The organism is Chitinophaga sp. (genome assembly GCF_039596455.1).
Lineage (GTDB): Bacteria > Bacteroidota > Bacteroidia > Chitinophagales > Chitinophagaceae > Chitinophaga.
Map to the genome: position 1 here is coordinate 1 of NZ_JBCNJR010000010.1, position 179,674 is coordinate 179,674.

The following is a 179,674-nucleotide window of genomic DNA, read 5'->3' on the forward strand; positions in this document are numbered from 1 at the left end:
CGCCGTACCATAACGTGTACGGCGGACAGATACGCGTGCAGAACCGCGGCGCCTCCGGCACCGGCCACGGCTGGGCCGGGGTGCAAACCCTGTTCTGGAACGTGTATTCCTACCAGAGTGATATAAAGGTGGAAAGCCCCATCGGCGGCCGCAACTGGGGTATCGGGAATATTGGCAGAACACGCAATGGCAACGGTTACTGGGAAAGCTGGGGCGCTCATGTAATGCCCCGCAGCCTTTACCTGGCGCAGCTGGAAGAAAGGCTGGGCGCCGCTGCCGTTGATAACATTGCCACCGCGGCACAGCGCGCCGGCACCTTGTGGGACAGCCTCCGTGCCCAGGCCTTGCGCATTGCCGCAGAGCCCAGGGTGCCTTTCTTCGGGGAGGATACCCTGCAGTCTTTCGACATTACAGACAACGGCGGTATTATTTCCGCGCAGTATGCCAACACCAGCAAACCCGCGGAAAATTATCCCAGCCTGATAGATAACCTCATCACCACCAAGTACTACATCAGCGGCCGCAGGGCGCTGTGGGTGGAATACATATCGCCCCGCCCCGCCATCCTCAGCCGTTACACCATCACCTCCGGCAACGACGTGCCTGAACGTGACCCCAAGGACTGGAAGTTGCTCGGCTCGGCAGACGGCGTTACCTGGGCCGTGCTGGACAGCCAGCTGAACCAGTCCTTCGCCAGCCGCCGCCTCACCCGCAGCTTCCCGCTGGATACCAATACTACCGCCTACCAGTATTACCGCCTGCAGATCACCGCCAACAACGGCCACACCGGCACGCAGTTCTCCGAATGGGAGCTGTGGGAGCGGCGGCATCAAACCATTTCATTTAACGAAGTGCCGGAGATCACTTACGGAGACGAGCCCTTTGAACTGCTGGCAAGCAGCTCCGCCGGCCTGCCGGTGCAAATGGAAGTGGTCAGCGGTCCCGGCATGTTTGTAGATTCCACACTGGTATTCACCGGCGGCGGCACCATTACAGTACGCGCCACGCAGGCAGGCAATGAGCAGTACTTCCCCGCATCCGCTGAAATTGCCATCACTGTCCGCAAAGCCCCGCAAACCATCACCTTCCCGGTTATTGCGCCCCGCCTGAAACACCAGACCGTAACCCTGAATGCCACCGCATCTACCGGCCTGCCCGTCAGCTATTCAGTTGTTTCAGGCAGCGGCATCATTACCGGCAACAGCATCAGGCTCACCAGCGAAGGCCTGATAACGGTAAGGGCCACACAAACCGGTAATGAGAACTATGATACCGCCATGGCAGATCAAAACATACTGGTGCTGGGCCCCGGCGTTATTAAAGATCCGGTAGACATTACAGTATATCCGAACCCCACACGCGGCCCGGTAACAGTGCGGCTTGAAAGCAAGAAGCAGCTTACTTATACCTTCAGGGTATTTGACCGTGCCGGCAACCAGGTGGCGTACGCGGTAATACCGGAGGGGCAGTCAGGCACGGAAATTACGCTGAACCTCACCTCATTGCGGAACGATCTGTACTTTTTACATGTAACGGATGGAACGGATATAACGGTGAGAGGGATATTGAAGTTTTGATGAGAGTGCGTCCGGGGCCGTCATTTCACCGGCTCCGGGCGCTGCTATTGCCAGAGGTCTTCCTTCTCCCATTCAGGGACAAATCCCATCCTTCCGGTAGAAACAGATGGGTATTTTGTGATCAACTGCTTTAGCTGACTGCTGAAACGATTGTAAGGAGCGCATCGATCTAAAATGTACTTCACCACGCATAACTGAAAATAAAGGTGTTCTTTCAATATGCCGGTCGGGTAGTTTTTAATCCATGGAAATTTGCTTCGTATTAATTCCTTTGGAGGGAAATTAAACTTCCGGTAACATATCCTGCAATGATGCGCGCAGTAGTTTCGCAGTACAGAAATGACTACCATCCAGCTCTCAAGCCAGGTATATGTTGGAAGCCCCAGCTTTTGTGCAATTGTCTTTTTCTCCGGAAGATTATTGCGAATGTTGCTGAAAACTTTGGAAAGCGTTCCGAAGCTTAGCACTTGCATAGTTTTCCAGGCAGGTGGATGCTCGCTTTTCCCATACTTCCGGTTGTGATGTGCAACAAAGTCTTCTGAAGATCTTTCCAGCTCTGCATTGATTGACCGGATGTTCTCATCATACCGTTTTGCATGTTCTGCATGGTGGGGGTCGCTGTACCATGTGGGACCGTAAGCCCAACACATTGTATTCACTATCAGGGAACGGAGAGATACTTCTATTCTTTCGATGGCATCAGTTAATAAAAGCCTCAATTCACGATCAAAATTGTATAGCTCTACGACATTTTCAAAAGCGGTACCGGGAATGAATGTGTGCTTAACAGGGTCATTCTGCAGCACCTGCCAGTAGCCCGCCAGCCGGTAATATCCAACATGGGTTAAATGATATTCCAGGGAAGCATGATCATTGATAGTGAGGCCACGCTGTTGCAACAGCGCTATCTGTTCCGTTATGGAAGTGGCTGGTTTTTTGAATGGGTCAACCATAGAAACAATGTATAAAAAAAAGCCTCGCCGTGGGACGCTGATCTTACGGGTAGCGTGGCGAGTTCTGTTGCAACAAAATTAAGCATTTACAACGAGCCGTCAAAATAATTTCCTCTTTTTTTAAAAAAACTGTTCTTCTACGAACAAGACGGGCTGCATCCAATGCCGGATGCAGCCTCCGTTTATCTGCTGCACGCTAATACCCGATATTCCTCAACGCCTTTTCACCCAGCCTTTCTTCCAGTTGCGCCAGGTAAAGGCTGGCCGGTTGTACCGGTGTGCCATGCGCATCGTAAGTACCTTCCGGCAGGTAGGGAATGGTATCGAAAGGAATGGCCCGGCGGGTCCTTTCTCCTTCGCTGCCTATCACCCAGTTAACGGCGCCTGGAGGCTGCTGGTTCAGGAAAGATTTGGCCCTGCAGTTCCAGGCTACGGCCCATCCTACAGACCAGCCGTGCCCTGAGCCCATGATGCCGCGGTTCATAAAATCAATGCCGCCGTCCGGCACCTGGCAGTTGTCTGTGAGCACGCCGGTAGCCCAGCGCTGATGCGGCTGTATCCAGCCATTGCCGCGGAAGGTGCAGTTCAGCAAAACAATAGGCCCGGTTACTTTGGCCCCTGTTGCAAAGAAGAATACATTATCCCCCTGCACCGAGCAGCGGTTGAAGAGCAACTGGGAGCCGTTGCCGCTGAAGTCTGCCGGTTTGGCCGCGCCGATGGTGGGTACTTCGTGCATGATGCTCACCCGGTTTACCGTAATGCGGGATGCATCTGATATGCCGATGCTGTTAACGGTGTTGAACACTTCAATATCAGACGCCCAGCCGTCTGTTACGCCCCGCATATAAAAGGCGCGGTGATGGCCTTCATTGATGGTAACAGATTGTGCGGCGCAGGCGATGCGGAAGTTTTCAATACCTGTGTTCCTGATGGCGCCGGAGGTAGATACTTTGGTGACCGTTACGCCTTGCGGGCCAAGATAAGCGGCGTCATAACTGTCTGTCAGCGGCAGGTCTACCGTTACTTTGTTGCCGCTGATGTGGCGAACTACGCGGGTGGCAGTAATGTCTCCCGTCAGCCAGGTCTGTTTTTTGCCGTTGCGGGTAAGCCCGTCCATGCCCATAAACTTTACCCAGGCGGGTGTAACGGGTTTGGAGATGCTGATGGTATCTCCCGGTGAAAGTCCTTTTACGGATGCCAGGTGAAACGAGTAGGTGCCTGCCGGTACATAGGCATCTGTAACATGTGTGGGCGTTCCGATGGGAGTGGTAGTGGTCCTGCCGCCGATCATCACGGCCGCATGCGGCTTGCCGGTGAGGTGGAGCACAGTGCCGCCCGCACCTGAGCCGCTGCCGCGTATCGCCACGCCGCTGGCCTTGATGGCAAGCGTTCCTTCGCAGGAGTAAGTGCCGGGTTTGAGCAGCAGCGCGCCGCGGAAGCCGTTTACCAACGGCATGGCGGAGATCTCGTCAATTGCTTTTTGAATGGCGGCCGTATTGTCTCCCGCCACCGGGCCAAGCGTGATCTTCACGGCAGGAGAGGGAAGGGCAACGCCTCCGCCGCCATAGCCGGCATAGGAAAAGTCGAGTATCCTGTCTCCCGCGGCCAGTGTTTTGTAAACGAGCTTGCCCTTTGCGTCTGCATGCACCCATTGGCTCCGGTGCGGCGGAGCTTGCGCATGCGCCACGGCCGCCGCAAGCAGCGCGGCCGCCATAAAGATGTTCATTTTCATAACGTGGTAACTAAGTGAGTAATGAATTGAGGGGAAAATTAGGTTTTCGGGGAGAGATATTCAAACCGCTGGTCACAAATGGTGACAGGACGAAAAAAATCCCTACCTTTACACCACTTCACCCTCGCCCTTTTCGGGCGCCTTTCACAACATCCACATCATGCTCAAAACAAATTATTTCATCATTACCGGTGGGCCGGGAATGGGAAAAACATCTTTATTGGACGCCCTGCAGCAGCAAGGCTACACCTGCATACCGGAAACCGGCAGGGCCATTATTCAGCACCAGGCGGCCACCGGCGGCAATGCGCTGCCATGGGCGGACCAAAGCGCTTTTGCAAGGCTGATGTTCCGGCAATCTGTAGCGGATTATGAGGCACAGCGGCCATCGGGGCAACCGGTGTTTTTTGACCGGGGCATACCTGACGTACAGGGTTACCTGGCGTTGTGCGGATTGCCTGTGCCGCCTGATGTAGCAGCCGCTTGCCGGGAGTTGCGTTACAACCCGCTGGCATTCATGACGCCGCCCTGGAAGGAGATATATGAAAATGACCGCGAGCGGAAGCAGTCTTTTGAAGAAGCGGTACGCACCTTTGATATGATGCAGGAAACGTATTCCGGATTAGGCTACCGGCTGGAAATATTGCCGAAAAGCAGCGTGGCGGAACGGATGCGGTATGTATTGTCATATGCGCTCACCGGCTGCTGAGCGCTTCTTTCACCGCAGGCGCCACTTTGGCGCCCAGCAGCGCTATGGACTTCATCACTTTTTCCTGTGCAATACTGCCTTTCACGAGCTGGGCCAGGAAGCGCGTGTGCCCGAACAGGCCGTGCTGGTAAATGATCTTGTCTGTGATCTCTTTCACATTGCCTACAAACAGCGGCCCGTCTGGCAGGCGCATGAACTCGAACTGTTCACGGGTCATGGGAGACCAGCCTCTTTCCTTGCCTACGCGGTTCATCAGTTTTTCATAAGAAGGATAAAAATCGTCTGCCGCCTGATCTGAATCTTCGGCCAGGTGGAACTGGGAGTTGATGCCCAGCTGCAGCTTTGCAGGGTCGTGCCCCGCTTCCAGGGCAGATTTGCGGTATAGCTGGATGAAGGGTACATATTGAGAAGGCCTGCCGCCCAGGATGGCCAGCGTCATGGGCAGGTTCAGCTTGCCCGCCCTGACCGCGGAACTGGGCGTGCCGCCTACTGCCAGCCAGATAGGCAGGGAAGGCTGTAACGGGCGTGGGTATACGCCCAGGTTGCGGATGGCCGGGCGGAAGCGGCCTTGCCAGTTCACTATTTCATGCTGGTTGATATGCATCAGCAGGTCCAGCTTCTCCACGAACAGCTCGTTGTAGTCATTGAGGCTGTAACCGAAAAGCGGGAACGATTCTGTAAAGGAACCCCGGCCTGCCAGTATCTCCGCCCGCCCACCGGAAAGCAGGTCCAGTTCGGCAAATTGCTGGAACACCGTCACCGGGTCTGCAGAACTGAGCACGGTAACGGAGCTGGAAAGGCGGATACGTTGGGTAACGGCCGCAATGGCGCCCAGCACAACCTCCGGGGAGGAAATGATAAAATCAGGCCGGTGGTGCTCGCCCAGCGCAAATACGTCAAGGCCTGTGGCGTCGGCCAGCTTGGCCTCTTCCAGCAGTTCCTGCATGCGGGCATAAGATTCCCTGGCCCCGCCGGCTACCCGTTCGGGATGCACTTCTCCAAATGTGCTGATACCTATTTCCATACTGATGGCTTTATGGAGTGCAAATAAAGCCATATCCGGCGTATTGCCAAATGAGGCTAGCCTATGTGCAGTATTTTGCCGCAGCCCGCATTTTGAGCCCGCCAGATGCCATAGTCAGGATGTGGCGCGCCCATCTGAAAACCAACGGCAAGCACCATGGTATGATATTCTTCCAAAGGCCTTTTGGCGGCCAGCTGCAACTCAAACGTCTGCCCCGCAAATGCCTTTTCTGCATGCTGCCACTCCGTTTCCGCCCGGGCTACAACATGCATCTCATCCCTGTCATAATGATGAAAGCCCTGGTTGGTATGTGCAATGTCTGTTACCACGCCCAACGATAGTATGAGCTGGTAGAAAGGATACGTCCAGGGCAGGCTCAGGTTGAGATCAGGGATCAGCTCCGGGAGTGTCACCGTAGCAGCGGTATTATCACGGTGATGGGTAAACGAAATAGGGTTTTTCACAACGCTGTCAAACAATACGTGTTTATTGAAGTTGAAACCTGTGAGCAAATGCCCGTGATGGGAAAAATATACGCCGCGCTCGCCCAGGCCGTTTTCCGGATCTCTGTCCTGCAGTTTTTTACAGAAGGCGGTGAGCCTCCCGGCAAGGCTGCGGTCTGCCAGCCAGTCCATCGGATAACATGCATCCCGGATAGCCGATGATGCCTGGGAACAGGCGGAAAATTCGCTGTTGAGCAACCTGGTCCGCTCATACTGCGGCAGGTTTTTGATCATTTTTTTGGTGGGGCCGCCTTTGCGCTGAATGATTGTTTTCCCCGTGTCTTTTTGCTGATAGGCAACAAGATTGCCCAGTCTGCCCCTGAAGTTAAAGGGCCCGTCAAGAAATGCCATGGTGTATTCGGTTTGAAGTTAACAATATCCGTTCCTCACGGTATCTATTCTGTATGCTGAATTTAGCAAATATTTAGCAGATGCTGCATCGTTTTCCTGATTTTTTCCTCTCTGTTCCATACCTGTGCCGTATCTTAAATAGACGCGGAACAGGTACGGAACGGATACGTGACAGATACGGAACGGATACGGCACGGGTATATAGTTGTACCGAAGTATGCACAAGTATCAACAAAGGCAGCGGCAAAGGAAAGGCTGAGTATATCAGAGTATGCAGGTAAATGACCGCATTGACACTGAAGTGGTGTAAATAACACGGCTTCACAAGCAAGTTTGTGTATATTGTTCCGGCAGGTACCTAAAACAATCGATTGCCGGGAAAAGCGGGTGAAAAAACACCTACGAAACGGTAAAAAACTGCCAGCGCCCCCCGGCCAAAGCACGTAATATGCGTACGCAACGTAGCTACTCAACCAATACAACCAAACAATGCAGCGAAGAAATTTTCTGAAGAACTCAGGCCTGTTAGGGTTCGGCCTGCTGGCAGCGGAGCTGCCGGTATGGGGCGCCTTTACAAGACCGCCGGGTTACCCGGAACACAATATTCCCGCAAACAAGAGGATAGCCCCCGCCTGGCTGCGTTCCCTCCGCGAAAGAGGGGAAGCCACCGCTTATCTCAAAAGCCGCAATGAGCTGCGTTACATCGGCATGCCTGCCGGCGGCCTGCACAGCGGTACCGTGTATTTGGGGGGAGACGGGCGCTTGTGGCTCTGGCAGATCTACAATGAAAGCATGGAGCCTGTTCACGAAGGCATTGATCCTAAACTGGTGTTCTGGCATGATGGCACCCAGCAGCGCAAAATACGGCCCAGGGACGGCGCTGCGTATGTAGAGCCTGCCATTGCGGGCAATAAGCGTGTGCTGGAGCAGGGGTTTGCCGTGCAGGTGATAAAAGGGGGAACGAAATATATCAAAGAGCTGAATGAAGACCATTGGGACGAGATCAGGTTTGAGCCGGCCTATCCCTGCGCCACGGTTACCTACACTGCCGCCAACTTCCCGGTGAGCGTGCAGCTGCACGCTTACGCTCCGTTCATCCCGCTGGATGAAGACAGTTCAAGCCTGCCAGCCACCATTCTCCGCGTAGCGGTCATCAATCTCACGGGTGAGGCGGTAGACGTTTCCCTGCTGGGCTGGCTGGAGAACGGGGCCAACAAACTCACGGCCAAAAGTGGTAATGGTAAAAAGCGCTGCAGTGTGACCACTGGCAAGGCGGCCACCTCGCTGTACTTTGATTTTGCTGCTACAGATGCGGCACTGACTACGTCGCAAGACGCCGGCAGCATGTCTCTCTGCTGCCACCAGGCCGGCGCCCGCGCGCTGAACGCGCTGAAACCATGGCCGGTAACAGCGGCCAGCTTTGAGGCCGCTGCGGCGGCCGGTGTTGCGGAAACAGATGGGGGTGAAAAGCAGGTAGGCGGTCTCATTTGCCAGGGGCTTGTGGCCGCGGGTCAAACATTCAAGGCAGATTATTCCGTGGCATGGCACTTCAACAACCCGCATCCCAAACTGAAAAAGCTGGTGAAAGATGCAGAGGGCGGCTACTGGTACGGAAAGCGCTTTAAAAATGCGTTGGAGGTGAACCAGCATGTAGCCGGCAATCTGCAATACCTTGTTAACACCACGGAACTATGGCAGCAAACCTGGAACAGCTCCACGTTGCCGCACTGGTTCCTGGAACGCACTTTTGTCAATATCGGCACACTGGCCACGGCCAATACTTACCGCTTTGCCAGCGGCCGCTTCTGGGCCTGGGAGGGGGTGGGGGCCTGCGCGGGCACCTGTACGCACGTATGGCAATACGCCCAGAGCATGGCGCGTATTTTTCCCGCGCTGGAGCGGGACCTCCGCCAGCGGGTAGACCTGGGCGCGGGTTTCAGGCCAGACAGCGGGGCTATCATTTTCCGGGCGGAAAATGAAAACAGGCCTGCTATTGACGGGCAGGCGGGCACCATCCTGCGCTTTTACCGGGAGCACCAGATGAGCGCAGATAACCGTTTCCTCACCGTCAACTGGCCCAGCATCAAAAAGGCGGTGCAGTTTATGCTGGAGCAGGACAAGAACGGTGACGGGATGACGGACACCCCCATGGAAAATACGCTAGACGCGGTATGGGAAGGAGAGATAGCCTGGATTGTTGGCCTCTGCATTGCCGCGGCCAGCGCCGCCGCTGAAATGGCCACGGAAATGGGAGACAGGGCTTTTGCAAAAGCTTGCAGCGGCTACGTGGAGAAAGGCCGCAAAAACATGGAGACACAATTGTTCAACGGGGAATACTTTATTCATAAACCGGATGCCCTCACAGGCAGGAAAAAGCTGGGCTCGTACAACACCTGCCACATAGACCAGGTGTATGGCCAGAGCTGGGCTTTCCAGGTGGGGCTGCCGCGCATGCTGGATGAAGAAAAAACGAAGGCTGCGCTGAAAGCGCTCTGGCAGTACAATTTCACCATGGATGTGGGCCCGTATATCAAAACACACACCGGTGGCCGCCCTTATGCGCTGGCCGGAGAAGGCGGCATGATCATGAACACCAACCCGAAAAATGAAGCAAAGCCTTACGGCGAAGACGTCACCTGGCAGCTCGGCTACTTCCATGAATGCATGAGCGGCTTTGAGCACCAGGTGGCCGCACATATGATGGCGGAAGGCATGGTAGATGAAAGCCTGGTGATGACGCGTGTTATTCATGACCGTTACCACGCCGCCAAACGCAATCCCTTCAATGAAATAGAATGCAGTGACCACTACGCCCGCGCCATGGCTTCATACGGCACCTATATTAACGCTTGCGGCTACACGTATCACGGGCCTAAAGGAAAGCTCGGTTTCGCGCCCCGCATACAACCGGAAAATTTCCGGGCGGCCTTTACCACGGCGGAAGGCTGGGGCACTTACAGCCAGCAGCAGGTAGCCGGCGGCCAGCGTCATCAGATCAGCATGGCCTACGGCAAGCTGATGCTGCAGTCTCTTTCTTTTGAAGCCATAAACGGCCGCACTTTCAAAAGCGCGGCAGTAACGCTGAACGGGAAGAAGGTGAGCGCGGTGTTGAGGCAGAACGGCAGGCAGGTGCTGCTCACGCTGAAGCAGAAGGCTGTTATAACGGCCAATGATGTGATGGAAGTCAATCTGGCATAGCCGTTATATCTCCACCCGCTGCCCGGTTTCCATGGCCTTATAAATAGCCTGGAGGATCTTCACATCCTGCCGGCCCATTTCACCGGGTACCGGGGTGGGGCGGTCTGTGCTGACGGCAATGGCGAAATCGTCCATTTGCCGGGCCTGCTGGTTCACCTGCGGCAGGTCCATAGGGCCGTCTGAGGTACGGCCTTTGATGCCGGAGTAAGGGAAGGCGGGAGACAGCTCAAACCAGCCCTGCTCAGCTTCCGCGCGCAGCAGGTTCATTTCTTCTGAATAGGAGCTGCGGCACTCCGCGGTGAGCCCGCCGGGAAATTCCATTTGCCAGGTGAGAGACTGTTCTACACTGGCAAATTTGGCTGGGTCTGTTTTAGGCCCTTCTTTGGCGGTAACGGCTATGGGCTCCATACCACTGGTGTAACGCGCGCCCTGTACGCAATAGATGCCTACGTCCATCAAGGGGCCGCCGCCGGCCAGTTTCTTATCCAGCCGCCAGCCTTCTGCATCTCCCATGCCGTTATCTGCCTTTATTTTTTTTAGCGCGCCGTATACCTTGTTCTGTCCCAGCTGTTTCATTTGCAGGTTATGCGGCTCAAAGTGAAGGCGGTAGCCGATAGATAACATTTTGCCGGCTTCCTTGCACGCTGCGATCATGCGGTCGCAATCTTCCACGGTAACGGCCATGGGCTTTTCGCAGATCACATGCTTGCCCGCGCGGGCAGCGCGTATCACGTATTCCGCATGCATGGCGTTGGGCAATACCACGTACACAATATCAATGTCTGTATTATTGCGGATGTTGTCGAAAGTATCGTAGTTGTATATGTTAGCATCAGGTATGTTGTATTTCGCTTTCCAGTCACGCGCCTTTTCCGGTGTACCGGTAACAATGCCGGCCAGGTAGCAGGCCTGCGTTTCCTGAAGAGCGGGCGCCAGCTGGCCGGCGGCATATTTGCCGAGACCTACCAGCGCAATGCCCAGCTTGCGCGGAATAGACGTGCCGCTGGCACGCGGGGCCGTGGCGTTTTCTTCAACGGGAGAGAACATGGCGAGATTGTCAAGCGTCATAAAAGCCAGTCCCGCGTTGAGGGACAACTGTTGTATGAACGCTCTTCTTGAATAGTGACCGGCCTGCATAAGAAACAAGATTGGTGGAATGAAGAAGATCGAAAGAATCATGCCATGCAGAACAGCCGTGGGAGGGAGGTAAACAGCTATGGGCCTGTGGAATTTGTTGCCCATGGCATTAAAAAAACTCCCCGGTTGGGCCGGGGAGCTTTTAATTGTCAGGCATTCAGTGGTGTGGCCGCTTCCGCCAGCCGCGTCCGCCCAGGTGAGCACAATCACTACAGGCAGGTAAATGAGGTGCGCGAGGAAGTTGTAAGAGGGTTGCATATCATTGAAAGTTATCTTTTTCTCGTGTGCAATTTTTGTTGTTATGGAAGGAATTATCCTGTTTGCTACAGCGCCATTGGTGTTGCCAGCTAAATGTTATCTTTACCGGCATGCAGCCATCTTACATCATCAGCCGGGAAAACAGCAGGGAACCGTTGGCGGAGCTTCGTGTTATAGACCAGCATACGGCCTGGGAACGAAGGCCGATGTATGCGCTGGTAAAGGTGCCGGCGGGTACTTTTGAGTGCAAAACAGACCTGGCCGTGTACACTGTGCAGGGGCCTGCCTTGTTTTTCTTTACACCGTACCAGCAATATGCGCTGCGCTCGTCTGCCGCATTCCGGGGTGAGCTGCTTTACTTCCACGGCGATTTTTATTGTATAGAGCAGCACCGGCACGAAGTGGCCTGCAACGGCGTGTTGTTCAACAATGTATACGCCCCGCCTTTTGTACTGCTGGACGATGAGAACGATGCGGCCGTCAAAAATTACCTGCGCCTGCTGGGAGACGATATGCAGCGGAAGGAAGATATTGCCCGGCATGATATGGTGATAGCGCATCTTAAAATTCTGTTGATCATAGCGACCCGCCTCAAGCTCCGCCAGATGCAGGATGAAGGCAACCGGTTGCCGGCTGCCGCGGGGCCGCAATTGCAGCAGCTGCACCAGTTGATAGAAGGTCATTTCTCCGAATGGCATAAGCCCGCAGATTACGCGGCGGCACTGCATATTTCAGTTAAAACACTGTCCCGGCTTACGGGAAAATATCTTTCTAAGACCCCTTCTGCGCTCATTGCGGAGCGCATTGTGCAGGAAGCCAAACGGGCGCTTCACTTTTCCAACCTGAGTGTCAAGGAAATAGCCGCGAATATAGGCTTTTCCGATCCATTCTATTTCAGCCGGCTGTTCAGGAAATATACGGGCGTTTCTCCGAGGGAGTTCAGGGAGAACGTAGGAGTGGTTATCTTAACCTCATAGAAAGTATATATTTGAAAATAAAAAAAATATCAATGTTTTCAGGTTTAGAACATTCTCAGCAAGGACATTTCTTTTTTAGAAAAGCAGATAAATAAGCATTGTTAGCGAATCAGTTCCTGATTTACCAGGTATTTTTTACGTTGTACGATTGGCTAAGGGGAGGATGGATGTTGTGTATGTCGGAAAATCCGGTACTACTCTCCAGGCAGGAAATTATAAAGGACAGACTTTACGAGGCCGTATCAACAACAAGAATATTAGTTTTGCTGCAAGTTTTAAGGATATGACCTATTTGTCCGGGTATTGGCGAACATCCTCCATTCCCTGCCGCCACGCAGTGCAATAGTTTTGCAGCATGAGAATTCTGCAAGCCATCAGCCGGCTGGAGGGCGCCGGCATCCGTTTCCTGCGTATAGCTATTTCCGTTATCCTCATCTGGATAGGCGCCCTGAAGGTAGTGCCCTATGAAGCGGAAGGCATCACGCCTTTTGTGGCTAACAGCCCGTTCATGCGTTTCTTCTACCACAACCCGGAGCAATACCGGGAGCACCGTAACAAGGAAGGGGAGCTGGTGCCGGAAAACAAGGCCTGGCACCGGGAAAACAATACCTACGGCTACGCTTACGGCCTGGGCGCCCTGCTGGTTACCATGGGCCTGCTGCTGCTCCTGAACAGGGTGCATCCGCTTTTTGGTGTGGCCGGGGGTACCTTGACATTTATTATGGGCATAGGCACCTTGTCTTTCCTGGTTACCACTCCGGAAACGTGGGTGCCGGCCCTGGGAGACGCGCACCATGGCTTTCCTTATTTATCCGCCGCGGGCAGGCTGGTGATCAAAGACCTCATCATGCTGGCAGGAGCTGTGGTGGTCACGGCGGATTCGGCAAAAAAGCAGCTGGCCCGGTAAGGAATTTTTCCGGGAGGAATAACGGTTAGGCATTTCCAGTTGTTCTTATAAGATAGAAAACCGTTATCAACCAAAATCCCCGGAAAATGCCTAAAACTCTACGCCTTCTGCTGCTCTGCAGCCTTTTGCCCCTCTTTGCCAACGCGCAGAAAGCCCCCAAAAGGGAATTACGCGGCGCCTGGGTAGCCTCTTACTTTGGTATAGACTGGCCCAATAAAACGCAAACGCCGGCCCAGCAAAGGGCGGCATTCATCACCATTGCAGACCATCACAAAGCTACCGGCATCAACGTGTTGTACGTACAGATGCGCAGCCAGTGCGATGCCTTGTACCCCAGTGAAATAGAGCCCTGGAGTAACGACCTGACCGGCACGCAGGGCGTACCGCCTTCCACTCCCTGGGACCCCATGGCCTTTGCCATTGAAGAATGCCACAAGCGCGGCATGGAGTTCCATGCATGGCTCAACCCTTACCGGGCCGTGGGCAATACCGCCAACCTGCCCAATTTTGCGGCCAGCCACGTAGCCAAGCAGCACCCGGAGTGGCTGCTGACGCAAGGCACCCTGCAGGTACTTGACCCGGGGCTGCCTGCAGTGCGGGACCATATCATGAGCGTGATCAATGACATTGTGACCCGTTACGATGTAGACGGCATCCACTTCGACGATTATTTTTACCCGCCCGCCGCTCCGGCCGGCGTTACCCCGTATAACGACGATGCTACTTTTGCCGCCTATCCCCGTGGTTTCACTGTAAAGGAAGACTGGCGCAGGGATAATGTGAACCTGCTCATCAAACGGGCATATGACAGCATCCGGGCCAAAAAGCCCTGGGTGAAGTTCGGCGTATCTCCCTCCGGCATTTACCGCAACAGCATAGACCCTAACGTGGGCTCGCCCACCAGCGGCCTGCAGCACTATGTGACGCTGTTTGCCGATACCAAACGCTGGTTGCAGGAAGGCTGGGTAGATTACATCATGCCGCAGGTATACTGGTGGATAGGGCAACCCGGCGCCAATTACGCTGCCCTGATACCCTGGTGGAACAACCAGGCCGCCGGCCGGCATATCTATATCGGCATGGCAGGCTATAAGGTGCTGGACGATGCGAATGCCAACTGGAAAACAGACTCTACGCAGATACCACGGCAGGTAAGGATGAACCGTGACAGCTTGTATCCCAACATCTACGGCCAGTCTATCTACAACACTACCAGCCTGCGCAATAACAAGAACCGCTTCCGGGATTCACTGCGCCTGGTGTTCTATAACAAACCGGCCCTGCAGCCCGCCATGCCCTGGCGTGATGCGGTGGCGCCCACGGCGCCCGTTGCCCTGGACGCGCAGCAGCAGGCAGACTCCGTGCTCCTGAGCTGGACAAACACGGCGGGTACCGGGGAAATGGACAGGGCGCGGCAGTTCGTGATCTACCGCTCCACCCATCCCCAGATAGACACCACATCCGCAGATAATATACTGGCCATCACCAACGGCAGCGAAACGGTGTATACAGACAAGACCGCCGTTCCCAATACTACTTACTACTATGCGGTAACGGCGCTTGACCGTTACCATAATGAAAGCGGCCTCACCAATCTTTCCGCCAACCTGGCGCCGGAGATCGTTTGTCCGGGTATGCAGGAGCTGTACGGCAACGCCCTCTGTATGGCGGAGCTGCCGGACTTCCGTCAACTGGGCATAGTGGCTGATACCACAGGCGTTACCATTACCCAGCTGCCGGCGCCGGGCAGCCTGGTGGCCCATAACAGCCTGGTACGCCTGGTGGCCGTTAATGCAGGCGGCAAGGCGGATACCTGCAGCTTTGCCGTACACCTGAAAGACACCCTTGCACCGCAGATAGCGGGCCTGGGTACCAACCCGGCGCTCATCACCGTTCCCAACAACCAGATGGTGCCTGTAACGGTGAACTACAGTGTGACGGATTGCAGCCCTGTTACCAGCGTGATCACTGTAACCAGCAACGAGCCGGTATGGGGCGCCCCTGATTGGGAAGTGGTAGACGGCCATACTGTGAAGCTCCGGGCGCAACGCCTGCCGCTGGGTAACGGCCGCGTATACACGATCACCGTAACCAGCACAGACAGCGCCGGTAACGTAAGCACGGCCAGCACCAACGTACTGGTACCGGGCAATAAACCGTGGACGCATGGGGACGGCCTGGCGGTCATAGCCCTGCCCAACCCCACGTTCAGCCAGTTTGTGTTGCTGATGAAGAGCGCTGCTGCATTGCCCATCCAGCTGAACATCTACAACAGCAACGGGCAGCTGGTGGAAAGCCGCAGCGGCATAGCGCCCAACAGCACGTTGACCATCGGCGGCAACTACCCCGGCGGCATGTACTATGCAGAGATCATACAGGGTACCCAACGCCAGATACTGCGGCTCATTAAAATAGGCCATTGATCGTTACTCACACATACAACGGGGCTGCCTGCAACTGCGGGCGGCCCTGTTTTTATTACGGGATTTAGCATGTATCTTCAGTTCCTATGTCAGCAGTCCGTTTTACTAACCGCCAGATATGGGTGGCCCTGTTGGCGGCCATTACCGGTTTTTGCGCCTACACCGCCATTTTCGCTTACCGCAAGGCCTTTAACGTAGCGCCCTTTGAAGGGCACCAGCTGTTCGGAACGGACTACAAGGTGGTACTGGTGGTAACACAGATAGCGGGTTACATGGCCAGCAAATTTTACGGCATCCGCTTCATTGCGGCATTACCCCGCGTACGCCGTCACTGGCTGATATGGCTGCTGGTGGGCATTGCCTGGACGGCCTGGCTGCTCTTTGCCCTGCTGCCGCCGCCTTACAATTTCTGGTGCCTGGCGCTGAACGGTTTTCCGCTGGGCCTCATCTGGGGCATTGTGTTTTCTTACGTGGAAGGAAGGCGCACTACAGACCTCATCAGCGCGGCGCTGGCCGTCAGCTTCATATTCGCCTCAGGCCTGGCCAAAACCACGGCGCAATGGGTGATGAACGCCTGGCAGGTGAGCGAGTACTGGATGCCCTTCACCGTAGGCTGCATCTTTGCTCCCGCATTGATATTGTTCGTATGGCTGCTGGAGAAAATTCCGCCGCCTGATGCGGAAGACAAGCTGCAGCGCATGGACCGCCAGCCCATGGCGAAGGCAGACCGCAAAGCCTTGCTGAGCGGGTTTCTGCCGGGTATTACGGTGCTCACCGTGATCTATATTCTTGTTACTATTTTACGCGAAGTGCGTGACAGCTTTATGGCGGATATGTGGCGGGAATCAGGCGTTACATTTATGCCCGGGGTATTTGCGAGAACGGAAACGCTGATCTCCCTTGTGATATTGGTGCTGATAGCGGTCATGATCTGGCTGCGCAACAACTTCAAAGCTTTTATGCTGGCGCATGGCATCATGCTGGCAGGTTTCTGTACGGCCCTGCTGGCAACATTGTTTTTCAGGCAACAGGCGCTGCCTATGTACTACTGGATGCTGCTGGTAGGGCTGGGACTGTATATGGTGTACATCCCTTTCAACAGTATTTTGTTTGACCGTTTTATTGCCGCTTTCCGTTTCAACGGCAACGCGGGTTTCCTGATCTATATTGCAGACGCGTACGGTTACCTGGGCAGTGTGGCGGTGATGATAGGCGCGGGCGTAATGGCCGGCAAGGTGAACTGGCTGGAGTTTTATACGCAGCTGGTGATGGTGGCGGGCGTAACAGGCATAACAGGTACGCTCGCGGCCATGTGGTATTTCCGGAAGAAAAAGCTAGAACATCACCAGCAGGAACAGCCCGATTAAGGCAGGCAACGCCTGTACAAAAAAGATCTTGCGGCTGGCGCTTGCGGCGCCGTAAAAACCGGCAATGGCTACACAGGCCAGGAAAAAGGCCGCCACGTTCTCTGCCCATTCCGGCTGCCTGATAAACAGGCTCCATACCAGCCCCGCGGCCAGAAAGCCATTATAGAGGCCCTGGTTGGCCGCCAGTGTGCGGGTAGGGGCGAACAGCTCGCGGGGTATCTGTTTGAACACTTTGGGGGCGCGCGTTGTCCATGCAAACATTTCAAGCCAAAGGATATACACATGGATAAGGGCAATGCAGGCAATAACGATCATGGTAATGGTAGCCATAAGGGGTGCTTTTCCCGAATATAGGGATTTAAACCATGGATGCCATAAAAAAGCGGAGGCCATTGAGCCTCCGCTTTGCGATATACAATAACAGGTAAGGGATTTTACTTTTTAGATGCGTTGTCAGAATTTCGAGTTCAGATGTTCCAGCGTAAAGGCGCCGTCTGCCGCCAGGGTGAACATGGTGATGGAAGCATTGTCTTGCACCAGCATGCGGTAGTTGCGCAGGGGCATGCCCAGCTTGTAGGCCAGGTAGAGGCGGTTCACGCCGTTGTGGGCCGCCACCAGTATGTTGCCCTCTGCGTGATGTTGACGTACATCGTTGAAAAAGGCGTCTACGCGGGTGACTATTTCCATGCCGGTTTCACCTGTGCCGCCTGCGCGGTACACGGCGGGATCTTCCATCCAGTTTTGCCAGAGCAAAGGGTTTTCGGCAATAAATTCCTCCTTGGTCTTCTTTTCCCAATCCCCGAAATCCGCTTCTATCAGCCGGGCGTCTTTTTTTACATGCGCGCCGGTGGCAATATTGGCAGTCATGAACGCCCTCTCCAGGGGAGAGGAGTACACGCCGTCAAAGGTGATATGTTTCAGCTGCTCCTTTACCAGTTCGGCCTGTTGTATGCCTTTGGCCGTCAGCGAAATGTCTGACCTGCCGCAGTACCTGTTGTTGTCCGCATTCCAGGCCGTCTGGCCGTGGCGGAGTAAAAAAACTTTAAGCATAAGTATGTTGCGGAATGTATCCTTTTTCAATCAGTTTGTTCTTAAACCGCTGGTACCCGTCAATGTAGCGGGCGGCCTTGCCGGGCTCCGGCCTTACGGTCTTTTCCGTACGGGCCATGGCGGCGGCGGCTTCCATTACCGTGGCGTACCGTGTTTTGGAGGCGGCCAGTATAGCGGCCCCTGCAGCGCCGCTCACCTGTTCCATTTTATACAAAGGCAGATTGAGCACGTTGCAACGGATGTTGAGCCATACATGGCTGTTGCTGGCGCCGCCGGCGGTGTACACGGCTTTCACCTGTTCGCCAGACAGTTTTTCTATCATCTCATAAGCCAGCTTCTCAATGTAGGCCACGCCTTCCATGCCGGCCGTAAAGCGCTCTGCATCGGTAAGGCCCGGTGTTTCAAAGCCCTGTGCCTGCGGGGCAATGAAGGGAAAACGCTCTCCCTGCTGCATCAGCGGGTACACCAGGTGCCTCGTGGGGTAGAGCAGGGCGGCGGCCTCATTCAGCTCCTGCAGGCGGTTGGCAAAGAGTTTGGTCACCCAGTCTGCGCCGGTGTTGCTGGCCCCGCCGGGCATCCAGTAGCCTTCCGGGTGGCGGTGGCTGTACAGGCGGTCTTCCGGGTCTTTGATGGCGGCGGTGGTAACACCTTTTACTACCAGCGTGGTGCCAATGGTGGTATTCCAGTCGCCCGGGTTCACCGCGCCGGAGGCCACCTGCGAAGCGCAGCCGTCTGTCATACCGGCCACTACCACAATGTTTCCGTTGAGCCCTTTGATACGCGCGGTAACGGCGCCCAGGGGCGTGCCGGAGGGTACTACCTCTTGCAGCCACTCCCGGCGCAGCGGCAATTTTTCCCAAATATATTCCGGCCAGCGTTGCGCTTCAACATCGTAACCGGATTTTAACACATTGGTAAAATCACTGCGGTCAAAGCGCCCGCACAATTTACCGATGATATAGTCTGCCGCGTGAATGAACTTGTAGAGCTGTTCCGCCTTTTGCGGGTATTGTTTGACGAACCAGAGCATTTTGGGCAGGCCGCTGGAAGTGTTGAACCCCGTATAGCCGCCGGGGTGGTGCTCCAGGGCCAGCTGGCGGCACAGTTTGCCTTCTTCCGCCTGCCGCCCGTCGCTATACATGATGGCGTTGTGGAGCGGGCGCCCGTTGTGGCCCAGGGGAATAATGGTGCCGGAGGTGGAGGTGACTGATATGGCTTTGATGTTGTAGCCTTCCGGCAATTGCTCCAGGGAGCGGAGGCAGGCGGCCCACCAGTGTTCCGGGTCCTGCTCTTCGCGGTGAAGGGGAAACTGTTCTTCGTGCGCGGCCACGGGGCGGCCCTGTTCATCTGTCAGCAGCACGCGCGCGCCCTGTGTGCCTACATCTATGCCTATAAAATAATCCATGTTAATTCATATTCCTGAAATGGTTCCTTGTTTTCTCCCATTCCGCGTACAAATCCGCGTAATAGGCTTCATCCTGCGGGTAAACGGTTTCCGTGCTGCCGTCCATCTCCACGTTCACCTGCAGCGCTTCGTTGCAGATAAGCGCGCCGCCAATGGCGGAAGATTGCTGGAAAGAGCGGCGCATCTGCACCTTTTTACCCGTGAGGTTGGCAATGATCTGCCGCAACACCTTGCTCTGCAGCCCGCCGCCGCAACCCCAGATGTAGTCAGGCTGATGGCCGGCTACTTCCGCCAGAATGCGGTAATTTTTGACAATGGAGCAGGCAATGTCCAATATGGTAGCCCATACAAAAGAGCCGCGGGTGAGCAGGTGAGAAACGGGCGCAGGGAAAATGAAGCCGCCGCGGGTAAGCGCCACCTCTTCATCCGCCAGCAGGGAACCCAGTGATGCCATGCAGAAGGTATGCGTATTGGCGGCCAGCTCCTGCTCAATTACATCGTAGCCTTCGTTCGGATAGAAGATCTCTTTCAGGCGCTGGTAGTTCAGGCCGGTTACGCCGGCGTTGGCTTCGAATACAAAGCGGCCGTCTTCAATATCCCGGCTCGTCCAGGTGCGTTCGTCATCATCCAGTGTATACGTGCCTGTCAGTTTTACAATGGGTGTGGTGGTGCCTGATACGATCACCATATCATCTACCGCCGGGCGGGTGCTTTTGATGGCCAGCTGCGTATCGCCTCCACCTACCACTATCTGCACGTCATCCCGTAATTGCAGCTCTTTGGCCACACCCGGGCGGATGGGGCCCAGTATGGTGGCGGAGGCGGCAATGGGCGGCAGCAGCGCCGGGCTCAGGCCGAATACGGCGCAGAGCTCGGGGCTCCATTGTTTCTTTGCCACGTCGTACAGCAGCGTTTCGGAGGCCTGGGAGTGCTCATAGCGGCTAATGCCGCTGAGCTTGTATTCTATCCAGTTGCTGATGCTGAGGAAAGAAGCGGTTTTAGCCCATATTTCCGGGCGCCGCTCGCGGATGCCTACCAGCTTCATGGCGGAGAACAGGGAAGTGGGGTAGCGGCCGGTGAGCTGGTACACCCTGCTTTTGTCTGCCATGATGTGCTCCCATTCCCTGCCGCGGTGGTCTATGTTGGGCAGGCCGATGAGAGACTCGCCTTCGGCGGAAAGCAGTACAATGCCTTCCCGCTGGCTGGTGGCCGTAATGGCTTTCACGCGCCCGTCAGGTATCACCTGTTTGGCAAGGCGGAGTACCTGCTGCCAGAGTTGCTCCGGCTCAAAATAAATTGAATCGGGGTAGAGCGGGTCTTTGACATACACAATGTCTTCCCGCGCTACGCCCAGCACTTCACCCGCAGGGGTGGCGGCGGCTACGCGCACGTTGCCGGTGCCTATGTCTACAATAATATATGCGTGATCGTTAACCATTGACCTGTATTGAGCGTATTTCCTTGTTGGCAAGTTCAGCAATAGATTTGTTGCCGTTGGCAAACCATTGTATCAGTGCGCGGTTGAGAATGTCCACATGGTGGTCTTCCACTTCGTGGGTAGCGCCGGCAATGTGCGGGGTGGCTATCACGTGCGGCATGTCAATGATGCGGTAGTCTATGGCGTCCGGCGGCTCGTTGTCAAATACGTCCAGGATGGCGCCGCGGATGGCATTTTTCTCCAGCACGCCGAGCAGCGCTTCCCGCTGTACTACGGAGGCGCGGGCCGTGTTCACAAAAATGGCGTCTTTTTTCATTTTCGATAACAGGCTGCTGCCTATCATGCCCTTGGTTTCTGCCGTTACCGGCAGGTGAACAGACACAATATCGCTGGTGGCAAACACTTCTTCAATGCTCAATTTACGGTATGCCGGGTTATGTTCGGTTACATAAGGGTCAAAGAACTGGATCTGGCAAGGGTAGTCTTTTACCATGCGCGCAATCAGTTGCCCGATGGCGCCAAAGCCCACCATGCCGATGGTTTTGCCGGCCAGCTCGTTGCCTTTGAAGTGGAGGTAAGAATCATGCGCGCCTTCCTGCCATTGCCGGTCTTTCAGCCAGTTGATGCCGGGAATGGTGTTGCGCAGCAGCATGATCACATTGGAGATGAACATTTCCGCTACGGCCTGCGCATTGCGGGCCGGTGTAAAAAATACCGGGATGCCCAGTTCCGTGGCTTTGGGCACGGCTACGTTGGAGGGGGTGCCGCGGCACACGCCAATGAACTGCAGCTGCGGGTTGGCGGCAATCACGCGCGCGGTTACATGGTCATGTTCTGTGATGAGGGCTTCGGCGCTGCTTTCTTCCAGCAGGGCCAGCAGCTCTTCCTCATTCCAGGCGCGGCCATTGGGTTTCCATGATCTGTATACAACTTCCCCGAATTGTTGCTCGATTTCCTGTAATCCTTTTTCATTGTAGGGGGCTGTGATCAAAATTCTCATGCGTATTGTTCTGTTTTAATCGTATGGTGATGTAGTGTCTTAGCATTGTCTGGAAGGGTGATAAAACGGGTTAGTACGGCGCTTACGAGATAGAGCACGGCCAGTATCCAGATCACGCCCTCTTCGCCCGCCATACCTATAAAGAGGCCAACAATAGCGGGGCCAACAAATACCGGCAGGCCGGCGCCCAGGTTGAGGATGGCCATGGCCGCACCTTTGTCTTTCTGTACCAGTGAAGGCACCAGGGCCGTTAACGGCACGTAGCCGGCCAGGAAGGCGCCCCAGAGCACGCCGGCGGTCATCACCATCCAGAAGCTGCCCTGCCAGATCTGCGGGGCGTAATAGAACAGGAGGGTGGTCACCGCGCAGCCTACGCCGCCAAACCACATGATGGTATTGCGCCAGCCCAGGCGGTCTCCCACAAAACCGAAGATGAGGTTGAAAATGATATTGGCGGTGAAGATGGTACCCCAGATCTGCAGCCACTGCGTGGTGTCAAAACCGTGGCGGGCCATGTACATGGGCAGAAAAACAGGGAAGGCGAATTGCGCTGTTGTATTGATGACCCGTACAATGCCGCCCAGCAGCACTTTGGGCTCTTCTTTCACAATGGTGAGGCCTTTTACCAGCTCTTTGGCGCGGTTGCCCGGCGCGGCGGTTTTTTGTGCGCTGGTTTTATTCAGTACCAGCGCAAACAGCGCGCCCAGCAGGGCCCAGAAGAGAGAGGTCCACAAGGTATTGAGATGCCCGAAGCGGGTGATGGCCCAGCTGGAGTAATAGGCGCCCAGTACGTTGAGGCCGCCGGTGAATACGAACCAGAACCAGCCAACGGCGCGGCCCAGCTGCTTTTGCGGGCTGCTGTAAGCAATCCATACCAGGAAGGAGTAGGCAAACAAGGGATAACCGAAGCCACGCAGCGCATAAGTGAGCAGCATAACGGGGAAGTTCAGCTCCGGCATACCGAAACCTACAAAGCCTACCGTGCCCAGGCAATAGAGGAGCAGGCCGGCCGCCATGGTGCGTTTCACGCCAAAACCTTCCGCCAGCACGCCGGAAAACCAGGCAGAAATGGCAATGGTAATGCCGTAAACGGTAAACAGGGTGGCAGACTGCTGTACGGTCATACCATGATCTACCAGGTAGGGGCTGAGCCAGCCCTGTTCAATACCGTCGCCCATCATAAAGATCATGATGCCGATATAGCCCCATAATAACTGCCGGGGAATTCCTGTTTTTTCATAAAACGTTGACATGTGGTATCAGTTGTTGTGGTGAAATTGGGTTTCGTGGAAAATTTGTCTCCTGCAAAGTAGAAATTAAACTTAATTAAACAAAATTTAATTAAAATAAAGTTTGTGAAAGTATTCAAAACCAGCGATTGATCTGCATTGTAAGTGGATTTAACAAGCATGGTAATTGGCCGGCTGCCGGAACATTTGAAAGAAAATATTACTTTTGATGAAAGGAATTTAAACATAAAGAAGACCATTTCGCGATATGAACATAACAGACAGGCACCAGCACATCCTGCAAAAACTGCAGGAAAACGGCCGGGTAGATATACAGGAACTGAGTGAATCTTTACAGGTATCCGGGGTTACCATCCGGAAAGACCTGAAGCTGCTGGAAGAAAAAAAGCTGTTGTTCCGCACCAAGGGCGGTGGCTCCACGCAGAACCCCTATACTGTTGAGCGCCCCATTAACGAAAAGGAATTCATCAAATCAGAAGAAAAGAAAAAGATAGCCAAAGCTGCCCTGACCCTGATAGGGCAGAACGATTCCATTATCATAGGCTCCGGCACTACGGTGTTTGAGCTGGCCCGCGCCCTGCACCCGGTTAAACATCTCACCGTTATTACCCCGGCCCTGAAAGTAGCGCTGGAGCTGTGTAACCGGCCGCATGTAGACGTGCTGCAGATAGGCGGCCTCATTCACCAAAGCTCATCTGCCGCAGCGGGTTCTTTTGCGGAGCGGCTGCTGGACGATATTTCATGCGGCGTGCTGTTTGTTGGGGTGGATGGCATAGACCCTGAATTTGGCCTCTCTATCACCAACCTGTCTGAAGCCAGCCTGAACATGAAAATGATAGGCCTCTCCCAAACCGTAGTGGTAATGGCAGACAGCTCCAAATTTGACCGCCGCGGCATTGGCCGCATCTGCAGCCTGGAGCAGGTGGATTATATTATTACTGACAGCCTGGTACCGCAGGAAACCGTGCGCATGTTGACGGAGCGCGGGGTGAAGGTGATCGTTGCGGAGTAGGGTGTGCCTTAACCCCCTTTAGTCAGTGTTCAGGATAAGCCATCTTATTCCCGGTGCCGGCAGTATGTCCGGTGATGGCATCTGCGAACCCGGCAACCCGCTGAGTGCGCTCGCAATGCTTTTGTGAATGCGTCCAGATAGTATTCCTTCAGCGGGTTTTCTGACCGTATCAGTATGGAGGCATATAAACCAGACAGATTGTATTCTTTTTTGCAGTCAAATCTTTCAATAGACATATGACCGGTTTCTCTCAGCCATTTCCTGAAAATGATGTTTCTGTGCCGTGCATAACCGTCTTTAGTGTCACAGATATAAGATAGGCAGGCGCATTTATTTTTGTTGAAGTAGTTGGAAAGCGCATAAATGATGGTATTCCTGACTTTTTCATCGTATATGTGTCTGATGGCCTCTTCCGCCAGGAAAGCAAATGCAGGTATTATCAACTCTTTTCCTGCGCAGTCTGTCAGATAATATTCTGTGAAATGTAAATGGTAACAAGCTCCGGTTGCAGTAATAAACATGTATCCGTTTCTCGTTGGAGAAAGATCGTAACGTGGTAACAAAACAATGGGTTTTACACGTGAGTAAATAACGACGCAGTAAAAAGGCTGGTGATTTATCTGACAGCTCTAGATAGTAGCCCCCGATAGCTTTTCCCGTTGCGGGTCTGCAAAAGGATCTATAAACCTGATATCCGTCAATGTGGATAAAGGAATGCCATTACGTATGGCATCCGCTATTCTCCACTGGTCACGTAACATTTTAGCAAAAACAGTGTTCCCGTTTTGCCAGGAATAATCAATGGTGGTTGGTTGTTCTTTTGTCATCATACCTGTAAATTATTTTATTCTTTCCTAACAAAAAAATCATTTCTGCCAAAACAGCTACATTGTAAAATATTTGGTACTGCCAGTACTACTTTTTCAACTTAATACACAACACCATGAAAAGACCCGGCAGAAAACCCGGTGAGCCGGATGTAAGCTTTCGGGAAAGGATGGCCGCGTTGCGCAACCTGCCGGCGTTCTTCAAGCTGGTATGGCAAACCAGCCCCGCGCTTACAACTGCCAACATATTGCTGCGCGGCGCGCAATCTGCCACGCCGCTGGCGCTGCTGTACACAGGCAAGCTCATCATTGATGAAGTGGTGCGCATGACGCAGGTGAAAGGAGACCTCAGCTACCAGTACCTCTGGGAACTGGTGGCGCTGGAGTTTGCGCTGGTAATTGCCAGCGGCGCATTGGGGCGTGCCATCTCCCTGCTGGACGGGCTGCTGGGAGAGCAGGTGGCCAACTACACTTCCGTGCGCATTATGCAGCACGCCGCCACGCTAGACCTCGACCAGTTTGAAGATTCTACTTTTTATGACAAGCTGGAACGTGCGCGCCAGCAAACCATGGGCCGCACCATCCTGCTCTCGCAGGTGCTTTCACAGGTGCAGGATGTGGTGACTATGGGCTTTCTGGCGGCGGGCCTTGTGAGCTTCAGCCCCTGGCTGATCTTGCTGCTGCTGGTGTCCGTCATACCTGCCTTCCTGGCGGAAACGCATTTCAATGACCGCTTTTATGCGCTGGCCTGGGGCCAGACCTCAGACCGGCGGGAGCTGGATTATATCCGCTACCTGGGCGCCAGCGACGAATCTGTGAAAGAGGTAAAGATCTTCAACCTGTCAGACTACCTGGTAGAACGCTTCCGCGCACTGTCAGATAAATTCTATCACGATAAAAAAAAGTTGTCCATCCGCTACAACATCTGGGCGGTGCTCTTTGCCATTGTTGGCAGCGCGGGATATTACACAGCGTATGTGATCATCATCCTGCAAACAGTAAAAGGCCAGCTGAGCATTGGCGACCTGGCCTTTCTTGGCGGGTCTTTCCGTCAGCTGCGCGGGCTGCTGGAAGGGGTGCTGATGCGCTTCACCAGTGTAACGCAGGGCGCTATTTATTTACGTGACCTTTTCGAGTTTTTTGAAATAACGCCCCGCATTGTGCAGCAGCCGCATGCACGGCCTTTTCCCAATCCTATCCGGGAAGGTTTTGTATTTGAGAACGTGGGCTTCCGCTACCTGCATGCGGAGCGCTGGGCCAACCGTCACCTCAGCTTCACATTGCGCCCCGGAGAAAAACTGGCGCTGGTGGGAGAGAACGGCGCAGGAAAAACTACCCTGGTAAAATTGCTGGCCCGCCTGTATGACCCTACGGAAGGGCGTATTCTGCTGGACGGGCACGATCTTCGGGAGTATGACCTGCGCGAGCTGCGCAAACAGATCGGCGTTATTTTCCAGGACTTCCAGCGCTACCAGATGACGTTGCGGCAAAACATTGCCGTTGGCAATATTGATGAGTACAACAACCAGCCCATGGTAGAGAACGCGGCCTACAAAAGCATGGCCAATGAACTGACGGAAAGGCTGCCGGGCCGGTACAACCAGATGCTGGGCCGCCGCTTCAGCAACGGCGTGGAGCTGTCTGGCGGGGAATGGCAGAAAATAGCGCTGGCCCGCGCCTACATGAAAAATGCACAGGTGCTGATACTGGACGAGCCCACCGCCGCACTGGACGCCCGCGCGGAATATGAAGTGTTCCTGCGTTTTGCAGACCTTACAAAAGGCAAATCCGCCGTGCTCATTTCTCACCGCTTTTCCACGGTACGCATGGCAGACCGTATATTGGTGCTGGAAAGGGGAGAGCTGGTGGAAATTGGCAGCCATGAGCAACTGCTGGAAAAGGGCGGCCGTTACGCGGAGCTGTTTCACCTGCAGGCGCAAGGCTACCGGTAAAGAGCGGCAATCTGCTGGTAATCAGGCCCTAGCTGCATTGCGGCCCGCGGCATGACGAGAATCATATGCAGAATGACGCCTGTGGCGTAGTATTGCAGCATGAACGCAATTAAAAGATTCCGCATCATAGCCTGGCTGGAGGGCATCTCGTTCCTGCTGCTGATATTTGTGGCCATGCCCCTGAAATATTTTGCAGATGAGCCCTGGCTGAACAGGCAGGTGGGTATGGCGCACGGCCTTCTGTTTGTGTTGTACGTGATATTGGCCATTGAGGTGAAAATAGCCCTTAACTGGAGCCTGAAAAAAACGGCCATTGCCCTGGGCGCTTCCATCATCCCTTTCGGCACTTTCTACATCAACGAAAAGTGGATCAGGAAGAATTAAACTTCCGTTACCTGTAACTTTCAATAGCGCAGCATCGTTTTGATATTACATAACCCTGTAATATCATACGTATGCTGCGCATTATTTTTCCCTGTTTACTCATCTTGCTGGTGTTGTCCAGCTTTTACCCCGTTAGAAGAGTGCCTGCTCCCCAGCTGGTAGACGGCTATGCTCCCGTTTACGGCCCTGCAGACCATCCATCGCTGAAGATCGGCGCCGCGGCTGTGCGGCCCATCACTAACGGCGGGAAGATCTTTGTTATCGGCGACAAGCTCTTCCAGGTGGAAGGCGGCGCCGGTATTCATATCATCGATTATGCGGACAGGCAGCATCCCGTGAAACTGGGCTTTCTGAATGTGCCCGGCTGTACAGAGGTGGCGCTGAAAGACTCCATGCTGTTTACCAATCATTACGGGGACATGGTGGTGCTGGACGTAAGCAAATACCCCGCGGTGGAAGAAAAGTCACGCATCCGGAACGTGTTCCCGGATGTTACTTCGCAAACCCCGCCGGAGCGGATGGTGTATTATGAGTGTGTAGACCCGTCAAAAGGCTCCGTGGTTGGATGGCAGAAAAAGAAAGTGTACACCTCAAATTGTTTTTTCAGATGAGAGCGATCCTGTTTTCCCTGGCCGGAGCGTTATTGCTGCTGGCAGGCTGTTCAAAAGACAATGCCGGCACACCCACACCAGACAGCGGCAAAGGCGGCTCGCTGGCGCGTTTTACCATTGTTGGCAACTACATGTACGTAGTTAACTCGCAGCAATTGAAGGTATATGATGTTACCGCGCCCGGTTCTCCGGTATTCAAAACCGAAGTGTCTCTGGGCCGGGATATTGAAACTATCTTCCCTTATGACGGCAACCTGTTCATCGGCTCGTCTACCGGCCTTTACATCTGCAGCCTGGCAGACCCGGCCAGCCCCAAGCTGGAGAGTATGGTGCAGCACCTTCGTGCCTGCGATCCCGTGGTGGCTATCGGCAATACGGCTTATGTAACCCTGCGCGCGGGCACAGGCTGCGGAGGTACGCAGAATGCGCTGATGGTGTATGACGTGGCAGACATCAGGAGCCCGAAAATGTTAAGGACGATGGTGTTGAAAGGGCCATACGGCCTGGGTGCAACGGGAACTGCGCTGTATGTGTGTGACGGTACCAACGGGTTGCTGGTATATGACATCAGCACGCGGGAACAGCCGGCCCTGGAAAACCGTATCTCCGGCCACGACTATCGGGACGTGATCCCCCACAGGGGTGTGCTGATTGCGCAGCTGGCCAATGGCGTTGCTTTTTACGACATCAGCCGGCCGCGTCAACCCGCACATTTATCTACATTGCTCCATTAAAGCCCCATCTCGTCTGCGCTGGGGCCATAGCTGCCCGGAATGGGGATGTTGAGCAGGCGAAGGTATACGCCCAGCTGCGCGCGGTGGTGTACCGTCTGGCAGAACGCCATGCGTATCACTTCCGCCTTGGAGGTGGCGCTGTGAATGGTATCGCCGGTGCGCAGCGTCCAGATCTTGTCCAGCAGCGCTTCATCGGTTTTTTCCAGTTCGGAACGGCCTTCTTCATAAGATTTCTCGAACATGGCCAGCAGGTCTTCCCGGCTGTTCACCACCGGCTGTTCGTAGGGAGCGGTGGCAAAGTCAAGCTCATCGGTATTCACCGCCATGCTTACCCAGGAGGGCAGCTCTGCAATGTGGGCGCTCAGGGCGCGCATGGTCATGCTTTTGGGATGGGGCTGCCAGTCCAGTTTGTCTGAAGGAACAATAGACAGCATTTTGCGGGTGGTTTGGGCTTCTTGCGCCATTTCTTTGAGGAGGCTTGGAATGATTGACAACATAATTCAGTTTTTTTGGTTTGTTAATTCAAAGTTCCGGCGCGGTTGTGACAGCCCTATGTCAGTAGCATTTAAAAATTATTTAGTAGATTTATTTTATGATGAAAACAGCCTTATTATCCGCTTGTGTACTGGCCGGAGCATTGTTTTCCTGCAATTCCGCACCCTCCAAAAAAGAGCGTGACTCCGCCGTAACCAACCCCGAGCTTACCAATACCAGCGCTACCTGCTATATGAAAGCGGTGGGGAAAGACACGTTTTTGCTGCAGGTGCTGGTAGAAGGAGATAAGGTAGACGGCGTGCTGGATTATGACTTTTTCGAGAAAGACAAAAGCAGCGGCATCCTGGACGGGCAGCTGAATGACAATATACTCCGCGCTTCCTACAGCTTCCAGGCGGAAGGCACGCAAAGCACCCGCCAGGTAGTGTTCAAGCTGATGGGAGATCAGGCTTATGAGGCTATAGCAGACAGCATGGACACGCAGGGCAACCCCGTGTTCAACAGCCAGGACGAATTATTGAAATTCGATCCCACTCCGTACAGGAAGCAGGCTTGCCAGTAAGGTCACAACTGGCAGTTGGTGTGATAATCTACAAGCTGGATGGGCGTTTTCTCCATCTCAAACCCTTCATACGCCCGTAGTACTTCGTCCAGCACGGCATTGATCTCTTCCGGGTCATTGAGTGTAACCAGCCGGCTGCGGAACTCCTTGATGCCGGGCAGGCCTTTCAGGTAATTGAGATAATGGCGGCGCATGGCGTAAATGCCCGCAGCAGGGCCCTTCCATTGCAGTGATTTGCGCAGGTGCTGGCGGCATACCTCCACGCGTTCTGCCACGGTAGGCGCGGGCAGCTCTTCACCTGTTTGCAGGTAGTGGCGCACTTCCCGGAATATCCAGGGGTAGCCAATGGCGGCGCGGCCTATCATGATGCCGTCTATGCCATAGCGGTTTTTGTATTCCAGTGCTTTCTGCGGGCTGTCTATATCCCCGTTGCCGAAAATGGGGATGTGTAGGCGGGGATTGTTTTTCACTTTGGCGATCAGGCTCCAGTCTGCCTCTCCTTTATACATCTGGCAGCGGGTACGGCCATGAATGGTCAGCGCTTTCACGCCTACGTCCTGCAGGCGCTCGGCTACTTCTTCTATGTTTTTGGTGGCATCGTCCCAGCCCAGCCGGGTTTTAACGGTAACGGGCAGGTTGGTGGATTTTACGCAGGCATCTGTAAGCCGCACCATCAGCGGAAGGTCTTTCAGCACGCCGGAACCCGCGCCTTTGGCCACAATGCCTTTTACAGGGCAGCCGAAGTTAATGTCCAGCAGCTCGGGCCGGGTAACGTCTACTATTTTGGCGGCCAGGGCCATGCGCTCTTCATCCCCGCCAAAGATCTGGATGCCGGTGGGCCTTTCTTCGTCGAAAATATCCAGCTTGCGGCGGCATTTGATGGCATCACGGATGAGGCCTTCACTGGAGATGAATTCCGTATATACCAGGTCTGCACCGTTGGCCTTGCATACCACGCGGAAGGGAGGGTCGCTCACATCTTCCATGGGCGCCAGCAGCAACGGAAAATCCGGCAGCGTTATATGATCGATCTTTACCATTTGCGGCTGCAAAAATACGGTAAAAAATAAAGCAGGATGCCCGTTTTGGCGGACACCCTGCATTTTTGGGGTTAAGGGGCGTTTTATTTCGCCCAGATGGCGCTAAAACGGCCATTATTATCGTAGTTCTGCACTTTGATGAGGCGGAGGCCTTCCGCGCTGAACTGGTTGAATTTAGCCTGGTAGCCCGAAGAGGTCATGCCGTAGTAAGCGGCGTAATTGCTCTTTTTGGGGCGCCATACGCCGCCCACGGTGTTGCCGTTCACGTTGATGCTGCGCAGTTCCCAGTTTTTGTACAGCTCGTCAAACTTCTTGTCAAAATCGGCTCCTTTCATGCCGTAGTAGAGATAAAAACCATTGTCGTTCGGTTTGTTCACGAACACAGCGGCATGGTAGCGTTTGCCGTTCACAGTATAGTCAACATGCTCCTGCACGTGCCATTTTTTGTTCACGATGTAATCTTTCCAGAGCGCGTCAAAATTGGCATCGTCACGGTTATGCACGGAAACGGCGCTTTGCCCGGCAGGTTTTCTTTCCCAGATGGCGGAAAACCGTGGGTTGCCGCTGCCGTCTTTCGTAACGGAGAGCTGGCGGGGGCGGTACCCCTGCTGGTCATACGAGCTGAAGAACTGCTGGTAGGTGGTGCCGTTCATGTAGAACCGGGCATACCAGGAGCCCGGCAGCCCCCACTGGAAGGAGCCGGCGGCATAGAGGTTGCTGCCGCTGCGGTCTACGCTCACGGTTTGCAGGGCCATGCCCATGCCGGTGTAATAGCTCCAGAACTTGTTCACAAGGTCAAGCGGTACGTTGTGGAAACTGGGGTAGAAGGGGGCAAACAGCCGGGCATACGGCGTGGCGGCCTCCAGGTCGTAACAGTCTACCCCGGCATGGTTGTAGGAGCCGTAAGGGTCTACACGCACCCATTCCGTAGTATGGCCCGGGCGCGTGTCTTTTACCCTTACTTCAAAGTGCAGGTGTACGTTAAAGGAGCGGGTATCCGGGTTTTTGAGCGTTCCGTCGTCTTTCAGTATTACGCCAATGCCGCCGGAGCCGGTGTTGCCCGCATATGCCAGGAACTGGCCGGCTTTCACGATGTCATTTACCTTTACGGCAATTTTCTGGCTGTTGGTACCCCAGCACAACTGGCTGGTGGTGCCGTTGGTGGCAAAGTCCTTATATTTTCCGCTGGTGGCCTTGGCCTTGGCGCGGTCATGGTCATACCCGTTGCGCAGGTGCAGGTAGGTGCTCCTGTATTTATAACCGTCGGGCGCTGTGTGTTCTACGGTCACAATGTTGCCGCCCCCGTCAGACCACTTCACGTCTATCACTTTGCCAGGCGCAATGGCATACACGCCAAAGGTGGGGTCTTCCCCGGCTGCCACGGAGGTTTTGCCGTAATCTATGGCGCGGTGGGCGTCATTGTTGCCGTCGTTATCATTGTCCCAGCTGTAATAAAATCCCTGCCAGATGCCGGTGCTGCTGTTTTTGTACGGCAGGTACAGCGGCATGTGGGCTTTCACGGAGTTGTACACGGGCTCCAGGTCTGCCTCCACCACCGGTGCGGCACAAAAAGCGCCGCGCATGAGTTTGGCTACGCCGGGCGCATCTGCTTCGGTAAATACCAGCTGCTGCACCGGCTGCATGCTGCGGGTGGCGGTAATTTTTTTGAGGGGCCCTGTTTTAGGGCGATTGGTGGCCTCATCTCCGTCAGGGCCCTCCGGCAGCGGCATGGTGGGCTTTTTCACGCGCTGATAAAGTACTTCCTGGGCATTCTCTTCTTCCTGTGGAATGTTCTGGGCATACGTTCCGGCACAGCAGAGCGCTGCGGCCGCTACTAGATACAAGCATTTCATAAAAAATTCTTTTGTGGGTGTTAACAATTTCAACTGGGCCGCAAACTAGGCCCAATTATGAAAACGGAAAAGCTATAACTGGCAACTGGCGGGGCTGAGGGTATAACTGGCGGAAAAAATCTTACAGGCTGCGGTACGGCTGATTGTTGCGGCCGCGCTCAAAGGGATATAGCTGCTGTACTGCATCCGATTGCAGCACTTCCTTACTTTCTACTTCCATGGCGGAGAGGGGCCCGGTGAAGGCGGCGCCGGTGTCTACGTTCCACACATTGGCGCAGTGCATAGGCCGGAAGATATCATAATTGACGGTGGGCGTATGGCCAATGAAGATCTCGCGGAACAGTTTGAGCCGCCGCGGGTAAAAGGGAGAGCTTTGCGGCATGTTTTTGTCCAGGCTGAGCGCTGTTTCCCAAAGGGTACGGTCCCACCAGTAATTGCTCCTGTCTCGCTCTCTTGAGGGGCCGTGGAGAGAAGAAAAACCGGCGTGCACAAACAGGCGGTTGTCTTCATCTTCATAATAGGAGCGCAGCCTGTTAAAGAAATCAAGATGCGCCTTTCTTTGTTTGCCGGAAACGGGCTCATAACTTTCTACGGTAGATTGCCCGCCATGGAAAAGCCAGGTCGGGTCTGCATCCTGCCCGCCGAGCCAGGCCTCACACCAAACATCGTGATTGCCACGGAGAAAAACGCAGGCGTACTTTTTTTCAAACTCCAGCAGCCAGGCAATCACCTGCGCGGATTCTGACCAGCCGTCTACATAGTCTCCCATGAATATAAAGCGGTCACCCTTCCCGGGCTTCATTTTTTCCACCAGTTGTTCCAGCGCTCTCAGGGCGCCGTGTATGTCTCCGATCACAAAGGTCCTCATGTTGGAAGTGATTTAACGAAGATGCGTGAGCCGTGAATAGACAACCGAGTCCCAGAAGCGGCCCATCAGGAACTCGGCTTCCCGGAAATGCGCTTCTTTCACAAACCCGCATTTTTCCAGCAGCATGGCGGAGGCGGTATTGCCGGGATCTATGACGGCTTCAATGGAGTGGAGCCCCATGGTATTGAAGCCATAGTCTGCCACGGCTTGCAGCGCTTCCTTCATCAGGCCTTTGCCCTGATGCGCGGGGGCAAGAATGTAGCCTGTTTCCGCACGGAAATGTTCCTGCCTGATGTTGAAAAAACCGATGGTGCCAATCAGTGTCTGCTGCCCCTGGACGGTAAGGGCCCAGTGCACGCCTTCGTTATTGGCCGCCATGGTATTGAATTGTGTTATCAGCGCCAGCACGTCTGCTTCCGTTTGCGCCAGGGGGCGGGGAATGTACTGCATTACCGCCGGGTTGGAGCGGAGCGCCAGCAGTTGGGGCGCATCGGAAGGTTGCATCTGGCGCAGCAGCAGGCGCGGCGTGCGCAGTTCCGGAAAGGGGGTGAATTGCACGGTCAGCATTTTGTGAAAATAAGACAATGCTCTCAGGTTTCTGCATTATTTTAGAGTGGTCAATTTAAGACGGCCAAAGGCCGCAAATAAATGTTTGTATGAAAAAAGCTGTTCTCTTCACTTGTTTGATGGCAACGTTCAGCGTTGCCTTGTTTGCGCAAAAAAAGCGCTCGCCCAATATCATTTTTATTTATGCGGACGATCTGGGGGTAGGTGAAATTGGCGCGTACGGCCAGCAGAAGATCAAAACGCCGAACCTTGACCGGCTGGCCGGCGAGGGCATCCGCTTTACGAACTTTTATACCAGCACGCCGGTATGCGCGCCGGCGCGTTGCATGCTGCTCACGGGCCGGCACGGCGGTCATTCCTACATCCGCGGCAACTATGAGCTGGGCGGGTTCCCAGACTCGCTGGAGGGCGGGCAGATGCCCCTGCCCGAAGGCACCCTCACGGTAGGCAAAATGCTGCAGCAGGCGGGCTACCGCACGGCGGCCATCGGCAAATGGGGGCTGGGCATGCATTACTCTACCGGCAACCCGCTGCTGCAGGGTTTCGACTATTTCTACGGCTACCTTGACCAGAAGCAGGCGCATAACTTTTACCCCAGCCACCTTTGGGAAAACGGCCGCTGGGACAGCCTGAACAACCCGCCCATGAACGTGCACCGGCGCCTGGAGCCGGCTGCGGCAAAAGATGCGGATTTTGAATATTACAAGGGAAAGGAATATTCCGTTGATGCCATGACGCGGAAGGCCCTCCGTTTCATGCAGCAGCAGGGCAACCGCCCTTTCTTCCTTTACCTGCCTTATACCATCCCGCACGTATCCCTGCAAGCGCCGGACGCGGCCGTGCAGCAGTACATCGGGCAGTTTGACGAAAAGCCTTATTACGGGCAGCAAGGGTATGCCGCTGCCAAACACCCCCTCAGCACCTACGCCGCCATGATCACTTACCTGGACGCGCAGGTGGGCATCATCATGGAGCAGATCAAAAAAATGGGGCTGGATGAAAATACGGTGATCATGTTCTCCAGCGATAACGGCGCTACCTTCAACGGTGGTGTGGACGCGAAATTCTTCAACAGCGTGAGCGGCCTCCGGGGGCTGAAGATGGACCTCTACGAAGGCGGCATCCGCGAACCACTGATAGCCCGCTGGCCGGGCACTATACCGGCAGGGCGCAGCTCGGCGCTGCTGTCTGTGCAATACGATATGATGGCCACTTTTGCCGCTATTGCCGGTATTCCCGCACCGCCCAACGACGGTATTTCTCTTTTGCCGGAAATGACCGGCAAGCGGGACCAGCAGGCCCATCGCCCGTACATCTATTTTGAATATCCGGAAAAAGGCGGGCAGGTGGCCATCCGCATGGGGCCGTGGAAAGCCATCAAAACAGGGGTGAAAGCCAACCGGCAAATCCCCTGGCAACTGTACAACCTGGAGCAAGACCCCGCGGAAGAGAAAGACCTGGCGGCGCAGCACCCGCAGATGCTGCGGGAGTTTGACGCCATTGTGAAAAAAGAGCACCGGCCCGCGCATATCAAGGAATGGGAATTTCTTGACCCGAAGGTACCGCTGGCGAATAAAGAGTAGCCATGTAAACCGAAAATAACATAGGCCCCCGTAGAAAAATTATTATATTGGGGATTTTCACTCCACGTCTTATTATGAGAAAAGCATTTGTATTCTTTTTGTTACTGGCACAGGCCTCATTTGCACAGCAACAGGCCGATGTGATCATCTACGGCGGCACGTCTGCCGCCATTACTGCAGCCGTTCAGGTGAAGCAGATGGGTAAATCCGTTATTGTAGTGTCTCCAGATACGCATCTGGGCGGCCTTTCCTCCGGCGGGCTGGGTTTTACCGATACCGGGGACAAATCCGTGATCGGCGGGCTGGCACGGGAATTTTACCACCGCGTTTATCTTCATTATCAAACCCCCGCCGCCTGGAAATGGCAAAAGCAGTCGGAGTACGGCAACAAGGGCCAGGGCACGCCTGCCATGGACGGCACGGAGCGTACCATGTGGATATTTGAGCCGCATGTGGCAGAAAAGGTGTTTGAAGACTTTGTAAAAGAGCATAACGTCACCGTGCTGCGCAACGAGTGGCTGGACCGGGAAAAAGGTGTAGTGAAGAAGAACGGCGCCATTGTGTCTTTCACCACGCTCAGCGGTAAAACGTTCAAAGGTAAAATGTTCATAGACGCTACGTATGAAGGAGACCTGATGGCCGCCGCCGGCGTAAAGTACCATGTAGGCCGCGAGGCCAACAGCGTATACGGCGAAGAGTTCAACGGCGTACAAACGGGCGTGTTCCATCACCGTCATCACTTTGCCATGAAAATAAGCCCGTACAAGGTACCGGGTGACCCGAAGAGCGGGCTGCTGCCGCTGATCTCTGACAAAGACCCCGGCATCAAGGGAGAAGGGGACAGCCGCATACAGGCCTACTGTTTCCGCATGTGCCTGAGCAACAACCCCGATAACCGCGTTCCCTTCCCCAAACCCGAAGGCTATGACCCGGCAAGGTATGAGCTGCTGCTGCGCGTGTTCAACAGCGGCTGGCGCGAAACGTTCGACAAATACGATCCTATTCCCAACCGTAAAACGGATACCAACAACCACGGGCCTGTCAGCACAGACTACATCGGTATGAACTATGATTACCCGGAAGCCTCTTACGAGCGCCGCCGCGAAATCATTAAAGACCATGAGCAATACCAGAAGGGCCTGCTGTATTTTATGGCCAACGATCCGCGTATGCCGGCAGACGTGCAGGAGAAAATGAAACAGTGGGGCCTGCCTAAAGACGAGTTTATGGATAACGGCGGATGGCCGCACCAGCTCTACATCCGCGAGGCGCGCCGCATGATAGGGCAGGAGGTGATGACGGAGCATGAAACGCTGAGCAAAAAAGCAGTAAAACAACCCGTAGGCATGGGCTCCTATACGTTGGACGCTCACCATGCGCAACGTTATGTAACGCCGGATGGATATGTGCAGAACGAAGGAGATATAGGCGTGCATGCGAAAATACCGTACAAGATCTCTTACGGCGCCATTATTCCCAAAAAAGAAGAATGCCGCAACCTGCTGGTGCCGGTATGCGTATCCAGCTCCCATATTGCGTTTGGTTCCATCCGCATGGAGCCGGTGTTTATGATTCTGGGGCAAAGCGCCGCCACGGCCGCCGTACAGGCCATTGACAGCAAAAAGGCGGTGCAGGACATCGACTACAACAAATTGCAGGCGCAGCTGCTGAAAGACAAACAGCGGTTGAGCAAACCGTAACATACGTAACTTTGCTGCGGGCCACGGCCCGCAGCTTTGTCTATAAAAAGAGACCACCATGAGAATCCTTGCAGTATTGTTGCTGCTGGCTACCATGCCCGCATTTGCACAGCAACAGCGCAAACCGAACATCATTTTTATTTTCTCGGACGATCACGCCTTCCAGGCCATCAGCGCCTACGGCGGCAAGCTGGCGCAAACGCCTAATATAGACCGTATTGCACGGGAAGGCGCGCTGTTCCGCAATGCATTGGTGACCAATTCTATCTGCGGCCCCAGCCGGGCAACGTTGCTCACCGGGAAATACAGTCACAAAAACGGGTATACGCTCAACGAGAAAAAGTTTGACGTAACCCAGCTGCTGTTTCCCCGTGTATTGCAGCAGCATCAGTACCAGACCGCATGGATAGGCAAGTGGCACCTGGGCAGCATGCCGCAGGGCTTTGACTACTGGCGCATACTGCCGGGGCAGGGGCATTATTATAATCCTGACTTTATTGAAATAGGAGAAAAACGGGAGCGCGTACCGGGTTATGTGACCAACCTGGTTACAGATTTCTCTATAAACTGGCTGGAGCACAGAGACACGTCCAAGCCTTTTATGCTGGTGGTAGGCCACAAGGCCACCCACCGGGAGTGGCTGCCCGATCTGCCTGACCTGGGGGCGTATGACAATGTGAACTTCCCGCTGCCGCCCACCTTCCGCGATGACTATGCCGGCCGCGCGGCGGCGAAGGACCAGGACATGAGCATTGAAAAAACCATGCGCCTGAAAGAAGACCTGAAGGTGCATGCAGACTATACCCGTAACATTTATAACCGCTTCACGCCTGAAGAGAAAAAAGCGTTCCAGGACTATTATGAAGGCCGCGTAAGCAAGGAGTTTGATGAGAAACAGCTTAGTGGCCAGGCCCTTACGGAGTGGAAATACCAGCGTTATCTGAAAGACTACCTGTCTACCGCCAACGCGCTTGACCGCAACATTGGCCGCCTGCTCAACTACCTTGACAAAAGCGGCCTGGCTGCCAACACAGTAGTAGTGTACGCGTCAGACCAGGGCTTTTACCTGGGCGAGCACGGCTGGTTCGACAAGCGGTTTATTTACGAGGAGTCTCTCAAAACGCCTTTTGTAGTACGCTACCCCGGCGTGATCAAACCGGGCACGGTAGTGAACGAATTGATGACGAACGTAGACTGGGCGCCCACACTGCTTGATATTGCCGGCGTGCCCGCACAGCCGGAGATGCAGGGCACTTCCTTTATGCCGCTGGTGAAACAGGGCGGCAGCAAAAAAGGCTGGCGCAAAGGCGCTTATTATCATTATTACGAGTTTCCCCAGCCGCATCACGTATACCCGCATTTCGGGATGCGCACCAGCCGTTACACGCTGGTAAGGTTTTACGGGCAGGCCAATACCTGGGAATTATATGACCTGCAGAAAGATCCGCACCAGGTAAAGAACCTGTATGGCCAAAAAGGGTATGAGAAGATTACCGCGGAGCTGAAACAGCAGCTGGGCCAGCTTATAAAGCAGTATGAAGATGATGAGGCGGCGAAGATCATGCAGCAGGGGTAAGAACAGCAACTTTCTCCGCCGGGTACCGGCATAAAAAAGCGAGGGCACTGCAACACTGCAGTGCCCTCGCTTTTTATGGAATATTGTCACAGCTTCACCGTTTTACCTGTGCGGGCGGAGGCTTTGGCCGCTTCCAGTATTCTTACCACCATTACATTGTTAGACAGTTCGTACAAGCCGTTTGCCGGCACGGTTATTTTTCCGCGCACCACATCGTGCAGGTACCGGAACGGATCTTCATAAACGGGGATGTCTGCCGCAGTTACCTGCCTCCTGGAAACGGGCGTTTTATCATTGTTGCGGAGCAGCAGGGTGTTCTTATCCGGCGCAAACACATATCCCTTGTCACCATACACCTCCATGTCTTTCCGGGAAAACGGCCAGTTCCAGCTGGCCTGTATGATGCACTGCGCATGGCCATAGTCTACAATAATGGTAGCGTCATCATCCACTTTAGGGTATACCTGTGGTTTGAACTGCCGGGTTACGGCGGTCACGGAAACGGGTTTGCTGCCTTTCATCAGGTGTGTCATGAGGTTGGCGCCGTAGCAGCCAAAATCTACCAGCGCTCCGCCGCCATTGCCCACGGGGTCTGTCAGCCAGGCCAGGAACTCAGGGCTGCAGCCTATTTCTTTGGGCCCCTGGTGCCCGTCGTGAATCACTACTTTGCGGATGTTGCCGGCATACCCGCTGTCAAGGCAAAGCTGAAAGGTTTTGGCTACGGAAGGGTACCAGCTGGTTTCGTAGTTGGTGAGCAGATGGATGCGGTGCTGCCGTGCCAGTTTTTCCATTTTCAGGGCATGCTCCAGGCTGACGGCCAGCGGTTTTTCCACCATCACATGTATGCCGCGCGGGGCGCAGGCTTCTACCACCTGCAGGTGGCTGAACACGGAGCCAAAGCCCAGCACGGCCTCCGGTTTTACGGCATCCAGCATGGCGGGCAGGTTGCTGTAGAGCAGCTTTTCGGAGAAGCCGTAACGTTTGGCGTATGTTTTGGCCAGCGCGGTATCCGGCTCATAAATGCCGCAAAGTTCAACATCACCTTTATCACCTCTGCCCAGTATCCAGCCCACGTGCCCATGGGTGATACCGGCTACGGCCACACGTAATTTCTGTGCCTGGCTCACCAGGGCCATCTGTAACAGGAAGAATAAAACGAATAGGGTACGCATGCTTAAATATACGGCGTTCAGCTTAACTAACGGTTCATTTCGTAGATTTGATATATGCAACAACCACCTGATCCCAAACAGATAGCCGCCCAACTGAAGTGCCCGTCCGGTGAAGGCGGCATTATTACCGCCCAGCGGATGAACGAGAACAATGCCGGCATCATCCGCGAAACCCTGCAAAGGCTGCAGCCCGCGGCTAATGACCGTATACTGGAAATAGGCCCCGGCAACGCCTCGCACCTGCCGCAATTGCTGGCCATGGCGGAGGGGCTGCAATACCAAAGCATAGATATTTCCGACACAATGATAGAACAGGCCCGTGCATTGAATGCCGCACATGCGGCGCAGGCTGTTTTTCATAAGGGGGACGGCGTTACATTGCCTTTTACGCCCGCCTCTTTTGACCGCGTCTTCACGGTCAATACCTTTTATTTCTGGCAGCAGCCTTCTCAACAACTGGCGGAAATCAAAAAGGTGCTGAAACCCGGCGGCCGCTTTATACTCTCCATGGGCAGCAAACGTTTTATGGCCAACCTGCCTTTCACCCAATATGAATTTACCCTTTACAACGAGCCTGAAGTGGAGGCCTTGCTGAAGGAGCAGGGGTTTACGGTACAGCAAACGGAATTTTACTTCGAGCCCGGCCCGGAAGGCATGCAGAAGGAGTTCATGATCTTTACGGCAACATATGCTGCAGGATGATGATGAGCGTGTCTGCAATGATGCAGAGCGCACCGATGGCGGTTTTCATCAATTCCTTTTTGGCAAAGATGGCCGTAAGGGCGGCAAATACAGCGGAAAGCAAGGCATAGGTCCACTACATAGAACAAATGTTTGGTTATTTCACTAAATACCGTTTCTTGAAGGCCGTGGGGTTTTCTCCGTTCAGCTTCCTGAATACCTTGTTGAAGTAGGAAAGCTGGTCAAAGCCCGTGCTGAAACAGGCTTCTCCCACCGTTTTGTCTTGCAGCAGCAGGTTTTTGGCCTGGTTGATGCGGCAATGGTTCACAAAGTCTGTAAAGGTAAGCCCGGTCTGTTTTTTGAAATAGCGGCAGAAAGCGGCGGTGGTCATGTGCACTTTGGCGGCAATGTGGTTCACGTCAGGCTTCAGGTGGTAGTGTGTCTCTACATAATCGTAGATCACGGCCATCCGGTCTTTGTCACGGTCTTTTTGCTGCCGGTTATAACTGTTCACCTCGTTGTTCAGCCTCACTACTTCCTTGCTGGTGGCCATTACCTGGAAAATTTCGAGCAGGGTGATGAGCTGCGCAAAGTGCTCCATGCCGGCCATTTTCTTCAGCTTTTCGGCTACCAGGCGTTTGGTTTCCCCGCTGAAGCAGAGCCCGTAACGCGCCTGCCTGAACAGCTCTTTCACGGCCGCCAGCTCCGGCGCCTCCAGGAAGCGGCTGCCCAGGAAGTCTTCCCGCAGCTGCACCACTATCTGGTTGATCTCGTGGCCCAGGCCATAATCGAAGTTAAGATGGGGCACGTCCGGGCCAATGAAAATCAGGTCATTATCCTGGTAGGTGCTCAGGTGCTGCCCTACATGGCGGGTGCCGGAGCCGCCTTCCACGTATACAATTTCATATTCCGGGTGAAAGTGCCAGTAGAAGTTCTTCTTGAAACAGGAGGTCTTGAACCGGAAAGATTTCCCGGTATCCGGCGTGATTTCTTCCAGCTCTATTCTGGTCATGTCTTGTCGTTATTGCCCAAAATTACATCTTTTTAGTGTCAATACAGTGCAAATACTGGTCATTACAGGCGTAGGCGGTGGCTTGCGGTTGAAATAATTTTGCGTCATGCATTTCGCTTATTCACTACCGCTCCGGGTTACCCGGGTGTACCGTATTGCACTGAGTATCTTTTTCTTTGTTCAGGGGCTCGTTTTTGCCAGCTGGGCCAGCCGCATCCCCGATATTAAAACCAACCTGGGCCTGAGTGATGCCGCCCTGGGCGGCCTGCTGCTGGCGCTGCCGGCCGGGCAAATGGCCGGTATGGGGCTTTCCGGCTACCTGGTGGCCCGTTTCGGCAGCCGTATCATCATGCTTATTTCAGGCTTCCTGTACCCCGGCGCCTTGCTGCTGCTGGGCGCGGCGCCTTCTGTGCTAATGCTGGCGGGAGCGCTGGTGATATTCGGCCTTTGCGCCAACCTCATGAACATTGCCGCCAACACCCAGGCGGTAGGCGTGGAAATGCTTTACCGCCGCAGCATATTGGCCAGCTTTCACGGCCTCTGGAGCCTGGCCGGCTTTACCGGCGGCCTGGTAGGCGGGCTCATGGTAGCACAGCATCAGAGCCCTTTTGTACACTATTGCATTATTTTCAGCGTGTCTATCATGCTGTCAGTAGCAGCCGGGCGCTACCTGCTGCCGCGGGACGTGTCCAAGAAAGACAAGGCGGCCCGCATTTTTGTGAAGCCTGATAAAAACATTGTGGTGCTGGGCCTCATCACCTTTGCATGCATGATCTGTGAAGGCACCATGTTTGACTGGAGCGGCGTATACTTTGAACAGGTGGTGAATGCGCCCGTGGCCTGGAGCCGCCTTGGTTTCATCGCTTTTATGAGCACCATGGCAGGCGGGCGTTTCGTGGCAGACTATTTTATTACCCGCTTCGGCACCCGCCGTATTTTGCAGTTCAGCGGCCTGGTGATACTCAGCGGCCTGCTGCTGGCGGTTATTTTCCCTTATATGGTTACCAGTACCATCGGCTTTTTGCTGGTGGGTATGGGCGTGGCGGCAGTAGTACCCATGTCTTACAGCCTGGCCGGGCGCTCCAAAACCATACAGCCTGGTGTGGCGCTGGCCATGGTATCCTCTATCGGCTTCCTCGGCTTTCTGCTGGGGCCTCCGCTGATCGGCTTTGTGGCGGAAGGGTACGGCCTCCGCTGGTCTTTTACCATTATTGCCGTATTAGGCCTGGGCACCACGTTACTGGCAGGCAGTTTAAAACAGCAGGAATAATCGGAGCATGAGCAAGGCCAGGAGGGCGCGCATCGCCATTACGTTTTTCTTTTTTATTTCGGGCTTCGGATTTTCTACCTGGGCCTCCCGCATTCCTGACATACAGCACCGCCTTCAGCTGAATGAGGCGCAACTGGGCAGCGTATTATTTGCGCTGCCTTTGGGCTTGATGTTCACCATGCCCGTTACCGGCCTGTTGCTGCAGCGCTTCAGCAGCAGCGTGATCATGTTTGCCGGCTCGCTGGCCTTTAACGCCATGCTCAGCTGCCTGGGTTTTGCCGGCGAAGTGTGGCAGCTGGTGGGCGGGCTCTTTCTTTTCGGCGCATCGCGCAACCTGCTGAATATTTCGATGAACGCACAGTCTGTAGGTGTGCAGGCGTTGTACAACCGTTCCATCATCACCACCTTTCACGGTATCTGGAGCGTGGCCGGCTTCAGCGGTGCGGCAGTGGGAGGGGTGATGGTATATTTCCAGGTAACGCCCGCCATTCACTTTATGGTTACCGGCATATTGCTGGTGATACTGGGATTTTTTGCATACCCGGGCGTATTGCATCAGCCGCCGGCTTCTACCGGTAAACGCAGGCTGGCCTGGCCAGACAGGCACCTCATGAAGTACGGCCTCATCTGCTTTGCCGTAATGAGTTGCGAAGGCACCATGTACGACTGGAGCGGGATTTATTTCCAGAAGGCCGTGCAGGCCTCCAAGGAAGTAGTAACGGCCGGTTTTGTGGCGTACATGATGGCCATGGCCGCCAGCCGCTTCAGCGGAGATAAGCTGGTGAACAGGCTGGGCGTGGTCACTATGATCAAATACAGTGGCGTACTGGTGTTCAGCGGCCTGATGCTGGCCGCACTGCTGCCTTACCCGCTCACCACCGGCCTGGGTTTTATGATGACGGGCGTGGGTGTTTCCTGCGTGGTGCCGCTGGTATTCAGCATGGCCGGAAAATCTGCTACCATGGCTAACGGGCCCGCCATTGCGGCCGTGTCAACAGTGGGTTACCTTGGTTTTCTGCTGGTACCGCCCATGATCGGCTTCCTGGCAGAAGCAGCGGGTTTGAGATGGGCTTTCGGGCTGATGGCTTTTTTCGGGCTGGCTATTACCTGCCTGGTACTGACGGCGCGCCAGGAAAAATAATGCAAGGTTATTGTAAGGTGGAAGATGCCGTAAGCATGAGCAGCAACGCCACATCATTCCCCAGAGAGGCCCGCAGTATGCGCAACGCCTTACGCATATGCTGTTCCACCGTGTTCACGGAAATATTCAATCTCTCCGCTACTTCCTTGTTGGACAGCTGCGCCTCACGGCTCAGCAGGAACACGGCCCTGCACTGTGGAGGGAGTTCCTGTATGCGCGCCTTGATGTAGGTTTGCAGTTCCTTCAGTTCCAGCTGCAGGTTAACTTCCCGCGTCTGGAAAGGCGTGTCTTTCCACAGCGCTTGCTCTTTGCGAAGCTGTTGCAATAACTGGCGGTGATAGTTGAAGATGCGGTTCTTTAACGCAATGAAAAGATAATTTTCAGGTACGGTATCTGCGCGCAGCGCAGGCATTTGCCGGTAGAAAGACAGGAACACGTCTTGCGCCAGCTCTTCCGCGGCAGCGGCATTGCCGGTCTTTTTATACGCAATGTTCACCAGCCGGATGAAATGCCGTTCATAGATAGTGTTGAACGCTTTTTCATCTCCCTGCTGCCATAACGCGAATAATTCAGGGTCACTATAGTCGGCGTACTGTACGATGACGATAAAGTTTGTTCAAATTTAATAATATTCCGTACTTTTTTCCTGCTTTGCTGAATCGATTCAGCAAAAAAATAAAATCTCTTACATCATACGGACAATCAAGCTGTTATAACAGAAAAACCCAAAAGCCGGAAAAAAATGTGCCGGATAACTAACGGCAGCCGCCGGAAACCGTGTTTTTATTTACAGTTATACTTATGGAAGCACACGCTTTATATGAACTTTTGGAGAAATACCGGCAGGGCAACTGCAGTCCGGAAGAGCTGGAGCAACTGGAGCGCTGGTATGCGTCACTGGGCGCCGGCCGGCCAGACGCGCTGCTGGAAGAAGGCAGCGAGGCAGCGAGGCTGCTGACGGGCCAGAAGTTGCAGGAGCTGCAGGCGGCCGTTGGCCGCAGGCAAACAAAGGTGGTGCCTTTCCATAAAAAGGCCCTGCGCTGGGTGGCCGTAGTGGCTGGGTTGATATTGCTGGCGGGCGGCGCACGGTACTTCCTGAAACCTGTTTCCCGCCAAAGCGGGCTGGTGAAAGAACATCGTATACCGGCCGCGCACAGCCGCCATATCACATTGCCTGATGGCAGCCTGGTAATACTGCATGCAGACAGCCGGCTGGATTACCCCGAAACTTTCAGCGGCAACATCCGCGAAGTAACGCTCTCCGGCGAAGCCTACTTCGACGTTCAGCGGGATACCGCAAAACCTTTTGTGATACATAGCGGCAACCTGCGCACCACCGTACTGGGAACGGCTTTTAACATCAGGGCCTACAGAGATTCTCCGGAAATAACGGTGTCGGTTACACGTGGTAAAGTAAAAGTGGAAACCGAGCACGAAGGGAAGCTGCTGGCCGTGTTAACGCCAGACCAGCAGGTGGTGTACAACAACCTGGTGGCCACGGCGGTGAGACTGCCTGTGGCGGCTGATTCAGCCATACTGTGGGTGAGGAGGGACATGTTGTTCGAAAACCTGTCTTTTGCCACCGTTGCCCAAACCATCAGCAACCGCTACCGCGTCAACATCCGGTTTGAAGACCCTGGTATGGAAGCCTGCCCCATCAGGGCCTCATTCAACGGTACCGAGCCGCTTGAAACCGTACTGTCTGTAGTTTGCGCCATTCGTAATGCGTCATATACCGTAGAAGATGAAAACAACATTCTGATAACAGGAAAAGGATGTAAGCAATAATATAATACTGCCAAAGACCAGATCAGCAACACTATTCGTTCACCAAAAATCGAGTTACGAACATGAAATGGGCCGTTATATAGCCTGTATAAGCCCTGCTTTTGCCTGAATCTATATTTCGCCTTATCCGGAACGGGGCAATTGCATTGCCGCAGGGCATGGTATGCCCGTTAGTCAACCAGTGAATATTCTGTAACAACTAAACCGAAACTAGTTATGAAAACAAACGCAGCTGTTCAAAAACAGCTTGGAGGCTTCCTATTGCCTTTACTGATCACCGTTTTTCTTGTGCTGCCAATGTTCCTCTCCGCCTCAGGGAACGCGCAAGACATGACCACCAAAAAGATCACGCTGTCGCTTGCCAAAGAAACCCTTCGCAACGCACTGGTAAAGGTGGAAACACTTTCCGGCTTCCGCATTGCCTACCCGCCGGAGCAGGTGGCGCGCTACAAAAACATCACGTTGTCTAAAGGCACACGCACGGTGAAAGAGACCATCAACCTGCTGCTGCTCAATACGCCCTTCCAGTTCCGCCAGCAAGACGATATTATTGTTATCTACCGGGAGGAAGATGAAAAAGCGCAGGCAGACACTACAGCGGCACCCGCTGCTGCGCCGCGCCAGGAAGCTAAACAACGCACCATCATCGGCTCGGTTACCGAAGCGCGTACCAACGTTTCCCTGCCCGGCGTAACCGTAATGGTCAAAGGCACCACCAAAGGCACGCAAAGCCAGGGAGACGGCACGTACAGCCTGCAGGTACCGTCCGGCCCCGCCACCCTGGTGTTCAGCTACATCGGCTACGCCCCGAAGGAAGTGGAGCTTACTTCTTCCAACCAGCTGCACGTGGCGCTTGACCCTTCCAACACAGGGCTGGACGAAGTGGTGGTAGTAGCTTATGGCGAGCAGAAGAAAGCTACCGTAACAGGCTCTGTAGCGTCACTCACTACAAAAGAGCTGCAGCAAAGCCCGGTGTCTAACCTCACCAATGCGCTGGCCGGCCGCCTTCCCGGCCTCATCACCACACAGCGCAGCGGAGAGCCGGGCGTTGACGCCAGCACCTTGTACATCCGCGGCATTGGCACGCTCAATAGCGCCACGCCCATTTTTATGGTAGACGGTGTAGAGCGCAGTATAGATTACGTAGACCCCAATGATATTGAAAGCCTGACCATTCTCAAAGACGCCGCTGCCACCGCCGTACTGGGTATGCGCGGGGCAAACGGCGCCGTGCTCATCACCACCCGCCGCGGCAAATCAGGCGCGCCTTCTGTGAACTTCCGCGCGTCAGCGGGTATGCAGGAAGCCAACAAGCTGCCCAAGTACCTGGGCTCGTACGACTATGCGCGCCTCATGAATGAAGCCCTGGCCAATGACGGGGCGCAGCCCGCATTCACGCAGGAGCAGCTGGCCGCTTTTCAGAACGGCACCGCCCCCAATACGGACTATTACAAATTCATCATGCAGCCTTCCAATGTGGGGCAGGCCAACCTCAATGTAAGCGGGGGCGGCAACGTGGCCCGCTATTTCATTTCCGCCGGTTACAACATTGCAGAGGGCAACTACCGCCATACCAAAGCCAACAAGGAAGGGTACAACGGCAACAACATCATGAAAAGATATAACCTGCGCGCCAACGTTGACGTGGATATTACGCCCAACCTCTCCGCCCGCCTTGACCTTGCCGGTATTCTCACAGACAGGACGGACGGCAACAACTCCGCCAGCACCATCATGAACCTGGCCAACCGCATGGCGCCTATTTATCCCATTTTTAACGAAGACGGCAGCATGTGGGGCAATGGTACATTTCAAAGCAATATTTACGGGGAGCTGTCTCAGAAAGGCTACCGCCGCTGGTATAACAACACCACGCAGGGTACCTTTGCCCTTACCCGCAAGCTGGATTTCCTCACCAAAAACCTCAGCGCCAAACTTTCATTTTCCTATGACAACACTAATACCCCTAATGCCTCCTACGGCCGCAACTATGCCGTGTTTGAGCCCTTGCGCAATGCGCAGGGGGAAATTACCGGCTACAAACAATTCGGTAACGATACCCGCATAGACCCCAACGGCGGTTTCAGCGGCGGCGGCGCTGTACGGCAAACCTATATTGAGGCCACCGCCAACTGGAACCGTACTTTCAACAAACATACCGCCACGGCTATATTGCTGTGGAACAGGCGTTTGCTGGAAAACGGCTCCAGCATCCCGAACGCCTATCAATCCCTGCTCTTCCGCGGTACCTACAACTACAACCAGAAGTACCTGCTGGAATTGAGCGCCTCTTACCAGGGCTCGGAAAACTTTCCCAAAGAAAGCCGCTTCGGGCTGTTCCCTTCGGTGTCTGGCGGCTGGGTATTGTCTGAAGAGAATTTTATCAAAGACAATCTGCCCTTTATCCGCTTCCTCAAACTGCGTGCTTCCTATGGAGAAGTGGGTAACGACAGGGGCGGCAGCGACCGTTTTCTCTGGTTCACCTCCTGGGGCGGCGCCACCCAGTACTATTTCGGTACCAACGTAAACCAGGCCAACGGCTGGGGCCAGGGCGCCATTGGCAACCCGGGCGTAACCTGGGAGCGCGGCAAGCAGGTAGACCTGGGGCTTGACCTGCAGATGTGGAACGGGAAGTTTGATGTAACGCTTGACCTGTTTTCCCAGAAAAGGAGGAAAATACTCATTTCACGCAGCACCCTGTCTGACGTGTTCGGACAGAGCATCAAGGCGCAGAACATAGGCGCGGTAGACAACAAGGGCATTGAGTTCGAGATCTCCCACCGCAACACCATCGGCAAGTTCCGGTACCAGATCAAGCCTAACTTTACCTATGCCCGCAATAAAATAGTATACCAGGATGAGGTGGCCCGCCGCTTTCCCTGGATGCGCCGTACCGGCCACCCTATAGGCACCAAGTTTGGCCTGATAGCAGACGGTTTTTTCATGAATGCGGAAGATGTGGCCAACAGTCCCTTCCAGAATTTTTCCGCTTACGGCCCCGGGGATATCAAGTATAAAAAGCTCACCGGCAAAGAATATGACTATGTGCAGGAAGCTTTTGACGAAACGCGCATAGGGTACGCCCGCACGCCGGAGATCATGTACGGTACCACTGTTTCCGCCGGTTACGGCAACTGGGATTTCAGTGTGCTGTTCCAGGGCGCCGCGCATTCAGACGTATTGCTGAACAATGAGGCCGTGTACGAGTTTTTCCAGAGCGGCAAGGTGAAACCCTTCCACCTGGGCCGCTGGACGCCCGAAACCGCCGCTACGGCCACCTATCCGCGCCTGCACAGCAATACCCACGGCAACAACCACCGCGCGTCTTCTTTCTGGATACGCAGCGCGGATTACCTGCGGCTCAAGAACGCGGAAATAGGGTACACCCTTCCCAAACACTGGATCGCCCCGCTGAGCCTCTCTTATTTCCGCATTTATTTCAACGGCATGAACCTGTATACCTGGGACAAGCTGGACGATTTCCAGGTAGACCCGGAAATAGGGGACGGCAACGGCGCCATGTATCCCATTCAGCGCATCTGGAACTTCGGGATAGACGTGAAATTTTAACCACTCATCATTTCAAGCTGATTCAACATGAAACGTAACATTCACCTCACCATACTCTTACTTTCGGCGCTGGCCCTGCTGCCGCATTGTAAAAAGGGCTTTCTTGACAGGGCTGCCACTACGCAGCAGCAAGACTCGGATATCTTTACCAGCTTTGCCATGACAGACCAGGTGGTGAACAACCTGTACAGCAAAATGCGCGGCACCTACACCTATCTTGGCGGCTATAACATGGGCTCCGCTACCGATGAAGCAAAAGACGCCTCCAACTGGATGGCTTCCATGAGCTTCAACAACGGCTCCTGGTCAGGCAACGCCAATCCCATCGGCAATACCTGGCGTGACAACTACGTGGCCATCCGCCAGGCCAATACCATTCTTGAAAATGTAGCCAGGTTCAAAACGCCAGACGATGCCAACAACCCCGGTACGCTGGAAAACAGGCTGGGAGAGGTGTACTTCCTGCGCGCCTATTTCCTGTGGGAACAGATGCGGCAGTTCGGCGGCGTCATCATTGTTACCCAAACCATTGACCAGACAGATGAGGCCGCACTGAACAGGCCGCGTAACACGTACGATGAATGTGTGGCGCAGGTACTGGCAGACTGTGACGAAGCGTTCAAGCGCGTGCAGTACACCTATGATCCCAACACGCAGGTAGGCCGCGTTACGAAGGGCGCCTGCCTGGCATTGAAGGCCCGCGTGCTGCTGTTTTCCGCCAGTCCGTTATGGGCCAATGCCGGTAAAACCAGCTTCCAGGCAGACATTACCAGCGGCAGCAAACCCTCAGACCCGGCTAAATGGAAAAAGGCCGCGGATGCCGCCAAAGCGGTTATAGACCTGAAAGACGGCGGCGGCAGCACCGTATATGCGCTGGAGCCCACGCTGGCCGCCCGGCAGGATATGTTCAAAAGCAGAACGCTGCAAAGCCGGGAAGTGATTTTTGTACGCATGCGGGAAGCCAACCAGGATTATGACCGCTATATATTCCCCAAAGGTTACGGCGGCTGGAGCGGCTGCGCGCCCGCGCAGGAACTGGTGGATGATTACGAGATGAACAACGGCCTCCCCATAGACGACCCGCTTTCCGGCTACAATGAGGCGCGGCCTTACATCAACCGCGATCCCCGTTTTTATGCGGACATCCTGTACAATGGCGCCAACTGGAAAGGCCGCAAGGTGGAAACTTACGCCACCGGGCGAGACAGGCAGAGCACTGAAACTGACCACACCCGTACCGGCTATTTTACACGCAAGCTGGCGGATGAGGCCATTACGCCGGGGCAGAGCGGCAGCCGGTTTATTCACGGCATCAATTACCGGCTGGCGGAAATGTACCTCAGCTATGCGGAAGCACTCAATGAATATGACCCCGCTAACCCTGACGTGCAGACCTATGTTAACCTGATCCGCACCCGTGCAGGGCAGCAGCCCTTGCCGGCCGGCCTCACGCAGGCCGAAATGCGCAAGCGGATACAGAACGAAAGGCGCATAGAGCTGTGTTTCGAGAACCACCGCTTCTGGGATGTACGGCGCTGGAAAATAGCCGAAGAAACACAGAAGGAAATGTGGGGCATGCGGCCCATTATAGATGCAGCCGCGCCGGACGGTTTCCGGTACGAAAGGTTCAAGGTGGAAGACCGGCTGTGGAGGAACGCCATGTACGTGATACCGATCACAACAGATGAGACGCTGCGTAACCCCAACCTGAAGCAGAACGAAGGGTGGTAGACAAAAGTGTATCTCAAACATTTAACGGCATAAAAGAAAACGGAACCGTGAATGAAAGAAAAGCAAAATGAACGGAAAGGAAAGTAATCCGTTGTGAAGGCCGGCCGTTTTTTGCGGCCGGCCTTTTTTGTTCCGGAGCAATCGTTTGCATGCAGATACATCTGCTAAAACCCGCATCTAAATCCTTTTAGCAAGCTATTGCCGTTCCTAAAAAAAATCATTGTGCAATGAAAAGTATTTCTATTTTAGCAACACTATGGTACTAAAATCATCACAAAACAATTTTAGAAGCCGGTCGTGGATCGGCTTTTTATGTGCATGCGGTGCCGGCCTGGTAATGGCCCGGCCGGTACATGCCCAGGAAGGACGGCTGCCGCTGCAAGACCTTTCTTCCTTCAAAAATGCCGGCAGCTCCTGGCAGATTGCGGGAGATGTATCTGCTGTGCTGGGCAAGGCCAATACGCTTAAAACAGCGCCGGGCGCCGGCGTGCTGGTGAACCTGCCGGGAAAAAAGCGCCATGGGCAGGACCTCTTCTCCAGCCTGGAGCATGGAGACATAGACCTGGAGCTGGATTATATGATGGCCCAGGGCTCCAATTCCGGCATTTACCTGCAGGGCCGGTATGAGCTGCAGCTGCTTGACAGCTGGGGCACTACCGCCGCGCCCCGCTCCGGAGACAACGGAGGCATTTACGAACGCTGGAATGACAGTATGCCGGAAGGGCAGAAGGGCTACCAGGGTTATGCTCCCCGCCAGAACGCCAGCAAGGCGCCCGGCCTGTGGCAGCACCTGAAAGTATCTTTCCAGGCGCCCCGCTTTGATGCGGCCGGTCAAAAAATAGAGAATGCCCGCATCATCCGTGCAGAGCTGAACGGCGTGGTGATACACGAAAACGTAGAGCTGATGGGCCCTACCCGCGGTTCCATAGGCGGAGGTGATGAAAAACCGCTGGGCCCCCTGCGCATACAGGGAGATCATGGCGCAGTGGCATTCAGGAATATCAGCATCCGCCAGTTTGCACAAGCACGCCCGGAGCTGACGGGCCTTCAATATTCCGTTTACAAATTCAAGGAACGTTTCAAGCCTGATACAGACCTGTCTAAAGAGAAAGCCGAAGCCACTGGCGCGGCGGCAGCCCTCAGCGCCAACGCCGGCCCGCTTTCCAAAGAATATGTATTGCAGTATAAAGGCACCCTGCGCGTACAGCAGGCGGGGGAGTATAATTTTGCGCTCAATACACAGGGCGGCGGCGGTTTGCTGAAAGTGAACAACCAGCCCGTTGGCGGCGGCAACAACGTGCGCGGCAAAGCGCAGCTGCCGGCCGGTGATTTGCCGGTAGAGATCATTTATGCCAGAACGGGAGACTGGGGCGTACCATCCCTGGGCCTGTTCATGGCCGGCCCCGGCATCCGCGAGTTCTACACCGGAGATGCGGTTACGCCAGACCAGACAGATCCCATACTGGTAGACGCATCTTCCAACACTATTCTCCGCAGCTTTATGGACGTGCCCGGCCAGCCCAAAGTAGTGCACGCCGTATCCGTTGGCAGTCCTGATAAGGTGCATTACACCTACGATATGGACAAAGGCATGCTGGTGCAGGTATGGCGCGGCAACTTCCTGGAAACCACACCTATGTGGCATGAAAGGGGCAACGGCACCGCCCGTCCGCAGGGCGCGCTGCAGCGCTTTGGCACGCCCTTCTTTACACTGGGCAGGCTCAGTGGGGAGCAGGCCGCGTGGGTAGCAGACTCCACCGGCACCGGTTACCGGCCTAAAGGGTATGTGCTGGATGAGCAGGACAGGCCTACTTTCCGTTACCAGATTTACGGCAGCGCCGTTACGGATGCTATTCGCGTAACGGAGAACGGGCGCGGCATTCACCGTGAAATTACGGTAGCCGGTCCCGCGGCGGACCTCTATGCAAAGCTGGCGGAAGGTGACCAGATAGATATGATTGAAAAGGACTTGTATGTGATAGACGGCAAAGCCTGGTACCTGCAATTGCAGGATGCCGGCGGGGCCCGGCCGCTGGTGCGTAACGGCGCCAAAGGCAAGGAGCTGGTAGTGCCGGTGCGCGGCAGGTTGAGTTATTCCATCCTTTTCTAAAAGACCAATAAGCAATTAGATGAAAAATATATTGAAAAAGGCGGCGCTTTACCTGTTGCCGCTGGTTGCACAACTACCTGCCGCAGCGCAGGAAACGCCCAAGGAAGAAGATTATTTCCGCATCATGAAAATGAGCGCGCCGGAAGGTACGCTGCTGGAAGTAGGCGGCCTGGCCGTGCTGCCCAACGGAGACCTGGGCGTGGCCACCCGGAGGGGAGATGTGTTCATTGTAGAAAACCCAACCGGCAGAAGGCCTTTCTTCCGCAAGTTCGCTTCCGGCCTTCATGAAATACTGGGCCTGGCATATAAAGACGGTGCGCTGTACTGCGCTCAGCGCGGCGAGCTGACCAAACTGGTTGATACCAATATGGACGGCAAGGCAGACGTGTATGAAACCGTATACGCCTGGCCTATCAGCGGCCACTATCACGAATATTCCTTCGGCCCCCGGCTGGCGCCTGACGGCTCTTTCTTTGTGTCAGGCAACGTGGCGTTCGGGGATCAGGAATGGTGGCGCGGCGAAAGTCGCGTGCCCTGGCGCGGCTGGATGATGCACATCTCCGCAGACGGTTCCACCATGGAGCCATGGGCCACCGGCATGCGCTCTCCCTGCGGCCTGGGCATGATCAACGGGGAACTGTTCTATTCAGAGAACCAGGGAGACTGGATGGGCTCCGGCGGCATCTGGCAGGTGAAGAAGGGAGACTTTGTGGGCCACCCCGCAGGCCTGCGCTGGGCAGAAGCGCCCAATTCTCCCGTTAAGCTCACCAACGCACAGTTTGTAGCCAATATGGACGAGCGCCGTGTAAAGAACGCGGAAGGCCGCTTCATCAAACCGGAGAACGTGGTGGATGAACAGTTCAAAACCATGTTCGAAATGAAAAAAGCGCTTCCTTCCCTGCGCACTCCGGCAGTATGGCTGCCCCATGGCGTGCTGGGCATTTCCAACTCTGAAATTGTGCCCATCCCTGAAGGTACCTTCGGGCCCTTTGCCGGCCAGGTGCTGATAGGAGACCAGGGGCAGAGCAAGATCATGCGCGTGGTGATGGAAAAAGTGAAAGGCGAATACCAGGGCGTGGCATTCGATTTCAGGAGCGGTTTCCAGTCCGGCGTACTGCGCCTGGCCTGGGGGAAAGACGGTTCCCTGTTTGTAGGGGAGACCAACCGCGGCTGGGGCTCCGCCGGTGACGCCAACGAAGGCTTGCAGCGCCTGGTATGGAACAACCGCATCCCCTTCGAAATGCAGACCGTAAAAGCCATGCCTGACGGGTTCGAGATAGAGTTCACCCTGCCGGTAGATAAAAAGTCTGCCGAAGACATTGCGTCTTACTCAGTGGAAAGCTTTATCTACAAATATCACCCTGTATACGGCAGCCCGGTGGTGAATAATGAAAAATGCGAGATCAAAGGCGTAAAGGTGTCTGACGATGGCCTGAAAGCGCGCATCATTGTAGACAACATGCGCCAGTATTACATTCACAACATCACGCTCGAAGGCATCCGTTCCCGCGATCATTTTTATTCGCTGGTGCACCCGACAGGCTATTATACGCTGAACAACATTCCGGAAGGCGCCAGGCTGGCCATGAGCGAAGTAAGCACTAAAAACTCCGCCAAAGCCGCCGCTGCTGCAAAAGCCGCTGAAGAAAAAGCTGCTGCCGCCAAAGCTGCCGCCACCAAAAAAACAAGCACCGCCAAAACCGCCGCAGCTCCCACCGCCAAACCGGTTGCGGCCAAAGCGGCCAGCTACGAAGAGGTGAAGCCGCTGCTGGCCAAATACACCTGCAATGCCTGCCACAATGCAGACAAAAAGCAGGTAGGGCCCGCGTTCAGGGATATTGCCAAACGCAACTACACCAATGAAATAATGGTGAAGCTGATCTACAACCCCAACCCGGAAAACTGGCCGGGCTATGCTACGGAAATGCCGCCCATGCCGCAGGTACCGAAGGCAGATGCCCTGAAGATAGCCGGCTGGATCAATTCCTTGAAGTAATGACGTAACTGGTTATAACGCCGTTCTGGTCTTTGGCCGGAACGGTTTTTTTATGCCCGGAAATCACCTGTAGGTGTGATATTTTTCACAAACGCTTGTTATACCTTGTATGCCGGATAGAAGTACCCTTATACCCCGGCCCTGACTTTTAGCTGAATAATATTTTTTTGCAGAGAAGGCTCCCGTTTATTGATTTTTTGTAACTGATACAACCCCCGTTTCATGAAGTACATGCTGACCATGCTGCTCCTGTTTGCAGCATTGACCCCCGCCTTGGCGCAGACACAGCCCCAAACCCGCTTGCTGGTGCGCGCAGATACCGTAAAAGTTGCAGACGGTGAATTAATGATCCAGAACAAGTCACGAGATTCTGTTGGCGTGCTGGTGAACACCGGCGGCGGGCGTACGGAGTTCCGGCGTATGCGGCTGGTCAACATCGGAGATACCGCGCTGGCCATTGCCGGGCAGGATACATTGCCGCTCCGCATTAGCGCCGCCATGGCGCCCGGGGATTCCGGCCGCAGCATCCAGTTCAAAACCGGCGTAAGTGAAGGTTTCCCGGTGGCAGGAGATACCGTTTTTGTGCACACCGGCCTTGTTGACCGCAATATCAAAGTATGGCGGAACGGCCTCTTCCAGTACCGCGATACGGCAGACGGCATTGAGGTAGACAGCACATTGGGCCGCATCATTTTCCGCCCGCCGCTGGTACAGAACGAGCGGGTATACATTGAAGGCCTGGGCGGCGTAAGCCTGCTCATAGGGCAACCGGCCGGCAGCGGTTTTTCCACCAACCTTACGCAGCTGCAGGCCGGCGCCAGAGACCATGGCAATAATACTTTTACCCTGCGCTGGGCCACTAACGACAGAACGCTGACCAACAACCCGCGCATGCTGGGCCTTGGCTCTTCCACACTGGCCGGCAACGGCCTGCTGCCGCCTAACCGGCTTGGAGATAAAATAAGCGCCTGGCTGACGGCCAATACCACTTCGCCCGTATGGAGCAACCTGGCGGTAGGCGGTTACAGCAGCAGCAACCTGCTGCCGGTGGCAGAGGGGGGAGTGGCCGGGCGGAATATAGACAGCGCCCTGAACGCCAACGCAGATTTTATTTTTATATCGCTCCCTTCCAACGATGTATACCTGGGCCGCACGCTGCAACAGATCATGACCAATTACCGTAAAATTGATACCATGGCCACCAACCGCGGCATCCCCGTTTTCTGGGAAACCACCCAGCCCAGAACGGCCTTTAATGCCGCGCAGCAAACGCAGTTGAAAATATTGGCTGACAGTGTGCGCAATGCATGGCCCACGAAGTTTGTGGAAGGCTTTTCCAATACGGTAGATGTGAATGCCGCCACAGATGCGGTGATACGGCCGGATTATGCGCAGGGGGACGGTATTCACCTCAACAGTGACGGCAACCAGCAGATTGCCAACAGCCTGTTTGCACGACTGCAATCTTATTTTGTACCTATCACGGGCGTGCAGCAGTACATGGTGGAAGCTTCCGCCAATGGTACTGACTGGTCTCAGTTTGATGTAGTAACAGACCCTGCTGTGGTGAAGAAAACGTATCCCAAACCCGGCGGCGGCGTGCAGTATTTCCGGGTAAGGGCGCAGTATGCCAACAATACATATTCGGCCTACTCCAATATCGCTTCTTACAGTACGCCTAACGGAAACCCGCCCGGTACAGCGCCCACTGTAGATGTTGCCGACGCAACGGTTACCTTGCCTGTGGCTGCCACGCAGCTGGATGGTATTATTGTGGATAACGGATTTACAATCACTGCGTATGAATGGACGCAGCTGTCAGGCCCCAACACTGCCACCATTGCCACGCCGGGCGCTTCGTCTACTATTATCAGCGGTCTCACGAACGGCGTGTTTATGTTCCGCCTGCGCATTACCACCTCTACCAATGTGCAGGTGAGTGATGACGCGGTGGTAACCGTGTACCCTGATAACGGCGGACTAAAAACGCTGCGCGTGCATTTCTCGCATACGGCGGCGCCGGCTATTCCCGGCTGGCTGAATATGAACGGCCCAGTCACCAACAATCACATCGTTAAAACAGATGCGCTTACGGGCTGGACGATAGACAATGTTGGCGCCGGCACTTCTTACTGGGCCGGTCTGGCCGGTTTGAACGCCTCAGATACAGCGGGCATGACTACGGGCAACAACAGCGGCATTGTACCGGATATTGCGTTGAAACGTTACTGGTTCAATTACAGCATTAAATACACTACGCTTGACAATCTTTGGGTAACCGGGCTTAACCCCGCCAAAACCTACACGCTGAAGCTGGTGGCCTCCCGATCTCCGGGCGCTGCGCCGCCGGTGTACGGAAGCTGGCATATTAACGGCGGCACGGCGGTAACGCTCAATGCGTACATGAATACGGCTAACCAGGCAGTTGTAACCGGGGTTGTGCCGGATGGCACGGGAAAGATCAGGCTGGCGGTTTACAGGAACCCCAATGCAGCCGCCTACGGCGGGCTTTCTTTCCTCAATACGCTGATAGTGCAGGAGGAATAGTGTGTCTTCATGCTGTGTTCCCGGACGGCGGCATTTCAATCTGATGGGGGCAGTTATTTTTCCGGCATCTTGTGCGGGGGCATGCCTTCGCACATGGCCTCCGGTTATTCCTCCGGCACCCTCGTTACAGCCAGAATGGCGCCCAGCGGGTCTTGCAGCAGGGCATACTGTAATTCTCCCTCCGCTGTTCTGGCTTCTTTCAGCACCTTGCCGCCCAGCGTCAGGCATTGCGCCATGCTCTGGGCAATGTCTGCTACGTTCACATATACGATCCATTGCGGCGGCAAATCCTGGTTAACGCCGCGGGAATGGCAAACGCCGCCAGCCCAGTTGCCGGCACTGTCTTTCATGACGTAGTCTGCGTAGGTGCCGTTGCCGTCTTTCATGGCAAGGTCTTCAGTTTGCCATCCTATCACTTTGGTGTAGAAATCTTTTAACAGGTCTGCCTGCGGAACGGTAAGGTCTGCAGACACAATGGTGCCGATGTTGAATTTGGTAGCCATACGGATGAGTTTTTTGGAGTTGATGAATATAAATATACAGATTCTGTATTGTTTTGTATCTTTCTGCAAACGTTTGCACTAAATTCCACTTGTTATGAAACGATCTGTTTGGCTGCTGGCCCTGTTCGGCTGTTTTCAGGCTGCAACAGCGCAGCATTTATCACCTTTTGTGCTCACCACGCCGCCTGCCCGTACGCCCACTGGCAAGGTGCCCGATGCCGCGCTGGCCGGCAACGGGGATATCGGCCTTACTTTCGGTGGCACGCCTGACCGCCTGAAGCTCTACTTCGGCAAGAACGATTTCTGGCGCGCTTACCCTGTTTACCCGGGCGGCGGCATAGCGCTCCCGGGCGGGCTTGACGTGTCTGTCAACGCGTTGAAAGGGGCCACTTACAAAGTAGTGCAAAACCCGGCCGCGGCAGATATCCAGGCCACTTTTACCAAACCGGGTTTGCAGGTAGGCATCAAAGCCTGGGTGACGGCCATGCACAATACGGTAGTGCTGGAGTTCACCGCTACACAGGCCTGTACCCTGCAGCTAGACCTCTGGGCGCCGGAGGGCAATACGTCCGTAGTGCAGAAAGGCAGCAGCGGCAAAGTAAGCTGGGTAACCCGTTCTTTTGAAAATACGCCGCTGCTGGAATGGCCCTGCCATGTGGCCTTGGCCATGAACGCACCTGGCAGCAGCTTCACCCTGCAGCCCGGAAAGCCTGTAACGGTAACGGTTACACTCTATACCAACCAGGACAGGCCTGACTGGAAAGAAGCAGCCATAGAAGAAGCGGCAGGCCTCAACACTGCGCGGGTGGAAACCATGCGGCAGGCGCACCGGCAATGGTGGAACAACTTCTGGAAGCGTTCCTTTGTGGAGATAGGAGACACCATGCTGGAGAAATATTATTACACTTCGCAGTACCTGTTTGCCGCTTCCTCCAGGCCGGGCAAATTTGCGCCGGGCATCTGGGGCCCTTTCCTCACCCGCGATTCCAGCGCCTGGGGTGGTGATTACCACCTGAACTATAACTACCAGGCGCCTTACTGGGCGGCCTTTTCGTCTAACTATATCGACCTGACTGATAACTATGACCAGCCGCTGCTGGACTATATGGAGAAAGGCAAATGGCATGCCCGCACCTTGCTGAACATGCGCGGCATTTATTACCCGGTGGGCATCGGGCCCAAGGGCCTTTGTACCACCCGCTGGCCGCTGACGCCGGAAGAAATGCTGCAGCGTTACGGTACCAGGGAAAACACGATAGACAGCGGCTACAAGTTCCTGGGCCAGAAGATCAATGCAGTATTTGGCGCCGCCAACATGCTGATGCGTTTTTACAGTACTTACGATGAGCAGTATGCCCGCCGCATCTATCCGTACCTGCTGGCCTGTGCGGATTTCTGGGAAGACTATCTCAAGTTTGAACAGGGCCGCTACGTGATAGAAATGGACCACTATGGAGAAGTGATGCCCAACCTGCGCAACAAAGGCCAGTGGCGCCATATGCTGGGAGATTATAACTCCACGCTGTCACTGGGCCTGGTTAAAATGCTGTTCAAAGGCATGCTGCAGGTGAGTGATTACCTGCAAACGGATGGGGCGCGGCGTGGGAAGTGGCAGCACATCTATACGCACCTCAGCGCATTTCCGGTGCAGGAAGTTGAAGGAAGGGTACGGCTGAAGAGCGTGGAAAGAAGTCCGGCGGAATGGCACAACCGCGCCATGGGCCTTGCCCGTGTATCTATTCACGGCCTGGTATTGCCGGGAGAAGTGTGCGGCCCGGTAACAGACTCCGCGTTCAACGCTATTCTGCTGAGCGACGTGGCGCACTGGAAAGACCGCATGCAGCAGCCGGGCGAGTGGGGCAATACCCTGGGCAACGGCATAGAGACCTGCTTCCCCGGCGCTGTCAGGGTAGGGTATGATCCAAATGAGATTCTGCGTTACCTGAAAGACCGCATCCGCGCGTCTTCGCTTCCCAACGGCTGGATCACGCAGGCCGGCGGCGGCACGGAGACGCTGGCGGCCGTGCCGCTTACCATCAACGAAATGCTGCTGCAAAGTTATGAAGGCCGCGTGCGGGTATTCCCCAACTGGGACCGCCGCCGCAATGCGGCATTCGGCAATCTGCGCGCGTACGGGGCGTTTGTGGTGAGCAGCCGCCTCACGGGCGGAACGGTCACTGCCGTGAACATTGTTAGTGAAAAGGGACGCGATCTTGAAATTGAGAACCCCTGGAAAGATGGCGCGGTAAAGGTGGAGAGAAACGGGAAGCTTGCGGAAACTGTGTCCGGTAAAGTGCTGACGCTTAAAACCAGCGCAGGGGAGAAGCTGGTGCTCGCAAAAGGATAAAAATGGCAACAGCGTGGAACCTTTTATTCCGCGCTGTTGTTCCAATACATCATATTTTCTTCAACCCGGAATATCTTCTCAGCACCTTCCGGTACAACACCCATCCCGCGGCCGCCAAAACCCACAAGGGCCAAACCTGCAAGATGAACAACGCCAGCGCCCTGAACACGTCCGCGCCGCCGCGCAGGGCGTTCATGGCTGCAGTGCCAAAGCCGGCCCTGGTCAACTGTTGCGGGTTTACCACCACCTGTACGTCTGCTACTTCCGGCTGAAAAAGTTGTACGCTGATGGTGCTGAACGCGGCATTTTCCAGCATGCCCAGGTTGGCAATGGTGCGGTCTATGGCGGCCTCTGTGTTCGCTTCCTGGTGCTGTGTCACTTCCAGTTCCTTGTTCATTTTGGTGTGGGTAGTCTCCCGTTTGTGGTCTTCCGCAGCCAGCGCCTCATTTTTCATGGCGTTGCGCTCATATGCCAGCGTTACGTCCTGGTCCTGCAGCTTGCGGTAATCAATGAACCCCGCCATGGAAGTCAGCGTGCTCACTACGGAGTCAAGGTGTTTGACGGGCACGCGCAGCGTCAGGTTGGCCACCGGCGTGTAACGTTTCACCAGCTTCAGGGAGTCTGCAGACCAGGGCAGGGTGCGCTGTTCCGTCACGTCATTGTGCAGCACGCTTTCCACCACCACGCCTTCTACAGACACCACCATTCTTTCAAGCGTGGAAGCAGCTTTGAACACGTCGGGCACGCGGCAGCGCACATCAGCGCTCCTGATCCTTTTCCTGGCTTCTGATTGCAGAAGTGTTACTTCTTCGGGCGTAGCGGCTTCCCGGTTATATTGCCCGCAGGCAAAAAGGGTCACAAGGGGTATTGCTACCCAATAAATAGAAGGTTTGCGCATAAGAGGAGGATTTCCTGTTTATACAACGGCCGCAGGAAAGGTAACCTTATAGAAATGTTAAAGGTCAGTTCATGCTCTGGTGCTCTGCGGGGTTGAAGGCTTTCTCGGAAAGGCCCAGCAGCACAATGGCCAGCACGCCCAGTATGATCAGCAAAGTAAGCTCCAGGCGGGAGCTGAGCGTAGAGCCGCTTACAATGTTTTTGGAATCGGTCTGCAGGTTTTTGCCTTCGCCTATCTGGATGCTGCTGAGGGCATTGAGGTTGGTAACGGTTTCCTGGAACTCCCGCAGCATGGCCAGCGTATCTCCCGTGGCGGCTTGCTGGCGGTAGGTGGCAAGATGGGATTTGAAAGAGGCCCATTGCTTTTTTTCGTCGGGCGTGAGGTAGGTGGTCTCGTAAATGGTAACCAGGCTGTCAATTGCTTCCCGGTGCCCGTCATTCCCCATCAGCCTTTGCTCGTACAGGTGGTTGGCTATACCGAAGAGGTAAGTGGCCGGCAGCAGCCGGTCCTGGTAAATAGAAGAAATAGAGTGATCAAGCCGGTTGATGCTTCTTCTTTCCCGGAGGTTGTTAAGCAGCACCAATACAATAATCACAATAAACAGGCAGCACACCTTGAACTTGGTCTTGATCTGGAAAAAGCGTTTCATGCGCGGAATTTACTATAATATATTGCTTTTTACGGAATAAACGTGCAAACGCCCTTCATTAATCGCTGCCAACAATCTTAATTTTGTATTAACTTTGAACACACGTCAACCAGAATTTTGTCTGTTCACTACCTTTATCCGGCAGGAACGTATAACGCCACCAATGTCAGTGTATCAAACCTATACAGACGAAGAACTGATGCAGTCACTGAAAAACAGTGATGAGGCCGCATTTACCGAAATATACCACCGCTACTGGCGGCTGTTGTTTGCGGTGGCGGCCAACAAGCTCGATGATCTTTCCATGGCGGAAGACCTGGTGCAGGACGTGTTTACGGACATCTGGAACCGCCGCCATACCATTGCCGTCAACGGCGCCCTGCGCGCATATCTTGCCGTGGCCGTAAAGTATAAGGTGATAGATGCCCGCCACCGCCGCCAGACGGCTGCCCGTCATGAAACCAGCGCCGCGGCGGAGCTTCCCCAAAACCATTCGCTGGAGCAGCAGGTGCATTTTGACGAGCTGCAGCACAAGCTGGCCCTCTTTGTGGCGGAGCTGCCAGAAAAAGCCCGCCTCGTTTATCAGCTAAGCCGGGAAGCCGGTTATGCCCACCGCCAGATCGCGGAACACCTGCAAACCACCGAAAAGAACGTTGAATATCACCTCTACCGCGCCCTCAAGATACTCCGTGTACGCCTGGGGCAAATTTTTTTCTCGCTCATACTAGGAGTTTTCCTTTTTGCACCGACCTGTTAGGAAAGGGTGCATTGTATGCCGGATGAACAACTCGAAAAACGATTACAGGAACTGGAAGCCAAATGGCTGAACAATACCATTACGCCTGAGGAAGCAAAGGAGTATGCGGATTGGTATGCCCGGCACCAGCAGGATGCTGTGCACATCCCGGAGGCCTTTGCCGCCGGCGAAGCGGAGCACGGGCAGCGCATGCTGCAGGAGATCCGCCGCAGAACAGGGCAGCAGCCCCGCCTGGCCGGCATCCGCGGCCGCACGCTGCGCTGGGCCGCCGCAGCGGCAGTACTGCTGGCGGCTGTAGCCGGCGCTTACTGGTTAACGCAGCATAAGCAGCCGGAAGCCGCGCTGGCCGTAAAGCAGCAGCTGGAGAACGACCGTGAGCCGGGCCGCAAGGGAGCCGTGCTCACGCTGGCAGACGGCAGGGAAGTGCTGCTGGACAGCCTGGCAGACGGGCATATTGCCACCCAGGGCGCTACAAAAGTGCTGATGCAGAAAGGCAGCCTGGCCTATAATGCGGCGGCGCATTCCTTGGCCGGGGTATCTTATAATACTATTACAACGCCTCCCGCGCGCATGTTCCAGCTGGTGTTGCCTGACGGCACAAAGGTTTGGCTGAATGCCGCATCAACTTGCCGCTTCCCCGTTGCTTTTACCGGTAAGGAAAGAGTGGTGGAGGTAACAGGGGAAGCATATTTTGAAGTAGCCCGCGATGCGCAGCACCCCTTCACCGTAAAGGTGAACGATGCCAGCGTGCGCGTACTGGGCACTCATTTCAACATCATGGCCTATGCGGATGAGAAGGAGATCAGCACTACGCTGGTGGAAGGCGCCGTGCAGTTTACGCGCGCATCGCGCAGCGTAAGGCTGAAGCCCGGTGAGCAATCTGCGGCCGGCAGCACCGGGCCCGGCGCGCCCAGAGAAGTGGAAGTGGAGCAGGTGGTGGCCTGGAAGAACGGGTACTTCAATTTCAAAGGCGCCCCGCTGCAGGACATCATGCGGCAGGTAGCCCGCTGGTACGATGTGGAGGTGAACTATGAAGGAAAAGGCGGCAACGATCTGTTCATTGCGGAAATTCTCCGCAGCAGCCGGATGTCTGATGTGCTGAAAGCCCTGGAACTGACGGGGAAAGTGCGTTTCCGGCTGGAAGGCAGAACGCTGACCGTGCAATATTTGTAATACAGTCTGGCAGAAAAAAACCGGAAGTGGTTGCGACACTCCCGGCGGAAATTCTGGCAGTGTATAATAAACTCGACCGTTTAAATACTTAACCAAAACTGATCTAAGTTATGAAATTATTTTCTTTCCGGGGGGCTGCCCGCCGGAAGTATCGCCGCATTCGCGAAACGTTGCTAATTATGAAGTTTACCATTTTCTTCTCACTGGTGTTCTGCCTCTCCGCTTCGGCAGCAACGTATGCGCAGAAGGTCACTATTTCGGAGCATAACGTTTCACTGGAAAAGATTTTCAGTAAGATCAAAAAACAGACCGGCCATACGTTCATCTATTCCATCGCTGACGTGCAGAAGGCCGGCAAGGTAAGCCTGACTTTCAACAACGCCTCCGTCAGCGCCGTGATGGACAGCGCCCTGAGCGGCCAGCCGCTTACCTGGACGCTGTTCAACAACATGATCATCATCAAGGAAAAGCCGCACCAGGCAACGCCGGCCGCCCCGGTGGCGGAAGCGCCCGTTGCGGTGACCATCACCGGCAAGGTGACCAATGAACAGGGCGAAGCCCTCATCGGCGCGTCTATCCATGAAAAAGGCACGCAAAACAATACCGTAAGCCGCGAAGACGGCAGCTTCTCGCTGAACGTGTCCGGGCCGGGCGTTACCATCGTGATCTCCTTCATTGGTTATAAAACACAGGAAATCGTGACCGGCACGCAAACGTCGTTTAACGTGCGCCTGCAAACCGCCAATAACGAGCTGACAGACGTGGTGGTGGTAGGGTATGGCACCCGTAAAAAAGTAAACCTCACCGGCTCATTGTCCGTGCTGGAAATGAAAACGGTGGAGAACAGGCCCATCACCAACGCCAGCCAGGCGCTGCACGGCGTATCCGGCCTCTGGGTTAACCAGGCGGGCGGCAAGCCGGGGCAGGATGTGGGAGATATCCGCATCCGCGGGGTAGGTACCTTCAGCGGTTCCGGCAACAGCCCGCTGGTACTGGTAGACGGGGTGGAATACAACCTCAATGAGCTGAACCCTGATTTCATAGAAAGCATCACCGTGCTGAAAGACGCCTCTGCGGCCATCTACGGCTCACGCGCCGCCAACGGCGTAATACTGGTTACCACCAAACAGGGTAAAAAAGGGGAGAAGGCTGAAGTGAACTATAGCTTCTCCTACGGCAACCAGCAGCCTACCTTTATGCCTGACGTGGTATGGGACCCCATCCAGTACATGACCATGAAGAACCAGGCGCTCATCAACGAAGGCAAATCTCCCGCCGCGGTAGATTACTCGCAGGCGCAGATAGATGAATATAAAGCCGGCATGGCCACCAACCCCTGGGCGTATCCCAGCGTGAACTGGTTTGACCTGGTATTGAAGAACGGTTACCTGCAGCAGCACAACCTCCGCATTTCCGGTGGTACGGATAAGGTGGTGTACAATATAGGCCTGGGGTATATGGACCAGGATGGCATCCTCATTGACGCCAACCATGCCAACCGCTATTCCCTGAACATCAACGTGTCTGCCCAGGTGTCCAAGCGCCTGAAAGTAGGCGCCAGCCTGGTGGGCAACTACCGTGTATATTCGGAGCCCGCCTTCGGCAGCCCGGCCACCAAGTATTATTTCACCCGCCTCTTGCGCGTACTGCCCATCTTCACGCCTTACACGGAAGACGGCCGGTACGGCTCCACCGTATTTCCCACGCCGGGCCGCAACACCATCGAGAACCCCATCATGCTGCTGAAAGAGGGCAAGAACGATCATTTTGTGCTGCGCAACCTGGTAAAGGTGAACGCAGACTACAAGCTGCCTTTTGATATCACCTACAGCGCTACGGTGGGGCTTGACAAGCTGGACGGCAAGGCCGAAACCTTTGTGCCTTACCTGCAAACTTTCCATCCCCTCACCGGCGTGCCCAACAATTACAACGTCAACCCTTATTCTTATAACTATAACGAGAACCGCATCGGCCTCTCGCTCTACCATACGCTTAACTGGCAGCGCCGCATTGCCAACGCGCACGATGTGCAGGTGATGCTGGGCAGCAGCTACAACAGCTTCCGCTATAGCGAGTTCAGCGCCCAGTCTGAAGGTTATTTCGACAATACCCTCACAGACCTGAGCGTTGGTTCCCTCAACATGAAAAACAGCGGCGGTGTTACAGACGACAGGCTGCTTTCTTATTTCGGCCGTGTAAACTATACTTACCGCGACAAGTACCTGCTGGAAGGCATTGTGCGTTACGACGCTTCTTCCCGCTTTGCTCCCGGCAGGCGCTGGGCGGCTTTCCCGTCTCTTTCCGCCGGCTGGCGCATAGACCAGGAGCCTTTCCTGAAAGGTACGCGGAATGTAGACCTGTTGAAGCTGCGCGCATCCTGGGGCAAAATGGGCAACCAGGCGGTGCCGCTGTATGCCTATATGTCTGCCGTAGGGCTGGGGCATGATTATCCCTTCAACAATATCGTGAACCCCGGCGCGGCCATCACTGCTTACAGTGACCCTACCATTTCATGGGAGACCACAACATCTTATAATGCCGCCGTTGATTTCAGCTTGTGGAGAGGCTTGCTGGGCGGCAGCATTGATGTGTTCAAAAGGCGTACTTCCGATATTCTCCGGGGTGTGAACATCCCTGACCAGGTGGGCGGCCTGAGCGGCCCCAGCCGTAATGTGGGCGTGATGGACAATGACGGGATAGACCTGGTGCTTTCTCACCGCAACACCCTGGGAGATTTCAGCTACGAAGTATCCGGCGGCGTGAGCTACGTGCGCAACAAGGTGGTTGACCTCAACGGCGAGATCATCATTTCAGGCAAGAAGATCGTGAAAGAAGGTTACCCGCTTGACTCCTGGTACATCTATGAAGCCGAGGGCATTTACCAGAATGCAGAAGAGGTGGCCGGCAGCCCCAAAGTGAGCAATGCCGTAAAACCCGGTTACCTGAAATACCGGGATGTGGACAAGAACGGCAAAATAGACGGGAACGACCGGGTGATCATGGGCAGCTCCATTCCCAAATACACCTACAGCTTCAATGTAAACTTCGGGTATAAGAACCTGCGGCTGGAAACTTTCTGGCAGGGCGTGCAGGGCATTAACCACTATCCGTCGCTGAACCTGGCCATGCCCTTCAACAACGGCGCAGGTGTAACAAAAGAATGGGCAACGGATTCCTGGACGCCGGAGCGCCCCAACGCCCGCCTGCCCATCCTGACCACCGCTACCGGTGCGCCGGAAATATTCGCTCCCGCCAATTCGTCTTCCTTCTTTTTACAGAGCGGTTCTTTCCTCCGCCTGAAAAACATACAGCTCAGGTATGACTTTGGCAGGCCGCTGCTGAGCCGCATCAACATCCAGAAATTGTCATTGTTCGCCAATGCGGAGAACCTGGCCACCTTCACCAAATTCAGGGGCTTTGACCCTGAAAAGGCGGTGTCTTCCGGCGCCGGTGCGGATGATATTTACGAGTATCCCACCCTTAAAACCATCAGCCTTGGCCTGAATGTCACTTTCTAAATTCTACAATTGAGCATCATGAAAAAGAATCACTTCAGCTATATATTACTCATTGCCTTGTTCATAGCCTCCGGCTGCACCGGCCTGCTGGACGTAAAGCCGAACGACCGTTATACGCCGGAAACTTTCTGGGATTCAGAGAAAAAAGCCATGGCGGGGCTGACGGCTTGTTACGATGTACTTACCGCTAACGGCATCTATGGTTACGCCACCCCGCTGTGGGAAGAGACCGCAACGCCCAATGCCTATAACTATGACAACTCCGCCGGTTTCAACCTGATTGCATTGGGCACGCACTCCGCCACCAACGCGGGCACCGGCAACATTGTATCAGGCATCATTGCGCTGCGCTGGGAAAACTGTTATGCCGGCATTGGCCGCTGCAACGAGCTGCTGGCCAATATAGACAATGTGCCGCAAATGAATGAAGACCTGAAGAACCGCATGAAGGCCGAAGCCAAATTCCTGCGCGGGTTCTTCTATTCCCTGCTGGCTACCTACTACGGCGGCGCGCCGCTCATCCTTACCAAACCCAACCTTGAAACAGACGGTAAATTGCCGCGCAACAGCCGGGAAGAAGTAGTGGCCCAGGTGATCAAAGACCTGGACGAAGCTGCCGGAGCGCTGCCTCCCAAATACACCGGCAACGATATTGGTCGTGCCACCAAAGGCGCCGCGCTGGCGCTGAAGGCCAGGGTGCTGCTGTTTGAGGCCAGCCCGCTCAACAACCCTGCTAACAATGTAGCTAAATGGAGCGCTGCCGCCGCTGCTGCCAAAGCCGTGATAGACATGGCCGGTACCGCTGGTTACGGCCTGTTCCCGAACTACCGCCAGCTGTTCATGCCGGCCAACGAGAACAAGCAGGAAACCGTGTTCGATGTGCAATACACCATATCGCAAACCGGTTACGGCAGCTCGTTTGACCTGATCAACCGCCAGTACAATACCAATGCGCCCCTGCGCGGCATGGTAGAAGGGTACCTGATGAAAGACGGTTTGCCTGCTTCCCAATCGCCTTCATTTGACCCAACGAATATTCACCTCAACCGCGACCCGCGCATGTACCAGACGCTGGTATACCCCGGAGATACCTATATTGGCGCTGTTACCACGCCCACGTCTCCTTTCAAACAGACCGGGTACGGCGTGAAGAAATACAGTATTTACGATAAGGAGCCCAACAGCAACCTCATCAACCAGGCCGGCCGCTCCGAGATCAATTATATGGTGATCAGGTATGCAGACGTGCTGCTGATGTATGCGGAAGCGCAGAACGAGGCCGTTGGCCCTGACGCCAGCGTGTACAACGCGGTAGACACCATCCGCAAACGCGCCGGCATGCCGGTGTACGTCACTGGCCTCACACAGGCGGAAATGCGGGCGGCCATCCGCCAGGAGAGAAGGGTGGAGTTTGCGATGGAAGGGTTTTATTACAACGACATCCGCCGCTGGAAAACCGCGGAAACAGTGATGAACGGGGCCATCTACAACTCGCAGGGCGCCGCCATCGTAACCCGTACATTTGACGCGGCCCGTGATTACTGGTGGCCTATTCCTCACACACAAAGGGAGCTTAACCCCAACCTTGAACAAAACCCGAATTACTAAAGATATGACCATGAGAAGAATTGCCGTCTGGATGTTTTACGCGCTGCTGGGCGTATTGATGGCCTGCGGGAAGGGAAAAGCGGAGCCTGAAGGCCCGGATACCGGTAACCCGGGCCCTGGCCCCGGAACAGGGAGCCCTGAGCCGCCGGCCAGCGTGGCCGATTGTAAGAAATGCATCGTGCTGGCGGAGCAATTACACAACCGCGTTGCCATTGCAGACGTACCTTCCGGCCAGATCATCTGGGAGTGGAAGCCGGAGCAGTCTAACGTAAAACAGCAGCACCTGGCCTGGTTTACCAACACCAGTGACGCCAAGCCGGTGTACGATGGAAAATACATCCTGGTGACCGCCTCCGGCGGCGGGGTGGCGCTGGTGCGCATTGCTGACAGGAAAACGGTGTTCTATGCCTACGCGGGCGGCAACACCCATTCCGCGGAGCTGCTGCCAGACGGGAATATTGTGAGCGCCTCCAGCACCGGCAATTTTATGACCGTATTCAAGGTAGACAGCACCAAAGCCGCGGAAGAAGTATACAGCCGGAACTTTCCGCTGGCCTTCGGCCATAACGTGGTATGGGATGAAAAGCAGCAGGTGCTGTGGTCTGCCGCAGACAATCACCTGATTGCCTTCACCTACAACTTCAACTGCAGCGATCCGGCTTTTACGCAGAAGGAATCGAAAGACCTGCCCGGTAAAGATGCGCACGAGCTTTTTCCCGTATACGGTAAAAACGCCCTCTGGCTTACCAATACCACCAACGTGTACCGGTATGACCTGGATACCAAAAAGCTGGAACAGACCACCGGCATCCAGCCGAATATCAAAAGCGTTTCTTCCGGAGACGCCAGTCTGCCCACCATCATCATCCGCCCCAAAACCAGCTGGTGGACGGACGAGGTGATTGATGAAAAAGGTAATACGGTGTTTTACCTGAACGGCTTGAAGATCTATAAAGCCCGCTGGTACCTGAAGAATACTTTCAGTTACCCGGCCACGCATAATATCAGGCAGTGTAAATAGCTGCCTTTGCCCGGCCCGCACCCTGTCTTGACCCTGTTTACACCCTGTTTTGGTAATGTAAGCAGGGTGTAAACAGGGTCAAGGCAGGGTCAGAACAGGGTCAAACCGGGGGCCTGGTGTATTTAATACACCGTGCCCCCGGTTGTTTTTATGAGGCGGTAGATGGAGGGCAGTCAGCATAGTTTCCTGACCCTGCCAGTTGATGTTGAGTCAGTTGCAAAAACGGAGTTCAAAGCCTCTTGCGGTTTCCTGACTCTGCCGGTTGATGTTAAGCCAGTTGCAAAAACGGAGTTCAACCTCTTGAGGTTTCCTGACCCTGCCGGTCAGATGTTGAGCCAATACACCAGCTTTACCACCAGCGCGCGGTTCTTTACGAAGAACGGCTCGGGCAGGTAGTTGTCCGTATACACAATAAAAAGATCTGAAGCAGGCCGGTAACGCCACTGGAAGCGGGTGTTCAGGTTCATGTTCTTCATTTGCTCGTTGTATTGCATAAAACCGGTGAAGAAGAGCGTGTTGGTCATGGTGACATCCAGCCGCGGGCCTACCAGCCAGAAATCATTCAGGCCCCAGGGTTGCGGCAAATCCAGCTTGTTGTAATTGGCGCTGAGAGCAATGCTCACATACGGCTGGAAGCGGTACCCAAATTCCCCGCCCAATGTAAGGCGCCGGCCGTCTGCATAGTAGCCGCCATAGCGGGCGCTGAGGGAATAGGTGAAAAGGCTTTGCGGTTTGGATACATAATCCGCGCCCACGGTATTCCAGTGGTGGCGCGTACCGGTAACAAGACTGTCTTTCCCCACGTTAACCGGGTCAAAAGGCTGCAGCAGCTTGATGTAGGTATTGGAGCCCCAGAGCGTAAGCGTATTTCTGCTCCGGAACACCAGGCCATAGGAGGTGAGCAGCTCATTATCTGTATGCCGCATTTGTTCGTCAAAAAAGCTGGTAGATGTGATCTGCGGGCCGTGGCTCAGCACGGGGCCGCTTTTCGGGAAAAAGAGATGGGTAATCTGCGGCATCAGCTTGATATAACCCTGCCGCGGCACGTAGCCCACTTCCGCCGTATAATTCTTACCCACGTACTCATGCTGCCAGCTGATGTTCCATTTGCGGCTGGTGTATTGCAGGTTGGCGGCATGCGCCCAGTCCCGCCCGGTTTTGCCCGGACTGAAAGACTTCAATACCATGGCCTTGCCCGTCCAGAAATTGTTGGCGGAGGCCAGGTTGTATTCCAGCCCGAAGTTGCGGTTATACCGGGAGTACACCGGCGTGCCCGGCTCCGCTTTTTCAGGATGGTAGTTGATGGATTCTTTGTTGATGGCCAGGAAACCCACGTTGGAGCGGGCAAACACCCGCCGCTGCAACGCGGCCACGGTGAAGTTCTGCGCAGGCAGGGCGGTAGACGACTGGCTGCCGGTTTGCATGTTCATCACCCCCAGCCGCCAGTCTTTATTCAGCTTGCCGCTTAAACGCGCCCCGAAGTGAATGGGCACACCCAGGCCTATACGCCGGGAAAAGAAGGGGCGTATGCCTGCATACCCGAAGTTGGTGAACTGGTCTCCATTTTCCAGGAAAAACTGCCGCCGTTCCGGGAAAAACAGTTCGAAGCGGTCAAGATTAGTGACCTGCTTGTCTACGTCTACCTGGGAAAAATCAGGGTTCACCGTCAGGTCAAGGTTCAGGGAGGAGGTGATGGCTATTTTGGCATCCAGCCCCGCGTCTCCCCGCCATTTTTCAGGCTTGCCGGACTGGTAGTCTTTATTGACGCCGCCCAGCAGGTACGGTATCAGCGAAATATTGGGGCCGGGGTCTGGCGGCGGCACGTCCCACACCAGCACGCCCGTGTAGGCCAGGGAGGCGGACGGGAATTGCCGGGGAACGGGCGCCCAGCTGCTTTTTTCCGTTGTCTTCAGATCGTTACGGCCGAAGTTGATGCCCCATTGGGTAATGCCCTTTTTGTAGCGGATGGATTTGAAAGGGATCACGGCCTCAAACACCCATTTGTCAGGGTAGTTCCTGACCACGGAATGCCACTTGTTGTCCCAGCTCAGGTCTACCTTGCCGCCATCGTACATCAAACCGTCCCACTGCGCTCCCGCGGCATTGGCGCCAAAGGAGAAGCCGTTCGTCTGGTCGTCAAACGGGTCCATGAAAAGCAGGAAGTTGTCGTTTTTCAGGAAAGCAAAATCGCGCCGGAGAGATTCTACCATGTAGGGGCCGGGCACGCCGTTGAAATTTTCTACCAGCAGGTAAATGTTCTGCTGGTCGTACGTCATGCGCACGTCTGTACGTACCTGGGCAAAACTGGTGTCCATAGGCAGTATCATGAAGAAGTCCGTGGCCGTTTCCGCGTCTGCCCAGGCCTGCTCGTCAATAACGCCGTCTATTTTGACGGGAGAAGTGGCTTTGCGGATGTGGAGCTGGTAAGCGCCGTTCTTTTTCTGTGCCGACAGTTGCAGGCAGCAGAAGCAGATGAGTAAACATGGGAGAAGTCGCACAATAAGTTGTTTCCGGGTTAGGCGGACAAAATAGGTAAAAAAGCACGCCCGTGCAACAAAAAACGGGCGCCGCAAAGACGCCCGTCATCAACTGATAACCTTAAAAACAACTAGATCGATTGAGTGTATATGGATTTGATCTTAAACGTCTTTGCATGATTGTCGTACCAGGCCAGTTCGTGATTGTGGCGGAACTGGATATCCAGCAGCTGGTGAAACCTGTCATTGTCAGGGAAGGCCTGTTTCAGGTTGGCAATGGTGAGGGGCTGCAGTTCGCTGCCCGGCGCTGCGCTGAAAAAGTACTGTGTTTCCGTAACACGGCCTTTGCCTTTGGAGGTTTCCACCTGGCGGCTGTAAATCGGGAAATGTTCGGCATCCAGTATCTTGTAGGCGTTGTTGCCTATGATACGGTAATCCTGGTTGCCCTGGCGGTAGCCGTACACGTCGCTTTTGTCAAGCAGCAGCTTTTTGTTGCCGTCAGTCACCTTCACTTTTCCGTACCGGAACGGGATGTGGGCATTCACATCATCGTAACGCAATTGTTTAGCGGCAAAATCCTCTGCGGTCAGATAAACGCCATTTTGTGCAAAGGCAGTGGTGCTAAGAAAGCCCATGCCCAGGATGGACAGTGAGAGAAAGAATCTTTTCATTGCTTTGCGTTTTGGTGTACTGCGAATTTACGGAATCGGTGAGGAGCGGGGATGACATTTATCATGTATGGGGGGAAGAAGTGTGATTTTAACAATTCTTTAAATGGGGAGGGTAACCGGGTTTACTACTCCTTCCCATAACCGCTAAAATACCTATTTTGCATATATGAAAATAGATATACGTGCTGAACAGGCTCAAGACATCCCCGCAGTTTACTCCCTCCACGCCGCCGCATTCGGGCAGGAAAATGAAGGCAAGCTGGTTGACCTCCTCCGCGAAAGCGAACATTACATTCCTGCACTTTCACTGGTGGCCGTGCTGGATGACACCATCATCGGGCATATCCTCTTTACGAAACTGAAAATTGTGACCCAAAGCGGCCGGGAGGTGGAAACACTCGCCCTGGCGCCGGTATCCGTTACCCCTGACCTGCAATACGCCGGTGTAGGCGGGCAACTGGTGCGCCGTGGGCTGGAGGTGGCTGCGGAACTTGGCTACGGCTCCGTGATAGTGTTGGGCCACCCGCAGTATTACCCAAAATTCGGATTTGCGCCGGCTTCCCGGTGGGGGATTACCACCTCCTATGAAGTGCCGGACGAGGTCTTTATGGCCATGGAGCTGCGGCCAGGCGCTCTGCAGGACGCCGCAGGCAGGGTAGTGTACCCGAAAGAGTTTGAACAGGTATAAAGTGATACTATTTTCGCAAACACCTTCAAGGGAACCTCAAGCGAACGAGAAGCGAAGGTGAACCGAAGGAGAAGCGAAGGAAAGAGCCGAAAAATGATGTGAAAATAACATCTATTTCCCCGCTACCTCCAAACAAATCAGCTTCCCGTCCATAGAAGAAGCAATCACCGTCCGCTCATCTACGGGCTGCACTGTATTCACGAGACAATTGGAAAATTTATGCTGCCAGGCCCTGCTGCCGTCTTTGGCGGACAGCGCGGTAACCACGCCTGACTGCCCGGCTACGTATACAATGCCGTTGTATTCATTAATGGGTGAAGGGCATATTTCGTATCCCAGCGCCAGCGGCGATTTCCAGAGCAGCTCCCGCTCGCGGCTGCGCGCGTTCAGCGCTATGACATATCCCTGCATGGTTTTGGCGTAAATGCGGTTGCTGTCTGCCGAGATGCCCAGAGACTCCCGCACGTTATTGTCTGCGTCTTGTACCCGCCAGATGGGGAGGCCGGTTTCGGTGTCCAGCACGGTCATATACCGGTCAGGGCTCACCAGGTAGGCTTTGCCGTCTACTGCCACGGGCCATACCGCGGCGGGGGAGAACATGCGGTTGGAGGCGCCGTTGGTCCAGCGCCAGACCGGCGTGCCGGTTTCGGCGTTCAGGGCATAGAAGGTGTTGCCCCAGGAACCGAAGTATACCTTGTCATGATACACCATGGGCCTTGTTTCCACGAAACCCTTCACGCTGTCATAATCCCAGCGCTGTTCTCCGCTGGGAATGTGCCAGGCGCGGCAATGGCCGTCTGACCCGGCTATGATGGCCAGCTCCTTGTAACGGGCGGCGGAGGCTACAATGGCCTTGCCGGTGGGCCGCTTCCAGGCCAGGTGGCCGTTGGCGGTGCGCAGGCAGTATACATAGCCGTCTGTTGAGGGTACTACAACATACCCGTTGTACACCAGCGGTGTGGCGTATATTTTCCCGCCGGTGCTGAAGCGCCATTGTTTTTTGCCGCTGGCCAGCTGCACGGCGGCTATATCTCCGTTGGTATTGGTATAGATCACCTGGTTGCCGTTAACGGCTACGGCGCTGCCCATATCGCCGGCTTCCTGCACCATCCATTTCACTTTTACCTGCGGAAAGGTGTCGTTCACGGCGTAGGAGGGGCGGGGCGGGTTTTGCTCCCATTGGCTGCCCCGCAGCGCCACGCGGTGCCAGGCGGGCAGGGTGGCTACGCCGGGCGTACGTTCATTGAAATAGATGGAGTCTGCGGTGAGAGACACAATGTTGTACCCGCCAATGGGCGCCTTGGCCCTGAGGTTGGAGCGGCACATTACGCCGGGCTTGCCTTCCCAGGTATAGGCTTTGTTGGCGTGGCCGTGGCCGCAGAGCATCACCTTCACGTCACGGCTGCGCAGGCGGTCCAGCACGTCAAACCAGTTGTTCAGGCCTTCGTCTTGCGGGTAGTGGTTAATGTAGATGATGGGCAGGCCTTTGCGTTTAGGCTGTTTTAATTGTGCGTCCAGCCATACGAGGTTTTCACGCGGCACCTGCCCCGGGCCCATGCGCATATTGGGCCCGCAATTGGTGCCCAGGAACCAGTAACCTTTGTGCACAAAGCTGAAGGTTTCATTGCCGAACACGGTGCGGAAGCTGTTGCAGCCGCTTTCAGACCACTTGGTGTCATGGTTGCCGGGAATGATGTACCAGGGTTTCTGCAGGCGGTTGATAATGCTTTTGGCCAGTTGCAGCTCTTCGTCCGTGCCAAACTCGGTCACATCTCCTGAGAATACCACAAACTCTACCTGCGGCTGGGCATTGAGGTCGGCAATGGTGCGTTCCAGGTCTTCCTGCCCGGTTTGCACGCCTATGTGCGTGTCTGTAACCAGGGCAAAACGGAACAGCGTGTCCTGCCCGGAGGCCAGTACCGGCAGGCAGCAGCAGAGGAAACAATAAAAAAGGTGGCGCATAGTCTATTTATAATCTTCCCTGACGGGGGCAAAAGAATCTATCAGGCGGCAATCTGTAACGGCAAACCCGCCGTGCGGCGTGTGGGCGGGTATCACCACCACATCATGCGCGTGCAGGGTGTGTTTTACGCCGTTCAGCTCCATTTCCAGCGTGCCGGAGAGCACATAGGTCATCTGTTCATGCATATGTTCATGTACGGGCAATACGGTGCCGGCCTTGGCTTCCCAATAGGCCAGCGTATGCTGTTCCCCGTGAATGAAACGGCCGGTCATGCCGGGTACAGTTTGGCGGGAAGGTAAATCCTGGAAGGATACGGGTTTGGTGCTGCTCATGTGGTTAGCGGTTATTTTGTTTGATCATGATGGCGTTGGCCACCCACTGGAACACCAGCAGGCCGCCTGCGTAAACAATGCTGAAAATGTTCCAGGGGCTGCCGCCGCTGAAGGTAAGGGCAACGGCTATGGCGCCAGTTGCGGCCAGTGCGGCAGTGTAGATCACCAGCAGCTGCCGCTTTTTCTGCGGAGAGAACATGGCGCCCAGGGGCATCATGAGGGTGAGCCCGTAGAACAGCAAGAGCACCCAGCCGGCGCCGCCCGTGAGCAGGGCGCCCGCGCCACCGGCCGCGGCCAGCAGCAGGCTGATGCCAACAAAGTTGGAAGACAGTATCTCGTTCCTGTCCAGCAGGTGCCGGCCGTATTTGTTGAGCCGCAGGAAAAGGTTGCTCAGCGGTGAAATGATCCAGGTGGAAAAAGCAAAGGCGATCAGTAATATGATGAGGGGCAATACATAAGGTTCTGCTGAAGGATAAGTTCTGGCAACACCTTGTAATACTTTGGAAATCAAATATAAACCGATAATCACACCCCACTGGTATTTAGCCGTGAGGTTGCCCATCCAGAAGTAGAATTTCATGAATATCCGGTAAATGAAATACCGTGCTTTCAGGGCTTCGGCCATGCCGGCCTGGGCCAGTTCCATGTTGGGATCTATGCGGAGCGCTTCCGTAAAATGTTGCAGGGCCTCTTTGGCGGAGCCTTTTTCCAGCAGGCCCCAGCCGTGGTTGGCATGGGTGTAGGCGTTGTGCGGGTCGTGCCGGAAGGCGCCGTTTATGCTGCTGAAAGATTCTTCTGTGCGCCCAAGCTTCAGCAGGGCGGTGCTGCGGGCGTTCAGCGCCTGGATGTTTTCCGGGTCTGCCTCCAGCCCGGCTTCCGCCAGCTCAAGCGCCTGCTGGAACTGTTTGCGGTCAATTTTTATGAGGGCGTACAGCGCAAAATAATCCGCTTCCTGCGGGTCAAGGGTGATGGCCTGCTGCAGGTCTTTCTCCGCTTCATCGTACTGCCGCTCCTGGTAGATCCGCAGCCGCGCCCGCTGGTAGAAGAAATGCGGCACGTCCGGGAAAAGGCCGATGGCATTGTTCACCACTTCCATGGCCTTGTCGTATTTATCCTGCTGCAGCAGCGATTCCGCGTACAGCGCCATCACGTCAATATTATGCGGGTTTTCCGTGACCAGTCTGCCCAGTATCGCTTCCGCCTCCCTGAACTTCCGCTGCTGCAAAAGAATGGTGGCGCGCTGTATCATTTGGTCAGTCATCTTATTTCTTGATTTTCAGGTAATGAAGGATATCGTCATACAACCCGGCATCATTGGCGTACAGGGCAAAGTTCTTCGCAATGGAGAACCACTCCCGCGTGCTGGCCTTGTGCCTTTTCACGGCGCCCAGGAGGTCTTTTGTTCTGATGGGCTGGGGAATGCCGTCTTTGAAAGAGGCTTCCAGTTTTTCTTCAATGGCCATATCTATTACCGCCTCGATATCCGCCCCGGAGAACTCCGGAGTGTTCTTGGCAAGCTGTTCAAAATCAATATTTTCAGTTGGTTTTCCTGCTAATTTACTTTGCAGCATGGCACTCCTGGCCGGCTGGTCTGGCGGGGGCACGAATATCATCCGGTCAAAGCGGCCGGGGCGCCGGAAGGCGGGGTCCAGATGCCAGGGCAGGTTGGTGGCGCCCAGTATCAGGATGCCTTCGTTGGTATGCTCCACCCCGTCCAGCTCCTGCAGGAACTGGTTGATGAGGTTGCGGCCGGCCGACTGTTTCATATCGCTCCGGCTGGCGCCCAGGGCGTCTATTTCATCAAAAAAGAGCACACAGGGCGTGTTGTTGCGGGCGTACTCGAAAATGTTATGCAGGTTCTTTTCGCTGTTACCCACCCACATGTCCAGTATCTCGTTCAGCCCTACGGAAATGAAAGGCGCGTTCACCTGCCCGGCCGTGGCCCTGGCTATCATGGTTTTTCCGCAGCCGGGAGGGCCGTAGAGCAATATGCTGCCGCCGGTCTTTTTGCCGTAGGCCTTGTAGAGGTCAGGGTGCCTGAGCGGCTGTATGATCTTGATATCGATCTCTTTCTTCACCTGTTCCATGCCGCTCACGTGGGAGAAGTTGATGTCCGGTTTCTGCATAAAGAAAGAAAGGTCATCTTCTTCGCCTTCTTCCTCTTCCGGGTTATAGAGGCCCTTCACCCGCAGCTTGGCATCCAGCTCCGCATCGGTAAAGCCGGGGTGGAGCTGCAGGATGTGCTGGTAGGTGTCACGCGCATTTTCCCAGGCATTTTCCCGCAGGGAGGAGCGGGCGTAGAGCACCAGCACGTCCAGGTTGTCCGGCTCTTGTTTGAGCATATCTTCCAGTATCACATTGCAGGTGGCGTAGGCTTCTTTCCTGAAATATACCGTGGCAAGGCCCATCAGGCCTTTCACGTTGTTTTCCCGGGAGAGGGCTTCCCGGTATTCTTTCTCCGCTTCGTCAAGCCGGTTGAGCTGCAGCAGCGTTTCCGCCAGGTGCAGGCGCAGCGGCACGTTCTCCGGCGAAAACCGGAGCGCTTCCCGTAAACTGTCTATTGTACTTTGTGTCATATCTGTGCCTAAGATAGAATAAAAATTACTGACCTTTTTTCAGCCTGCTGTAAGTTTTTTACATTTCCTGCAACTAATAACCTGTATGAACGAAACGGAGTTTTTAGCACTGATAACGCAGCACCAGGGCATCATTGCCAAAATATGCAGGCTGTACCGGGACGGGAAGGAAGACCGGGAAGACCTTTTCCAGGAAATTGTGTACCAGCTCTGGAAATCAGTGCCCGGCTACAAGGGCCGCGCCGGCTTCAGCACCTGGCTGTACCGGGTGGCGCTCACTACGGCCATTGCGGCCTACCGTAAAAAACAGCCCCGCATCGTATATACGGCCACGCTGCCCGAACAAGCTGCAAGTGCTGAGAACGCTGACCAGGAGCAGCTGCTGCAAGCCCTGAAACGATTGAATGACGGGGAGAAGGCGCTCATCACCCTTTACCTGGAAGACCTCAGCTACCGCGAAATAGCCGCTATTACCGGCATCACCGAAAGCAACGTGGGGGTCAAACTGAACCGCATCAAACAAAAAATCGCAAAAATATGGACGCATTAAAATCAGCCTGGCAACAGTTGCCGGGCGGTGAAAAACAGCCGCAGGAGCTGCGCGGCATGCTGCAGGAAGGGCGCCACCCGGTGCTGCGGCAACTGCGGCGGCAGGTGGTGATAGAAAGCTTTTTGTTCTCCGCATTCCTGGCCGTGTATTATAATATGTTTGACGGGCACCGCCGCCCCCTCTGGGTGAACGCCTTGCTGGTAGCCGGCGTGTTGCTGGTGGTGCTGCACGGGCTGATGGGCTACTTCAACGCCAAACGGCCGGTAAAGGAAGCGGGCCTGCAGCAGGCGCTGGCGGCCAGGCTGCGGCAGCTGAGAAACTTTGCGGGATGGTCTGTGGCACTACGGGTGCTCGGCACCGCCTGCATCCTGCTGTTCTTTATGTACAGCATTACTTTCACTATGGAAAAGGAAATATTGCTGGGCTGGGCCGCATTGGTATTGATGGTTCAGTTTGCCTTGCTGGTCATGCTCTGGAGGAGGCGCATCCGGCGGCTGGGTGAGGCGCTGGATGAGCTGAAGGGGTAGCTCAAAGCAGCAAAATATCTATCCGGTGGGCCATGATCAGCTGCCGCGGCGCAGACCAGGAGAACACGGTGAAATACCCGTCTTGCGAAGCTACCAGCGCCAGCGCATCTTTCTGGTCATGTACAAACTGCGCGGCGGAAAGGTGGCGGGTGCCGCCAATGCGCGAAGGGTGCAGCAGGGCAGGGCTGCCGCCTATGACGGGTTCCGTGAGCAGCACTTCTTCTACGGCCGTGGAGTTGATGGAACGGGTTATTTTGGCGCCGAAGGCCAGCAGCTCATGCTGGTAGTTGATGATGGTGGCGCCGTCAACGGCCGTGAGGCCGGTCACGTTGTCTACTTCCCGCCGCAGGGCGTTCTGCCAGTAAATTTCGCTCACTATATTGCTGTCTTTCCGGATGAGGTCTGCCACGCCGGAGAATGCGGGAGATACAGGGTATTGCATGGGATGTACAATAGAGTCTTTCCAGTTGCTGCTTTCCACCGGCACCACCAGCAATATGCCGCCGCGCTTGTGCGCGCGCATGGATACGGCAATTTGTATCAGCACGTTCACCGGGTGGTTCCATAAAGGAGAAGCATTGATGCCCAGCAGCGAGGTGAGTATGCCGGGGCAGTCCATGTTCACACCGCAGGTCTCATCTACTACCTTCACCTGGTCCCCCCGCAGCACGGCCACATTGGTAAACTTGCCCAAACCCGCGGCGCGGCGGTGTTTCACTACCAGCAGGCCGGGTTCCGACACGTCCAGTACAAAACAGAAATTGGGCAGTTTGGTAGTGGTGCCCCAGATGTAAAGCCCTTCCTCATCGTACCATATGCCTATATGCACACCGGGCCGTTCTACGCCGGGCGCCAGCTTGGTGAGCGCCTTGGCGGAGAGGGGAATGCGGAACTCGAACAGCAGCGGCTTGCCCGCTTGCGAAGGGTGGAGGAAAGCCATGGATATACGCGGGGGAATGCCTTCTTCCCGCCGCAGGCTGGCCCAGAAGGCCACATCTATCATCAGTTCAATATGTTCCTTACCGGGCACGGTGGCCAGTTCTTCTTCCCCTTTTTCACGGCCTGTTTGCAGGTGCCGCGAAAAATGCGCTTCAATATCTGCAGATACTTTTTGCGCTGCCTGGTAAGTGGCTGTATTGCTCCATTCCATAAATTTCATTCGTTTAAACACTGCCTGTTTTGCAATAACGGAACAATGTTTGCTACATCACCGCGAATTTAGACTTTTTAAAATGATAACCCGGATTTCCAGGCAAAGATGTTTATCTTGTCTGAACGTCTGCATGTCCGCTCATGAAAAGTGTTTTATGTCTGTTGAGTTGCATCCTGTTCCTTTACGGATCTGTGCCCGCCCAGTTGCAGCAGCCTTACATCCTGAATGGTGCTGCTACACAGCGGACGTGTAACTGTTATGTGCTTACGGAAGATGTGCGGAATACCAGCGGCACCGTCTGGAATAAAAACAAGATCGATCTTACCCAATCTTTCAACTATGTATTTGATGTAAACCTGGGCTGTAAAGACGGCAACGGGGCAGACGGCATCGGGTTCATTTTGCAGACGCAAGGCACTAATCTTGGAGCCACCGGCCAGGGGCTGGGTTTTGATGGTATTTCACCCTCACTGGGCATTTTAATAGATACCTGGCAAAATAGGGACGAGAATGACCCGCCGTGGGACCACCTGGCCATACAGATGAACGGCGAGTCAGATCACCAGCAGCCGCAAAACCTGGCCGGCCCTGTAACGGTCACCGCTGCCAGCGAGAATATTGAAGACTGCAACTGGCATCTCTTCCGCATTAAATGGGACGCCACCGCCAAAACGCTGGAAGTGAGCGTAGACGGCGAAGTACGGCTGACCCTGCAAAAAGATATTGTACAGGATATTTTCGGCAATGACCCGCTGGTATACTGGGGCTTTGCCGGCTCTACCGGCGGCTCTTCCAATGTACAGCAGTTTTGCGCGGCGCTGCGGCCTGCCTACGCTTTTGACGGCGGGCAGATACTGTGTGACGGCACGCCGGTAAAGTTCCTTGACAATTCCAGCTCCTTCGGCGTGATCACGCGCCGCCACTGGGATCTGGGAGATGGTACCATTTCTTCCGATGCGCAGCCCGCGCCGCATCTATACGCCGCTCCCGGCCTGTATGACGTGAAGCTGGTGATAGAAGACAACAGCGGCTGCATTTCCGATACGCTGAAAAGCACCGTCACCATCGGTTCTTACCCCGTGGCGGATTTTAAACCGGAGCAGCTGTGCCTCGGAGAGCCTTTGCAGATGAAAGATGCGTCTGCCGTAAGCGTGGGCACGCTGCAAACCTGGCGCTGGAACTGGGGCAACGGCCAAACGGCCGCGGTGCAGCACCCCGTTGCGCCGTACACTGCTCCGGGAAGCTACAACGTGGAGCTGGAAGTGGTGAGCAAAGAAGGCTGCGCCAGCAAGGTGAGCAAGCCGCTGCAGGTTTTCGCTTCTCCAGACGTTAGCGCCACTGCCAGGAATGTATGCATCGGGGAGGCCGTGGAGTTCAAAGGAATAAATGAAACGCCTGCCGTTAACATAGCGCAATGGTACTGGGCCTTTGAGGCAGGAGATACTTTGCGCAGCCAGAACGTGTCTTACACCTACTCGGCCGGTGGAAAGCATACGGCGCGCCTGCATGCTGTCAGCAGTGACGGCTGCGCGGCAACAGCAGATACCAGCGTGGCGGTAATAGACCTGCAGCTTTTTGCCGGCAGGGATACGATGGTGGCCAAAGGGCAGCCGCTGCAACTCAATGCCAAAGCCAACGGGGAAGGCCTGCACTATAGCTGGCAGCCCGCCACCGGCCTCACTAATCCCAACATTGCAGACCCCGTAGCGCGGCTGGAAAAAGACCAGGTGTTCAGGGTAACGGTCAGTTCTCCGGAAGGCTGCAGGGATGAAGATGATATTGCGGTAAAAGCCTACACCGGCCCGGAATTTTATGTGCCTACCGCCTTTACGCCTAATAACGACGGACTGAATGACCGCTTCCGGGTGGTAGCGCCGGGCGTGCCGCAGCTGGATTTTTTCAGGGTGTGGGACCGCTGGGGCCGTGAAATATTCAGCGCCCGCTCTCTGGAACAATATTGGGACGGCACGCTCAATGGCAGGCCCGCTGCCGCCGGCACCTACGTATGGATGGTGCAGGGCGTGGATTATGAGGGCCGCCGCTTCAGCCACCAGGGTACGGTAACGCTGATACGGTAACCGGCCTGTTCCGTTAACTTTGCATATGCTATCGCTACATAAAGTACATCACATTGCCATTATCTGCAGCAACTATGCTGTTTCAAAACAGTTCTACACAGAAGTGCTGGGCCTCACCATCATCCGGGAAGTATACCGCCGGGAGCGGGATTCTTACAAGCTGGACCTGGCGCTGCAGGGCCACTATATCATAGAATTATTTTCATTCCCTTCCCCGCCGCCGCGCCCCAGCCGCCCGGAGGCCCTTGGCCTGCGGCACCTGGCTTTTGCCACCAATGACGTAGCAGCTGCCGCGGAAACGCTGCGGCAAAAGAATGTAGCGGTAGAGCCGGTGCGGGTAGATGAGTTTACAGGAAAGAAGTTCACCTTCTTCACAGACCCGGACGGGCTGCCGCTGGAGCTGTATGAAGCATAAACAGCTTACACATTCTTTGAAGGATGCTGCCACGGTTGCCGGTAAGGCCGCTGCAGCAGGGCGGTGGCTTCCTGGTCTCCAACGATTATTTTTTGCTTTGGGTCATACACCAGCGGCCGGCCGGTTTGCATGGAGAGGTTGGCCATAATGCAGCTGGCGGTAGAAATGTGGCCTTCTTCAATATCCGCCACAGGCCTGCCGCCGCTGGCAATGGCTTCCAGGAAGTTGAGCATGTGCAGGCGGGTGGCGGGGGCGGCATTCAGTTCTATGCGAGGCTCATTCACGTCTTCAGGGTATTTCTCTTTTTCGTACACCACATCTTTGTGGATCTTTTCTCCCTTGCCCTGCGGCACAAAATCATACCGCATGGTGCTGGCCATCAGCGTGCCCTTGTCTCCGAAAATTTTGAGGGCCCAGGGGTAATCAGGGTCTACGGGCGTTCCCCAGGTGCGGTGCTGCCATACGCAGTTAAGGTCATCATATTCGAAGATGGCGGTTTGTGTATCTGCAATGTTCGATTTGCCTTCTTTCTGCACGTAAATGCCGCCGGTAGAGCTGATGCGTTTGGGCCAGCCCAGCTGCAGCATCCAGCGGGCAGTGTCCAGCATATGAACGCACATGTCTCCCATAATGCCGTTGCCGTACTCGTTAAAAGTGCGCCACCAGCGGGTATGCGGCAAGCCGTCATAGGGGCGGAGGGGCGCGGGCCCTGTCCACATTTCATAGTCCAGGAAGTCAGGCACTGCCTGTACAGGCGGGTTGCCGTTGGCGCGCATGTGGTAGTAGCAGCATAGCTCCACGTGAGATACCTTGCCCAGCAGGCCGGCGTCTACAATGTTCTTTTTGGCGTCTATCAGGTGAGGCGTGCTTTTGCGCTGGGTGCCCACCTGCACCACGCGGTTGTATTTCCGTGCGGCGGCTACCATGGCTTCTCCTTCCAGCACGTCTACGCTGATGGGCTTTTGCACGTACACGTGCGCGCCTGCTTTCATGGCCTCAATGGCCTGCAGGGCATGCCAGTGGTCAGGAGAGCCTATCAGCACAATATCCAGTTCGTTCTCAGACAGCATTTTACGGTAGTCTCCATACAGCCGCGGCGTTTTGCCGGATTTCTGGCGTTTGCTCACCATGTCTCCCGCTTCCTTCAGCATGTTCTTGTCCACATCACAAAGGGCTATCACTTCCACAGGCGCTACCTGTATGAGACGGAACAGATCGCTTTTGCCGTACCAGCCGGCGCCTATCAGGCCTACGCGGAACGTTTTGGCAGGATGCAGAAAATCAAGCGCCTGCGCACTTAAGGAAGAAAGAACAAGGGAAGCGGTGGCGCCTTTGAGGAAATGGCGGCGGTTGATGTTGAACTGTGTCATGACATGGAATTGTTCTCTAAAATACAAAAGTTAATGAACCGGGAAACAAAAAAGAAAGGCGCGCCTGCTGAACGGCACGCCTTTTTTCTTGCCCATGCATCACTGGTTATTCAGGAATATTGTCGAGCGGAGGCTTGTTGCCTTCATACCCCACATACCCTTTATTCTGGTTAATGATGCCGTAAGTATTGCCCTGTATAGAGTTGGAGGGTACGGGCCACAGCACGTGATACGGACTGATGGTGTATTTGTCTCCGTGATTGGTAACAGTACCATTGCGGTAAAAGTTGTTCTTCTCCATTACACGGTCGTAAAAGAAATTATTGTCGGAAAAATTGTCCAGCGTATAGGTTTTCCCGTTGTAAGCCGCTTTGCCGGTTTTGGCAAAAATGAAGGAGATGCGGGTGAGCTCGGTTTTACGGGGCTCTTCGTAAAACAGTTCCCTGGCTCTTTCGTCCAGTATGGCGCCGATGTTCACCTGTGCCGCGGTGATGGGGGCGCAATGTGCGCGCTCGCGCACCTGGTTGATGTCTGCCGCGGCGGCCGCCAGGTCATCTTTCCAGTAGTAGGCTTCCGCGCGCAGCAGGTAGGTTTCCGCCAGGCGGAACATGTACCAGTCCGAGTGGCCGCCCTGCATGGGAGAGTTTTCCGTGTCTGGTATGAACACCTTGTAATGCGGCCAGCCGAACCAGCAGCGGATGGTATCGGTGCACAGCAGGCCGCCGCTGGCGTTGCGCATTTGGAGCGGCTTCAGGTAATAGGCATCGTTGTTGTTCTTGAGGCCGGGCTCATTGTATACCAGCTCTTCCATGGTCATCCAGTTGCCCTTGGCATGCCGCAGGTCGTTCGGGTCTGTCCACAGCTCGAACTGGCTGTAGTTGGTAGGCCGGCAGCGGCCGATACCGCGGCCGTAGAGGTTAGATTGTATAAACTCCGGGTTCACGTTGTCATTAGTGCCTTTGCGGCCGGAAGGGGTGTTGATGTTGGTGCCCCAATAGGGTACGGCCTGCCGCATGATGCGCATGCCGCCATCATAACCGCCGTCTCCAAAGCGGTCAATGATCATAAAAATGCCTTCCTTGTTTTCTCCCAGTGACTTGTTCTCCGGGCGGTGCAAATCCCAGATCACGTTCTTTTTGGTAGCGCCGAAGGGCTGTTTCATCAACGTGTAGGCCCCGCCGTTAATAATGGCGCTGGCGCTGGCAATAGCATCGTCAAATTTGCCCAGGGCCAGGTTTACCTTGGTGAGCAGGTGCAGCACGGCCCCTTTGGTCACCTCGCCGCGGGCTACGTTATCCTGCAGCCAGTCCTTGGCGGAATCCAGGTCTTTTTTGATGTATTCCAGTATCACTTCCCGTTTGGTGGAATAGAACTCCAGCTGCGGTTCGTTGATCTCTTTCATAATGGCCGGCACGTCACCAAACTGGTGGGTAAGCCGGTAGTAGCGCAACGCGCGGTGAAAGTAAGCGGCGCCCAGTATGGCATTGCGTTCTGCCTGGGAGCTGTACTTGGCGTTGTCTATGCGTGAAATAACGGTGTTGGCGTATTTGATGCCCTTGTAACCTTCGTTCCAGTAATAATAAATGCGCGCATGGTCAGCATCGTTCCGGTTAGCGCCGTCTGGCGTAATGAGCAGGTTGAGGTCTTGCGCCGGGCCGCTTTTGTCTGTAGTGCCTTCTGCTGTTACTTCGGAGAAAACCATTTCTGTCAGTATAGGTGGGTTGTCTCCATAGTACTCAATTCTGGCATTCCGGGCGCAGGCCACCAGCGCGGCCCGCATTGCAGCGGCATCTACGTAGGTCAGATCAGGTTCGTAGGTAGATAGCGGCTGAGGCTTCAGCCATTCCTTGTTACAGGCCGCTGTTCCGTATATAGTTACTGCCAGCAGGGCAGCTTTGAATATCTTTTTCATATCAGATTCCTTGTTTAAGCAGTTAGAACGTCACATTTAAACCCAGTGTATAATTCCGTGCCGGCGGGTTGTTGGCGGTGAAGGCGTACTCGGCGTCCCAGAAATGCCAGTCTGGCTGATACATGGCTACATTGCTGATGTTACCATAGAGTTTGAAAGACGCTATACCGAAGCGTTCCAGCGCATTGTGCGGAATAGTGTATGCCAATGCCAGGGTACTGAGGCGGATGAAAGAGGCCTTGCGGTATACATCGAAGGCAATGCTCCCGTTGCTGGAAAACAGCCGCGCATGGTCATTGAGGGGATTTTCAGGCGTCCAGTACGGGGTGATGTAGGAGTTCTGACGGTCTATGAAGCCGGAGTTGTTCTTGGCAATATTATACTTCTCTTTCTGGCCCCAGTTGGAATAGAACATAAAAGACAGCTCAAAGTTGCGGTAAGAAAAATCGTTGCGCAGCGTCCACTGGAAGCGGGGCGTTCTGTAGCCCTGGAATACCTTGTCCTTGTCGGAAAACTTGCCGTCGCCATCCGTATCCTGCAGCTTGAAGTCGCCGGGCTTTACGCCGAATTTGGCGGCTTCGGCCGCTTCGTTCTGCTGCCAGATGCCCAGTATCTTCATATCCCAGATCTCGTCCATATCATGCCCGATGAACAGCTTGTTGGCCACATCATCCCTTTCTTCACGGCCAATCACCTTGCCGTCTGCGTCCTTGACATCTACTTCTCCGTACAGGTGAACGATCTTGTTCCGGTTCAGGGTGAAGTTGAGGCCGGAACGCCAGCTGAAGCCGCCTTTGCTGCTGATGTTCACGCTGTTGAGACTGATCTCGAAACCTTTGTTCTGCACTTCGCCCAGGTTGTCCATCACGTTGAAGAAGCCTATTACATCAGGCAGTGTGCGCAGTATCAGCAGGTCTTTGGTCACCTTGTTATACACGTCTACAGAACCGCTCAGCCGGTTATCCAATACCGCAAAATCCAGCCCCGCGTTGTAAGAGGTGCTCTTTTCCCATTTCAGGTTGGGGTTGGCCATGCTGTTCACATAGAGCTGAGATACCAGCACTACATTGCCGTTGGGCATCACGTATTGGTATTTGCCGGTGTTGAGGTCAGACAAAGCGCGGTAACGGCCAATGTCACGGTTGCCGTTTACGCCGTAGGAAAGGCGCAGCTTGCCATGAATGAGCCAGGGAGCGTTCACAAAACTTTCTTTGGAAAACACCCAGCCAAAACCAATGGCGGGGAAGTTGGCGCGCGGGTTGCGCTGGCCGAAGGCGGAGTAACCGTCCCGGCGGATGGAGGCCGTGAGCAGGTATTTTTGTTTGAAGCCGTAGTTGAGGCGGGCCATCAATGCATCACCGGTACTGATGGAGTCTGAGCTGGAAATAACGGGTTTGATGCCGGAGCCGATGTTGTGCCAGCTCAGGTTATCATTCGGGTCAAAACCTTCGTTCTCCATCTGGTTGCGCCAGCTCTGGAACTTTTCCGCGTTCATGAGCAGGGTTACGTCAAAGTCGTGCTCCCCGAAGGTCTTGTTCCAGCGCAGCAGGTTGTCTATCTGCCAGTTGTAGGTGGTCATTTCCCTTCTCACGGCGTACCCCTTGCGGGCGGCGTAGCGGAAATCCTTGGCGGAGTTGGCGTTGAAATAACGTTCAAACTCGAAGTTGGGCGTAAAATTCACCTGGTAAGAGAAACCGGCCGGCAGATCGCCCTTGAGGTAAAGCGAGCCGAAGAGCGTGTTATACTTCTGCAGGCGGTTGGTGTAGGCGTTGTTGAGGAAAGGGTTGGTGTTGTTGCCCACGTCGTCATTGGGACTGTCACGCAGGGTAACGCCATCGTCCTTATACTTTTCACCCCAGGGAGAGGCGTTCACCATCTGCCCCCAGTCTACCGGCACCTGGCTTTCATCCCTGTCAGAAAACTGCATGTTAACGCCTACCACGGCCCAGCTGGCCGCTTTGGCCTCTACGTTGATGCGTGTTCTGAAAGTTTCATATTTGTCACCCACCATAAAACCTTCGTTATTCATATAACCGGCGCTGATGTAATAGGAAATGTCCTCTTTCTTGCCGGAAATGCTCACAGTATGATCGTGCCGCAGGCCGTTCTGCCACATCATATTGTACCAGTCCGTTTGTTTGCCGGCCCTGTAGTTCCTCACTTCCACGGGAAACACCTTCAGGCGCGTCATCCAGATGTCTATAGGGTCTCCCTGGGAATTATCATACGCCTTCCACTGGTCTATGGTAATATCCGGCGGCAGGGTGTTCGGGTCGTCAAACTGGTAAGGCTTGGCATTCACGTTGATGCTTTTCAGCACGTCCGTCCGCCATTTCAGAAAGCCGGGGCCGTCATACAAAGGCTGGTCCATGGCCAGCGTAGATACGCCCACGTTAGAGTTGAGGGTAATGGTCGGTTTGGCCTTGCTGCCTTTTTTGGTAGTGATGAGAATGACGCCTTTGGCGGATTTGGCGCCGTACACAGCGGCCGCGCTGGCGTCTTTCAATACGTCTATGGTCTGAATATCGTTAGGGTTGATATCTGCCAGCGAACCGGGATAGATCACCCCGTCCAGCACGATCAGCGGGGAGAGGCCCGCATTAATGGAAGATTTGCCCCGTATGATCAGGTCCCCGCCGCCCTTGGCGGAATTGGAGGTGCTTACATTGAGCCCCGCAATATTGCCGCGCAGCGCGTCCTGCACGCTGGTGGGGTTCTCGTTTTCCAGCTTGGTTACCTGCACCTGGGATACGGAGCCGGTCACATCGCTTTTCTTACGCGTACCGTAACCTACTACCACCAGCTGCTCCAGCTCTGTGGCGTTCTCTTTCAAAGTAACGCTCATAGGGCTGGCGCCGGCCTTCATTTTGATGGTCTGGTAGCCGATAAAAGAAAATGCCAGCGTGGCGCCAGAGGGCACATCGTTCAGCAGGAACTTGCCGTCTGCGTCTGTTGCCGTGCCCCTGTTGGTACCTTCTATCACCACGGTTACCCCCGGTACGGGCTTGCCGGCAATGTCCAGCACAGTGCCGCTCACCCTGCCGTTCTGCGCCTGCGCGGCAGGTGGAAGAAGGAGCAGGAAGGCCAGCGTAAAACAGGCTGTAAGAAAATTCAGCAACCTGTTGCTGATAAGAGTAGTCATTGTAGATCAGTTTTACGATTTAGAAAATGGAATTGTTATGCTTACATGTTTACTGACGTGGATGGCGGCAGGGCATACCTTGCCTTATACCGGAAAAACCGGCCCATTGGCCGATCAGCTTTTACGGTTTAGTAAATGGAACGTTAGCGTAATGTGTACGGGTGTTAGGCCGGGCCGGGCGCAAGTAGCCCCTTACCGGAAAAATTGATCATTGCGGAACAGTTTTTTACGATTCAGAAAATGGAATTTTTTGCACGATATGTACTGCTGTTGCACCGGGCCGGCGTTGCCCTTCTCTTGCCGGGAAATCCGCTTCTGCGGCTGTTTCCAGATCCCTGCTGTTATTCACTGTGCTAAACCCCGCAGGCATGTTGCCAGTTTGCTGTACCTGCCGGAAAAGGTCTCAAAAAGATCAGTTTTTTCGATTTAGAAAATGGACAAGTTTTTTAGTTGTGTTAAGGGTAATCAAGTTTTTTTAGATCTGGTTACAGTTGAAAAATGACGTGAAATTTTCTTGCAGGCAATATATGAATTGCAATCGATTTACAGGAGAAAAAATCCATTTACAACGTTTGAAATAGTTTTTGTAATATGATGCCATGAAAAAGGGTGTAACCATCAAGGATATAGCAAAGAAACTGCATATGTCTGTTTCTACGGTATCCAAGGCGCTGAACAACGATCCGTCTATCAGCGCCCTCACCAGCGAGCGTGTGAAGGCACTGGCCCTGGAACTGAACTACGTGCCCAATGAGGCGGCGCGCCATTTCAAGCTCAGCAAAACGTTTACGCTGGGGCTGATCATACCGGATATTCTGGACCAGTATTATGCCTTCGCCATTAACGGGGTGGAAGCGGTGGCGGAGCAGCGGGGGTACCATGTAATATTATCCCAGTCTCATGAAGACGTGCAAACGGAACAAAAGATCGTTGACGTAATGGTGCGCCACCGGGTAGACGGGGTGATCGTTTCCATCACCAAAAACACGTCAGACATGCAGCCTTTCCTGAAGCTGCTGTCTATGGGCATCCCCGTGGTATGCATCGGGCGGGAGCCGAAGGGGGCGCAATTCGATTTTGTATCATCCAATAACCGGGAGGGCGGCTTTGCGGCCACAGACTTCCTGATAAAAAAAGGGCACCGCCATATTGCCCACCTGATGGGGCCGCAGGGCATGCGTACCAGCCAGGCCCGTTATGAAGGGTACAGGGCCGCGCTGGAAGCCCGCAACATTCCTTACCGCGCGGAGCTGGTGCAGGCGGTAGACCTTACGCCCGAAGGCACGTACAAGGCCATGGAGCGCCTGCTGCAGCTGGATACGCCTCCCACGGCCATTTTTACTTTCAAGAACTACATTACGCTGGAGGCCATGCACTACCTCAAAACGCAGCAACCCGCGCTGCTGGGCAAAATACAGTTCACCGGCTTCGGCAACCTGCCTATTCTGCATTACCTGGACCACAAGCCGCTGGCCTCCATAGAAGAAAGCTCGTTTGAAATTGGGGAAGAAGCCGCGCGCATGTTGTTTGAGCGGCTGGCAGAGGGAGATACGGGGGAAGCCCTGCAATACCGCAGCCGGCAGCTGCCCTGCAGGCTGGTGGAGCATGGGGAATGAGCAGAGATGGTTGCACCGTAACGCCGGTTATCAAACGCAGCAAAGCGAGTAATCGCCCCGCTTACCGGTAGACATACAACAACACCGGCTTCGCAGACCGGTCAAGGTAGGGCTGCAGCCGCGCAAAATATGCCGGGTTGAGGGTAGGGCAACCGTCGCTGCGGCAAATGCCTTCGCTTACTTCCACCGCCGGTACGCACTCATGCGCATGAAGCACCACAAAACGTTCAAAAGCCTTGCTGTTGGTGGGTTCCAGCCCGTGCAGCTTGTAGGCCGTGCCAAAGCGGCCGGTGTATTTGGCGCCGATGCGGTAAATACCGGGAGAAGAGCAGCGGCTGCCCGGCTCGTTGGAGAAGGCTACGGTTTCCGTTCTGAAGTCAGGCCCCTGCCCGTGTGTTACCAGTGAGCGGCTGATGATGCTGTCTTTTTGCAGGTCGTACAATACAAAGCGGCGGCGCCCTGAAAACACGCTGAAATCTACAAAACAGGCGTAGCGGGAGTTATAGCGGCCGGTTGCGGCAAACGCTTTTAAACGGGCGGCTTTTTGCCGCAGCCTGTTCTCGTTCATGGGAGCGGGCAGGGCGGGAGCGGTTTCCCCGCTGCGCTGCGCCTTCCGGGAAGCGGGCTTCTTTTCGCGGCAGGCCGTCAGCAGGCATAATGCGGATATGAATACAATGAATCTGGCGGACATGCTGTAAAGATGTAAATAATTCCTTTTTCCATAAACAGCTGCGGAAGAGACCCCTCCCGGCGTTTTCGCTTTAAATATTACATTTGCGCTTGCGATTGATCAGACATGAAAGTATGTATTGCGGAAAAGCCCAGCGTGGCAAGAGACATAGCCGAAGTACTGGGCGCAAGGCAACGGAAAGACGGTTATTACGAAGGCAACGGGTACCAGGTTACCTGGACCTTCGGGCATTTCTGTACGCTCAAGGAGCCGCATGACTATGTTGCCGGCTGGAAAACCTGGAGCCTGGCAGACCTGCCCATCATTCCCCAGCATTTTGGCATCAAGCTCATTGACAACTCCGGCGTGCAGAAGCAGTTCAAGGTGATCGAAACCCTGGTGCGCCAGTGCGAGGAAGTGATCAACTGCGGTGACGCCGGGCAGGAGGGGGAACTGATACAACGCTGGGTATTGCTGAAAGCCCAATGCCCTGCCCCGGTGAAGCGGCTCTGGATATCTTCCCTAACGGAAGAGGCTATACGGGAAGGCTTCGGCAAGCTGAAAGACGCCGCGCAGTATGATAATCTGTATGCCGCCGGCAGCGCCCGCGCTATTGGAGACTGGCTGCTGGGCATGAACGCCACCCGCCTGTTCACCAAAAAATTCGGGGACGGCAAGGCCGTGCTCTCCATCGGCCGTGTGCAAACGCCCACCCTGGCCATGATAGTGGCCCGGCAGAAGGAGATCAACGCCTTTGTGTCTGAAGAATACTGGGAGCTGAAAACCATATACCGCAAAACGGAGTTCACCGCCGCCATAGACCGCATCAAACAGCAGGAACGCGCTGCCAAAGGCCTGGAGTACCTCAAAGAGCACCCCTTCGAGATCACCAGCTTTGAAAGAAAGGAAGGCAAGGAAGGCAATCCCCGCCTGTTTGACCTTACCGCCCTGCAGGTGGAGGCCAACAAAAAATACGCTTTCTCCGCAGATGATACGCTGAAGCATATCCAGAACCTGTACGAGAAAAAACTGGTGACCTACCCGAGGGTAGATACCACTTACCTTTCGGAAGACCTGCATCCCAAAATAGCCGGCATCCTGCAAGACATGACGCCGTACAAGGCGCTTATTGCACCGCTGCTCACGCAGCCCATTCCCAAGCTCAAAACGGTGTTTGACGATAAAAAGGTGACTGATCACCATGCCATCATCCCCACCGGCATGTACCCTGAAAACCTGCCGCTGGACGAGAAGCGGGTGTATGACCTGGTGGCGCGGCGTTTTATTGCCGCCTTCTATCCCGAATGTAAAATTGCCAACACTACCGTGCTGGGCAAGGCAGGGCAGGTGGAGTTCAAGGCTACGGGCAAACAGATACTGGAACCCGGCTGGAAGGAAGTATACGCTAACGATGCGCCCGCCCAGAAAGAAGGTGAAGAGGAGGAAGAAAAGGAAAAGATACTGCCGGTGTTTGAGGTGGGCGAAAGCGGCCCCCACGAGCCGCGCATTCACAAGGGTAAAACCACGCCGCCCAAACCCTTCACCGAAGCCACCCTGCTGCGCGCCATGGAAACGGCCGGCAAGCAGGTGGAAGACGAAGAAATGAGAGAGCTGCTGAAAGACAACGGCATAGGCCGCCCCTCCACCCGCGCCAACATTATTGAAACACTGTTCCGCAGAAAGTACATCGAGAAAAAGAAGAAGAACATATTTGCCACCCAAACCGGCATAGACCTGATAGACACCATCCAGAACGAACTGCTGAAAAGCCCTGAGCTGACAGGCAACTGGGAGCGCAAGCTGCGCCTCATAGAAAAAGGGGAATACGCTATGGACACGTTCAAGCAGGAGCTGGTGCAAATGGTGGTGGAGCTCACGCACGAAGTGAAGAACAATGCCGGCAAAACCATTTCGCTGGTGGCTGAAAAGCCCGCCGCGGCAGCAAAGGAAGAAAAAGAAAAAACACCCCGCAAATCTCCTGAAGAAATGCAGTGCCCCAAATGCAAGGCCCACCTGCTGAAAAAAGGGAACACGGCCTACGGCTGCTCCAACTTTGCCGTATGCGGCTTCAAGGTGCCGTTCGAGGCTTTCGGCAAAAAGCTGACGGAGAAGCAGGTGACAGACCTGGTAACCAAAGGTAAAACCGGTAAAATAAAAGGGCTGAAAGTATCGGATGCGGAAGTAGAAGGGAAACTTGTGCTGGATGCGGCGTTTAACCTGGCGGTAGAGCAGGGGTGAGGCAGCTATTTATCACCATTCCGGGAACCCCAGGCTGCCCTGGGTAACAGTCGATTTTCTTTTTTTCGGCTTGCGGCCTGTGGTATAAGCCTGCAGCGCCTGCGTAATGGCCTCCCGCCGGTCTGGCAGCGGTACCGCTTGTGCAGGCATAACGCCAGTTGACGCAGCCGTGCCCCGCCATTCGCCATCCACCTCAAATACTTTTGACTCCCCGTACCGCGACGCCACAGCTATTTCCACACCGCAGGCATGGCGGGAAAAAAGTTCCTGCACCAGTTCCGGAGAATTGTTGTCTCGCGAGAGGTGGGAGAGCAGCAGCAATTGCAGGGTATCCGGCCGGCAGGTATTGAACAGTTCCAGCGCCTGCAGGTTAGACAGGTGCCCCTTTCCGCCACGGATGCGGTTTTTAAGATAAATGGGGTACCGCCCGTTCTCCAGCATGTCAGGGTCGTAATTGGCTTCGAGGAAGGCCGCGTGGCAGCGGGAAAAATGATGCGCCAGTTGCTCGCAAGGCACCCCAATGTCTGTGAAAATGCCGATGCGTATATTATTATAGCTGACTATGAAACTGTGCGGATCTGCGGCGTCGTGATGTTTGATGAAGGGCACCACCTGCAAACCGCCAATGGCCACAGGCTCCAGCGCCCTGAAGGGAATGCCGCCCAGGGCCATGCCGCTGTGCTGCAGGGTGGCGGCGGTGATGTATACCGGCAGGCGGTACTTTTTGGCCAGCACGGGAATGCCCCTGATGTGGTCTATATGTTCGTGAGATACAAATATTGCTTTCACACGTGCCATGTCCAGCCCCAGCCGCTGCATGCGGCGTTCCGTTTCCCGGCAGGAAATACCGGCGTCTACCAGCACCGCCTCCGTGGCGTTGCCGATGTAATAACAGTTTCCGTTACTGCCTGAATTGAGTGATGCAATGAATAGCGACATGGATACTGCAAAGAAACTTGATTTCTCTGACAGCGGCAAAACAAATAGTTCTCATTTGAAAACTGTTTGTTTTATTTGAAAACTTTGTGTATGTTTGTGAACCGTTAACCCAAAGCTCGGCAAATGAACAATTTTTTGAAAATGAACAATCAAAACATGCGGATCATTTCAAGACCACCCATTATTGAATTTGGGAAAAAACATCCATTGGCAGTTATTGGATTGAATGACTGGTACAAAAAAACGAAGAGGGCTGAGTGGAGAGATTTTGGCGAGGTGAAGCAGACCTTCAATTCCTGTGACTATATCGGGTGTGACCGGTATGTGTTCAACATTGGCGGAAACAAAGACCGGCTGGTTGCCATGATTAATTTCAGGAAAGGAACGCTGTATGTGCGGGGCGTTTTAACCCACGCACAGTATGATGAGCATGGAAGGAAGGGAACATTGATCACTTTGTAGTGCTATTTAACATGAAAAAGACCATCAAAAACAAGCAGGAGTATTTCCTGGCCATGGCGGCCATGGAACCGTTACTGGCAAAGGGGTTTGATAAACTGAGCCCTGAAGAGGAGAAAAAGCTCGATCAACTGACCGATGCGGTGGAAGAATGGGAAAGCAAGGAATACCCTTTACCTGTTAATCCTGATTTCGTGGCCATTCTTGAACATTTAATGCAAACCAGGGGCTACAACCAGACAGAGCTTTCCCAGGAGCTGGATATATCCAAATCCCAGTTGTCCGGCATCCTGGGGCGCACCAAACACCCCAATGTAGACCTGCTGATAAACCTGCATCAGCGCTTCAGAATAGACGGCAATGTGCTGCTGCAGAGTTTGTCTGCCCGGTAAGGCCTGGGCTTAATTCACATCATACGGAATGTGCACCAGCATTTCAATTTTCCCTTCGGGCAGGGCGCTGATCTCGAAACGCCCGTCGTGCAGCTCGGCCACGTAGGCTATGAGGCTGCAGATGCGCTGGTCAAGGTAGGCTTGCAGGCTTTCGTGCTGGAAAGTCTTGATGGAAGATGAGAGAGAGTGGTCATTCGCATTGGCGAGGTATACGCCTTTCAGTTCAAAATAATCCTTTTCAAAGGTAATGGTGAGGGTGGGCCGTTCCTGCGGCTGGCTGTTGCGCTGCATGCGGAAAAGCAGGTTCAGCAGCAGCTGTCTGATCAGGAACTCGTCTACGTACGCCACCTCACGGTCACTGTTCACGTTATATTGCACCCACGATGCAAATAACGGGGCATACCTGTCGTCTTCCACTACATTTTTCAGCAGCAGTGCAATTTTGGCCGGGGCCCGCTTGGAAGAAAGGGATTTGTTCAGAATATGTTGAATGATGCGTACATTCTGTAAAAGAAATTCCAGTTCAATCACCTGCGATTTAATGGCTCCTGCCTGCCGGTTGATCTTTTCTCCGCTTTTTTCCGTATTGAACTGCCCTGAACCATACAGCTCAATCAACTCAACACTGGACAAAATACCGGAAAGAATAGACCTGATTTCATGGAACACATCTTCAATAAGCCCCTTGTTGTCAGGAAACTTACTTGCTCCCGTTGAAGAAGAAATCATTATGCAACCCTTATTTGTGTATTCAGTTTTAAATAGGACACGATTCTGTCGTAATTAACGTGTTCTTTAAAATTACGATTTTTTGATTATAACGATTCATTTTTTATAAATCCTCCGGCCAGTTTTGCCCGCAGGGAGGCATCCAGCGGCTTGCCGGCCAGTACGTCCATATGGCGCTGGTGGTGAAGGTCTGTGCCGGTAAATTCCACCAGCCCGGCCTCCAGCAATTGCAGGGCCATTTTTTGCACCCGGCTGCCATAATATCCGTATAGTGACAGGATGTTCAGCTGCAGGCGTACGCCTGCTTCCTGCAATTCATGGTAAAAATCCAGGTCGCCATGGAGGTACATGTACCGCTCCGGATGGGCCAGTATAGGCTCGTAGCCGGCCATTTTCAGGTTAAAGAAAATGGTGCGGTAGTTCATGGGCAGCGCCACAAAGGAAAATTCCACCAGCAGGTACTGCCCGTTGATGGTGAGCAGGGGCTCCCGCCCGTCTACGAGCGACTCAAAATAATCGTCCATCAGGTACTCCGCTGCCGCATCCAGCTCCATTTCTATGCCGGCTTCCGCCACCGCCTTGCGCAGGTTGTCAAGCGCGGGCAAAATGGTGCCGGCATCGTTATTATGGATGCCGGACATAATGTGCGGCGTGGTGATCAGCTTGGTGTACCCCAGCGCGCGCAGCTGCCTGATGAGCGAAAGGGAATCTTCCAGCGTTTTGGCCCCGTCATCCAGGCCGGGAAGCAGGTGCGAGTGCATATCCTGCCGGTACATCTCAAAATGCATTTTTCTCTCCTCTTATGGTGTTGGACACCGTTAAAAATATGATCTTCAAATCCAGGAAAATAGACCAGTTTTCCATATACCAGATATCATGCTCCACGCGCCTGCGCAGATGGCCTTCTTCCGTGATCTCCCCGCGGTAGCCGTTTACCTGCGCCCAGCCGCTGATGCCGGGTTTCAGGTAGTGGCGTATCATGTACTGCTGAATGATGCGGGAATACTCTTCGGTATGCTTCAGCATGTGGGGGCGGGGCCCTACCACAGACATATCGCCCACCAGTACGTTCAGGAACTGGGGTATTTCGTCCAGGTTCGTTTTCCGGAGAATGCGCCCCACGCGGGTGAACCGCTTGTCGTTACGGGTGGCCTGCTTCTCGTTGGCGTCTTTGTTCACATACATGCTGCGCAGCTTCAGGCAGCGGAAAGTACGGTTGTTGCGGCCGGTACGGTGCTGTATGAAAAACACCGGGCCTTTTGACTCCAGGCGTATCAGCAGCGCCAGCAGGGGAATAAGCCAGCTCAGCAGCAGCAAGGTTACCAGGGAGCTGAAAAGAATGTCGAACAACCGTTTGCGGATGCGGTTCGCAATATCGTCAAGCGGTTCTGAACGCAGGGAAATAATGGGTATATCGTTATGATAGTCTACATATATCTGCCGGTTCACGAACATCTTGAAATCAGGTACAAACCGGAAGTGAATAAAATGTTGCTCTGCCTCATACGCCAGCTTGTACAGGTAAGGGTTCTGCTCCGGGGAAAGGGTGGAGTAGATCTCCCTGATGTTGTTGCTCTTGGCGTAGGGCACACAGTCTTTCAGATTGCCTATTACCGGGTAATAAGACAGTTCCTGCACGTTGTTGTACTCTTCAAAATACCCTTCAAACTTCAGGTTGCTTTTTTCGGCCAGCAGGTTGTCTGCGAGCTTTTTGGACATTTCGTTGTACCCCAGTATCACCATTTTCCGCTCAATGTCTTTGCTTTTGAGGATGGAGTTGGTGATCCACGTGAACACGAGGCGGCTCAGTATCACGGCAATGATGAACAGGGCGCAGTACATCATCACAAAAAAGCGGGAGTAGAGGTGGCCGTACAGGAACAGGAAGCCCAGCAGCATGAGCAGGTACAGCAGGATGGCCTGCACCGTTTTCCGGGCCATCTTTTCATAGGAAAGGCCCTGGCTCACGGCGTAAATACCGGTGGTATACAGGGCAATGGCCCAGGATATGTTAGACACCAGCAAAAATGCGTCTGCGCCGGAGTGCTGCTGCAGGTTGTACTGCCTGATCTGGAAACCGGCCACAAAAAAGATGGCGTTGAGAAAAATAAAATCCGCCACAATGATCTGGATCAGGCAAATTTTAAGATATCGGTTCAGCATAGTGTGTTAGTTGGAGGGAACGACAAATTTTTTCAAATCAGGTCATTGTTACCCTTTGGTTTTTCAGCTTTGATGGAGAAATTTTTTTCAATCAGCTTGCGCTGGCGGCCAGCGGTTGTTTCATTTTTCTGGCAGGCTGGAACACTTCCCGCTCAAACCTTGCCATAACGCTTGAAATGGCCAGGTTTTCCGCGGCATAGGCGCGGGCGTTCTGCACCAGCTCCCCGGCCTGCTGCTGCATGGCCTGGCGGATGCCTTCGTTCAGCGCCTGCTGGTCTTCCGCGTTCACCAGTATGCCCATGCGGTGGCGGTTGACCAGCTCATGCAGGCCGGAGCCGGGGTTGGCCGTTACCAGCGCCAGGCCGCCTACGGCCAGTATGGTGGTGAGCTTGGAAGGCATTACCAGGTCACTGGCGCCGGCCTTTTGTATCACCAGGTGCACGTCTGCCATATTCAAAAAGCGGTTGAACTGTTCAAATGGCTGCAGCGGCATAAAGTGCACGTTGGTAACCTGCATTTGCTCCGCCTGGGCCTGCAGCTGTGTTTTATAAGGCCCGGAGCCGCATATCAGGAAGGTAGCGGCAGGGTTGGCCTGCGCGGCATGCAAAATGGCTTCCAGGCCCTGCTTTTCACCAATGGCGCCGGAGTAGAGGAAAATGGTGTCTGCCGCGGAAAAGCCGTATTCCTCCTTCAGGGCGGCCTTGTTGTCAAGCGGGTGAAACAACGCCGTGTCTACCCAGTTGGGGAAAAACATCACATTCTTCCCGGTCTTTTCCTGTATCCTTTTCATCATGCCGTCAGAAATACTGCTCACCACGTCAGCCCTTTTCAGGATATATTTTTCCATGCCCAGCAGCAGGTTGATGAGGCGGGCAGACCTGATCATCTGCAGGTCACGGGCAGCCTCTATCTGCAAATCCTGTATGTGGTACAGGAAGCGGGCGCCCCGCAGCTTTTTATACAGTACGGCCAGCAGCCCCAGGTGAAAGGCCGGTACCACAGTAATCACCACATCATATTTTTTAGCAGGCAGCAGCTGCAGCAGCTTGAAGAAAGCAGACAGCCAGAAGGAGGCGTCCAGCAGTATCCTCTTTTTACCGGAAGGCTGCGCGGGCACGTACTGCGGGCAGCGGTAAATGGTGAGCCGGCCGTTGTGCGCCGTTTCTTTCGTGTACCAGTTCTTTCCCTTGCGGTAAGGTTCCTGCACCTGCCACTGCGGGTAATAAGGGTAGGAGGTGATCACCGTACAGTCATACCCGTTATTCACCAGCCAGTCCGTCATTTCGCCGTTGTATTTACCGATGCCGGTCTGTTCCGGGGCAAAGTTGCCGCCTATCAATAGTACTCTTTTACGCATGTGCTTCCTGCATTGTTCTTTTGCGGACCACGGCAGCCGGGTTGCCGGCATATACCTGCCAGGGCTCCAGGTTGCGGGTGGCCACGGAATTAACTGTCAATATGGAATGAGTGCCGCAGTATACGCCGGGGCATACTACAGACCGCGCGCCTATCCACACGCCGTCTTCCAGCGTTATTTTACCAAGGCGGTAGGGAAAATCCCGGCGGGTATAGTCGTGGTTGCCGGTAAGCAGCAACGCGCCTTGTGAAAGGCATACGTTGTTACCGATGGTCACGTCTTCCAGGTTGTCTATCCACACAGATTCCCCGATCCAGCAATGCTGGCCAATCTGCAGCCGCCACGGGTTTTTGATGCGCACCTTGGTCTTGATGACGAGGCCTTTGCCCACACGCGCGCCAAAGAGCTGCAGCAACCAGCGTTTGAAGCCGTAAGGCCATGGCAGGGCGCTGTAAAAAATGTAGTAGTTCACAAAATACCAGGCCAACACCTTCCACCGCGGGCCGGCGGAGTAGCTGCCGGTATTGAATGCTGATAGATCTGTATGCATGGGTCAGATGGCTATGTTGTAATCTTTTTTTAACAATTCGATCATTTTTTCCCGGCTGGTATCTCCCTGCAGCTTTTCCTCAAATTCTTTTACGTTCACGTCTACCAGCAGCCGGTACCAGTAGCCCTGCATGAAGTGGAAAATAAAGCCGCGGTACCCGTCCATAAAGCCGAAGCGCAGAAAGTACCGGAAGCAGAAGTACAGTGAGGCCCGCGCGCCGGGAGAAAGGGAGGCGTACACCTTTTCTTTGAGGAAGCGCTTGCGTTTGGCCTGGGAGCTTTCAGCGCCCAGCAGCCTTTTGTCTTCTTCCAGGAAGCGGTACTTGATGTTCAGCAGGTCTACCATTTCCCGGATGGCGTAGTTGTTATGCTTGTTCACCCACCAGTGAATGGAGTTGAGGTTGTGGTCTACGATGTGCTCTTTCAGCTGCATGGTTTCCCCGCCGGAGATCACAATGTGCTCGTCCATCCACCGCTGCTCTATGCTGCCGGCCGTATTGCGCCAGATGCGGAGCAGGTTGTGGGGGTAGAAGCCGCCGTAGCGGATCCATTTGTCTTTGAACAGCACCTTTCTGCGGATGTACAGCCCTGTTACTTTGGCGGGCACTTCCAGCTGATTGATTTCCCGTACCAGCGCCGGCTCCAGGTACTCGTCTGCGTCCATGCGCATCACCCAGGGGGTGCTGATGCCGCAGTTGTCTAACGCCCACTGGAACTGGTCTGCGTAGTTGACCCACTTGCGCTGGTGCACGCGGGCGCCGTAGCGGGCCGCAATGTCCAGCGTATCGTCTGTAGAAAAGGCATCTATGATGTAAATATCCTCAGATACCTGCCGCATGCTGTCCAGGCAGCGGGCCAGGTGTTTGGATTCATTATAGGTCAGTATGATCACCGAGATCTTCATGGTCAGTTGTTGAGGGCGCGGCGGGTATGCACATCTTCGTACATGCCCAGGTAACCGTTGGCCAGTGTGGTTTCATTAAAATCGTTACGGATAATGGCGGCGGCAGACTGGTGTATCCTGCTTCGCTCTTCCCGCGCGGCATAGGCTTCAGTAAGCTGCTGCTTCACTTCTTCAATGCTGTCTATACCGGTTACCCAGCCCAGTTTATTTTCCTGTACATAGCGGGAGAGGCCAACATGCTCGCTCACCAGCACGGGGGTGCCTACTGCCAGGCTTTCTATGACCACTATGGCAAAATTTTCGTTGTGGGAGGTGAGGGCAAACAGGTCTGAGCCCGCCAGGAAGCTGAACTTTTCTTCGTTGTTCTTCCAGCCCACCCAATCTACCTGTGCGCTGATGCCCAGTTTGGCGGCAGTCTCTTTCATTTGCTGCACATAGGCCTCATCACCTGAGCCGGCCACCTGCAGCCGGAAGGGGAAGTCTACCTTTGACAGGGCCTGCAGTAAAATATCAAGCCCCTTCTTTGGATCTATGCGGGAAAGGAAGCTGATGGTAAACTCCCGGTTCTGCGGTTTCATATAGTTGCCGCCGGGCAGGTCTACCAGGTTGTAGATCATGGCGCCGTTCCAGTTGCGGTTTACCCGCAGGCACTCGTTCCATTCCATATGGGAGCTGACATGCAGGTGGGTTTTACGGAGCAGGAAGCGGCCCAGCATGTTGTGCAGCACTTTTTTCTTCAGCTGGTTCTTGTTGCCGAACACATAGTCACAGAACATGCCGTGCGGGCTGAGCACGGGTTTTACGCCCCGCATGGTGCAGATGAGCGAAGCGCCCATCACCAGGAAGTTCCACCAGGAGTGCATGTGCACGGCATCGTATTGTTTCACCGTGCGCCAGGTTTCGTTCCAGAGGGAAGGGGAGGCATGCGTATGGTCTTTAGTAACGCGTTTGAAGTACCTGACCTTCACGCCGTTCATCATCACAGGCTCGTTCAGGGGCACGTCCAGCTCCGTTTTGCCATTGGCGGTGGTAGTATATACAGTAACGGCATGCCCCAGCTGCACCAGCCGCTCTGCCAGCCTGGCAATGCACACAATGGGCCCGCCGTACACATAAGCGGGTTTGTAGGAGGGAACTATGAATAGAATGTTCATGTCAGAATTTGTTGCCTTTATAGGTTAGCTTTTTGTAGATGCCTTTCAGGTTCTTTATTTTGGTGAAGGCCTCAATGAACCAGGTAGACATAGACGGTTGCTGCAGCTGCAGCTCGCTGATCATCCGGAAATGCTCGTCACGCATCTTGTCTGTCATGGATACGGAGAAGGAGCTGCCGTGCAGGCGGTATTCACCCAGGGGCAGCGGTACGTAGGCCTTGCGTACCGAGGGGTCAAGGCAAACAGATAGCAGGAACTTGGAGTCTGCCACGTATTTGAGAGATTTGTCGAACCCGCCGTTGCGGTCATATACCTCCCGCGTCCAGAAAGAGCTTTGCTGCGCAAACGGCACCCGGCGCAGTTTGCGGATGGCGCCGTGGGAGAGGTTCACGCCTTTGTACGAAAAAATGATGCTGCCGGTTTCGGAAATGTAGTTCACGTCTCCAAACACCAGGTCGCACTGCCGGTCATCAAATTGTTGCACTACTTTCTCCAGGGCGTAGGGCAACAGGCGGTCATCTGCGTTGATATAACAGAGTATGTCTCCGCTGGCCCGGTCAAAACCCTTGCGCAGGGCATCGTACATGCCTTCGTCCTTTTCTGAGAAAATAATATCTATCAGGCCGCGGTGCTCGTTCACAATGCCCATGGTATTGTCTGTAGAAGCGCCGTCTGCCACTATGATCTCGAAGTTGCGGTACGTCTGGTTAAAAATACTGTCCAGCGTTTCCCTGATAAACTCCTGACCGTTGTAAACGGGGATGACGATTGAAACTAGTTTTGACATGATATTAACTGCTGGTGATGGTCCTGTATTTTTTGATAACGGCCGGGTTGCCGGCCACTATGGCATATTCCGGTACGTCTTTGGTAACCACGGCGCCGGCGGCCAGTATGGAATGCGCGCCCACGCGCACGCCGGGCAGTATGATCACGCGGGTGCCTATCCACACATCGTTGCCGATCACTACGGGTTTGCGCTGGCTGGCGCCCTGCTCGCGCATGGGAATGTCTGTACGGTCAAAGTTGTGGCTGCCGGAAAGAATGGTCACCTCCGGGCCGAACATCACATCGTCTCCGATAATGGTATCGTTACCTATCCAGCAATTGTGGTTAATGCCGGTATAGTTGCCGATCACTACGTTCTTCCCGCTGCCGAAATGCACGTTGCGGCCAATCTTGATGTTTTTGCCGCTGCTGAGGAAGATGCGGGAGGCCAGCCATGTTCTGAAGCTCATGGCCAGGCTGCCAATGGGCCGCGGCGGGTCTGGCAGCCAGTTGGCCACACTGTAATAGAGGTACAGCAAAAAAGATTTGTACAGGGATATGTTAGACCTGCGGAGGAAATACAGCGGGTTATCTCTGTACATTTTCACGCGGCCGGTTGCGGCGTCTGTCTTTTCTTCGAATAGTTGATCAGGGACCATTTTATTGCATTTGAAGTTCATAATGAGCCTGCTCTTCTTCGGCTTCAGCTTCCGCTTCTTCCAGCAGGCCGTAGTAGGTGTTAAGGATGATGGCGCTGATGCCGGGTATCAGCAGGCGCAATTGCTGGAAAGGGGAGAACAGGAACGTCCATATCAGCCCCAGGGTCATCAGCACCAGCACAGGGTACAATGCCAGCTCCTGCCCGTTGCGGATAATGTAGAATCCCATCTTCATCAGTACCAGGAAGAGGTACGTTACGGCTATGAAGCCGCCCAGCCCCCAGTTTACCCAGGCGCCCATGAGCACGGAGTGGCTGGGCACCAGGTGGTTGGTTTCCCTGGCCGCCTGAATGTTCAGCTCCTCATCGTGATACATGAGCAGTATCATGTAATACTTCAGGCTTTCGTCTTTAGCCCATGAGCCATGGCCGAAAAGGGGCTTGTCAGCAATGGCTGCGCCGGCGGCAAAGGTTTCCGCGCGCCCCGTCATCAGCAGCTCCAGCGGGTTGTAGGGGTTGGAAAGGCGGGATATCTGGGTGTGAGCGTGCTCGCCGCCTATTTCATTGTTCAGTACGGACTTGACGTAAAAAATATAACAGACCTGGAATATGATGGCAGCCAGTACGGCAAAAACGATGATCTTCTGCCGGGATATCTGCACCTTGTTGTTCATGAAATAGATAATAGTAGCGCCCAGGAAAAAGATCACGCCGGTAGAGCGGCTGTCAAATGCTATACAAAGCACGCTGCAGCCTATCAGCATGGTCATCACCAGCTTCATTTCCCCTTTCTTGTAGAGGTAATAGAGCACCAGGTACAAGGCGCTGGTGATGATGGGCACTATTTTGAACTTGAAGAAGCTCATCTCCGAGTCTACAATATCATCTGTATAAATAATGTTCTTGATCATGGTCATGAACAGGAACAGCAGGATGGCGTCTGTTTCGTTCAGCATTTTGAACAGCACCACAAAAGACACCATGGCAATGATGGTGCCTGCCCAGCCGCGCAGATAGTCTTGCGGCGTGCTGTGCACCACCAGCAGGTCTGTAATGACCTGGAACACCAGCAGCATTACCAGGGCGGCCAGTATCTTCTTCAGGTAAGGATAGGTCTTCAGGTCTCCCGGCTTGAAAGTAAAAGGCGCGGCGGCCAGCACCAGCACCTCATTCAGCCATAGCTGGCCAATGAGGTTCACCTTGATGGTGCTGAGCATGGTATATAATACTACGCCTGCTTTTTTGATGTTCATTCCGTTACCAGTTGAGGGGTGATGGCCGGGGCCTGCTGCATGGCAAAGCGGAGTATGTGCTCCAGCCGCTGTGCATTGACGCCGGCGCTGTATTCTTTCATAAAGTCTTCGTACAACAAATGTCCCAGCGGCCCTTTACCGTTGAAGGTGAGCAGGGCATGCCGGAAAGCGGCGGGGGTATTGGCCACAATAAAATGATCGCTGAGTACGCCTTCCACGCCTTTGGCCGTGGCTATAACGGGCGTGCGCAGGGCCATGGCCTCCAGGCATTTGAGCCGCGTGCCGCTGCCGTGCAGCAGCGGAATGATCACGCCGCTGGCCATGGCAATGTAAGGTTTGATATGCGGCACCTTGCCCACCGCCTTGATGTTTTTCCAGGAATTGCCGCCGGTAAGCTGCTCCAGCGCCTCACGGGAATGGCGGCCCACCAGCCACAGCTCAAAGCGCTCCGCCAGCTCATCGTTCCACACTTCTTCTATCAGCCATTTCAGCCCTTCGTAGTTCATGTACATAGAGAAGTTGGCCGTCATCATCAGCAGGTTGGGTATCCTTTCTTCTTTCACCTGGTATTCCTTTTCATCCAGGAAGTTGGGCACGGTGAATATTTTATGCGGGTCAATAAACTCCGCATGGTACTGCCTGTCTGGCTCGCTCACCACCATAAGCGCGGCGGCCTGCGGGAAAAAGCGGCGTTCGTGCGTTTTTTCCAGGTTCACCAGCTGTGAGCGGCGCAGCTTCTGCACCAGGCCGCGGGCGGGCTTTTGCAGCGTGTGCAGGGCCTGCGAGTTGTGAGAGCCCAGTATCACGGGGATGCGCATGGCGTTGAACCAGGGAATGTACTGGCCAATAAAACCATAGTCCAGTATGGCCACGTCTATATGGCGCCGGTGGCAGATATTCCGGAAGGTTTTCAGCACAGCCGGGTTTTGCCGGAAGTAGAAATTGCCGGTGAGCCGGTCTGCCAGGCTGAGCGGTTTTTCATGGTGAACGGAAAATTCCACGCCCGGTATGCGGTATTCCTCCAGGTCTGCATCCTCTTCATTGCCGATGATGGCAAATACGCGGTGCCCCAGGGCGGCCAGCGTTTTGAGCAGGTAGCTGCTCCGCAGCTTTTCACCGCCGTTTTGCGGGAAGGGGGAAATATGTGTGAAGAATAAAATGTTCATGTCAGACAATTACTTTATGGTTGGGCTTTCAATACCGGCCGTTTGCGGCCCAGTTTGGACAAGGCCTTGCCGGCCATTTCTTCCAGCTTCTGCAGCTCGTACGGCGTAAGCCCCATGCTGCGTACCAGCAGGGTAATGGCCGCTACAGAGAGGCCGCAGGTGGCCAGCAGCCGCACAAATCCCTCCTCCATGGTGTAATACGGAATGAGGGCAATAGCGGTGGCCAGGGTAACCGGCAGCAAAGACTGCCAGGCCACGGTTTTCAGGAACACGGGCACCTCAATGCCGGTGAGCTGTTTGGCTGCCAGCAGGCGGTAGAGGCCAATGAGGCATTCTATCAATACCCCCAGTACCAGCACCGAAGCCGGCGGCAAGCCTGCCTTCAGCAGCAGCCAGGCGCCGGGAATGTTGAGCAGCAGCAGGAAGCAGAGCACCACCTGGAAGGTACCGATGCGGCCTACGGCCTGCACGGCCATCTGCAGCCCGGCAGACAGCTGGTATACCAGTGAGGCGGCTATGATCAGGCGGCAGAAGGCCACCGTATGATCGGGGATGTTTTTCAGCCAGAGCTGCAATATGTAAGGCATCTCTATCATAGCCGGCACGGCAAAAAAGGCCAGCAGGAAGAAGGAGAACTTGCAGGCCATCAGGCTCAGCAGCTGCATCCTTTGCCGGTTGCCGCCGCCTTCGCTCTTCACCAGCTGCGGGTTGAGAGATTGCAGCATGGTAACGGCAAAATAGCTGAGCTGCGCGTTTACCTGGTTGGCAATGGCAAACGCGGCATTGATCACCGCCCCGAAAAACACGTTGAGTATCACGGCAATGCCCTGCGTTTTGGCTATTACGCCGGAAGCGCCTACTACAGACCAGCCGGAATAGGCCAGCATTTCGCGGAGCAGCTTGCCGTCGTAATACTTCGGGCTGATGGCTGTTTCCGTATAGCGCGCGGCGCAGTACAGCATTTTGAAGGCCAGCATCATCACCATGAGCAGGGCCAGCCCGGCGCCGTAATAGATCAGCTTGTCTCCGCTCATGTAACTGAGGCCTATGGCCAGGGCCAGTTTCAGCACCGCTTCCACAATACCGGTAACGGCCACCAGCAGCATGTTCTCATGCGTGTTGATGAGCGCGTCAAACGGCACGGAAATAATGGTGAAGAAGGCGCTGGCCGTCATACAATGAAAAATTATCTTGGCCGCACGCAGCCGCTCGCCAGGAATGTTCAGCACCTGGCCAAAGAGATACATGCCTGATAACTCCAGCAATCCGACTACGAGAACGCTGATGAAGAGATGCAGCCAGATGCCGGAGTTAAATGCTTTCTTTAATTGCAGGAGGTTGCCCGAGCCCAGGAAAAAAGACATGTAACGCTGGGTAGAGAGGGTCATGGAGCTGTTCAGGAAAGACAGCATGGCCACAATGCCCGCTACCAGGTTAAATATCCCGTAATCTTCGGCGCCCAGGCCGTTCAATACAAGCCGGGTGGCGTACAATGCGATGAACATCGTCACCAGCATCTTGCCGTATAAAAAACCTGTATTGATCACTACTTTATTGGCTGCCTGCATGTATTAACCAATGAGGTGTTCAAATTGGGCCACGTCTTTTTTGCGGAACAGCTCCACATCTGCCGCTACCATTTCTTTCACCAGCTCCGCCAGGTCATATTTAGGTTCCCAGCCCAGTTTGGTCTTGGACTTGGTGGGGTCTCCAATGAGCAGCTCCACTTCAGTGGGGCGGAAATAGCGCGGGTCTACAGCCACCACTTCCTTGCCAACGGGCAGAATATATTCCTTGTTGCGGCAGGCGGTTACTACTGCCGTCTCGTTCACGCCTTCGCCAATAAACTCCAGCTCTACACCCAGCTCGTCAAAGGCCATTCTCACAAAGTCGCGCACGGGGGTGGTAATGCCGGTGGCAATCACATAATCATCCGGCTCCGGCTGCTGCAGGATGCGCCACATGGCTTCCACGTAGTCTTTGGCATGGCCCCAGTCACGCTGCGCGTCCAGGTTGCCGAGGAACAGCTTGTCCTGCAGGCCCAGCACAATAGCGGCGGCGCCGCGGGTAATTTTGCGGGTCACAAAGGTTTCCCCGCGCAGCGGGCTCTCATGGTTGAACAGGATGCCGTTGCAGGCATACATGTTGTAAGCTTCGCGGTAGTTCACCGTGATCCAGTATGCATATAACTTGGCCACTGCGTAGGGGCTGCGGGGGTAGAAGGGGGTGGTTTCTTTTTGCGGTACTTCCTGCACCAGCCCGTACAGTTCGGAGGTGCTGGCCTGGTACACGCGGGTTTTCTGCTCCAGCTTCAGGATGCGGAGGGCTTCCAGGATGCGGAGGGTACCTATGCCGTCTGCATTGGCGGTGTACTCCGGCGTGTCAAAGCTCACCCGTACATGGCTCATGGCGGCCAGGTTGTATATTTCGTCTGGCTGCGTTTCCTGTATGATGCGGATCAGGTTGGTGCTGTCCGTCATATCGCCGTAGAGCAGGCGGAAGCGCACGTCGTTGGCGTGCGGGTCCTGGTAAAGATGGTCTATCCTTTCCGTGTTGATGAGGGAGGCGCGGCGTTTCACGCCGTACACCATATATCCTTTTTCCAGCAGCAGTTCTGCGAGGTAGGCGCCGTCCTGGCCGTTTACGCCGGTAATTAAAGCTACTTTGGCTTGTTTCATAAGCTGTTGTTTTTTATATAGCGTTGATCAGTGAATATTGTTTCTTTACAAAGTCTGCGTAGGCCATGTGTATACCTGTATGCAGGTCTGTGCTGTGTTTCCAGCCCAGGGCATGCAGTTTGGATACGTCCATCAGCTTGCGCGGCGTACCGTCTGGTTTGCTGCTGTCAAAAATGATATCGCCTTCGTAGTTGGTTACTTCTTTTACCAGCTCCGCCAGCTCGCGGATGCTCAGGTCTTCTCCCGTGCCGATGTTTACCAGCTCTTCCCCGTCATAGTGATGCATGAGGTATACACAGGCGTCTGCCAGGTCGTCTGCAAAGAGAAATTCCCGTTTTGGCGTGCCCGTGCCCCATACGGTAACAGCGGGTTTGCCGGCGCTGCGCGCTTCGTGGAAGCGGCGGATGAGCGCAGGCAGCACGTGGGAATTTTCAGGGTGGTAATTGTCTCCAATGCCATAGAGATTGGTGGGCATTACGCTGATGAAGTTGCAGCCGTATTGCTGCCGGTAAGCTTCACAGAGTTTGATGCCGGCAATTTTTGCAATGGCGTAAGGTTCATTGGTGGCTTCCAGGGGACCGGTGAGCAGGCTGCTTTCCGTAATGGGCTGCGGCGCCATACGGGGGTAAATGCAGGAGCTGCCCAGGAACATGAGCTTGGCGGCGTTGTGCTGGTAAGCGGCATGTATCACATTGGAGGCTATCATGAGGTTGTCATACAGGAAATCTGCCCGGTAGGTGTTGTTGGCATGAATGCCGCCTACCTTGGCCGCGGCCAGGAAAACATAATCCGGCCTCTCTGCGGCAAAAAAATCGTTCACGGCCTGCTGGGAGCGCAAGTCCAGCTCGCCTGACGTGCGGAGCACCAGGTTCTGGTAGCCGAGTGAAATAAGCTTTCTTTTGATGGCGCCGCCTACCATTCCACGGTGGCCGGCAATATAGATCTTATCGGTCAGTTGCATATGTGTTGTTTGAAAGAACGGGTTTAAAGGAGTTCCGGACGGTTTTCTTTCACCCACTGGTGCAGTTGTTTGATTTCCTGGCCTTTGCCTTTCTGCATTACCAGCAGGGCGGAGGGCGTGTCTACCACCACCATGTTGTCTACGCCTACCAGCGCCACCAGCTTCTCTTTGCCTATCACCATATTGTTTTGCGGGTTGCTGTTGATGAACACCGCCTGCTGGTTCTGGTACTGGTAATGCTGCACGAGGGCTTCGGTGAGCGCTTCGTAGCTGCCTACGTCACTCCATTGCATTTGTGTGGGCACCACTTTCACGCGGTCGCTTTTTTCCATCACGGCGTAGTCTATGCTGTCTGAAGGTATGGCTTCCATGCTGGCGAGGCTGAGGCGGCCGGTGCGCAGCCATTCATTGGCGGCCCGGGCGGCGGCGTCATAAATAGCAGGGGCATATTGTTTCAACTCGTCCAGTATCACCGCGGCGCGGCAGCAAAAAATACCGCTGTTCCAGAGGTAGTCCCCGCTTTCCATCATTTTGACGGCGTTGGCCTGGTCCGGCTTTTCCACGAAGCGGACTACTTCATGCTGCTGCCGGTACTGGATGTAGCCGTAACCCGTTTCCGGGTAGGTGGGCTGCAGGCCAATGGTTACCACGTAGTTTTCAGCCGCCAGTTGGCGGGCCGTCTCAATGGTGAGGACATATTTGTCTGGCGTACCGATGAGATGGTCTGCCGGGGTGATGAGCAGTATTTCGTTGGGGTCGCTTACAAAAGCGGCCAGGGCAATGGCTGCAGCGGTGTTACGGCCTACAGGCTCGGCAAGCAGGGTGGGAGAGACAGCACCTGCCTCGTTTAGTTGTGTCTGGATAACGGCCGCCTGCTGTTCGTTGACAATGGCCATAACATCCGTGCAGGCAAATGTGTTGCGCAAATAAGTGATCTGTAATAAGCTTTTACCTTCAAAGAGGGGCAACAGCTGTTTGGGCGTTTGGCGGTTAGACAGGGGCCACAAGCGGGTACCTGCCCCGCCGCATAGCAGGATATGGTGCATTCGGTATATCGGTTATGGTTTAAAATCAGGATGCAGAGACCATTACTACCTCGTCTGCAGATACGGTGGCCAGCATGGCATAGCCCAGGCTGTTGAGCACCGCTTTCACGCGGTTCTTTCCCAGCTCTATGATGCGCCCGCGGTGGTGCATCAGCGGCCCGGCGGTGATCTCTACCAGGTCGTTGTGGCGGAGCGCAAATTTTTCAAGCTGCACTTCCTTGTAGTGGCGGAGGAAACGCTGTATCAGCTCAATTTCGTGATCGGGTATCACGGCGGGTTTACCGAGCCAGTACACAAAATTGACGATGCCTTCTACTTCGCGCACCAGCTGTTTTTTACTTTCCGGGATGCGCACAAAAACATAGGAGGTAAACAGCGGTTCCAATACAACCTTGCGGCGGTCGCTCCACTGGCGGGTTACCTGGTTCAGCGGGCAGTAACATTCTACCTGCTTGCGCTCCAGGGCGGCAGCTACCTTCTTTTCCCATCTTGACCTGGTATATACGGCATACCAGGCATGTGATTCCTGTTGCATACGGTTACATTTTTACTGGTTAACGGAATACGCTTGCTTTTTTTCATAACATGGAATATATACCGGCAGGCAGGAGGGAAGTGAGGCACAGCTTCGCCCTCTCAGTCACATGAGTAGGCAGGGGCTGTGCGGGTTTTCAATAAATAGGCTTAAATGTTGAATATGTTTTTGATAAATCTTTTTCCTTTCCCGTTCTTGTTCTCTTCCACGTAGCCATAGCCGTAGCCGTAAGCATGGGCGGCCACGCCGCGGGGCTTCACGCCGTTGAACACGATGTTCAGCTTGCCTACTTCGCGGGTGCGGTACAGCTCGTCTATCATTTTCAGGTGCAGCCGCGGCGTTACCTGCTGCCGTACCACGTACAGGCAGGCATCCGTCATGGGCGCCAGCAAACGGGCGTCTGTTACCAACCCTACGGGGGCGGTATCTATAATCACATAATCGAACATTGTTTTCAGTTTGGTCAGCATCTCCTCCAGCCGCCCGCTGAGTATCAGCTCTGTGGGGTTGGGAGGAATAACGCCGGCGGGCAGAATGAACAGGTGGTCGTTGCCGGGCACGGGCCGCAGCATGTCTGCCAGCGCCGTTCTGCCTACCAGGTAATTGGTGATGCCCGGTTCACGGGGCACATGCAGCATTTTGCTGATCATGGGCTTGCGGAGGTCAAATTCCAGCAGCACCACTTTCTTGCGGATCAGCGAAAGGCTGATGGCCAGGTTGATGGAAATAAAGCTCTTGCCTTCACCGGAAATGGAAGAGGTGACCAGCAGCGTTTTATTGTCGCCGTTGAGGCCGATGTAGGAGAGAGACGTGCGCAGGGAACGGAACTGCTCCGCTACCATGCTGCGCTTGCCATCTGCTATCACTACAGACTCTTTGTTGTCATCATGCATGATCTCTGCCACCACGGGTGCGTCTGTAGCTTTTTCGATATCGGCGCGTTCAACAATTTCACGGTTCATCATGTCTTTCAGGGTGATGAGGGCCGCTACAAAGGCAATACCGATGCCAATGGCAATGGCTATCACCGTCATCCGCCGGGGGCTGAAGGGAATGGCCGCGCTCTGGGCCGGGTCTACAATACGGCTGTCTGATATGGCGGCGGCATAGGCCAGCGCTGTTTCTTCCCGTTTTTCCAGCAGGAAGGTGTAAATGTTGTTCTTGATGGTTTGCTGGCGGCTAACTTCCAGCAGGGCCCTTTCCTTGCCGGGTACGCTGCGCAGCATGCCCATAAAGCGGCCATTGGCGGTTTCCAGCCGTTCCTTGCCGGCCGTCAGGTTGCTGCGGAGGCTCCTGATGTTTTCCAGGATGCTGGGCTGCAGCTTTGCTATCTGCCGGTCAAGCGCCTGCAGTACCGGGCTGTTCTCTGCTGTTGTTTTGGCCAGCTTCTCCCTTTCCATCTCCGCCTCATTCAGCTTGCCCACCAGTTCCAGCAAAACGGGGTCTGTAAGGCCCAGGGTGGCCGGCACAACGTGCTCGCCCTTCCGCTTCCCGGTTACATAGTTTTCAATAGACTGCAGCACGGAGAGCTGCATGTTGGCCTCACTCATTTTAGTGTCATTGTCCTGTACGCTTTCCAGGAAGAGCTTGCTTTGTTCGCTGATATCTACAATGCCTTCAGAAGACTTGAAGCGTTCCACTTCTTTTTCCACCTGGTTCAGCTCCTTGGTCACCACCCGCAGGCGTTCTTCCACAAAGCTCATGGTGCTGGCGGCTACGCGGTTCTTGTCTTCAATGGCGGCATTGTTGTATACCCTTATCAGCTCGTTCAGAATGGCCTCACCCCGGCGGGGGGCTACGTCTGCATAATCCAGCTTGATGACGGTGGCCATTTTGGAAACAGGGTACACCTGCAGGCGGCCCAGCAACTGCTGGGCGGTTTGCTGCGCGTCTGTGATCTGCAGGTAACACGGCATATGCGGTACGGCAATACCGGTCCTGGGTTTGATCACCATTTTGCCCCAGGGCGTGCCCACCGTGTCAAACAGGGGGTAAGCCTTGTTATAGAGGAATACCCGGCGGCGCAGGGAATCATATACCATGGGCACTTTTTCAGGAGTGCCCTTTTTGATCTTTTCCGGTTCCAGGAAGGTAAACTCCACCGGCGCATAGTCATACGCCAGCAGGTCATTTACCTTTCCTTTCATGTATATTTCCCCATAGAGGTGCAGGTTTTTGGCAACCGCGTCTGCGAGGGTGCGGGAGCTGAGTATCTGCATTTCGTTCTCTATGTTCTTGTCGGAGCCGAACAGGTCCAACTGAGACAGGAGGTCTGTGTCGCCTATTTTTTTGGATTCTTCCTTTACCAGCAGGGTAGCAGACACCTTGTAAACAGGTGTAGCGTAGCGCAGGTATACAAATGCGCCGGCCACGGCCAGAATGGAGATGAGCACAAACAGGGGCCAGTGAGATAGATAACGATACCTGATCAGCGCCAGCAGGTCCGTCTGGTCCTGCGTTTGCACGCGCTTCTGCGTGTTGGGCTGCTGCCCGTTCGGACGGGAAATGTGTACGTTGTTCATGTCTAAACCTTTAATTGTTCACAACCAGCCTGTCTACCAGTATCACCACCAGAGACAAAGCGCTCAGCACAATGGGTACCACTGTGTTGGCCTTGCTGGTAGTAGCTACCTTGGATTTGGAAGGCTCTACGTATACTATATCGTTAGGCTTCAGGTAAAAGTAGGGGGAGTTGAGGCTGGCCGCATCGTTGAGGTTCAGCCTCCGGGTAGTGCGTACGCCGTTCTCTTCGCGGATCAGGAGTACGTTGTCTTTTTTGCCGTAGATGGTAATGTCCCCGGCCATGCCCAGCGCCTCCAGCACGGATATTTTTTCGCTGCTCACGTTCACTACGGCAGGATGGGTCACTTCTCCCAGCACGGTTACCCTGTAGTTCAGGAAACGGATGCTCACTATGGGGTCTACCAGCAGTTTACGGTTGACCAGCTGGTTTTGAATAGTGTCTGTCAGCGCTTTTTTAGTAAGGCCCGCGGCTTTGATACGCCCCAGAACGGGGTATTGGATATAACCTTCCTGGTTTACCAGGAAACCCGCCGCAGGATTGGCCCCGCCGGCCATTACAGGTTGCGTCATACCGCCGGCGCCGGGTACTGCGCCCGCCGAATACGTATTGGGCAGGTTGTACATGGCGGCTTCAGCCGGGTTCAGCGCACTTACATTGATCTGCAGCATGTCATTTTTTTGGATGACGGGCTCAAAGTCCACTTTTATGGCCGCAAGCGTTGTATCGCTCAGGTTGTTGAAGTAGGCGGCTTTCTTCGTATTGACACATGAAGCGAACAAACAACCGCAAATGGCCAGTAACAAGGTCTCTCTTCTAAAGAATGGTTTTCGGTTCAAGAACATTCAATCGTGTTTAGTTAAAACAAGTGACGGAATCACATTGCAATATTAAAACACCTGCATGTTTCCAGAACTACTCACTAAAGTATAAATCGGGCTGTGAAGAGGAATGTACCTACTCATTAAAGTAGTGCGTCAATAGAGGCTGTTAGACCAGATCTTGGAGATCAGCTCAGACTTGGATGCTACGTTCAGCTTTTGATAGATCTTTTTTAAATGCTGGTTAACGGTGAACACCGTTACGTACAATTTTTCAGCCATTTCCTTGTAAGTATAACCCTCCTTGAGCAGGTGCAGCAGTTCATACTCACGTTTGGTGAGCTTATCTTTCACATGCTCCAGCGGGTCTTTGCTTACATGGTCTATCAGCAGGTGCGCAGCGCGGGGAGAAAGCGTGCCGCCCTGGTTGATAACGTCCAGTATGGAATGATAGATTTCCATGAGCCGGCTGGTTTTAATGATGTAACCGCTGGCGCCTTTCATAATGGATTCTATAACGTATTGTTTGCCGTCATGGCCGGAGAGAATAATGATCTTTGCATCGGGGTAAACACGTTTTATTTCCTCCATACCGCTGATGCCGGATTCGCCGGGAAGCGATATGTCAAGCAGGATGGCTTTTACATCAGGAGCTCTATATGGTAACGCCTTGAATTCTTCCATTGAACGGCAGGCGAATACGACTTTACATTCCTGAAAATCTTCTAGAAACTCCTTATAATTATTCAGTTGAAAGTGGTTGTCCTCAATAATTCCGATCGATATCATATTACGGGTAACGTTAATACAGTGTCAGTGCGATATGGTCTTGAAATGGAAGTACATCAAATTTAATTCCAAAAATCTGCAATTACGGCAACGCCTGCTTTAATAAATTGATAAGTAACGGTTATGGAGCCACAGCTGTATTACTTACTTGAGTAAGTAATATTATAAAAACATATTAATTGTAGAATTATATATCTACTTTTCCACATTTCACAATAAAAATACAAGATTCCTGTTAAAGTGCCGAATACAATTCCTAACTTACTTATCCATTATACACCGTGAGAACCTGAACCGTACAGGGTGTTTATAGCAGGAAAAGACCCCTGAGAAAAACCTTAAGACTAAGCAATGAAACCACTGCACTCCATTAAAGTGAATCATCTGCTCAATGGCATCAAGGCGCCGGTGCTGATCATTAACCCGTCTGCCATGATAGTAGAGAAAGCCAACGAGGCAGCTATTGCACAACTGGGAGACAGCCTTACCGGAAACCCGCTACAAGCAAACCCTCACAACGATTCATTCACACTGACTTCGGCAGCCAACGGCCGCAAGCAGCACATCGACTTCAAGTCCAGCCGCGTTCACATCAACCGCAAAGCCTACCTGCTGGCCATCGGGCAGCCCATAGAAAAGCAGCATGCACTGAAACTGCAGCTGCTGCATCTTGAAAAGGAACGGTCTTTGCAGGAGATGAAAGCCAACTTTATTTCCATGACCTCCCATGAATTCAGAACACCGCTGACAGCCATTGCCACGGCTGTAGACCTGCTGGAGGCCCGTTTGCAGCGGGACGGGAGCATGGACGAGTTTTACAGCCGCAACATCGGGAAAATATCTCACGAGATATTTAACCTGAATACCATGCTCGATGAAATATTAACGCTCAGCAAAATTGTTTCGAACAATTACGAGCTGAACAGAACGCCGGTAGATATCCGGAAAGTAATAGACTACCTGAAGTACCAGTACTTTTCAGAAAGAAAGGATGAAAGAACACTTGATGTCAGCATCACCGGCGAGCCGCGCAAGGTGCTGGCAGACAAAGACCAGTTATCCAAAATACTGACCAACCTGATTGGTAATGCCTTTAAATATTCCGTTAAGAAAAATCCTTCTATCAAACTCCGGTACCACAAGCACAAATGCGTGATCAAGGTATTTGATTACGGCATTGGCATACCGGCCCGTGACATCCCGCATCTTTTCAATTCTTTTTACAGGGGCAGTAATGTAGATGGAATTGAAGGAACAGGCCTTGGGCTGGCCATTGTAAAAACATTTGTGGAAATGAACCGTGGAAAAATAGAAGTGAGCAGCGAAGAAAACAAAGGGACCACATTTACCATTACATTCAGATACAAAGATGAATAGCACCATACTTTTAATAGAGGACAAAACAAGTTTGTCCGATACATTGAAAACATTGCTGGAGCTGCACGAGTATAACGTGCTGCTGGCGGAGAACGGTGAAGACGGCGTGCGCCAGGCGCGCCTGAGCCTGCCCCAGCTGGTGATCAGCGATATTTATATGCCGGTCATGAACGGCTACGAGCTGCTGGAGATTTTCAGGAAAGACAGCACGCTGCGTCATATACCGGTGCTGATGCTCACCGCCAAAACGGGCATAGAGGAGATCAACAAGGCTATGAAGAACGGCGCGGCAGGGTATGTTACCAAACCCTTCCTGTTCAAGAACCTGCACGCCACCATCCGCAAGATCTTAATCTGACCCGAAGCTCCATTGCGCACCCAGCATAAAGCCGGTGTTGCTGCCCAGGTTGCCCCAGTCTACCGCCAAACCGCCGGTAACGGAAAAACCGTTTAACGGCGTTCGCCACTGTACTTCCTGCAAAGTGTACCATTGTGTGAGGCCCCGCGTAAAGTTGGCATCGTTATAATTCCCGAAATTTTTTGTGTACGTGATGAGTGTTTTACCCTGCAAGGCGTTGCCAATGGTATAGCGGCCGCCGAGGTGCAGGCCGGTAACGCGGTTGCTGATAATGTTCCAGCCCCTGCCGGTAGTGGAGTCCCTATGCTGGTCCCAGTCAAACGGTTTTACATCACTGAAGTAATGCTGCCCGCGCTGGCGGTTAATGAACAGCGGCGTGCCTACGATGCGGCCCTGGTATTCCCAGCCGGTGAGGTAGGTGCCGTTGTTGTAATAACTTTCCCGCACGTTCAGCGGGTCCCAGTCATTCATCTTTTTGGTGTTGATAAATTCCAGCGTAAGGCCGCGGAGCGCACCGTCTTCATTTTTGTTCCGGTAGCTCAGCCCCAGCAGGCGGTCTGTATTCTTGATGGAAATATTTTGCCCCGTTTCAAACATGGACTGATTGTAGAGCTGCAGCAGCATGGCGTCATTCTCCCAGGTGATGCCGCCCTCCAGTACGCCGCGGTGGTCTCCGGGGCGGTTGGGCGCAAATTCGTCGCTGTTCACCGTGCCGTCATCTCCCTCTTTGCCTATCACAATGTTGAGGTAGTCTGAGAACGAATTTTTGATCCTGGGCAGGTCACTGCGGTTGCCGCCCCACACGGCAAAGTGCTGCACACCGCCGTATACACGCAGCCGCTCCTTGCCGATGCGCAGGTACAGGGTTTTTTCATGGAGATAAGCATTTTTGATGAACTGGTCTTTCCCCATCCAGCCATGGCTGAACTGGCCTTTCACCTGCAGCCATCCGTTGGTGAACGGTACGTCTGCATACTCCGTGAGGGCTATACCTATTTTCGGAATGGGCAATGCGTTTCCGCTGATGCCCCAGGCGCCGGAAGAAAGCTCATGGTCTTGCTCTCCCAGCATCTCTTCATACCGGCCGCCCCTGATCTCCCATTTGCGGTAGCCCAACCGGGCAAAGGCCTCTTCAAAAAAGACATCCCTGAAATGGTTGTTGTTATACAGGTTGATGCCATAGCGCAGGTAAAAATCTTCCTCCTGCCCGAAGCGGTGGGTATTGCGCAACCGCAGGTGGGTGGAGAGGTCAGACTTCCTGTCGCTGATAGTGCCGAAGCGCTTGGCCGTGAGCCAGAGCGGCAGGTACTCCTGGCTGGCCACCGTGCCGGTGGTGCCTGCCTGCACCTGGAGAGAGTCCGCAAAACTGCCGTTCTGCGCCCAAACAGGCATACAGCAGCCTGCCAAAGATATGGTAATGAGCAGGTGTTTCATTGCCTGCAAATTACCGCTTGCCACGCGCGCACAGGATACTTAAATGAGTACTTATGGCGGCAGGCGGGCCTGAAATGTTACTGAAAACGGTATGGGCGGAGTGGGGAAACAGCCGTAGAACGAATTTTAACATTTTTTACAAGCTGAAATGCCGTAGTTTTATTCTTCACCAAAGAAAAGGAGGTATTCATGCAATCTACAGGATATTCATGGAAGCCTTCGGTTAGTATCGCCTGACCGGGCTGCTCCATATAAGAAAACTGTTTTGACGCAGACGCGTCCAGCCTTCCGATGTACGTCGGAAGGCTTTTTTGTGCACGCCGGGCGGATAACCTGATTTCGTTGCGTACATATTGTGCGCTATTGGCGGATATGCCACATAAAAGCCGTCCCTATATAAGGACAAGATATAGACAACTGGAACACGGGATATAGACATGATATACACGGCTTATATACGATGGGACATCGAAGCGCTACCGAAGGAAGAACGGCGGTCCAGGGGGGAGAGAACGGATAGATATCGGCAAAAGCCCGTTTTTACGTATATTTCTCCCATGACGCACGAACAGCGGATGCGCGTGGAAATGGCGGTCTGGCAGCAAAAAATGCGCAAGCGGCCCAGTGTGGCAGACCGGCTCTCCAAGTCTGTCCAGAGCCGTATTAACCGCCTCATACCGGAGAAAGTGCACAATGCCATTACCGTTACCATCAAACAGATGGTGCGCGGGGTATTGTACGGTTCCACCTATACCGCGCCCAAACAACCTCAGTTTGCCTCCCTTTTTGACCTGGAAGAAGCGGTATTGCGCCGGGTGGACTTTTACCGGAAAACGGCCGCCGCAGAGGGCGGCATTACGGGGGCCGGCGGTATTCTGCTGGGACTGGCGGATTTTCCCATCCTGCTCAGCATGAAGCTCAAGCTCCTGTTCGACATTGCCACGTTTTACGGATTTGACGTGAAAGATTACAAGGAACGCCTGTACATCCTCTATATTTTCCAGCTGGCTTTCAGCAGCCAGCAGCACCGGCGCAAGGTGTTTGAACAGATCGTTGACTGGAAAGAGAAAAGCAAGCAGTTGCCTGACGATATCAATGAATTTGACTGGCTGAGCTTCCAGCTGGAGTACCGGGACCATATTGACCTGGCTAAAATAGGGCAGTTGCTGCCCGTGGTGGGCGCCGCCGTGGGCGTGGTGGTGAACTACCGGCTGGTAACCAGGCTGGGAGATACCGCCATGAACGCTTACCGGATGCGGGTGCTGGACTGACGCGGCCTGTTGCCCTGAAAAATGTAACTTTGCGCCTGCCTAAAATGCAAATCATGAACGGAAGGACCCGAAGCGATATTTACCCAGGCCTTGAAGTAGCCATCATTCTCAAAAAAGACCAGCGCAGCGGCAAGCTGACGTACGGTGTGGTAAAAGATATTCTCACCTCCGCGCCTTACCATTCCAGGGGCATCAAGGTAAGGCTGGAAGACGGGCAGATCGGGCGTGTGGCGCAAATTGAAGGCTAACGCTCAGCGTACCTGCCCGTCTCCGTACACCACCCATTTTTCTGTGACCAGTTTTTCCAGCGCAAAGGGCCCGCGGGCATGAAGCTTTTGCGTGGAAATACCAATTTCCGCGCCCAGGCCAAATACGCCGCCGTCTGTAAAACGGGTGGAAGCGTTCACGTACACCGCCGCCGCGTCCACTTCGTTCAGGAAGCGCTCGCTCAGGGCCGCGTTATTAGATATGATGGCCTCCGAGTGTTTAGAGGAATATTGACGGATGTGATCAAGCGCTTCATCAGCCCCGCTCACCACTTTCACGGAACATTTGAAATCCAGGAACTCCCGCCCGAAATCATCCGCCGTGGCATGCTGCAGCAGCGGGTAACCTGCTTGCTGAAGAATGCCATGGGCTTCTTCATCGGCAAATATCTCTACGTTGTACGCCGCCAGGGAAGGGGCCAGCAGCGGTAGAAAACCGGTGGCCACGGCCCGGTCTACCAGCACCGTGTCAAGCGCGTTGCAGACGGAGGGGCGGGATACCTTGGCGTTGGTCACAATGCGGCCGGCCTTTTCGAGGTCTGCCGTTTGCTCCACGTAGGTATGGCATACGCCCGCCCCGGTCTCGATCACCGGCACGCGCGATTCTGCGCGTACATAATCTATCAGTTGCTGGGAGCCGCGCGGTATCAGGATGTCTATGTACTTCACGGCGGTCAGCAGCTCGCCTACGTGCTTGCGGTCTGTGGGCAGCAGCTGCACTGCATCAGGGTTTACGCCGGCGTTTTGCAGGGCGGTTTTGATGAGGGCCACCAGGCAGGTGTTGGTATAAAATGCGTCTGTGCCGCCGCGCAGCACGCAGGCGTTGCCGGAGCGGAGGCAAAGGGCCGCCACGTCTACCGTTACGTTGGGGCGTGATTCGTAAATAACGCCCACTACGCCGAGGGGTACGGTTTGTTTGCGCACCAGCAGGCCGTTGTCCAGCTTCTTTTCGGATATTACCTGGTTGGCAGGGTCTGGCAGGGCCGCAATATCGTGCAGGCTGGCGGCCAGCCCCTGTATACGCTCTGCGTTGAGCAGCAGGCGGTCTTTCTTCGGGTCTGTGTCCGGCATCTGGTCAAGGTCTTTTTTATTCTCCTGCATGATGGCGGCGGTATTGGCTTCCAGGCTGGCAGCCAGGGCCTTCAGCAGGGCCTGCTTTTCAGCATCGGGCAGGGCCTTTATGGAGCGGCTGGCAAGCTGTGCAGCTTCCAGCATGGGTATGATAGATTCCATGGTTCTTGTGCTATTTTATGTCAGCAGCGGCATTTGGCCGGGTGCTATAACAATACGATCTCATCTGCGTGCGCCACTTCCAGTTTTTTGGCGCGGCCGTTCCCGTCCAGCATATCAGAAGATACTTTGGCGCGGGCCACGGCTATGACGTTGTTTTTCTCATCTGCAATTTCCACCACCTCACCGCGCTCAAACTTCTCTTGTACGGCGGTAACGCCTACTGCCAGCAGGCTGTGGCGCTTGCGCAGCGCCTCCTGCGCACCGGCGTCTACCAGCAGGCGGCCGGTTACCAGGCTGCCGCTGGCCAGCCACTTTTTGCGGGCAGGCATGCTGCAAGGCTGGGGCAGGCAGAGTGTGCCCGTTTTACCGGCTACCGCCAGCGGAATGCCGTTGGGGGTGCTGATGCCGAATATGACCACCCTGATGCCCATGCGCGTGGCCAGCCTGGCAAAAGTAAGCTTGGACACCATGCCGCCGAGGCCCAGGGATGATTTTTTCTTGTCCGCCAGTCCCAGCGCCGCCTCATCTATCACGTCTATCTGCGGCACAATATTGCCTTCCTTGTCCAGCACGCCCGCTACGGAAGTGCTGAAAAGCAGGAGGGAGGCGCCAAAGCCGACGGCTATGAGGGTGGCCAGCTCATCATTGTCTGAAAATTTCAGCTCCAGGTCGCTCACCACATCGTTCTCATTGGCAATGGGAATAATGCCGGAGGCCCACAGCTCCTCGTAGGTTTTTTTCAGCTGGAGGAACTGGTTGCGGTTGGAAAAGTGCGTGCGCTCGCACAGGCTTTGGGCAATGGCAATGCCGTATTGGGAAAAGTAGTGGGAATACCGGTTGAGCAGCACGGGGTTGCCGATGGCCGCTGCCGCCTTGCGTTCGCTGATGGTGCCGTTATAGGCCTTCAGCTGCTTTTTGCCGGCGGCTACCGCCCCGGAAGATACCAGCACCACGTTGTACTGGTCATGTATGGCGGCTACCTGTGCCGCTATGGCCGCTATCACATTTTCGTCCAGCTCCCCGTTTGCCAATGTAATAGACGCGGTGCCGAACTTTATGACGAGAATAGGTTTGTTCATTTGGGGCTAAAAATATAAAATTGATGTTGCATTTTCTGCATGGCGGCCAATTCCGGACGGGAACTGTCCGTTTCCGGACAAACGCGGCAGGGCGTAAAATGCTGCAATGCAGGCCAGTAGCCACCTGCGTGAAATGGCAGCGTTCTTGCTGAGGGCATTGCCAGTAAAAGCCATGACCATGTTGCTGAACTATCTTAAAGTAGCCTGGAGAAACCTGCGCAAGAACAAGGTGTTTTCCCTCGTGAACATTGCCGGCCTCACCCTGAGCATGATAGCTTCCATGCTGATCTTCCTCTGGATCATGAATGAGCGCAGCTATGACTCTTTTCTGCCCGGCGCAGACAGGGCCTACCGCCTGGTACAGCACCAGCAGCTGGACAATGGCGTGCTCTTCAGGTCTGCCGCGTCTCCTGCGCCTTTGCCCGGTTTTCTGAAAGAACGTTATGCCGGTATTACCGAGTTTACCCGCGTACGGCCCAACAACCAGCAGCAGCTGTTCTCCTACAAGGAAACCAGGTTGTATGATAACATCACTTATGTAGACTCCACCTTCTTTACCGTTTTCCCCTTCCCGATGCTGCAAGGCGATCCCGCCACGGCGCTGGTGGAGCCCAACTCCGTAGTGCTCACCAAAAGCACGGCGGAAAGGTACTTTGGCAAGGAGGAAGCGCTGGGCAAAACCCTGCTGCTGAACAATATGGAGCCATACAAGGTAACCGGCATACTGGAAGACCTGCCGGCCAATACCCATTTTTCATTTACTGTTTTGCTGCCCTTCCGCCAGCTGTACCTCAAAAACTGGGGGCTTGACTGGAACAATAATTATTACTACGGCTACTTTCAGCTGGCGCCAGACGCAGATCCCGCCGCGCTCTCCGCAGCCATTTCAGCATATGCCAAAACCAATGATGATCTGGCCGATATCTTTTTCCTGCAGGCGGTAAAAGACATTCATCTTCATTCCAGCCTTGACATAGACCTTTACGGTTCCTCCAAGGAACGTTCCCAATACGTGCGCATTTTCTGGATAGTGGCCCTGCTCATCATCTTTATTGCCTGCATCAACTTCATGAACCTTTCCACCGCCCGCTCCGAAAAACGGGCCAAGGAAATAGGGCTGCGCAAAACCATCGGCGCCAACCGCAGCAGCGTAATAGGGCAGCTGCTCAGCGAGTCCCTGCTGTTTGCCATCATGGCTTATATATTGGCGCTGGCGGCCGTTTACCTGCTGCTGCCTTCTTTCAATAATATGGTAGACAAAAAACTGGAGCTGGGCTTGCAGCAATGGCCCTTGCTGCTGGCTTTCTTCGGCGGCGCAGTGGTGATAGGCCTGCTGGCCGGGAGTTATCCTGCCGTTATATTAAGCAGCTTTCAGCCTATCAAGGTGTTGAAAGGCACCTTCAGCCCGGGCAAAGGCGGCGTGTATTTCCGGAGAACGCTGGTGGTGGTGCAGTTTGCCGTTACCGTTATACTCATATTAGGCACGCTGGTGATATACCGGCAGTTCAACTATTTCATGAACAAAAACCTGGGCTACGCAAAAGACCAGCTGATCTACGTGCCCCGCCAGGGAAACATCTCCAAAAACTATAACGCCTTCAAACAGGAGCTGCTGCGGCATCCGGAGATTGCCAATGTTACCACCTCTTCAGATATTCCCACCTATACGGTACACCTCTGGGGCGGCTTTGACTGGGATGGTAAAGACAAAGATGCCCGCACGCAACTGTACTGCTACACCGTAGGGTTTGATTTTATTGAGACCATGGGCTTTACCATGAAGGAAGGCAGGAGCTTTTCCGTACAGCACCCGGCAGACTCTTTCAACTACGTGCTGAATGAGGCCGCAGTGAAATTGACCGGGCTGAAAGACCCGGTGGGCAAACGTTTTAAGCTGGGAGATCTCCAGGGCTCCATTATCGGCATCGTGAAAGATTTCAACTTCAAGTCCCTGCACCAGAAAATTGAGCCGCTCGTGATCCGCATCAATCCCTGGTGGGACGACTACCATTTTGTGAGGATCAAAGGCGGCCATACAGAAGCGGCGCTGCAGCTCGTGGAAAAAACATGGAAACAGTTCAACCCCGGTTATCCCTTTGCCTATAACTTTGTGAATAAGGATTACGCCAACCTTTACGAGTCTGAAAAACGGATGGGCGCCATCTTTAACTACTTCGCCGCTTTTGCATTGTTCATAGCCTGCCTCGGCCTGTTCGGGCTCATTTCCTTCCTGGCTGAAAAAAAGAGCAAGGAAATAGGCATCCGCAAGGTACACGGGGCTTCCGTGTCCAACATATTGCTGCTGCTGTCTAAAGAGTACATCCGCTTGCTGCTGGCGGCCTTCTGCATCAGCCTGCCGCTGGGCAGCTACCTGCTGCAGCAATGGCTGGCGCGCTTTGCGTTTCATATCAGCATGCCGTGGTGGCTGTACGTGCTGCCGGGACTGATAGTAATGCTGGTGGCCCTGCTTACGGTAAGCGGGCAGGTGCTGAGAGCGGCACGGCAAAACCCGGTTACGAGTTTGAAAGTGGAATAAGCCCGCAAAGCCACCGCCGGAGAGAAATTTTGCTAATTTGCGCCTTGAAACCAATGATGTCACATGCCCTTTACCGAACAGGAAATACTGGCGCAACTGGACGCGGCTGCGGCCAATTACACCTTTCCCATGCTGGACAACGGGTACCTGTTTCATGGGGACCAGCAGCTCACGCTCTTCCGTGACAGCCGCCGCTGGGCCATGCTGATTGAAATAATAGCCTGGAACAACCGGCTGCCCGGCCTTGACGGGTTAATGACCATTGCCTACACATACGGCAACTGCATCAATGGCCCGGCGGTAGACAATGATCATTTTTTCGGCTTTGCGGCAGACAATGAGCTGCCGGCTTTCCCCGAAGGATCAGGCGGCTGCCTGGGCCCGCAGGCACACAGCATACGGGTCAGGAACAGTGTGATACCTATCAGAAGAGATGCCGCGCATTACGCAGCCAGGGGCATCCAGCTGGAAGCGGACGGTAGCATCCATTACGCGGCCTTTATGCGGGGCCTGCTGCCGGAATACGCCCGTCATTTCTGGGTAACCCGCGCGGAAATAGCGCACAAACTGCCGGCAGACCTGCCGGAAATATTTACCATGGCCGCCTGGTATCACCCTGACGTTGCAGGAGAGGAGCTGCCCGGCCATACGGAGACCTTCCGGCAGTTGGCCCGCGTGCTGGCTACCGGCAAGGCAGCGGCTTACCAGCCCACCGTGCTGCCTAACACCCATTGGGCCAACTGGCCGGATGGGGGCGGGTTTGATGAAGCCGTGTGAAAAACCCGGCCGCATTTGGAAAGTTTCCCGGAAAAACGTTAATTTTGATGTATTATGACCATCAAACTACTTGATAATAAAACCTTGAAGGTACAGAACAGGACGCTCTTGCCTGTGAGCCAGAAAAAAGGTTCGGTGGTGGAAATCAATGGTAAAAGATACCGGATCTTCCATCCATCTGTTATTGAGATGTTCAAGGACAAGTGGCCCTGAACCGTTTTCCCTCTTTTGATCCATAATTCCTTTTAATTTGACGCCTGGCGCTTATTTCCGTTCCCTGCACATAGACAAGGTATGCTGCTTCGGGAAAGATTCCCTGCTGAACCTCACTGACGAACAGGGCAAGTGGAAACAATGGACGGTTATCCTTGGGGATAACGGCACCGGCAAAACCACCCTGCTGCAATTGCTGGCAGCTTTCCAGATGACGAAAGACCAGGTGAACAACGAAGCCGGTTTTTCTCCCTCCGGCATGCCGCAGAAAGACTTCAGCGGCAAGCCAGACAGGCTGCTGGCCACCCTGGTGTCAGCCCGTTTCAATTTCACAACAGATACTTACGAAGATGATGCCGTACTGCTCATGAAAGGCTTTGTGCAGATGGGCATGAGCTGGCATAGCGATAAAGCCTACGAGCACATCCAGTGCTTTGGGTACGGCGCCAGCCGCATGACAGGCAACGCCGCCCTAACAGATACCCCGCCGGGCAATGCCGCATCATTGTTCAACGAATACGTAACGCTGGTGAACGCGGAGGAGTGGCTGCTCCAGCTGGACTATTCCGCCAACATCCCCTCCGAAGCGCAAACCCTGGCCATTGAGCGCCGCAACAAGGTGAAGCAGATACTGATAGGCCTGCTGCCCGATGTGGAAGACATCCGCTTCACCACGCCCACCGTAGAAAAGCTGATGCCCGGCGTAGAGTTTCTCACGCACCTGGGCTGGGTACCCCTGCACCACCTGAGCCTGGGCTATAAATGCATGGTGGCCTGGCTGGCGGATTTCGCCTACCGCATGTTTGAGCGCTACCCGGATTCTCCCAATCCGCTGGAAGAGCCGGCCATTGTGCTCATAGACGAAATAGACCTGCACCTGCATCCCAAATGGCAGCGGAAGATATTTGACTTCCTGGGCCAGACCTTCCCCGCCACGCAGTTCATTGTAACCGCCCACTCGCCGCTGATAGTGCAGTCTGCGCCGCATAACGCCAACCTCGTGTTGCTGAAAAAGCAGGGCAGCGAAGTGGTGATAGATCAGAATGTAGACAACGTGCGCAACTGGCGCATAGACCAGATACTTTCCAGCGAGCTGTTCGAGCTGCCTTCCCGCAACCAGGAAGTAGAAGAAAAGCTGGAAAGAAGAAGGGCGCTGATAGGTCAGAAAACGCTCACGCCGCAGGAGCAGCAGGAGCTTGACCAGCTGAACGCCTATGCTGAAACCCTGCCCTATGCAGAATCGGAACTGGACATCAGGGCCAGGAACATTGTAAGGGAAGCCGCGGCCATGCTCCAGGCGCGGCAAGCAAAAAAAGACAAATGATCAGGATCTCCAAAGCTTTGTTACCCGTTCCCCCCGCATTGCAAACTGCCGGCCTGGCAGAAAAGAAAGTACTGGAAGCCGCCTACGATGCCGGTACCCGCAGCTTCATTTTCAAGAAGAACATTTACGCAGACAAAGACGTAAAAAACGCGCTGATTGCCGTACAGCACTACAAATGCTGCTTTTGCGAGTCAAAGATCGGGCATATAGACGACGGGGACGTAGAGCATTTCCGGCCCAAAGCAGCCTCCCGCCAGGCAGCGGGCGCGCCTTTCATACAACCCGGTTATTACTGGCTGGCGTACCATTGGGACAATCTTTTCCTGGCCTGCGCCCGCTGCAACCAGCGGCATAAAGGCAACCTGTTCCCCCTGCAAACGCCCGGAACACGGGCGCTCTCGCACCTGCATAGCATTGAGGAGGAAGACCCGCTTTTTATTCATCCCGAACATGATGACCCGGCGGCGCATCTTACTTTTGACAACGAAAACATCATCCCTTTCCATAACAGCGAGCGCGGCCGCGCCACCATTGAAGGCCTGCGGCTGGACAGAACGGAGCTTACGCAACACCGTGCGGAAATGCTGAGCGTGGTAAAATCGCTGCAAGACGTGATCGCTATTTTTCCTGACGATGAGCCCGCGCTCTGGCAGGAAGCAGTGAGAATATTGCAGCTTCAGCAGCAGCTGCACACACTGGAAGACCATCAGTATGCAGGCATGTTCAGGGCGTATTTCAGCAAACACCCGGCGCCGGGAAGCACTGCCTGAGCATACGTTTTGTATCAACTCAGCCCAGCGGGAGCCGGATGTAAAACGTACTGCCCTTGCCGGGCGCGCTTTCCGCGCGGATGCTGCCCTGGTGGTTCTCCACTATCTTTTTGCAGAGCGCAAGCCCTACGCCGGTGCCGTTGTATTTGCCGCGATTGTTGAGGCGGTTGAAGATGTGAAATATCTTGTCTGCATATACCTGTTCAAAACCGATGCCGTTGTCCCTGAACGTGATAGTAGTGTGCCCGTCTTCCGTATGTGCCTGCACGTTGATCACCGGCGGCCGGTCACTGAACTTCATGGAGTTGCTCAGGAGGTTGCGGAACAATTGTTTGATCTGCGTGGGAATGCCCCTGATCACCGGCAGCGGCTGTACATGGACCGTGGCGCTGGTTTGTTCTATCATCAGGTCGAATTCTGCAAGCACTTCATCGAAGAGCCCGTGAAGGTCTGTGGGAGCATGCTGGTCATTGTGGGCCGTAAGGCGGGAGTAGTGCAGCACATCTTTGATCAGCGCGGCCATTTGCCTGGCAGATGCCCTGATCTTCTGCAGGTACCGCAGCTGTTCTTCAGTAAGGGTGCTTTCATTGTCTGCGATCAGTTCGGAAAAGGTGAGTATTTTCCGGAGCGGCTCCTGCAGGTCGTGACTGGCAATGTAGGCAAACTGCTCCAGGTCATGGTTGGATTTCTGCAGCCGGCTATTGAGCAGCACCAGCTCATGCGTACGCTCGCGGATGATCTGCTCCAGCATGTTCGTGAACTTTTCTTCCTTTTCCCTGAGTGCTCTTTCTGCTTGCCGCTGAGAGGTAATATCCCGGGCAATTTTGGAAGCGCCGATGATTTTGCCGGCTTTATTGATAATGGGGGAGATGGTGACGGATATATCCAGCAGGCGGCCGTCTTTGGTCACCCTTTGGGTCTCGAAATGGTCAATGCGCGCCCCGGCGCTAATGCGGCGCAGTATCTCCGGTTCCTCCTCCAGCCGTTCCGGAGGGATGATCCTGGTAATGGGCTGGCCTACCATTTCGGCGGCCGTATAGCCAAAAATACGCTCTGCGCTCTTGTTCCAGCTGGTAACGATGCCGTTGAGCGTTTTACTCACAATGGCGTCATCTGAAGAATTGATGATGGCGGCAAGGTAAGCGCTCTGCTCTTCAGACACCTTGCTGTCCGTAATATCAACCAGCAGGTTGGTGGCGCCTATGAACCTGCCTTCACTGTTAAAAACGGGTTGGGGGAAGGGCTGTATGAAACGGCGGGTGCCATCCGGTCTTTCCACGATTATTTCGGCGCCCGTTACAGCTGTTTGCTCCTGAAGCGCTACAGCCATAGGGCATTCATCAAGCGGCAACGGACTGCCGTCTGTTTTGAAGATTTTCCAGGAGCCGCACCACTGGTCTTTCCCGATTTCCGGGCTGCGGCCCCATAATGAGGCGGCTGCGTCGTTGTAAAAAGTAATGTACCCCTGCGCGTCACAGGAGTAGACAGCTGCAGGTAAGGCCTGCACCAGCTGGCGGTAGCGTTCTTCACTTTCGCGGAGGGCCTCCCTGATCGTTTCTATGGAACGGTTCACATCTTCAGGACCAACGGCACTTTTATCTATTGGAAACGGATCGAACATAAGATGGTTTTAGTACTGTCGCAAATGGGAATAAGCCTCGTACTAAAATAGTAAAAAAAACGCGTTACCATTGCAGCCCAAGCTGGAAATTAATCTTAACAACAGTAGCGTATTGGCCGTCCAGCACGGCAACAGGCGTAATGCCCAGGCAGAGCCCCCAGTGGCCATGCTCTCCAAACCCGCGCTGCAGGCCGTAATTCACCAGCAAACCGGCGCCCGGATATACCGGCGGCGGGTATAAAGTTGAATTGCCGAACCTGGTCTCTGTTGCTTTTACAAAAGGTTCCACAGAGAAGAAATTGCCGGAGAAACGCTGAACGGATTTGCCCTTTTCCACCCGCCTCGCCATGTTATAGTACCATCTGAGCTCCGCAGAGGGTACATACGCCACGCTGCCGCTGGTGCCCAGGGAGCTGGATGCGCTGAATTGCGCTACCGCATCTATTTTAGCCACCAGTGAAGCATTGCGGCTCAGCCTGTTTTCCATATGTACGTTCAGCGAGGGCAAAAAAGGCAGGCCCAGCTGTACGCGGTACGTTCTTTTCGGGAACTCCTGCGCCTGAAGGGAATGGGCTGCTGCAAAAAAGCAGAAGGATAATAGAAGTACAGGGAACCATTTCATGGGGCGCAAATTAAAAATGTTCCCCGGCCGGCCACCTGTTTTTCTACGAACTGTTGTTTTTAATGCCTGAACGGCCTGAAAAACACACGGAAATAACAAGTTGCTAAAGTCAAATAAAATAGTTGACAAAATCAACTATTTATAATATTTTGGTGGTAAAATCCGCTTTATGACACAGGAACAGGAGGCCACCATGATAGCCAACATCCGCCAGTTCAACCGTTTTTATACCATGCAGCTGGGCCTGCTGCAGCAGCATGTTTTTGATAGTGAATACTCCCTTACGGAGATGCGTGTGATATACGAGATCCATTTCAACCACCAGACTACGGCTACGGGCATACGGGAAGCTCTCAATATAGATGCCGGTTACCTGAGCCGCCTGCTCCGGAATTTCGAGAAAAAAGGGCTGGTCATCAAACACCCGCTCCCGGAAGACGGCCGCTCCAGCTACCTGCAGCTCACGGCCCGCGGTAAAAAGCTGATGGCGCAGATGAACGAGCTGTCAGACATGCAGATCAGGCAGATGCTGGCAGACCTTTCCGTTGAGCAGCGCCGGCAGGTGGGCCATGCCATGAACAAGGTGCGCTGCCTGTTGAAAATGCCAGGAGGGCGGCCGCGCCTGGAAGATGTGGAGATACGCCATGGCCTGCAGCCGGGAGATATTGGAGACATTATCCGGGTGCACGGACAGGTATACGCGGAAGAATACCAGTACGATCTGCGTTTTGAACAGTACGTAACAGAAACGCTGCACGAGTTCCTGCAAACCTACAACCCCGCCAAAGACCGCGTATGGCTGGCCAATTGCTTCGGGGAGCTGGCCGGCATGATTGCCATTATTCACAAAGGCCGCGGCCGCGCCCAGCTGCGCTGGTTCCTCATCAGGCCGGAGTTCAGGGGCATAGGCCTGGGCAGGGCGCTCATGCAGGAAGCCATGGATTTTTGCCGCGCACAGCGTTTCAGGGAAGTATACCTGCTCACCACCAACCAGCAGCAAACCGCCGCCGGCATTTATTTGAAAGCAGGGTTTGTAAAAACTGCGTCTACCCCGGAGCACCTCTGGGGCCAGGATGTGTATGAGGAACGTTACGAGCTGAAAATGCCTACAGGTAGCTGAGCCACCATTGCCGGTGCGTTTGTTTGTATTGGGAGTACCAGCGGCAGGGGCGGTACAATACGGCCACTACGGCTATCCAGATCAGGTACACCGCCCACAGCGGGTAACCGAAAGCGGGCGGCCTGAAAAGGAACAGCTGGTTGGGTGTTACAATATCGTTCACACCATACCCGCTGATAAAAAACGCCACTACACACAGCCCGTGTATCAGGTAAAAGTGCAGGATGTAATAGAAGAAGGGAACGCTGCCATATACCTTGGCCACTTCCGTAACGCGGTTGCGCGTATGTTCCAGCACCGCCAGCATCAGCAGGCCCGGCCCGATGGTGGCGCAGGTATACAGCAGCGAAGGCGGGTATTTCTCCACGTTCATAAATGCATAAAAAGAACCCGCCCAGGGGTCAGGGTCGCCATAAATATTCCAGCCGCGCAATACAACAAAAACGGCCAGCATGGCAATGCCGGTAATAGTGAGCAGCTTCTGCCTGCGGCCGGGGCTCACATCTGCCTCAAACACCCGGCCAAGCCCGTAACCCAGGAGCATAATGCCCACCCAGGGCAGGAAAGGATAGATCACGATCACCCCGTGGCCGGGGAATAATTCGTAAAAGTTATACCGCGTCTGGTGCGCAAATTCCCACAGGGCGCCGGGCTGAAAACCGGGGCGGGCCTGCACATAGTCCAGCAGGTTATGCCCGGCGGCAATGAGTATGCCCAGGCCCAGCACAGCCTGCCAGGGCAGCCACACCAGCAGCGCCAGGAACAGGAAGCCGATGCCGATGGCCCATATGACCTGCAATATCATAACATTGAGGAGCGGGTTGAAGGTAAGCGCCAGAGACACTACCGTTACTTCTATCAGTATCAGCCACAAACCCCGCGTGAGCAGAAAGCGGCTGATTTCCGCCGTGCTCTTGCGGGTATGCATCAGGCGTACGGAAAGGCCGGAGAGCAATACGAACAATGGTGCGCAGAAGTGGGTAACCCAGCGGGTGAAATACAATATGGGAGTGGTGGTCTGGGCGTCAAGCGGGTCTTGCGTCATGGCGGATACATGGAAAAAATCACGCACGTGGTCAAGCGCCATAATGATCATGATCAGCCCTCTCAGCACATCTACGCTGTACACGCGCCCGCGGGACAATTGGGGTGCTGGCATATTGATGGTTTGTTATTGTATCACATGCTTCCTGAGCAGCACTATCTGGCCCAGGTGATAAGCTGCATGCTGCAAAACGCCCTGGATGTAATAATGGGCGTTGTGCTGTGTTTCCGGCACGGGCGTATACAGCTTCTCTTCCGGAAAGTTACGGATTGTTTCCACCATTTGGGTAATGGAATGTTCCAGCCGCTGCAGGGTAGCCTGCCAGTTATTTTCGCCATGGTTCTCCGGCAGGTAGAAATCAGGCAGATCGCCTTCCTGTTCCGGCTTTTCGCCTTTCAGTTTGCGTGTCACGTTCTGGTGCCAGAAAATGATGTGGTTCACCAGCTCCCAGATGTTATGGCTCTGGCCTATGCGGCGGGTGGCCTGCTCCGCATCCGTTTCCTGCAGGTGTTCAAGAAAGGTCACATCCAGCCAGGGCGTGCCGTGGTAGAGATGCTGGAGAGACTCCGATAAAACAACGAGTGTGGACATGACTATTAGGTTTAGTGGCTGATGTTCCATTCACAATTAACAGGCCATTCCCCCATTTTTCCCTTATTTTTAGTCAAATTAAATACCACTTTATGGAGCAACAGCAACTGGAATTTAATAAAAATGAGGATACGATGCGCAGGCTGCTCAGCACAATGAAACAAAGGCTGGCGGTCATAGAGCAGGGGGGCGGGAAAAAAAGCCTGGAAAAGCTCAGGCAGCGGGGCAAATTGAGCCCCCGGGAACGGATCAGTTATCTTATAGACAAAAATACCATCTTTACGGAAATAGGGGCTTTTACGGCGTATGACATGTACGCGGAACATGGCGGCTGCCCGGCGGGCGGCACCGTGGCGGGACTGGGTTATGTCAGCGGCCGCCAGTGCGTAATAGTAGCCAATGACATGACGGTTAAGGCCGGGGCCTGGTTTCCCCTCACCGGCAAAAAGAACCTTCGCCTGCAGGAAATTGCCATGGAAAACCGGCTGCCTGTTATTTACCTGGTAGACAGCGCCGGGGTGTACCTGCCTATGCAGGACGAAATTTTCCCCGACAAAGAGCACTTCGGCCGCATTTTCCGCAACAACGCCCGCATGAGCGCCATGGGCATTACCCAGATAGCCGCCGTAATGGGCAGCTGCGTAGCCGGCGGGGCTTACCTGCCTATCATGAGTGACGAGGTGCTGATGGTGGAAGGCAACGGCTCCATCTTCCTGGCAGGGCCCTACCTGGTGAAGGCGGCCATTGGGGAGGAAGTGGATGCGGAGACCCTGGGCGGCGCCGTTACACACACAGAAATTTCCGGCATCGCGGATTACAAGTTCAAAACAGACCAGGAATGCCTTGACAGGATCAAAGACATTGTGGCCCGCCTGGGGCACAATACCGGCGCAGGTTTTGACCGCATTGCACCGGTGGCGCCGCTGAAGCCCGCGGAGGAGCTGTACGGCATCATCCCGGAAGACGGCAGCAAATCTTATGACGTGCATGAAGTGATAGCCCGGCTCACAGATGGCGGGGTGTTTGATGAATACAAGCAGGATTACGGCAAAACCATCCTCTGCGGCTACGCGCGCATAGACGGCTGGGCGGTAGGCATTGTGGCCAACCAGCGCAAAATGGTGAAAAGCAAAAAAGGCGAGATGCAGATGGGCGGCGTTATTTACAACGACAGCGCAGACAAGGCCGCGCGTTTCATCATGAACTGCAACCAGAAAAAGATACCGCTCCTGTTTTTGCAGGACGTTACGGGTTTTATGGTGGGCAGCCGCAGCGAGCACGCCGGAATTATTAAAGACGGCGCCAAGCTGGTGAACGCGGTGGCCAATTCTGTAGTGCCGAAGATCACTGTGATCATCGGCAACTCTTACGGCGCGGGCAATTACGCCATGTGCGGCAAGGCGTACGACCCGCGCTTCATTTTTGCCTGGCCCAATGCCAAAATAGCGGTAATGGGCGGAGAGCAGGCCGCCAAAACGCTGCTGCAAATACAGGTGGCCTCCCTCAAAGCCAAAGGTGAAACCATTTCTCCAGAAGAAGAAAAGAACCTGTTGAAAAACATCACCGACAAGTATAACGCGCAAACCACGCCGTACTATGCCGCGGCGCGCTTGTGGGTAGATGCCATCATAGACCCTGCACAAACGCGGCAGGTAGTGGCGGAATGCCTGGCAGCAGCCAATCATGCGCCGGTGGAGGAAACGTTCCGCATGGGGGTGGTGCAGGTGTAGGTTTTCACCGTTATTCCCTTATTTTTGCGCCTTAACAAAAACAGACAGGCATTGGCAGCAACGCAGCAATTGATCATTTATACAGACGGTTCGGCAAGAGGGAACCCCGGCAGGGGCGGTTATGGCGTGGTATTGATCTGGGGGGCCGTGCGCAAGGAGCTGTCTCAGGGCTACCGCATGACCACCAATAACAGGATGGAGCTGCTGGCGGTGATCGTTGCGCTGGAAGCGCTGACCAAAGAAGGCCTGAACATTACCATCTATACAGACAGCCAGTATGTAGTGAACGCGGTGGAAAAAGGCTGGTTGTGGAACTGGGTGAAGATCGGTTTCAAGGATAAAAAGAACCGCGACCTGTGGGAGCGTTTCATTCCCCTCTACAAGCGCCACCGCATCCGTTTTCAATGGGTGAAAGGGCATGCCACCAACCCGGAGAACAACCGCTGTGACCAGCTGGCCACGGAAGCCGCAGACGGCGGCCACCTGCTGGTAGACGCCGGGTACGAGCGGGGAGAATAGCATACAATTTTTTCTCACAGATGTGACAAACCATATATCATTATTCAATAATAAATTGTAAATTGCCCTTACGTCTTTAAGCAATTTTTGCTTGTTAACCATTTGAACCGTCAAGCATCATTTTTCATTTTTGAAATTTGTTCATGCCTCAGCTATTTCCAGTAGAGGTCATTGAGCAATCTGCATTCACGTGGCTGCCACGGGTGCGGGTGCGTACTCAATTGATCTACACAACGGTTCTTGTGGCGGTGCTGCTCAGCCTCATAGCGCTGCCTTTCATTAAAGTGGATGTGTCCGTCAAGTCTGCCGGCATTATACGCCCGGTAACGGAGAAGAACGAGCTGCGCAGCCTGGTGGCCGGTACCATTGCGGAAGTGCTGGTAACGGAAGGGCAGCATGTAGAAAAGGGCCAGCTCATCCTGCGCCTGCAGGAAGACATCAGCAACAGCAAATTATTGCAAACCTCCTTTGAACTGAAACAGCGGGAAACCTATGTGAACGATCTGGCGCGCCTGGCCGCCGGCGGCGGGGGCGGCGGGCTGCAGTCTGCCCTGTACCAGCAGCAGTACAGCCGCTTTGTATCTTCCCTCAACGAGCAGCAGGCCACCATGCGCAAGCTGGAAAGTGACCTTGACATGTACAGGAAGCTGTTTGCAGACAAGGTGATAGCCGAAAAAGAACTGCGTGACAAGCAGTACGAGTATGACAAGGCCAAAGCGGCCTACAGCCTGGCCGTACAGCAGCAGCGCAGCGCCTGGGCGGAAGAGCTGAGCCGTTACCGGCTGGAAAGCAACCGCCTGCAGGCAGATGCAGACCAGCTGGAAAAACAGAAGGAATGGAACCTGATCAAAGCGCCGGTAAGCGGCACGCTGCAGGAGTTCAACGGTAAGTACGCCGGGGGCTACATACAGGTGGGAGAAGCCATCGGCATCATTTCGCCAGATTCCAACCTGGTGGCGGAATGCCTGGTATCTCCCAAAGACATCGGCTACCTGCGTGCAGGCATGCCCGTTAAATTCCAGGTAGATGCCTTTAATTATAACGAATGGGGAACGGTGAACGGTACCGTGCAGAGCGTAGATAATGACTTCACCCTGGTGGAGAACCAGCCGGTGTTCAAAGTGAAATGCGCTTTTGCCGCCACAGAGCTGCAAACCGCCGGCGGCGTGAGAGGCACGCTCAAAAAAGGCATGACCTTGCAGGCCCGCTTCATACTCACGCAACGCAGCCTGTTCCAATTGTTGTATGACCGCGCGGACGACTGGGTGAACCCTAATACCGCAGGAAAAAAATAGACCATGTCCACTACCGCAAGACTTAAAAAAAGCGCCCGCATACGCCAGCGGGATATCAGCGACTGTGGCGCCGCCTGCCTGGCGTCTATTGCCGCGTATTATAATTTGCAGATGCCTGTTTCCCGCATCCGGCAACTGGCCGCTACAGACAGCAAAGGCACCAACGTGCTGGGCGTTGTGGAAGCGGCCGCCAAGCTGGGTTTCCAGGCTAAAGGCGTGAAAGGCCCCTTCGAAGCGCTGTTCAATATACCCAAACCCGCCATTGCCCACGTCATCATCCGGGAAAAGCTGCATCACTTCGTGGTGATATACCGCGTTACCAAAACGCAGGTGGTGGTGATGGACCCGGCAGACGGGCAGTTCCATAAAATGAGCCACGCGGAGTTCAAAGCCATCTGGACCAACGTGCTGGTACTGCTCATGCCGGGAGAGGAGTTCAGGCCCGGCAACGAAAAGGTGTCTCACCTGCAGCGCTTCTGGTACCTGCTGCGGCCTCACCGCTCCGTGGTGCTGCAGGCCCTGTTCGGCGCCATTATCTACACCGTGCTGGGTTTGTCTACTTCCATTTACGTGCAGAAAATTGTAGACAACGTGCTGGTAGAAGGCAACAAGAACCTCCTGAACCTGCTGGGCACCATCATGCTGCTGATACTGGTGCTGCAAATGTTCGTAGGGCAGCTCAAAAGCGTATTTGCCCTTAAAACCGGCCAGCAGATAGACGCCCAGCTGATACTGGGCTACTACAAACACCTGCTGCGCCTGCCTCAGCAGTTTTTTGACACCATGCGCGTAGGGGAGATCACTTCCCGCATCAACGATGCGGTGAAGATCAGGGTGTTCATCAACGATGTGGCCATAGGCCTGGTAGTGAACGTATTTATTGTACTGTTCTCTTTCGGCCTGATGTTTACCTATTACTGGAAGCTGGCGCTCATAGTGCTGTGCATACTGCCCGTATACGCCCTGATCTACTGGATCAGCAACCAGGTCAACAAAAAAATGCAGCGCCGGCTCATGGAAGACAATGCGGAACTGGGCAGCCAGCTGGTGGAATCTCTCAACTCCGTGGCTACCATCAAACGTTTCGGGCTGGAAGAATATGCCAATATCAAAACGGAATCGCGCTTCGTGAAGCTGCTGAGATCTATCTTTTCCGCTTCCATGACCAATCTCGGCATTGGCACGGCCGGCGGTTTCATTACCAGCGCCTTTGTGGTGATACTGCTCTGGGCGGGTTCCTATTTTGTGCTTGACCGGCAGCTGAGCCCCGGCGAGCTGCTGAGCTTCTACGCCATAGTAGGTTATTTTACCGGCCCTGCCATGGCCCTGATAGGGGCCAACAGGAGCATGCAGGACGCGCTTATTGCGGCAGACCGTCTTTTCGAGATCATGGACCTGGAGCAGGAAGAAACCGCCAACAAGGTGCGGCTGGCGCCCGAGGAAGTAGGCAACATCCAGTTCACCAACGTGTCTTTCCGGTATGGCACCCGCGTGGAGGTGTTCCGCAATTTTAACCTGCAGATACCCCGCGCCCGCATTACCGCCGTAGTGGGAGAGAGCGGCTCCGGCAAAAGCACGCTGATGGCGCTGCTGCAGAATATTTACCCGCTGCAGTCCGGCAGTATCCAGATAGGGAACATAGATATCCGTTATATAGACCACGAAAGCCTGCGCCGCCGCGTAAGCGTAGTACCGCAGCAGATAGACCTCTTTGCCGCCACAGTGCTGGAAAACATTGCCGTGGGAGAATTTGAGCCAGACATGCAAAGGGTGCTCCGCATTTCCGCGCAACTGGGCATCCTCCACTTTATAGAAAAACTGCCGGAAGGTTTCAACACTCCCCTGGGAGAACACGGCGTCAACCTCTCCGGCGGGCAGCGGCAACGTATTGCCATTGCCCGCGCGCTCTATCGCAACCCGGACATATTGATACTGGATGAAGCTACTTCCTCTCTCGATTCCGTGTCTGACCAGTATGTACAGGAAGTGATGCAGCAGCTTCGGGATGAGGGCAAGACCATCATTGTTATTGCTCACCGCCTCAGCACAGTGATGCATGCAGACAAGATAGTGGTGCTGCAGGACGGGGCCATTGCAGAAGAAGGCACCCATCCTGAACTGCTGGGTAACAACGCGGTGTATTCCCGGTTATGGCAACACCACCAGGCGCTGCCTATATAAACTTTGTGCAGCATCAGTTACAGGGGATGCTGCAGATCAACCATACGGGACAGAAAAAAAGGGTGCAACGCGTTGTTGCACCCTTTCATGTATGGGTTAGTAAGCAGTTTATTTTGCAATGAACTTGGCCAGGGGCGTAGCGTCCTGGTTCAATACCAGGAAGCCTTCGGTCACTTTCCAGTTATTTACCTTGTCTACTATCTGGAGGAATTTGCTTTCCACGCTCATGTCTGCACAGGCCATTTTGGTGGCGGCCAGCGGGGAAAAGGTCAGCTTGTCTGCGGAAACGGTGAATTTCCCGAAAATATTGTTGCAGCCGGCGGAGCCGCTGATGCGCTGTTCCATCTTGTTAAAAGTAAATTCCGCAGGGCGCTGGAGTTTGGTGGTATCTACCGTTTGCCCCTGCACTTCTACGAGGCGCCAGGTTTTATACAGGTCTTCTTCATTGTTGGTGGCCACCGGTTTAGGCGTGCTGCAGCTTGTTGCAAATGCAAGAGCGGCAAAAAAGGCCAGGTATTTTTTCATGTTGTTCATTTTAATGTTTGTATAACAATCTCAATGCCGGAAAGTTAATACCGGCTGTAAAAAGAGCGAAGATCGCCGGCCAGCCGGTCATAAATGGGGCGTGTCAGCTCCATAAAGAGATCTTGCGGCGGCGGTGGCGGAACATCGCGGCCGCCTATCAGCGCGCGGTCTGCGTCGCTGAGGGCGCGCTCGTCCCCGCGGTAGGTGCCGAACTGGTTTTGCCAGGTGAAAGAGCCGGGCACCCTGTCTTGCCGCAACACCTGGTTGGCATTTACATCAGTGATACGGTAGTCCAGCAGGCCGCTGGAGGCCACTGTCTTTTTGGTGATGTAAAGTGTAGCCTTCACGGTAATATCTACCATAATGGCTTTGCCGGTAGAGTCTTTTTTATTGCCGGGCACCGAGATCACTTTGGATACTTCACGCTGGTAGCGGTCTACAAAGGTCTGGCCCACCATAAAGTCCATAAACCGCAGCTCCATGTACTGGTCCGGGCGGAAATCCCGCTCTCCCCGCACGCGGCGCTCGTCATAGAACTTTACGAAGTTATTGATCTGGCGCTGCTCCAGGTTGCGCACCAGCGCATCCCTGAACTGGTCTGCGGAAAACTGGAAATAGGGGGAGCGTACGTCTATTTCGCTGATCACCACGTTCACCAGCCCAATGGCATACGCCTCTTCCCGGAGGCGGGCCGCGTCTTTGTAATTGGGCGTGAGGCGGAGGGCGGCGCTGAACTCCTCATACGCTTCGCGGGCGCTTTGTTTGGTGCCCTGTTCCAGCAGTTGCAGGCCTCTTTCGTAACGCGCTTCAGAAGCGTTTTCCTGCGCGCCGGTGATGGCGGCGGAGTAATCTTTCGGCTTTACCACACCCATGGCCGCGGGAGATGAACGGATGGTATTGTATAGCGATTGCATGGCGCGGTATTCTACCCGTACGGATTCCCATTTCAGGTCATCATTGGAAGCCAGGGCCTGCCTGGCACGGCCCTCATGGTAATCCATAGCGGCCTGGTAGGCACGGGGCAGCAATTGCAGTGAGGTGGCGTCTGCAGGCCGGCGTTGCAGCTTTTTCACAAAAGCTTCTACGGCAACGCCGTAACGGCCCTGGTTGTACAATTTTTCCCCTGATTTGCAGGCAAACAGGGTGAGGATGAAAAAGAGGGGCAGGTATCGGAACATGGTCAGGCGGAATTACGTGATAAATAGTTATGCATGATTTAACAATAAGGCTTACGGTTTTTCATATCAACAGGCAAATGGAATGCCGGAAATAATAGCGGGCGGGGATTGGGGTAGTACGTTTGCCGGAACATGGCGTCAGAGTTTGAAATTCCTCCGCAGCTCACGGTCTGCTTCGCGCTGCTTGATGCTATCCCGCTTGTCATGCAGCTTTTTCCCTTTGCCCAGGCCTATTTCCATTTTGGCCAGTCCTTTATCATTGATGAATATACGAAGGGGAACGATGGTATAGCCTTTTTCCTGCAGTTTTTTCTCCATTTTCTTCAGCTCCTTTTTCTGGAGCAGCAGCTTGCGCTCCCGCAAAGGGTCGTGGTTGGCATAAGAGCCATGAGAGTATTCGGCAATGTGCAGGCTTTTAACGTAGAGCTCGCCTTTGGAAAAATAGCAGAAGCTGTCGTTAAAGCTCACCTTGCCGCTGCGGATGGACTTGATCTCGGTACCGGTCAAGGCCATACCGGCGACGTATTTATCTTCTATCGCAAACTCGAAATATGCTGATCTGTTCTTTAATTCTGCCATTACGCCACAAATATAAGGGGCTGACGCACAGCAGGAGCAGGGTGGTAAAAAAAACGGCCTGTGTCTCCTTGTTTGTCAGCCCCCGGAAGAGGTATTTTAGTTTTTGAACAGTTCCAGTAAGGTACCCAGCCTGCTCTTCAGCTCCTTGCGGTCCAGGATGAAATCAAGGAAGCCATGTTCCAGCAGGAACTCCGCGCTCTGGAAACCTTCGGGGAGGTCTTTCTTGATCGTTTCCTTGATCACCCTTGGCCCGGCAAACCCGATGAGGGCGCCCGGTTCTGCGGTATTGATATCTCCCAGCATGGCATAAGAAGCGGTAACGCCGCCAGTGGTAGGGTCAGTCATCAGGGAGATGTAGGGCAGGCCGGCATCTGCCAGCTGGGTGAGCTTGGCGGATGTTTTGGCCATCTGCATCAGGGAGAAGGCGCTTTCCATCATGCGCGCCCCGCCAGATTTGGAAATGATCAGCAGGGGCAGGCGGTTGGCAATGCAATGGTCTATGCTGCGGGCAATTTTTTCGCCTACTACAGAGCCCATAGAGCCGCCAATGAAGTTGAAGTCCATACAGGCCACCACCAGCCCGTTGCCGTTCACCAGGCCGGCGCCCACGCGCATGGCGTCTGTCAGCCCCGATTTTTTCTGTGCCTCCTTCAGCCTGGCATCGTAGGGCTTCAGGTCATTGAAGCCCAGCATGTCTTTAGGGTAAATATTGGCAAAGAGCTCTTCAAACTCGTTATTATCAAAGATGATCTCAAAATACTCCGGTGAATTGATGCGGTTATGAAAGTTACATTTGTCGCACACGTACAAATGTTCTTTCAGGTCTTTCATGGTGGTCGTTTTCTTACAATTCGGGCATTTGTGCCATAAACCGTCCGGCGCCTCTTTCTTCTCACTGGTAGTGGTGGAAATACCCTGTTTAATTCGCTTAAACCAGCTCATACTAGATTTTGTACTAAAATTAGATTAAAGAATAGTGGTGCAAGATACGATAAAATTAAACTTTTCCGTAAATCAAAAGCCCCCCGGTGTATGCGGGGGGCTTTTGGTCCGGTAGTCTGATTATGCGTTGCGGTTAATGCAGTTGAGGTCTGTAAAGGCCTCTTCCAGCCGTTTTACAAAGGTTTCTTCCCCTTTGCGCAGCCACACCCGCGGATCGTAGTATTTTTTGTTGGGTTTGTCAGCTCCTTCAGGATTACCCAGCTGGGCCTGCAGGTAGCCTTCCTTGGCTTTGTAATAATCCAGCACGCCTTCCCAGAAAGCCCATTGCATGTCGGTATCAATGTTCATTTTGATAACGCCGTAGCCCAGGGTTTCATTGATCTGGTGCTTGGGAGAGCCGGAGCCGCCGTGGAACACGTAGTATACGGGTTTTTTGCCGGTATTAAATTTTTTCTCAATAAAATCCTGGCTGTTTTTCAGGATCTCGGGGCGCAGCTCCACGTTACCGGGGCTGTACACGCCGTGAACGTTGCCGAAAGCGGCGGCCACGGTGAAGCGGCTGCCTACCTGGCTGAGTGTTTCGTAAGCATAGGCCACGTCTTCAGGCTGGGTATACAGCAGTGAGTTTTCCACGCCGGAGTTGTCTACCCCGTCTTCCTCGCCGCCGGTAACGCCCAGTTCAATTTCGATGGACATGCCCAGTTTATTCATTCTTTCGAAATAAGCTTTGGAGATCTCGATGTTTTCATGGATGGGCTCTTCAGAGAGGTCCAGCATGTGGGAGCTGTAGAGCGGCTGGCCGGTCTCTTTTTTGAACTTTTCGCCGGCGGTGAGCAGGCCGTCAATCCAGGGCAGCCATTTTTTGGCGGCATGGTCTGTATGCAGCACTACGGGAACACCATAATATTGCGCCACTTCATGCACGTGTTTGGCGCCGGAGATACCGCCGGCAATATTGGCCTGCAGCTTGTCATTGGGCATACCTTTACCGGCAAAGAACTGGGCGCCGCCGTTAGAAAACTGGATAATAACCGGGGAATTCACTTTGGCGGCCGTTTCCAGCACGGCATTCACAGAATTGGTGCCTACCACGTTCACTGCGGGCATGGCAAATTCATTCTCCTTGGCATCTTTATAGAGCGCTTCCAGCTCTTCACCGAATAATACACCGGCTTTGTACTTTCCCATAGACGTTAAAATGTTTAATTTTTAAAGGAAAGCAAATATAGGCATTTCAAAATTTGCATTTTCGCAAGATTTGGGGTTCTTTTTTAAAACATTTAAAAACCGGGTACGTTCCTCAACAGGAAAAACCGCCCGCCATGGCCGGCGGAGCGGTTTTTTCCTGTTCAAACACTTATTTCACTGTCAGCGTGGTGCCGTTCACTTCAACGGTGTATTTGGCCAACGCCGTGGTGGCGGGGCCGTTGCTCACGGTACCGTCCAGGTTGAACTTGCTGCCGTGGCCGCAGGCGCTGCCGCATTCTATTTTGCCGCCCGAAACACCGGAAAGGGTGCAGCCCATATGGGTACAAGTGCTGGTAAAGGCGGCAAAAGACGCCGCGGCGTTGCCGGTGTTGGTACGTACCAGAACCACTCCGTTGCTGATGATGGCGTCTCCCACATTCGGGATCTGTGTGGCCAGGTTAACGGTCAGCTTGGCGCCAGGGCCGGGACCAGGGCCCGGACCGGGACCGGGACCAGGCGTGGGATCGTCCCCTTTACCGCCGCAAGCCGCCAGTCCGCCCGTACAGGCAATAGCAAGGGTAATGCCCATGCTGGACAAAAAGTTTCTTCTTTCCATAATTGAGTGGTTTAGTTTTTTCGCGTTTTTTTGAAAGGGACCGGTTTTTCAGAATAGGGTACGGGGGAGGAGGTGATGGGGTTGCTTTGAATGGTGGGCAAGTCGGAAATTTGTTATGAATTTGCATGAAACGTGCTATAAAATTCATGCACATTTCATGTGAAGCCGACTGAAAATGAAACAGTTAGAACTTTTGAAAGAAAAATTACAGACCGGCGAGGTATATCGCCGGAGTGATGTTGCCAGGTGGTCAAAGTCTGTAGACCGTGACCTCCAGAAGCTGGTAGATGAAGGTGTGTTGGAAAAACTTTCCCAGGGAATGTACTATGTTCCTGCCAAGAGTGTTTTTGGCAATACGCCGCCTAAAGATGAGGTAATTGTCAAAAGGTTTTTGAACAACGATAAATTTCTGATCACTTCACCTAACTTATATAATACGCTTGGTGTTGGAACAACCCAGTTGTATAACTTCAAAAAAGTGTATAACCGGAAACGCCACGGGTATTACCAATTTGGGAACCAAAAATTTTTCTTTCTGGTCAAGCCTGACTTTCCCGACCGGTTATCACCTGAATTCTTATTGGTAGACCTGATGAATGACCTTGATGATTTGGCGGAAGACCAGGTTGCCGTGAGAGCAAGCGTGTCAGCAAAAGCTGTAGAAATGGACGCTTCCAAACTTCGCGAGGCAGTTAACAGGTTCGGCTCCATTAGCACAAAAAAATTCTTTCTGCCGCTGATCTCGCAATGATGTATTTACATGATCACCCTGAATTTGCCGGCTTGCTCCGGATTCTCAATGAACAGACGGGCATAGACGAGTATTGTTTGCTTGCGGATGAGCGGGTTCGGGCATTTATTGGAACAGAGACCTATCAGCAGCATAAGCAATTAAGGTTTCCGAAAGAAGACCAGGCCATTGCTATCAACGCCAACGAAGCTTTCCTGTTGAGTGACCCTGGTATCCGGCAACGGTTCGCTGACCGGTATAATTCTACGCGTGGGTTATACTACCAGGGCCAACCTGCATTTTCTGATATTCTGGCCCGCATTCATCAATATATCGATTTGCTGTAAAGCCCCGCTATCAGCTCGCCAAAATACCCCGGCGCATACATTAGCCGGCTGCCATACCAGGAAAACATTTCCCCGTCCACCAGCAGCACTTCCGCATCAGGCAGGTATTCCTGTATTTCAGCTATATGTTTTTCCCGGAAGGGGTATGGCTCGCTGGAAAGCAGCACCAGCCTGCAACCGCTGGCAGCCAGCTGCGCCAGGCCCAGCGTGGGGTAACGGGGCAGGTCTGCAAACACGTTGCGGAAACCGCAACGGTCCATCATTTCATTAATAAAAGTATCGCCGCCGGCCACCATCCAGGGGTTGCGCCAGATAAAATATGCGGCGGGCACGGGCGCGGCCAGGGGCTGCAGCTCCCGGAAGCCGTTCTCTATCTGCCGGCGGATGTCTTGCGCGGCGGCCTGCCGCTGCAATATGTCTCCCAGGCTGGTTACCATGCGGCAGGCGTCATCCAGCCCGTGAATATCGCTCACCCATACGGGAAAGCTTGTGGCCAGGGCTTCTATCTGTTCCTTTTCATTTTCTTCCCGGTTGGCAATAACAAGGTCTGGCTGCAGGGCGGCAATGCGCTCCAGGTCAAGCTGTTTAGTGCCGCCTACGCGGGTAATGCTGCGGAACCATGCAGCCGGGTGCACGCAGAATTTGGTGATGCCTTGCACCGTGGCGCCCAGGTGATAGAGCAGCTCCGTTTGAGAAGGCACTACGGATATGATGCGTTGCGGAGGAGCCGGTATCTCCACGGCGCGGCCTAACTGATCGTGGTACAACATGTCAACTGCCGAGTGCCTGAATAATGTCGTACTTGGTAACGATGTGATAGTTGCCGCTTTCATCGTGCGTGAGCACGGCGCCGTTTTCCTTGTTGATGTAAACGGAGAGCTTTTCAATGGGCGTTTCCATGCCCACTACGGGAAAGGCTTTGTGCATCACGGTGTCTACCGCGGCCTCTTTCAGGTCAGGCTGGTCTATCAGCTTGCTGAACAGGCCGCCTTCGGAAATGGCGCCAATGAACTGCCCGTCACTGATCACGGGCAGGTGCTCAATGTCGAACTTTTTCATTTTGGCAATGGCCCCGCTTACTTTCTCGTCTGGCGGAATAGTGACCAGCGGCAGGTTGCGGCGGGAGTTTACAATGTCTTTCACCGTTTTTACGTCCAGGAAGCCGCGCTCCATCATCCACTGGTCGTTATACACCTTGCCCACGTAGCGGCTGCCATGGTCGTGGAACACCACCACCACCACATCTTCGGGCTTCAGGCGGTTTTTCAGCTGTACCAGGCCCGCAATGGCGGAACCGGCGGAGTAACCTATAAAAATGCCTTCTTCCTTGGCAATGCGGCGGGCCATCACGGCGCCGGCCTTATCGGTCACTTTCTCGAAATGGTCTATCACGCTCATGTCGTAATTCTGCGGTACAAAGTCTTCACCAATGCCTTCGGTGATGTAGGGGAATACTTCGTTCATGTCCAGCTCGCCGGTGTCGAAGAATTTTTTGAGCAGGGAGCCGTAGCTGTCTATGGCCCACACCTGTATGTTGGGGTTCTTTTCTTTGAGGTACTTGCCGGTGCCGGTAATAGTGCCGCCCGTGCCGGTGGCCACTACCAGGTGGGTGATCTTGCCTTCCGTCTGCTCCCATATTTCCGGGCCGGTCTGCTCGTAATGCGCATCGCGGTTGGCCAGGTTGTCATACTGGTTCACATAAAAGGAGTTGGGAATTTCCTGGGCCAGCCGGCGGGATACGGAGTAATAAGACTTCGGATCGTCTGGCAATACATTGGTAGGGCATACGATGACTTCCGCGCCAACGGCCTTGAGAATGTCTACCTTTTCTTTGGACTGTTTGTCTGTAGTAGTGAAAATACACTTGTAGCCTTTGATAACGGCTGCCAGGGCCAGGCCCATGCCGGTATTGCCGGAGGTGCCTTCAATGATGGTACCTCCGGGTTTGAGATAACCTTTCTTTTCGGCCTCTTCCACCATTTTCAGCGCCATGCGGTCTTTGATGGAGTTGCCGGGGTTAAAGAATTCCACTTTGGCCAGCACGGTACAGGGCAATTCGGCGGTTACGCGGTGCAGCTTCACCAGAGGCGTATCTCCGATGGTTTCCAGTATATTTTCACAGTACTTCATAATCTTGATGCTTGGTGAACGAAATTAAGGTAATTGGGCGAATGATGGTTTATATTTGCTGCTATGAACAACATCTTCATCACCGGTATAGGTACCGGCGTAGGCAAAACAGTGGCTTCGGCCTGTGTGGCCGAAGCTTTGGGCGCGCAATACTGGAAGCCGGTACAGGCGGGCCTGCAGGATACAACGGATACGCAAACCGTGCGTGCATTGCTGAGCAACCCTTCCCTGGTACGGGATGAACTGTACAGGTTGCGCATGCCGGCCTCTCCGCACCTGGCCGCGAGGCGGGAAGGCATCACCATTTTCGAGAACAAGATAGTGGAACAGGCGCGCAAGCTGCAGCAGCCGGGCCAGCCCCTCATTATTGAAGGCGCGGGCGGGCTGATGGTGCCGCTGAACGGGGAAGTGTTTATGCTTGACCTCATCAAGGCGCTGGAAGCCAAAGTGATCATTGTAGCGCAAAACTACCTGGGCAGCATCAACCACTGCCTGCTCACGGCCATGGCCCTCAAACAGGCGGAAGTGCCGGTAGTGGGGTGGATCTTTAACGGAGACCATCACAGCAATGAAGATGATGTGGTGGAATGGAGCCATTACCCCCGCATCACCCGTATTCCCCGCGCGCGCAAGCTGAACAGGGATTTTGTGCAGCTGCAGGCGGAGCTGATGGGGCCGTTGCTGAAACAACTGCTGGCGGCATGACGTTCACGAAAAAGGATATACGAAAGTCCTATCTTGCACGGCGGCTGGCCCTGCCGGCGGAAGAAGCGGCGCGCCTCAACGAAGCGCTGCTGCTGAACTGCAGGGAGGTACACCTGGGCAGTCCGGGTTTTATTCACCTGTTTCTGCCCATTACGGCCAAAAAGGAGGTAGATACTTACCCGCTGGCCGCCTGGCTGCGGGAGCAGTACCCCGGCGTGCAGCTGGTGCTGTCCCGCTCTTACCTGGCCACCGGCAACATGCAGCATTTCCGATGGGATGAGCAAACGAGGCTGGTGCAGAACGCTTACGGCATCCCGGAGCCGGATAGCGGCCGCATTGTGGCGCCGAAAGAAATAGACGTGGTGTTCGTGCCCATGCTGGCGTTTGACAAGGTGGGCCACCGCGTAGGGTACGGCAAGGGCATGTACGATGAATTTCTGCAGCAGTGCCGGGAAGATGTGAAGGCCGTGGGCCTCAGCCTGTTCCCGCCGCTGCCCGAACTGATAGAAGACGCTTACGAAGGAGACGTGCCGATGGACATTGTGGTCACTCCCCAGCAGGTGTATTATTTCCAGGATTAACAAAAAACAGCAAACCAGGTGTGGCAATATCTGAATTATCTTTTATACCCTTTTTCCCTCTTGTACGGCCTTGTATTGTGGATACGGAACCGCCTGTATGACAACGGCGTGCTCACGTCTGTAGAATTTGACCTGCCCGTAATAGCCGTAGGCAACCTCTCTGTAGGCGGCACCGGCAAAACCCCGCATGTGGAATACCTTATCCGCCTGCTGAAAGAGCATTACAAGACGGCCACCCTCAGCCGCGGCTACAACCGTAATACCAAAGGTTTCTTCATTGCCGGGCCCCAGAGCACGGCGGCAGACATCGGGGACGAGCCCATGCAGTTCCACCGCAAGTTCCCCGAAATTACCGTATGCGTAGGGGAGGAAAGGATGCTGGCCGTGCCCCAGCTGCTGGGAGAGCAGCCGGATACGGCCGTTATTCTGCTGGACGATGCTTTCCAGCACCGCTCCATCAAGCCGGGGCTGAACCTGATGGTAACAGACTACAGCCGCCTGTTCACCCGTGACCATGTGGTGCCCTTCGGCCGGCTGCGGGAAGGCAGAAAAGGTTACCACCGGGCCAATGCCATCATTGTATCCAAATGCCCGCCCATGCTGTCTGTACAGGAAAAAGAGGCCATTATGCGGGAAATAGCGCCGCTGCCGCACCAGCGTGTATTCTTTACCACCCTGCAATACGGCACGCCGTACCCGCTGCTGGCCGGCGGCCCGCAGCAGCTGCCGGAACAGGCGGCCATACTGGTGGCCTGCGGCATTGCCCGCCCGGAGCCGATGGTACAGCATTTGCTGCAAAAGCATTCAAATGTGCACCTGCTGGCCTTCCCGGACCATTACTACTATGCCCGGAAAGACCTGGACAAGATGAAGCTGGAGCTGGAACAGCTGGACGGGGCGCAAAAAGTGATACTCACCACGGAAAAAGACGCCGTTCGCCTGCGGCTGCTGGAAGACCAGCTGCAGGCCATGCAGCTGCCGGTAATGGTGCTGCCCGTGGAAGTAAGCTTCCTGTTCGAAGCGGCCGGTTCATTTAATAGTTATATTTTTGACTATGTAGCGGAAGCTATTGCAGCGGGTGCCGAACCCTAAAATCATATCAATGACAAAAAAGAAAAAACCGAAGAAAGACAGCAGCCAGAAAAAGACATATAAAGGTATTGTGGACGTAACCCGCTCCGGTATGGCGTTTGTGGCCGTTGAAGGCCTCAGCAGCGACATACTGGTGAAACAGAAAAACCTCAACACGGCGCTGGACGGTGATGAAGTACTGGTAGACGTGATCCGCCAGGGCAGGAGCGTGGGCCGCATGGAGGGATTTGTGACAGACGTGCTGAAGCGCCGCAAAACCGAATTTACCGGCACCATCCAGCTGAACAAGACCTTCGCCTTCCTGGTGCCTGAAAAAGGCGACTTTGTGCCGGATATCTACATCCCCGAAAATTCCCTCAAAGACGCAAAAGACGGAGACAAAGCCGTGGTGCGCATTGTAGCCTGGGGAGAAAAAACACGCAAACCCGTAGGCGAAATAGTGGAAATACTGGATGCCAGCGATACGAATGACCTGGCCATGAAAGAAATACTGGTGGAAAGCGGCTTCCCCCTGCAGTTCCCGGATGAAGTGCTGGAAGAGCTGGCCACCATTGAAGAAGACATCTCCAAAGAGGAAATTGCCCAGCGCAAAGACTTCCGGAAAATACTCACTTTCACGATAGACCCGGTAGACGCCAAAGATTTTGACGACGCCCTGTCTATCCGCAAGCTGAAGAACGGCCTCTATGAAATAGGGGTGCACATTGCAGATGTGAGCCAGTACGTACAGCCCGGCTCCGCGCTTGACAAGGAGGCAGACCGCCGCGCTACCTCCGTGTACCTGCCGGACAGGGTGCTGCCCATGCTGCCGGAAAAGATCTCCAACGAGCTGTGCTCCCTGCGCCCGCATGAAGACAAGCTCACGTTCTCCGCCGTGTTCCAGATGGATGAAAAGGCCGTGGTAAAACAGTTCTGGCTGGGCCGTACCGTGATCCATTCCGCCCACCGCTTCACCTATGAAGAGGTGCAGGACATTATTGAGACCGGGGAAGGGCCGTACGACGGGGAAGTGCTGCTGCTGAACAACCTGGCGCAAACCATGCGCAAAAAACGCTTCAAGGAAGGTGCCATCAATTTCTCCTCCCAGGAAGTACGCTTCCGGCTGGACGAGCACGGCAAACCCATAGGCGTGATAGTGAAAGAAAGCAAGGAAGCGCACCAGCTGATAGAAGAATTTATGCTGCTGGCCAACCGCACGGTAGCGGAATATGTCAGCAAACAGAAGGTGAATAAACAACCCGTGCCTTTCCCGTACCGCGTGCACGATACGCCCGATGAGGAAAAGATGCACGTATTTGCCGTGTTTGCCGCCAAATTCGGTTACAAGTTCGATGTGAACACGCCGGAAAGCATTGCCGCCTCTTTCAATAAAATGCTGCAGCTGGTACAGGGCAAGCCTGAGCAGCACGTGCTGGAAACCCTAGGCATCCGTACCATGGCCAAAGCGGTGTACACCACGGAAAACATTGGCCACTACGGGCTGGGCTTCATGCATTACTGCCATTTCACATCGCCCATCCGCCGCTATCCTGACGTGCTGGTACACCGTATACTGGCGCAGGTGCTGGCGGGCGTGGTGAAGCCTGACAAGCTGCTGGAAAAACGCTGCAAACACTCCTCCGAGATGGAAAGAAAGGCCATGGACGCGGAACGCGCCGGCAACAAATACAAGCAGGTAGAATACATGCAGCAGTTCATTGGGGATACCTTTGCCGGCGTGGTAAGCGGCGTGGCGCATTTCGGCTTCTGGGTGGAAACGGTAGATACCAAGTGTGAAGGCCTGGTGAGCATCCACAATATGACTGAAGAGTTCAGGCATTCCGAATCAGACTATGCCTTGATAGGCCAGCAAACGGGCCGTAAAATACGTATTGGCGACAAGGTGATCATCCGCGTGGTGGCCGCCAACCTGGCCAAACGGCAGCTGGACTATGACCTGGTGGAAGACCTGGATACCGGCGCCGCCGCGGGACCAGCCACTGCCCGGCGTAAACCGAAAGCCGCTTCAAAGAGAGGCAGCAAGCCCGCTGCCGGCAGCCGCATCAAAGGAGACAAATCAAAAGGGAAGAAGAAAAAGAAGTAAAACATAAGCCGCAATCATGCATTCATTTAAAGAGTTACTGGAAAAATTCGAACAGCAATTTGGAAAAAGACAATTCCCGGAACATCCTGCCAACTTGTATGACCCGGCACAATACATCCTGGGCATAGGCGGCAAAAGGGTACGCCCGGTATTATGCCTGCTGGGCAACGAGCTGTTTGACGAGCTGCTCCCGGACGCCTACTATGCGGCCAACGCCATCGAGTTGTTTCACAACTTCACGCTCATTCATGATGATATAATGGACAAGGCCCCGCTGCGCCGGGGCATGGCCACCGTACATACCAAGTACAGCGACGCGGCCGCCATACTGGCGGGTGATGTGATGCTGATACACTGCTACGATTACCTGAACAAGATCAACGCCAAAACCCGGCAGAAGCTTACCAACGTGTTCAACAAGGCGGCCCGGGAAGTGTGCGAAGGCCAGCAGCTGGATATGGACATGGAGCAGATGCAACCGGAGCAGGTGAATTATGCGGACTATGTGAACATGATTGCCCTCAAAACCTCCGTGCTGCTGGCCGCCAGCCTGCAGATGGGCGCCATCATAGGCGGCGGCAGCGAAGGCAACCAGCAACACCTGTACGAGTTCGGCAAGAATGTGGGCATTGCCTTCCAGATACAGGACGATTACCTGGATGCCTTCGGAGACCCGGAGAAGTTCGGGAAACAGCAGGGGGGAGACATCCTGATCAATAAAAAGACCTTCCTGCTGCTGAAAGCGCTGGAGCTTTGCAACCCGGCGCAGAAGGAGCACCTGCACCGGCTGATGAGCACCAACCCGGCCAACAAGGTGGAAGAAGTGCTCCAGGTGTTTCATGACTGCCGGGTAGATGCCTGGGCGGAAAAGGAAAAGGAACGGTTCTGCGATACCGCTTTTGAGCACCTGGACGCAATTGCCGTGCTTTCCACGCGTAAAACACCGCTGAAAGACCTGGCAGATTTTCTGCTCACGCGGCAGCATTGATAGCTGAGAAGTCTTATATTTAAATCTATATCAACCTCTTCTTACAACATGTCTAAATCGCTTTTCAGGAAAAAACCGCTGGCCGCTATACTGAAAGATGCGCAGGAAGGCGCGTCTGACGCGCATGGCGCTTCCGGGCTGAGAAAAGTGCTGAACGTGCGTGACCTCACGCTCATGGGGGTGGCGGCCGTTATTGGCGCGGGCATTTTTTCCACCATTGGCCAGGCAGCCTACAACGGCGGCCCCGGCGTTATTTTCCTGTTCGTTCTCACCGCCATTACCTGCGGCTTTACCGCCCTGTGCTATGCTGAGTTTGCCTCGCGCGTGCCAGTGGCCGGCAGCGCCTATACCTACTCCTACGTTACCTTTGGCGAACTGGCGGCCTGGATCATTGGCTGGGCGCTGATACTGGAATATTCCATCGGCAACATCGTGGTGGCTATTTCGTGGAGCAGCTATTTCAATAACGTGCTGGAAGGCATGAACATTCATCTGCCCGCCTGGCTCACTACGGATTACGATACGGCAAAAGCGGCCTACCAGGCGGCTGTGAACAACAACGCCGCGGTAGATACGCTCGCGTTCACCACTGCGCCCATCCTGGGCAGCTGGAAGGTGATCATGAACATTCCCGCCTTCCTGATCGTAGTGCTCATTACCATTGTTGCCTATATAGGCATCAGGGAAAGCAAGCGCAGCGCCAACTTCATGGTGGGGCTGAAAATTGTGGTGCTGCTGGTGGTGATACTGATCGGCGTTTTTTACATCAATACGGATAACTGGACGCCTTTTATGCCCAATAAATTCGAGGGCGTGCTGAAAGGCGTGTCTTCCGTGTTCTTTGCCTACATCGGGTTTGACGCCATTTCCACTACGGCGGAAGAAAGCGCCAACCCCCAGCGGGATATGCCGCGCGCCATGATCTATTCCCTTATTATCTGCACGGTGATTTATGTGGTGGTTACCCTCGTGATCACCGGCATGGTGAACTATGCGGAATTCAACCACGTGTCTGACCCATTGGCTTATGTGTTTGACAAGCTGAACATGGAGAAGATAGGGTACGTGATCTCTATCAGCGCCGTGGTAGCGGCCACCAGCGTTATACTGGTGTTCCAGATAGGGCAGCCCCGCATCTGGATGAGCATGAGCCGTGACGGGCTGCTGCCGAAGCGCTTTGCCAAAGTGCATCCCAAATTCCATACGCCCGGTTTCTCTACCGTAGTAACCGGTTTTATTGTGGCCATCCCGTCCCTGTTCGTAGAGAGCGGTATTGTAACAGACCTGACCAGCATAGGCACCCTCTTTGCGTTTGTGCTGGTATGCGGCGGCGTGCTGCTGCTGCCCAAAGCGGAGCCGGGCACCAAAAAGTTCAACCTGCCCTATATCAACGGGCGCTTCATCATACCCGCGCTGCTGGTGCTGTTCTGCTTCTTTTTCAAGGGCAAAACGGCAGATGCCTTTGCCAATATGCAGGCGGCCTTTGTGTCTGTAGACAACCTGCAGCATGAGTACATCCTCTACCTGATATTCCTGCTGCTGGCCGTGGCCATCACGCTGGTTACCATTGTCAAAAAGCTGTCTCTCATCCCTGTGCTGGGCATGCTCTGCTGCCTGTACCTGATGATTGAGATACCGGTAAAGAGCTGGGTGGTATTCTTCTGCTGGATGGCGGGGGGCTTGCTGGTGTATTTCCTCTACGGTTACTGGAAGAGCAAACTGGCCAAATAACTGAACGCCCCGCTGCCCGGGGCGTTTTCATTTAATATTCGTAACTTTAATACACTTGCTCTTTGATAATCTAAAAACTTCTGTTATGAACCTCGTGAATCGAATAGAACGCTGGGGTGACATGCATCATCCCAAATGGATAGACGGCCTGAGAATCTTGCTGGGCCTCATCCTGATCTGGAAAGGTGTGCAATTCATCAACAACATTGACCTGCTGAAAGCGCAGATCGATGAGCACCCCTTCCTGACGGTTGTATCTTTTGGCCTGGCTCATATCGTTGTTTTCGCCCACCTGGTAGGCGGCCTGTTCATTGCGCTGGGCCTGCTCACCCGTGTAGGCGTTATCGCCAACCTGCCCATTCTCCTCGGGGCGGTCTTTTTCGTCAACTCTTCCACCAATCTTTTTGCCGTGCACTCGGAAATGATACTTTCCCTGGTAGTGCTGTTCCTGCTTTGTTTCTTCCTGGTGGAAGGCAGCGGCCCCATCTCGGTAGACGAGTACATGCGGCGGCACCCTGAAAAAGTTCCGGAAAGCTGATTTTTTTAACCGGCGGCATACTAATTTTGCCTGCTATGAAATATACAGTAGGCGACCGTATCCTGATGCTCCACTCCAAGGAGGAAGGAACGGTGGTAGACATTATTAACGACAAGATGGTGATGGTGGAAGTGGGCGGCACCAGCTTCCCTGTGTATCTTGATCAGATAGACTTTCCCTATTTTCACCGTTTTACGCAGAAAAAGGCGCCTTTACCGCCCAAAAGAACGCCGGGTGAGGAAATACGCCGGGAAAAGCCTTCGGGGGCGCAAAAGCCCGAAAAAGGCATGTTCCTGACCATGCTGCCCGTTTTTGAGTCTGACGGGTATGACGATGTGGTGACCACCCTCAAATTCCACCTCCTGAACGAAACCAACCGGGTATACGCATTTCACTTCGAAATATGGCTGAACAATTCGCTGTTCCTCGAAATAAAGCAGGATATTCACCCTTTCCAGCATACTTACCTGGCAGACCTGGATTTTGACCAGCTGAATGACAACCCGCGGCTGGAGTTCACTTTTTCACCCAAAGGGGGAGACCTCAGCCTGGCGGCCACCTACCGGAAAACCTGGAAGGTGAAGGCCAAACAGCTGTTCCAGCAGCTGGCGGAACTGCAGCAGAAACAGCAGGCCACCATCAACTACACGCTTTTTGAAAAATACCCGCTCCGCGCGGAGACAGATGCCTACGGCTTCAGCCCGGCGGAGATGAAAAAGCTCAGCACGCTTACGTCTGTACAATCAGTGAAAGACACCACGCCCGTTACCGCGCGGCTGGAGGTAGACCTGCATATAGAAAAGCTGACAGACGACTGGAAGGGCCTGAGCAACCTGGAAATGCTGGCCATCCAGCTCAACGAGTTCCAGCATCATCTTGACCTGGCCATTTCACAGCGCCAGCACAAGCTGATAGTGATCCACGGCATCGGTACGGGCAAGCTGCGCGATGAGGTGCACGAAATATTGAAAAGCACGCCTGAGGTGAAGTTTTTCGTGAACCAGTATCATCCTTTCTACGGCTACGGGGCCACAGAAATTTATTTTAAGTAACTTTGCATTTCCGGCAAAACCACCTGGTACAGCGGTGCTATCGATTGCCCACGGCTTGCCGCGGGCGGTAGGAAAGTCCGGACAGCGAAGGGCAACGCACCACCTAACGGGTGGGGCTCCCCGTTAAAAGGGAGTACAGACAGTGCCACAGAAAATAACCACCCCTCCGGGGGAAAGGGTGAAAATGTGGGGTAAGAGCCCACGGTACGGCCGGGCAACCGGTAGTACGGGTAAACCTTGCGTGCTGAAATGCCATGTAAACGGTCGTTTGAGGGCTGCCCGCCCGAGACCGAGGGTAGGCAGATACAGGCGCCCAGCAATGGGCGTCGCAGATAAATGATAGCGGGTTGTTGCAAAACAACTACAGAATCCGGCTTATACACTGTACCAGGTGGTTTTGCCGGATTTTTTCATGGCTGACCCCTGAAAAAACAGATGGCCCTGCCGCATTTCCGCTGTTACGCGTGGTGCGGCAGGGCCATCCGGTTGTTATCAATTGTTCCTTACTTCAATACCAGCGTATCGCTGTAGGTAACCCTGAAGGTATCTATAGCGCGGTGTACCGGTACGTAGGATGTACGGACGGCTATTTTGGTGCCGGCCTTCACCATATCCAGGAAAATGGAATCGCTTTTGGCCGCCACATCTGCGGTATGCACCTGGTTGTCTGTACCCGTGTAGGTAAGCTGCGTGCCTGCGTTCAGGATAGTGTCCGCTGCGGCAAAAAACAGCTTGTAGGTGTCTGCGTCTTCCGCCTTGGGAGGCCGGTTGGCATCCAGCTGGCGGTTCACCAGGGAAGACACATACAGCGGCCCGAAGATGCGCACGCCTGAAAGAGACTGGCCAATGGACCGGTTGCCCTTGTCATCCAGCGTATAGAGCACAAAGTTCTGCACGTATTCCCCCAGGCCAGATATCAGGGTGCTGACAGAGTCAAGCGTATTGCGATTGGAGGCGTCCAGCGTAACGGAGTCTGTCTTGTTGTTCCAGTAGATCACATATTTCGTAATACTGGGATCGGGGCTGGGATGCCACTGCAGCTTGATGCGCAGGTTTCCCTGGAAGGCCTTAAAATGGCTGACAGGGCCGGGGTAAATGATCTCTTCATTGTTCAGCAGCTCCCGGTATTTGGTGATCTCCTTGGAGCAGCCCATGAACAGGCAGCCGGTTAGCAGCAGCACAATGGCCGTTGGTATGATATATTTATTTTTCATGCGGACAATCAGTTTGTGTTTCCAAAAATTGTGATTTCCATAGCGTGGGCAAACGTGGCGCCTGACCAGGATTCTGTGACGGCCAGCCTGATGAACCTTGTTCTGGGCGCGGTAAACGGAATGTTAAACTCCATGCCGCGGTTGAACACGGATCTGTCTGTAGCGGTGGGGGCGGTGGGAGGCGCGCCGGAGGGAGGGGGCGCCCAGTTGTAATTGCCCATGTTCACCCAGTCTCCCACCACGGCGCCTTCTTCCGCAAAGGGCGGCAGCACGGCGTCTGCAGGCGCGGGTTTATCAGAGCCCCAGATGGCGAAGACTTTTGGGTTGCCATGCGCAAATTCATAACCAGACCTGCCAACCAGCACAAAGCGGCTGAGCTTGGCGGATACACCCAGACCAAAGGTGCAGGTGATGGGCAACGGCATGTTTTCCTGCACCGTATGCCAGCCGCTGCCGTTGTTATTGTCCCACAGCCTGGGAACCACCCAGCCGAAGCCTACTTTCGTATCGCTGGGCAGGGCATTGTTGAAGAACTTGCTCTTGTCCAGCTGCTCTTCGAACAAGGGCGCGATGGTTTTGTACAGGGTATCTGAATTATTGCCCCACTGGTCTGTGATATACACCGCAAACTGCTTGGGCAGCGTGTCAAAACCACGGGTAGAAAAACTCATGTGCTCAAAATCACTGAACTCCTGCTCGTAAATCGAATACTGGTCTGCCCCGTCCGGTTTGTAGAGCAGCACAGCGCCTATGGGTTTTTTATTGCGGTTGTCCGTTTGCACGTTGATACCGCCGAAATCTGATTGCATCTGTATGGTTTTGGCCACCACCCGGTACACGGGGGTATCAGGGTGCACCTTCACCGTTACCGGGTCAGATTCTACGTTGGCGCGGGTTACCGTAGTGAGCGTTACTTCATACTCCTTGGTTTCCGCAAAACCTTCTACCGTAATACTGTCACTATAATAGCTGGATTTGGTCTGCCGTTTTTTACCGGTCTTGTCGTCTATCACATAATCAGCCTTCACGTACAGGATATTGCCTGATTTGGGCAGGGAATACGTGATATACGAGCCGCCGTTGAAGTTGGCTACCTTGATGTTGCTGATCACGCCGGGCTTCGTACCGTCTTCCGAAACGGGATCATTGAAGTCTAATACTTTGCTGCAGGCCAGGTGAAGACACATACAGGCGGCCAGCAACAGGTAGATATATTGATTGCGCATAAAGTTCTTGTTTGATGATTTAACCATTACCAATACAGTGTTTGAACCAGGTTGGGGTTTTGAGACAGCGCTGCGTCAGACAGCGGCCAGAAGTAGTCACGCACCGTCATGGCCGGTATGAACAGGGTTTGCAAGGTGTAGAAGTTGGCGTTGGTTTTCTGGAATATGCTCCAGCCCTGTACAGGCGTAGCCAGCACGGTGAGCATTTCTTTCCAGCGCCGGAGGTCCCAGCCTGCTTTTGCTTCAAAACACAGTTCTATGCGGCGCTCCCGGTGAATGATCTCGCGCAGGCCTTCTTTGGTGGATGGTTTGTTAGGCTGCGTGCTGTATTGCGCCCAGGACGTCACTACGCCTTCCAGGCCGGCCCTTGCGCGTACGCGGTCTATATAATCATACACTTCCGGGCTGGGGCCGCTGGCTTCGTTGAGGCATTCCGCATACAGCAGGTAGAGGTCTGCCAGGCGCATGCGGGGCAGGCGGAAGGCTTCCTGCTGCACGCCGTCGTTAAATACAGTGAGGTAGCTTACCAGTTTCTTGGGCCAGATGGCCAGCATGTTGATACGCACACGGTCTTTGGGGCCTGCCTTTGAATCGGGACCTTTGGCTTCTATATAGAGCGGGTTGTTCTGGTCCGTAACGCCGTTGCCGTACCATACGCCGCCGTCAAAACCGATGTTGGCGTAGTAGCGCACTTCGCGGTTGAAGTTGTTCTTGATGGTGGTGTAGCCTGATTTGATATAGTACCTGCTGGCATTGGTGCCTGCCTGCAGGTTGTAGCGGCCGGCGTAATCCCAGGTTTTGTCTTCGTTGATGGGTACGCCCTTGTCTGTATAGAACAGGTCTGTGGTGAACATGGGCACGGTGAAGCTGCCGGCAGCAGCGGTAGAGTTCTGCACGGCCGTGGTGGTGAGCCTGGGTATGCAGAAATTCTGGTACCCGAAGCTGCCGTTCTGCCCCCAGATCACTTCCGCATTAAAATCCCATTTTTCTGTTACGGCATTCTGGATGGTCAGTACCTTCCGCAGGGAATCTACCAGGTTGGGGAGGTTGGCGGGCTGTATGAAAGTGTAGAGCTTCAGGTTCAGCTCAGTTGCCTCATCAATGGCCGCTTTGCAGGCGGCCGCGGCTTTCTGCCATTTGGAGGGGTCTGCGGTGGCGGGGAAGAGCGCTTCGCCGTCTTTGTTCTTGAACGAAGCGTAATCAGGGTTGCCGTTGAAGAGCGGGCTGGCTTGCGTGGCCAGTATTTCCGCCTTTACGGAAAGGGCTATTAACCGGGTAATTCTGCCCAGTTCCTGCTGAATGTTGCCGATGATCACGGGCAGGTCAGGCGCCGCTTCATCCATCAGCTGTACGGCGTAGTTAAATACGGAATCTACCGGCGCCCGCTTTACCCTTATTTCTTCTATAGGCGCGGTGATGCTCTGGTTTTCCCGGTAAATGGGCACGGGGCCGTACATCCTGGCCAGGTAGTAGTGATAGTACCCTTTCAGGAATTTGATTTCCGCTATCCACCGGGCCTTTTCTTCCGCGGCGAGGTCTATCGGCTTGTCTATGTTCTCCAACATAATGTTGCAGCGGCGGATGGCCTGGAAAATGGAGAGGCCGTTGCTGGTACCGTCCCAATAGTTCAGCACCGGGTTGGAAATGTTCTGCGTGGTACCGCGGATGAGCTGGAAACCGATGTCATTGACAGGCCTTTCAGACAGGTCGTTCGGATACACAATTTCCCCGGAGGTGGTGAAGCCGGGATCGTAGATCACGTTGCTCATGCCCTGGAGTGTATTGTAGCAGGTGAACAGGTACTTTTCCGCTTCATTGCGGTTGCGGAAAGCATAGTCTATAGTGCCCACATTTTCAGGCGTAACATCCAGGTATTTTTGGCAGCCCTCACCGGAGATGCCCAGCAGGCAGAGCGCAAAAATGTATAAAGGTTTATATTTTCTCAGTTTCATATAGCCGCGGTTTATAAGTTAACGTTGATACCAAGGTTGTAGGCTCTCTGCAGGGGGTAGTTGAAGCCGTTGCCGCCCAGTTCAGGGTCCCACAGGTCAAACTTGGTGATGTTGAACAGGTTCATGCCGTTGACGTAAATGCGGCAGTATTTCATGTGCAGCCTGCCAATGATGCTTTGAGGCAGGGAGTAGCCTATTTCGGCGGTCTTCAGCCGCAAAAAGCTGCCGTCTCTCAGCCACCAGGTGCTTGGTTGCAGGTTGTTTTCGATAGACTGCGCGCTGACGCCCATGCGAGGGTAAAGCGCATACAGGTTTTGGTTCTCTTCAGACCAGTGGTTGTCTGCAAAAGCCTGCAGCATCTGTGACTGGCTTTGTACCTGCGGGGAGGGGGGAATAACGAACGGGCTCACAGAGCGGGGATCTACAAAGAAAGATACCCTTGACTGCCCCTGGAAGCGGGCGTTCAGCTCCAGGCCTTTGTAGTTAACAGAAAAGCCGAAACCGTACATCACCTGCGGCGTGGTGGGCAGGCCTATGGGGGCCATGTCTGCCACAGTGATGCGCCCGTCCCCGTTCAGATCACGATACTTGATGTCTCCACCTCTCACCCGGTTGCTGGCGTTGCCAAACTGCTGGGGAGGAGAGGCACCTACTTCCTTGTCATCTACAAACAGCCTTTCCGCAATGTAGCCGAATTGCTGATTGAGCATAGTACCGGAGCGGTAACGCCAGGGTTCTGCATACTCCGGTTCTTCATAGGTGCCGTAGGTGCCTTTGGAGTAGGTGAAGTTAGACATGAATTGCACCCGCAGGTTGCGGTTCACGTCATAGTTGTAGTTAGCCGTAAGGTCGAGGCCTTCTACTTTCACGGTGCCTACGTTCGTAAAAATATTTGCTTCCAAACCCATGCTTGAAGGAATGGGCCTTCCCATCAGGATGTTGCGGCGGTCTTGCGTGAAATATTCCGCAATGAAATCCAGCCCTTTGAACGCCGTAATTTCCAGGCCGGTATTCATGATTTTGGCGGTTTCCCACGTTACTTCACGGTTCTCGTAGTTGTTGATCTGTACACCGGGACGACCGTAGGAGTTGGTGATGCCGAATGAAGCACCATTCGGTGCATCGAGGTTTACGTTAGACAGGTAGAAGAAACGTTGTTTACCAATGTCGTCATTGCCGCTCAGGCCATAGCTGGCGCGCAGCTTGAGGGAATTGATCACGCGGGCCAGGTTGTCTCCCCAGAACTTCTCACGTGAAATGATCCACGAAGCGCCAAAGGTGGGGAAGAAACCGAAGCGGTGATTTTCGGAAAAACGTTCTGACCCGTTGTAACCGAAGTTAAACTCCGCGAAATATTTGCTGCGGAAGTTGTAACCCAGCCGTCCTGCCAGGTTCAGGTTGCGGTAGGGCAGGGAATATTGCAGGCTGGGCTGCCTGGTGTCAGGGTCTACTCCATTGGCAACCAGCCGCTGTTCACGGAAGCCTATGAGTGATGCGTCCAGGGAATGGTCTCCAAGTTGTTTGTTATACGCCAGCTGTGCCTGGAAGCGCAGGTACGTGTTGGCGTCTTTGAAGCCCGGTGTGTAGATAAGATATTCCGTGGCATTGCCGCTGTTGCCGGAGCCGGGGCCACCCTGGAACACCCCGTTGGGCTGAAAATTGAGCCAGGTGAGTGTGTAGATATTCCTGGCGCGGTTATAGTCTCCCGGTAATACATTGTAGTAAAACGGGTTGTATGCCATGGTATTATCGAAGTAAGAGTAGCGGTTGGTGTTGAAGAAGCCGAGGAATTTCAGGCCGGGAGTAATAAAATCCAGCTCCTGGTTCAGCTCCACGGTGGCAGACATGCGTGATTCAGAAAAACGCTGGTAACCGCGGAGCATCTGCGCATAAGGGTTAGGGTATCCCACGCCGCCGGCAGTGCTGCCAATTGCGCTGGAGTTGCCGAACAGGATGTGCTGCGTAAGCCGGTTGGCGGAATCAGGCGCATAATACGCGGGAAACAGTACCGGGCTGGTATGCATAGCCACGCTGTACAGGTCTGAGGAGAAAGACGCGTTGTTGGTGATGGGGCCGTTGTAATCATTGAAGTTGCCCCAGAGCCGCAGCACCAGTTCTGTTGTTTTGGTGAGGTTCACGTTCACGTTTGAACGCAGCTGGTAGTTCTTGAAATTGACGTTGTTGTTGAAGTTATTGGCCACGTTCCTTTTCAGCATGCCATTGTCGTTGCTGAAAGAGCCGGATACCATAAAGCGGGCTATGTCTCCGCCGCCGTTCACGCTAACGTTTGCACGCTGGGTGTTGGAAGATTTTTTGAACAGCATGTCCAGCCAGTCTACCGCAGGGTATACATAGGGATTGCTGCCCGGCGCACCCTTCAGCGTCTGTTCCGTATTGTATATCTTGTCTTGCGAGAACATGGGCGGCGTAAGCGGGTCTCTGCCGGTGCCGGCCTGGTTGTACAGCTTCATGTACGTTACAGGGTCTGCCAGCTTGATGGTTTGCGTGGGCGTTGAGATGGCGTTCTCAAGTATTACGTTCAGGCTTGTTTTACCGGCCTTGCCTTCCTTGGTGGTGACCAGTATTACGCCGTTGGCGCCCCTGGCGCCGTAGAGAGCGGTGGCGCTGGCGTCTTTGAGAATGGAGAAGCTGGCAATGTCATTCACCTGCAGGCGGGCCAGATCGTTAACGGTCAGCTCTACGTTATCTATCAGGATGAGCGGGTTTTGCCGGTACCCAAAGGTGGTAACGCCGCGTATAAAGAAGTTGGAATTGTCCAGCCCCGGCTGCCCGCTTTGCTGGAAGCCGATTACGCCGGCCACTTGCCCGGCCAGGGCATTGGTGAGGTTGCTGCCCGCCGTTCTCAGGTCATCTGCCTTGATGGTGGCCACAGAACCTACCACGGCTTCCTTGATCTGTTTCTTGCCGAAGGCGGTGACCACAAAATCCTGCAGCAGGGTTTCGGCTGAGCGCATTGTAATGTTCAGCACCCTGTTTTGCGCGGTCACCCTTACGGAATCTCCGTGGTAACCTACAAACTTGAAGGCCAGTATGGCGCCGGAGCTGACGTCCAGCACAAACTTGCCGTTTACGTCCGTGGCCGTTCCGGACTTGGTGCCGGTAATCATCACGCTCACACCCGGAAGGGGCGTGCCGGCGGTGTCTGTTACCGTGCCGATCACTGCAATTTTCTCCTGCGCGTAGGAAGACCGTGTGCAGATCAAACAGAGAAAAGAGAGCATGAAGTGGATTGCAAAGCCTGGGAGTAGCTTCTTCATCATAGCGTAAGTGTTAGAATTAAGAAATGAGGATAAAAGTGTATTGAACGTGGTTGAAATCTGTTGTGGCTACATTAAAATTTGACGTGGTTAAAAAAAAGCAAACAACTCCCCGGAGCGCGGCAGCGCTCAATAGTTCCTCCCTGTACGGATATATATATGAATTTGGTTGATCGGCTGCCAGGCCGGCCTCAGTTTCAACATGGCACAAGACTATTCCGCGCTAACACACGCCGGAAGCCTGCAGCCTAAGTTCATGAAAAAAAAAAAGATGACGATTTTTTAAACGATGTCGATTTTAGTTATCAGTTTTCCAGAAGACGATCTGTCCCGGTTATCAGTTATGTATCAGTTATCAGTCTATCTTACAAACAATCGGTTGTACGTAACAACCTTTAAACCAAAATAATTCAATTCCCGGGAAGAAAAAACAAAATCGGCCGTATGGATAAAAAAGTACCAGCAATAGAGAGTATCCTATAAAAATACCAAAGAAAAAGCCGCTGCAGCACAATAGTGCCGCAGCGGCTTTTTTGTTTATTGGAAAACGGCTCAGTCTTTATTGACCGGCTGCATTTTCGATCTTTCTTTTTCTTTTTTCCTGTTCTCTTTGGCATTCTCGCCTTTTGTTTTGGCCGCCAGTTTAATGGCTTCATAGGCGTTTACGAGGCCGCCTGACCTGGACAGTTCCGAAAAACTGATTGTCTCGTCTTGCGTGCCGGGTTTGTTCACCGTATTGTCTGGCAGGGGAGTGGCCGTTTTTTCAATGATGGCTTTCAGCTGCCTTGCGCTCAGGTCTGGATAGTAGGAAAGTATCATGGCTGCCAGGCCGGCTACTACGGGAGAGGCCATGCTGGTGCCGCTGGCGCTCTGGTATTTGTTGCCGCCGGGCGCTGCGGAATAGATCTGCACGCCGGGGGCAAATACGTCTACCTCTTTTTTGCCGTAGTTCGAGAAAACCGCCACTTTGCTGCCGGTGCGGCCATTGCCGATGGCGCCCACGGTAATCATGTTATCAGCTTCCGTGCCGTCTTCAAAAGTATCTTTCGGGTAGTTCTCGGTTTCATCATTATTGGCGCCGTCGTTACCTGCGGCGTGTACCAGCAGCACGCCTTTGGACTGGGCGTAGCGGATGGCGTCATCTACCCAGGGTTTCTGGGGAGAGAAGCCCTTGCCGAAGCTCATGTTGATGATCTGCGCGCCGTTGTCTACCGCATAGCGGATACCCAGGGCTACGTCTTTATCCCTTTCATCACCCTCCGGCACCACTTTTACGGCCATGATGCGCACGTTGTCCGCCACACCGTCCATACCAAGGTTGTTGCCGCGGATGGCGCCTATAATACCTGCTACGTGCGTGCCGTGAAAGGCAAACTGGCCGGTAACGTCGTTGTTGCCGTAGTATTTGTCATTAATATCATTGAGGTCGTCCCCTACAATAGTGTTGCGTTTGTCTTTCGGCTCGCCGCCGGTGCTTTCGGCTTTTCTTTTCAGCTCTTTCACGTATTGCGCCAGGTCTTCTTTCAGGTTCTGGTACGTCATGCTTTCGTCTCCGGCGCTGCCCAGGAGGCGCAGGGCAAAGCTGCGTGCCAGCATCACGTCCTGGTCAGCACTGCGCAGGGTATCCAGCTGCTGCCTGGTGAAGTCTTGCGTTTTCAGGTGCTCTGCCAGCACGGCTTCGCAGCGGAGCAGGTTTTCCTGCACCTTCTGCATGGTTTTGTAATCTGTTTTGGCCTGGTGGGAAGGTTTCTGGGCGCGGTCTTTCAGCCGGTTCCAGTAGTTGTGCTCCTTGGTGCCGGGCTGCAGCGCGGAATCAGGGTTGCTGTAGAGCTTGAGGTAACGGTAATACTCGCGGGTAGCCTCATCAGAGTCTTCCTTCACAGAGCTGCCGTCTTTGGCGCCCAGGAAGTTCCAGCCGTAAACGTCATCTACGTAACCGTTACCGTCATCGTCAATATTATTGCCCGGTATTTCTTTGGGGTTGCGCCATAAAACGGCTTTCAGGTCTTCGTGGGTGGTGTCGATCCCGGAATCCAGCACGGCCACTATCACGGTTTTGCTTTCTTTGCCTTTCAGCAGCTCCCTGTACGCTTTTTCGGCCCCGATCCCGTATACGCTATCCGTTGCATAATCCAGTAATTGCCAGTTTTTCGGAACAGCGGGCCTGGTTTGCTGGCCAAAGCCCTGTGCAGACATCAACAATATGACACTTGCTACCATTGCCAGCACTCTGCAGATAGATCTCATTTTATTCAATTTTCCTAAAGATTACAATTCAAATACCACAATTGGTTAAAGATATGATAAATGTGTTATAACAGGGGTTTGGATGTGGTGAGTGGCGAACCGGCCTGACTGCTGGTGCTTTTTTTACTTGAAAAATATAGTGCTCTTAATTATCCTGTTCTGCCGTTTTATCTCACCAGGCCGGCCTTTCGTCACATTTCAGCCGTACCGGCTGCCATTTGGGCTAATTTTAAAGTGTCAACCCTCCCCCTGATTTGCTGTAAAAAGGGGCAAATATCCGCCAATAATCCGGATACCGGATTGACATTAACATTTGTTTTACCAATTAAATTTTCCGCCATGTTACGAATTTCTTTATGCTTGTTAATGCTGTGGGGCATTGTATGCTCCATGCAGCCGCCGGGCACGGCGGCCACCACGGTCGTATTTGTGAACTGTGCCGAAACCACGCCCGGTGAGAAGGGGCCGGTTTTAACGGCTACGGGCAGGGAGCAGGCCGGGCAGCTGGCCCGTTTCCTCCGGGATATGCCGGTAGAGGCCGTTTATTCTCCTTACTCCGGCTGCCTGCAGCAAACGGTAGAGCCGCTGGCCGCCTCCAAGAACACAACGGTACGCTACTTCAGGGATGCCTGTGAGGCCAACCCGGACGTGATGGACCACATTCTCCAGGAAATGATGATCAAACATACGGGCAAAACCATTGTTATTTGCGCGCCGCCGAAAAGTATTTTAAAGATGGCGGGCATGCTGGGAATACGCCAAAAAGAGCTGAAACCCGGAATGGGCTTGTTTGAAGAGATACTGATCGTGAACGTTTTTTATGCCGGCGAAGCGGTAGCACAAAAGTTGAATATGAATTTTCAAAAAAAAGTGTAATATTTATACCCGGAGAGAATATATCTGTACTTCTCAGTACATTATTCTTTCTCATAAGCATGGTTTCCGTTTAACGAAAAAGCGGGGTTATCCAACCCCGCTACTTTTATAACTTGCCTTTCTTTTTATTCAGCTTTCCTGTTTACAAGTCAAATTTGATCCCCTGCGCCAGCGGCAGCTTGTCTGTGTAATTGATGGTATTGGTTTGCCTGCGCATATAGGCCTTCCAGGCATCAGACCCGCTTTCACGGCCGCCGCCGGTCTCTTTTTCCCCGCCAAAAGCGCCGCCTATTTCCGCGCCGGAGGTGCCGATGTTTACATTGGCAATGCCGCAGTCTGAGCCGGCCTGTGAAAGGAACTGTTCTGCCTCCCGCAGGTTCAGTGTCATGATAGCGGAGGAAAGCCCCTGGGGCACGCCGTTTTGCAGGGCAATGGCCTCTTCCATGGTGCTGTATTTGATGAGGTAGAGGATGGGGGCAAACGTTTCGTGCTGCACAATGCTGTAGCTGTTTTCCACCTCCGCTATGGCCGGCTTCACATAGCAGCCTGACTCATAGCCTTTGCCTTCCAGCACGCCGCCTTCCACCACAAAGCGGCCGCCTTCGGCCTTGCATTTTTCGATAGACTGCAGGTACATTTCTACGGCATGCCTGTCTATGAGCGGGCCAACGTGGTTCTGCTCGTTGAGCGGGTCTCCGATGCGGAGCTGGGCATAAGCGTTCACCAGTTTGTTTTTGAAAGACTCGTATACACTTTCGTGGATGATGAGGCGGCGGGTGGAGGTACAGCGTTGGCCGGCCGTGCCTACGGCGCCAAATACGCAGCCAATAAGGCTCATGTCAAGGTCTGCATCTTTGGAAATGATGATGGCGTTGTTACCGCCCAGCTCCAGCAGGGCCCTGCCCAGCCGCGCGCCTACGGCGGCGCCCACGCTCTTGCCCATACGGGTGGAGCCGGTGGCGGATACCAGGGGAATGCGGGTATCTTCCGCTATCCATTCGCCCACTTCCCGCTCGCCGGTTACCAGGCAGCAAACGCCTTCGGGCACGCCGTTGGCGGCAAATACCTTTGCCGCAATGTGCTGGCAGGCAATAGCGGTGAGTGGTGTTTTTTCAGAGGGCTTCCAGATGCAGACATCCCCGCATACCCAGGCCAGCATGGCGTTCCAGCTCCATACGGCCACTGGAAAGTTGAAGGCGGATATAATGCCGGCAATGCCCAGCGGGTGCCACTGCTCGTACATGCGGTGGCCGGGCCTTTCGGAGTGCATGGTGAGGCCATGCAGCTGGCGGGAGAGCCCCACCGCAAAATCGCAGATGTCGATCATTTCCTGCACTTCGCCGTAGCCTTCCTGCAGGCTTTTGCCCATTTCATAACTTACCAGGCGGCCCAGGGCCTCTTTCTGGCTGCGCAGGGCTTCGCCTACCTGCCTCACCACTTCGCCGCGGCGGGGAGCCGGCCAGCCACGCCAGGTTTTAAAGGCTGCTGCCGCCTGTTCTACCACAGCGTCATAGTCTGCACGGGCGGCGGTGGTAACGGTGGCAATTTCCTGCCCGTCTACAGGAGAAAAAGACACGATCTGCCGGCCGGTGGCAGGCAGCCACTTTGTACCGGTAGATACGCCGCTGTTCACTTTCTCAATGTTGAACCCTGTTAAGATCTTTTGCATAATTTATGATTATTCATTGCTAAATTCAATTTTTGCGGGCGTTCACGCATTCGCCATATCCTGTAATTCTGATATATGAACTTTCTGAAACAACCCTGGCCCTGGTACGTTGCGGGCCCCCTGATAGGGCTAACGGTCCCTCTGTTACTGATCATCGGTAACAAGGCGCTGGGCATTTCGTCTTCATTGCGCCACATCTGCGCTGCCTGCTTTCCCGGCAAAATTCCTTTTTTTCAGTATGACTGGCAAAAAGAAAGCTGGAATTTGTTTTTCGTTGGCGGCATTGCCCTGGGCGCGCTGTTTTGCCTGCTGTTCCTGTACAACGGGGAGCCGGTGCAGCTCAATCCCCACACCATAGCCGCGCTGAAGGCGCAGGGCGTGCAGGAGTTTGACGAGCTGATGCCGGGCGATATTTTCAACTGGGGCAATATTGCCAGCCCGGTGGGCCTGCTCTTCTTTGTGATTGGCGGCTTCCTGGTGGGCTTCGGCACGCGCTACGCGGGCGGCTGTACCAGCGGGCATTCCATCATGGGCCTGTCTACCCTGCAATGGCCGTCGCTGGTGGCCACGGCCTGTTTTATGGCCGGCGGCTTTGCGATGACGAACCTCCTTTTACCTTCACTCATGAAATGGCTGCTGTTATGAAAAACCTGAAATACCTCTTCATCGGCATGCTCTTCGGCATCATACTCGTGAAATCCGAAGTGATCTCCTGGTTCCGGATACAGGAAATGTTCCGGCTGCAGTCTTTCCACATGTACGGCGTAATTGGCAGCGCCGTGGTAACGGGCATGCTGGGCGTGTGGCTGCTGCGCAAGCTCGGCATCCGCACGCTGTCAGGAGAGCCCATCGTTATTCCCAAAAAGCCTTTCACCAAAGGGAATATATACGGAGGACTCATTTTCGGGCTGGGCTGGGCCATTACCGGCGCCTGCCCGGGGCCGCTCTTTGCGCAGGTGGGCAGCGGTTTTACAGTGGTGATCGTAACGTTGCTGAGCGCTGTTGCGGGCACCTGGGCGTATGGCCGCTGGCGGGAGAAATTGCCGCATTAGGCATGACTGAACGGCCGCCGGGTGCCTAGTGCTTCCCCGTTGACGCGAAAAGCCGGTACCTGCCGCATTAGGCGCTATTGCTTCCCCGTTTGCGCGGAGTAAGTACTCTCAAAGATCTTGTCTGCATTATTAGCTTCAAAGCCTTCCCGGCGGTGCTCCCGGCGTATTTCGGAGGGAGGCAGCTGCGCAAATTGCGGCAGCACGCGCCGCTCTGCAAACTCCACGTAAGAGCCGGCAATGGCATGTTTTTCATCGTTAGCAAAAGTAGCCTCTATCATGCGCGCCACGGTGGAGCTTTGCAGTAATCCTTTATCAGGACTGGTCTTGATCTTCCCGCCCGAATCATTGAGGCGGAAACCGTGCTTTTCCAAGAAGGTGTTGAAATCCGCTACGGTGTTGTAGCCGGGTTGCAGGTTATGGACGCTGATGGTGAAATGGTTCAGGTAATAGCGATTGTAGATCACCCAGGCGGCATACTCGCTTTCTTCCGCCAGTACCTTGTAGTCTGCCAGTGTGGGCGTACGCCAGAGAGCGCTGTGCAGAAAATGGTCTACTGCCGCGCCGTCATCCAGGTTGAGCGCGTTCACGGGGTCACCGGTTACTTCAGCTGTATAACTTTTGATGATCTCCTGCGCGCGCGGGCTGAGGTCTTTGACCCGCAGCTCGCTGATGAAAATGCGCGGGTATTGTTCAGCGGGGGGAGCATACCAGTACGCGTCCAGCTTTTTTTCAGGAAAATGGTAATAGTCTTTTTTCGTATAGCCGTAGTGGAGGAATATCTTTTCGAGCGACTGTATGCCCAGGTGCTCCACGCCCAGCGTGCGGAAAGCAATGTGGTCGTTCTCGATATCGCCGGCCTGGCTGATGATGCCTTCGGCAATCATGGCATTGATGATGCCGCCTACGTCGGGAACGCGTTCCCTGTAACGGCTCATTAATCCATCCAATACCGTTTCCAGTGTTGTCATAGTCAATTACGGATTAAAAAATGTGAATTGCGGATAATGAAAGAGCGGGGTACGGCAACCGTCATGGCACGTGCGAGCAGGTGCTGCGCAGAAAGGAGAGGAGGGAAAGCTGTATGTTGAGCAATTTGTTCACGGGTACGAATATAAGGAAATTATACCGGGAAGCGTTGGGTTAGTTGATAGGTTTGGCTAGCGGCGGGGTAATACCTCTTTTGCGCATCAGTTGCTTTACTTTCGTTTTCCAGCCGGTACGGGCGGATATCCAGGTTTTGCTATGGGGCAACCCTTGTCAAGTTGTATTCGGGCATCCTTATTTGTGGGAATATCTGTGAAAGAGAGGAACTTGATAACGGCGGGCCACCATCTCGCAGACCCGGTTGCTGATCCTTTCTTTGGTGGATTTGAGGCTCCAGATGATTTCATCGCTAGTGTAAATTATCTCCAACCGGGCAATGTCATCGTTGAAGGTCTTTTCATTACTCATGTACAGGGCACGGGAAATTATCAGATGCTGATCCCGGTCTGCGTCTAATTGTTCCAGCCTGACATCCCAAAAAAGATACTTCGGAAAAATTGATGAAATGTTTATAGCCTTGTTCACCTTCGAAATTTAGGAAATCCTATTTATTACAATTTTGATCAGCGCTTTACACAGTTCTTGAAGTAGTGACGATTTACCTTTGCTCTACAAGGATACTCGTTTCAGGCAAAATGCTATGTTTCATTTCAAAATTTCCTGAAGTTTTGCCCTGGTAATAAAGGCATCAATAACCGCCCAAATGTGTTTCTGGTCGCCTTCAGGCAATTTTGTGATTTCTTGTAACCTGAATTCCTCATTTCCTGCTGTAGTTTGTTCCTGCATTCCATATACTAAAAAGTCGAGAGTAGTACCCAATTCCCGGGCAATCTTTCCTGCCACTTCAATGGAGGGCATAATTGTTCCCCTTTCATACCGGCTAATCATGTCTTTTCCCGTATCTACCAAAACTGCCAGATCCTTTTGACTCAATCCTTTGAGGTCCCGAAGTTTTGCTACTCTATTACCAAATGTCATTTCAAACAGTTTATTTACAAAGTAATATATTTTTCGTAAGTTTATTCGATCTATGTACCTACAAACATGTTTGTAAATATACATATTAGTATAATTATTTTGTTAAAATAAACTTATTTGTCTGTAAAAAAGACTTAAGTGCCTTTAACTGTTGAAGGCTTTTTTGTATCTTTAATAGACAAATAAATATAAAATGGATACAAAAACCACCAACCCGGTTAACCCGGCCCCGAAAGGCTTACGACACCTCACCTGTAGCCGTTCTCCTGCAGGTAAATCCCAACTAAGGATTACAGGTAAATGGCTAGAACAAGCCGGCTTTCCAATTGGCTCTATTGTAAGCGTGGAAGTTAAGCGAAATTGTTTAGTCATCAACAAGCTACCTCTTAAGTGGAGGTATGAGCACCATGTACGGCGGTATGCCGTAGACTCTATGGGGACTGAGGTAGAGTTAAAATAAAACATTATTCATTTTTCTTCAGTATTTTAGTAATGGTGAACGTTTATACTGATACATCCGTTATTGGCGGCTGTTTTGATTCTGAATTTAAGGAATGGAGCCTGGCCCTGTTTGAGGAATTTAAAGCAGGTACTAAAAATCTTATACTTTCTGATGTGGTAGCCCTTGAATTATCTTCAGCCCGGCAGGAAGTCCATTCAAAGATAAATGAAGTACCTTTGCAGTACAGGATTGAGTTGACCACCACACAGGAGGTGATTACTCTGGCCAAAACCTATATTGCGGAAGGGGCGCTAGGCAATAAAAGCTACAATGATGCGCTACACATTGCACTAGCTACAATAAATAATGCAGAGGTGCTGGCAAGCTGGAATTTCAAGCATATCGTGAACCTGAACAAAATAAGGTTGTACAATTCAATAAATATGCGGCTGGGATACAAACTCATAGAGATTCGTTCTCCCCGCGAAATTTTAAACACAAGGCAATGAAAAAGGCTAAAAAATATGATGCAGTGCAGGAGGTCCGGGAGATACGGGAAAAGTTGAGCGTCAAGTACTTTGACAACCCTGACAAATTGCTGGAGGACTTAAAGGCTGCACGGAAGAAGTTTTTCAAGAAGCAGCCCAAACCCAAAGCTGTTTAGATGAGTGCCCTATCGGCGTCCTCATCTTTATGGTTCCGCTATATTCCATTAAACCAGCTTATATTCACCTTCACAAAAAATGCCGGAAGGCAGCCCCTCCGGCATTCAAAGATCTATACAGTTCCAGCGCTGCGTAATTGCCTCAATACTGCTCCTTATCATTCGGGAAATCCCGCTTCTTCACGTCCTGGTGGTATTGCTGGGCGGCCTTGTAAATATCATCGTACAGGTTGAGGTAACGGCGGAGAAAGCGGGGCTTGAACTCCTTGTTGATGCCCAGCATATCATGCATTACCAGCACCTGCCCGTCTACATACTTGCCCGCGCCGATGCCGATGGTGGGAATGGTCAGCTGTTCGGCCACCTGTTTGCCCAGGAGGGCGGGTATTTTTTCCAGCACAATGGCAAAGGCCCCGGCTTCCTGCAGCAGCAGCGCGTCTTTGATCAGCTTTTGGGCTTCGCTTTCTTCCGTGGCGCGTACGGCATAGGTGCCGAACTTGTAGATAGACTGGGGGGTGAGGCCCAGGTGGCCCATCACGGGCACGCCTGCGCTGATGATCCGTTTTACGGATTCTATGATCTCTTCGCCGCCTTCTATCTTCACGCCGTGGGCGCCGGTTTCTTTCATGATGCGGATGGCGGAGCCCAGGGCTTCCTTGGAGTTGCCCTGGTAAGAGCCGAAGGGCAGGTCTACCACCACAAAGCTGCGCTTGATGGCGCGCACCACGGAGGAAGCGTGGTAAATCATCTGGTCGAGCGTAATGGGCAGCGTGGTTTCGTGGCCGGCCATGACGTTGGAGGCGGAATCTCCCACCAGCAATATATCTATACCGGCATCGTCAAATATCCTGGCCATGGAAAAGTCATAGGCGGTGAGCATGGAAATCCGCTCGCCGTCTGCTTTCATTTTCTGCAGGATATGCGTGGTGATGCGTTTGATCTCTTTGTTTACAGCAGACATTACTATCAGTTATTCGTATTGAAAGATCCGGCCCTGGCCGGCAAACCAATCCACAAAGTTGCAATATAAATCGGATTTCGGCAGTATTTTGTTAGGAGCGGCGTTTATACCCGGGTTATCTCGTTGTAGAGGGAGCGTACCAGCCCGTCCGCAAGGCCTATTTTGGGCACAAAGATCTCTTCAATGTCCGTCCACCGCATTACGTTCACGTATATCTGCAGGGCAGGAACGATCACGTCTGCACGGTCCTCGCGCAGGTTGTACAGGTGTATCCTTTCTTCCACGGTGAAGCTGCTGAATTCCTTGTAATAGTCCTTGAGCAATTCAAGAGAGAGGGGTTTGCCTTCTTTCCGTTTGGAGAGGGAGAACACCTTGTTGATGTTGCCGCCGGAACCGATGGCCACTACGCCGTTGTATACACGCAGCTGCTGGCGCAGGAAATCTTTCATCTGCTGCCAGTGGGCTTCTGTTACCTGGTTTTGCAGCAGGCGGATGGTGCCGATGTTGAAAGATTCCTTGAATATAAGGCGGTTGCCGCTGAAGAAGGTCAGCTCCGTGCTGCCGCCGCCTACGTCTATATAAAGATAGCTGCGGGTCTTGTCCAGGTTTTCTGCAATGTGGTTCTCGTAAATGTAGGAGGCTTCTTCCTGGCCGGTAATGAGCCGCAGGTCCATACCGGTTTCCAGCTTTACGCGCTCCAGTATCTGCGGGCCGTTGGCGGCGTCCCGCATGGCCGAGGTGGCTGCCGTTTTCAGGTATTTCACTTCATATACGTCCAGCAGCAGCTTGTAGGCCTTGATGGTGTTCACCAGGCTGTCAGCCCTTTTGTCTGAAATAGCGCCGCTTGAAAATACGTCTATCCCTAAACGCAGCGGTACGCGTACCAGGTTCACCTTGGTAAAATCCATCTCGCCGTTCGCCTTCGGGGAGGCCTCCGATATCAGCAAACGTGCGGCGTTAGAGCCTATGTCAATCGCTGCCAGCTTCATGAGTCAATTACAGATTCGCAATTGTCTCAAAGGTATGTTTTTTCGTGGAGGTATTTGAATATTTCAAGTTGGGCGCGGATTTTACGGCCATTGCTGTGTTTGTAGGCGTTTTGCTGCTCATTGTCCAGTATGCGCACTTTTACATTGCTGTTGAGCTGTATGTCCAGTATCTCGCGCAGCTCCTGCCTGATCACGTTGTTCTCAACCGGCACCGCCGCTTCCACGCGGTGGTCCAGGTTGCGCACCATCCAGTCTGAAGAGGCTATGAACGTTTTCTCGTTGCCGTTATTATGGAAAATGAACACGCGGGCATGCTCCAGGTATTCGTCTATGATGCTCACGGCCTCGATGTCTTTTTTCCACTTTTTATTTTCCGTATAGGCGCAACAGATACCCCGTATCACCATCTTGATGGTAACGCCGGCCTTGGCGGCATCGTAGAGTTTGGCAATCAGCTCATCGTCAGAGAGGGAGTTCATTTTGATGATGATGGAGGCGGGTTTTTTCCGGCGTACGTTGCGTATTTCGCGGTCTATCATCTTCAGGAAAAACTTCCGCATGTTGAAGGGGCTGACAATAAGGGTTTTGCAGGCCATCAGCAGCTTTTCGTCATGACTGGGCTTTTCCAGGTAGGCAAAAATGCGGTTGATGTCTGCCATAATGCCGCGGTTGGCGGTGAGCAGGCAATGGTCTCCATACACGCGGGCGGTTTTTTCATTGAGGTTGCCGGTGCTCACAAACCCGCATTGTACGGTTTTGGTGCCGATGCGTTTTTTGATCACGCAGAGCTTGGCGTGCACCTTCATGCCGGGAATGCCGTACAGCACTTTCACGCCTTCTTCCTCCAGCCGCTCTTTCCATTGCAGGTTGGCCTCTTCGTCAAAGCGGGCGCGCAGCTCCAGCACTACCACTACCTGCTTGCCGTTGCGCACGGCGTTGATCAGCGCATTGATGATGCGGCTGTTGCGGGCCAGGCGGTAGGCGGTTATTTTGATGGTGGTCACGTTGGGGTCCATGGCGGCTTCGCGCAGCAGGTCTATGATGGTATCGAAGGAGTGATAGGGGAAGTGCAGCATCACGTCTTGCATGGCAATTACCTGCATGACGCTGGGCGCGTTCTGGAACAGCGGGTGGATGAAGGTTTTGCGGCGTGTACGCTCGCGGGTGAACACCTTCTCCGGGAAATCCATAAAGTCCTTGAAATTATGTATCCGGCCGCCGGGTATCAGGTTGTCCCTTTTAGACAGCCCCAGGCGGCGCATCAGGTATTCCAGCACAATAGGGTCTATCTGCTGGTCGTATATAAAACGCACGGGCTTGCCCTTGCGGCGGGCTTTCAGGCCTTTTTCTATCTGGTGAATGAGACTGGTGGCAATATCGTTGTCTATGTCCAGCTCCGCGTCTCGCGTTACCTTGATGATCCAGGATGAGAACTTGTCATACCCGAAAAATGAAAAGATATGCGGCAGGTTGAAGCGGATCACGTCTTCCAGCAGAATGATGCTGTGCTCGCCTTCTTTGGAAGGCAGTATCAGGAAGCGCGGCAGCACGCTGGTGGGTATTTCTATGAGGGCAAATTTCTGGCGGATGGAATTGTCTTCCCGTGCCAGCAGCACGGCCAGGTAAATGGACTTGTCTCTCAGGAAAGGCATGTGGGTGATGCCTTCTATCATGAGGGGGATGATGTTGGTGCGTACTTCCTCATTGAAGTAGTTGGTCACAAACTTCTGCTGGTCCCGGTTGAGCTGCTTGTCTGTATGCAGGTGGATCTTTTCCTTTTTCAGCTCATCCTCAATTTCTTTCCAGATGCGGTTAAACTCTTGCTGCTGGCTGATCACGGTGCGCTGTATCTCGTCCAGTATCTGGTCTGGATTTTCTTCCAGGTGCATTTTTGCGCTGCGGCCTACCACGCCCATGCGTTTGAGGGTGGCCACGCGCACGCGGAAGAACTCGTCGAGGTTATTGGAAAAAATACCAAGGAAACGGATGCGCTCATAGAGCGGCACAGTAGTGTCAGCGGCTTCCTGCAATACCCGTGCATTGAATGAAAGCCAGCTTATATCTCTTACAATTGTTTTTCTTTTCCTGAACGTACTGTCTGTTTTTTCAGTTTTTTTCACCGGGTCTTTTTTATGTTTAACCGGCAACATAGGGATGGCATTCATATCCATACTCATAATCACATGATTTTTAACAAGCTGCAAAAGCAGCCTGCTCTAACCGCAAAAGTTAGTATAAACAAATTGCCAGCCTATAGTGGCGGTGTTAAGTTTCTATTAAATTACGACTTTCCGGGGGATTTCCGGTTGTGGACCGGCAGCCAGATGAAGGAAATGAGCCCCAGCAGGCAGATGAGCAGGGTTTGTGCGCCCCAGATGATCCAGCCGAAGGCCATGCCTATAGGGCCTGCAATGTTATAGAGGAGCAATGTTTTCTGCACCAGGTAGGGGTATACGCCAATGCCGCCCGGACTAACTATCATGGCTACACTGCCCAGCGCCAGTACGGTAAGGGCGGCGGTAAGGCCCAGGTGCTGGGTGGCGGGCAGGCAAAGGAAGCCTACGTAGAGCATGCCCAGGTACTGCGCCCAGATGCAGCAGGTATGGAAGAGGAACCAGCCCAGCTTTTTGCGGTCCATTTTCACGATGGAAAGAAAGCCGTCCATCACCCCGCGCATGAGCGCTTTCAGCTTGATGGCGGCCCGGGAGGCGGCAAAACGTTTCAGCAGGAAAATAAAGATGCCCACGGCCAGCAGCGCAATGCCCAGCACCATCAGCAGCTGGGTGGTGTTGGCGTTGGCCAGCTTCTGCTCCGCGGCGGGCCATACTTCGGCGGAGAGGTAGGCGGAAACAATGTCCAGCTGCAGCAGGAAGCAGAGGAGGAACACAATGGCCAGGCACACCAGGTCAAGCGCTCTTTCGGCTATCATGGTGCCAATCAGCTTGTCTGCGGGTATCTTCTCGTAATTGGCCAGCACGCCGCAGCGGGCTATCTCCCCAAGGCGGGGCACGCCGGTGTTGACCAGGTAGCCTACCATTACGGCAAAGAAGGTGTTGAGCACGCCGGGGCGGTAGCCCTGGGTGCCGATGAGTATACGCCAGCGCAGCGCCCGGGAAAGGTGGCTGCCGATGCCGATGATGAAGGCGGGAATGATCAGCCAGTAGTTGCCGCTGAGGAAAGCCGATTTTACGTCCGCATAGTCCTGCGGCGTCATGTCTTTCAGCGCCAGCCAGATCATCAGCACGCCAATGCTTAAAAAGGCCAGGAATTTGAGAATGTTTTTAAGCGCTTTTGGCATGGGGACGTATTAACCGGGTTATAATTTATTGCCTTCTTTCGGGAAAATGGCGATAGGGGTGAATTTTTTGGCTTCTTCAAAATCCATGGTGGCATAGGAGATAATGATCACAATATCGCCCACGGCTACCAGGCGGGCGGCGGGCCCGTTCATGCAGATCACGCCGGAGCCGCGTTTGCCTTTGATCACATAAGTTTCAAGGCGCTCACCGTTGTTCACGTTCACCACCTGCACTTTTTCATTAACAATGAGGTTGGCGGCGTCCATGAGGTCTTCGTCAATGGTGATGCTGCCCACGTAGTTCAGATTGGCTTCCGTGATAACCGCTCTGTGAATCTTCGATTTCAGTACTTCGATCAACATATTTCTGGTGTAGTCCGCAAAGGTAGAGGAATTTTGGATAATCGGAAGGGAAGGGGCAGGAATTGTGAATTTGCCGGCCCTGTAAGCCATTATCAGGATTATTGTTGAACCCTGTAAACCAATATCAGTATTTTCTGACTGAGGGTGTAAAGCTATATCAGGACAAGCCTCTGTGACTTGTAAAGGTTTTTCAGGGTCACATCCTAAAATAGGTTTACACCCAAAAATGTAAACCAATGAATCAATTAAAAAGAAGGGGCCGTCGTAGTATCCATGATTTGGCCTTTAAGCGGCAAGTAGTCGCCCATTACTGTAGCGG

At 54.0% G+C, this 179,674-nt stretch carries 153 protein-coding genes and 1 other RNA gene; 70 read left to right on the top strand and 84 right to left on the bottom strand.

Annotation, left to right across the window (positions count from 1 at the left end; genetic code table 11):
* On the top strand, nucleotides 1-1,577 hold a 1,577-nt coding region (locus tag ABDW36_RS23270; protein ID WP_343704335.1), incomplete at its 5' end, for a T9SS type A sorting domain-containing protein.
* 44 nt (nucleotides 1,578-1,621) lie between these two features.
* On the opposite strand, the gene ABDW36_RS23275 is transcribed toward ABDW36_RS23270, so the two are convergent.
* Both ABDW36_RS23275 and ABDW36_RS23280 read right to left on the bottom strand, forming a co-directional pair.
* Nucleotides 1,622-2,530 carry an Abi family protein gene (locus ABDW36_RS23275; protein ID WP_343704336.1) on the bottom strand — a complete coding sequence of 303 codons (909 nt, stop codon included), beginning with the start codon at nucleotides 2,528-2,530 and terminating at the stop codon, nucleotides 1,622-1,624.
* 196 nt (nucleotides 2,531-2,726) lie between these two features.
* On the bottom strand, nucleotides 2,727-4,262 hold the full coding sequence (locus tag ABDW36_RS23280; protein WP_343704337.1) for a hypothetical protein: 1,536 nt from the start codon (nucleotides 4,260-4,262) through the stop codon (nucleotides 2,727-2,729).
* Between the two features lie 160 nt (nucleotides 4,263-4,422).
* On the opposite strand from ABDW36_RS23280, the gene ABDW36_RS23285 reads away from it, so the two are divergent.
* The gene (locus tag ABDW36_RS23285) at nucleotides 4,423-4,971 is read left to right on the top strand and encodes an AAA family ATPase (protein ID WP_343704338.1); all 549 of its coding nucleotides are present in this window, start codon (nucleotides 4,423-4,425) and stop codon (nucleotides 4,969-4,971) included.
* Here ABDW36_RS23285 and ABDW36_RS23290 read toward each other — a convergent pair.
* A complete protein-coding gene (locus ABDW36_RS23290; protein ID WP_343704339.1) occupies nucleotides 4,958-6,028 on the bottom strand; it encodes an LLM class flavin-dependent oxidoreductase in 1,071 nt (356 codons plus the stop codon). The genes ABDW36_RS23285 and ABDW36_RS23290 overlap by 14 nt on opposite strands.
* Nucleotides 6,029-6,051: 23 nt before the next feature.
* Nucleotides 6,052-6,849, bottom strand: a complete 798-nt coding sequence (locus ABDW36_RS23295) for a hypothetical protein (protein ID WP_343704340.1) — start codon at nucleotides 6,847-6,849, stop codon at nucleotides 6,052-6,054.
* A 489-nt stretch (nucleotides 6,850-7,338) separates the two neighbouring features.
* Here ABDW36_RS23295 and ABDW36_RS23300 point away from each other — a divergent pair, with 489 nt between their 5' ends.
* Nucleotides 7,339-10,047: a GH116 family glycosyl hydrolase gene (locus ABDW36_RS23300; RefSeq protein ID WP_343704341.1), complete on the top strand. Its 2,709-nt coding sequence runs from the start codon at nucleotides 7,339-7,341 to the stop codon at nucleotides 10,045-10,047.
* A gap of 3 nt (nucleotides 10,048-10,050) precedes the next feature.
* On the opposite strand, the gene ABDW36_RS23305 is transcribed toward ABDW36_RS23300, so the two are convergent.
* Nucleotides 10,051-11,442: a Gfo/Idh/MocA family oxidoreductase gene (locus ABDW36_RS23305; RefSeq protein ID WP_343704342.1), complete on the bottom strand. Its 1,392-nt coding sequence runs from the start codon at nucleotides 11,440-11,442 to the stop codon at nucleotides 10,051-10,053.
* A gap of 110 nt (nucleotides 11,443-11,552) precedes the next feature.
* Here ABDW36_RS23305 and ABDW36_RS23310 point away from each other — a divergent pair, with 110 nt between their 5' ends.
* The 4 genes from ABDW36_RS23310 to ABDW36_RS23325 all read left to right on the top strand — a co-directional run bounded on the left by ABDW36_RS23310 (nucleotide 11,553) and on the right by ABDW36_RS23325 (nucleotide 17,116).
* Nucleotides 11,553-12,419 (top strand): AraC family transcriptional regulator, encoded by an 867-nt coding sequence (locus tag ABDW36_RS23310; protein ID WP_343704343.1) that lies wholly within the window; start codon nucleotides 11,553-11,555, stop codon nucleotides 12,417-12,419.
* Nucleotides 12,420-12,774: 355 nt separating this feature from the next.
* Entirely contained in the window at nucleotides 12,775-13,326 is a 552-nt protein-coding gene (rclC, locus tag ABDW36_RS23315; RefSeq protein WP_343704344.1) for a reactive chlorine resistance membrane protein RclC, read from the top strand.
* Nucleotides 13,327-13,412: 86 nt separating this feature from the next.
* Complete coding sequence (locus tag ABDW36_RS23320) at nucleotides 13,413-15,749, top strand: family 10 glycosylhydrolase (RefSeq protein ID WP_343704345.1); 2,337 nt, start codon at nucleotides 13,413-13,415, stop codon at nucleotides 15,747-15,749.
* A gap of 86 nt (nucleotides 15,750-15,835) precedes the next feature.
* On the top strand, nucleotides 15,836-17,116 hold the full coding sequence (locus ABDW36_RS23325; protein WP_343704346.1) for a DUF5690 family protein: 1,281 nt from the start codon (nucleotides 15,836-15,838) through the stop codon (nucleotides 17,114-17,116).
* On the opposite strand, the gene ABDW36_RS23330 is transcribed toward ABDW36_RS23325, so the two are convergent.
* The 6 genes from ABDW36_RS23330 to ABDW36_RS23355 form a co-directional block, all read right to left on the bottom strand.
* Nucleotides 17,084-17,446 carry a DUF1304 domain-containing protein gene (locus ABDW36_RS23330; RefSeq protein WP_343704347.1) on the bottom strand — a complete coding sequence of 121 codons (363 nt, stop codon included), beginning with the start codon at nucleotides 17,444-17,446 and terminating at the stop codon, nucleotides 17,084-17,086. The two genes, ABDW36_RS23325 and ABDW36_RS23330, sit on opposite strands and share 33 nt — an antisense overlap.
* Nucleotides 17,447-17,569: 123 nt before the next feature.
* Nucleotides 17,570-18,166 carry a histidine phosphatase family protein gene (locus tag ABDW36_RS23335; protein WP_343704348.1) on the bottom strand — a complete coding sequence of 199 codons (597 nt, stop codon included), beginning with the start codon at nucleotides 18,164-18,166 and terminating at the stop codon, nucleotides 17,570-17,572.
* Entirely contained in the window at nucleotides 18,159-19,571 is a 1,413-nt protein-coding gene (locus tag ABDW36_RS23340; RefSeq protein WP_343704349.1) for an FGGY-family carbohydrate kinase, read from the bottom strand. The genes ABDW36_RS23335 and ABDW36_RS23340 overlap by 8 nt, the downstream gene beginning before the upstream one ends.
* Nucleotide 19,572: 1 nt before the next feature.
* Complete coding sequence (locus ABDW36_RS23345) at nucleotides 19,573-21,009, bottom strand: FGGY family carbohydrate kinase (RefSeq protein WP_343704350.1); 1,437 nt, start codon at nucleotides 21,007-21,009, stop codon at nucleotides 19,573-19,575.
* Nucleotides 21,002-22,009, bottom strand: coding sequence for an NAD(P)-dependent oxidoreductase (locus ABDW36_RS23350; protein WP_343704351.1), 1,008 nt, complete (start codon nucleotides 22,007-22,009; stop codon nucleotides 21,002-21,004). The genes ABDW36_RS23345 and ABDW36_RS23350 overlap by 8 nt, the downstream gene beginning before the upstream one ends.
* Entirely contained in the window at nucleotides 22,006-23,262 is a 1,257-nt protein-coding gene (locus ABDW36_RS23355) for an MFS transporter (RefSeq protein WP_343704352.1), read from the bottom strand. The genes ABDW36_RS23350 and ABDW36_RS23355 overlap by 4 nt, the downstream gene beginning before the upstream one ends.
* A gap of 244 nt (nucleotides 23,263-23,506) precedes the next feature.
* Between ABDW36_RS23355 and ABDW36_RS23360 the strand changes: the two genes are divergently transcribed.
* Entirely contained in the window at nucleotides 23,507-24,271 is a 765-nt protein-coding gene (locus ABDW36_RS23360; protein WP_343704353.1) for a DeoR/GlpR family DNA-binding transcription regulator, read from the top strand.
* Between the two features lie 629 nt (nucleotides 24,272-24,900).
* On the opposite strand, the gene ABDW36_RS23365 is transcribed toward ABDW36_RS23360, so the two are convergent.
* Nucleotides 24,901-25,101 carry a hypothetical protein gene (locus tag ABDW36_RS23365; protein WP_343704354.1) on the bottom strand — a complete coding sequence of 67 codons (201 nt, stop codon included), beginning with the start codon at nucleotides 25,099-25,101 and terminating at the stop codon, nucleotides 24,901-24,903.
* Nucleotides 25,102-25,214: 113 nt separating this feature from the next.
* Here ABDW36_RS23365 and ABDW36_RS23370 point away from each other — a divergent pair, with 113 nt between their 5' ends.
* The 4 genes from ABDW36_RS23370 to ABDW36_RS23385 all read left to right on the top strand — a co-directional run bounded on the left by ABDW36_RS23370 (nucleotide 25,215) and on the right by ABDW36_RS23385 (nucleotide 28,779).
* Entirely contained in the window at nucleotides 25,215-27,050 is a 1,836-nt protein-coding gene (locus ABDW36_RS23370; protein ID WP_343704355.1) for an ABC transporter ATP-binding protein, read from the top strand.
* Between the two features lie 99 nt (nucleotides 27,051-27,149).
* Nucleotides 27,150-27,434, top strand: coding sequence for a DUF3817 domain-containing protein (locus ABDW36_RS23375; RefSeq protein ID WP_343704356.1), 285 nt, complete (start codon nucleotides 27,150-27,152; stop codon nucleotides 27,432-27,434).
* Nucleotides 27,435-27,505: 71 nt separating this feature from the next.
* Complete coding sequence (locus tag ABDW36_RS23380; protein WP_343704357.1) at nucleotides 27,506-28,045, top strand: hypothetical protein; 540 nt, start codon at nucleotides 27,506-27,508, stop codon at nucleotides 28,043-28,045.
* Nucleotides 28,042-28,779, top strand: a complete 738-nt coding sequence (locus tag ABDW36_RS23385) for a hypothetical protein (RefSeq protein WP_343704358.1) — start codon at nucleotides 28,042-28,044, stop codon at nucleotides 28,777-28,779. The genes ABDW36_RS23380 and ABDW36_RS23385 overlap by 4 nt, the downstream gene beginning before the upstream one ends.
* Here ABDW36_RS23385 and ABDW36_RS23390 read toward each other — a convergent pair.
* Nucleotides 28,776-29,276 carry a DinB family protein gene (locus ABDW36_RS23390; protein WP_343704359.1) on the bottom strand — a complete coding sequence of 167 codons (501 nt, stop codon included), beginning with the start codon at nucleotides 29,274-29,276 and terminating at the stop codon, nucleotides 28,776-28,778. The two genes, ABDW36_RS23385 and ABDW36_RS23390, sit on opposite strands and share 4 nt — an antisense overlap.
* A gap of 95 nt (nucleotides 29,277-29,371) precedes the next feature.
* Between ABDW36_RS23390 and ABDW36_RS23395 the strand changes: the two genes are divergently transcribed.
* The gene (locus ABDW36_RS23395; protein WP_343704360.1) at nucleotides 29,372-29,836 is read left to right on the top strand and encodes a hypothetical protein; all 465 of its coding nucleotides are present in this window, start codon (nucleotides 29,372-29,374) and stop codon (nucleotides 29,834-29,836) included.
* 2 nt (nucleotides 29,837-29,838) lie between these two features.
* On the opposite strand, the gene dusB is transcribed toward ABDW36_RS23395, so the two are convergent.
* From dusB to ABDW36_RS23415, 4 genes are all read right to left on the bottom strand, one after another.
* The gene (dusB, locus tag ABDW36_RS23400; protein WP_343704361.1) at nucleotides 29,839-30,876 is read right to left on the bottom strand and encodes a tRNA dihydrouridine synthase DusB; all 1,038 of its coding nucleotides are present in this window, start codon (nucleotides 30,874-30,876) and stop codon (nucleotides 29,839-29,841) included.
* An 83-nt stretch (nucleotides 30,877-30,959) separates the two neighbouring features.
* Nucleotides 30,960-32,729, bottom strand: coding sequence for a hypothetical protein (locus tag ABDW36_RS23405; RefSeq protein ID WP_343704362.1), 1,770 nt, complete (start codon nucleotides 32,727-32,729; stop codon nucleotides 30,960-30,962).
* A 121-nt stretch (nucleotides 32,730-32,850) separates the two neighbouring features.
* Nucleotides 32,851-33,597: a metallophosphoesterase family protein gene (locus ABDW36_RS23410; RefSeq protein WP_343704363.1), complete on the bottom strand. Its 747-nt coding sequence runs from the start codon at nucleotides 33,595-33,597 to the stop codon at nucleotides 32,851-32,853.
* Nucleotides 33,598-33,609: 12 nt separating this feature from the next.
* Nucleotides 33,610-34,164 carry a GNAT family protein gene (locus tag ABDW36_RS23415; protein WP_343704364.1) on the bottom strand — a complete coding sequence of 185 codons (555 nt, stop codon included), beginning with the start codon at nucleotides 34,162-34,164 and terminating at the stop codon, nucleotides 33,610-33,612.
* 89 nt (nucleotides 34,165-34,253) lie between these two features.
* Here ABDW36_RS23415 and ABDW36_RS23420 point away from each other — a divergent pair, with 89 nt between their 5' ends.
* The 3 genes from ABDW36_RS23420 to ABDW36_RS23430 all read left to right on the top strand — a co-directional run bounded on the left by ABDW36_RS23420 (nucleotide 34,254) and on the right by ABDW36_RS23430 (nucleotide 39,023).
* Complete coding sequence (locus ABDW36_RS23420) at nucleotides 34,254-35,747, top strand: arylsulfatase (protein WP_343704365.1); 1,494 nt, start codon at nucleotides 34,254-34,256, stop codon at nucleotides 35,745-35,747.
* A gap of 74 nt (nucleotides 35,748-35,821) precedes the next feature.
* Nucleotides 35,822-37,447: an FAD-dependent oxidoreductase gene (locus tag ABDW36_RS23425; protein WP_343704366.1), complete on the top strand. Its 1,626-nt coding sequence runs from the start codon at nucleotides 35,822-35,824 to the stop codon at nucleotides 37,445-37,447.
* Between the two features lie 58 nt (nucleotides 37,448-37,505).
* On the top strand, nucleotides 37,506-39,023 hold the full coding sequence (locus tag ABDW36_RS23430) for a sulfatase (protein ID WP_343704367.1): 1,518 nt from the start codon (nucleotides 37,506-37,508) through the stop codon (nucleotides 39,021-39,023).
* Nucleotides 39,024-39,109: 86 nt separating this feature from the next.
* Here the strand turns inward: ABDW36_RS23430 and ABDW36_RS23435 are convergent, their stop codons facing one another.
* Nucleotides 39,110-40,195 (bottom strand): Gfo/Idh/MocA family oxidoreductase, encoded by a 1,086-nt coding sequence (locus ABDW36_RS23435; protein ID WP_343704368.1) that lies wholly within the window; start codon nucleotides 40,193-40,195, stop codon nucleotides 39,110-39,112.
* 54 nt (nucleotides 40,196-40,249) lie between these two features.
* Here ABDW36_RS23435 and ABDW36_RS23440 point away from each other — a divergent pair, with 54 nt between their 5' ends.
* A complete protein-coding gene (locus ABDW36_RS23440) occupies nucleotides 40,250-40,897 on the top strand; it encodes a methyltransferase domain-containing protein (RefSeq protein WP_343704369.1) in 648 nt (215 codons plus the stop codon).
* On the opposite strand, the gene ABDW36_RS23445 is transcribed toward ABDW36_RS23440, so the two are convergent.
* Together ABDW36_RS23445 and ABDW36_RS23450 are read right to left on the bottom strand one after the other, a co-directional pair.
* Nucleotides 40,872-41,000 (bottom strand): hypothetical protein, encoded by a 129-nt coding sequence (locus ABDW36_RS23445; protein ID WP_343704370.1) that lies wholly within the window; start codon nucleotides 40,998-41,000, stop codon nucleotides 40,872-40,874. The two genes, ABDW36_RS23440 and ABDW36_RS23445, sit on opposite strands and share 26 nt — an antisense overlap.
* A 33-nt stretch (nucleotides 41,001-41,033) precedes the next feature.
* Nucleotides 41,034-41,888, bottom strand: a complete 855-nt coding sequence (locus ABDW36_RS23450) for an AraC family transcriptional regulator (protein ID WP_343704371.1) — start codon at nucleotides 41,886-41,888, stop codon at nucleotides 41,034-41,036.
* A 106-nt stretch (nucleotides 41,889-41,994) separates the two neighbouring features.
* On the opposite strand from ABDW36_RS23450, the gene ABDW36_RS23455 reads away from it, so the two are divergent.
* Both ABDW36_RS23455 and ABDW36_RS23460 read left to right on the top strand, forming a co-directional pair.
* The gene (locus ABDW36_RS23455; protein ID WP_343704372.1) at nucleotides 41,995-43,158 is read left to right on the top strand and encodes an MFS transporter; all 1,164 of its coding nucleotides are present in this window, start codon (nucleotides 41,995-41,997) and stop codon (nucleotides 43,156-43,158) included.
* Between the two features lie 7 nt (nucleotides 43,159-43,165).
* Nucleotides 43,166-44,299, top strand: a complete 1,134-nt coding sequence (locus ABDW36_RS23460; protein ID WP_343704373.1) for an MFS transporter — start codon at nucleotides 43,166-43,168, stop codon at nucleotides 44,297-44,299.
* Between the two features lie 7 nt (nucleotides 44,300-44,306).
* Here ABDW36_RS23460 and ABDW36_RS23465 read toward each other — a convergent pair whose 3' ends face one another.
* Complete coding sequence (locus ABDW36_RS23465) at nucleotides 44,307-44,906, bottom strand: RNA polymerase sigma-70 factor (protein ID WP_343704486.1); 600 nt, start codon at nucleotides 44,904-44,906, stop codon at nucleotides 44,307-44,309.
* Between the two features lie 194 nt (nucleotides 44,907-45,100).
* On the opposite strand from ABDW36_RS23465, the gene ABDW36_RS23470 reads away from it, so the two are divergent.
* The 6 genes from ABDW36_RS23470 (at nucleotide 45,101) to ABDW36_RS23495 (ending at nucleotide 58,041) form a co-directional block, all read left to right on the top strand.
* Nucleotides 45,101-46,087: a FecR domain-containing protein gene (locus tag ABDW36_RS23470; protein WP_343704374.1), complete on the top strand. Its 987-nt coding sequence runs from the start codon at nucleotides 45,101-45,103 to the stop codon at nucleotides 46,085-46,087.
* Nucleotides 46,088-46,303: 216 nt separating this feature from the next.
* Complete coding sequence (locus tag ABDW36_RS23475; RefSeq protein ID WP_343704375.1) at nucleotides 46,304-49,657, top strand: TonB-dependent receptor; 3,354 nt, start codon at nucleotides 46,304-46,306, stop codon at nucleotides 49,655-49,657.
* Nucleotides 49,658-49,684: 27 nt separating this feature from the next.
* The gene (locus tag ABDW36_RS23480) at nucleotides 49,685-51,388 is read left to right on the top strand and encodes a RagB/SusD family nutrient uptake outer membrane protein (RefSeq protein ID WP_343704376.1); all 1,704 of its coding nucleotides are present in this window, start codon (nucleotides 49,685-49,687) and stop codon (nucleotides 51,386-51,388) included.
* A gap of 256 nt (nucleotides 51,389-51,644) precedes the next feature.
* On the top strand, nucleotides 51,645-53,498 hold the full coding sequence (locus ABDW36_RS23485; RefSeq protein ID WP_343704377.1) for a DUF1080 domain-containing protein: 1,854 nt from the start codon (nucleotides 51,645-51,647) through the stop codon (nucleotides 53,496-53,498).
* Nucleotides 53,499-53,517: 19 nt separating this feature from the next.
* On the top strand, nucleotides 53,518-55,494 hold the full coding sequence (locus ABDW36_RS23490; RefSeq protein ID WP_343704378.1) for a hypothetical protein: 1,977 nt from the start codon (nucleotides 53,518-53,520) through the stop codon (nucleotides 55,492-55,494).
* A gap of 222 nt (nucleotides 55,495-55,716) precedes the next feature.
* Complete coding sequence (locus ABDW36_RS23495) at nucleotides 55,717-58,041, top strand: SGNH/GDSL hydrolase family protein (RefSeq protein ID WP_343704379.1); 2,325 nt, start codon at nucleotides 55,717-55,719, stop codon at nucleotides 58,039-58,041.
* 104 nt (nucleotides 58,042-58,145) lie between these two features.
* On the opposite strand, the gene ABDW36_RS23500 is transcribed toward ABDW36_RS23495, so the two are convergent.
* Nucleotides 58,146-58,544: a VOC family protein gene (locus tag ABDW36_RS23500; RefSeq protein ID WP_343704380.1), complete on the bottom strand. Its 399-nt coding sequence runs from the start codon at nucleotides 58,542-58,544 to the stop codon at nucleotides 58,146-58,148.
* A 94-nt stretch (nucleotides 58,545-58,638) separates the two neighbouring features.
* Between ABDW36_RS23500 and ABDW36_RS23505 the strand changes: the two genes are divergently transcribed.
* Complete coding sequence (locus ABDW36_RS23505) at nucleotides 58,639-60,891, top strand: DUF5703 domain-containing protein (RefSeq protein ID WP_343704381.1); 2,253 nt, start codon at nucleotides 58,639-58,641, stop codon at nucleotides 60,889-60,891.
* A gap of 49 nt (nucleotides 60,892-60,940) precedes the next feature.
* On the opposite strand, the gene ABDW36_RS23510 is transcribed toward ABDW36_RS23505, so the two are convergent.
* Both ABDW36_RS23510 and ABDW36_RS23515 read right to left on the bottom strand, forming a co-directional pair.
* Complete coding sequence (locus tag ABDW36_RS23510; RefSeq protein WP_343704382.1) at nucleotides 60,941-61,789, bottom strand: DUF4349 domain-containing protein; 849 nt, start codon at nucleotides 61,787-61,789, stop codon at nucleotides 60,941-60,943.
* A 64-nt stretch (nucleotides 61,790-61,853) separates the two neighbouring features.
* Nucleotides 61,854-62,438: an MCP four helix bundle domain-containing protein gene (locus ABDW36_RS23515; protein ID WP_343704383.1), complete on the bottom strand. Its 585-nt coding sequence runs from the start codon at nucleotides 62,436-62,438 to the stop codon at nucleotides 61,854-61,856.
* A gap of 163 nt (nucleotides 62,439-62,601) precedes the next feature.
* On the opposite strand from ABDW36_RS23515, the gene ABDW36_RS23520 reads away from it, so the two are divergent.
* From ABDW36_RS23520 to ABDW36_RS23540, 5 genes are all read left to right on the top strand, one after another.
* The gene (locus ABDW36_RS23520; RefSeq protein WP_343704384.1) at nucleotides 62,602-63,195 is read left to right on the top strand and encodes a sigma-70 family RNA polymerase sigma factor; all 594 of its coding nucleotides are present in this window, start codon (nucleotides 62,602-62,604) and stop codon (nucleotides 63,193-63,195) included.
* Between the two features lie 15 nt (nucleotides 63,196-63,210).
* Nucleotides 63,211-64,368: a FecR domain-containing protein gene (locus ABDW36_RS23525; protein WP_343704385.1), complete on the top strand. Its 1,158-nt coding sequence runs from the start codon at nucleotides 63,211-63,213 to the stop codon at nucleotides 64,366-64,368.
* A gap of 179 nt (nucleotides 64,369-64,547) precedes the next feature.
* Entirely contained in the window at nucleotides 64,548-67,886 is a 3,339-nt protein-coding gene (locus tag ABDW36_RS23530; protein WP_343704386.1) for a TonB-dependent receptor, read from the top strand.
* An 18-nt stretch (nucleotides 67,887-67,904) separates the two neighbouring features.
* Nucleotides 67,905-69,494: a RagB/SusD family nutrient uptake outer membrane protein gene (locus ABDW36_RS23535; protein ID WP_343704387.1), complete on the top strand. Its 1,590-nt coding sequence runs from the start codon at nucleotides 67,905-67,907 to the stop codon at nucleotides 69,492-69,494.
* Nucleotides 69,495-69,498: 4 nt separating this feature from the next.
* A complete protein-coding gene (locus ABDW36_RS23540) occupies nucleotides 69,499-70,515 on the top strand; it encodes a DUF6528 family protein (protein ID WP_343704388.1) in 1,017 nt (338 codons plus the stop codon).
* A 323-nt stretch (nucleotides 70,516-70,838) separates the two neighbouring features.
* Here ABDW36_RS23540 and ABDW36_RS23545 read toward each other — a convergent pair whose 3' ends face one another.
* Together ABDW36_RS23545 and ABDW36_RS23550 are read right to left on the bottom strand one after the other, a co-directional pair.
* The gene (locus tag ABDW36_RS23545) at nucleotides 70,839-73,013 is read right to left on the bottom strand and encodes a DUF5916 domain-containing protein (protein ID WP_343704389.1); all 2,175 of its coding nucleotides are present in this window, start codon (nucleotides 73,011-73,013) and stop codon (nucleotides 70,839-70,841) included.
* A 110-nt stretch (nucleotides 73,014-73,123) separates the two neighbouring features.
* Nucleotides 73,124-73,663, bottom strand: a complete 540-nt coding sequence (locus ABDW36_RS23550; protein ID WP_343704390.1) for a hypothetical protein — start codon at nucleotides 73,661-73,663, stop codon at nucleotides 73,124-73,126.
* Nucleotides 73,664-73,829: 166 nt separating this feature from the next.
* Between ABDW36_RS23550 and ABDW36_RS23555 the strand changes: the two genes are divergently transcribed.
* Nucleotides 73,830-74,351, top strand: a complete 522-nt coding sequence (locus ABDW36_RS23555) for an N-acetyltransferase (RefSeq protein ID WP_343704391.1) — start codon at nucleotides 73,830-73,832, stop codon at nucleotides 74,349-74,351.
* A gap of 111 nt (nucleotides 74,352-74,462) precedes the next feature.
* On the opposite strand, the gene ABDW36_RS23560 is transcribed toward ABDW36_RS23555, so the two are convergent.
* Genes ABDW36_RS23560 through ABDW36_RS23575 form a run of 4 tightly spaced genes read right to left on the bottom strand, consistent with a single transcriptional unit; the run spans nucleotide 74,463 to nucleotide 79,222 of the window.
* A complete protein-coding gene (locus tag ABDW36_RS23560) occupies nucleotides 74,463-76,313 on the bottom strand; it encodes a PQQ-binding-like beta-propeller repeat protein (protein WP_343704392.1) in 1,851 nt (616 codons plus the stop codon).
* Nucleotides 76,314-76,316: 3 nt separating this feature from the next.
* A complete protein-coding gene (locus ABDW36_RS23565; RefSeq protein ID WP_343704393.1) occupies nucleotides 76,317-76,646 on the bottom strand; it encodes a cupin domain-containing protein in 330 nt (109 codons plus the stop codon).
* Between the two features lie 4 nt (nucleotides 76,647-76,650).
* Entirely contained in the window at nucleotides 76,651-77,907 is a 1,257-nt protein-coding gene (locus tag ABDW36_RS23570; protein ID WP_343704394.1) for a tetratricopeptide repeat protein, read from the bottom strand.
* Between the two features lies 1 nt (nucleotide 77,908).
* Complete coding sequence (locus ABDW36_RS23575; protein WP_343704395.1) at nucleotides 77,909-79,222, bottom strand: AAA family ATPase; 1,314 nt, start codon at nucleotides 79,220-79,222, stop codon at nucleotides 77,909-77,911.
* 85 nt (nucleotides 79,223-79,307) lie between these two features.
* On the opposite strand from ABDW36_RS23575, the gene ABDW36_RS23580 reads away from it, so the two are divergent.
* Nucleotides 79,308-79,772: a sigma-70 family RNA polymerase sigma factor gene (locus tag ABDW36_RS23580; protein ID WP_343704396.1), complete on the top strand. Its 465-nt coding sequence runs from the start codon at nucleotides 79,308-79,310 to the stop codon at nucleotides 79,770-79,772.
* On the top strand, nucleotides 79,760-80,299 hold the full coding sequence (locus tag ABDW36_RS23585) for a hypothetical protein (protein WP_343704397.1): 540 nt from the start codon (nucleotides 79,760-79,762) through the stop codon (nucleotides 80,297-80,299). The genes ABDW36_RS23580 and ABDW36_RS23585 overlap by 13 nt, the downstream gene beginning before the upstream one ends.
* Before the next feature lies 1 nt (nucleotide 80,300).
* Here the strand turns inward: ABDW36_RS23585 and ABDW36_RS23590 are convergent, their stop codons facing one another.
* Entirely contained in the window at nucleotides 80,301-81,449 is a 1,149-nt protein-coding gene (locus tag ABDW36_RS23590) for a putative sensor domain DACNV-containing protein (RefSeq protein ID WP_343704398.1), read from the bottom strand.
* Nucleotides 81,450-81,613: 164 nt separating this feature from the next.
* Between ABDW36_RS23590 and ABDW36_RS23595 the strand changes: the two genes are divergently transcribed.
* Complete coding sequence (locus ABDW36_RS23595) at nucleotides 81,614-83,530, top strand: PKD domain-containing protein (protein WP_343704399.1); 1,917 nt, start codon at nucleotides 81,614-81,616, stop codon at nucleotides 83,528-83,530.
* A gap of 25 nt (nucleotides 83,531-83,555) precedes the next feature.
* Nucleotides 83,556-83,945 (top strand): VOC family protein, encoded by a 390-nt coding sequence (locus tag ABDW36_RS23600; RefSeq protein WP_343704400.1) that lies wholly within the window; start codon nucleotides 83,556-83,558, stop codon nucleotides 83,943-83,945.
* 5 nt (nucleotides 83,946-83,950) lie between these two features.
* Here ABDW36_RS23600 and ABDW36_RS23605 read toward each other — a convergent pair whose 3' ends face one another.
* From ABDW36_RS23605 to ABDW36_RS23615, 3 genes are all read right to left on the bottom strand, one after another.
* On the bottom strand, nucleotides 83,951-85,315 hold the full coding sequence (locus tag ABDW36_RS23605) for a Gfo/Idh/MocA family oxidoreductase (protein WP_343704401.1): 1,365 nt from the start codon (nucleotides 85,313-85,315) through the stop codon (nucleotides 83,951-83,953).
* 106 nt (nucleotides 85,316-85,421) lie between these two features.
* Entirely contained in the window at nucleotides 85,422-87,227 is a 1,806-nt protein-coding gene (locus ABDW36_RS23610) for a RagB/SusD family nutrient uptake outer membrane protein (protein WP_343704402.1), read from the bottom strand.
* A 22-nt stretch (nucleotides 87,228-87,249) separates the two neighbouring features.
* On the bottom strand, nucleotides 87,250-90,369 hold the full coding sequence (locus ABDW36_RS23615) for a SusC/RagA family TonB-linked outer membrane protein (RefSeq protein WP_343704403.1): 3,120 nt from the start codon (nucleotides 90,367-90,369) through the stop codon (nucleotides 87,250-87,252).
* A gap of 599 nt (nucleotides 90,370-90,968) precedes the next feature.
* Here ABDW36_RS23615 and ABDW36_RS23620 point away from each other — a divergent pair.
* Complete coding sequence (locus ABDW36_RS23620) at nucleotides 90,969-91,985, top strand: LacI family DNA-binding transcriptional regulator (protein ID WP_343704404.1); 1,017 nt, start codon at nucleotides 90,969-90,971, stop codon at nucleotides 91,983-91,985.
* A 61-nt stretch (nucleotides 91,986-92,046) separates the two neighbouring features.
* Here ABDW36_RS23620 and ABDW36_RS23625 read toward each other — a convergent pair whose 3' ends face one another.
* Nucleotides 92,047-92,676, bottom strand: a complete 630-nt coding sequence (locus ABDW36_RS23625; protein ID WP_343704405.1) for a murein L,D-transpeptidase catalytic domain-containing protein — start codon at nucleotides 92,674-92,676, stop codon at nucleotides 92,047-92,049.
* 105 nt (nucleotides 92,677-92,781) lie between these two features.
* On the opposite strand from ABDW36_RS23625, the gene ABDW36_RS23630 reads away from it, so the two are divergent.
* Nucleotides 92,782-94,893 (top strand): DNA topoisomerase 3, encoded by a 2,112-nt coding sequence (locus ABDW36_RS23630; protein ID WP_343704406.1) that lies wholly within the window; start codon nucleotides 92,782-92,784, stop codon nucleotides 94,891-94,893.
* A gap of 12 nt (nucleotides 94,894-94,905) precedes the next feature.
* Here the strand turns inward: ABDW36_RS23630 and ABDW36_RS23635 are convergent, their stop codons facing one another.
* Entirely contained in the window at nucleotides 94,906-95,832 is a 927-nt protein-coding gene (locus ABDW36_RS23635) for an MBL fold metallo-hydrolase (protein WP_343704407.1), read from the bottom strand.
* A 141-nt stretch (nucleotides 95,833-95,973) separates the two neighbouring features.
* Between ABDW36_RS23635 and ABDW36_RS23640 the strand changes: the two genes are divergently transcribed.
* The gene (locus ABDW36_RS23640) at nucleotides 95,974-96,294 is read left to right on the top strand and encodes a type II toxin-antitoxin system HigB family toxin (protein WP_343704408.1); all 321 of its coding nucleotides are present in this window, start codon (nucleotides 95,974-95,976) and stop codon (nucleotides 96,292-96,294) included.
* 11 nt (nucleotides 96,295-96,305) lie between these two features.
* The gene (locus tag ABDW36_RS23645) at nucleotides 96,306-96,683 is read left to right on the top strand and encodes a helix-turn-helix domain-containing protein (protein ID WP_343704409.1); all 378 of its coding nucleotides are present in this window, start codon (nucleotides 96,306-96,308) and stop codon (nucleotides 96,681-96,683) included.
* A 9-nt stretch (nucleotides 96,684-96,692) separates the two neighbouring features.
* Here ABDW36_RS23645 and ABDW36_RS23650 read toward each other — a convergent pair whose 3' ends face one another.
* From ABDW36_RS23650 to ABDW36_RS23740, 19 genes are all read right to left on the bottom strand, one after another.
* The gene (locus tag ABDW36_RS23650; RefSeq protein ID WP_343704410.1) at nucleotides 96,693-97,412 is read right to left on the bottom strand and encodes a hypothetical protein; all 720 of its coding nucleotides are present in this window, start codon (nucleotides 97,410-97,412) and stop codon (nucleotides 96,693-96,695) included.
* An 86-nt stretch (nucleotides 97,413-97,498) separates the two neighbouring features.
* Nucleotides 97,499-98,188: a CpsB/CapC family capsule biosynthesis tyrosine phosphatase gene (locus ABDW36_RS23655; RefSeq protein ID WP_343704411.1), complete on the bottom strand. Its 690-nt coding sequence runs from the start codon at nucleotides 98,186-98,188 to the stop codon at nucleotides 97,499-97,501.
* Between the two features lies 1 nt (nucleotide 98,189).
* Nucleotides 98,190-99,575: an undecaprenyl-phosphate glucose phosphotransferase gene (locus ABDW36_RS23660; protein ID WP_343704412.1), complete on the bottom strand. Its 1,386-nt coding sequence runs from the start codon at nucleotides 99,573-99,575 to the stop codon at nucleotides 98,190-98,192.
* 91 nt (nucleotides 99,576-99,666) lie between these two features.
* A complete protein-coding gene (locus ABDW36_RS23665) occupies nucleotides 99,667-100,932 on the bottom strand; it encodes a WcaI family glycosyltransferase (protein ID WP_343704413.1) in 1,266 nt (421 codons plus the stop codon).
* Entirely contained in the window at nucleotides 100,925-101,482 is a 558-nt protein-coding gene (locus ABDW36_RS23670; protein ID WP_343704414.1) for a WcaF family extracellular polysaccharide biosynthesis acetyltransferase, read from the bottom strand. The genes ABDW36_RS23665 and ABDW36_RS23670 overlap by 8 nt, the downstream gene beginning before the upstream one ends.
* Before the next feature lie 3 nt (nucleotides 101,483-101,485).
* Nucleotides 101,486-102,385, bottom strand: coding sequence for a glycosyltransferase family 2 protein (locus ABDW36_RS23675; protein ID WP_343704415.1), 900 nt, complete (start codon nucleotides 102,383-102,385; stop codon nucleotides 101,486-101,488).
* A 2-nt stretch (nucleotides 102,386-102,387) separates the two neighbouring features.
* Complete coding sequence (locus tag ABDW36_RS23680; protein WP_343704416.1) at nucleotides 102,388-103,539, bottom strand: glycosyltransferase; 1,152 nt, start codon at nucleotides 103,537-103,539, stop codon at nucleotides 102,388-102,390.
* A gap of 1 nt (nucleotide 103,540) precedes the next feature.
* Entirely contained in the window at nucleotides 103,541-104,326 is a 786-nt protein-coding gene (locus tag ABDW36_RS23685) for a glycosyltransferase family 2 protein (RefSeq protein WP_343704417.1), read from the bottom strand.
* Nucleotides 104,327-104,330: 4 nt separating this feature from the next.
* Nucleotides 104,331-104,966, bottom strand: coding sequence for an acyltransferase (locus ABDW36_RS23690; protein WP_343704418.1), 636 nt, complete (start codon nucleotides 104,964-104,966; stop codon nucleotides 104,331-104,333).
* A gap of 1 nt (nucleotide 104,967) precedes the next feature.
* A complete protein-coding gene (locus ABDW36_RS23695) occupies nucleotides 104,968-106,218 on the bottom strand; it encodes a hypothetical protein (protein WP_343704419.1) in 1,251 nt (416 codons plus the stop codon).
* Nucleotides 106,215-107,384 carry a glycosyltransferase gene (locus ABDW36_RS23700; protein WP_343704420.1) on the bottom strand — a complete coding sequence of 390 codons (1,170 nt, stop codon included), beginning with the start codon at nucleotides 107,382-107,384 and terminating at the stop codon, nucleotides 106,215-106,217. The genes ABDW36_RS23695 and ABDW36_RS23700 overlap by 4 nt, the downstream gene beginning before the upstream one ends.
* A 14-nt stretch (nucleotides 107,385-107,398) precedes the next feature.
* Entirely contained in the window at nucleotides 107,399-108,952 is a 1,554-nt protein-coding gene (locus ABDW36_RS23705) for a hypothetical protein (protein WP_343704421.1), read from the bottom strand.
* Nucleotides 108,953-108,955: 3 nt separating this feature from the next.
* Nucleotides 108,956-110,062, bottom strand: a complete 1,107-nt coding sequence (gene gmd / locus ABDW36_RS23710; RefSeq protein WP_343704422.1) for a GDP-mannose 4,6-dehydratase — start codon at nucleotides 110,060-110,062, stop codon at nucleotides 108,956-108,958.
* Nucleotides 110,063-110,075: 13 nt separating this feature from the next.
* The gene (locus tag ABDW36_RS23715; RefSeq protein WP_343704423.1) at nucleotides 110,076-111,023 is read right to left on the bottom strand and encodes a GDP-L-fucose synthase; all 948 of its coding nucleotides are present in this window, start codon (nucleotides 111,021-111,023) and stop codon (nucleotides 110,076-110,078) included.
* 23 nt (nucleotides 111,024-111,046) lie between these two features.
* Nucleotides 111,047-112,069: a sugar phosphate nucleotidyltransferase gene (locus ABDW36_RS23720; protein ID WP_343704424.1), complete on the bottom strand. Its 1,023-nt coding sequence runs from the start codon at nucleotides 112,067-112,069 to the stop codon at nucleotides 111,047-111,049.
* Between the two features lie 25 nt (nucleotides 112,070-112,094).
* On the bottom strand, nucleotides 112,095-112,604 hold the full coding sequence (locus tag ABDW36_RS23725) for a UpxY family transcription antiterminator (RefSeq protein ID WP_343704425.1): 510 nt from the start codon (nucleotides 112,602-112,604) through the stop codon (nucleotides 112,095-112,097).
* A gap of 149 nt (nucleotides 112,605-112,753) precedes the next feature.
* Complete coding sequence (locus ABDW36_RS23730; RefSeq protein WP_343704426.1) at nucleotides 112,754-115,126, bottom strand: polysaccharide biosynthesis tyrosine autokinase; 2,373 nt, start codon at nucleotides 115,124-115,126, stop codon at nucleotides 112,754-112,756.
* Nucleotides 115,127-115,136: 10 nt separating this feature from the next.
* The gene (locus ABDW36_RS23735) at nucleotides 115,137-115,907 is read right to left on the bottom strand and encodes a polysaccharide biosynthesis/export family protein (protein ID WP_343704427.1); all 771 of its coding nucleotides are present in this window, start codon (nucleotides 115,905-115,907) and stop codon (nucleotides 115,137-115,139) included.
* Between the two features lie 195 nt (nucleotides 115,908-116,102).
* Nucleotides 116,103-116,735, bottom strand: coding sequence for a response regulator transcription factor (locus tag ABDW36_RS23740; RefSeq protein ID WP_343704428.1), 633 nt, complete (start codon nucleotides 116,733-116,735; stop codon nucleotides 116,103-116,105).
* Between the two features lie 351 nt (nucleotides 116,736-117,086).
* On the opposite strand from ABDW36_RS23740, the gene ABDW36_RS23745 reads away from it, so the two are divergent.
* Nucleotides 117,087-118,112, top strand: coding sequence for a HAMP domain-containing sensor histidine kinase (locus tag ABDW36_RS23745; protein WP_343704429.1), 1,026 nt, complete (start codon nucleotides 117,087-117,089; stop codon nucleotides 118,110-118,112).
* Complete coding sequence (locus ABDW36_RS23750) at nucleotides 118,105-118,470, top strand: response regulator (protein ID WP_343704430.1); 366 nt, start codon at nucleotides 118,105-118,107, stop codon at nucleotides 118,468-118,470. The genes ABDW36_RS23745 and ABDW36_RS23750 overlap by 8 nt, the downstream gene beginning before the upstream one ends.
* Here ABDW36_RS23750 and ABDW36_RS23755 read toward each other — a convergent pair.
* Entirely contained in the window at nucleotides 118,462-119,904 is a 1,443-nt protein-coding gene (locus ABDW36_RS23755) for a capsule assembly Wzi family protein (protein ID WP_343704431.1), read from the bottom strand. The genes ABDW36_RS23750 and ABDW36_RS23755 overlap by 9 nt on opposite strands.
* 557 nt (nucleotides 119,905-120,461) lie before the next feature.
* Here ABDW36_RS23755 and ABDW36_RS23760 point away from each other — a divergent pair.
* On the top strand, nucleotides 120,462-121,175 hold the full coding sequence (locus ABDW36_RS23760; RefSeq protein ID WP_343704432.1) for an EcsC family protein: 714 nt from the start codon (nucleotides 120,462-120,464) through the stop codon (nucleotides 121,173-121,175).
* 53 nt (nucleotides 121,176-121,228) lie between these two features.
* Entirely contained in the window at nucleotides 121,229-121,423 is a 195-nt protein-coding gene (locus ABDW36_RS23765; protein WP_123847427.1) for a YwbE family protein, read from the top strand.
* 3 nt (nucleotides 121,424-121,426) lie between these two features.
* Here ABDW36_RS23765 and ABDW36_RS23770 read toward each other — a convergent pair whose 3' ends face one another.
* Both ABDW36_RS23770 and proB read right to left on the bottom strand, forming a co-directional pair.
* A complete protein-coding gene (locus ABDW36_RS23770) occupies nucleotides 121,427-122,674 on the bottom strand; it encodes a glutamate-5-semialdehyde dehydrogenase (protein ID WP_343704433.1) in 1,248 nt (415 codons plus the stop codon).
* A gap of 44 nt (nucleotides 122,675-122,718) precedes the next feature.
* Nucleotides 122,719-123,753 (bottom strand): glutamate 5-kinase, encoded by a 1,035-nt coding sequence (gene proB / locus ABDW36_RS23775; protein WP_343704434.1) that lies wholly within the window; start codon nucleotides 123,751-123,753, stop codon nucleotides 122,719-122,721.
* A gap of 106 nt (nucleotides 123,754-123,859) precedes the next feature.
* Here proB and ABDW36_RS23780 point away from each other — a divergent pair, with 106 nt between their 5' ends.
* From ABDW36_RS23780 to ABDW36_RS23800, 5 genes are all read left to right on the top strand, one after another.
* Complete coding sequence (locus tag ABDW36_RS23780; protein ID WP_343704435.1) at nucleotides 123,860-126,289, top strand: ABC transporter permease; 2,430 nt, start codon at nucleotides 123,860-123,862, stop codon at nucleotides 126,287-126,289.
* Nucleotides 126,290-126,352: 63 nt separating this feature from the next.
* Entirely contained in the window at nucleotides 126,353-127,066 is a 714-nt protein-coding gene (locus ABDW36_RS23785) for a hypothetical protein (protein ID WP_343704436.1), read from the top strand.
* A 54-nt stretch (nucleotides 127,067-127,120) separates the two neighbouring features.
* Nucleotides 127,121-127,279, top strand: a complete 159-nt coding sequence (locus ABDW36_RS23790) for a hypothetical protein (RefSeq protein ID WP_343704437.1) — start codon at nucleotides 127,121-127,123, stop codon at nucleotides 127,277-127,279.
* Between the two features lie 37 nt (nucleotides 127,280-127,316).
* Nucleotides 127,317-128,603 carry an AAA family ATPase gene (locus ABDW36_RS23795; protein ID WP_343704438.1) on the top strand — a complete coding sequence of 429 codons (1,287 nt, stop codon included), beginning with the start codon at nucleotides 127,317-127,319 and terminating at the stop codon, nucleotides 128,601-128,603.
* On the top strand, nucleotides 128,600-129,373 hold the full coding sequence (locus tag ABDW36_RS23800) for a hypothetical protein (protein WP_343704439.1): 774 nt from the start codon (nucleotides 128,600-128,602) through the stop codon (nucleotides 129,371-129,373). Before ABDW36_RS23795 ends, ABDW36_RS23800 begins: the two co-directional genes overlap by 4 nt.
* A gap of 19 nt (nucleotides 129,374-129,392) precedes the next feature.
* Here ABDW36_RS23800 and ABDW36_RS23805 read toward each other — a convergent pair whose 3' ends face one another.
* Both ABDW36_RS23805 and ABDW36_RS23810 read right to left on the bottom strand, forming a co-directional pair.
* Complete coding sequence (locus ABDW36_RS23805; protein WP_343704440.1) at nucleotides 129,393-130,994, bottom strand: PAS domain S-box protein; 1,602 nt, start codon at nucleotides 130,992-130,994, stop codon at nucleotides 129,393-129,395.
* Between the two features lie 64 nt (nucleotides 130,995-131,058).
* A complete protein-coding gene (locus ABDW36_RS23810; protein WP_343704441.1) occupies nucleotides 131,059-131,616 on the bottom strand; it encodes a hypothetical protein in 558 nt (185 codons plus the stop codon).
* 169 nt (nucleotides 131,617-131,785) lie between these two features.
* On the opposite strand from ABDW36_RS23810, the gene ABDW36_RS23815 reads away from it, so the two are divergent.
* Nucleotides 131,786-132,736, top strand: a complete 951-nt coding sequence (locus ABDW36_RS23815; RefSeq protein WP_343704442.1) for a helix-turn-helix domain-containing GNAT family N-acetyltransferase — start codon at nucleotides 131,786-131,788, stop codon at nucleotides 132,734-132,736.
* On the opposite strand, the gene ABDW36_RS23820 is transcribed toward ABDW36_RS23815, so the two are convergent.
* A complete protein-coding gene (locus ABDW36_RS23820) occupies nucleotides 132,723-133,895 on the bottom strand; it encodes a heparan-alpha-glucosaminide N-acetyltransferase domain-containing protein (RefSeq protein ID WP_343704443.1) in 1,173 nt (390 codons plus the stop codon). The two genes, ABDW36_RS23815 and ABDW36_RS23820, sit on opposite strands and share 14 nt — an antisense overlap.
* A gap of 12 nt (nucleotides 133,896-133,907) precedes the next feature.
* Nucleotides 133,908-134,372, bottom strand: a complete 465-nt coding sequence (locus ABDW36_RS23825) for a DinB family protein (protein ID WP_343704444.1) — start codon at nucleotides 134,370-134,372, stop codon at nucleotides 133,908-133,910.
* 92 nt (nucleotides 134,373-134,464) lie between these two features.
* Here ABDW36_RS23825 and ABDW36_RS23830 point away from each other — a divergent pair, with 92 nt between their 5' ends.
* From ABDW36_RS23830 to ABDW36_RS23845, 4 genes are all read left to right on the top strand, one after another.
* Nucleotides 134,465-136,102 (top strand): carboxyl transferase domain-containing protein, encoded by a 1,638-nt coding sequence (locus ABDW36_RS23830; RefSeq protein WP_343704445.1) that lies wholly within the window; start codon nucleotides 134,465-134,467, stop codon nucleotides 136,100-136,102.
* 51 nt (nucleotides 136,103-136,153) lie between these two features.
* Entirely contained in the window at nucleotides 136,154-136,621 is a 468-nt protein-coding gene (gene rnhA / locus ABDW36_RS23835) for a ribonuclease HI (protein ID WP_343704446.1), read from the top strand.
* Between the two features lie 143 nt (nucleotides 136,622-136,764).
* Nucleotides 136,765-137,916 carry an HlyD family efflux transporter periplasmic adaptor subunit gene (locus ABDW36_RS23840; RefSeq protein WP_343704447.1) on the top strand — a complete coding sequence of 384 codons (1,152 nt, stop codon included), beginning with the start codon at nucleotides 136,765-136,767 and terminating at the stop codon, nucleotides 137,914-137,916.
* 3 nt (nucleotides 137,917-137,919) lie between these two features.
* Nucleotides 137,920-140,097 carry a peptidase domain-containing ABC transporter gene (locus ABDW36_RS23845; protein WP_343704448.1) on the top strand — a complete coding sequence of 726 codons (2,178 nt, stop codon included), beginning with the start codon at nucleotides 137,920-137,922 and terminating at the stop codon, nucleotides 140,095-140,097.
* 108 nt (nucleotides 140,098-140,205) lie between these two features.
* On the opposite strand, the gene ABDW36_RS23850 is transcribed toward ABDW36_RS23845, so the two are convergent.
* The 6 genes from ABDW36_RS23850 to ABDW36_RS23875 form a co-directional block, all read right to left on the bottom strand.
* Nucleotides 140,206-140,622, bottom strand: coding sequence for an META domain-containing protein (locus tag ABDW36_RS23850; RefSeq protein WP_343704449.1), 417 nt, complete (start codon nucleotides 140,620-140,622; stop codon nucleotides 140,206-140,208).
* 44 nt (nucleotides 140,623-140,666) lie between these two features.
* Entirely contained in the window at nucleotides 140,667-141,800 is a 1,134-nt protein-coding gene (locus tag ABDW36_RS23855; protein WP_343704450.1) for a hypothetical protein, read from the bottom strand.
* A gap of 138 nt (nucleotides 141,801-141,938) precedes the next feature.
* Nucleotides 141,939-142,379 carry an SsrA-binding protein gene (gene smpB / locus ABDW36_RS23860; protein ID WP_343704451.1) on the bottom strand — a complete coding sequence of 147 codons (441 nt, stop codon included), beginning with the start codon at nucleotides 142,377-142,379 and terminating at the stop codon, nucleotides 141,939-141,941.
* Between the two features lie 96 nt (nucleotides 142,380-142,475).
* Complete coding sequence (accD, locus tag ABDW36_RS23865) at nucleotides 142,476-143,321, bottom strand: acetyl-CoA carboxylase, carboxyltransferase subunit beta (protein WP_343704452.1); 846 nt, start codon at nucleotides 143,319-143,321, stop codon at nucleotides 142,476-142,478.
* 120 nt (nucleotides 143,322-143,441) lie between these two features.
* On the bottom strand, nucleotides 143,442-144,509 hold the full coding sequence (fbaA, locus tag ABDW36_RS23870) for a class II fructose-bisphosphate aldolase (RefSeq protein ID WP_343704453.1): 1,068 nt from the start codon (nucleotides 144,507-144,509) through the stop codon (nucleotides 143,442-143,444).
* Between the two features lie 169 nt (nucleotides 144,510-144,678).
* Nucleotides 144,679-145,125, bottom strand: a complete 447-nt coding sequence (locus tag ABDW36_RS23875; RefSeq protein ID WP_343704454.1) for a Rieske (2Fe-2S) protein — start codon at nucleotides 145,123-145,125, stop codon at nucleotides 144,679-144,681.
* 175 nt (nucleotides 145,126-145,300) lie between these two features.
* Between ABDW36_RS23875 and ABDW36_RS23880 the strand changes: the two genes are divergently transcribed.
* Together ABDW36_RS23880 and ABDW36_RS23885 are read left to right on the top strand one after the other, a co-directional pair.
* Nucleotides 145,301-145,876 carry a hypothetical protein gene (locus tag ABDW36_RS23880; protein ID WP_343704455.1) on the top strand — a complete coding sequence of 192 codons (576 nt, stop codon included), beginning with the start codon at nucleotides 145,301-145,303 and terminating at the stop codon, nucleotides 145,874-145,876.
* Nucleotides 145,873-146,202: a hypothetical protein gene (locus tag ABDW36_RS23885; protein WP_343704456.1), complete on the top strand. Its 330-nt coding sequence runs from the start codon at nucleotides 145,873-145,875 to the stop codon at nucleotides 146,200-146,202. Before ABDW36_RS23880 ends, ABDW36_RS23885 begins: the two co-directional genes overlap by 4 nt.
* Here ABDW36_RS23885 and ABDW36_RS23890 read toward each other — a convergent pair.
* Together ABDW36_RS23890 and ABDW36_RS23895 are read right to left on the bottom strand one after the other, a co-directional pair.
* Nucleotides 146,181-146,972, bottom strand: a complete 792-nt coding sequence (locus ABDW36_RS23890) for a helical backbone metal receptor (protein WP_343704457.1) — start codon at nucleotides 146,970-146,972, stop codon at nucleotides 146,181-146,183. The two genes, ABDW36_RS23885 and ABDW36_RS23890, sit on opposite strands and share 22 nt — an antisense overlap.
* A gap of 1 nt (nucleotide 146,973) precedes the next feature.
* The gene (locus ABDW36_RS23895) at nucleotides 146,974-148,332 is read right to left on the bottom strand and encodes a pyridoxal-phosphate dependent enzyme (RefSeq protein WP_343704458.1); all 1,359 of its coding nucleotides are present in this window, start codon (nucleotides 148,330-148,332) and stop codon (nucleotides 146,974-146,976) included.
* Nucleotides 148,333-148,395: 63 nt separating this feature from the next.
* Between ABDW36_RS23895 and bioD the strand changes: the two genes are divergently transcribed.
* The 9 genes from bioD (at nucleotide 148,396) to rnpB (ending at nucleotide 157,496) form a co-directional block, all read left to right on the top strand.
* Nucleotides 148,396-149,037 (top strand): dethiobiotin synthase, encoded by a 642-nt coding sequence (gene bioD / locus ABDW36_RS23900; RefSeq protein WP_343704459.1) that lies wholly within the window; start codon nucleotides 148,396-148,398, stop codon nucleotides 149,035-149,037.
* Entirely contained in the window at nucleotides 149,034-149,618 is a 585-nt protein-coding gene (locus tag ABDW36_RS23905; RefSeq protein ID WP_343704460.1) for a 5-formyltetrahydrofolate cyclo-ligase, read from the top strand. Before bioD ends, ABDW36_RS23905 begins: the two co-directional genes overlap by 4 nt.
* Nucleotides 149,619-149,636: 18 nt before the next feature.
* Nucleotides 149,637-150,710 (top strand): tetraacyldisaccharide 4'-kinase, encoded by a 1,074-nt coding sequence (gene lpxK, locus ABDW36_RS23910; protein WP_343704461.1) that lies wholly within the window; start codon nucleotides 149,637-149,639, stop codon nucleotides 150,708-150,710.
* A 10-nt stretch (nucleotides 150,711-150,720) separates the two neighbouring features.
* Nucleotides 150,721-152,793, top strand: a complete 2,073-nt coding sequence (gene rnr, locus ABDW36_RS23915) for a ribonuclease R (protein WP_343704462.1) — start codon at nucleotides 150,721-150,723, stop codon at nucleotides 152,791-152,793.
* A 16-nt stretch (nucleotides 152,794-152,809) separates the two neighbouring features.
* Complete coding sequence (locus tag ABDW36_RS23920) at nucleotides 152,810-153,781, top strand: polyprenyl synthetase family protein (protein WP_343704463.1); 972 nt, start codon at nucleotides 152,810-152,812, stop codon at nucleotides 153,779-153,781.
* Between the two features lie 48 nt (nucleotides 153,782-153,829).
* Complete coding sequence (locus tag ABDW36_RS23925; protein ID WP_343704464.1) at nucleotides 153,830-155,512, top strand: amino acid permease; 1,683 nt, start codon at nucleotides 153,830-153,832, stop codon at nucleotides 155,510-155,512.
* A gap of 85 nt (nucleotides 155,513-155,597) precedes the next feature.
* Nucleotides 155,598-156,050, top strand: coding sequence for a DoxX family protein (locus ABDW36_RS23930; protein ID WP_343704465.1), 453 nt, complete (start codon nucleotides 155,598-155,600; stop codon nucleotides 156,048-156,050).
* 35 nt (nucleotides 156,051-156,085) lie between these two features.
* Nucleotides 156,086-157,102, top strand: coding sequence for a Smr/MutS family protein (locus tag ABDW36_RS23935; RefSeq protein WP_343704466.1), 1,017 nt, complete (start codon nucleotides 156,086-156,088; stop codon nucleotides 157,100-157,102).
* A 24-nt stretch (nucleotides 157,103-157,126) separates the two neighbouring features.
* Nucleotides 157,127-157,496, top strand: an RNA gene (gene rnpB, locus ABDW36_RS23940) — RNase P RNA component class A.
* A 109-nt stretch (nucleotides 157,497-157,605) separates the two neighbouring features.
* Here the strand turns inward: rnpB and ABDW36_RS23945 are convergent.
* The 6 genes from ABDW36_RS23945 to ABDW36_RS23970 all read right to left on the bottom strand — a co-directional run bounded on the left by ABDW36_RS23945 (nucleotide 157,606) and on the right by ABDW36_RS23970 (nucleotide 167,360).
* Entirely contained in the window at nucleotides 157,606-158,316 is a 711-nt protein-coding gene (locus ABDW36_RS23945; RefSeq protein ID WP_343704467.1) for a DUF4998 domain-containing protein, read from the bottom strand.
* A gap of 8 nt (nucleotides 158,317-158,324) precedes the next feature.
* Nucleotides 158,325-159,542 carry a DUF4959 domain-containing protein gene (locus ABDW36_RS23950; protein WP_343704468.1) on the bottom strand — a complete coding sequence of 406 codons (1,218 nt, stop codon included), beginning with the start codon at nucleotides 159,540-159,542 and terminating at the stop codon, nucleotides 158,325-158,327.
* A 26-nt stretch (nucleotides 159,543-159,568) separates the two neighbouring features.
* Nucleotides 159,569-161,494, bottom strand: coding sequence for a RagB/SusD family nutrient uptake outer membrane protein (locus tag ABDW36_RS23955; protein ID WP_343704469.1), 1,926 nt, complete (start codon nucleotides 161,492-161,494; stop codon nucleotides 159,569-159,571).
* Between the two features lie 11 nt (nucleotides 161,495-161,505).
* Nucleotides 161,506-164,775: a TonB-dependent receptor gene (locus tag ABDW36_RS23960; protein WP_343704470.1), complete on the bottom strand. Its 3,270-nt coding sequence runs from the start codon at nucleotides 164,773-164,775 to the stop codon at nucleotides 161,506-161,508.
* A 549-nt stretch (nucleotides 164,776-165,324) separates the two neighbouring features.
* Nucleotides 165,325-167,019, bottom strand: a complete 1,695-nt coding sequence (locus tag ABDW36_RS23965; RefSeq protein ID WP_343704471.1) for a S8 family peptidase — start codon at nucleotides 167,017-167,019, stop codon at nucleotides 165,325-165,327.
* Between the two features lie 191 nt (nucleotides 167,020-167,210).
* Complete coding sequence (locus ABDW36_RS23970; RefSeq protein ID WP_343704472.1) at nucleotides 167,211-167,360, bottom strand: hypothetical protein; 150 nt, start codon at nucleotides 167,358-167,360, stop codon at nucleotides 167,211-167,213.
* Between ABDW36_RS23970 and ABDW36_RS23975 the strand changes: the two genes are divergently transcribed.
* Entirely contained in the window at nucleotides 167,359-167,895 is a 537-nt protein-coding gene (locus ABDW36_RS23975) for a histidine phosphatase family protein (protein WP_343704473.1), read from the top strand. The genes ABDW36_RS23970 and ABDW36_RS23975 overlap by 2 nt on opposite strands.
* Before the next feature lie 142 nt (nucleotides 167,896-168,037).
* Here ABDW36_RS23975 and ABDW36_RS23980 read toward each other — a convergent pair whose 3' ends face one another.
* A complete protein-coding gene (locus ABDW36_RS23980; RefSeq protein ID WP_343704474.1) occupies nucleotides 168,038-169,564 on the bottom strand; it encodes an aldehyde dehydrogenase family protein in 1,527 nt (508 codons plus the stop codon).
* A 75-nt stretch (nucleotides 169,565-169,639) separates the two neighbouring features.
* Here ABDW36_RS23980 and ABDW36_RS23985 point away from each other — a divergent pair, with 75 nt between their 5' ends.
* Nucleotides 169,640-170,209, top strand: a complete 570-nt coding sequence (locus tag ABDW36_RS23985) for a YeeE/YedE thiosulfate transporter family protein (RefSeq protein ID WP_343704475.1) — start codon at nucleotides 169,640-169,642, stop codon at nucleotides 170,207-170,209.
* Nucleotides 170,206-170,616 carry a DUF6691 family protein gene (locus ABDW36_RS23990; RefSeq protein WP_343704476.1) on the top strand — a complete coding sequence of 137 codons (411 nt, stop codon included), beginning with the start codon at nucleotides 170,206-170,208 and terminating at the stop codon, nucleotides 170,614-170,616. The genes ABDW36_RS23985 and ABDW36_RS23990 overlap by 4 nt, the downstream gene beginning before the upstream one ends.
* Before the next feature lie 74 nt (nucleotides 170,617-170,690).
* On the opposite strand, the gene ABDW36_RS23995 is transcribed toward ABDW36_RS23990, so the two are convergent.
* Nucleotides 170,691-171,584 carry a DUF1338 domain-containing protein gene (locus tag ABDW36_RS23995; protein WP_343704477.1) on the bottom strand — a complete coding sequence of 298 codons (894 nt, stop codon included), beginning with the start codon at nucleotides 171,582-171,584 and terminating at the stop codon, nucleotides 170,691-170,693.
* A 721-nt stretch (nucleotides 171,585-172,305) separates the two neighbouring features.
* A complete protein-coding gene (locus ABDW36_RS24000; RefSeq protein WP_343704478.1) occupies nucleotides 172,306-172,638 on the bottom strand; it encodes a helix-turn-helix transcriptional regulator in 333 nt (110 codons plus the stop codon).
* A gap of 492 nt (nucleotides 172,639-173,130) precedes the next feature.
* Here ABDW36_RS24000 and ABDW36_RS24005 point away from each other — a divergent pair, with 492 nt between their 5' ends.
* A complete protein-coding gene (locus tag ABDW36_RS24005) occupies nucleotides 173,131-173,589 on the top strand; it encodes a PIN domain-containing protein (protein ID WP_343704479.1) in 459 nt (152 codons plus the stop codon).
* Complete coding sequence (locus tag ABDW36_RS24010) at nucleotides 173,586-173,744, top strand: hypothetical protein (protein ID WP_343704480.1); 159 nt, start codon at nucleotides 173,586-173,588, stop codon at nucleotides 173,742-173,744. Before ABDW36_RS24005 ends, ABDW36_RS24010 begins: the two co-directional genes overlap by 4 nt.
* Before the next feature lie 142 nt (nucleotides 173,745-173,886).
* Here the strand turns inward: ABDW36_RS24010 and panB are convergent, their stop codons facing one another.
* The 5 genes from panB to panD form a co-directional block, all read right to left on the bottom strand.
* Entirely contained in the window at nucleotides 173,887-174,705 is an 819-nt protein-coding gene (panB, locus tag ABDW36_RS24015) for a 3-methyl-2-oxobutanoate hydroxymethyltransferase (protein WP_343704481.1), read from the bottom strand.
* 104 nt (nucleotides 174,706-174,809) lie between these two features.
* Nucleotides 174,810-175,694 (bottom strand): exopolyphosphatase, encoded by an 885-nt coding sequence (locus ABDW36_RS24020; RefSeq protein WP_343704482.1) that lies wholly within the window; start codon nucleotides 175,692-175,694, stop codon nucleotides 174,810-174,812.
* Nucleotides 175,695-175,720: 26 nt separating this feature from the next.
* A complete protein-coding gene (ppk1, locus tag ABDW36_RS24025; protein WP_343704483.1) occupies nucleotides 175,721-177,871 on the bottom strand; it encodes a polyphosphate kinase 1 in 2,151 nt (716 codons plus the stop codon).
* Between the two features lie 104 nt (nucleotides 177,872-177,975).
* Entirely contained in the window at nucleotides 177,976-178,992 is a 1,017-nt protein-coding gene (locus ABDW36_RS24030; RefSeq protein ID WP_343704484.1) for a lysylphosphatidylglycerol synthase transmembrane domain-containing protein, read from the bottom strand.
* 18 nt (nucleotides 178,993-179,010) lie between these two features.
* Nucleotides 179,011-179,355: an aspartate 1-decarboxylase gene (gene panD, locus ABDW36_RS24035; RefSeq protein WP_343704485.1), complete on the bottom strand. Its 345-nt coding sequence runs from the start codon at nucleotides 179,353-179,355 to the stop codon at nucleotides 179,011-179,013.
* Nucleotides 179,356-179,674: the final 319 nt, after the last annotated feature.

Coding starts and splice junctions, on each gene's coding strand:
- ABDW36_RS23275 (WP_343704336.1), bottom strand. CDS start 2,530: ATGGTTGACCCATTCAAAAAACCAGCCACTTCCATAACGGAACAGATA.
- ABDW36_RS23280 (WP_343704337.1), bottom strand. CDS start 4,262: ATGAAAATGAACATCTTTATGGCGGCCGCGCTGCTTGCGGCGGCCGTG.
- ABDW36_RS23285 (WP_343704338.1), top strand. CDS start 4,423: ATGCTCAAAACAAATTATTTCATCATTACCGGTGGGCCGGGAATGGGA.
- ABDW36_RS23290 (WP_343704339.1), bottom strand. CDS start 6,028: ATGGCTTTATTTGCACTCCATAAAGCCATCAGTATGGAAATAGGTATC.
- ABDW36_RS23295 (WP_343704340.1), bottom strand. CDS start 6,849: ATGGCATTTCTTGACGGGCCCTTTAACTTCAGGGGCAGACTGGGCAAT.
- ABDW36_RS23300 (WP_343704341.1), top strand. CDS start 7,339: ATGCAGCGAAGAAATTTTCTGAAGAACTCAGGCCTGTTAGGGTTCGGC.
- ABDW36_RS23305 (WP_343704342.1), bottom strand. CDS start 11,442: ATGCAACCCTCTTACAACTTCCTCGCGCACCTCATTTACCTGCCTGTA.
- ABDW36_RS23310 (WP_343704343.1), top strand. CDS start 11,553: ATGCAGCCATCTTACATCATCAGCCGGGAAAACAGCAGGGAACCGTTG.
- rclC (WP_343704344.1), top strand. CDS start 12,775: ATGAGAATTCTGCAAGCCATCAGCCGGCTGGAGGGCGCCGGCATCCGT.
- ABDW36_RS23320 (WP_343704345.1), top strand. CDS start 13,413: ATGCCTAAAACTCTACGCCTTCTGCTGCTCTGCAGCCTTTTGCCCCTC.
- ABDW36_RS23325 (WP_343704346.1), top strand. CDS start 15,836: ATGTCAGCAGTCCGTTTTACTAACCGCCAGATATGGGTGGCCCTGTTG.
- ABDW36_RS23330 (WP_343704347.1), bottom strand. CDS start 17,446: ATGGCTACCATTACCATGATCGTTATTGCCTGCATTGCCCTTATCCAT.
- ABDW36_RS23335 (WP_343704348.1), bottom strand. CDS start 18,166: ATGCTTAAAGTTTTTTTACTCCGCCACGGCCAGACGGCCTGGAATGCG.
- ABDW36_RS23340 (WP_343704349.1), bottom strand. CDS start 19,571: ATGGATTATTTTATAGGCATAGATGTAGGCACACAGGGCGCGCGCGTG.
- ABDW36_RS23345 (WP_343704350.1), bottom strand. CDS start 21,009: ATGGTTAACGATCACGCATATATTATTGTAGACATAGGCACCGGCAAC.
- ABDW36_RS23350 (WP_343704351.1), bottom strand. CDS start 22,009: ATGAGAATTTTGATCACAGCCCCCTACAATGAAAAAGGATTACAGGAA.
- ABDW36_RS23355 (WP_343704352.1), bottom strand. CDS start 23,262: ATGTCAACGTTTTATGAAAAAACAGGAATTCCCCGGCAGTTATTATGG.
- ABDW36_RS23360 (WP_343704353.1), top strand. CDS start 23,507: ATGAACATAACAGACAGGCACCAGCACATCCTGCAAAAACTGCAGGAA.
- ABDW36_RS23365 (WP_343704354.1), bottom strand. CDS start 25,101: ATGATGACAAAAGAACAACCAACCACCATTGATTATTCCTGGCAAAAC.
- ABDW36_RS23370 (WP_343704355.1), top strand. CDS start 25,215: ATGAAAAGACCCGGCAGAAAACCCGGTGAGCCGGATGTAAGCTTTCGG.
- ABDW36_RS23375 (WP_343704356.1), top strand. CDS start 27,150: ATGAACGCAATTAAAAGATTCCGCATCATAGCCTGGCTGGAGGGCATC.
- ABDW36_RS23380 (WP_343704357.1), top strand. CDS start 27,506: ATGCTGCGCATTATTTTTCCCTGTTTACTCATCTTGCTGGTGTTGTCC.
- ABDW36_RS23385 (WP_343704358.1), top strand. CDS start 28,042: ATGAGAGCGATCCTGTTTTCCCTGGCCGGAGCGTTATTGCTGCTGGCA.
- ABDW36_RS23390 (WP_343704359.1), bottom strand. CDS start 29,276: ATGTTGTCAATCATTCCAAGCCTCCTCAAAGAAATGGCGCAAGAAGCC.
- ABDW36_RS23395 (WP_343704360.1), top strand. CDS start 29,372: ATGATGAAAACAGCCTTATTATCCGCTTGTGTACTGGCCGGAGCATTG.
- dusB (WP_343704361.1), bottom strand. CDS start 30,876: ATGGTAAAGATCGATCATATAACGCTGCCGGATTTTCCGTTGCTGCTG.
- ABDW36_RS23405 (WP_343704362.1), bottom strand. CDS start 32,729: ATGAAATGCTTGTATCTAGTAGCGGCCGCAGCGCTCTGCTGTGCCGGA.
- ABDW36_RS23410 (WP_343704363.1), bottom strand. CDS start 33,597: ATGAGGACCTTTGTGATCGGAGACATACACGGCGCCCTGAGAGCGCTG.
- ABDW36_RS23415 (WP_343704364.1), bottom strand. CDS start 34,164: ATGCTGACCGTGCAATTCACCCCCTTTCCGGAACTGCGCACGCCGCGC.
- ABDW36_RS23420 (WP_343704365.1), top strand. CDS start 34,254: ATGAAAAAAGCTGTTCTCTTCACTTGTTTGATGGCAACGTTCAGCGTT.
- ABDW36_RS23425 (WP_343704366.1), top strand. CDS start 35,822: ATGAGAAAAGCATTTGTATTCTTTTTGTTACTGGCACAGGCCTCATTT.
- ABDW36_RS23430 (WP_343704367.1), top strand. CDS start 37,506: ATGAGAATCCTTGCAGTATTGTTGCTGCTGGCTACCATGCCCGCATTT.
- ABDW36_RS23435 (WP_343704368.1), bottom strand. CDS start 40,195: ATGCGTACCCTATTCGTTTTATTCTTCCTGTTACAGATGGCCCTGGTG.
- ABDW36_RS23440 (WP_343704369.1), top strand. CDS start 40,250: ATGCAACAACCACCTGATCCCAAACAGATAGCCGCCCAACTGAAGTGC.
- ABDW36_RS23450 (WP_343704371.1), bottom strand. CDS start 41,888: ATGACCAGAATAGAGCTGGAAGAAATCACGCCGGATACCGGGAAATCT.
- ABDW36_RS23455 (WP_343704372.1), top strand. CDS start 41,995: ATGCATTTCGCTTATTCACTACCGCTCCGGGTTACCCGGGTGTACCGT.
- ABDW36_RS23460 (WP_343704373.1), top strand. CDS start 43,166: ATGAGCAAGGCCAGGAGGGCGCGCATCGCCATTACGTTTTTCTTTTTT.
- ABDW36_RS23470 (WP_343704374.1), top strand. CDS start 45,101: ATGGAAGCACACGCTTTATATGAACTTTTGGAGAAATACCGGCAGGGC.
- ABDW36_RS23475 (WP_343704375.1), top strand. CDS start 46,304: ATGAAAACAAACGCAGCTGTTCAAAAACAGCTTGGAGGCTTCCTATTG.
- ABDW36_RS23480 (WP_343704376.1), top strand. CDS start 49,685: ATGAAACGTAACATTCACCTCACCATACTCTTACTTTCGGCGCTGGCC.
- ABDW36_RS23485 (WP_343704377.1), top strand. CDS start 51,645: ATGGTACTAAAATCATCACAAAACAATTTTAGAAGCCGGTCGTGGATC.
- ABDW36_RS23490 (WP_343704378.1), top strand. CDS start 53,518: ATGAAAAATATATTGAAAAAGGCGGCGCTTTACCTGTTGCCGCTGGTT.
- ABDW36_RS23495 (WP_343704379.1), top strand. CDS start 55,717: ATGAAGTACATGCTGACCATGCTGCTCCTGTTTGCAGCATTGACCCCC.
- ABDW36_RS23500 (WP_343704380.1), bottom strand. CDS start 58,544: ATGGCTACCAAATTCAACATCGGCACCATTGTGTCTGCAGACCTTACC.
- ABDW36_RS23505 (WP_343704381.1), top strand. CDS start 58,639: ATGAAACGATCTGTTTGGCTGCTGGCCCTGTTCGGCTGTTTTCAGGCT.
- ABDW36_RS23510 (WP_343704382.1), bottom strand. CDS start 61,789: ATGCGCAAACCTTCTATTTATTGGGTAGCAATACCCCTTGTGACCCTT.
- ABDW36_RS23515 (WP_343704383.1), bottom strand. CDS start 62,438: ATGAAACGCTTTTTCCAGATCAAGACCAAGTTCAAGGTGTGCTGCCTG.
- ABDW36_RS23520 (WP_343704384.1), top strand. CDS start 62,602: ATGTCAGTGTATCAAACCTATACAGACGAAGAACTGATGCAGTCACTG.
- ABDW36_RS23525 (WP_343704385.1), top strand. CDS start 63,211: ATGCCGGATGAACAACTCGAAAAACGATTACAGGAACTGGAAGCCAAA.
- ABDW36_RS23530 (WP_343704386.1), top strand. CDS start 64,548: ATGAAGTTTACCATTTTCTTCTCACTGGTGTTCTGCCTCTCCGCTTCG.
- ABDW36_RS23535 (WP_343704387.1), top strand. CDS start 67,905: ATGAAAAAGAATCACTTCAGCTATATATTACTCATTGCCTTGTTCATA.
- ABDW36_RS23540 (WP_343704388.1), top strand. CDS start 69,499: ATGACCATGAGAAGAATTGCCGTCTGGATGTTTTACGCGCTGCTGGGC.
- ABDW36_RS23550 (WP_343704390.1), bottom strand. CDS start 73,663: ATGAAAAGATTCTTTCTCTCACTGTCCATCCTGGGCATGGGCTTTCTT.
- ABDW36_RS23555 (WP_343704391.1), top strand. CDS start 73,830: ATGAAAATAGATATACGTGCTGAACAGGCTCAAGACATCCCCGCAGTT.
- ABDW36_RS23560 (WP_343704392.1), bottom strand. CDS start 76,313: ATGCGCCACCTTTTTTATTGTTTCCTCTGCTGCTGCCTGCCGGTACTG.
- ABDW36_RS23565 (WP_343704393.1), bottom strand. CDS start 76,646: ATGAGCAGCACCAAACCCGTATCCTTCCAGGATTTACCTTCCCGCCAA.
- ABDW36_RS23570 (WP_343704394.1), bottom strand. CDS start 77,907: ATGACTGACCAAATGATACAGCGCGCCACCATTCTTTTGCAGCAGCGG.
- ABDW36_RS23575 (WP_343704395.1), bottom strand. CDS start 79,222: ATGACACAAAGTACAATAGACAGTTTACGGGAAGCGCTCCGGTTTTCG.
- ABDW36_RS23580 (WP_343704396.1), top strand. CDS start 79,308: ATGAACGAAACGGAGTTTTTAGCACTGATAACGCAGCACCAGGGCATC.
- ABDW36_RS23585 (WP_343704397.1), top strand. CDS start 79,760: ATGGACGCATTAAAATCAGCCTGGCAACAGTTGCCGGGCGGTGAAAAA.
- ABDW36_RS23590 (WP_343704398.1), bottom strand. CDS start 81,449: ATGGAATGGAGCAATACAGCCACTTACCAGGCAGCGCAAAAAGTATCT.
- ABDW36_RS23600 (WP_343704400.1), top strand. CDS start 83,556: ATGCTATCGCTACATAAAGTACATCACATTGCCATTATCTGCAGCAAC.
- ABDW36_RS23605 (WP_343704401.1), bottom strand. CDS start 85,315: ATGACACAGTTCAACATCAACCGCCGCCATTTCCTCAAAGGCGCCACC.
- ABDW36_RS23610 (WP_343704402.1), bottom strand. CDS start 87,227: ATGAAAAAGATATTCAAAGCTGCCCTGCTGGCAGTAACTATATACGGA.
- ABDW36_RS23615 (WP_343704403.1), bottom strand. CDS start 90,369: ATGACTACTCTTATCAGCAACAGGTTGCTGAATTTTCTTACAGCCTGT.
- ABDW36_RS23620 (WP_343704404.1), top strand. CDS start 90,969: ATGAAAAAGGGTGTAACCATCAAGGATATAGCAAAGAAACTGCATATG.
- ABDW36_RS23625 (WP_343704405.1), bottom strand. CDS start 92,676: ATGTCCGCCAGATTCATTGTATTCATATCCGCATTATGCCTGCTGACG.
- ABDW36_RS23630 (WP_343704406.1), top strand. CDS start 92,782: ATGAAAGTATGTATTGCGGAAAAGCCCAGCGTGGCAAGAGACATAGCC.
- ABDW36_RS23635 (WP_343704407.1), bottom strand. CDS start 95,832: ATGTCGCTATTCATTGCATCACTCAATTCAGGCAGTAACGGAAACTGT.
- ABDW36_RS23640 (WP_343704408.1), top strand. CDS start 95,974: ATGAACAATCAAAACATGCGGATCATTTCAAGACCACCCATTATTGAA.
- ABDW36_RS23645 (WP_343704409.1), top strand. CDS start 96,306: ATGAAAAAGACCATCAAAAACAAGCAGGAGTATTTCCTGGCCATGGCG.
- ABDW36_RS23650 (WP_343704410.1), bottom strand. CDS start 97,412: ATGATTTCTTCTTCAACGGGAGCAAGTAAGTTTCCTGACAACAAGGGG.
- ABDW36_RS23655 (WP_343704411.1), bottom strand. CDS start 98,188: ATGTACCGGCAGGATATGCACTCGCACCTGCTTCCCGGCCTGGATGAC.
- ABDW36_RS23660 (WP_343704412.1), bottom strand. CDS start 99,575: ATGCTGAACCGATATCTTAAAATTTGCCTGATCCAGATCATTGTGGCG.
- ABDW36_RS23665 (WP_343704413.1), bottom strand. CDS start 100,932: ATGCGTAAAAGAGTACTATTGATAGGCGGCAACTTTGCCCCGGAACAG.
- ABDW36_RS23670 (WP_343704414.1), bottom strand. CDS start 101,482: ATGCATACAGATCTATCAGCATTCAATACCGGCAGCTACTCCGCCGGC.
- ABDW36_RS23675 (WP_343704415.1), bottom strand. CDS start 102,385: ATGAAGATCTCGGTGATCATACTGACCTATAATGAATCCAAACACCTG.
- ABDW36_RS23680 (WP_343704416.1), bottom strand. CDS start 103,539: ATGAACATTCTATTCATAGTTCCCTCCTACAAACCCGCTTATGTGTAC.
- ABDW36_RS23685 (WP_343704417.1), bottom strand. CDS start 104,326: ATGTCAAAACTAGTTTCAATCGTCATCCCCGTTTACAACGGTCAGGAG.
- ABDW36_RS23690 (WP_343704418.1), bottom strand. CDS start 104,966: ATGGTCCCTGATCAACTATTCGAAGAAAAGACAGACGCCGCAACCGGC.
- ABDW36_RS23695 (WP_343704419.1), bottom strand. CDS start 106,218: ATGAACATCAAAAAAGCAGGCGTAGTATTATATACCATGCTCAGCACC.
- ABDW36_RS23700 (WP_343704420.1), bottom strand. CDS start 107,384: ATGAACATTTTATTCTTCACACATATTTCCCCCTTCCCGCAAAACGGC.
- ABDW36_RS23705 (WP_343704421.1), bottom strand. CDS start 108,952: ATGCAGGCAGCCAATAAAGTAGTGATCAATACAGGTTTTTTATACGGC.
- gmd (WP_343704422.1), bottom strand. CDS start 110,062: ATGAAACAAGCCAAAGTAGCTTTAATTACCGGCGTAAACGGCCAGGAC.
- ABDW36_RS23715 (WP_343704423.1), bottom strand. CDS start 111,023: ATGCAACTGACCGATAAGATCTATATTGCCGGCCACCGTGGAATGGTA.
- ABDW36_RS23720 (WP_343704424.1), bottom strand. CDS start 112,069: ATGCACCATATCCTGCTATGCGGCGGGGCAGGTACCCGCTTGTGGCCC.
- ABDW36_RS23725 (WP_343704425.1), bottom strand. CDS start 112,604: ATGCAACAGGAATCACATGCCTGGTATGCCGTATATACCAGGTCAAGA.
- ABDW36_RS23730 (WP_343704426.1), bottom strand. CDS start 115,126: ATGAACAACGTACACATTTCCCGTCCGAACGGGCAGCAGCCCAACACG.
- ABDW36_RS23740 (WP_343704428.1), bottom strand. CDS start 116,735: ATGATATCGATCGGAATTATTGAGGACAACCACTTTCAACTGAATAAT.
- ABDW36_RS23745 (WP_343704429.1), top strand. CDS start 117,087: ATGAAACCACTGCACTCCATTAAAGTGAATCATCTGCTCAATGGCATC.
- ABDW36_RS23750 (WP_343704430.1), top strand. CDS start 118,105: ATGAATAGCACCATACTTTTAATAGAGGACAAAACAAGTTTGTCCGAT.
- ABDW36_RS23755 (WP_343704431.1), bottom strand. CDS start 119,904: ATGAAACACCTGCTCATTACCATATCTTTGGCAGGCTGCTGTATGCCT.
- ABDW36_RS23760 (WP_343704432.1), top strand. CDS start 120,462: ATGACGCACGAACAGCGGATGCGCGTGGAAATGGCGGTCTGGCAGCAA.
- ABDW36_RS23765 (WP_123847427.1), top strand. CDS start 121,229: ATGAACGGAAGGACCCGAAGCGATATTTACCCAGGCCTTGAAGTAGCC.
- ABDW36_RS23770 (WP_343704433.1), bottom strand. CDS start 122,674: ATGGAATCTATCATACCCATGCTGGAAGCTGCACAGCTTGCCAGCCGC.
- proB (WP_343704434.1), bottom strand. CDS start 123,753: ATGAACAAACCTATTCTCGTCATAAAGTTCGGCACCGCGTCTATTACA.
- ABDW36_RS23780 (WP_343704435.1), top strand. CDS start 123,860: ATGCAGGCCAGTAGCCACCTGCGTGAAATGGCAGCGTTCTTGCTGAGG.
- ABDW36_RS23785 (WP_343704436.1), top strand. CDS start 126,353: ATGCCCTTTACCGAACAGGAAATACTGGCGCAACTGGACGCGGCTGCG.
- ABDW36_RS23790 (WP_343704437.1), top strand. CDS start 127,121: ATGACCATCAAACTACTTGATAATAAAACCTTGAAGGTACAGAACAGG.
- ABDW36_RS23800 (WP_343704439.1), top strand. CDS start 128,600: ATGATCAGGATCTCCAAAGCTTTGTTACCCGTTCCCCCCGCATTGCAA.
- ABDW36_RS23805 (WP_343704440.1), bottom strand. CDS start 130,994: ATGTTCGATCCGTTTCCAATAGATAAAAGTGCCGTTGGTCCTGAAGAT.
- ABDW36_RS23810 (WP_343704441.1), bottom strand. CDS start 131,616: ATGAAATGGTTCCCTGTACTTCTATTATCCTTCTGCTTTTTTGCAGCA.
- ABDW36_RS23815 (WP_343704442.1), top strand. CDS start 131,786: ATGACACAGGAACAGGAGGCCACCATGATAGCCAACATCCGCCAGTTC.
- ABDW36_RS23820 (WP_343704443.1), bottom strand. CDS start 133,895: ATGCCAGCACCCCAATTGTCCCGCGGGCGCGTGTACAGCGTAGATGTG.
- ABDW36_RS23825 (WP_343704444.1), bottom strand. CDS start 134,372: ATGTCCACACTCGTTGTTTTATCGGAGTCTCTCCAGCATCTCTACCAC.
- ABDW36_RS23830 (WP_343704445.1), top strand. CDS start 134,465: ATGGAGCAACAGCAACTGGAATTTAATAAAAATGAGGATACGATGCGC.
- ABDW36_RS23840 (WP_343704447.1), top strand. CDS start 136,765: ATGCCTCAGCTATTTCCAGTAGAGGTCATTGAGCAATCTGCATTCACG.
- ABDW36_RS23845 (WP_343704448.1), top strand. CDS start 137,920: ATGTCCACTACCGCAAGACTTAAAAAAAGCGCCCGCATACGCCAGCGG.
- ABDW36_RS23850 (WP_343704449.1), bottom strand. CDS start 140,622: ATGAAAAAATACCTGGCCTTTTTTGCCGCTCTTGCATTTGCAACAAGC.
- ABDW36_RS23855 (WP_343704450.1), bottom strand. CDS start 141,800: ATGTTCCGATACCTGCCCCTCTTTTTCATCCTCACCCTGTTTGCCTGC.
- smpB (WP_343704451.1), bottom strand. CDS start 142,379: ATGGCAGAATTAAAGAACAGATCAGCATATTTCGAGTTTGCGATAGAA.
- accD (WP_343704452.1), bottom strand. CDS start 143,321: ATGAGCTGGTTTAAGCGAATTAAACAGGGTATTTCCACCACTACCAGT.
- fbaA (WP_343704453.1), bottom strand. CDS start 144,509: ATGGGAAAGTACAAAGCCGGTGTATTATTCGGTGAAGAGCTGGAAGCG.
- ABDW36_RS23875 (WP_343704454.1), bottom strand. CDS start 145,125: ATGGAAAGAAGAAACTTTTTGTCCAGCATGGGCATTACCCTTGCTATT.
- ABDW36_RS23880 (WP_343704455.1), top strand. CDS start 145,301: ATGAAACAGTTAGAACTTTTGAAAGAAAAATTACAGACCGGCGAGGTA.
- ABDW36_RS23885 (WP_343704456.1), top strand. CDS start 145,873: ATGATGTATTTACATGATCACCCTGAATTTGCCGGCTTGCTCCGGATT.
- ABDW36_RS23890 (WP_343704457.1), bottom strand. CDS start 146,972: ATGTTGTACCACGATCAGTTAGGCCGCGCCGTGGAGATACCGGCTCCT.
- ABDW36_RS23895 (WP_343704458.1), bottom strand. CDS start 148,332: ATGAAGTACTGTGAAAATATACTGGAAACCATCGGAGATACGCCTCTG.
- bioD (WP_343704459.1), top strand. CDS start 148,396: ATGAACAACATCTTCATCACCGGTATAGGTACCGGCGTAGGCAAAACA.
- ABDW36_RS23905 (WP_343704460.1), top strand. CDS start 149,034: ATGACGTTCACGAAAAAGGATATACGAAAGTCCTATCTTGCACGGCGG.
- rnr (WP_343704462.1), top strand. CDS start 150,721: ATGACAAAAAAGAAAAAACCGAAGAAAGACAGCAGCCAGAAAAAGACA.
- ABDW36_RS23920 (WP_343704463.1), top strand. CDS start 152,810: ATGCATTCATTTAAAGAGTTACTGGAAAAATTCGAACAGCAATTTGGA.
- ABDW36_RS23925 (WP_343704464.1), top strand. CDS start 153,830: ATGTCTAAATCGCTTTTCAGGAAAAAACCGCTGGCCGCTATACTGAAA.
- ABDW36_RS23930 (WP_343704465.1), top strand. CDS start 155,598: ATGAACCTCGTGAATCGAATAGAACGCTGGGGTGACATGCATCATCCC.
- ABDW36_RS23935 (WP_343704466.1), top strand. CDS start 156,086: ATGAAATATACAGTAGGCGACCGTATCCTGATGCTCCACTCCAAGGAG.
- ABDW36_RS23945 (WP_343704467.1), bottom strand. CDS start 158,316: ATGAAAAATAAATATATCATACCAACGGCCATTGTGCTGCTGCTAACC.
- ABDW36_RS23950 (WP_343704468.1), bottom strand. CDS start 159,542: ATGCGCAATCAATATATCTACCTGTTGCTGGCCGCCTGTATGTGTCTT.
- ABDW36_RS23955 (WP_343704469.1), bottom strand. CDS start 161,494: ATGAAACTGAGAAAATATAAACCTTTATACATTTTTGCGCTCTGCCTG.
- ABDW36_RS23960 (WP_343704470.1), bottom strand. CDS start 164,775: ATGATGAAGAAGCTACTCCCAGGCTTTGCAATCCACTTCATGCTCTCT.
- ABDW36_RS23965 (WP_343704471.1), bottom strand. CDS start 167,019: ATGAGATCTATCTGCAGAGTGCTGGCAATGGTAGCAAGTGTCATATTG.
- ABDW36_RS23975 (WP_343704473.1), top strand. CDS start 167,359: ATGTTACGAATTTCTTTATGCTTGTTAATGCTGTGGGGCATTGTATGC.
- ABDW36_RS23970 (WP_343704472.1), bottom strand. CDS start 167,360: ATGGCGGAAAATTTAATTGGTAAAACAAATGTTAATGTCAATCCGGTA.
- ABDW36_RS23980 (WP_343704474.1), bottom strand. CDS start 169,564: ATGCAAAAGATCTTAACAGGGTTCAACATTGAGAAAGTGAACAGCGGC.
- ABDW36_RS23985 (WP_343704475.1), top strand. CDS start 169,640: ATGAACTTTCTGAAACAACCCTGGCCCTGGTACGTTGCGGGCCCCCTG.
- ABDW36_RS23990 (WP_343704476.1), top strand. CDS start 170,206: ATGAAAAACCTGAAATACCTCTTCATCGGCATGCTCTTCGGCATCATA.
- ABDW36_RS23995 (WP_343704477.1), bottom strand. CDS start 171,584: ATGACAACACTGGAAACGGTATTGGATGGATTAATGAGCCGTTACAGG.
- ABDW36_RS24000 (WP_343704478.1), bottom strand. CDS start 172,638: ATGACATTTGGTAATAGAGTAGCAAAACTTCGGGACCTCAAAGGATTG.
- ABDW36_RS24005 (WP_343704479.1), top strand. CDS start 173,131: ATGGTGAACGTTTATACTGATACATCCGTTATTGGCGGCTGTTTTGAT.
- ABDW36_RS24010 (WP_343704480.1), top strand. CDS start 173,586: ATGAAAAAGGCTAAAAAATATGATGCAGTGCAGGAGGTCCGGGAGATA.
- panB (WP_343704481.1), bottom strand. CDS start 174,705: ATGTCTGCTGTAAACAAAGAGATCAAACGCATCACCACGCATATCCTG.
- ABDW36_RS24020 (WP_343704482.1), bottom strand. CDS start 175,694: ATGAAGCTGGCAGCGATTGACATAGGCTCTAACGCCGCACGTTTGCTG.
- ppk1 (WP_343704483.1), bottom strand. CDS start 177,871: ATGAGTATGGATATGAATGCCATCCCTATGTTGCCGGTTAAACATAAA.
- ABDW36_RS24030 (WP_343704484.1), bottom strand. CDS start 178,992: ATGCCAAAAGCGCTTAAAAACATTCTCAAATTCCTGGCCTTTTTAAGC.
- panD (WP_343704485.1), bottom strand. CDS start 179,355: ATGTTGATCGAAGTACTGAAATCGAAGATTCACAGAGCGGTTATCACG.